At 71.6% G+C, this 221984-nt stretch carries 199 protein-coding genes and 2 pseudogenes; 89 read left to right on the top strand and 112 right to left on the bottom strand.

Going from position 1 to position 221984, the window contains the following annotated elements; all coding sequences use genetic code 11:
• The 16 genes from I8N68_RS14660 to wrbA all read right to left on the bottom strand — a co-directional run.
• Positions 1-668: RNA-guided endonuclease InsQ/TnpB family protein (locus I8N68_RS14660; RefSeq protein ID WP_234039671.1), on the bottom strand; the 668-nt coding region annotated here is incomplete at its 3' end.
• A gap of 104 nt (positions 669-772) precedes the next feature.
• Complete coding sequence (locus I8N68_RS14655) at positions 773-1963, bottom strand: low temperature requirement protein A (protein WP_200210509.1); 1191 nt, start codon at positions 1961-1963, stop codon at positions 773-775.
• A gap of 194 nt (positions 1964-2157) precedes the next feature.
• Positions 2158-3327: an ISAs1 family transposase gene (locus tag I8N68_RS14650; RefSeq protein WP_234039669.1), complete on the bottom strand. Its 1170-nt coding sequence runs from the start codon at positions 3325-3327 to the stop codon at positions 2158-2160.
• A 54-nt stretch (positions 3328-3381) separates the two neighbouring features.
• Positions 3382-3690 (bottom strand): helix-turn-helix domain-containing protein, encoded by a 309-nt coding sequence (locus I8N68_RS33610; protein ID WP_307812830.1) that lies wholly within the window; start codon positions 3688-3690, stop codon positions 3382-3384.
• 231 nt (positions 3691-3921) lie between these two features.
• Positions 3922-4422, bottom strand: coding sequence for a hypothetical protein (locus I8N68_RS14640; protein WP_200210506.1), 501 nt, complete (start codon positions 4420-4422; stop codon positions 3922-3924).
• Positions 4423-4438: 16 nt separating this feature from the next.
• Complete coding sequence (locus tag I8N68_RS14635) at positions 4439-5266, bottom strand: Rv1363c family protein (RefSeq protein WP_200210505.1); 828 nt, start codon at positions 5264-5266, stop codon at positions 4439-4441.
• Positions 5263-6504, bottom strand: a complete 1242-nt coding sequence (locus I8N68_RS14630) for an MCE family protein (RefSeq protein WP_200210504.1) — start codon at positions 6502-6504, stop codon at positions 5263-5265. Before I8N68_RS14630 ends, I8N68_RS14635 begins: the two co-directional genes overlap by 4 nt.
• The gene (locus I8N68_RS14625) at positions 6501-7913 is read right to left on the bottom strand and encodes an MCE family protein (RefSeq protein ID WP_200210503.1); all 1413 of its coding nucleotides are present in this window, start codon (positions 7911-7913) and stop codon (positions 6501-6503) included. The genes I8N68_RS14630 and I8N68_RS14625 overlap by 4 nt, the downstream gene beginning before the upstream one ends.
• Entirely contained in the window at positions 7910-9154 is a 1245-nt protein-coding gene (locus I8N68_RS14620; RefSeq protein ID WP_200210502.1) for an MCE family protein, read from the bottom strand. Before I8N68_RS14620 ends, I8N68_RS14625 begins: the two co-directional genes overlap by 4 nt.
• Positions 9154-10137, bottom strand: coding sequence for an MCE family protein (locus I8N68_RS14615; protein ID WP_200210501.1), 984 nt, complete (start codon positions 10135-10137; stop codon positions 9154-9156). Before I8N68_RS14615 ends, I8N68_RS14620 begins: the two co-directional genes overlap by 1 nt.
• A complete protein-coding gene (locus I8N68_RS14610; protein WP_200210500.1) occupies positions 10134-11168 on the bottom strand; it encodes an MCE family protein in 1035 nt (344 codons plus the stop codon). The genes I8N68_RS14615 and I8N68_RS14610 overlap by 4 nt, the downstream gene beginning before the upstream one ends.
• Complete coding sequence (locus tag I8N68_RS14605) at positions 11165-12457, bottom strand: MCE family protein (protein ID WP_200210499.1); 1293 nt, start codon at positions 12455-12457, stop codon at positions 11165-11167. Before I8N68_RS14605 ends, I8N68_RS14610 begins: the two co-directional genes overlap by 4 nt.
• A gap of 2 nt (positions 12458-12459) precedes the next feature.
• Positions 12460-13263, bottom strand: a complete 804-nt coding sequence (locus I8N68_RS14600) for an MlaE family ABC transporter permease (RefSeq protein WP_200210498.1) — start codon at positions 13261-13263, stop codon at positions 12460-12462.
• A 1-nt stretch (position 13264) separates the two neighbouring features.
• Complete coding sequence (locus tag I8N68_RS14595) at positions 13265-14035, bottom strand: MlaE family ABC transporter permease (RefSeq protein WP_200210497.1); 771 nt, start codon at positions 14033-14035, stop codon at positions 13265-13267.
• A 76-nt stretch (positions 14036-14111) separates the two neighbouring features.
• Positions 14112-15095 (bottom strand): ABC transporter ATP-binding protein, encoded by a 984-nt coding sequence (locus I8N68_RS14590; RefSeq protein WP_200210496.1) that lies wholly within the window; start codon positions 15093-15095, stop codon positions 14112-14114.
• Positions 15096-15303: 208 nt separating this feature from the next.
• A complete protein-coding gene (gene wrbA / locus I8N68_RS14585; protein ID WP_200210495.1) occupies positions 15304-15903 on the bottom strand; it encodes an NAD(P)H:quinone oxidoreductase type IV in 600 nt (199 codons plus the stop codon).
• A gap of 306 nt (positions 15904-16209) precedes the next feature.
• Between wrbA and shbA the strand changes: the two genes are divergently transcribed.
• The 3 genes from shbA (at position 16210) to I8N68_RS14570 (ending at position 19319) form a co-directional block, all read left to right on the top strand.
• Positions 16210-16779: an RNA polymerase sigma factor ShbA gene (gene shbA / locus I8N68_RS14580; RefSeq protein WP_307812829.1), complete on the top strand. Its 570-nt coding sequence runs from the start codon at positions 16210-16212 to the stop codon at positions 16777-16779.
• Positions 16776-17636 (top strand): hypothetical protein, encoded by an 861-nt coding sequence (locus I8N68_RS14575; protein ID WP_200210493.1) that lies wholly within the window; start codon positions 16776-16778, stop codon positions 17634-17636. Before shbA ends, I8N68_RS14575 begins: the two co-directional genes overlap by 4 nt.
• Positions 17637-17714: 78 nt before the next feature.
• Positions 17715-19319, top strand: a complete 1605-nt coding sequence (locus I8N68_RS14570) for a sensor histidine kinase (protein WP_200210492.1) — start codon at positions 17715-17717, stop codon at positions 19317-19319.
• A gap of 23 nt (positions 19320-19342) precedes the next feature.
• On the opposite strand, the gene I8N68_RS14565 is transcribed toward I8N68_RS14570, so the two are convergent.
• The 17 genes and pseudogenes from I8N68_RS14565 to I8N68_RS14485 form a co-directional block, all read right to left on the bottom strand.
• Positions 19343-19681 (bottom strand): hypothetical protein, encoded by a 339-nt coding sequence (locus I8N68_RS14565; protein WP_200210491.1) that lies wholly within the window; start codon positions 19679-19681, stop codon positions 19343-19345.
• A complete protein-coding gene (locus I8N68_RS14560; RefSeq protein WP_200210490.1) occupies positions 19675-20424 on the bottom strand; it encodes a hypothetical protein in 750 nt (249 codons plus the stop codon). Before I8N68_RS14560 ends, I8N68_RS14565 begins: the two co-directional genes overlap by 7 nt.
• Positions 20421-20768, bottom strand: coding sequence for a PadR family transcriptional regulator (locus tag I8N68_RS14555; RefSeq protein ID WP_200210489.1), 348 nt, complete (start codon positions 20766-20768; stop codon positions 20421-20423). The genes I8N68_RS14560 and I8N68_RS14555 overlap by 4 nt, the downstream gene beginning before the upstream one ends.
• 141 nt (positions 20769-20909) lie before the next feature.
• Positions 20910-21749 (bottom strand): annotated as a pseudogene (locus I8N68_RS14550) (SPFH domain-containing protein); the annotation flags it as partial.
• A gap of 118 nt (positions 21750-21867) precedes the next feature.
• Positions 21868-23667 (bottom strand): CehA/McbA family metallohydrolase domain-containing protein, encoded by a 1800-nt coding sequence (locus I8N68_RS14545; RefSeq protein WP_200210487.1) that lies wholly within the window; start codon positions 23665-23667, stop codon positions 21868-21870.
• Positions 23668-23835: 168 nt separating this feature from the next.
• On the bottom strand, positions 23836-24126 hold the full coding sequence (locus tag I8N68_RS14540) for a hypothetical protein (RefSeq protein WP_200210486.1): 291 nt from the start codon (positions 24124-24126) through the stop codon (positions 23836-23838).
• Positions 24127-24175: 49 nt separating this feature from the next.
• Entirely contained in the window at positions 24176-24997 is an 822-nt protein-coding gene (locus I8N68_RS14535) for an HpcH/HpaI aldolase/citrate lyase family protein (RefSeq protein ID WP_200210485.1), read from the bottom strand.
• Positions 24997-26184, bottom strand: coding sequence for a CaiB/BaiF CoA transferase family protein (locus tag I8N68_RS14530; RefSeq protein WP_200210484.1), 1188 nt, complete (start codon positions 26182-26184; stop codon positions 24997-24999). Before I8N68_RS14530 ends, I8N68_RS14535 begins: the two co-directional genes overlap by 1 nt.
• Positions 26181-28127: an SUMF1/EgtB/PvdO family nonheme iron enzyme gene (locus tag I8N68_RS14525; protein WP_200210483.1), complete on the bottom strand. Its 1947-nt coding sequence runs from the start codon at positions 28125-28127 to the stop codon at positions 26181-26183. Before I8N68_RS14525 ends, I8N68_RS14530 begins: the two co-directional genes overlap by 4 nt.
• Positions 28124-29080: a ribokinase gene (locus tag I8N68_RS14520; protein WP_200210482.1), complete on the bottom strand. Its 957-nt coding sequence runs from the start codon at positions 29078-29080 to the stop codon at positions 28124-28126. Before I8N68_RS14520 ends, I8N68_RS14525 begins: the two co-directional genes overlap by 4 nt.
• Positions 29080-30435, bottom strand: coding sequence for an ADP-ribosylglycohydrolase family protein (locus I8N68_RS14515; protein WP_200210481.1), 1356 nt, complete (start codon positions 30433-30435; stop codon positions 29080-29082). The genes I8N68_RS14520 and I8N68_RS14515 overlap by 1 nt, the downstream gene beginning before the upstream one ends.
• Complete coding sequence (locus I8N68_RS14510) at positions 30432-31577, bottom strand: ADP-ribosylglycohydrolase family protein (protein WP_200210480.1); 1146 nt, start codon at positions 31575-31577, stop codon at positions 30432-30434. Before I8N68_RS14510 ends, I8N68_RS14515 begins: the two co-directional genes overlap by 4 nt.
• A gap of 81 nt (positions 31578-31658) precedes the next feature.
• Positions 31659-32936 (bottom strand): ABC transporter substrate-binding protein, encoded by a 1278-nt coding sequence (locus I8N68_RS14505; protein WP_200210479.1) that lies wholly within the window; start codon positions 32934-32936, stop codon positions 31659-31661.
• A gap of 65 nt (positions 32937-33001) precedes the next feature.
• Entirely contained in the window at positions 33002-33841 is an 840-nt protein-coding gene (locus tag I8N68_RS14500) for a carbohydrate ABC transporter permease (protein WP_307812828.1), read from the bottom strand.
• Positions 33838-34773 carry a carbohydrate ABC transporter permease gene (locus I8N68_RS14495; protein WP_234039668.1) on the bottom strand — a complete coding sequence of 312 codons (936 nt, stop codon included), beginning with the start codon at positions 34771-34773 and terminating at the stop codon, positions 33838-33840. The genes I8N68_RS14500 and I8N68_RS14495 overlap by 4 nt, the downstream gene beginning before the upstream one ends.
• Positions 34770-35822: a LacI family DNA-binding transcriptional regulator gene (locus tag I8N68_RS14490; RefSeq protein ID WP_200210477.1), complete on the bottom strand. Its 1053-nt coding sequence runs from the start codon at positions 35820-35822 to the stop codon at positions 34770-34772. Before I8N68_RS14490 ends, I8N68_RS14495 begins: the two co-directional genes overlap by 4 nt.
• A gap of 433 nt (positions 35823-36255) precedes the next feature.
• Positions 36256-36432, bottom strand: a complete 177-nt coding sequence (locus I8N68_RS14485) for a DUF8847 domain-containing protein (RefSeq protein ID WP_200210476.1) — start codon at positions 36430-36432, stop codon at positions 36256-36258.
• 308 nt (positions 36433-36740) lie between these two features.
• On the opposite strand from I8N68_RS14485, the gene I8N68_RS14480 reads away from it, so the two are divergent.
• The 5 genes from I8N68_RS14480 to I8N68_RS14460 all read left to right on the top strand — a co-directional run bounded on the left by I8N68_RS14480 (position 36741) and on the right by I8N68_RS14460 (position 42749).
• Positions 36741-37874 (top strand): peptidoglycan recognition protein family protein, encoded by a 1134-nt coding sequence (locus tag I8N68_RS14480; RefSeq protein ID WP_200210475.1) that lies wholly within the window; start codon positions 36741-36743, stop codon positions 37872-37874.
• Between the two features lie 134 nt (positions 37875-38008).
• The gene (locus I8N68_RS14475) at positions 38009-38422 is read left to right on the top strand and encodes a VOC family protein (protein ID WP_200210474.1); all 414 of its coding nucleotides are present in this window, start codon (positions 38009-38011) and stop codon (positions 38420-38422) included.
• Positions 38423-38533: 111 nt separating this feature from the next.
• A complete protein-coding gene (locus I8N68_RS14470) occupies positions 38534-39619 on the top strand; it encodes an endonuclease/exonuclease/phosphatase family protein (RefSeq protein WP_200210473.1) in 1086 nt (361 codons plus the stop codon).
• A 139-nt stretch (positions 39620-39758) separates the two neighbouring features.
• Positions 39759-40535, top strand: coding sequence for an ABC transporter permease (locus I8N68_RS14465; RefSeq protein WP_234039667.1), 777 nt, complete (start codon positions 39759-39761; stop codon positions 40533-40535).
• A 54-nt stretch (positions 40536-40589) separates the two neighbouring features.
• Complete coding sequence (locus I8N68_RS14460; protein WP_200210472.1) at positions 40590-42749, top strand: amylo-alpha-1,6-glucosidase; 2160 nt, start codon at positions 40590-40592, stop codon at positions 42747-42749.
• A gap of 75 nt (positions 42750-42824) precedes the next feature.
• Here I8N68_RS14460 and I8N68_RS14455 read toward each other — a convergent pair whose 3' ends face one another.
• The 3 genes from I8N68_RS14455 to I8N68_RS14445 all read right to left on the bottom strand — a co-directional run bounded on the left by I8N68_RS14455 (position 42825) and on the right by I8N68_RS14445 (position 46591).
• On the bottom strand, positions 42825-43247 hold the full coding sequence (locus I8N68_RS14455; RefSeq protein WP_200210471.1) for a DUF2267 domain-containing protein: 423 nt from the start codon (positions 43245-43247) through the stop codon (positions 42825-42827).
• Positions 43248-43567: 320 nt separating this feature from the next.
• Positions 43568-45166, bottom strand: coding sequence for an FAD-dependent monooxygenase (locus tag I8N68_RS14450; RefSeq protein WP_200210470.1), 1599 nt, complete (start codon positions 45164-45166; stop codon positions 43568-43570).
• A gap of 84 nt (positions 45167-45250) precedes the next feature.
• On the bottom strand, positions 45251-46591 hold the full coding sequence (locus I8N68_RS14445; protein WP_200210469.1) for a nicotinate phosphoribosyltransferase: 1341 nt from the start codon (positions 46589-46591) through the stop codon (positions 45251-45253).
• Positions 46592-46834: 243 nt separating this feature from the next.
• Here I8N68_RS14445 and dinB point away from each other — a divergent pair, with 243 nt between their 5' ends.
• The 3 genes from dinB to I8N68_RS14430 all read left to right on the top strand — a co-directional run bounded on the left by dinB (position 46835) and on the right by I8N68_RS14430 (position 50093).
• Positions 46835-48022 carry a DNA polymerase IV gene (gene dinB, locus I8N68_RS14440; protein ID WP_200210468.1) on the top strand — a complete coding sequence of 396 codons (1188 nt, stop codon included), beginning with the start codon at positions 46835-46837 and terminating at the stop codon, positions 48020-48022.
• Between the two features lie 38 nt (positions 48023-48060).
• The gene (locus I8N68_RS14435) at positions 48061-48447 is read left to right on the top strand and encodes a VOC family protein (protein WP_234039715.1); all 387 of its coding nucleotides are present in this window, start codon (positions 48061-48063) and stop codon (positions 48445-48447) included.
• A 71-nt stretch (positions 48448-48518) separates the two neighbouring features.
• Complete coding sequence (locus I8N68_RS14430) at positions 48519-50093, top strand: FMN-binding glutamate synthase family protein (protein ID WP_200210466.1); 1575 nt, start codon at positions 48519-48521, stop codon at positions 50091-50093.
• Between the two features lie 4 nt (positions 50094-50097).
• Here the strand turns inward: I8N68_RS14430 and I8N68_RS14425 are convergent, their stop codons facing one another.
• From I8N68_RS14425 to I8N68_RS14415, 3 genes are all read right to left on the bottom strand, one after another.
• Positions 50098-50811, bottom strand: coding sequence for an RraA family protein (locus tag I8N68_RS14425; RefSeq protein ID WP_200210465.1), 714 nt, complete (start codon positions 50809-50811; stop codon positions 50098-50100).
• A gap of 45 nt (positions 50812-50856) precedes the next feature.
• Positions 50857-52161 (bottom strand): FUSC family protein, encoded by a 1305-nt coding sequence (locus I8N68_RS14420; protein ID WP_200210464.1) that lies wholly within the window; start codon positions 52159-52161, stop codon positions 50857-50859.
• A gap of 75 nt (positions 52162-52236) precedes the next feature.
• Positions 52237-52989 (bottom strand): dienelactone hydrolase family protein, encoded by a 753-nt coding sequence (locus I8N68_RS14415; protein WP_200210463.1) that lies wholly within the window; start codon positions 52987-52989, stop codon positions 52237-52239.
• Positions 52990-53093: 104 nt separating this feature from the next.
• Between I8N68_RS14415 and I8N68_RS14410 the strand changes: the two genes are divergently transcribed.
• Together I8N68_RS14410 and I8N68_RS14405 are read left to right on the top strand one after the other, a co-directional pair.
• Positions 53094-53882, top strand: coding sequence for an enoyl-CoA hydratase/isomerase family protein (locus tag I8N68_RS14410; protein ID WP_200210462.1), 789 nt, complete (start codon positions 53094-53096; stop codon positions 53880-53882).
• 147 nt (positions 53883-54029) lie between these two features.
• On the top strand, positions 54030-54299 hold the full coding sequence (locus I8N68_RS14405; protein ID WP_200210461.1) for a hypothetical protein: 270 nt from the start codon (positions 54030-54032) through the stop codon (positions 54297-54299).
• A gap of 15 nt (positions 54300-54314) precedes the next feature.
• Here the strand turns inward: I8N68_RS14405 and I8N68_RS14400 are convergent, their stop codons facing one another.
• Both I8N68_RS14400 and I8N68_RS14395 read right to left on the bottom strand, forming a co-directional pair.
• Complete coding sequence (locus I8N68_RS14400) at positions 54315-55493, bottom strand: CaiB/BaiF CoA transferase family protein (protein ID WP_200210460.1); 1179 nt, start codon at positions 55491-55493, stop codon at positions 54315-54317.
• Positions 55494-55550: 57 nt separating this feature from the next.
• The gene (locus I8N68_RS14395) at positions 55551-56480 is read right to left on the bottom strand and encodes a diacylglycerol/lipid kinase family protein (protein WP_200210459.1); all 930 of its coding nucleotides are present in this window, start codon (positions 56478-56480) and stop codon (positions 55551-55553) included.
• A 130-nt stretch (positions 56481-56610) separates the two neighbouring features.
• Here I8N68_RS14395 and I8N68_RS14390 point away from each other — a divergent pair, with 130 nt between their 5' ends.
• Positions 56611-57363 (top strand): L,D-transpeptidase family protein, encoded by a 753-nt coding sequence (locus I8N68_RS14390; protein ID WP_200210458.1) that lies wholly within the window; start codon positions 56611-56613, stop codon positions 57361-57363.
• Positions 57364-57428: 65 nt separating this feature from the next.
• Here the strand turns inward: I8N68_RS14390 and I8N68_RS14385 are convergent, their stop codons facing one another.
• Positions 57429-58712, bottom strand: a complete 1284-nt coding sequence (locus I8N68_RS14385) for a multidrug effflux MFS transporter (RefSeq protein ID WP_234039665.1) — start codon at positions 58710-58712, stop codon at positions 57429-57431.
• A gap of 175 nt (positions 58713-58887) precedes the next feature.
• Between I8N68_RS14385 and I8N68_RS14380 the strand changes: the two genes are divergently transcribed.
• Positions 58888-59664, top strand: a complete 777-nt coding sequence (locus I8N68_RS14380) for a DUF427 domain-containing protein (RefSeq protein WP_234039664.1) — start codon at positions 58888-58890, stop codon at positions 59662-59664.
• Between the two features lie 167 nt (positions 59665-59831).
• Here I8N68_RS14380 and I8N68_RS14375 read toward each other — a convergent pair.
• A pseudogene (locus I8N68_RS14375) lies at positions 59832-60058 on the bottom strand (AraC family transcriptional regulator); the annotation flags it as partial.
• Between the two features lie 155 nt (positions 60059-60213).
• Complete coding sequence (locus I8N68_RS14370) at positions 60214-60624, bottom strand: VOC family protein (protein WP_200210457.1); 411 nt, start codon at positions 60622-60624, stop codon at positions 60214-60216.
• Positions 60625-60780: 156 nt separating this feature from the next.
• Here I8N68_RS14370 and I8N68_RS14365 point away from each other — a divergent pair, with 156 nt between their 5' ends.
• Positions 60781-61674, top strand: coding sequence for an alpha/beta hydrolase family protein (locus tag I8N68_RS14365; RefSeq protein ID WP_200210456.1), 894 nt, complete (start codon positions 60781-60783; stop codon positions 61672-61674).
• 401 nt (positions 61675-62075) lie between these two features.
• Positions 62076-62300 (top strand): GntR family transcriptional regulator, encoded by a 225-nt coding sequence (locus I8N68_RS14360; protein WP_200210455.1) that lies wholly within the window; start codon positions 62076-62078, stop codon positions 62298-62300.
• A gap of 102 nt (positions 62301-62402) precedes the next feature.
• Here the strand turns inward: I8N68_RS14360 and I8N68_RS14355 are convergent, their stop codons facing one another.
• Positions 62403-63401 (bottom strand): helix-turn-helix transcriptional regulator, encoded by a 999-nt coding sequence (locus tag I8N68_RS14355; RefSeq protein ID WP_200210454.1) that lies wholly within the window; start codon positions 63399-63401, stop codon positions 62403-62405.
• A gap of 62 nt (positions 63402-63463) precedes the next feature.
• Between I8N68_RS14355 and I8N68_RS14350 the strand changes: the two genes are divergently transcribed.
• Both I8N68_RS14350 and I8N68_RS14345 read left to right on the top strand, forming a co-directional pair.
• Positions 63464-64051, top strand: coding sequence for a DinB family protein (locus I8N68_RS14350; RefSeq protein ID WP_200210453.1), 588 nt, complete (start codon positions 63464-63466; stop codon positions 64049-64051).
• On the top strand, positions 64048-64509 hold the full coding sequence (locus I8N68_RS14345; protein WP_200210452.1) for a VOC family protein: 462 nt from the start codon (positions 64048-64050) through the stop codon (positions 64507-64509). Before I8N68_RS14350 ends, I8N68_RS14345 begins: the two co-directional genes overlap by 4 nt.
• 135 nt (positions 64510-64644) lie before the next feature.
• On the opposite strand, the gene I8N68_RS14340 is transcribed toward I8N68_RS14345, so the two are convergent.
• Positions 64645-65628 carry a class I SAM-dependent methyltransferase gene (locus tag I8N68_RS14340; RefSeq protein ID WP_234039663.1) on the bottom strand — a complete coding sequence of 328 codons (984 nt, stop codon included), beginning with the start codon at positions 65626-65628 and terminating at the stop codon, positions 64645-64647.
• On the opposite strand from I8N68_RS14340, the gene I8N68_RS14335 reads away from it, so the two are divergent.
• Positions 65615-66166, top strand: a complete 552-nt coding sequence (locus tag I8N68_RS14335) for a dihydrofolate reductase family protein (protein ID WP_200210451.1) — start codon at positions 65615-65617, stop codon at positions 66164-66166. The two genes, I8N68_RS14340 and I8N68_RS14335, sit on opposite strands and share 14 nt — an antisense overlap.
• Here I8N68_RS14335 and I8N68_RS14330 read toward each other — a convergent pair.
• Entirely contained in the window at positions 66156-69209 is a 3054-nt protein-coding gene (locus I8N68_RS14330) for an AfsR/SARP family transcriptional regulator (protein ID WP_200210450.1), read from the bottom strand. The genes I8N68_RS14335 and I8N68_RS14330 overlap by 11 nt on opposite strands.
• Before the next feature lie 68 nt (positions 69210-69277).
• On the opposite strand from I8N68_RS14330, the gene I8N68_RS14325 reads away from it, so the two are divergent.
• A complete protein-coding gene (locus I8N68_RS14325; protein WP_234039662.1) occupies positions 69278-70168 on the top strand; it encodes an alpha/beta fold hydrolase in 891 nt (296 codons plus the stop codon).
• Here the strand turns inward: I8N68_RS14325 and I8N68_RS14320 are convergent.
• Positions 70144-72570, bottom strand: coding sequence for a M14 family metallopeptidase (locus I8N68_RS14320; RefSeq protein ID WP_200210449.1), 2427 nt, complete (start codon positions 72568-72570; stop codon positions 70144-70146). The two genes, I8N68_RS14325 and I8N68_RS14320, sit on opposite strands and share 25 nt — an antisense overlap.
• Before the next feature lie 366 nt (positions 72571-72936).
• On the opposite strand from I8N68_RS14320, the gene I8N68_RS14315 reads away from it, so the two are divergent.
• Complete coding sequence (locus tag I8N68_RS14315; RefSeq protein WP_200210448.1) at positions 72937-74871, top strand: Na+/H+ antiporter NhaA; 1935 nt, start codon at positions 72937-72939, stop codon at positions 74869-74871.
• 56 nt (positions 74872-74927) lie between these two features.
• Here I8N68_RS14315 and I8N68_RS14310 read toward each other — a convergent pair whose 3' ends face one another.
• Positions 74928-76277 (bottom strand): transaminase, encoded by a 1350-nt coding sequence (locus tag I8N68_RS14310; RefSeq protein ID WP_200210447.1) that lies wholly within the window; start codon positions 76275-76277, stop codon positions 74928-74930.
• Positions 76278-76516: 239 nt separating this feature from the next.
• Between I8N68_RS14310 and I8N68_RS14305 the strand changes: the two genes are divergently transcribed.
• The 4 genes from I8N68_RS14305 to I8N68_RS14290 all read left to right on the top strand — a co-directional run bounded on the left by I8N68_RS14305 (position 76517) and on the right by I8N68_RS14290 (position 80115).
• On the top strand, positions 76517-77257 hold the full coding sequence (locus tag I8N68_RS14305) for a TetR family transcriptional regulator (RefSeq protein ID WP_200210446.1): 741 nt from the start codon (positions 76517-76519) through the stop codon (positions 77255-77257).
• Positions 77258-77578: 321 nt separating this feature from the next.
• Positions 77579-79081, top strand: coding sequence for a vWA domain-containing protein (locus tag I8N68_RS14300; protein ID WP_200210445.1), 1503 nt, complete (start codon positions 77579-77581; stop codon positions 79079-79081).
• Between the two features lie 114 nt (positions 79082-79195).
• Positions 79196-79597 (top strand): DUF2267 domain-containing protein, encoded by a 402-nt coding sequence (locus I8N68_RS14295; RefSeq protein WP_200210444.1) that lies wholly within the window; start codon positions 79196-79198, stop codon positions 79595-79597.
• Positions 79598-79686: 89 nt separating this feature from the next.
• A complete protein-coding gene (locus tag I8N68_RS14290; protein ID WP_200210443.1) occupies positions 79687-80115 on the top strand; it encodes a TIGR03668 family PPOX class F420-dependent oxidoreductase in 429 nt (142 codons plus the stop codon).
• Between the two features lie 17 nt (positions 80116-80132).
• Here I8N68_RS14290 and I8N68_RS14285 read toward each other — a convergent pair whose 3' ends face one another.
• Positions 80133-81044: a TIGR03619 family F420-dependent LLM class oxidoreductase gene (locus I8N68_RS14285; RefSeq protein WP_307812827.1), complete on the bottom strand. Its 912-nt coding sequence runs from the start codon at positions 81042-81044 to the stop codon at positions 80133-80135.
• A gap of 228 nt (positions 81045-81272) precedes the next feature.
• Here I8N68_RS14285 and I8N68_RS14280 point away from each other — a divergent pair, with 228 nt between their 5' ends.
• Entirely contained in the window at positions 81273-82697 is a 1425-nt protein-coding gene (locus tag I8N68_RS14280) for an MFS transporter (protein ID WP_200210442.1), read from the top strand.
• A 108-nt stretch (positions 82698-82805) separates the two neighbouring features.
• Here I8N68_RS14280 and I8N68_RS14275 read toward each other — a convergent pair whose 3' ends face one another.
• Both I8N68_RS14275 and I8N68_RS14270 read right to left on the bottom strand, forming a co-directional pair.
• Positions 82806-83204 (bottom strand): hypothetical protein, encoded by a 399-nt coding sequence (locus I8N68_RS14275; RefSeq protein WP_200210441.1) that lies wholly within the window; start codon positions 83202-83204, stop codon positions 82806-82808.
• Between the two features lie 341 nt (positions 83205-83545).
• Positions 83546-85036 carry a CoA-acylating methylmalonate-semialdehyde dehydrogenase gene (locus tag I8N68_RS14270; RefSeq protein WP_200210440.1) on the bottom strand — a complete coding sequence of 497 codons (1491 nt, stop codon included), beginning with the start codon at positions 85034-85036 and terminating at the stop codon, positions 83546-83548.
• Positions 85037-85135: 99 nt separating this feature from the next.
• Between I8N68_RS14270 and I8N68_RS14265 the strand changes: the two genes are divergently transcribed.
• A complete protein-coding gene (locus tag I8N68_RS14265) occupies positions 85136-86245 on the top strand; it encodes an RNA-guided endonuclease InsQ/TnpB family protein (protein ID WP_200210439.1) in 1110 nt (369 codons plus the stop codon).
• 118 nt (positions 86246-86363) lie between these two features.
• Here the strand turns inward: I8N68_RS14265 and I8N68_RS14260 are convergent, their stop codons facing one another.
• Positions 86364-87668: an aspartate aminotransferase family protein gene (locus tag I8N68_RS14260; protein ID WP_200210438.1), complete on the bottom strand. Its 1305-nt coding sequence runs from the start codon at positions 87666-87668 to the stop codon at positions 86364-86366.
• Positions 87669-87797: 129 nt separating this feature from the next.
• Between I8N68_RS14260 and I8N68_RS14255 the strand changes: the two genes are divergently transcribed.
• The 5 genes from I8N68_RS14255 to I8N68_RS14235 all read left to right on the top strand — a co-directional run bounded on the left by I8N68_RS14255 (position 87798) and on the right by I8N68_RS14235 (position 94448).
• Entirely contained in the window at positions 87798-89402 is a 1605-nt protein-coding gene (locus I8N68_RS14255; protein WP_200210437.1) for a PucR family transcriptional regulator, read from the top strand.
• Between the two features lie 241 nt (positions 89403-89643).
• Entirely contained in the window at positions 89644-91203 is a 1560-nt protein-coding gene (locus tag I8N68_RS14250) for an NCS1 family nucleobase:cation symporter-1 (protein ID WP_200210436.1), read from the top strand.
• On the top strand, positions 91200-92042 hold the full coding sequence (locus tag I8N68_RS14245; protein WP_200210435.1) for a nitrilase-related carbon-nitrogen hydrolase: 843 nt from the start codon (positions 91200-91202) through the stop codon (positions 92040-92042). Before I8N68_RS14250 ends, I8N68_RS14245 begins: the two co-directional genes overlap by 4 nt.
• Positions 92039-93442 (top strand): dihydropyrimidinase, encoded by a 1404-nt coding sequence (gene hydA / locus I8N68_RS14240; RefSeq protein ID WP_200210434.1) that lies wholly within the window; start codon positions 92039-92041, stop codon positions 93440-93442. The genes I8N68_RS14245 and hydA overlap by 4 nt, the downstream gene beginning before the upstream one ends.
• A 13-nt stretch (positions 93443-93455) precedes the next feature.
• A complete protein-coding gene (locus I8N68_RS14235; RefSeq protein ID WP_200210433.1) occupies positions 93456-94448 on the top strand; it encodes a TIGR03842 family LLM class F420-dependent oxidoreductase in 993 nt (330 codons plus the stop codon).
• A 214-nt stretch (positions 94449-94662) separates the two neighbouring features.
• Here the strand turns inward: I8N68_RS14235 and I8N68_RS14230 are convergent, their stop codons facing one another.
• The 12 genes from I8N68_RS14230 to I8N68_RS14175 all read right to left on the bottom strand — a co-directional run bounded on the left by I8N68_RS14230 (position 94663) and on the right by I8N68_RS14175 (position 106359).
• Positions 94663-96156 carry an NAD-dependent succinate-semialdehyde dehydrogenase gene (locus I8N68_RS14230; RefSeq protein ID WP_200210432.1) on the bottom strand — a complete coding sequence of 498 codons (1494 nt, stop codon included), beginning with the start codon at positions 96154-96156 and terminating at the stop codon, positions 94663-94665.
• Entirely contained in the window at positions 96153-96914 is a 762-nt protein-coding gene (locus I8N68_RS14225; RefSeq protein ID WP_200210431.1) for a carboxymuconolactone decarboxylase family protein, read from the bottom strand. Before I8N68_RS14225 ends, I8N68_RS14230 begins: the two co-directional genes overlap by 4 nt.
• 69 nt (positions 96915-96983) lie before the next feature.
• Positions 96984-97664 carry a GntR family transcriptional regulator gene (locus I8N68_RS14220; RefSeq protein ID WP_200210430.1) on the bottom strand — a complete coding sequence of 227 codons (681 nt, stop codon included), beginning with the start codon at positions 97662-97664 and terminating at the stop codon, positions 96984-96986.
• A gap of 40 nt (positions 97665-97704) precedes the next feature.
• Positions 97705-98604, bottom strand: a complete 900-nt coding sequence (locus I8N68_RS14215) for an NAD(P)-dependent oxidoreductase (RefSeq protein WP_200210429.1) — start codon at positions 98602-98604, stop codon at positions 97705-97707.
• Positions 98594-98992 (bottom strand): 4-carboxymuconolactone decarboxylase, encoded by a 399-nt coding sequence (gene pcaC, locus I8N68_RS14210; RefSeq protein ID WP_200210428.1) that lies wholly within the window; start codon positions 98990-98992, stop codon positions 98594-98596. Before pcaC ends, I8N68_RS14215 begins: the two co-directional genes overlap by 11 nt.
• 14 nt (positions 98993-99006) lie before the next feature.
• The gene (locus I8N68_RS14205; RefSeq protein ID WP_200210427.1) at positions 99007-99411 is read right to left on the bottom strand and encodes a cupin domain-containing protein; all 405 of its coding nucleotides are present in this window, start codon (positions 99409-99411) and stop codon (positions 99007-99009) included.
• Complete coding sequence (locus I8N68_RS14200) at positions 99408-100313, bottom strand: NAD(P)-dependent oxidoreductase (protein WP_307812826.1); 906 nt, start codon at positions 100311-100313, stop codon at positions 99408-99410. Before I8N68_RS14200 ends, I8N68_RS14205 begins: the two co-directional genes overlap by 4 nt.
• Positions 100310-101179, bottom strand: a complete 870-nt coding sequence (locus I8N68_RS14195; protein WP_307812825.1) for an SDR family NAD(P)-dependent oxidoreductase — start codon at positions 101177-101179, stop codon at positions 100310-100312. Before I8N68_RS14195 ends, I8N68_RS14200 begins: the two co-directional genes overlap by 4 nt.
• 52 nt (positions 101180-101231) lie before the next feature.
• A complete protein-coding gene (locus I8N68_RS14190) occupies positions 101232-102050 on the bottom strand; it encodes an N-acyl homoserine lactonase family protein (RefSeq protein WP_307812824.1) in 819 nt (272 codons plus the stop codon).
• 7 nt (positions 102051-102057) lie between these two features.
• A complete protein-coding gene (locus I8N68_RS14185) occupies positions 102058-103377 on the bottom strand; it encodes an MFS transporter (protein ID WP_267909581.1) in 1320 nt (439 codons plus the stop codon).
• A 558-nt stretch (positions 103378-103935) separates the two neighbouring features.
• Positions 103936-104691 carry a 2-keto-4-pentenoate hydratase gene (locus tag I8N68_RS14180; protein WP_200210425.1) on the bottom strand — a complete coding sequence of 252 codons (756 nt, stop codon included), beginning with the start codon at positions 104689-104691 and terminating at the stop codon, positions 103936-103938.
• Positions 104692-104835: 144 nt separating this feature from the next.
• Positions 104836-106359: an SLC13 family permease gene (locus I8N68_RS14175; protein ID WP_200210424.1), complete on the bottom strand. Its 1524-nt coding sequence runs from the start codon at positions 106357-106359 to the stop codon at positions 104836-104838.
• A gap of 458 nt (positions 106360-106817) precedes the next feature.
• Here I8N68_RS14175 and I8N68_RS14170 point away from each other — a divergent pair, with 458 nt between their 5' ends.
• The gene (locus I8N68_RS14170; protein WP_200210423.1) at positions 106818-107981 is read left to right on the top strand and encodes a pyridoxal-phosphate-dependent aminotransferase family protein; all 1164 of its coding nucleotides are present in this window, start codon (positions 106818-106820) and stop codon (positions 107979-107981) included.
• 49 nt (positions 107982-108030) lie between these two features.
• A complete protein-coding gene (locus I8N68_RS14165) occupies positions 108031-110961 on the top strand; it encodes an FAD-binding and (Fe-S)-binding domain-containing protein (RefSeq protein ID WP_200210422.1) in 2931 nt (976 codons plus the stop codon).
• 124 nt (positions 110962-111085) lie between these two features.
• Here the strand turns inward: I8N68_RS14165 and aceB are convergent, their stop codons facing one another.
• Entirely contained in the window at positions 111086-112687 is a 1602-nt protein-coding gene (gene aceB, locus I8N68_RS14160) for a malate synthase A (protein WP_200210421.1), read from the bottom strand.
• Positions 112688-112931: 244 nt separating this feature from the next.
• Here aceB and I8N68_RS14155 point away from each other — a divergent pair, with 244 nt between their 5' ends.
• Positions 112932-113759 (top strand): IclR family transcriptional regulator, encoded by an 828-nt coding sequence (locus I8N68_RS14155; RefSeq protein WP_307812823.1) that lies wholly within the window; start codon positions 112932-112934, stop codon positions 113757-113759.
• A gap of 15 nt (positions 113760-113774) precedes the next feature.
• On the opposite strand, the gene I8N68_RS14150 is transcribed toward I8N68_RS14155, so the two are convergent.
• Positions 113775-114308 (bottom strand): gamma carbonic anhydrase family protein, encoded by a 534-nt coding sequence (locus tag I8N68_RS14150; protein WP_200210420.1) that lies wholly within the window; start codon positions 114306-114308, stop codon positions 113775-113777.
• Positions 114305-115093 carry a GntR family transcriptional regulator gene (locus I8N68_RS14145; RefSeq protein WP_200210419.1) on the bottom strand — a complete coding sequence of 263 codons (789 nt, stop codon included), beginning with the start codon at positions 115091-115093 and terminating at the stop codon, positions 114305-114307. Before I8N68_RS14145 ends, I8N68_RS14150 begins: the two co-directional genes overlap by 4 nt.
• A gap of 145 nt (positions 115094-115238) precedes the next feature.
• Between I8N68_RS14145 and I8N68_RS14140 the strand changes: the two genes are divergently transcribed.
• The 3 genes from I8N68_RS14140 to I8N68_RS14130 are packed head-to-tail and all read left to right on the top strand — an operon-like array spanning position 115239 to position 118723.
• Positions 115239-116498 carry a CaiB/BaiF CoA transferase family protein gene (locus I8N68_RS14140; protein WP_200210418.1) on the top strand — a complete coding sequence of 420 codons (1260 nt, stop codon included), beginning with the start codon at positions 115239-115241 and terminating at the stop codon, positions 116496-116498.
• 39 nt (positions 116499-116537) lie between these two features.
• Complete coding sequence (locus I8N68_RS14135; protein ID WP_200210417.1) at positions 116538-117284, top strand: enoyl-CoA hydratase; 747 nt, start codon at positions 116538-116540, stop codon at positions 117282-117284.
• Positions 117269-118723, top strand: a complete 1455-nt coding sequence (locus tag I8N68_RS14130; RefSeq protein ID WP_234039656.1) for an acyl-CoA synthetase — start codon at positions 117269-117271, stop codon at positions 118721-118723. The genes I8N68_RS14135 and I8N68_RS14130 overlap by 16 nt, the downstream gene beginning before the upstream one ends.
• Positions 118724-118779: 56 nt before the next feature.
• Here I8N68_RS14130 and I8N68_RS14125 read toward each other — a convergent pair whose 3' ends face one another.
• A complete protein-coding gene (locus tag I8N68_RS14125) occupies positions 118780-119652 on the bottom strand; it encodes a class I SAM-dependent methyltransferase (protein WP_200210416.1) in 873 nt (290 codons plus the stop codon).
• A gap of 99 nt (positions 119653-119751) precedes the next feature.
• On the opposite strand from I8N68_RS14125, the gene I8N68_RS14120 reads away from it, so the two are divergent.
• On the top strand, positions 119752-120003 hold the full coding sequence (locus I8N68_RS14120) for a hypothetical protein (protein WP_200210415.1): 252 nt from the start codon (positions 119752-119754) through the stop codon (positions 120001-120003).
• Positions 120004-120343: 340 nt separating this feature from the next.
• Here the strand turns inward: I8N68_RS14120 and I8N68_RS14115 are convergent, their stop codons facing one another.
• Together I8N68_RS14115 and I8N68_RS14110 are read right to left on the bottom strand one after the other, a co-directional pair.
• Positions 120344-120652, bottom strand: coding sequence for a MoaD/ThiS family protein (locus I8N68_RS14115; RefSeq protein ID WP_200210414.1), 309 nt, complete (start codon positions 120650-120652; stop codon positions 120344-120346).
• Positions 120649-121764 carry a WD40/YVTN/BNR-like repeat-containing protein gene (locus I8N68_RS14110; protein WP_200210413.1) on the bottom strand — a complete coding sequence of 372 codons (1116 nt, stop codon included), beginning with the start codon at positions 121762-121764 and terminating at the stop codon, positions 120649-120651. Before I8N68_RS14110 ends, I8N68_RS14115 begins: the two co-directional genes overlap by 4 nt.
• A 138-nt stretch (positions 121765-121902) precedes the next feature.
• Between I8N68_RS14110 and I8N68_RS14105 the strand changes: the two genes are divergently transcribed.
• Complete coding sequence (locus I8N68_RS14105; RefSeq protein ID WP_200210412.1) at positions 121903-122322, top strand: MmcQ/YjbR family DNA-binding protein; 420 nt, start codon at positions 121903-121905, stop codon at positions 122320-122322.
• A 108-nt stretch (positions 122323-122430) separates the two neighbouring features.
• Here the strand turns inward: I8N68_RS14105 and I8N68_RS14100 are convergent, their stop codons facing one another.
• From I8N68_RS14100 to I8N68_RS14090, 3 genes are all read right to left on the bottom strand, one after another.
• On the bottom strand, positions 122431-122955 hold the full coding sequence (locus tag I8N68_RS14100; protein WP_200210411.1) for a hypothetical protein: 525 nt from the start codon (positions 122953-122955) through the stop codon (positions 122431-122433).
• 133 nt (positions 122956-123088) lie between these two features.
• Entirely contained in the window at positions 123089-123808 is a 720-nt protein-coding gene (locus I8N68_RS14095) for a hypothetical protein (protein WP_200210410.1), read from the bottom strand.
• Positions 123801-124382 carry an RNA polymerase sigma factor gene (locus I8N68_RS14090; RefSeq protein WP_200210409.1) on the bottom strand — a complete coding sequence of 194 codons (582 nt, stop codon included), beginning with the start codon at positions 124380-124382 and terminating at the stop codon, positions 123801-123803. Before I8N68_RS14090 ends, I8N68_RS14095 begins: the two co-directional genes overlap by 8 nt.
• A 113-nt stretch (positions 124383-124495) precedes the next feature.
• Here I8N68_RS14090 and I8N68_RS14085 point away from each other — a divergent pair, with 113 nt between their 5' ends.
• Complete coding sequence (locus I8N68_RS14085) at positions 124496-125716, top strand: YncE family protein (RefSeq protein ID WP_307812822.1); 1221 nt, start codon at positions 124496-124498, stop codon at positions 125714-125716.
• Between the two features lie 33 nt (positions 125717-125749).
• Here the strand turns inward: I8N68_RS14085 and I8N68_RS14080 are convergent, their stop codons facing one another.
• The 4 genes from I8N68_RS14080 to I8N68_RS14065 all read right to left on the bottom strand — a co-directional run bounded on the left by I8N68_RS14080 (position 125750) and on the right by I8N68_RS14065 (position 129024).
• Positions 125750-126496 (bottom strand): hypothetical protein, encoded by a 747-nt coding sequence (locus I8N68_RS14080; RefSeq protein ID WP_200210407.1) that lies wholly within the window; start codon positions 126494-126496, stop codon positions 125750-125752.
• Between the two features lie 84 nt (positions 126497-126580).
• Positions 126581-126973, bottom strand: a complete 393-nt coding sequence (locus I8N68_RS14075) for a DUF2267 domain-containing protein (protein ID WP_200210406.1) — start codon at positions 126971-126973, stop codon at positions 126581-126583.
• 174 nt (positions 126974-127147) lie between these two features.
• Positions 127148-128359: an MFS transporter gene (locus I8N68_RS14070; protein WP_307812821.1), complete on the bottom strand. Its 1212-nt coding sequence runs from the start codon at positions 128357-128359 to the stop codon at positions 127148-127150.
• A 74-nt stretch (positions 128360-128433) separates the two neighbouring features.
• The gene (locus I8N68_RS14065) at positions 128434-129024 is read right to left on the bottom strand and encodes a nitroreductase family deazaflavin-dependent oxidoreductase (RefSeq protein ID WP_234039654.1); all 591 of its coding nucleotides are present in this window, start codon (positions 129022-129024) and stop codon (positions 128434-128436) included.
• Positions 129025-129041: 17 nt separating this feature from the next.
• Here I8N68_RS14065 and I8N68_RS14060 point away from each other — a divergent pair, with 17 nt between their 5' ends.
• From I8N68_RS14060 to I8N68_RS14045, 4 genes are all read left to right on the top strand, one after another.
• Entirely contained in the window at positions 129042-129986 is a 945-nt protein-coding gene (locus I8N68_RS14060; RefSeq protein WP_200210405.1) for a DUF6454 family protein, read from the top strand.
• Between the two features lie 153 nt (positions 129987-130139).
• The gene (locus I8N68_RS14055; RefSeq protein WP_200210404.1) at positions 130140-130460 is read left to right on the top strand and encodes an ArsR/SmtB family transcription factor; all 321 of its coding nucleotides are present in this window, start codon (positions 130140-130142) and stop codon (positions 130458-130460) included.
• The gene (locus I8N68_RS14050; RefSeq protein ID WP_234039652.1) at positions 130460-131434 is read left to right on the top strand and encodes a TIGR03086 family metal-binding protein; all 975 of its coding nucleotides are present in this window, start codon (positions 130460-130462) and stop codon (positions 131432-131434) included. The genes I8N68_RS14055 and I8N68_RS14050 overlap by 1 nt, the downstream gene beginning before the upstream one ends.
• Before the next feature lie 12 nt (positions 131435-131446).
• Positions 131447-131791, top strand: a complete 345-nt coding sequence (locus I8N68_RS14045; protein ID WP_200210403.1) for a TfoX/Sxy family protein — start codon at positions 131447-131449, stop codon at positions 131789-131791.
• 152 nt (positions 131792-131943) lie between these two features.
• Here I8N68_RS14045 and I8N68_RS14040 read toward each other — a convergent pair whose 3' ends face one another.
• The 3 genes from I8N68_RS14040 to I8N68_RS14030 all read right to left on the bottom strand — a co-directional run bounded on the left by I8N68_RS14040 (position 131944) and on the right by I8N68_RS14030 (position 135358).
• Positions 131944-132984: a L,D-transpeptidase gene (locus I8N68_RS14040; RefSeq protein WP_307812820.1), complete on the bottom strand. Its 1041-nt coding sequence runs from the start codon at positions 132982-132984 to the stop codon at positions 131944-131946.
• 300 nt (positions 132985-133284) lie between these two features.
• Positions 133285-133734, bottom strand: coding sequence for a VOC family protein (locus I8N68_RS14035; protein ID WP_200210401.1), 450 nt, complete (start codon positions 133732-133734; stop codon positions 133285-133287).
• 193 nt (positions 133735-133927) lie between these two features.
• A complete protein-coding gene (locus tag I8N68_RS14030; protein WP_200210400.1) occupies positions 133928-135358 on the bottom strand; it encodes an MFS transporter in 1431 nt (476 codons plus the stop codon).
• 83 nt (positions 135359-135441) lie between these two features.
• On the opposite strand from I8N68_RS14030, the gene I8N68_RS14025 reads away from it, so the two are divergent.
• The gene (locus tag I8N68_RS14025; RefSeq protein WP_200210399.1) at positions 135442-135969 is read left to right on the top strand and encodes a winged helix-turn-helix transcriptional regulator; all 528 of its coding nucleotides are present in this window, start codon (positions 135442-135444) and stop codon (positions 135967-135969) included.
• A gap of 671 nt (positions 135970-136640) precedes the next feature.
• Here I8N68_RS14025 and I8N68_RS14020 read toward each other — a convergent pair.
• The 3 genes from I8N68_RS14020 to I8N68_RS14010 all read right to left on the bottom strand — a co-directional run bounded on the left by I8N68_RS14020 (position 136641) and on the right by I8N68_RS14010 (position 137586).
• The gene (locus I8N68_RS14020) at positions 136641-136940 is read right to left on the bottom strand and encodes a DUF1330 domain-containing protein (protein ID WP_200210398.1); all 300 of its coding nucleotides are present in this window, start codon (positions 136938-136940) and stop codon (positions 136641-136643) included.
• Positions 136941-137038: 98 nt separating this feature from the next.
• Positions 137039-137290 (bottom strand): hypothetical protein, encoded by a 252-nt coding sequence (locus I8N68_RS14015; protein WP_200210397.1) that lies wholly within the window; start codon positions 137288-137290, stop codon positions 137039-137041.
• The gene (locus tag I8N68_RS14010) at positions 137287-137586 is read right to left on the bottom strand and encodes a DivIVA domain-containing protein (RefSeq protein WP_200210396.1); all 300 of its coding nucleotides are present in this window, start codon (positions 137584-137586) and stop codon (positions 137287-137289) included. Before I8N68_RS14010 ends, I8N68_RS14015 begins: the two co-directional genes overlap by 4 nt.
• Before the next feature lie 323 nt (positions 137587-137909).
• On the opposite strand from I8N68_RS14010, the gene I8N68_RS14005 reads away from it, so the two are divergent.
• Both I8N68_RS14005 and I8N68_RS14000 read left to right on the top strand, forming a co-directional pair.
• The gene (locus tag I8N68_RS14005; protein ID WP_200210395.1) at positions 137910-138800 is read left to right on the top strand and encodes a helix-turn-helix domain-containing protein; all 891 of its coding nucleotides are present in this window, start codon (positions 137910-137912) and stop codon (positions 138798-138800) included.
• The gene (locus I8N68_RS14000; protein ID WP_200210394.1) at positions 138793-138996 is read left to right on the top strand and encodes a DUF397 domain-containing protein; all 204 of its coding nucleotides are present in this window, start codon (positions 138793-138795) and stop codon (positions 138994-138996) included. The genes I8N68_RS14005 and I8N68_RS14000 overlap by 8 nt, the downstream gene beginning before the upstream one ends.
• 365 nt (positions 138997-139361) lie before the next feature.
• Here the strand turns inward: I8N68_RS14000 and I8N68_RS13995 are convergent, their stop codons facing one another.
• The 5 genes from I8N68_RS13995 to I8N68_RS13975 form a co-directional block, all read right to left on the bottom strand.
• A complete protein-coding gene (locus I8N68_RS13995; RefSeq protein ID WP_200210393.1) occupies positions 139362-140129 on the bottom strand; it encodes a hypothetical protein in 768 nt (255 codons plus the stop codon).
• A gap of 59 nt (positions 140130-140188) precedes the next feature.
• Entirely contained in the window at positions 140189-142666 is a 2478-nt protein-coding gene (locus I8N68_RS13990; RefSeq protein ID WP_200210392.1) for a phospholipase D-like domain-containing protein, read from the bottom strand.
• Positions 142663-144105, bottom strand: a complete 1443-nt coding sequence (locus I8N68_RS13985; RefSeq protein WP_200210391.1) for a hypothetical protein — start codon at positions 144103-144105, stop codon at positions 142663-142665. Before I8N68_RS13985 ends, I8N68_RS13990 begins: the two co-directional genes overlap by 4 nt.
• Before the next feature lie 193 nt (positions 144106-144298).
• Positions 144299-144550 carry a hypothetical protein gene (locus tag I8N68_RS13980; RefSeq protein WP_200210390.1) on the bottom strand — a complete coding sequence of 84 codons (252 nt, stop codon included), beginning with the start codon at positions 144548-144550 and terminating at the stop codon, positions 144299-144301.
• Complete coding sequence (locus I8N68_RS13975) at positions 144547-144834, bottom strand: DivIVA domain-containing protein (protein ID WP_200210389.1); 288 nt, start codon at positions 144832-144834, stop codon at positions 144547-144549. The genes I8N68_RS13980 and I8N68_RS13975 overlap by 4 nt, the downstream gene beginning before the upstream one ends.
• A gap of 131 nt (positions 144835-144965) precedes the next feature.
• Here I8N68_RS13975 and I8N68_RS13970 point away from each other — a divergent pair, with 131 nt between their 5' ends.
• A complete protein-coding gene (locus I8N68_RS13970) occupies positions 144966-145166 on the top strand; it encodes a helix-turn-helix transcriptional regulator (protein WP_200210388.1) in 201 nt (66 codons plus the stop codon).
• A gap of 173 nt (positions 145167-145339) precedes the next feature.
• Here the strand turns inward: I8N68_RS13970 and I8N68_RS13965 are convergent, their stop codons facing one another.
• The 6 genes from I8N68_RS13965 to I8N68_RS13940 form a co-directional block, all read right to left on the bottom strand.
• Entirely contained in the window at positions 145340-146911 is a 1572-nt protein-coding gene (locus I8N68_RS13965; RefSeq protein WP_200210387.1) for a protein kinase domain-containing protein, read from the bottom strand.
• A gap of 24 nt (positions 146912-146935) precedes the next feature.
• Entirely contained in the window at positions 146936-150049 is a 3114-nt protein-coding gene (locus tag I8N68_RS13960; RefSeq protein ID WP_200210386.1) for a type I restriction endonuclease subunit R, read from the bottom strand.
• Positions 150049-152244, bottom strand: a complete 2196-nt coding sequence (locus tag I8N68_RS13955) for an AIPR family protein (protein ID WP_200210385.1) — start codon at positions 152242-152244, stop codon at positions 150049-150051. The genes I8N68_RS13960 and I8N68_RS13955 overlap by 1 nt, the downstream gene beginning before the upstream one ends.
• Before the next feature lie 65 nt (positions 152245-152309).
• On the bottom strand, positions 152310-153560 hold the full coding sequence (locus I8N68_RS13950; protein ID WP_200210384.1) for a restriction endonuclease subunit S: 1251 nt from the start codon (positions 153558-153560) through the stop codon (positions 152310-152312).
• Positions 153557-155521, bottom strand: a complete 1965-nt coding sequence (locus I8N68_RS13945) for a type I restriction-modification system subunit M (protein ID WP_200210383.1) — start codon at positions 155519-155521, stop codon at positions 153557-153559. Before I8N68_RS13945 ends, I8N68_RS13950 begins: the two co-directional genes overlap by 4 nt.
• Before the next feature lie 118 nt (positions 155522-155639).
• Positions 155640-157328 (bottom strand): HsdM family class I SAM-dependent methyltransferase, encoded by a 1689-nt coding sequence (locus tag I8N68_RS13940; protein ID WP_307812819.1) that lies wholly within the window; start codon positions 157326-157328, stop codon positions 155640-155642.
• 453 nt (positions 157329-157781) lie between these two features.
• Here I8N68_RS13940 and I8N68_RS13935 point away from each other — a divergent pair, with 453 nt between their 5' ends.
• From I8N68_RS13935 to I8N68_RS13895, 9 genes are all read left to right on the top strand, one after another.
• Positions 157782-158312, top strand: coding sequence for a DUF4352 domain-containing protein (locus I8N68_RS13935; protein WP_200210381.1), 531 nt, complete (start codon positions 157782-157784; stop codon positions 158310-158312).
• A gap of 98 nt (positions 158313-158410) precedes the next feature.
• Positions 158411-160162: a DUF6119 family protein gene (locus I8N68_RS13930; protein WP_200210380.1), complete on the top strand. Its 1752-nt coding sequence runs from the start codon at positions 158411-158413 to the stop codon at positions 160160-160162.
• A 109-nt stretch (positions 160163-160271) separates the two neighbouring features.
• Positions 160272-160871: a hypothetical protein gene (locus I8N68_RS13925; protein WP_200210379.1), complete on the top strand. Its 600-nt coding sequence runs from the start codon at positions 160272-160274 to the stop codon at positions 160869-160871.
• Positions 160872-160882: 11 nt separating this feature from the next.
• The gene (locus tag I8N68_RS13920; RefSeq protein WP_200210378.1) at positions 160883-161698 is read left to right on the top strand and encodes a ribonuclease HI; all 816 of its coding nucleotides are present in this window, start codon (positions 160883-160885) and stop codon (positions 161696-161698) included.
• A 166-nt stretch (positions 161699-161864) separates the two neighbouring features.
• On the top strand, positions 161865-162002 hold the full coding sequence (locus I8N68_RS13915; protein WP_200210377.1) for a hypothetical protein: 138 nt from the start codon (positions 161865-161867) through the stop codon (positions 162000-162002).
• A gap of 133 nt (positions 162003-162135) precedes the next feature.
• Positions 162136-164571 carry an AAA family ATPase gene (locus I8N68_RS13910; RefSeq protein ID WP_200210376.1) on the top strand — a complete coding sequence of 812 codons (2436 nt, stop codon included), beginning with the start codon at positions 162136-162138 and terminating at the stop codon, positions 164569-164571.
• On the top strand, positions 164568-164972 hold the full coding sequence (locus I8N68_RS13905) for a hypothetical protein (RefSeq protein ID WP_200210375.1): 405 nt from the start codon (positions 164568-164570) through the stop codon (positions 164970-164972). Before I8N68_RS13910 ends, I8N68_RS13905 begins: the two co-directional genes overlap by 4 nt.
• Entirely contained in the window at positions 164969-165439 is a 471-nt protein-coding gene (locus tag I8N68_RS13900) for a DUF4190 domain-containing protein (protein WP_200210374.1), read from the top strand. Before I8N68_RS13905 ends, I8N68_RS13900 begins: the two co-directional genes overlap by 4 nt.
• Before the next feature lie 83 nt (positions 165440-165522).
• Positions 165523-166035 carry a hypothetical protein gene (locus I8N68_RS13895; RefSeq protein ID WP_200210373.1) on the top strand — a complete coding sequence of 171 codons (513 nt, stop codon included), beginning with the start codon at positions 165523-165525 and terminating at the stop codon, positions 166033-166035.
• Positions 166036-166108: 73 nt separating this feature from the next.
• On the opposite strand, the gene I8N68_RS13890 is transcribed toward I8N68_RS13895, so the two are convergent.
• Entirely contained in the window at positions 166109-166408 is a 300-nt protein-coding gene (locus I8N68_RS13890) for a hypothetical protein (RefSeq protein WP_200210372.1), read from the bottom strand.
• Between the two features lie 259 nt (positions 166409-166667).
• Here I8N68_RS13890 and I8N68_RS13885 point away from each other — a divergent pair, with 259 nt between their 5' ends.
• Positions 166668-168221 carry a GH25 family lysozyme gene (locus I8N68_RS13885; protein ID WP_200210371.1) on the top strand — a complete coding sequence of 518 codons (1554 nt, stop codon included), beginning with the start codon at positions 166668-166670 and terminating at the stop codon, positions 168219-168221.
• Between the two features lie 35 nt (positions 168222-168256).
• Here the strand turns inward: I8N68_RS13885 and I8N68_RS13880 are convergent, their stop codons facing one another.
• The gene (locus I8N68_RS13880; protein ID WP_200210370.1) at positions 168257-168589 is read right to left on the bottom strand and encodes a nuclear transport factor 2 family protein; all 333 of its coding nucleotides are present in this window, start codon (positions 168587-168589) and stop codon (positions 168257-168259) included.
• Positions 168590-168725: 136 nt separating this feature from the next.
• Here I8N68_RS13880 and I8N68_RS13875 point away from each other — a divergent pair, with 136 nt between their 5' ends.
• The 3 genes from I8N68_RS13875 (at position 168726) to I8N68_RS13865 (ending at position 172404) form a co-directional block, all read left to right on the top strand.
• Positions 168726-170012 (top strand): erythromycin esterase family protein, encoded by a 1287-nt coding sequence (locus I8N68_RS13875; RefSeq protein ID WP_200210369.1) that lies wholly within the window; start codon positions 168726-168728, stop codon positions 170010-170012.
• 152 nt (positions 170013-170164) lie between these two features.
• A complete protein-coding gene (locus I8N68_RS13870) occupies positions 170165-170425 on the top strand; it encodes a hypothetical protein (RefSeq protein ID WP_200210368.1) in 261 nt (86 codons plus the stop codon).
• Between the two features lie 143 nt (positions 170426-170568).
• Positions 170569-172404: an AMP-dependent synthetase/ligase gene (locus I8N68_RS13865; protein WP_200210367.1), complete on the top strand. Its 1836-nt coding sequence runs from the start codon at positions 170569-170571 to the stop codon at positions 172402-172404.
• Between the two features lie 83 nt (positions 172405-172487).
• Here I8N68_RS13865 and I8N68_RS13860 read toward each other — a convergent pair whose 3' ends face one another.
• Genes I8N68_RS13860 through I8N68_RS13850 form a run of 3 tightly spaced genes read right to left on the bottom strand, consistent with a single transcriptional unit; the run spans position 172488 to position 175881 of the window.
• Positions 172488-174683, bottom strand: coding sequence for an FtsX-like permease family protein (locus I8N68_RS13860; RefSeq protein ID WP_200210366.1), 2196 nt, complete (start codon positions 174681-174683; stop codon positions 172488-172490).
• The gene (locus I8N68_RS13855; protein ID WP_200210365.1) at positions 174680-175360 is read right to left on the bottom strand and encodes an ABC transporter ATP-binding protein; all 681 of its coding nucleotides are present in this window, start codon (positions 175358-175360) and stop codon (positions 174680-174682) included. Before I8N68_RS13855 ends, I8N68_RS13860 begins: the two co-directional genes overlap by 4 nt.
• Positions 175357-175881, bottom strand: a complete 525-nt coding sequence (locus tag I8N68_RS13850; protein ID WP_200210364.1) for a PadR family transcriptional regulator — start codon at positions 175879-175881, stop codon at positions 175357-175359. Before I8N68_RS13850 ends, I8N68_RS13855 begins: the two co-directional genes overlap by 4 nt.
• A gap of 193 nt (positions 175882-176074) precedes the next feature.
• Here I8N68_RS13850 and I8N68_RS13845 point away from each other — a divergent pair, with 193 nt between their 5' ends.
• The 3 genes from I8N68_RS13845 (at position 176075) to I8N68_RS13835 (ending at position 178426) form a co-directional block, all read left to right on the top strand.
• Positions 176075-176749: a hypothetical protein gene (locus tag I8N68_RS13845; RefSeq protein ID WP_200210363.1), complete on the top strand. Its 675-nt coding sequence runs from the start codon at positions 176075-176077 to the stop codon at positions 176747-176749.
• Positions 176750-176786: 37 nt separating this feature from the next.
• Positions 176787-177989 (top strand): M23 family metallopeptidase, encoded by a 1203-nt coding sequence (locus I8N68_RS13840; RefSeq protein WP_200210362.1) that lies wholly within the window; start codon positions 176787-176789, stop codon positions 177987-177989.
• 104 nt (positions 177990-178093) lie between these two features.
• Positions 178094-178426 (top strand): putative quinol monooxygenase, encoded by a 333-nt coding sequence (locus tag I8N68_RS13835; RefSeq protein ID WP_200210361.1) that lies wholly within the window; start codon positions 178094-178096, stop codon positions 178424-178426.
• Between the two features lie 8 nt (positions 178427-178434).
• Here the strand turns inward: I8N68_RS13835 and I8N68_RS13830 are convergent, their stop codons facing one another.
• A complete protein-coding gene (locus tag I8N68_RS13830) occupies positions 178435-180009 on the bottom strand; it encodes a Na+/H+ antiporter (protein WP_200210360.1) in 1575 nt (524 codons plus the stop codon).
• Positions 180010-180132: 123 nt separating this feature from the next.
• Complete coding sequence (locus I8N68_RS13825) at positions 180133-180753, bottom strand: L-threonylcarbamoyladenylate synthase (RefSeq protein ID WP_200210359.1); 621 nt, start codon at positions 180751-180753, stop codon at positions 180133-180135.
• Between the two features lie 125 nt (positions 180754-180878).
• Here I8N68_RS13825 and I8N68_RS13820 point away from each other — a divergent pair, with 125 nt between their 5' ends.
• Positions 180879-181181, top strand: coding sequence for a hypothetical protein (locus tag I8N68_RS13820; RefSeq protein WP_234039650.1), 303 nt, complete (start codon positions 180879-180881; stop codon positions 181179-181181).
• Positions 181182-181442: 261 nt separating this feature from the next.
• A complete protein-coding gene (locus I8N68_RS13815; protein WP_234039648.1) occupies positions 181443-184937 on the top strand; it encodes a glycosyl hydrolase in 3495 nt (1164 codons plus the stop codon).
• Positions 184938-184967: 30 nt separating this feature from the next.
• Here I8N68_RS13815 and iolD read toward each other — a convergent pair whose 3' ends face one another.
• From iolD to iolC, 4 genes are read right to left on the bottom strand one after another with little or no spacing between them, the layout of a single operon-like run.
• On the bottom strand, positions 184968-186818 hold the full coding sequence (gene iolD / locus I8N68_RS13810) for a 3D-(3,5/4)-trihydroxycyclohexane-1,2-dione acylhydrolase (decyclizing) (protein ID WP_200210358.1): 1851 nt from the start codon (positions 186816-186818) through the stop codon (positions 184968-184970).
• Positions 186818-187717, bottom strand: a complete 900-nt coding sequence (gene iolB, locus I8N68_RS13805) for a 5-deoxy-glucuronate isomerase (RefSeq protein ID WP_200210357.1) — start codon at positions 187715-187717, stop codon at positions 186818-186820. The genes iolD and iolB overlap by 1 nt, the downstream gene beginning before the upstream one ends.
• A complete protein-coding gene (locus I8N68_RS13800; RefSeq protein ID WP_200210356.1) occupies positions 187714-188601 on the bottom strand; it encodes a Cgl0159 family (beta/alpha)8-fold protein in 888 nt (295 codons plus the stop codon). Before I8N68_RS13800 ends, iolB begins: the two co-directional genes overlap by 4 nt.
• Positions 188598-189563 carry a 5-dehydro-2-deoxygluconokinase gene (gene iolC, locus I8N68_RS13795; RefSeq protein ID WP_200210355.1) on the bottom strand — a complete coding sequence of 322 codons (966 nt, stop codon included), beginning with the start codon at positions 189561-189563 and terminating at the stop codon, positions 188598-188600. Before iolC ends, I8N68_RS13800 begins: the two co-directional genes overlap by 4 nt.
• Before the next feature lie 191 nt (positions 189564-189754).
• On the opposite strand from iolC, the gene I8N68_RS13790 reads away from it, so the two are divergent.
• From I8N68_RS13790 to I8N68_RS13710, 17 genes are all read left to right on the top strand, one after another.
• Positions 189755-190492, top strand: a complete 738-nt coding sequence (locus I8N68_RS13790; RefSeq protein ID WP_200210354.1) for a GntR family transcriptional regulator — start codon at positions 189755-189757, stop codon at positions 190490-190492.
• A gap of 152 nt (positions 190493-190644) precedes the next feature.
• Positions 190645-192042 (top strand): extracellular solute-binding protein, encoded by a 1398-nt coding sequence (locus I8N68_RS13785; protein ID WP_200210353.1) that lies wholly within the window; start codon positions 190645-190647, stop codon positions 192040-192042.
• Positions 192043-192067: 25 nt separating this feature from the next.
• Positions 192068-192964, top strand: coding sequence for a carbohydrate ABC transporter permease (locus I8N68_RS13780; RefSeq protein ID WP_200210352.1), 897 nt, complete (start codon positions 192068-192070; stop codon positions 192962-192964).
• A 55-nt stretch (positions 192965-193019) separates the two neighbouring features.
• Positions 193020-193895, top strand: coding sequence for a carbohydrate ABC transporter permease (locus I8N68_RS13775; RefSeq protein ID WP_200210351.1), 876 nt, complete (start codon positions 193020-193022; stop codon positions 193893-193895).
• Positions 193895-195031 (top strand): ABC transporter ATP-binding protein, encoded by a 1137-nt coding sequence (locus tag I8N68_RS13770; RefSeq protein ID WP_200210350.1) that lies wholly within the window; start codon positions 193895-193897, stop codon positions 195029-195031. Before I8N68_RS13775 ends, I8N68_RS13770 begins: the two co-directional genes overlap by 1 nt.
• 2 nt (positions 195032-195033) lie before the next feature.
• Positions 195034-196242, top strand: coding sequence for a CehA/McbA family metallohydrolase (locus tag I8N68_RS13765; RefSeq protein ID WP_200210349.1), 1209 nt, complete (start codon positions 195034-195036; stop codon positions 196240-196242).
• Complete coding sequence (locus I8N68_RS13760) at positions 196233-197144, top strand: sugar phosphate isomerase/epimerase family protein (protein ID WP_200210348.1); 912 nt, start codon at positions 196233-196235, stop codon at positions 197142-197144. Before I8N68_RS13765 ends, I8N68_RS13760 begins: the two co-directional genes overlap by 10 nt.
• On the top strand, positions 197141-198277 hold the full coding sequence (locus I8N68_RS13755; RefSeq protein ID WP_200210347.1) for a Gfo/Idh/MocA family protein: 1137 nt from the start codon (positions 197141-197143) through the stop codon (positions 198275-198277). The genes I8N68_RS13760 and I8N68_RS13755 overlap by 4 nt, the downstream gene beginning before the upstream one ends.
• Positions 198277-201114: a glycoside hydrolase family 38 N-terminal domain-containing protein gene (locus tag I8N68_RS13750; protein WP_200210346.1), complete on the top strand. Its 2838-nt coding sequence runs from the start codon at positions 198277-198279 to the stop codon at positions 201112-201114. The genes I8N68_RS13755 and I8N68_RS13750 overlap by 1 nt, the downstream gene beginning before the upstream one ends.
• A 339-nt stretch (positions 201115-201453) precedes the next feature.
• Complete coding sequence (locus I8N68_RS13745; RefSeq protein WP_200210345.1) at positions 201454-202575, top strand: ATP-binding protein; 1122 nt, start codon at positions 201454-201456, stop codon at positions 202573-202575.
• Positions 202572-203030: a roadblock/LC7 domain-containing protein gene (locus tag I8N68_RS13740; RefSeq protein WP_200210344.1), complete on the top strand. Its 459-nt coding sequence runs from the start codon at positions 202572-202574 to the stop codon at positions 203028-203030. The genes I8N68_RS13745 and I8N68_RS13740 overlap by 4 nt, the downstream gene beginning before the upstream one ends.
• Positions 203031-203050: 20 nt before the next feature.
• The gene (locus I8N68_RS13735; RefSeq protein ID WP_109803010.1) at positions 203051-203392 is read left to right on the top strand and encodes a DUF742 domain-containing protein; all 342 of its coding nucleotides are present in this window, start codon (positions 203051-203053) and stop codon (positions 203390-203392) included.
• Positions 203370-203975: a GTP-binding protein gene (locus tag I8N68_RS13730; RefSeq protein WP_200210343.1), complete on the top strand. Its 606-nt coding sequence runs from the start codon at positions 203370-203372 to the stop codon at positions 203973-203975. The genes I8N68_RS13735 and I8N68_RS13730 overlap by 23 nt, the downstream gene beginning before the upstream one ends.
• Positions 203976-203993: 18 nt before the next feature.
• Positions 203994-205235, top strand: coding sequence for a styrene monooxygenase/indole monooxygenase family protein (locus I8N68_RS13725; protein ID WP_200210342.1), 1242 nt, complete (start codon positions 203994-203996; stop codon positions 205233-205235).
• 167 nt (positions 205236-205402) lie between these two features.
• On the top strand, positions 205403-207406 hold the full coding sequence (locus I8N68_RS13720; RefSeq protein WP_200210341.1) for an N-acetylmuramoyl-L-alanine amidase: 2004 nt from the start codon (positions 205403-205405) through the stop codon (positions 207404-207406).
• A 185-nt stretch (positions 207407-207591) separates the two neighbouring features.
• Positions 207592-207750, top strand: coding sequence for a hypothetical protein (locus I8N68_RS13715; protein ID WP_200210340.1), 159 nt, complete (start codon positions 207592-207594; stop codon positions 207748-207750).
• Between the two features lie 126 nt (positions 207751-207876).
• On the top strand, positions 207877-209070 hold the full coding sequence (locus I8N68_RS13710) for a cyanophycinase (protein ID WP_200210339.1): 1194 nt from the start codon (positions 207877-207879) through the stop codon (positions 209068-209070).
• A 31-nt stretch (positions 209071-209101) separates the two neighbouring features.
• On the opposite strand, the gene I8N68_RS13705 is transcribed toward I8N68_RS13710, so the two are convergent.
• Positions 209102-209980, bottom strand: a complete 879-nt coding sequence (locus I8N68_RS13705) for an SDR family NAD(P)-dependent oxidoreductase (protein ID WP_200210338.1) — start codon at positions 209978-209980, stop codon at positions 209102-209104.
• A gap of 173 nt (positions 209981-210153) precedes the next feature.
• On the opposite strand from I8N68_RS13705, the gene I8N68_RS13700 reads away from it, so the two are divergent.
• Positions 210154-211188, top strand: a complete 1035-nt coding sequence (locus tag I8N68_RS13700; protein ID WP_307812818.1) for a nitronate monooxygenase — start codon at positions 210154-210156, stop codon at positions 211186-211188.
• 21 nt (positions 211189-211209) lie between these two features.
• Here the strand turns inward: I8N68_RS13700 and I8N68_RS13695 are convergent, their stop codons facing one another.
• The gene (locus I8N68_RS13695) at positions 211210-214005 is read right to left on the bottom strand and encodes an FAD-binding and (Fe-S)-binding domain-containing protein (RefSeq protein WP_200210337.1); all 2796 of its coding nucleotides are present in this window, start codon (positions 214003-214005) and stop codon (positions 211210-211212) included.
• A 248-nt stretch (positions 214006-214253) separates the two neighbouring features.
• On the opposite strand from I8N68_RS13695, the gene I8N68_RS13690 reads away from it, so the two are divergent.
• Positions 214254-215114 (top strand): S1 family peptidase, encoded by an 861-nt coding sequence (locus tag I8N68_RS13690; protein ID WP_200210336.1) that lies wholly within the window; start codon positions 214254-214256, stop codon positions 215112-215114.
• A 62-nt stretch (positions 215115-215176) separates the two neighbouring features.
• Here the strand turns inward: I8N68_RS13690 and I8N68_RS13685 are convergent, their stop codons facing one another.
• From I8N68_RS13685 to I8N68_RS13675, 3 genes are all read right to left on the bottom strand, one after another.
• Positions 215177-216280, bottom strand: coding sequence for a glycoside hydrolase family 18 protein (locus I8N68_RS13685; protein ID WP_234039646.1), 1104 nt, complete (start codon positions 216278-216280; stop codon positions 215177-215179).
• A 56-nt stretch (positions 216281-216336) separates the two neighbouring features.
• Positions 216337-217110: a nucleotidyltransferase domain-containing protein gene (locus I8N68_RS13680; protein ID WP_200210335.1), complete on the bottom strand. Its 774-nt coding sequence runs from the start codon at positions 217108-217110 to the stop codon at positions 216337-216339.
• Positions 217111-217174: 64 nt separating this feature from the next.
• Positions 217175-218113: a diacylglycerol/lipid kinase family protein gene (locus I8N68_RS13675; RefSeq protein ID WP_200210334.1), complete on the bottom strand. Its 939-nt coding sequence runs from the start codon at positions 218111-218113 to the stop codon at positions 217175-217177.
• Between the two features lie 152 nt (positions 218114-218265).
• On the opposite strand from I8N68_RS13675, the gene I8N68_RS13670 reads away from it, so the two are divergent.
• Positions 218266-219480, top strand: a complete 1215-nt coding sequence (locus I8N68_RS13670) for a hypothetical protein (RefSeq protein ID WP_200210333.1) — start codon at positions 218266-218268, stop codon at positions 219478-219480.
• A gap of 164 nt (positions 219481-219644) precedes the next feature.
• Positions 219645-220331, top strand: coding sequence for a hypothetical protein (locus I8N68_RS13665; protein WP_200210332.1), 687 nt, complete (start codon positions 219645-219647; stop codon positions 220329-220331).
• A gap of 77 nt (positions 220332-220408) precedes the next feature.
• Here I8N68_RS13665 and I8N68_RS13660 read toward each other — a convergent pair whose 3' ends face one another.
• Positions 220409-221668 carry a glycoside hydrolase family 6 protein gene (locus I8N68_RS13660; RefSeq protein ID WP_307812817.1) on the bottom strand — a complete coding sequence of 420 codons (1260 nt, stop codon included), beginning with the start codon at positions 221666-221668 and terminating at the stop codon, positions 220409-220411.
• Positions 221669-221984 lie beyond the last annotated feature (316 nt).

Here is a 221984-nt window from a genome sequence, read left to right as displayed (position 1 = left end):
TGCGCCCAGCCCGCATCATGCACGGACTTGGCCAGCCGGGTCCGGGCGAGACCGGTCACGCACAGATCTTCCACGTACACCGCTTGGTTGTCGCGGATCAACGTGGTTGACAGTTTGTGCTGCCAGTCTCGCCGAGTGTCGGCCACCTTGGCATGCGCCCTGGCGACCTTGAACACGGCCTTCTTGCGGTTCGCGCTGCCCCGCTGCTTGCGGGACAGGGACTGCTGCAACCGGCGCAGCTTGCGGGAAGCACGGCGCAGAAACTTCGGCGCGGCAATCTTCGTGCCGTTGGACAGGACCGCGAAATGGGTCAGACCCAGGTCGATGCCCGCTTCCGAACCCGTCTCCGGCAGCGGCGCGTCCGTGGTGGTCACAACAAACGACGCGAAGTACCGGCCCGCCGCATCCCGGATGATCGTGACCGAACTGGGCTCGGCCGGCAGCGTCCGCGACCACCGGACCGGCAGTTCGCCGATCTTCGGCAATCTCAGGCGCCCGTTACCCAATATCGCGAACCGGGAGTTCCTGGTGAAGCGAATCGCCTGCCGGTTGTCCTTGCGCGACCGGAACCTCGGCGGGGCGACCTTACGGCCCTTACGCGCGCCGGACAGCGAGGCGAAATAGTTCCGGTACCCGGCGTTCAGATCCGCCAGCGCCTGCTGAAGCATGGCCGCCGACACCTCCAGGGCCCCGGCAAAGTCATGCTGGCGGACAGCCGGCGGCCGGCCGGGATTTTGTGTGGATCGGACCGGGGGTAGCTGCCCGCGACCTGTCACGATGGTGCGCCTGGTGGCGACGGTGGTTCGGCTGGATGTGCTCGAGCGCGAGTGGCGTCGGAGATGGCGACTCCGGCGAGGACTGTGGTGGCGGCGAGGGCGACCAGCAGTGGCGGCAGGAGGAGCATCGCCGGTGTCAGGGCAGCCAGCACGACCAGGCCGATCGGCCGATCCCGGGATACGCGGGCGAAGACCGCGTACTCGAAGCCGGCACGCCCGGCGAGGAAGAGTGCGGGTCCGCCGAGGATGGCGGCGATCCAGGCCGGTTGCGTATGTCCGAACGGGTGGGTGATGACGAGTTCGTCGCCGACGGCGGTGACGACGATGCCGGCGACCATGACCAGGTGGGCGTATGACGTCGATCCGGCAAGGCGGGCCGGGTCGGGGGCCGTTTTGATGGCTGCGGCCGCCAGTTCCCCGGCGCGGTAGATGTAGATCCGCCACAGCAGCACGGTGGTGGCGATCGTCACGAGGAACGCAGCGGTCCGGTCGGGCGTGAAGGCGGTGCCGCGAAGCGCCAGTCCGGTGACCAGGATCAACTCGCCGAGCGCGATGATGTAGAACTGCCGGTAGCGTTCGGACAGGTGTTCGGCCATGGTCGGTAAATCCGACGGGGGCGTGCGGCCGATCCGCGGCGTGGGGTAGTAAAGCGCGTATGCGGCGTAGTCCAGGGCCACCGCGAGTGTCCACAGCGCCACACGCGCCGTCCCATGCGAGAGCGCCCCGGCGATCCACGGCACCGCGGTCACGCCGTACCAGAACAGTATCCGCCCGGAGGTGCGCCGCGGTGCGTGGCCCCGCAGGGCGATCACAAGGAAGATGTTGGTGCCGATGAATAGGGCGACGAATACCCCTGCGAAGACCAGGCCTTGCCTGCCGAACGCGTCGGGCAGCGCGATCGCGATCACCAGGGTGCCCACCAAAGTTGCGATGACCAGCAGCTGTATCGCCAGTTGTTGCGGGTCGAACCTGTCGGTTATCCACGCCGTGTTGAACCAGACCCGCCACAATGTCAGCAGCAGCAACAGCGTCTGGAAGGCGCCGCTCCAGGTGAGATCCTGGATCAGCGCGTGCGAGAGTTGGGTGAGCGCGAAGACAAACGCCAGGTCGTAGAACAGTTCCAGGAACGTTGCCATCTGCGGATCCTCAGGCATGCGCAGCAGCTCGCCCGCCCGGCTCGTCGTCATCGGCTCGCCCGTTCTGTCGGCTTCGTGGCAGCGTTGAAGCAGTCGTACCACGCTGCCGCGCCTCCCGGTGCCGACAAGACGATGCCCAGGGTTCTCGCAACGAGTGACGAGCTGACGCGGCGTGGCGGGTGGGCCAAGCAGTTTGGGTGAGTCTGAATCGAGAGTCATGCCCGCTCAGGGCCCCGGTAAAGTCGTCAGGTGATGCCGAGTAGGGCCAGGGGCCGGGTGCTGTCGCGGGCGTGATGTCGGTTGGCGGCGGCGATGTTGGTGATTCCGGCGGTGCGGAGTGCGCCGATGGCGTCGTTGCGGAGGGCGGCCATGACCTCGGGCCCGGTTCCGGTGCGGATCTGGGATCGGTCTTCGTCGTAGGTGACGTCCCGCACCCAGTGGATCTTGTTTTCGATGGACCAGTGGCCGCGGATCCACGCGGCCAGGTGTGCCGGTTTCGCTTGGTGCACGCGCAGGTCGGTGATGGCGTAGACGGTCTCGGTGGTGAAGCGTTTCGGCTGGTCCAGGCGCCGTCTGCGGCGGCGGATCCGCAGTGCTTGGGCGGCGTGTGGGAAGTCGATGCCGGTGGAGATCGTCAGGGCCTTCAAGGTGCGGATCTCGCGGCGGCCGTGCCCGCGGTCGGTGTCGCGGAAGGCGTCGGGGACGGCGCGCCAGGGCAGACCGGCGAGTTGGGCATGCAAGCTGGGCTGGTTGCCCTTGACGGTCAGGATCCAGTGCGCGCCGCGTTCGGCGAGGTAGTCGACGTGCTCACGCTGGCAGTGCAGCGCGTCGGCGGTGATCACGGTGTCGCGCAGGTCGCCGATCTGGTCGAGCAGCGGTGCGAATCGGGTGATCTCATTGGTCTTGCCGTCGACGTCGGTACTGGCCAGGACCACGCCGGCCGCCTGGTCGCAGGCGGCCATCACATGCCGGGCCGCGTTGCCGGTGGTGCGCGAGCCGCGTAGGGTTTTGCCGTCGACCGCGATCGCTCGCCGGGACGTCGACGTGCCGGCAGCAGCCCTGCCGGTAAGCCAGACGCTGACCGCCGCGGTCAGTAGCTGCGGGTCTATGGCCTGCAACAGCCGGCGAATCATCGCCTCGGACGGGCGCCGATCCGGGGCCATGCCCAGCGCGAGCGCGGTCGCCGCCGGCACGTCGGCGACCCACTCAGCGATCGCGGTGTACGACCGGTCGCCGGCCACCACCGCGCACACCGCAGCGCTCACCACGACCGTCAGCCGGTGCCGGACACCCCCCCGGGCCCGCGGGTCAGGCAGATCGGCCAGCGCAGCGAGCAGTCCACCAGCGGCTTCGGACACGGTCAGAGCCGGTGCACGCGACACCGACGAGATCAGCGATGATGGCAGGGCGGGCATGACTCACTTCGGCGATCAACACGGCGTAGGAACCTTGATGATCTTCCGAACCAGTCATGCCCGTCTTGCCGCCATCAACAACGGCGCTTCTACTCCAGTCCACTCAAGTCGGGCACCGCCACGACTTTGCCGGGGCCCTGCCGACACCTCGGACAGCCACGCCCGCTCCGGGGTAGTCTTCGCCCGGGTGATGACCCGCTTTGACAACTCCCCGTCCGACACATACGGCAACCCCTGCTCACGGGCCTTCTGCCGGGCGCGCAGTCCGTCGTTGAACACCACCCGCGCACACCCAAACGCCCGCGCCAACGCCTCCTGTTGGCCCGGCGTCGGGTACACACGATAGTTGTACCGAAGCTGCACATCGGACACTCTGCCATCGGCCTACGACACAAATGAACGGCGTGCGTACAGGCAGGCCCGCGGTTTCACCTTTCGCACCCATCTGGTCCTCGTCGAGCGTGTCGTCTCGACGGTTGCGTCAGGGGCGGGGGTCGCCGCCGGACGGCGGGCCGGGCCGACCGTGGTCATTACGAATACGCCGCCAGAGGTACCAGGTGCGGGTAAATGGCCGACCGTCCCGCCTGGGCGGCGTCAGATCGCTGTCGCCTTGACGACCTTCCACTCCCCGTCGACCGGAACCATGGTGAGTACGACCCGGTTCTGGTCGACCTTCTCCCCCGCGGTGCTGACGTTGCGCCGGTACTGGTTGAGGTAGACGAGCAGCTCCACCCGGTCGGTGCCGGCGGTGACCACCCCGGTGGCGGAGACCTCGGCCAGCACCACCGCCTGCTGCTTGGTGGCGGTCTGCTTGAGGGTCGAGGTGGTGCTGGTGTACTCGTCGGCGAAGGCCCCGGTGGCGAAGGTGCGTCCGTTGGCGACGCTGTCGTCAAAGGTGCGGTAGTCGTACGAGAAGAGGGCCTTTGCGGCGGCCGGCGCGGTGGCCAGCGCCTGGCGTACGGCGCGGTCGCGCTGGCCGGCGCGGTGGTCGCCGTACCAGCCGGCGGCGGCGACGGCCACCGCGACCACGAGGGCGACGACCAGTGCCGGCAGGGCGGGGATCCGCCGCCGGCGCAGGGCGGTGGGAATGCGCATCGGGTTCCTCCTCCGGTCAGCCGACGAACTGCAGGCGGGACACCAGCCAGTCGCCGGAGTCGCGGTCACGGACCAGGTCCAGCTGGATGCGGTAGTGCGACGCGCGGCCCTCAGGGGCCTTGACGTTGCGGACGGTGGCGTCGACGGCCACCAGCACGACGGCGTGGCGGCGGTCGCCGGAGACCAGCCCGGCACGCAGCACCGACCCCTGCGACTGGACCTTGTTCTCCACCACCGCCGTGCGTACCTGCGCCTGACCACGGGTGAACTCGTCCCGGAAGTCGCCGGTCGCCCCGGCCACGATGCGTTGCAGGTCCCGGTCGACGCTGGCGGCGCTGACCGAGACGAAGTTGACACTGGCCTGCCGGGCGGCCGCCACGGCCTGCCGGTGGGCCTGGTCGGTGGCGCGGTCGACGTACCAACGGTGGCCGTACACCCCGGCTCCGGTCAGGGCCGCGGCGAGCAGGACGACGAGCAGGGCGACCAGCGCGCGGCGGCGGACCGGCGGACCAACGTCGTGCTGGGCGGCGCCGGCGACTGCTGCCGCCGGCGCGTCGTCGGGGTCGGGGTCGGGGTCGGGGTCGGGGTCGGGGTCGGGGTCGGGCAGATCCTCGACCTGGGCCGGGTCGCCGAGCACCGTCAGGTCGCCAGGCTCGGTCGGGTCCTCGACCGGTTCCCGGTCGAGGCGTTCCAGCACCTCGATCGGCTCGGCCGGTCGGGGCACGGGACGGGTGACCAGGCGACGTCGGGTGGGCACCGGCCCCCCGGACTTCGCGCCGTTGATCAGCTTCAGCGTGGTGTTCCTGCGGTTCGACACCGCCACCTCCTCGGGTACGCCGGTCACGGGGTCACCCCGGCGAGCAGCAACTGCTTCCACGACTGGTCACCGGCCGTCCGGTACTGCCCGCCGGTGCCACCGAACTGCAACGGTCGCCCGTCGGGGCCGAGCACCAGGCCGCTCGCCGGGTCGTAGCCCCCCGGGGCGCCCTGGTCGGACGGGACGGGTGCGGGTGTGGGCTCGCGTCCGGACGGCCGCGGCGCGTTCTGCGCCCCGCGTACGCTGGCGCCGGCGGCCCGTTCCTGGCCGCTGCACCGGGTGCCACCACCGCGGTAGACGCAGGACGGCGGGTCGCCCGCGTTGACGACGAGGCCGAGGTGGGCGGTGCCGTCGCCCGGGGTGACGGTGAAGCCGCCGGCCACCGCGACCGGGTAGACCACCAGTAGCTGCTCGATGCCGGGCAGCCGCCGGGCGGCGATCCCGTTGACGGTGATCAGGTTGCCGAGCAGGGTGCCGATGCTCGGGTCCAGTCCGCGCAGCAGCGCCCGCAGCTCGGCGCCGGCCGGCGGCCCGGTGGCGAGCAGCCGCCGCAGGTCCGGGTCGGCGGCGCGGACGGTGGCGGCCAGCTCCGCCAGGCCGGCCGACCAGCGGCGCAGCGCCGCCGTCGACTCCGCCTGGGTGGTGAGCACGGTCCGCCCGTCGCGGATCAGGGTCAGCGTCTCGGGCAGCCGGGCGTCGGCCTCGGTGAGCAGCGCGTCCCCGGCGTCGAGGATCCGCGCGAGGGCCTGCTCGTTGCCCTCGAAGGCGGTGCCCAGCTCGCTGATCAGCACGGTCAGGTCGTCCGGATCGATCGATCGGACCAGGGCGTCGAGGTTGGTCAGCAGCGTCTCCGGGGCGAGCGGGACGCCGGTGCGGTCGACCGGGATGACGGCGCCGTCGGCGAGGAAGGGGCCACCGTCGCGCTCCGGCCGCAGGTCGAGGTACTGCTCGCCGACGGCGGAACGCTGGGTGACCACGGCCCGCAGCGCGTCCGGCACCCGTACGCCCCGGTCGATCCGCAGGTCGGCGCGGACGCCGTCGGCGCGCAAGGCGACCCCGGTGACCCGACCGACGGGGACGCCACGGTAGGTGACCGGGGCGTTGGCGAAGATGCCGCCGGCCCGGGCCAGGTCCACGTGGACGACGTAGCCGCCGCCGAACAGCCGGTCGCCCAGGCCGACGTAGCGGAACCCGACGTAGCCGATGCCGAGCACGCTCACCAGCACGAAGGCGAGGACCTGGAGCTTCGCGGTGCGTCCGATCACGGGATCAGCCCTCCGCCCAGGACCTCCGGCAGGCCGCCGAGCTGGCCGGTGACCGCGCCGGTCACCGGCAGGACGCACTCGGCGGTGAGCACGGTGCCGGCGGGCAGTTCGGTGCCGGCCGGGAAGGCGGTGCCCGGCGGCACGATCCCCTTGGGCAGCAGCAGCCCACCGAGGGGCACCGCCGAGCCGGGTTTGAGCAGAACGCAGCCCTCCGGCAGGCCGCACTCCTTCGGCGGCGTCCACCGGGCCGGGAAGTCCTTCAGGTCGGGCAGGCACTTCAGCAGGGGCAGGTCGGGCAGCCCGATGCCGCCGGGCAGGCCGCCGGGCGAGGGCTTCGCGCCGCCCGCGGCGGGCGGCCGGGGCGCGGCGGGGGCGTTCGGCCGGGCGGCCGACCGGACCGGGGCGGGCGCGGCGGCGACCAGGTTGGCCAGGATGCTGGCGGCGTCGAGGTCGGCGGTGACGGAGAGGTTGACGAAGTCGCCGACGATCGCGCCGGTGACGTTGGGCGGGAACGGGTACGACAGCATGAAGTCCAGCGACTTGGGCAGGTCGTCGCCGGCCCGGGCGAGCTGTTCGAGGATCGGTTGCAGCGCCCGGACGCTGGCCAGGGTGTCGTCGCGGCTGCGGTCGACCACCCGGGTGCCGACCGCGCCGAGTTCACCGAGGGCGGTCAGGGCCGTGGTGAGCTGGGTCCGCTGCTGGGTCAGCACGGTCAGGCCGGGGGCGAGGGAGTCCAGCGCATCGCCGACGACCTGCCGCTGCCGGGCCAGCCGCCCGGTGAGCCGGTCGAGCGCGTCGATGGCGCGGACGATGTCGCTCTTCTGCCGGTCCAGCCCGCCGATGAAGGTGTCGAGCTGCCGCAGGGTGTCCCGGACGTCGGACTCGCGGCCGTCGAGGGCCTTGCCGAGTTCGGCGTTGATGGTCCGCAGCTGGGCCAGGCCGCCGCCGTTGAGCAGCAGCCCGAGGGCGGCGAGCACCTCCTCGACCTCGGCGCCGCGGGTGGTGCGGGACAGCGGGATGAGGTCGCCGTCGCCGAGGCGCCCGCTGGCCGGCCCGGTGGGTGGCGGCGCGACGGCCACGTACTTCTCGCCGAGCAGGCTGCTCTGTCGTACGGCTGCGGTGGCGTTGGCGGGCAGCCGCACCGCGCGGTCGATGCGCAGCCGGACCTGGGCGTGCCAGCCGGACAGGGAGATCTTCTCCACGGTGCCGACGGTCACGTCGTCGACCTTGACGGCGGCCCGGGGTACCAGGTCGAGCACGTCGCTGAACTCCACGGTGACGGTGTAGCCGTCGCCGCTCGGCGCCCCGCCGGGCAGCGGCAGGTCGGCGAGCTCGGGCAGCCCGCAGCCGGCGGGTAGCAGCGCCGCCACGACGGCGGCGGCCAGCGCCCGCAGCGCCCGGGCGGTCATGCCGGCCCCCGCAGGATGCCGCCCAGGGTCGGGTCGCTGGTGCGGGTGGAGCCGCCCGGCGCCTCGTCGGCGGTCGGCGCACCGGGGGAGCTGATGGAGCCCGGTGGGGACCCGCCGGCCGCCGGGGCGCCGGGCGGCAGCTTGAGCAGCTTGCGCAGCTGGTCGGTCAGGGGCAGGCCGCGGGAGCGCAGCGTCTGCGCCAGCGCGGTGCATTTCGCCGGCACCTGGCCGGCGGGAAGCTGGTCCACCATCAGCGAGCAGACGAAGGTGGCCGGGTCGTACGGGCCGAGGGCGTTGTCGCGGGTGTCGAGGGTGCCCGAGCGCGGGTTGTAGGCGAGGCTGAGGTTGTTCACGGCCAGGGGCGCCACGTCGAGGATGTCAATGACCGCCCGCTGCTGGCGCACCAGCACGCCGGTGAGGTCGGTCAGCGCGGCCACGTTGTCGCGCAGCGCCGCCCGGTTCTGTCGGACGAAGGTGGTCACCTCGGCCAGCGCGGCGGCGAGGTTGCGCAGGGCGGCGGCCAGTTCCTCCTTCTCCCCGGCGAGCTGCTCGGCGACGTCGGCGAGCTGCTGGTTGAAGCCGCGTACCTGCTGGTCGCTGCGGGCCAGCGTGGTGGTGAAGCGTTGCAGGTTGGCCACCGAGCCGAACAGGTCCTGCCGGCCGTCGGCGAGGGTGGTCAGCGCGCGGGACAGCCCGTCGAGGGTGTCATGCAGGTTGCCGCCGTTGCCCGCGAGGTTGGCCCGCCCGGTGGCGACCAGGTCGGACAGGGCGCCCTCGCGGTTCGCGCCCTGCGGGCCGAGGGTCCGGTTGAACTCGTCGAGCGCCTGGTAGATGTCGTCGATCTCCATCGGGGCGGCGGTGCGCTCGACCGGGATCTCCGCGCCGTCGGCCAGTGCCGGCCCGCCGGTGAACGCCGGGCTGAGCTGGACGTACCGGTCGCTGACCACGCTGGGCGGGACGATCAGCGCCTGGGCGTCGGCGGGGACGGCCACCTCGGGGTCGTAGCGCAGCTCGACCCGTACGGTCCGGCCCTGCGGGGTGACCGCCTCGACCTCGCCGACCCGGACGCCGAGCACCCGCACGTCGGAGCCCGGGTACACCCCGACCGCCTTGGTGAAGTAGGCGAGCACCCGCCGCTGGGGTGGCTCGTGACGCCACAGCACCACCCCGGCGGCGACGGCGGTCAGCAGCACGGTCGCGGCGGCCAGGGGGCGGCGCCAGCGCTGGATCGGGCCGGGCATCAGCGTCCTCCCGTCGTGGGCAGGTACGGCTGGAGCAGGCCGTCGACGTACGAGTCGAACCAGCGGCCGTTGCCGACCACGTTGGCGAACGCGGTCAGGAACGGTCCCATCCGGCGGATGGTCTGCTCCAGGTCGTCGCGGTTGCGTTGCAGGATGGCCACCACCTCGCGCAGCTTGCGCAGGGCCGGTTCGAGCTGGGCGCGGTTGTCGGCGACCAGTCCGGACAGTTGGACGCTGAGGTCGCTGGTGCCGACGAGCAGCCGGTGGATGGCGTCGCGGCGGCGGCTGACCTCGGCGAGCAGCTGCTCGCCGTCGGCGACGAGCTTGCGGAACTCGGCGTCGCGTTCGGCGAGCACGCCGGTGACGTCCCGGGCCCGGGCGAGCAGCGTCCGCAGCTCGGCGTCGCGGCTGGCGACGGTCCGGGACAGCCGGGACAGCCCGGTCAGCGAGGTGGTGACGCTGGCCGGGGTGTCGGCAAAGGTCTGGGAGAGGGTGTCGAACGCCTGGGCGAGCTGGTCGGTGTCGACCTTGTCGAGGGTGTCGGCGAGGCCGGTGACCGCCTGCACCACGTCGAACGGCGCGGCGGTGCGGGCCAGCGGGATCTGACCGTCCTCGGCCAGCTTCCCCGGTCCGGCCGGCGACAGGGCCAGGTACTTCTGCCCGAGCACGGTCTTGATCCGGATGGTGGCGCCGGTGTCGCGGCCGAGCCGTACCCCGTCGTCGTCGACCCGGAAGCGGACCCGCACGTACGGCTGGGCGCCAGGGGCGAGTTCCACCCCGGTCACCGCGCCGACCCGGACCCCGGCCACCCGTACCTCGTTGCCGGTGGCGAGGCCGCTGGCGTCGTGGAACGCGGCCTGGTACGTGCGGCCGGTGAGGGCGGCCAGCCGGTCGAGCTGGAAGGCGCCGAGCAGCGCGGCGAGGATCAGAGCGAGCCCGAGCGCGCCGACGAGGACCGGATTGCGTTCGCGGAAGGGTGTCACTGGCTGCCTCCGGTGGCGCAGCGGGCGGCGGGGGCGCTGAACGTGGCCGGGTTCAGCGGGGCCCGGCCGGCGACGGCCACCCGGCCGTCGAAGTCGCAGAGGTAGAAGTTGAACCACGAGCCGTAGGAGGCGACCCGGGTCAGCGCCTCGTAGCGCTGCGGCAGCCGGCCCAGGGTGCCGTCGATGACCGCGGAGTTGCGGTTCAGGGTGCCGGCGAGGTCGTCCAGGGCGCGGACGTCGGCGGCCAGCGGCGGCCGCACCTGCTCCAGCAGCGACGCTGTCGTGGTGGTCAGCTCGCCCAGGTTGACCAGCGCCTCGCCGATGGCGGTGCGGTCGGCGGACAGCCCGGAGACGAACTGCTGCAACTGGGCGATGCTCTGGTCCAGCTCGCGGTCCCGGGTGGCCAGGGTCGCCAGGACGCTGTTGAGGTTGGTGACCACCCGGCCGATGACGGCGTCCCGGTCGGCGAGGGTGTTGGTCAGCGAGGCGGTGCGGCGCAGCAGGCTGGCCACGGTGCCGCCCTCGCCCTGCAGGACCTGGATGATCTCGTATGCGAGCTTGTTGACGTCGTCCGGGTCCAGCGCGGTGAACAGCGGCCGGAACCCGTTGAACAGCACGGTCAGGTCCAGCGCGGGCGTGGTCTGGGTGAGCGGGATCAGCCCGTCGGCGCGCAGCGGCCGGCCCTCCCCCGGGCCCTCGCTCAGCGCCACGTACCGCTGGCCGACGAGGTTCCGGTAGCGGATCTTGGCGCGGACGCTGGTGGCCACCGGCACGTCCCGGTCCACGGTGAAGGCCACCTCGGCGACGGTGTCGTCGACCACCGCGATGTCGCTGACCTTGCCCACCCGCACCCCGGCGATCCGCACGTCGTCGCCGGGCAGCAGCCCGGTGACGTCGGTGAACCGGGCCCGGTAGGTGACCCCGTCGGGCGGGAAGGCGCCGAGGGTCTGGGCCAGCAGCGCGGTGGCGAGCAGGGTCACCACGGCGAAGACCACGAGCTTGACCAGCGCACCGGTCGTCCTTCCGGTCATCGGGCGTTCACCACCGCTCCGCGCAGCAGCGGCCCCCAGAGCAGGACCGCGATGTCGGGCACCTCCGCCGGTGGCGTCCCGGTGAGCCCGCCGACGAGGGGTTTGACCAGGGCGCTCTCCTCCCCCGTACCGGCCCGGCCCATCGCCGGGGAGGAGCCTGCGGCCGGGGCCGCGGCGCCGGCCGGCGTGCCGACCGGCAGGGGCGGCCGGGTCCGGGTGCCGCCGTGGTCGTAGCCGTCGGCGACCGGTACCTCGGGCGCGGGCACCCGCGGGTCGGGCAGACCCCGGCAGTCCGGGCCGTCGTGGGCGGCGTAGACCGGCTCGTCGCGGCCCCGCTCGTACGGGCCGCCGTCGCGGGTCACCTCCAGGGTGATGTGCATCCGCCCGCCGGCGAAGACCTGCTCGACCCGGGGTTGCAGGGCGACCAGCCCGTGCACCAGGCACGGGTACTCCGGGGCGTAGGTGGCGAGCAGTTCGAGCACCGGGCGGCTGACGTCGCCGAGCCGGATGAGCTGATCGCCGTGCCGGTCGAAGAAGCCCCGCGCGGTGTCGGCGGTGTCGGTGGTGTCGGCGAGGAACGCGGCGAGCTGGGTGCGCTGATCGGTGACCGTGCCGGCGGTGACGGTGACGTCGCGCAGCAGCGCGAGCAGGTCGGGCAGCGCGGCGTCGTAGCCGTCCAGCACGACGGCGAGCTGGCGGACGTCCTCGGCGATGGTGGGCAGCGCCGGGTTGAGCTGGCGCAGGTACGCGTCGAGCCGGGTCAGGTTCGCCCCGAGCTGGTCGCCGCGCCCCTCCAGCGCGGTGGCGATGGCGCCGAGGGTGGCGGCGAGCTGGTCGGGGTGGATGGACTGGAGCAGCGGGAGCGCCTGGTCGAGGACCCGTTCCAGCTCGACGGCGGTGCGGCTGCGGTCCTGGCTGATGACCGCGCCGTCGCGGAGCGGCCCGGCGGTGCTGGCCGGCGGCGGGACCAGCTCCACGTACCGCTCGCCGAAGAGGGTCTTGGGCAGCAGCCGGGCGCTGACGTCGGCGGGGATCCGGCCGGTGGTGGCCGGATCGAGCGCCAGCCCGATGACCGCCCCGCCGCCCGAGCTGCGGACCGAGCGGACGTCCCCGACCACGACGCCGCGTACCTTGACGTCGGCCCCGGCGAGCAGTTGCAGGCCGGCGCGGTCGGCGTGCAGGGTGACCCGCTCGACCGGGGTGAACGCCTTGCGGTACTGCAGCACGGAGGCGGTCAGCGCCGCGGTCAGCACGGCGACGAAGACGATGCCGAGGATGCGGTGTCTCATGTTCACCCCGCGATCCGGACGGTGGTGGTGGCACCCCAGATGGCCAGGGACAGGAAGAAGTCGACGACGTTGACCGCGACGATGGCCGTGCGGACGGCCCGCCCGACGGCGACGCCGACGGCGGCGGGGCCGCCCTTGGCGGTGTAGCCGTACCAGCAGTGCACCAGCACCACGATCACGCTGAAGACCAGCACCTTGCCGAACGACCAGAGCACGTCCCCGGGCGGCAGGAAGAGGTGGAAGTAGTAGTCGTAGGTGCCGGCCGACTGCCCGAAGTAGAAAACCGCGATGGTGCGGGTGGCGAGGTAGCTGGTGAGCAGGCCCACCACGTACAGCGGGACGACCGCGACGAACCCGGCGATCATCCGAGTGGTGACCAGGAACGGCAGCGACGGCACGCCCATCACCTCCAGCGCGTCGACCTCCTCGGAGATCCGCATCGCGCCGAGCTGGGCGGTGAACCCGCAGCCGACGGTGGCGGACAGCGCCAGCGCCGCCACCAGCGGCGAGATCTCCCGGGTGTTGAAGTACGCCGAGACGAAGCCGGTGAACGCGCTGCTGCCGATCTGGTCGAGCGCCTGGTAGCCCTGCAGGCCGACCTCGGTGCCGGTGAAGAAGGTGAGGAAGCAGATCACGCCGACGGTGCCGCCGAGCACGGCGAGCGCGCCGGAGCCGAAGCTGACCTCGGCCAGCAGCCGGACCACCTCCCGCCGGTAGCGGCGCAGGGTGCGCGGGGTCCAGGCGAAGGCGCGTAGGTAGAAGGCGAGCTGTCCGCCCAGGTCGTCGAGGTAGCGCAGCACTGCCACGTCAGCTTCCCTTCTGCGGTACGACCTGGAAGTACACGGCCGTGACGACGAAGTTCAGCGCGAACAGCAGCATGAAGGTGACGACGACGCTCTGGTTGACCGCGTCGCCGACCCCCTTCGGGCCGCCCTTGGCGTTCATCCCCTGGTAGGAGGCGACGAGCGCGGCGGTGGCGCCGAACAGCGCCGCCTTGATCTCGCCGACCAGCAGGTCGGGTAGCTGCCCCAGGGCCTGGAAGCTGGCCAGGTACGCCCCGGGCGTGCCGCCCTGGAGCACCACGTTGAAGGTGTAGCCGCCGGTCACCCCGACCACGCTGACCAGCCCGTTGAGCAGCACGGCGACCAGGATGGCGGCCAGCACCCGGGGCACCACGAGGCGCTGGATGGGGTCGATGCCGAGGACCTGCATCGCGTCCAGCTCCTCGCGGATCTTGCGGGAGCCGAGGTCGGCGCAGATCGCCGAGCCGCCGGCGCCGGCGATGATCAGCGCGGTGACGATCGGGCCGGCCTCACGGACGACGGCCAGCACCGACGCCGCACCGGTGAACGACTGCGCGCCGAGCTGCCGCACCAGGGAGCCGAGCTGCAGGGCGATCACCGCGCCGAACGGGATCGAGACCAGCGCGGCCGGCAGGATCGACACCGAGCTGACGAACCAGGCCTGCTGGACGAACTCGCGGACCTGCACCGGCCGGCGGCCGAGGCCACGCAGGGTGTCCAGGCAGAACGCGAAGAACTCGCCCGAGCGGCGGAGGGCGGCGACCGGGGCACTCACGCCGCCACCTCGCTCCGCTCGGCGGTGGGGTGAAGCGCCGCACCGCTGAGCCGAACGGCTGGCTCGCTCCGCTCGCTCACCGGATCACCTCCGGCAGCTCGACGGTGGGCCGCTCGGCATCCCACCGGCCCTCGAACGACCCGGGTGGCGGCGTGACGCCGTGCTCGCGGCACCACTGCCCCGGCGGGCGCTCGGCGCGCCGCGGCAGCCCGTTCGAGGACGGCAGCTGCAGCGGGATCGGCGGCAGCGGCGGCAGCTCCACCCCGGCCTGCGCCTCGGCGGCCAGTTCGTCGGCGTCCTTCTCCTCCGCCATGCCGATCGGGCCGATCCGCTGGGCGTTCAGGAACTGCCGGACCACCGGTTCGGTACTGGACAGCAGCATCTCGCGCGGGCCGAACATGGCCAGGTGCCCGTGGTAGATCAGGCCGATGTTGTCCGGCACCGTCCGGGCGGTGTTGATGTCGTGGGTGACGATCAGGAACGTCGCCCCGGTGCGCTGGTTGAGGTCGATGATGAGCTGGTTGAGGTACGCGGTGCGGACCGGGTCCAGCCCGGAGTCCGGCTCGTCGAAGAGGATGATCTGCGGGTCGAGCACCAGCGCCCGGGCCAGGCCGGCCCGCTTGCGCATGCCGCCGGAGATCTCGCCGGGCAGCTTCCGCTCGGCGCCGACCAGGCCCACCATGTCGAGCTTCTCGGTGACCACTGCCCGGATCTGCGACTCGGACTTACGGGTGTGCTCACGCAACGGGAACGCCACGTTGTCGTAGATGGTCATCGAACCGAACAGCGCGCCGTCCTGGAACAGCACGCCGAACAGCTTGCGCACCTCGTACAGCGCCCGCTCGGACAGCCGCGGCAGGTCCCGGCCCTCGATGACGATGGAGCCCCGGTCGGGCCGGAGCAGTCCGACGAGTGTCTTCAGGAACACCGACTTGCCGGTGCCGGACGGTCCGAGCAGGACGGAGATCTCCCCCGCCGGCAGCGTGAGGGAGACGTCCGACCAGACCGGCTGGCCACCGAAGGACTTCGTCAGTCCCCGTACGACCACCTCGACGCCCATCGGCCCTCCCGTCGCCTCTTCTGCCAGAGACATCGCGGCGGTAGGCCCAGACGCAACACATGTGTTTTGGGTTTTTTCGGCGCCGGACCGCGTCGGCTACGACCCAGGGTGCTGCTGCGGCTGGCGGCGGCGCCCGGCAGCAGGGAGAGCACGACCGTGAGGCGGAGCGTTCAGCTCCGCCTCACGAATCGGTCCCGATTTTCAGCTGTCAGCGTTTGCCGGCCTGGCGGACCACCCGCTGCGCCAGATGATCCAGGGCGGCGAACTGCACCTCGGTCAGCGGGTCGGTGTTGTTGCCGCCCGTGCCGTGGGAGACCCCGTACGGGTTTCCGTCGACGAACTTCAACGGGTCGGTGTAACCGGGCGGCACGATGATGCCGCCGAAGTGATAAATGCTGTTGTAGAGAGCCAGCAGCGTCGCCTCCTGGCCGCCGTGGGGCGTCTGCGCGGCAGTGAAGCCCGCGTACACCTTGTCGGCCAGCAGGCCCTGCACCCACTGCGGGCCAAGGGTGTCCAGGAATTGTTTGAGCTGGCTGGAGACATTGCCGTAGCGGACAGGGGTGCCGAACAGCACGGCATCCGCCCAGACGACGTCATCCGCGGTGGCCTTCGGCTCGTCCTTGGTCCGGTCGAAGTGTTGGCTCCACGCCGCGTTGGAGGCGATGGCCTCGGCGGGAGCGAGCTCGGGACACTGCCGAAGGCGGACTTCAGCGCCGGCCTTCTGCCCCGCCTCTGCCAGCCGTTCGGCCATCGCATGGACGGTGCCGGTAGCCGAGTAGTAGATGACGGACAGCTTGACGCTGGTCATGGCAGATTTCTCCTGGTGTGGCTGCCCGCGCGGGGCGGCTGGTTCGATCCTCAGCGAGTCCCCAGCCTATGGGCCTTTCGCGGCGTTTCGCGGCTGTTTCACCGGATCTTCGCTTGATCGAAAATGACGGCGCACGCCCTCGGCCGGATGAACTGTCACGCGGTCACCGGAGTCCGCAGGCAGGCTGCGGCAACTACTCTTCGGCAGGTCAACGCTACGAGCGGCGAGCTATGCAAACTCGGCCAGGCTGGATAGCGTGCTGGCAACCAGCCGGTAACGAGGATGCCTCGCGAACGTATGACCACAGTGATCGAGCCAGAGCTCGTCCGTCGGGCCGCCGCAGGCGACCGGGCGGCGACGTCGGCGCTGCTCGCCGAGGTACGCCCCGGCCTCGTCCGCTACTGCCGGGCCCGCCTGGGCCGCATCGGCGGCGCGTACGCCACCGCCGACGACGTCGCCCAAGAGGTCTGCCTCGCGGTGCTGCGGGCGCTGCCCCGCTACCGCGACCAGGGCTCGCCGTTCGCCGCCTTCGTCTACGGCATCGCCGCGCACAAGGTGGCCGACGCGCAACGCGCGGCTGTCCGCGACTCCGCCGTCACCCCCACCGACGCCCCGCTGGAGCAGCCCGACGCGGCGCCCGGGCCGGAGCAGCAGGCGGTCGCCACCGACCTGGCCCGGCGGCTGTCGGTGCTGCTGAAGCAGCTGCCGGAGACGCAGCGGGAGATCATCCTGCTGCGGGTGGCGGTGGGCCTCACCGCCGACGAGGTGGGGGCGATCGTCGGAATGACGGCGGCCGCGGTGCGGATGGCCCAGTCCCGTGCCCTGGTCCGGCTCCGTACCCTTGCCGGGGACGCACTGGACGAGGTGGCGGCATGAGTGAGCGCACGCCCGGCGGGGAGGAGGCGATGAACCTCGAGGTCATCGCCCGCGACGACCTGCTGCTCGACGCGCTCGGCCGGGGCGAGGAGGCGCCGGCCGACGACGCCGTCGCGGCCATGCTCGCCGCGTGGCACGCCGATGTCGCCGCCGACCTGACCGCGCCGGCCGAGCTGCGGCCGCCCACCCCGACCCGTGACGGCGACGCGCCCGGCCCGGCGGTGCCGCTGCGGTCGGCCCATCCCGTCCGCCGGTCCCGCCGCTGGCCGCTGCGCCTGGCCGCCGCGGTGATCGCGCTGGTGGCCCTGGTGTCGGGGATCGGCATCGGTAGCCGCAACGCCGGGCCGAGCAGCCCGCTGTGGACCCTGACCAAGCTGCTCTACCCGCAGCAGGCCGAGGTACGCGGCGTCGAGGAGACCATCGCGCGGGCCCGCGCGGCACTCACCGCCGGCCGCCTCGACGAGGCGCAGCGGCTGGTCGACCAGGCGCGCCGCGAGCTGGCCGACATCACCGACCCTGCCACGGTGGACCGGCTCCGCGCCCAACTCGACGAGCTGGCCCGCCAGCTCACCGCCGCGCGGACCGACGCCACTCCGCCGGCCGCTCCCCCGGTCCCGCCAGCGCCGTCGGCCCCGCGCCCCGGCCGGAGCGCCGGCGCGACAACCCAGGCCCCCGCGCCGGCGCCGAAGCCGACGAAGCCGGGTGCCGGGTCGACGCCCCACGCCTCGCCGACCGGCGGCGGTGGCGACCCGCTGCTGCCGCTGCCCGAGCTGCCGCTGCCGGCTCCCAGCCCGTCGCTGCTGTCGCCGCTGCCGGACCTGCCTCTGCCGCTGCCCACCGGTGGCCTGCTCGGCTGACCCCGCCCGCCCCACCTCACCGGGACGCCGGGACGCGTCCCCGCGACGACGTACCCGACCTCCGTTAGGGTGCAGCCCGTGAACAGCGCGACAACGCCGGGCGAACCCGTCAGCGGCCGGCGGGCCCGGATGACCACGAGCCGGTGGCTGGGCATCATGATGCTGACGATGACCGTGCTGGTGCTGACCGGCGGCGCGGTCGGCGCGGCGGCGCTGACGCACACCGCCGCGGCGTCCAACCGGCTGGCCGACCGGATCTCCCCCGCCCGCACCGCGGTCGGCCGGCTGGAGAGCGGACTGCTGGAGCAGGTGGCGGCCGTGCGGGGGTACGTCATCACCGGCAACCCGGCGGTGCTGCGCTCGTACGACGACGGGGTGGCGGCCGAACGCGCGACGGCGGACCGGGCCCGCGGCCTGCTCGCCGACGAGCCGGCGGCGCGGCGCGAGCTGGACGCGGCGGTCGCGCTGGCCGACCGGTGGCGGGCGGAGTTCGCCACCCGGCTGATCGCGGCGCGGCGGGCGGGGACCCGGCCGGAGCAGCTCGCCCCGGTGGTGGAGCGCAGCCGGCTCGCCTTCGACGCCGCCCGCGCCGTGCTGACCACCCTGGAGGCGCGGCTGGACCGGGTGCAGGCGACCGGGCGCACGGATCTCGACCGGGCCCGGGCCCTGCGCGACACGCTCTTCGTGGCGATCCTGGCCGCCCTGCTGCTGTCCAGCATCGTCATCTCGGTGCTGGTCCGGACCACGATGCTGCGCCCCCTCGGCCGGCTGAGCGCGTCGGTGCGGCAGGTCGCCAGCGGCGACTTCGACCACCGGCTCCGCCCGGAGGGCCCGGCGGACATCGCCCGGCTCACCACGGACGTGGAGGCGATGCGGCAGCGGGTGGTCGACGCGCTGATGGTCAGCCGGCGGGACCGGGACACGCTGGAGCAGCAGGCCGCCGAGCTGCGCCGCTCGAACGAGGACCTGGAGCAGTTCGCCTACGTCGCCTCGCACGACCTGCAGGAACCACTGCGCAAGGTGGCGTCGTTCTGCCAGATGCTGCAACGCCGGTACGACGACCAGCTCGACGACCGGGGCCGGCAGTACATTGGGTACGCCGTCGACGGGGCCACCCGGATGCAGGACCTGATCAACGACCTGCTGGCGTTCTCCCGGATCGGGCGGGTCTACAGCGACGACCGGGAGGTGGACCTCGCCGAGGTCTTCGCCCAGGCCGAGTCGAACCTGTCCGGGCCGATCGCCGAGGCGGACGCGGAGATCACCGCCGACCCGCTGCCGGTGGTGCACGGCGACCCGACCCTGCTGACCATGCTCTGGCAGAACCTGCTCGGCAACGCGGTGAAGTTCCGCAGTCCCGACCGGGCGCCCCGGATCCGGGTCACCGTGGCCGAGGACGCGGCCGGTTGGTCGTTCGCCGTAGCGGACAACGGCATCGGCATCGACCCTCGGTACGCGGACAAGATCTTCCTGATCTTCCAGCGGCTGCACCCACGCGGCTCCTACCACGGCACCGGCATCGGCCTCGCGATCTGCAAGAAGATCGTCGAGTACCACGGCGGCACGCTGCGGCTGGACGACGGCCACGCCGAAGGCGCCCGGTTCGTCTTCACCCTGCCGCGGCTGGCCTCGGCCGTCGTACCGGAGCAGGCGGGCGCGCGGGCGCCGGTGGTCCCGGCCTGAGCCCGGGACCACCGGCGGCCGGCTCAGGCGACGGGCCGCTCCCGGTCGGCGTCGCGGCCGAGGGCGACCATCCGCAGCGTCTCCTCGCGGCGGCGGACCAGCAGCACGCCGGCGAGGAACGTCACGACCGGCGCCAGCACCAGCATCGCCCACTGCGCCGGTACGAGCGGAATGGCGTGCCCCATCTGCACGATGGAGACCGCCCAGCCGGCCAGCGCGGTGTCGATCACCAGGGCCAGCGCGGCGACCGGCGCGAGCATGACGGCGACCCGCCGCCGAATCTCCGGAGCGAGGCCCGCCAGGCTGACCAGGACCACCAGCGCGGAGACGGCGAGCCCGGCGACATAGAGCCAGATCAGCAACTCGCTGCTGGCCTCCAGGTCGTACAGGACGTAAAAGGTGTAGCTGTCACCGGAGCTGTGTTCCGCGAACGACGGCGCGGCCAGCCGGGCGGTCTCCAGGACCGAGACCACCGCCAGCGCCGCCAGCACGACTGCCACCAGCCGGCGCACCCCCAGCACCGCCATCGCCCGACGCCGCGGCGCCGGAACGGTGAGGGCGGCGGCCGCCACAAGGGCGAGGGCGAACGGGGCAGGGTGTCCACCACGTACCCCGGGTTGGCGGCGGTCTGCGGCCCTACCAGCACCGCCCAGGCGGCGACTGCCGCCCAGGCGAGCCCGGCGGCGGCCCGCCGCAGCCCGACCAGTGCGGCGACGGCGACCCCGGCCCAGCCGGCCACCCGTGCCCAGTCGACCAGGTCGGGTCCGGTCGATCGGAGCGGAGTCGGCAGGGACGGGTCGGGCACCAGCTGGTCGACCAGCGGCTTGGCGGCGAGGGCGAACAGGGCCAGCACCACGAGCAGGCCCGTCACCGCGGCGGCGTCGGCCCAGGCCGGCTCGGTGAACCCCCGTGCGCTCACCCGCAGCCGGGCCCGCAGGCCGGCGCCGATCAGGTTGGCCGTGTCCGCGACCCTCGGCCGGCGCTGCCCGGGCCTGGCGTCGGCGAGGAGGACGGCGAGCATCTCCTCCTCGTACGCCCGGCGGTGTTCCCAGGGGTAGACGGTGAGCAACCGGCGGTAGCGGCGCTCCAGCTCCTCGTCACTCACGCCGCTCCCCCCTCGGGCAGCAGGCCGGCGCGGCGCAGGCGGGCGCCGGCGGCGTCGGCGTTGCGGCGCAGCCGGGCGGCCTCGGCGGCGAGCCGGGTCGCGCCCAGCGCGGTCAGCCGGTAGTAGCGGCGCAGCCGGGACTGCACCACCACCTCCCGCTCGACCTCGATCAGGCCGTCGGCGCGGAGCCGGTCCAGCACGGCGTAGAGGGTGCCGGCGCGCAGCCGGACGCGGCCGTCGGAGATGCGCAGGACGTCCTCGATGACGGCGTACCCGTGCCGGGGTGTCTCGGCCAGCGCGGTGAGGACCAGGAACGTCGGTTCCCGGAGCGGACTGTCTGTCATGCACGGCAGCATATACAGACAGCTGGTATATACGCTGTCCCGTCAACCGGTGGTTGTGCCCCGGCGCCCGTCGCCGTCGGCCGCGGCGGCGGCGACGTTCTCGGTGACCGGGCCGAGCACCGGCCCGGCCGGCGTCGCCTGCTCCGCAGGGTGCTGCCCGCCGGACACCTGCGGTTCCCGGCTCCCGCCGCGGCCGGCGGACGGCGCCGCCTCCCGCGAACCGCGGGCCACCTCGTCGAAGAAGCGCAGCAGCTCGACCGGGAACGGCATGACCAGGGTGCTGTTCTTCTCCGCCGCCACGTCCACCACCGTCTGCAGCAGCCGCAGCTGGTACGCCCCCGGCGTGTCCGCCATCGCCCGGGACGCGTCCGCGAGCCGGCGGGACGCCTGGAACTCACCGTCGGCGGCGATCACCCGCGCGCGCCGTTCCCGCTCCGCCTCGGCCTGCCGGGACATCGACCGCTTCATCCCCTCGGGCAGCGACACGTCCTTGACCTCGACCCGCTCGATGAGCAGCCCCCACGGCTTCTCGGTCGGCGCGTCGATGACCGCCTTCAGCTCGGCATTGATCCGGTCCCGGTCCCGGAGCAGGGTGTCGAGGTCGGCCTTGCCGATCACCGACCGCAGCGCGGTCTGCGCGACCTGGAGCACCGCCGACGGGTAGTCCCGCACGTTGACCAGCACCTTCACCGGGTCGACCACCCGGTAGTAGACGACCGCGTCGACGGTCAGCGTGACGTTGTCCCGGGTGATGACGCCCTGCGCGGGCACGCCGATCACCGTGGTCTGCATGCTGACCCGGACCATCCGGTCGGCCACCGGGATGATCAGATGGAAACCGGGCTGCCGGATGCGCTCGAGCACCCGGCCGAAGCGGAACACGACGCCGCACTGGTACTGCTGCACCAGCCGCACGCTCAGCGACAGCACGAGCACCACGATCGCGACGATGATGACCAGCGCGACGACGGCGGCTCCCATGGTCCCCCTCGATCCCGGAGGCGCCCGCCTCCCGGCGCCGCGCCTACCCGTTCCCCCGCCGCTCACACCTGCTGCGGGCCGGGCGGCGGACGGGCGTCACCCGTCGCCGAGACCCGCGTCAGAACCTACGGGCGGGTGGGACGTCAGGCCGCTGGCTGCCCGGAAGGAACCAGGCCGGGTTGCTCACCCCCAACAGGGTCCCGTCCTTCCCCCTGACCTGGGTGCGGACGTAGGCGCCGACGCCCGGAAAGACGGTCAGGTCGTACCGGTCCTGGCGGAGCTGCCGGGCGGCGATCCGGGTGGTCCGGGTGGCCGGGGTCAGGTCGCCGACGCCGGCCCGGTCCGCCGTCCCGACGACCGCCTCCAGCGTGGCGCCGGCCGGCAGGTCGGTGGCCAGCAGTCGTACCGTGACCTGCGGCGCGTCGGTGACGGCGACCGCGCCCATCGCCCGACGGCCGTCGACCTCGATGTCCAGGGCGCCTCGGTAGCGGGCCAGGTCGGTGAACCAGGCCTGCCCGGCGCGCAGCGCCCGCACCAGCTCGTCCCGGTCGGTGGAGGACGCCCAGACGTAGGTGATGTGCCGTTCGGTCCCGGCGCGCCAGTCGGTGCCGTCGTGGTCGTCGGTGACGCCGACGGCGGTGAAGAAGACGGCGTTGCGGGCGGCCACGTCGAGCGCCCAGAGGTGGTCGTCGAGCGGGGCGCGGCCGATCTCGACCAGGTCGGCGCCGAGGTTGCGCCGTTGCACCATCAGTCGGGCCAGAGACTCGCGTCCCTCCACGTCGAGCGGGTGGTTCCAGCTCACGACGCCGCCGTGGGCGTGCAGAAAGTCGATCATCCGCTCGGTGCGGGCCACGTCGTTGTCCCGGTACGGCGGGGACGGGAAGGCCGGCAGGGTCTGGTCACCGCCGAACCAGTTGAGGTGTCGGACCATCGACACCTCGTACGCCCGGTGGTGGGTGACGCCGGGGAACGCGTCGTCGTAGGCGCGGAGCACCTCCGCGCGGAGGTCCTCGCCGGCCTGGCCGGCGCGGCGGGCCCGGTCGAAGGCCAGCCGGTCGACGACGAAGCTGCCCCGCGCGGAACCGTCCACCCGCACTCCGAGGCGCAGGCCGCGCAGGGAGTTGTCGCCGGCGACCAACTCCGGCCAGAGCCGCCGGACGTCCTCGACCAGCACGAGCGTGTGCCGCCGCCACTGGCCGGGCGGGGCCGGCAGGTCGACGGTGCCGAGCAGGCCGTCGGTCGCGTGGCCGGCGGGCCGGCCGGCGCCGATCCGGTAGCGCAGGACGAGCTGGCCGGCGGGGCGGCCGGCGCCGGCGGGGTGGTGTGACAGGGCGATCTCGACCAGCAGCGCCGCGTCGGGCCCCGCGGTCTCCGGCAGCACGTCGAGGTGCAGAGTCGTGTCGGAGATGTTGCCGGTGTGCGTCCAGTTCCAGGCCTGGCCGGCGTACCAGAGGATGCCGTCGCCGGTGGCGGCCAGCCGCAGCGCCCTGGGTGGGTCGTCGGCGCCGTGCGGGCTGTCGACGAAGTCGGCGCCCGACGCGGTGAGCCGGCCCTCGGTGGACGCCCGCCAGGTCCAGGCGAGCCCGCCCTCCAGTTCCTCCGCGCCGTCGAAGTGCACCACCCGGCGGTGGTCGTGCGCCGCGACCCGGAAGTCGTGGTCGGTCCACCAGATCACGTCGACGTCGTTGCGGCGAGCCTGGTCGAGGTGTGCGGCGTAGCTGGCGATGCCCTCGCTGAACGAGGCGTGGATGTGCATCGCCATGCTGACCGGACGGCGACCGCCGACCGGCGCGGGCGGCGGAGGCGGCGGGTCGGCGGAGGCGGCGAGGGCCACCGGTACGCCGACCCCGGCGACGGCGAGACCGCCGGCGGCGACGAGCAGGCTGCGCCGCTTGACCCGTGGTGCTCCCTCGCCCATCCCACTCCCAGCCGTGCCGTAGGTGGCGTCAGCCTACGTGCCCGTCCGGACCTGACCGGCCGCGTACGCGGGCGCCCTGCCGGCCGGTCACCTGGCCACGTCCGGTCCGACCGGGTGGGCGGGCCGGTACCGGGGGACGTGCCGGCGGGTCGAACGCCCCGCCGTCGGTCACCGGGTGGGCGGCTCCGCGCCGTACACCCGCAGGATGCTGATCCGTACCGCGGCGGCCGCCTCGGCGCTGGACATCCGGCCGGCCGCCACCTCCGCCCAGGCGGAGTGTCCGAGCGCGACGGTAGCGGCGATGAGCCAGCCGGGTGAGGCGTCCTGATCGAACTCGCCGGCCTGCTGGCCACGCCGGATCCACGACGCCCTGGTCCACGGCGACCGGCTGGCCCTCCCGCCCGAGGAGGAGCGGTGACCCGGCCGCTGGGAGAGTCCGGGCCTGGTGGCGGCGAACACCAGGCGCTGCTCCGCCTGGTCGACCTGCTCGCCTTGCGACCGTGCGCCGTCAGGCGGCGTAGCGGGCGGCCAGCTCGACGACGCGGCGGGCCGCGGCCACCATCGCCCGGTCGGCGAACCGGCCGTCGGGCAGTACCACCGTGCCGGAGTCACGGGTCTGCGCCTCGGCGACCGCGTCGAGGAGTTCCCGGGCCTGGGCCACCTCGCGGTCGGCCGGCCGGAACGCCTCGGTGATCACCGGGAGCTGGCGCGGGTGGATGGCCGCCCGGCCGAGGAAGCCGAGCCGTCGGCCGACCGCGCAGGAGGCGGCCAGCCCGTCGAGGTCGGCGACGTGGGCGTACACCGACATCGCCGGTGGCGGCAGGCCGGCCGCGCGGGCCGCGACGACGACCCGGCCGCGCGCCCAGAGCAGGCCGTCGTCGGCGGTGACCCCGAGGTCGGAGCGCAGGTCCGCCTCCCCCAGGCCGAGGGAGGCCACCGCCGGGTGGGCGGCGGCGATGTCGTACGCGGCCTCCAGCCCGACGGCGGACTCGATCAGCGGGTGCAGCGGGGCGCCGGTGCGGGCGGCGAGCGCGACGACGGTCGCCGGGGACTCCACCTTGGGCAGGCGCAGCCCGGCCAGCCCGGGCGCGGCCGACACGGCGGCCAGGTCGTCCTCGACGTCCGGGCCGGTCAGCTCGTTGACCCGGACCTGGACCGGCGCCGGCTGCGGCGCGGCCAGGAATTCGGCGACGGCGGCCCGGGCGTACGCCTTGCGGCCGGCGGCGACGGCGTCCTCAAGGTCGAGGATGACCGCGTCGGCGCCCGAGGCGACCGCCTTGGCGAACCGGTCGGGCCGGTCACCGGGCACGTACAGCCAGGTGAGCAGCATCAGATGACCCCCCGCTCGCGCAGCGCGGTCAGCTCGTCGTCGGTCATGCCGAGCGCCCGGAAGACCTCGTCGGTGTCCTGGCCGTGCCGGCGGCCGGCGTGCCGGATCTCCCCCGGGCTGGCCGACATGCGGAACGGCACGTTCTGCATCCGCACCTCGCCGAGTTCCTCGTCGGGCACGGTGACCACGGTGCCCAGGGCCGCGTACTGCGGGTCGGCGACGATGTCGCGGACGTCGTAGACGGGGGCGACGGCCGCCTGGGCCGCCTCGAACGCGGCCACCACCTCGTCCCGGTCGCGCTGCGCCACCCAGGCGCCGACCGCGGCGTCGAGCTCGTCGGCGTGCGCGGCCCGGCCGCTGCCGGTGGCGAACCACGGCTCGTCGATCAGCTCGGGGCGGCCCACCAGCCGTAGCACCCGTTCGGCGATGCTCTGCGCGCTGGTCGAGACCGCCACCCACCGCCCGTCGGCGCACCGGTAGGTGTTGCGGGGCGCGTTGTTGTTGGATCGGTTGCCCAGCCGGGGCTGGACGTAGCCGAGCTGGTCGTACCAGGTGATCTGCGGGCCGAGCATGGCCATGATGGGCTCGATGATGGCCAGGTCGACGACCTGGCCCTGGCCGGTGAGGTCCCGGCCGCGCAGGGCCAGCATGACCGCGTACGCGGCGGCGAGCGCGGTGACCGAGTCGGCCAGCCCGAACGGGGGCAGGGTGGGCGGCCCGTCCGGTTCGCCGGTGGCGGCGGCGAAGCCGCTCATCGCCTCGGCCAGGGTGCCGAAGCCGGGTCGCGGTGCGTACGGGCCGACCTGGCCGAAGCCGCTGATCCGGGCGATCACCAGACGGGGGTTGACCGCGTGCAGCTCGGCCGGCCCGAGGCCCCAGCGTTCCAGGGTGCCGGGGCGGAAGTTCTCCACCAGCACGTCGGCGTCGGCCAGCAGCCGGCGCAGCAGCTCCGCACCGTCCGGGTCGGAGAGGTTGCAGGTCACGGTCCGCTTGTTGCGGCCGAGCACCTTCCACCACAGGCCGACGCCGTCCTTCGCGGGACCGTGCCCGCGCGATGGGTCGGGCTTGGCCGGGTGCTCGACCTTGATCACGTCGGCGCCGAAGTCGCCGAGGAACGCGGCGGCGAGCGGGCCGGCGAAGAGGGTCGCCAGGTCGACGACCTTGATCCCGTGCAGTGGTGCGGTCACCGGCCCTCCCCCGGCAGGTCCGCCGCACAGCGGAAGCCGATCGAGGCGGAACGGGTCAGCCCGGCGCCGGTCAGCAGCAGCTTCACCGACACCTCGGGCGGCTGTGGGCCGCCGTCGAGGTACCAGTCCGAACCCTCCGCCCGGTACGCGCAGCCACCCTTCAGGATGACGAACCGGGTCCGGCCGTCGGAGTGTTCGCTCTCGGTCAGGTTCCACACCAGGGGATCCCGCCGGGTCAGCAGTCCCGCCTCGGCGGCCACCTGCCACTCGTCCTCGGTGGGCAGCCGCAGCCCGGCCCAGTCGGCGTACGCGCGGGCGTCGGCGAGGTCGACGCCGGTGACCGGGGCGTCCGCGGGCCCCTGGCCGGCGGTGAACCGTTCCGGTCGGACCGGCCGGTAGCCGGTGGCGGCGAGGAACCCGGCGTACTGGCCGTGGGTGACCTCGTGGGTGTCGATGGCGAAGCGGCCCAGCCGGACCGGGCGGCGCAGGGTGCCGGTGTGGTGCAGCCGCGGCGGCAGCGGCTTCCACTCGTCGACGTAGGGCGCCTCGCCGTACAGGCCGGTCTCGCGAACCCGGTGGCGGACGGTCAGCTCGTGCCGGCCGCCGTCCACGACGACCATGCCGTCGGGCAGGGCGGCGAGCGGCGCCCACGGGACCCGGGCACGTACGGCGGCGCGGGCCGGGAAGGACGGGTCACCGACCGGCGGCTCGTGCCGCTCGCCGGGGCCGTCCGTGGCGACCACGGCGGCGATGGCGCCGGCCGGCAGCGGTCCACCGACGGCGACCCGGCCGTCGGCGGTCCCGGTGACGGTCAGCTCGGCGCCGGTGACCAGGTCGACGAAGCGCCCGGGACGGGGATCGGTGAGCAGCCAGGGTCCGTCGTGGTCGTCGCCCCGGTTGACCACCGTCCAGAGTGGCTGGTCATCGTGCGTCCAGCGGGAGGCGTACACCGGGCCGGAGCCGGCATGATCGGCGAGCGGGACCCAGTCCTCGGCCCGCAGCCAGGCGGCGTGGCTGGCCTGCACCCGCCGCATGGCCCGCAGCACCGCCTTGTCCCGGTCGTTCCAGCCGACCCAGACGCCGAAGACGCTCTCCCAGACCAGCACCCCGCAGCCGTTGAGCCAGGCGGAGTGCAGCTCGTCGAGGTGGCTGCGGTGCCAGCGGCGGGTGTGGTGCAGGATGTGCCGCCGCTCGAACCACTTGGCCCGCAGCACGCCGGGCACCTCGGAGTCGGCGAACCACTGCGCCCAGGACATGGCGTGATCCTCGATGCGCGCCAGCGGCACCCGGCTCTCCCCTTCGAGGACGAGGCCGGGGCGGACGGCGTCGAGGGCCTTGCGCAGCTCGCCGGCGCCCTCCTTGAGGGTGTCCAGGAAGACACCGTCGACGCCCAGGGTGGCGGCGAGCGCGCCCACCTCCTCGGCGTCGGCGCCGGGCTCGCGCCTCGTGCCGGTGTCCCAGGGGTTGTAGTCGACGAACACCCGCACCCCGGCGGCCTGGAAGCGGCGCACCACCTCGGGCAGCTCGGGGACGTCCCGGTACCAGTCGAACTGGTTGCGCTCGTCCAGCCCGATCACCGGGTACGCGTGCCAGAGGACGACCCCGTCGAAGCCGCCGAAGTCGCGGCGCGCGGCCTGCAGGAACTCCTCCACCGTGAACACGCCCCGGTCGTGGTCGTAGAGGGTCTCGTCCCACAACCAGGCCAGGCAGACGGTGAAGCAGTCGCCGGTGATCTCGTCGTAGTGGCTGCCGGTGTAGGCGAGGCGGGCGCGGGCGTCGGCCCGCCACCGGGCGAGCTGCTCGCGCCAGGCGGGCCAGTCGGCCGGGTCGTCCGGGGCGGCGAAGATCTTCGCCTCGTCCAGGCTCGTCAGGTCGACGCGCGCGCCGAGCGGCACGTCGGTCGGCCGGTCGATCGGCCGCGGCACGTACGGGTTGAAGCTCATGCCGACATTCCGTAGGTCGTTCTGTACAGGGCGTCGATCTCGGCCCGGTCGGGCAGGGCGGTGGAGGCACCAGGCCGCTGGGCGCAGGCCGCACCGGCGGCACACGCCCAACGCAGCGCCGCGGTCACCTCGTCAGCGGAGTCCGGCTCGCGCCGTTCCGCCCAGGCCACGGCCAGCGCGCCGGTGAACGCGTCCCCGGCCCCGGTGGTGTCCACCGCGTCGATCCGGGGCGCCGGGACCTCCAGCCGCACGCCCTGTCGGTCGGCGTACGCCGCCCCGCGCGCCCCGAGCGTCATTACGACCCGGGGCACCAGGGACAGCAGCGCGTCGAGCAGCGGGGCCGGGTCACCGCCGGGCACGCCGGCAACCACCGCCGCCTCGTGCTCGTTGACCACCAGCACGTCGACCAGGTCGAGCAGCTCCGCGGGAAGCGGGCGGGCGGGCGCGGCGTTCAGCACCACCGTGGTACCGGCCGCCCGGGCCCAGCCCCCCGCGCGGAAGACGGCGGGCAGCGGCACCTCCAGCTGTGCCAGGAGTACGTCCGCCGCGGCGATTGTCCCCTGGTCGGCGTCGTCCAGCTCGGACAGTTCCCCGTTGGCGCCCGGCGCCACCACGATGAAGTTCTCCGCTGTCCCGTCCACCGCGATGAGCGCCACCCCGGACGGGCCCGGCACCTCCCGCAGCCCGCGGACGTCCACCCCGGCGCCGGCGAGCCTGTCCCGCAGCACCCGGCCGAAGTCGTCCTGCCCCACCGCGCCGATGAAGGCACAGGCCGCGCCTGCCCGCGCCGCCGCGACGGCCTGGTTGGCGCCTTTGCCACCGGGCACCGTGGCGAAACCCTCACCGAGCACCGTCTCGCCCGGCCGAGGCAGCTGCGGCGTGGTCACCACGAGGTCGAGGTTGGCGCTGCCCACGACCGCGATCCGGGCGGCGTCACCCGTGGGCCCCGCCATCAGAGCCCGTCCACCAGCGCACCGGTCCGGCGGGCCAGCTCGTCGAATCCGACGCCGTCGAACGACGCGATGCTCGAGGCGAGCCGGTTCTTGAGCGGGGAGATCCACTGCTCGGGTAGCCGGTCGGCCCCGCACAACGCACCAGTGATGGCGCCCACGCTGGCCCCGTCGGAGTCTGTGTCCCAGCCACCGACGACGGCGGCGCAGATCGAGGTGACGAAGTCACCCCGCCCGTAGGCCAGGGCGTACGTCACCAACGCCGCGTTGTTGATCACGTGGACCCAGTGCTGCCCCTCGTGCGTGGCGTGCAGCCGGTCAAGCCCGGCCTCCAGGTCGAGACCGCTGTGCGCCAGTTCCCGGGCCGCGGTGACGGCGGCGGCGAGCCGGCTGCGGGGCGGCACAACCGAAAGGCCTGCGTCGAGCACCTTTTCGACATCGTCGGTGACACATGCAGCCGCAGCCATGGCCGCCACGTACATCGCCCCGTACAGGCCGTTGCGGGTATGGCTGACCCGCGCGTCACGCCACGCCATCTCCGCCGCCGTGGCGACGTCACCCGGGTTCGCCCAGCCGTACAGGTCGGTGCGGATCTGGGCGCCGATCCACTCCCGGAACGGGTTCCCGCGGGTCGCGGTCTCCGGCGGGTCATAGCCGTCCAGCAGGTTCCGATAGGCGACGCGCTCGGCCGTGAAGACCCGTCCCCCCGGCAGCTCGAGCAGCCAGGTCTGCGCCACGTCATCAGTGCTGAAATCCCGCCCGTACGTCTCGAGGATGTGCAGCGCCAACAGGGTGTAGTTCAGGTCATCGTCCTCCGGCATCCCGTCGATGTTCTCCACCAACGAGGTCGGACGGCTGGCCCGGTTCCACGGCCAGGCGGCGTTGACCCTGTCGGACAGGCCGACCGCGGTGAAGTAGTAGTTCAGCGGGTAGCGACCGGTGTCCTCCAGGATGGCGCGGATGCCCTCGCGGGGAATCTTCTCCACCGGCTTGCCAAGCAGACACCCGCTGGCACGGCCGAGCCAACCGCCGTGCAGCCGCTCGAGCAGCGTGTCGCGGTCGGTGGGTTTCGGCAGCACCGGTCCGGTCGGCCAGGTCGCCCGGATGTCCGCGAAATCGTTTGGCTCGTCCGCGCTGCCGACGCCAGCGCACCGGCTCAACTCGTCGAGCAGTTCCCGGGCCAGCGCCCGCATCTCGGGTGTGGCCGGGGGCTGCGAGGCGCCACCGTAGGGAGGCTGCGGCGGCCCGCCAGCAGCCTGCCACCGCGCCGCGATGTCGGTGACGTCGTGCCCCTCGGCGGTGGCTTGCCGCAACTCATGAGGCAGCACGTCCTCGGGTTGAACCCAGGTGACCCTCATGCGCCGACCACCCCGAACTCCGCGAACGCCGCCTCGTACGCCTCGTGCCGCGCGCTGTCCTTGGCCCGGACCTCCGTCGCGATCGCCGCCATGCTCCGGCCGTTCGCTGCCAGGTCGAGCCGGCTGTTCTGCTCGACGGCGTTCCGCCACGCCTCCGGAATCGCCTCGATCCCGTGCAGCGCACCGCAGATGGCCCCGGCCATCGTCGCGATGGAGTCGGAGTCACGGCCGTAGTTCACCGCTCCGAGTACCGCGTCGGTGTAGTTGCCGCGAGCGACGATCACCATGCCGAGCGCGATGGGAAGCTCCTCGATGGCGTGCAGCCGACTCGGGCGGCGCCCACCCAGACCCGGTTCCCGGTAATTGGGCCCGACGGTGTCGAAGGGCACGATGGCCTCCCGCAGCACGCCGATGGCGCTCTGCCAGTCGTCGACCGTGGTCGCCGCCTTGACCACCGCTTCGATGGCGGCCCGGGTACCGTCCCGCGCCACCGACAGCGAGGCCTGGATGACGTCGTCCACGCTGGCCTCGGGCCGCATCGCCTCGGCAACCGCAGCGGCGAAGACTCCGGCAGCTTCCCGGCCGTAGCTGAGCTGGTGCGCACCGGCAATCTCGATCGCCTCGGCGTACGCGCCTCGCGGGTTGGCCGAGTTGGCGATGCCGACCGGGGCCATGTACATCGCCGCACCGCAGTTGACGACGTTGCCGTTACCGGCTTCCCGAGGGTCGACGTGAGCGTAGTGCAGGCGCGTGACCAGCCACTTCTCGGCGAGGAAGATCCGGTTGAGCGCGACGGTCTCCTTCTCCAGCTCCGGGATCCACACCTTCTCGTTCATCAACAGCGGGACCAGCAGGTCAGCCATGTCGTATGCGTCGAGGTGGTCGCGTTTCGCCTCATACACCTTGACGATGGTGTTGGTCATCAACGTGTCGTCGGTGATGTGTCCATCGCCCTTGTGGTACGGCGACATGGGCCGTGCGGTCTGCCAGTCAGGCAGGAATGGTCCGACGATGCCGGTGACGTACCCGCCGTAGCGCTGCTTGATCTGCTCGGGGCTACGCCCCTCGGTGGCACCACCGAGAGCATCACCGACGGCCGCGCCAGCCAGGCATCCGATGGCCCGCTGCTCCAACGTCTTCACTTTCGGTCTTCCTTTCCGGGGCCGCTCGGCAGGCGAGGCGACCCCGATCTCTGCTGATACCTGTCGGGTGGCTGGACCCGCCTAGCGGGTGCTGACCGTCTGCCAACCCGACTTCAGCTGGCTGCCCAGCTCGTCGATGCTGATCTTGTTGGCGAAGAACTGCTGGAACGCCGGAGTGGCGATCTGCGACTTCCACTGCGGGTAGGCTTCCGCCTTCTGGAACGGCGCGACCGCCAGGGACTTGCCGCTGAGGATCATCGTGTCCCAGCCGTTCTCACCCTTGGTCTGCGCCAGCACCGCCTGCGCGGCGTCGTTGGTGGTCGGGATGAGCCGGTCGCCCTGGGCCAGCTTCGCGAGGTTCTCCGCGTTGGCGTAGTACTCGATGAACTGCGCGGCTTCCTTCTGGTGCTTGCTCTGGGACGCCACCGACAGGGTCTGCGGGTTGGCCGCCTGGCTGGTGCTCTGTCCCTTGAGCGGCGGCAGCATCTTCCATGCGAAGCCCTTGGGTGCCTGCTCCATGATCTGCTGCACGTTGTAGTTGCCGGCGATGATCATCGCGTACTTCCCGCCGAAGAATCCCGGCAGGACATCCCCGGTCGCCATGCTCGTGGACGCCGGGGCAAGCGACTTGTCGTCGTAGATCATGGCGTGGGTACGGGCGAGCAGCTGCTTCTCCGCATCGCCGAACTGGAGCTCCGTCTTGTCGCCGTTCGTGGTGAAGAACGAACCGTTGAAGTTCATCGACAGACTCATGATCGCCGACACTGGTGACTTCAGACCCCAGCCGGAACCGAAGGTGGAGCCGGAGGTGGTCTTCTTGGCGGCCGCCTGGAAGTCGTCCCACGTCCACGGCTGGTCCCCGGTTGGCAGGCTGACTCCGGCCTTGGCCAGCAGGTCCGTGTTGACGAAGACGTTGTACGACTGCATCAGCGTCGGCATCCCGTACACCTTGCCGTCGAAGGTGACCGAGTCCCACACGCCCTGGCTCACCTGGCTCTTGGTGTTGGCGGAGAGCAGTGGTGACAGGTCCGCCAGGTACCCCTGCTCCGCGAACCCGCCGATGTCGGCCGACTCGTCGTGGATGATGTCCGGCGCGCCGCCGCCGTTGAACTGGGTGACGAGCTTGTCGTGCACCGAGTCGGCGTCGACCTGAGCCATCTGCACCTGCACGTCCGGGTGGCTGGCGTTCCAGGAGGCGACGATGTCCTTGGTGGCCGCGACGGTGTCCTTCTGCCACGCGTAGGTGGAGAAGGTGAGTTTGACCGGCCCGCCACTCTCGTCCGAGGACGAGGAACAAGCCGTGGCGGGGAGCAGCACCGTCATCGCGATGGCAAGGGCCGCGACTGACTTGAGTCTCACGATGTGTCTCCTTTTCGGGGGTGGTGGTGGGGATGGAAGAGGCTGACCGGGTTGACCGCGCCGGATCAGCCCTTGACTGAGCCGCTCATCAGTCCGGACGTGAGCCGGCGTTGCAGGATGGCGAAGAAGACGAGACCAGGCAGGGTGGCGAGCAGCGACCCCGCGGCGAGCGGCCCGAGTCGGACCGCTCCCTCCGCGCCGATGAACCTGGCCAACGCGAGCGGCAGCGTGTTCAGGTCCGGGTTCTGCAGGAACACCAAGGCGAGGAAGAACTCGTTCCAGCTGATGATGAAGGTGAACATGCTGGTGGCGACCAGTCCCGGAGCGAGCAGCGGCAGCACTACGGACACGAGCGTGCGTACCTTGCCGGCACCGTCGACGGCGGCGGCCTGCTCCAGTTCGGGCGGGATCGCCCGCACGTACCCCTGGAGCATCCACAGGGTGAAGGGCAACGCCCACACCAGGTAGACGAGCACCAGCCCGACAAGGCTGTTGAGCAGCTGGAACTGCTTCATGATCATGAACAGAGGAATGACGATCAAGATCTGCGGGAAGATCTGGCTGACCAGGATCCAGCCCAGACTCACCTTCCGCAGCCAGGTGCGGTACCGGACCAACGCATACGAGGCGGGTAGCGAGACCAGCACGGTCACCAGCGCGGTGGAGATCGCGACGAGCAGGCTGTTCACCCCCGCCCGCACCAGGCTCGACTCCTCAAGCGCCATGGTGAAGTTGGACAGCGTCGGGTGCTTCGGAATCAGGGTCGGGTGCAGCGAGACGATCTCCTGTGGCGTCTTGAAGGCGGTGGAGACCATCCAGACCAACGGGAACGCCAGGAAGACCAGGAAGCCGGTCAGGGCGGCGTACTGGAGCAACCGGATGAACGGACGAGTTCGCGTGTTCACTCCGCCTCCCTCATCCGGGTCCACAGGTAGAAGGCCATCAGCCCGATGATGAGCACGACCATCGCGTTGCCCATCGCGGCGGCGTAACCGAAGTTTCCGTATTCAAAGCCCTCGTTGTATGCGAAGAGCATCGGCAGCATCGTCTTGCCGCCAGGTCCACCTTCGGTGAGGACGTACACCAGGCCGAACGAGTTGAAGTTCCAGACGAAGTCCAGGGACGTGATGGCCACGATCACCGGGCGCAACTGCGGCAACGTGACATGCCAGAAGCGCTGCCAGGCGGTGGCGCCGTCAACCGCTCCCGCTTCGTGCAGCTCGCTCGGGACGCCCTGTAGCCCGGCCAGCAGGGTCACCGTGGTCTGTGGCATGCCGGCCCACACACCGACCACGATTACGGCGGGAAGCGCGAACGAGAAGTCGGCCAGCCAGTTGATGTTCTCGTCGATCAGGTGCATCCGGGTCAGGACGTCGTTGAGCAGTCCGGCGTCCGGGTGGTAGACCAGTCGCCACATGATCGCGACGATCACGCTCGGCATGGCCCAGGGCACCAGCGCCAGGGTCCGGACCAGCCACCGCATCCGCAGGCGCTGGTTGAGCAGCAACGCCAAACCCAGTGCGAGCAGGAACTGAATCGCCGTGACGCCGAAAGCCCAGACAAGTCCGATCTTGAATGATTCCCAGAACATGGAGTTCTGAAGCAGTCGGACGTAGTTCTCGAACCCGGTGAAGTGGGTGGTCCGGTTCAGGCCGGCACGGGAATCGGTGAAGCCGAGGTAGATCCCGTTCAGAAGCGGGTAAACGCTGAAGATCAGCACCGGGATCAGGGCCGGCACGAGCAGCAGGTACGCCTCCCGGCGCTGACGCTGGCGCTGCCTGCTGCCGCGCGACCGCGGTTGTTTCGAGGTATCGGGCCGCTCCGTGGTGCTGGTCAAGCCCATTGCTTCGCCCTCCCATCCGGTGTCGGGGAAGAGTCCCTGACGACAAGGTGCGGCGCGATGGTGATGCGCCGCGGCGGCAGGGACGAGTCGTCGATCCGCTCCAGAAGTAGCTGCGCGGCGATACGGCCGCGCTCCGTCGCATCGAGAGAGACGCTCGACATGCTCGGCAGCACCATGCTGGCCAGTTCGGTGTCGTCCATGCCGACCAGGGCAACGTCGCCGGGCACCCGGTGGCCGGCGACGAGCAGGGCGTGCAGCGCCCCGACCGCGATGAGGTCGTTGGCGCAGACCAGCGCGTCGGGGCGGGCGCGGGCCAGCAGCCGCTTCGTAGCGGCGCGGCCGGCGGCGTACTGGAAGTCGCCGACCTCGAGCAGCCGCTCGTCGAGTTCGATGCCGTGCCGGGCCAGGGCGGCGCGGAAACCGGCGTCGCGGGCGGCGCCGGGAACGGTGTCGAGCGGGCCGTTGACGAAGCCGATGCGACGCCGGCCGGCCGCGACGAGGTGGTCGACGGCGAGAGCGACGCCGGCCTGGGAGTCGGTACGGACGTTGTCCACCGGTGTGTCCGGCGGGAGTTGGCCGATCACGACGACCGGTACCGGGCTGTCGGCCAGCGCGACGAGGTGTTCCTCGGTGATCCGGATCGGCGAGAGGATCAACCCGTCGACGTAGCGGTGCGCGAGGCGCCGCAGCAGTGCGGTTTCGTTGGCGATCTGACCCCCGGTCGCGTGCACCAGCAACTGCCGGCCTGAGGAGGCGACCACCGCCTCGATCGCCCGCATCATCGCCACGTAAACGGGGTTGCCGATGTCCTCGACCGCGAGCGCGATCTGTCCGGTGCGCTGGGACTGCAGGGAGCGGGCAATGGCGTTGGGGACGTACCCCACCTCTGCAGCGGCTGCACGAACCTTGCGGATGGTTTCCGGGCTGCCCCCGACGCCGTTGAGCACCCGGGAGGCGGACGCGATGGAGACACCGGCGCGGGCGGCGACGGTGTGGACGGTGGGTCGGCCGTCGACCGATTCCTGTAAACGTTTACGACCCATGCCCGGCACCTCCGTCCCATTGCTGTAAACGTTTCCGAGAGTTTGCGCCTGGCGCGACGGTCAGGTCAAGGGCTCGTTACGAAAACGTTTCCAAGCCGTCGACCTCGCCCCCCAGCGCTCCGGGTCGGCGGTCACCTCGATCGGATGATGGTGTCGTTGCGGATCATGAAGGTCATGATCCGGACAAGACGTCCACCGGCGTCCACCAGGATCGCCGGGCCGTCGACGAGCCCGGTGCGGAGCGTGCTCGGCTCGGTACGACAACAGCAGCGCCTGCCGGATCGAGAACGGCACCCGGTCCCGAGTGACGTTCACGCTCGACTCCGACGACCGCGGGCTCGACGTGCCGCCGGGCGCCGGCAGGCGCGGCAGGATGTGCCGGCCAGCTACCAGAACCTCAAGAAGCTCCTCGAGAACAGCCGCTAGCCCGCGGTCACCGGGTCGCCGCCTGCCACTGATAGGCCCAAGGCGGCCCGGAGCCCGTGACCTGTGCGCGCACGTACAGGCCGTCGCCCACGGCGTCGATGTCGCCCGGATGCAACTCGGCCGGCGGTTCGTTGTGCTCGTCGAGCTCGACAGTGGCCGTCCGTCCGTCGGCCGGTCCGCCCACGACAGGCACATCAGCTACGTCTCGCATACGTGCAGCATCGCGGTCTGGCACCGGCATGCACCCGGAACAGCGAACTTCGGTCCCTTCGACTCGCCGGCGGTTCCCCGCGACGTCACCCGCCACCGTCCGAGTTGACCACACTGGCCCGTATTCGGCCCTCGGACCTCGGCGGGCGACGGGCGGAGAGGGATTGATTCCTACCACTCACCCCCTAGCGCTTGGCACTTCGTTGGCAATATTCTCCGTCTCACGCGCGGCATCTGGAGTTCCTTTTCATACATCCTCGCCCGGCCGCGAAGGAGACGACAGTGCACTTCAACCATCCCGAACTGGACCGCCGTACGCTGCTGCGGGCCGGACTCGGCGCCGCCGCGGTCGCGGTCGTCGGAAACGAACTCGCCTTCCCGGCCGCGGCACAGGCCGCGCCGGGAGCGGACCTCGACTGGATCATCAGCTGCGACGAGTGGGGCGCCCGCCCCCCGGCGGATCCACTGTCGATCAGCGCGATCGCCACCAACAAGATCATCGTCCACCACATGGCGTTCCCGAACAGCACCGACTACTCCGAGGAGCACGCCAAGCAGCTCGCCCGCGACTGCCAGGACCTGCACCTGGACGTCAACCACTGGTCGGACACCGGACAGCACTTCACCGTCAGCCGCGGCGGCCACGTCCTGGAGGGCCGGCACGGCAGCCTGGAGCGGCTCCAGGCCGGCGACCGGCAGATGATCTCGGCGCACTGCCCCGGCGAGAACGGCCGGGCCATCGGCATCGAGAACGAGGGCACCTACGTCACCGAGACCCCGCCGGAGCAGCTGCTCGACTCGCTGGTCACGCTCTGCACCACCATCTGCGAGCAGTACGGCCTGCACGCCCACGACATCTTCGGCCACTGGGACTTCCGAGCCACCCAGTGCCCGGGCGCGATGTTCTACCGGGAGTTCCCCGCCCTGCGCCGGCGGGTCTTCGCCAAGCTCGGCACCGACCTGGCCGACGTGCCGGCCCGCCGCTGGCCGGACATCTGGCGCTTCGTCGGCGGTCCCGTCGTGCGTGTCGCGCAGTACTTGCTCACCTTCCGCGGCTACACCGTGCCGCTCACCGGTGTCTTCGACGCCGCCACCGTGGCCGCCGTGCAGGACTGGCAGGCCCGCAACGGCATCCCGGTCGACATCGACGCCACGCTCACCGCGCCGACCTGGGAGACCCTCGCCCCCGAGCTGGACAAGGACGCCACCGGCATCCCGGTCAGCGCCGTGCAGTTCATGCTCAACTCCAAGGGCTATGCCGACGTCGCCGTCACCGGCGAGTACGACTACGTGACCAAGAAGGCCGTCAAGGACCTGCAGGAACTGCACGGGCTGGACGAGACGGGCAAGGTCAGCACCACCACCTGGTGTGCCCTGGTGGGCGGTGTGGTGCGTCAGTCGTTCCAGCAGAACTGACGACGCGCCGCGGGGCGGCGGTGGGGGTGGCAACGGCGCCATCCCCACCGCCGCCACCGACTTCTTCCGTCGCGCCTCGTTGCCCACCCGGTCGCGGTCTGCGACGATCCGCAGGTCACGACCGAGGAGGCGACATGAGCTCACGACTGAACCCGTACCTCAGCTTCAGCGACGACGCACGCCAGGCGATGGAGTTCTACCAGCGGGTGTTCGGCGGCACCCTGACGGTGAACACCTTCGGCGAGTTCGGGAACCCGGATCCGGCGCTGGCCGACCGGGTGATGCACGCGCAGCTGGAGACCGATCAGGGCTACACCCTGATGGCCTCCGACACCCCGCCGGAGATGGAGCGCAACGTCGGCAACAACATCACGGTGAGCCTGAGCGGGGACGACGCCGACGATCTGCGGCGCTTCTGGACGCAGCTCTCCGAGGGCGGCGTCGTCACCCTGCCGCTCGAGAAGCAGATGTGGGGCGACGAGTTCGGCATGTGCGTGGACCGGTTCGGCATCGGTTGGATGGTCAACATCAGCCAGCCCGGTTCCTGATCCGCGCCGTCCGAAAGGGATACCGCCCGAACGGCGATACCCGGAGTGGCCGTTCCGGCGCTACCGTACGCACGGTTCCGCCCACGGACGCCGGCCCGAGAGGACAGAGGCATGGACGGCAGAGCGCGATCGCACCGATGGCACCTGACCCGGCTGGCCACCGCCGCCGCCCTCGTGGTGGCGACGCTGGGCCTGGCCGCCCCGCCCGCCCACGCCGAGGCCGGCCCGAAGGTCACCGTGCTGACCCGCAACCTCTTCCTGGGCGGGGACCTCACGCCCTCGATCGGCGCGCCGACCCTGCCGGCGTTCCTGGCCGCGAACGCGGCCCTGCTCGGCCACGTGGACCGGGTCGACTTTCCCGCCCGGGCCGCGCTGATCGCCGACGAGATCCGCGAGCGCAAGCCCGACCTGGTCGGGCTGCAGGAGGTCGCGCTCTGGCGTACCGGGCCGCTCGGCGACCCGGCCTCGGCCACCGAGGTCCGGTACGACTACCTGGCGCTGCTGATGGCCGAGCTGGCCACCTCCGGTCACCCGTACGACGTCGCCGTGGTGCAGGACGAGGCGGATCTGGAGGCCCCGGCCGGGACGCCGTACCAGGTGGACGTCCGGCTCACCATGCGCGACGTCGTGCTGGTGCGGCACGGCGGCCGGGTGCAGGTGACCGACACGTCGTCGGGGAACTTCGTCCAGAACCTGGTGTTCCCGCTCGCCGCCACCGGCGGCACCGCCACGAGCACGCGCGGTTGGACGGCGGTGGACGCGGTCCTGGGCACGCGGGCGTTCCGGTTCGTCAACACCCACCTGGAGGCGTTCCACCCCGGCGTCCGGGCGCTACAGGCCCAGGAGCTGCTGCGCGGTCCGCTGAACGTGGCGGGCCCGGTGATCCTCGTCGGGGACCTCAACAGCGGCCCTGAGCTGCCCGTGCCGAACAACCGGATCGCTTACTTCATCCTGGTGGCCGGCGGGCTGGTCGACACCTGGCCGATCCTGCATCCGGGCGAGCCCGGGTACACCGCGGGGCTGGGCGACGACCTGACCGAGCCGGCCGACGACGTCGAGCACCGGATCGACATGGTCATGTTCCGGGGCGCGGTCGTACCGGTGGCGAGCGAGGTCTTCGGCACGGAGCGGCAGACCGCCGACGGCCGGTGGGCGTCGGACCATCTGGGTCATTCGGCGGTGCTCGCGCTGCCGTAGCGCTGCGGTACGCACCGGGCGCGGCTCCGCGCACCGCCCGATTCCGGGCGGAGGCGGGGCCGCGCGATTACGATCCGCAGGTGACCGGGGCGGAGGACATCGGGGACGACCAGCGGCCGGCCCGGTACGTGGTGGGGCGATGAGCGCCGGCGCGGTACCGATCGGACCGGCGCTGGTCGCCGCCCTGCTCGGGCTCACCCTCGCCGGCGCGGCGGTGCTGCGGCTGAGCGGCCTCGGCCGGGCCCGCGCGATCCTGGGCGCGGCCGCCCGGGCGACCGTTCAGCTCGGCGCCGTCTCGCTGGTCATCGTCGCGGTGCTGCACTCCTGGTGGAGCACGTGCGCCTTCATCCTGCTGATGTACGCCGTCGCCAGCGTCACCGCGGGCCGCCGGATCGGGGCGGGCTGCCCCCGCCGGGTCGCCCCGCTGGCCATCGCGGCCGGGGTGGTGCCGAGCCTCGGCGTACTGCTGGCCAGCCGGGCGCTGCCCGCGACGCCGCTGGTGGTCCTGCCGACGGCGGGCATCCTGATCGGCGGGGCGATGACCGCGACCAGCCTGGCCGGCCGGCAAACCCTCGACGAACTGCGCACCCGGCACGGCGAGTACGAGGCGGGGCTGGCCCTGGGCCTGCTCCCCCGCGACGCCGCGCTGGAGATCTGCCGCCCGGCCGCCGGTCAGGCGCTGATCCCGGCGCTGGACCAGACCCGCACGGTCGGGCTGGTCACCCTGCCGGGGGCCTTCGTCGGAGTGCTGCTCGGCGGGGCGGGGCCGATCCAGGCCGGCGTGACCCAGCTGCTCATCCTGCTGACGCTGCTGGCGGTGGAGGCGGTGGCGATCGCCTTCGCCGTCGAACTGCTCGTCCGGGCGGGCGCGCGCCGCCCGGACGCCCGGCCGACGGCCCGGACGGTGCGGGTGTAGCGGGGGCGCAAAGGGGTACCGGCGCGAGGTGACCGGGGAACGGCCGCACCACCGATGACCAGGGTCCGCAACCTACGGGTCCGGCCCGACCTGCTGTACGTGGCCAGCGGGTGGAGCACGCTGGTCACCGACGTGCGCGGCCGGATCACCGGTACCGACCCGCAGGGCTTCTTCGCCTGGAACACCCGGGTGCTCAGCACCGAGCGGATCACCGTGGACGGGCGCGAGCCGGTGCCGTTCAGCACGGCGAACGTGCAGGGCCACGCCCAGCTGTCGTACGCCGAGCTGGGCGACGGCGAGCAGCTGCCGTCCCGGGCGGCGTACCTGCTGACCGAACGGTTCGTGGGCGCGGGGCTGCGGACCCGGCTCACCGTGGTCAGCTACGCCGCGGAACCGCTGCGGATGGCGGTGGAGATCCGGGTCGGCGCCGACTTCGCGGACACCGGTGAGGCCGAGGCGGGCCACCGGGTGCAGCGCGGCGGCGTGGACGCGAGCTGGGATCCCGCGACCGGGGAGCTGCGCCTGACCTACCTGCGTGCCGGCCTCGATCGCGCGGTGGCGGTCCGGGTCCGGTCCGACGCCCCGGTCCGGTACGCCGACGCCGCGTTCACCGTCGAGGTGACGGTGCCGCCGCGCGGCAGCGTCCGGGCGGACGTGCTCGTGGAGCCGGTCTTCGACGGTGAGCGGCTCGCCGCGCCCCCGGCGACCTTCACCGAACCGGACGATCCCGCGGCCACCGCCCGCGCCCGGCTGACCACCGAGCTGGCCCGGCTGAACAGCAGCAACTTCGACGTCACCGCCGCCTGGCGGTGCGCGGTGGAGGACCTGGCGGTGCTGCCGCTCGGCGAGCCGGCCGGCCCGACCGCGCCGATCGCGGGGCTCCCCATCTACCAGGAGATCTTCGGGCGGGACACGATGACCGCCTCCTGGCAGGCGCTGCTCGCCGGTCCGACCATGCTGGCGGACAGCCTGCGGCTCATCGCCGAGCACGTCGGTCGACGGTGCGACCCGTGGCGCGACGAGGAGCCCGGCAAGCCGCTGCACGAGGCCCGGCGGGGACCGGTCTCGGTGCTGGGGCTGGACCCGTTCACCGGCTACTACGGCGACTGGTCGACCGCGCCGGACTTCCTGGTCTTTCTCGGCCAGTACCTGGCCTGGACCGGTGACCTGGACACGGTGCGGGACCTGCTGCCGACGGCGCGGCGTGCCCTGGGCTGGATCGAGCGGTACGGCGACCTCGACGGGGACGGCTTCCTCGAATACCACCGCCGCTCGCGGGCCGGGCTGAAGAATCAGGGGTGGAAGGACTCGGACACCGCCATCGTCGACGAGCACGGGCAAGTGGTGCCGAACCCGATCGCGACCAGCGAGCTGCAGGCCTACTGGTACGCCGCGCTGCGGCACGCCGCCGTGGTGTTCACCGCGACCGGTCATCCGGCCCGGGGAGCCGCCCTGGTGGCCCGGGCCCACGCGCTGCGCCGCCGCTTCCACCGCGCGTACTGGCTGCCGGAGCGGGGCTGCTACGCGATGGCGCTGGGGCCGGACAAGCGGCCGGTCCGCTCGGTCAACTCCAACGACGGGCACCTGCTCACCACCGGCATCGTCCCGACGCGGGTCGCCCCGATGGTGGCCGCCCGGCTGCTCGAACCGGACATGTTCAGCGGCTGGGGCGTACGGACGTTGTCGGCCGCGCATCCGGCGTACAACCCGTTCAGTTACCACCGCGGCAGCGTCTGGCCGGTGGAGGCGGGCACCATCGGCCTCGGGTTGGCCCGCTACGGCTGCTGGGAGCACCTGCACCGGCTGGCCGAGGGGATGTTCTCCGCCGCGGCGCTGTTCGCGGAGCACCGCCTGCCCGAGGTGCTCAGCGGGCTGCCCCGCGACGCGGCTCACCCGCACCCGGGCGTGTACCCGAACTCCTGTTCCCCGCAGGCCTGGTCGGCCAGCTCGGTCATCGCGCTGGTGCAGGCGTTGCTGGCGCTGCGGCCGGCCGCGCCGCTGCGGACGATCTTCGTGGATCCGCACCTGCCCGAGTGGCTGCCGGACCTCCGGTTGGAGGGCGTACGGGTCGGCGGCGCCACCGTCGACCTGACCGTGCGACGCCGGCGCGGGGGGCGGACGTCGATCAGCGCGCGCGGGGACCGGTTGGCGGTGGTCCGTCGTCCCACGCTGCAGGCGATGTCCACCCGGCGGCGGCGGAATGGACCAGCCTGAGCGCGCGGCCGCCGAGTGGCAGCGGCGTACCCGCGTGCGACGCGGGCACACCTGCTCCTGTCCCAACTGTGCGTGCTACGAGCCGGGGCGCCGCCCGCCACCGGCACCCACCGGTTCGATTACCTGCCAGAACTCCTTCTCGAGCTGGGCCATCGCGTCCTCGAACTCGTCACGGGAAACAGCCTCACGTAGCGTGGTGAGCACCGCGCCCACCCCGGCACCGGCGAGCGCACGGTCGATGGCCGGGCGATCTGCCACCCGCCGCACGAACTCTTCGAGCCCGAACGACTTGGCATGTTCCCCTCTACCTCTGAGCGGTGGCGGCTTGCGCAGGGGATCGTCAAGCCCGTCCGGAAGCTGAATGGCAAGGTCCTCAGCCTTGCCGGCGCTGATCCGATCTGCCAATGTCTCCAACGTCGCGCGGGTGAGTGCCGCCGCCTGATCGGTCGACACCTTTGCCCGCGTGGCCACTGCGTTGATGAAATCCTGGTATTCCACCTGATTCTCCTCTCCGGCCCGATCGCCGTCGAACCGCCAGTTGCGAGCCCTGACCTCCATGCACCGCGGATCGATTCGGTGCACCTTGCCCGTTCGAACTGGCCGACCCTGCGTTCCCTGCGATGGAGGGTCCCCCTGCGTTCCCGCTCCTTGATCTCACCCGTGATCGTCAACTGGTTGTCGCGCAGCGAACTGGTACCGACAGCCTTCCGGGACGGGGGGTGAGCCTGCCTCATCCCGATCGGGCGAATCACGAAGGCGCCCTACGGCGACCTCCTCGCGCCTCCCCCTACCGGAGGCTCAACCCGGGCGTCGGCTGCTCAGGATGGCGGGAGCCACCGGTCGAGGTAGGCGACCAGCGCGGTCCAGCCCTCGGCACCGGACCGGAAGCCGATGTGGCCGTCCGGTCGGACCAGGTACAGCGCGGCGGCGCCGGCACCAACGCCGAGTCTGTGCAGGGCGCGTCCATCCGGGTCGTGCAGGGTGCCGGGCTCGTCGCGGACGCTGAGGCGGTGGACCGTGAGGCCGCGACCGCGGCACACCTGCTCGACCCGTTCGTCGGCCCAGGTCCGACCCGGCCCGCACAGCAGCAGGTGCCAGCCCGGCGCGGCGGTGACCTGGTGCAGTGTCGTGGATCGCTCGTCGCGCCCCACGGGCGCGTCGGGTAGCCGGTCGCCGGCCCTGGGCCCGCGCCGGGGTGGGCGCGGCCCCTCCACGGACAACGGGCTGCGCCGGTACCGGACGTCCAGTTCGGAGACGGTGCGAAACGCGAACGCCCGGCCGGCCCGGGCTCGGGCGGCCAGCGGGATGACGGCGGGGGCGATGCGGGTACGGGCGAAGCGGACCAGCGGATTGGTGGAGGTGGCGATGGTGAAGGCACGGTCGGTGAAGCGGAGCACCATCCGCCCGATCGGGGCACGTTCGGGTTCGTAGGTGTCCAGCAGCCCGGTCCCGCCGCTGCGGAGGGTGTGGACGAGCTTCCAGCCGAGGTTGATCGCGTCCTGGATGCCGGTGTTCATCCCCTGGGCGCCGGCCGGACTGTGGATGTGGGCGGCATCGCCGGCCAGCAGGATCCGCCCGGCCCGGTAGTGCCGGGCGGCGCGGTGGTGCAGCCGGAAGTTGGTCAGCCACACCGGGTCGTGCAGCCGCACGGCCCCGCCGGTGTACCCGTCGGTGAGCGCCTGCACCTCGCCGAGGGTCACCGTGGCCTCCGGCGGGGTCGGGTCGGCCGGCGGTCGCATCACCAGCAGCCGCCAGTTGGCCGGCCGGCCGAGCGGAAAGAAGAACAGCATGCCGGCGTCGGAGAGGAACACGTGCGCCGCCCCGGTGGCGAGCCGGTCGGCCTCGACGTCGGCCAGCACGAACGTCTGCGGGTAGGAACTGCCCTCGAAGGCGATCCCGGCGGCGCGGCGGACGGCGCTGTGCGCGCCGTCGCAGCCGATCACGTACCGGGCTTGGACGGTCTCCTCCCGGCCGTCGCGGTGGCGCAGCCGGCAGGTCACCTGGTCGGGCGAGGTCCGCAGGTCGACCAGCTCCACGCCGCGTTCGACCGTCACCCCGGCGGTCCGCACGTGGTCGCCGAGGATGCGTTCGGTCTCGGCCTGGGACAGGAACAGCAGGTGCGGGTAGGCGGTGTCGTGCAGGCCGAGGTCGAACATCGGCAGGGTCAGCAGCCGGTTCCGCACGTGCAGCTCCAGCCGCACCGCCGGGTTGCCGGCGGCGAGGAGCTGGTCGGTGACGCCGAACCGCGCCAGCACCTCCAGGGTGCGCGGTTGGATCGCCAGGGCCCGCGACTCGTGGACCCGGTCGAGGCTGCGGTCGACCAGGCGGGGCCGGACGCCGTCGGCGGCCAGTTGCGCCGCCAGGGCCAGGCCGGTGGGGCCGGCGCCGACGATCAGCACATCCAGCGTCGCGGTCATGAGGTCAACCTACGGCCTGGCCCGGGATGCCGGGAGCTCGCCACGGTGCGGCTGTGCCGGCGGTGCGGATCGGGCCACGCGTGGTCAGTACGCGCTGCCGCGCCCGATCCGCGCGGTCAACCGGTCACGCAGCTCGGCGAGTCCCGGGCTGACCGTGGCGGTGAGCGGGGTCGGGTCGGCCAGCCGGCGCGCCGCCTCGGGCAGCCAGGCGAGGTCCGCGTCGAACCGGCGACGCGCGGCGCGCACCGCACCGGCCGGGTCGACGGCCTCGAGGAGCCGCCCGCCGCGCATGACCGGCACGAGCAACGGCTCGCGGCCCGCCGGTGCCGGCTCGTCGCGCAGCCCCACCACGTCGCCGCTGGTCCCGGCGGGGTCCCGGAAGACCTGCTTGGGGCCGGGCAGGGTGGCCTTGCCGGGCGACAGCTTGAGCACCGGTCGGTCGCCGAAGGCGACGAGCTTGTACGCGCTGTCGAGGGACGGGGCGTCGAAGGAGACGCCCATCCGGGTACCGACGCCGTAGGCGTTGATCGGTGCGCCCTGCGCGACGAGGGCCGCGATCACGTCCTCGTCGAGGCTGCCGCTGGCCACGATCGTCGCCTGGGTGAGCCCGGCGTCGTCGAGGATCGCGCGGGTCCGCTTCGCCAGCGCGGCGAGATCGCCCGAGTCGAGCCGGACGCCGACCGGCCCGGTCAGCCCCAGCTCGGTGATGACGTCGACGGCGGCCCGCACGCCGGCGGGCGTGTCGTAGGTGTCCACGAGGAACACCGGGTTCGTGGGGAAGTCGGCGGCGAACGCGCGGAACGCGGCCCGCTCGTCGGGGAACGCCTCGACGTACGAGTGGGCCATCGTCCCGGACGGGGTGAGGCCGTAGCGTCGGGCGGCCTCGACGTCGCTGGTGGCGCCGAAGCCGGCGATGGCCGACGCCCGTGCCACCCCCGCCCCGGCCTCGAGCCCGTGCGTCCGGCGGAAGGCGAAGTCGACCAGCTCCGCGTCCCCGGCGGCGAGCCGGCAGCGGGCGGCCTTGCTGGCCACCGTGGTGTGGAAGGTGAGCAGGTTGAGCACGGCTGTCTCCACCAGCTGCGCCTCGGCGATCGGGGCGGTCACCTCGACCAGTGGCTCGTCGGCGAAGACCACGCGGCCCTCCGGCACGGCCCGGACGTCCCCGGTGAACCGCAGCCCGGCGAGCGCCGCCAGGGTCGGCTGGTCGAGCCCGACGACGTCGCGCAGGTAGCCCAGCTCGTCGTCGTCGAACGCGAAGCCTTCCAGGAACGCCAGTGCCTCGGCGAGCCCGGCGGCCACCAGGAAGCCCCGCCGGGGCGGCAGGCGCCGGACGAACAGGCTGAACGTGGCAGGCGCCACCATGTCGCGGCGCAGGTAGCTGGCCGCCATCCGCAGCTCGTACAGGTCGGTACGCAACCCGCTCATGCCACCTCCACCCGTGCCGGACGGCATCCGCTGCCGGACTTGTCCGGTTCACGCTCCCACTGTGGGCGATCCGGTGGCGGCGCGTGCGGGAAATGGACCATCGTCGTCGGGATCGCGGCCGACGCCTGCCCCGGTCCCCGACCCCGGACGGGCCCGCCCGGCCCGCCCGGCCACGCCGGCCCGGTGGTCACTGTTCCGGCAGGTCAGCGACGCACCGCGCGCCCGCCGTGCGAACATGTGTTCGTGTCGAGCGACGCCACCATCCTGCACGCCGACCTGGACGCGTTCTACGCGTCGGTGGAGCAGCGGGACGACCCACGGCTGCGCGGCCGGCCGGTGATCGTCGGCGGTGGTGTGGTGCTGGCGTGCAGCTACGAGGCGAAGGCACGCGGGGTACGCAGCGCGATGGGTGGGCGGCAGGCCCACCGGCTCTGCCCGGATGCGATCGTGGTGCCACCGCGGATGGCCGCGTACACCGCGGCGAGCCGGGCGGTGTTCGAGATCTTCCGGCAGACCACTCCGCTGGTCGAGGGGCTCTCCATCGACGAGGCGTTCCTCGACGTGGGCGGGCTGCGCCGGCTGGCCGGCCCGCCCGCCGACATCGCCGCCCGGCTGCGCCGTGCGGTCCGGGAGCGGGTCGGCCTCCCGATCACCGTGGGGGTGGCCCGGACGAAGTTCCTGGCGAAGGTGGCCAGTGGCGTCGCCAAGCCGGACGGGCTGCTGGTCGTCGCACCGGACCGCGAGCTGGCGTTCCTGCACCCGCTGACGGTGGAGCGGCTGTGGGGCGTCGGGCCGGTGACCGCGGCGAAGCTGCGCGAGCGGCGCATCCTGACCGTCGGGCAGGTCGCCCGGCTGGGCGAGGCGACCCTGGTGTCGCTGCTCGGCGCGGGCGCCGGCCGGCACCTGCACGCCCTGGCGCACAACCGGGACCCCCGACCGGTCCAGGTCGGCCGCCGCCGGTCGTCGATGGGCGCGCAGCACGCGCTGGGCCGGGAACCGCACTCCCCCGATGACCTGGACGCCATCCTGGCCGGGCTGGTCGACCGGGTGACCCGGCGGATGCGGGCCGCCGACCGGACCGGCCGCACGGTGATGCTGCGGCTGCGGTTCGCCGACTACACCCGGGCGACCCGCTCGCACTCCCTGGTCAAACCGACCGCGCAGACCGCACCGCTGCTGGCGGCCGCCCGGGCGCTGCTGCGTACGGCGCTGCCGGAGCTCCAGACGCGGGGCGTCACCCTGATCGGGGTGTCCGTCGGCAACCTCGACGAGGGGCACGAGCAGCCGCCGCTGCCGTTCGCGCGCGACCCGGGGGCCGACCTGGACGCCGCGATGGACGCGGTCCGGGATCGGTTCGGGTCGGCGGCGCTGACCCGGGCGGTGCTGCTCGGCCGGGACCCGGGCCTGGAGATGCCCCGGCTGCCGGACTGACGCACCGCCCGGGGCGGTTGTACGGTGCCCCCGTGTCGATGTTCCGCACCCCCCAGGTCATCCTGTTCAGCGAGGACGTCAGCCGGGCCGCCGCCTTCTACGCGGGCCTCGGCTTCACCGAGACGTTCCGGGTGCCCACCGAGGGCGAGCCGATCCACGTCGACCTCACCCTCGACGGCTACCGGATCGGCATCGCCTCGGTCTCCTCGACCCGGGACGACCACGGCCTCGATCCTGTTCCGTCCGGCCAGCGGGCGGCGGTCGTCCTGTGGACCGACGACACGGCCGCCGCGTACCGGAAGGTCACCGCGGACGGCGCGCCCGCCCTGGCCGACCCGCACACCTGGCTCGGCCGGCTGCTGATCGCCTGGACCGCCGACCCGGACGGCAACCCGATCCAGCTCGTCCAGCACCTGCCGGGCTGAAGACGTACGGCGCGTTCGCGGCCCGCCTCGGCGGAGTTTGACCGGCGACGCCGCCGGGGAGAGAGGCGGGCATGAACTGGGCCCGCCGCGCCGTACCCGTCGTCTCCGCCGCCGTCGCGGCCCTCGCCGCCCGCGACCTGCTGCAGCGCGACCACGCGCTGCGGCGCAACTTCCCGGTCATCGGGCGCGCCCGCTACCTGCTGGAGGCGATCGGGCCGGAGCTGCGGCAGTACATCGTGGCCGGCAACAACGAGGAGCGGCCATTCACCCGCGACCAGCGGCGGTGGATCTACGCCTCGGCGAAGAAGGAGAACAACTACTTCGGCTTCGGCACGGACAACGACATCGAGTACACGCCCGGGTACCCGATCATCAAGCACCGGACCTTCGGCCGGACGGTGCCGCCGTCGTCGCCGACGGCTGGACACGAGGTGGAACTGCCGTGCGCGAAGGTGCTCGGCGGTCCGCGGGGCCGGACGAAGGCGTTCCGGCCGGCCTCGGTGGTCAACATCTCCGGGATGAGCTTCGGCTCGCTCTCCGGCCGGGCGGTGGAGGCGCTGAACCGGGGGGCCGCGCTGGCCGGCTGCCTGCAGAACACCGGTGAGGGCGGGCTGTCGCCGTACCACCGCAACGGGGGCGACCTGGTGTTCCAGCTCGGCACCGCGTACTTCGGCTGCCGGGACGAGCGGGGCCGGTTCAGCCTGGAGCGGCTGAAGGACCTGGTGGCTGGCGCGCCGGTACGGGCGTTGGAGATCAAGCTGAGCCAGGGAGCGAAGCCGAGCCTCGGCGGGCTGCTGCCCGGGGCGAAGGTGTCCGCGGAGATCGCCGCCACCCGGGGCGTCCCGCGGGGTCAGGACTGCGTCAGCCCGTCCCGGCACGCGGAGTTCTCCGACTGCGACAGCCTGCTGGACTGGGTGGAGCTGCTGGCGGCCGAGACCGGGCTGCCCGTCGGCATCAAGTCCGCCGTCGGCGACCTGGGCTTCTGGACCGAGCTGACCACGCTGATGCGGGACACCGGCCGGGGCGTCGACTTCGTGACGATCGACGGCGGCGAGGGCGGTACCGGCGCAGCGCCGCTGATCTTCACCGACTCGGTGTCGCTGCCGTTCCAGCAGGGCTTCGCGCGGGTCTACCGGACCTTCGCCGAGCGGGACCTGCACGAGCGGACGGTCTTCGTCGGCGGCGGCAAGCTGGGCCTGCCGGACAACGCCGTCGTCGCGTTCGCGCTCGGCTGCGACCTGGTCAACGTCGGCCGGGAGGCGATGCTGGCGATCGGCTGCATCCAGGCGCAGAAGTGCCACACCGACACCTGCCCGACCGGGGTCGCCACGCAGAACCCGTGGCTGGCCCGCGGGCTGGACCCGGCCCTGAAGTCCGTCCGAGCGGCCAACTACCTGCGTACGCTGCGGCGGGACCTGGTCAAGGTCGCGGAGGCGTGCGGGGTGGAACACCCCGGCCTGATCGACACCGACGCGGTGGAGATCCTGGACGGCCGGACCGCCTCCACCCCGCTGCGCGAGGTGTACGGGTACCGGCCCGGGTGGGGGCTGCCGTCGGCGGCCGACCGGGCGGAGATCGTCCGGCTGATGACCGTCGAGGCGCCGCGGGGTGGCAGCGCCCCGCCATCGGCCACCGCCGTGCGCTGACCCGTCACTCCTCGATCGCGCCGCCGACCGCGCGCAGGTGCGCGCGGAAGGTCAGCGCCGGATCCTCGGCCCGCCCGGCCAGGTAGGCGGCGAAGCGCACCTGGTCGCGCAGCGGCACGCCTTCCCGGATCCGGTCGGCCTGCCGCCGCTCGGTGTCCCGGATCGTCTCGGCGAGGGCGCACAGGTCGCCGACCCGTTCCGCCGGCAGGAAGAGCATCCCGTCGTCGTCGCCCAGGACGACGTCGTCGGCGCTCACCGTCCACTCGCCCACCCCCGCCGAGGTCAACGCCGCTGGCGGCCGGGCGTCCAGGCGCTGCGGGCCGGTCGGGACCGCACCGAGGCTGAACACCGGCAGCCCGACCGCGCGGATGTCGGCGGTGTCCCGGTGCAGGCCCCAGACCACGACGCCGGCCAGCCCGGCGGCCTGGGCCTCCAGCACCACCAGGTCGCCGACGCAGCTCTCGTCGGTGCGGCCGGCGTTGTCGACGACGAGCACGTCGCCGGGGGCCGCCCGGTCGATCGCCTCCAGGAACACGTCGACGCTGCCGGCGTGCCGGGCGGGCGCGACCCGGCCGGCCAGCCGCCCGCCGGGCAGGACGGGCCGCACGGCGGTGGGCGCGCATCGCACCGGAATGGCCGCCCGCAGGCAGGCGTCCGCCAGGTGGGCGGTGGTCAGGGCGCGGAACCGGTGGCGCAGCTGCGACGGGTCGAGGCTCATGGCCCGACCGTAGCCAGTCCGCCCGGATCCGGGGGCGAGCCAGTTTCACACTCGTGGACTGTGCCGGTCGCTGGCCTGCCGGCGCGACCGTCGACGCCGCCGGGCCCGCGCCGTACCGGTGTGCCGTCCCGCCCGGTGCATGTGGCCATGCGGCGGCGGGCGGACTGCGGCCTGACCCGCACCGGCCGCCCGCCGCACCATCCGGTTCGCGTCGTCCGGGTCACACCCGGTCGCTCGGAGCAGCTCGCTGTCGGCCGTGCGCAGGTCGGTGATCAGCGCGTCCCCGAACGAGCGCACCCCTTCCGCCCAGGCCCGTCCGGCCAGGTCGGCGCTCTCCCGGGTGAGTTGCCGGGTGCGCTCCCAGTCGGCGCCCGTGCGGCAGTCCCGTTGCAGCTGCCGTACCGCCTCGGCGAGCCGGGTGACGGCGGCGGGCAGCGACGGTGGGATCGGCTCGTCGTACTGCAGGGCGGTCGCCGACCCGCGGGCCAGGGCGCGGGCGTACAGGAGCAGTAGTTCGAGGTGAGCCGCGCCGCGGGCGTACCGCCGGTACTGCGCCCGGCGATGCCAGCGCGCCGGTGCCAGGGTGACCACCTCCTCGGCGCCGCTGAGCGCCTCGTTGAGCCGCGTGACGTCGGGGTCCACCCCGCGGAGCTGCTCCAGGGCCCGGATCGCCGCGTCGGCGTCCCGCGCGGTGAGCGCCCGCCCCACCGCGTCCAGTTGCCCGGTGAGGGCGGCGAAGACCGGCGCCGCCGCCCGGTGCAGCACCCGCAACGGATTGATCGGCAGCAGCAGGGTCACCACGAGGATGCCGACCAGGGCGCCGACCAGGGCGTCGAAGATCCGGGGTACCTCCAGCCCGGGCTGGACCGGAGCGAGCGTGGCGATCAGGACGGCGGTACCGCCTGCCTGGCCGACCAGGGCGCCGCCCCGGCCGGCGACCAGCAGCGCGGTCGCGATCGCCAGCGCGACGATCAGGCCGGTCTGCCACGGCCCGGGGCCGAGCAGGAAGCGCAGCACGTCCCCGATCACGATGCCGAGCCCCACCCCGGCGAGCAGCTCGAAGGTCCGGCGGGCCCGCTGCCCGATGGCGGTCGCGATCGTGCCGACCGCGGCGGCCGGGGCGAAGACGTGCGCGCCCGGACCTAGCGTCCTCTGCGCGAGCAGGGCCGCCAGGGCGGCGGCCAGCCCGGACTGCACGGCGATCACCAAGGTGACCTCCAGCTGACGCAACCGGACCCGGCCGGCCTGACCGCTCTCCCGCCGGGCCCGGGCGACCGCCCGGGTGCCCCGCGCGGTGACCGCGTCCAGCGGCGACCGGACGGTGTCGGCGGCGGGGCGATCGTCGGCCATGGCGGCGGTTACCCGACCAGAGGCGGGTGAATCGTCCCCGTTCGGGTCCTCCGCCTGGCGGCCGGACGGAGGCGGTCAGCGGCGGAGCGTGCGGCCGAGCAGGTCGAACAGGGCGCTCCAGTGTCGCTCGGTGGCCCGCTCGTCGTATGTGGCGGTGTCGGACATGGTGAAGCCGTGGTGGGCGCCCGCGTAGAGCTCGGAGCGGTAGGTGACCCCGGCGGCCTCGAGGGCCTTCTCCAGGGTGGCGATCTGCTCGGCGGTCATCGACTGGTCGTTGTCGGCGTGGGCGAAGTAGACCTCCCCGGTGATCGACCCGACGCCCAGGTGCGGGCTGTCCGGGGCGTCGGTGACGACCCGCCCGGCGTGGAAGCTGGCCAGCGCCGCGATCCGGTCCGGGTGGGCTGCCATGGCGCGCAGCGCGTTGGTGCCGCCCATGCAGTACCCGGTGATCGCGACGGGGCCCGGCACGACGTCGTCGCGGGCGGCGAGGAAATCGAGGTACGCCTCGGCGTCCCGGGCGACCACCTCGGGGGTCAGCGCCCCGATCAGCGGCATGAGCTGGCCGAACAGGGCGCCGCGCCGCTCCGGGTCGTCGAGACCGGCGAGGTCGAACAACGGGGCTCTGCCGGCCCGGTGGAACAGGTTGGGCACCAGCACCAGGTAGCCCTCGGCGGCGATCCGCTCGGCCATCTCGGCCAGCCGGGGCCGCAGCCCGAACGCGTCCATGAAGACCAGCACCGCGGGGAACGGCCCGTCCCCGTCGGGCCGGGCGAGACAGGCGTCCGCGACACCGTCGCTGGTCGGCACGTCCACGGTCGTCGTCTCCACCCTGGAACCTCCTTGATCGTCCCGCCGTGCACGCTACCCGCCGCGCCGCCGGTCCGCCCGCAGGGCGGAGGTCCGGCGAAGCCGGCCGCCGTTAGGGTGCAGCGGTGACTGAAGCCGCAGTTCTGACCCGCCTGGACAGCCAGCCCGCCGGGCTGGCTGTGCTGACCGTCGACGCCGGGCCGCTCAATCTGTACACCCTCGACCTGCACGACCAGCTCGACGCGGCGCTGGACCGGTTGCCGGCCGACACCCGGGCCCTGCTGATCCGGTTCGACGGCAGGGTGGTCAGCGCCGGTGTCGACGTCGGCCTGTTCGCCGCGCAGCAGTCACCGGAGGCGGCGAAGTCCCTGTTCGATCGGATGCTCACGCTGCCGGACCGGATCGCGGCGCTGCCATTCCCCACCGTCTTCGCCGCCCACGCGCTCTGCCTGACCTGGGCGTTCGAGGTGGCGGTCGCCTGCGACATCATCCTCGCGGCCGAGCGGGCGAGCTTCGGTCTGGTGGAGAAGGTGGTCGGGTTGACCCCCACCATGGGCGGTACCCAGCGACTCGCCGCCCGGGCCGGGGTCGGTCGGGCGAAGGAGTTCGTGATGACCGGCGAGCGCTATCCCGCCGCCACGCTGGAGCGGTGGAACGTGGTCAACCGGGTCCTGCCGAACGAGGGCTTCGACGAGGCCGCGCGAACGTTCGGGGCGCAGCTCGCCGCCGGCCCGACGCGCGCCCACGCCGCCACGAAGACGGTGCTCGAACACTTCGCCGCGGGTGGCGTGCCCGAGGCGAACCGGCACGTCACCCGGATCGCCGCCGACCTGTACCGGACCGAGGACCTGCGCGCCGCCGTGCGTTCCTTCCTCGACGAGGGCCCGGGCCGGGCGACCTTCACCGGCCGCTGACCGGCCGGGGGGCCGCACACCGGCGTACCCGCCGGTCGGTCCCGCCACGGCCGGCCGCGCCGTCCCCGGTTCGCCGCGTAGCCCGGGCGTCGGTGGGTACGCACGGGGTTCGCCCACGAGACCGAGGAACACCCGCGGGAGGCCGTGATGACCGCCAACTGGGACGAGCAGGCTGATCCGCTCCGCCGACCGCCGGAAGCCGACGCGCTGGAGCAGCAGCAGGACGAGACCGTCGTCGGACCGGCGGACACGGTCTCCGACGCCGTGCCGGAGGCGTCCGAGGCGGACCTGGCGGAGCAGGGCGTCCTGCTGCCGACCGGCGACCCGGCCACCTCGCTGCCCGCCGACGCCGGCCAGGCCGACGCCCTCGAACAGCGCCAGGACATCCCGATCCCCGACGAGGACCGCCGGGACTGAGCGGCCGGGTCCGCCTCAGCCGTCCCGCGCGTCCGGATCGGTCCGCCGGGCGGCGAGCCAGGCGCGCACCTCGGCGGTGTGCGCGCCGAGCCCGGGTGGCGGCCGGTGGTAGTTGGCCGGCGTGACGGAGAGAGTGATGGGATTGGCGACCTGCCGGGCCGGTTGTGCCCGGTCCGGCCCATCGACGTCCACCACCGGGGCCAGCCCCAGCTCGCTGGCGAGGCCGAAGGCGCCGGCGAGATCGTTGACCGGCCCGCACGGCACGCCGACACCACCGAGCGCCGCGGCCAGGTCGTCGGCGGACCGCAGCGCCGTCCGCTCGGACAGCGTGGTGATGAGCGCGTCGCGGTGGCGCACCCGGTCGGCGTTGCCGGCGTAGCGCGGGTCCTCGGCGAGGGCCGGGACGCCGAGCGCGCGGCACAGCGCACGGAACTGCGCATCGGTGCCGACCGCCACCGCGAGCGGCCGGTCCGCGGTGGGCAGCAACTCGTACGGCACGATGCTGGGGTGGGCGTTGCCCAGGATGCCCGGGACCACGCCGGCGGTGACGTACCCGGATGCCTGGTTGACCAGCGCGGACAGCAGGGACGAGAGCAGGTTGACCTCGACGTGCTGACCGGCGCCGGTGGCCTCTCGGTGGCGCAGCGCCGCCAGGATGCCCACCGTGGCGTGCAGCCCGGTGATCACGTCGACCAGGGCCACCCCGACCTTGACCGGCTCGCCCGGGCGGGCCCCGGTGACGCTCATCAGCCCGCCGACGGCCTGGACGAGCAGGTCATAGCCGGGCCGGTCGGCGCCGGCACCGGAACCGAAGCCGCTGATCGAGCAGTAGACGGCGCGCGGGTTGGCGGCGGCGACGTCGGCGTGGCCCAGGCCGTAGCGCTCCATCGTGCCCGGGCGGAAGTTCTGCACGACCACGTCCGCCCGGTACGCCAGTTCGCGCGCGACGCTCAGGTCGCCCGGATCGGTCAGGTCCAGCGCCACCGACCGCTTGTTCCGGTTGACGGACAGGAAGTAGGTGGCGGTGCCGGCATCGTCGTACGGCGGACCCCAGGCCCGGGTGTCGTCACCCGCGCCGGGCCGCTCCACCTTGACCACGTCGGCGCCGAGGTCCGCCAGCAGCATGGTGGCGTACGGCCCGGCGAGCACCCGGCTGAAGTCGGCGACGAGCACCCCGTCCAGCGACCCGGTCATCCGGCCTCCTCCCCGCTTTGGCAAGGGAGATCATCCGCCCGAGCCCGAGCGTGGACACTAGCGGTCCGGGCTGTCCGCGGGCGCCATCACGCGCAGTGCGTTGGGGTCCAGGCCGATCCGGATCGGGGTCTCGCCGTACAGCTCCCCGTCGACCTCGACGCGCGCCGGCGGATCGGTCTCCAGCCACAGCTGCCCGACGGCGAGGAACGGCTCGTCGCGCAGCGTGCGCCGGCGCCCGGTCGCCGCGTGGCGGGCCGTGTCGCGCAGCAACCCGCCGCGCGTCGGGCCGCCCACCGGGTACGCGACCAGCAGCCGGTCGTCGGCGTTCGCGTCGGCGGTGATGGGCCGGCCGGCGTGGAAGCCACCGTTGGCCACGTACAGCTGGTGGGTGACGAACTCGCGCTCCCTCCCCTCGGCCCGCACGGTGGCGCGCAGCGGCCGGTGCCGGGTCAGCAGCGCCAGGGCGGTGGCCGGGTACGCGAGCCGGCCGGCGGCCCGTTTGAGCCGCGGCGGCGCCGTGCGCATGATGTCGGCGGACAGGCCGATGCCGACGTGGTTGGTGAACCGCCGGTTGCCCACCAGCCCGAGGTCGACGTCGATCACCTTGCCGTCGGCCAGAACGGCGATGGCGGCGGCCAGGTCGAGCGGGATGCCCAGCGTCCGGGCGAAGTTGTTGGTGGTGCCCAGCGGCAGCACGCCGAGCGCGATGTCGCGGTGGGCGAGCAGCCGCGCGGCGGTACCGATGGTGCCGTCGCCCCCGCCGGCGACCAGGAGGTCCGGCCCGAGGTCGGCGGCCGCGGCGAGGCGCTGTTCGAGCTCGCCGGGCCGGTCGACCGGGTCCGCGGCGAGCAGCGTGAAGCCGGCCGCGATCAGCCGCGACCGGGCACCCTCGTAGAGCCGGCGGCCCCGGCGGGAGTGGGCGTTGACCACCAGCGCCGCCCGCCGTTCCCGCCGGATGACCGCGCCCAGCTCCGGCTTGCTCCGCATAGCGCCCGACCCTATCGCCGAAAGCCGTACCGCTGACCGAAAGCGACCGCATAGATGGCCGATACGTGGAATGTTGTCCCTTGTCTCGACGGACTACCGTCAAATCCTGGCAGTTCGGAAAGGAGGGACGATGATTTCCTTCATCAGGCGCACCACCCAGCGCCGTCACCGTCGATCACGCACCACGCTCGGGGTGGCCATCCTGGTGGCCACCGGCACTCTGGCCATCCCCGCCGGTTCAGCGTCGGCTGACGTCCGCACCACGGCAGAGCTCAGGACGGCTCCGGCCGCCGTCCGCACCCTCGCCGCGACGACTCGGCCTGTGCTGCGGCAGGGCTCGCGCGGCACGGCGGTGACCACCCTTCAACGCCGGCTCGCCGCGCTGCACTACGACGTGGGCCCCATCGACGGGATCTTCGGGCCGTCGACCTACCACGGAGTCGTCGCCTTCCAGAAGGTGAACAACCTGGTCCGGGACGGGATCGTCGGGCCGATCACCTGGGGCGCCCTCGACCGACCGCTGATTCCGAAGCCGAAGTACTACCACTCGGGCTACTCCGTCGAGACGAATCTGGCGAAGCAGGTGGTGTACCTGGCGCGCGCGGGATCGGTCGTGCGCATCCTGGACGCCTCGAGCGGGAAGGCCAGCACCCCGACGCCCACCGGCAACTTCAAGATCCAGCGCCGCATCGACGGCTGGCGGCAGAGCTCACTCGGCCTGCTCTGGCGGCCGAACTACTTCTACTACGGCTACGCCGTGCACGGCGCCACCTCCGTGCCGACCTACCCGGCCAGCCACGGCTGCGTCCGGGTCACCGTACCGGCCATGAACCGGTTGTGGTCGATCATCGGCATCGGCACTCCGGTGCACATCTACCGCTGACGCCGGCAACGCGGCGGCCCCCGGGTTCACCCCGGGGGCCGCCGTCGGTTCCGCACCGATACCGGTCAGTGCGCGGCCACGGCCACCACGGCCGGCTCGACCTCGGGCAGCCGCGCGGGCCGGACGACCGCGAGCAGGACGGCCATCGCCGCCACCATGCCGCCGGCCACCACCACGGCCATCGCCACGCTGCCGGTGCCGAGCACGCCCACCAGCGGCGCGGCCAGCGCCCCGACCCCGAACTGCACCGCGCCGAGCAGGGCCGCGGCGGTGCCCGCCGCCTCCCCGTGCCGGGACAGCGCCAGGGCGGGCGCGTTCGGCAGGGCCAGCCCGGCCGCCGCGAGCACCACCCACAGCGTCGCCAGGATGCTGGCGAGGCCGCCGACGCCGGTGGTGGCGAAGGCGAGCAGGGCGAGTCCGGCGGCGGTGCCCACGCCCAGCGCGGTGACGAGGATCCGCTGCGGCGAGTACCGGCGCAGCAGCCGCACGTTCAGCTGGGTGGCGGCGATCAGGCCGATCGCGCCCGCGCCGAAGGCCGCCCCGAACTGCTGCTCGTCGAGCCCGTACTGCCCCTGGAAGACGAACGACGACCCGGCGACGTACGCGAAGAGCGCCGCCATGGCCAGCCCGGCGACCAGCACGAGACCGACGAACGTGCGGTCGCGCAGCAGCGACCCGTAGTCCCGGACGGTGGCGGCCACGCCACCGCGCCGCCGCCGCTCGGGTGGCAGGGTCTCGGCGAGCCCGAACGCCGCCACCGTGGCCAGCAGCACGCCGAAGATCGCGAGGGCCACGAACACCCCGCGCCAGTCCGACCAGCGGAGCAGCCCGCTGCCCAGGGTGGGGGCCAGGATCGGCGCCACCCCCATCACCAGCATCAGGCGCGAGAAGAGCTTGGCGAAGGCGGCGCCGCTGAACAGGTCGCGCACGACGGCCACCGCCACCACCGAGGTGGCGGCGGCGCCCAGCCCCTGGAGCACTCGCAGCGCGCCGACCGCCTCGATGCTCGGCGCGATCGCGCAGAGTACCGACGCCAGGATGTGCAACCCGGTGCCGGCGAGCAGCGGTACCCGCCGCCCGACCGCGTCGGACAGCGGGCCGATCAGCAACTGGCCGAGGGCGAGGCCGGCCAGGGTGCCGGTCAGGGTCAGCTGGACGGCCGCCGACGTCGTGTGCAGGTCGGCGGCGATGGACGGGAGCGCGGGCAGGTACATGTCGATGGTCAGCGGCCCGATCGCGATCAGCGAACCGAGCACGAGGACGAGTCGCAGCCGTTGCCGGCGGCTCATCAGGTCACCGGAGAGCGGGGGCAATGTGGGCGTCTCGGTCAGCTCGGCGGCGGCGGTCATGAGGCCTGGTCCGCCCGGACCCGGGCGAAGAAATGTGCAGCGGTCACACCTGGCACCAAATCCCTGGCGGGTGATCGCATTCCGCGGCCCGGTCGAAGGTGCCTCAGCTCACACCGCGGCGAACGCCGGAGCGCCCCGATCGTTAGACCGATGGCCGCCCCCGCCAGATCCCAGCATGGAGGACACGGTGCCGGACTATCCCAAGGCCATCGCCCCGGTGGACCACGTCGAACCGGTGCCCCGCCGGATCCGGGCCTTCCTCGCCGGCGAGCAGGTGCTGGACACCACGCGGGCGCGGTACGTGTGGGAATGGCCGTTCTACCCGCAGTACTACATCCCGATCGCCGACGTGAACCACGACCTCCTGGTCGACGAGCAGCGCTCCGACGAGTCACGGCGGGGCAACGCGCGGATGCACGGGCTGCGGGTGGGCGAGACCTCCCGCGATGGGTGCGCGCGCTGGTACGGAACCGACGCGCTGCCCGGGCTGACGGACACCGTCCGGTTCGAGTGGGCCGCCCTGGACGGCTGGTTCGAGGAGGACCAGGAGATCTTCGTGCACCCCCGCAACCCGTACGCCCGGGTGGACGCGCTGCGGTCCTCCCGCCGGGTCAGGGTGGAACTGGATGGAACGGTGCTGGCCGAATCGACGTCGCCCGTCCTGGTGTTCGAAACCGGTCTGCCGACCCGCTACTACCTCAACCGGACCGACGTGAACTTCCGCCACCTCGTACCGTCGGCGACGGCGACCGCCTGCGCGTACAAGGGCCGGACCAGCGACTACTGGTCGGTCCGCATCGACGGCACGGTCCACCCCGACCTGGCCTGGTCGTACGACTTCCCCACCGCGGCCCTCCTGCCGATCGCCGGCCTGGTCACCTTCTACAACGAGAAGGTCGACCTGATCGTCGACGGGGAGCGACTGAGCCGACCGAAAACGCACTTCTCCTGACTAAGTGACGTCTCGCAACTCGGGGTGGATGCCGTCTTGTCGCTGCCGGTCTCAGCCGGTGAGGGCGATGTTGGGGAGGTGGGCGATGCCGGCGGCGGTGGTTAGGGTGCGGCCGGCGCGGCAGTAGTCGCGCAGGTGTCGTTGCGGTTGCCCGGTTGCGGCTGGCCGCGCTCGATGCGCCGCGTCATCAGGTACGCGTACGGCGACTCGCCGTAGGCCAGCCGGAACTGGCGGCTGAGGTGCCGGCCGACATGTTCACGCCGCGGGCGAGCGCCTCGACGTCCAGCGGCTGCGCGTACTCCCGGTCGATCCGGTCGCGGACGCGGCGCAGCCGCGCAAGGTCGCTCAGGCGCTGCGCCGCGGCGCGTGCGCGCCCCCACGAGGGGTGACACATGAGAGAACTCCTTTCCTCATGTCCGCGAGCACCTGGGTCGCCTGCCGAGGTAGGCGGTGCTCGATGGGCGATGACCGGCTTGCCGGAGCCGACGAGCCGGTCTTCGCAGGTGGTCGCGACGCCGGCCATCATGGCCGAATCGATGACCGGACGGCTCAGCGAAGCTCCTGGATGCGGACCAGGTTGCCCGCGGGATCGCGGAAGGCGCAGTCGCGGATGCCGTACGGCTGTTCGGTCGGCTCCTGGACGACCTCGGCGTCTGCGGCCTGCACCTTCTCGAAAGTGCCGTCGAGGTCCCGGGTGGCCAACAGGATCCAGCCGTAGGTGCCCTTGGCCATCATCTCGGCGATGGTGCGGCGCTCGTCCTCGGTGATCCCAGGGTCGGCGGCTGGGGGCGCCAGGAGGATGGACGTGCCGGGCTGGCCGACGGGGCCGACCGTGATCCAGCGCATCTTGCCCTGTCCGACGTCGCTGCGGACCTCGAAGCCGAGGGTGTCGCGGTAGAAAGCCAGGGACGCGTCCGGGTCGTCATGCGGGAGGGAGCTCGTGTGAATGGTGAGGTCCATGACGATCAGGCTAGGCGCGGCGTCGTCACCCGCGCTTCTCGGTTCCTGACGGATAAGAGAAGTTATGCACCGACGTGAGGCAGCGGCTCTGGGACCGTGTCGGCGCTGCGTGGGAGGGGCGGGCGGGAGCGGCCAGACCGTGGTTGACTGCCCGGCATGGAGCTGGGCGTCGGCGAGCAGCAACTTCCCGCCATCCTGGACCTGCCAGCCGGGTCGGCGCGGGGCGGCCTCGCGGTGCTGCACGGCTCCCATGCCGACACCCGGTCGTACTTCCTCTACGAGCACCTGGCCCGGCTGCTGCCACCGGCTGGCATCGCGGTGCTGCGCTACGACCGACGCCCCCGGGTTGACGCTCGCGACGTGCCGCTGACTGCCCAGGCCAACGACGCGGCGGCGGCCCTCGACGTGCTGCGCCGGCAGGTCGGCGACGTCCCGGTCGGGCTGTGGGGTTTCAGCCAGGGGGCTTGGGCGGCGGCACTGACCGCCAGCCGGCACCGGGTCGACTTCCTCGTGCTCATCGGGTGCAGTGGGGTCAGCCCCGCCCGGCAGATGCGGTACGGCACCGCCGAGCAGCTGCGCCGCCACGGGTACGGCGACGCCGACCTCGCCGAGCTGGACCGGCTGCGTCGGGCCGCCGAGGCGTACCTGCGCGGCGACCTGCCTCGCTCGGTCGCCCAGGCGGAGCTGGACGCGGCCGTCGAGCGGCCCTGGTTCCCGCTGGTGTTCCTGCCGCGCGAGGTGTCCGAGCCGGGTGCCTGGGCCGACATGGACTTCGACCCGGAGCCGGTCTTCGCAGCGCTGTCCTGCCCGGTGCTGCTCTGCTATGGCGAGACCGACGCCTGGACGCCAATCGAGGAGAGCCTGGCGGTGTGGCGCCGGGCCGCCCGCGCCGCGGAGCTGACCGTCGTCCGGCTGACCGGCTGCGACCACGCGCCTACCCTGACCGAGGCCGAGGACCTGGCCGGCGTCAGCCCGCAGTACGAGCAGATCCTGCTCTCCTGGCTGGACGGGCGGCTTCCCGGCCCGAGAGATGACCCCGGACCGCCATGAACGACCCGAGCCGCCGGATGCCGGTGAGGGCATCCCTTACTGCGCTCGACGGAGCCGGTACCGCTCCAACCGGTCGGCACGGTAGCGGTCGAGGGTCAGGGCGGCGCCATCGAGCCGAGGACATCCGGAGTCGGTGCACTTCTCGCACAGGTTCCGCTCGTGGAACTCGATGCAATACGAGGCGAGGACGACGGCAAACGGGACTCGCGTCAGCAACTCCTCCCCCATCACTCGGCCCGACCCCGAGGGCGGTGCTGCTGCCCCAGGGTGAGTAGCCGGGCACGTTGGTACTCCACCGCCGGCTCCATTGCCCAGAAGTGCTGACCGCCGGTGCGGCGGGCCTGGACCTCCGAGGCGGCCTGCGGAGCGAGGGCTCCGGAACGGTTCGGGTAGGTGACGAGATGTCCCCGGTGGCGCTCTACATCCAGCTCGCAGACCTCCTCGCCAAGCAGATCGAGGACGGGAAGCTCAAGCCCCGCCAGCCGGTCCCGAGCGAGACCCATCTACAGCAGGAGTACGGCGTCAGTCGCGGGACGGTCCGGGCGGCTGTCCGCCTGCTTCGGGAGCGCGGCCTGGTCGTGACACTGCCGGCTCGCGGCTCTTACGTCGCCGAGCGGAAGCCGTAAGCCCCACCCATCCCGGACTACCGGCGAGAGCGGGCGATGCCGAAAACGCATGCCTAGCGGGATGAACGGCCGCTCTCAGAGCCTCGCAAGGGTGTGGTCGGCTCATGACTCCTCGGTGTCCGGCACCGGTGAGATCATTGCACCGGCCGACAGCAGTTTCTCCGCCAGCGCGCGACAGCGCCTCCCGAGCTCGGGAGGGTCGAGTACCTCGAAGTCGTGTCCCAGCAGGAGCACGTGCATGAGCACGAAGTCCAGGCTGCCGGCGCCACTGAGCACCTCGCAGCGCTCGCTCCCGCGCGGTCGTACGACGGCCGCCGACGCCGGAATCTGCGCGCGCACCGTGTCGGCCGACGCGTGCACGAGGAAGCGCGCCTGGTGCGGGTAGACCCGACTCGCCACACCCTGCTGCACGTAGGTCGTCGCGTCGGGCGCCGCCCGCGGGCGGAAGCGCCAGGTCCGTGCGGACACATCGGCCATCCGGTCGACGCGGAAGCTGCGCCAGTCGTCGCGATCGAGGTCGTAGGCGAGGAGGTACCAGCGCCGGTCGGAGGCGACCAGGCGGTAGGGCTCGACCCGCCGCCGTCGCACCTCGCTCCCGGACGGGTAGTCGAAGCCGGCCTCGACCTCGTCGCGGCAGGCTCTGGCCAGCGTCATGAGCACCTCGGGGTCGACCGGCGTACGGCCTCCACCGAAGGACTCCACCGAGCCGGCGAGCGCGCGCACCTCGTGCCGCAGCCGGGTGGGCAGCACCCGGTCGAGCTTGGTCAGCGCCCGAAGTGCGGCGTCGCCGGCGCTGGCGACCCCGCCACCCGCGCCGGCCAGCAGCGAGACCGCGGTGGCGATCGCCTCCTCGTCGTCGAGAAGCAGCGGCGGCAGGTTCTGCCCCGGGCCGAGCTGGTAGCCGCCGCCGACACCCTGGCTGGCCTGCACCGGGTAGCCGAGCGTGCGCAGCCGCTCGACATCACGCCGTACCGTGCGCGGCGTGACCCCGAGCCGGTCGGCGAGCTCGGGGCCGGTCCAGACCTGACGCTGCTGCAGCAGCCCGAGCAGGGTGAGCACCCGCTCCGTCGTACCCCGCACGTCACCGCCTGCCCCCTCCATGTCGCCCACCTTGCCAGAAATAGCGGACCGATCCTGTCCGCCAGGGGTGTCAGGCTGGCCCCATGGACGCAGACGAACTCGACTGGAACCGGACGCTGCGCGAGCAGTGGGAGTTCCACTGGAACCATCAGCTCCGAGCCCGGCTCGACGGCCTCACCGACGACGAGTACTTCTGGTCGCCGGTGCCGGACGCCTGGAGCGTCCGGCCGCGCGGCAGCTCGACGGCCCCCGTGCAGGTCGGTGCCGGGGACTTCACGATCGACTACGCCTTCCCCGAGCCGGTCCCCGCGCCCTTCACCACGATCGCCTGGCGACTCGGTCACGTCATCGTCGGCGTGCTCGCCGCGCGCAACGCGGCGCACTTCGGCGCGCCGGCGGCGTCGTACGAGACCTGGGAGTACGCCGGCAGCGCGGCCACCGCGCTTGACCAGCTCGGGGCCCAGCTCGACGTCTGGCTCGCCGGGGTGCGCGGCCTCGGCGAGGCCGGGCTCCGGGTCCCGGTCGGCGCGAAGGAGCCCTACCCCGAGGCGACCATGGCCGATCTGGTGCTACATATCCACCGCGAGCTGATCCACCATCTGTCCGAGGTCTGCCTGCTGCGCGACCTTCATCTGAACACGAGACCCGCTACGAACGGAGCAACCCGATGAGCCGCCACATCCAGGTCACCTTCGACGCCCACGACCCGCGGGCGCTGTCGTCCTTCTGGCGCGACCTACTGGGCTACGTCCACCCCGGCCCGCCCGGAGTCGACCTGCCCGAGGGCGCCGACCCGCTGGCCGCGTGGGACGACTTCCTCGCGCGGGTCGGCGTACCCGAGGAGCAGCGCAACACGAGATCGGCCATCGAGGACCCGGACGGGCACGGCCCACGGCTGTTCTTCCAGCAGGTGCCGGAGGACAAGGTCGCCAAGAACCGCATCCACCTCGACGTCCGTGCGGCTCCCGGACTGCAGGGAGAGGAGCGGATGGCGGCGCTGGAGGCCGAATGCGACCAACTCGTCGCGCGGGGAGCGACGCGGGTACGTCGTTACGAGCCCGCTCCCCCGATGAGCGCCGGCTTCATCGTGATGACCGACCCCGAGGGCAACGAGTTCTGTCTGGACTGACGCAGCCCAGCTGTGGTCGCGGCAGCCGCGGCCGGTCTTGCGGCCGAGGTAGCAAGCGGTGACGAGGTGCGCCAGCAGCGGGGCGGGTACGAAGCCGGCCCCGCGGAACTCCCGCGCCGCGGGCGGGGGTTTGGGTCAGGCGGTTCGGCCGCCGCCGGTGGGGCTAGGTGTCGATGCTCGGACCGTGCGGAGCAGGAAGCCGGGCAGAACGAGCTCCCGGCCGCCGGTCTCCGCGGCCACGTCGATCTCCTCGACCTCCGTGTCGACCCACTCCGGCTCGGCGAAGCCCGCCCGCAGCAAATCCTCGGTCACGCCCCAGCCCTGGCCCTCCTGCAGCGACACCGCCAGTACGAAGACGGTCGCGCCCGGCGCGGCGAGGCCCGGCAGTAGCGCGAGGTATTCGTCCACCTCGCCACCGCCGCGCCGGTGGAGGCTGTGCAGCAGGCCGGAGTCGAACACCGAGTCGAACGGCGCCGACGGCAACGACAGGTCGGTGGCATCCTGGACCTCGAAGTGCACCGTCAGGCCCTCGGCGGCGGCCTTGGCGCGGGCCATGTCGATCGCCACCCGCGAGATGTCGATCGCCGTCACCTCGTAGCCGCGACGGGCGAGGGCAATCGCGAGATCACCTGCTCCGCAGCCGACGTCGAGCACCTTCGGGCCCTTCACCCCGTCGTCGAGCACCTGCGCGAGTGCCGGCTGCGGACCGCCGATGTCCCAGGGCGGCCCGCCCGAGTCGGCAGTGTCGCGGTAGATCTCGTCGTAGTCGAAGTCGTAGTCGTTGTCATCGGGCTCGTCGCTGTCGACCTCGCCGTTGCGTGCGGTCACCGCAAACCCCCTGGACAACTGGCTCGCCGGCATGAGCGCGAACTCGACCACGGTCATACTGTCGGCACAACCTGTGTAGGAGGCGATCCTACGTCGCAGATGGTGAAGCAGCCTGCCGCCGTGGTCGGTCGGCTCGGCGCCTCCATGGCCGGGTGGGGTGTCGGCTTCGCGTCGCCGCCTGAAGGGCGGCAGCAAGCGCACCTGAAGCGAATCGTAAGTGGCCCCTGGCAGTGTTCCGGGTGTCACTGAGACGGACACGGAAACCCCGGAGGACACCATGCGCAGGATCATCAACTCGACCTACATCACCCTCGACGGCGTCATCGAGAACCCGGCGTGGACCAGCCCGTACTTCGACGAGGAGGCCATGGCCTTCGCCGGCGAGCAGACGGATGGGGCCGACGCGCTGCTGATGGGTCGCCGCACGTACGACGGCTTCGCCGCCGCCTGGCCGAAGATGGACGAGAGCGACCCGACCACCGGCGCGGCCTACTTCAACAACGTCAAGAAGTACGTCGCCTCGACCACTCTGAAGGACCCGGAGTGGAAGAACACCGAGGTGCTGCAGGGCGACCTGATCGAGGAGGTCACCAAGCTGAAGGCCCAGGACGGCAAGGACATCCTGATGTACGGCTACGGCGTGGTCACCCACGCCCTGGTCAAGGCGGGGCTGGTGGACGAGGTCCGGTTCTGGATCCACCCGGTGCTCCAGGGCGGCCCCTCGGTCAGCTCGCCGCTGAGCGACGCGCAGGCGACGCTCGCCCTGGCCGACACCAGGGTCATGAAGAGCGGCGTGATCATCGCCTCCTACCGGCCGGTCAACCGGTAGCGACGAACGACTGGACCAGGGCCCGGGCCTCGCCCGGGCCCAGGTCGTGCCCGGCCCGGTACGCGGTCGCGTACCCGTCCGCGCCGAGCGCCGCACCGAGCCGCGCGGTGACCCGGTCGACCTCGTCCCGCTCCGCTGGCGCGGCCGGCACCCCCGACTGGGCCCGCGCGGCCGCCGCGGCCCCGAGGATCCGCGCCGCCACCTCCGGCTCCGGCACCGCGGAGGCCAGCCCTTCCAGCGCGCCGGCCGCGTCGCGCGGGGCGCCGATCGCGACGGCGACGTCGAACGCGCGGGCGTGCAGCGCGAGCGCCCGCGCCGGGTCGGGGTCCGCGACGGCGTACCCCAGCTCGGTGAGGACCATCGGCAGGAACAGGGCGTCGTCGCCGCCCGCCTCGACCAGGTGCTCCAGATGGGTGACGGCGACGTCCAGCTTGCCGTCGCGGCGCGCCGCGATGCCGAGGCTCAGCTGGGCGAAGACCTCGGCGCCGGGCGAGTCCTGCTCGACGGCCAGCCGATGGGCGCGTTCGGCCAGCTCCCACGCCTCCTGGTAGTCGCGGGTCTGCACCGCGATCCAGGCCAGCCAGGACAGTTTGCTTCCGACCTCCGGCCACAGCGCCAGCTCCTCGGCCCACCGCAGGCCCTCCCGGTGCATCGCGGCGGCCCGCTCGTACTCGCCGGTCAGCTCCGCCAGGCCGCCCACCCAGTCGGTGGCCTGCAACCGGCCCCACGCGTCGCCCAGCTCGGCGAAGATCGCCGCGGCGCGCTCGCCCTCGCGTTCCAGCGCGGCGAGGTCGCTCGCGGCGTGGGCGAGCTTGGCGGCCGTCACGCACCCGGCCGCCTCGACCCACGGGTCGTGGCCGGCGCTGCGCGCCCGGCCGAGCAGCTCGGATGCCGCGGACAGCTCGCTGCGTTCGACGAGGGCGGCCGCCACGAACCAGGTGGCCCGGCCGTCGGCGTACCCCGCCAGGGCCGCCTCGATCTCGGCGGGTGGGACGGCGTCGCCCTGGAGCAGCGCGAAGCCGACCCGCCACACCGCGGCGGCGGCCCGCGCGGCAGCGTCGCCGTCGAGCGTCAGCGCGCGGCGCGCCTCGGTGAGGCGGCCGCGCAGGAACCAGTACCAGGTCAGGGCGGTGGCGAGCCGCAGCCCGCCGCCGTGCGCGAGCGCGGCCCGCAGGTTGGCGGCCTCGGCGTCGAGCCGGGCCAGCCACTCCCGCTGGCCGGGGCCGCGCAGCAACGGGTCGGCCCGCTCGGCCAGCCGGGTGTAGTACGCCGCGTGTCGGGCCCGGACCGCGTCGGCGTCGGCGAGCCGTTCCAGGCAGAACGCCGCGACCGACTCCAGCAGCCGGTAGCGCGGCGCGGCGCCGGACTCGTCCAATACGACGAGCGACCGGTCGATCAGCCGGGCCAGCACGTCGACGTCGGCGCCGCAGACCGCCTCGGCCGCCTCCAGCGTGCAGCCGTCGCTGTGTACGGCGAGCCGCGCGAGCACCGCTCGCTCCTCGTCGGCGAGCAGGTCCCAGCTCCAGCCGATCACCGCGGTGAGCGTGCGCTGCCGGGCCGGCATGTCCCGCTGCGTGGTGCTGAGCAGCCTGAACCGGTCGTCCAGCCGCTCCACCACGCCCTCGACCCCGAGCGCGCGCACCCGCGTCGCGGCCAGCTCCAACGCCAGCGGCAGCCCGTCGAGGCGGCGGCACAGCTGCGCGACCGCAGGGCCGGTCCGCTCGTCGAGCCGGAAGCCGCGCTGCTGCGCGGCGGCCCGGGCCGCGAAGAGCCGGGCGGCGGCCGACCGCCGGACCGCGTCGAGGTCCCGCCCGTCGGCGGGTACGGGCAGCGGCGGCACCTCCCACAGCAGCTCGCCGGCGAGCCCGAGCGGTTCCCGGCTGGTCGCCAGCACGGTGACGCCGGCGGCCTCGCGCAGCAGGCGGGCAACCAGCGCGGCGGCCGGCTCGATCACGTGCTCGCAGTTGTCGAGGACGAGCAGCGCCCGCCGGTGCCGCAGGGTGGCGACGAGCCGGTGGTCGGGGGTGGCCCCGGAGCCGGCCGTCTCCCGCGCGTCGAGGGCGGCCAGGACCAGCTCGGCGACGGCGGTATCGCCGGGCCGTAGCGCGGTCAGCTCGACGAGGTGCACGCCGTCCGGGAACGATTGCTCGCGGGCGGCCTCGGTGGCGAGCCGGGTCTTGCCGACGCCACCCGGGCCGATCAGCGTGACGAGCCGCCGCTGGGGCACCATCGCGCGCAGCTCGGTGAGGGCCTCGGCCCGGCCGACCAGCTCGTCGAGCCGGGCCGGCAGGCTGTTGCGGATCAGCGCGGCCTTGGGCGGGACGCGGAGCCCGGTGTCCTGCTCGAGGATCTGCCGGTGCAGGGCGACCAGCTCCGGTCCGGGGTCGAGGCCCAGCTCGTCGGCGAGGCGCTGCCGCAGGTCGGTGTAGCTGTCCAGGGCCTCGGACTGGCGGCCGGCCCCGTACAGGGCACGCATGTGCAGTACGCGCAGGCCCTCTCGCAGTGGCTGCTTCGCCACCAGTTCGGCCAGGTCGGCGGCGACGAGCGCGTGCTCGCCCCGGGCGAGCCGGGCATCGGCCAGCTTCTCCAGCACGACCAGCCGAGCTTCGGCGAGGCGGGCGGCTTCGGCGCGGACCCACTCCTCGTCGGCGACGTCCGCGTACGGCTCGCCACGCCACAGCCGCAGCGCCTCGGCCAGGCTGGCCGCGTCGTCCGTGGCGGCGAGTGCGGTGAACCGGTCCGCGTCGACGGCGTCCGTGCGCAGTACGTACCCGGGCGGCCGCGACTCGACGAGGTCCCGCGCCCCCGGCTCGGCGTCGTTGAGCGCCTTGCGCAGCTGCGAGACGCGCACCTGGAGCGCACCGGCCGCGTTGCCGGGCCGGTCGTCGCCCCACAGGTCGTCGATCAGCCGGTCCGCGGAGACGACGTGGTTGCGGTGGGCGACCAGGTCGGCGAGGAGCGCGCGGACCTTGGCGCCCGGGATGGTGACGGGCTCGCCGGTGTCGGTGGTGACGGCGAGCGGCCCGAGGACGCCGAAACGCATGCGGGTCACCCTACAAGCGGTAAGCGCATCGGAAGGGGACCGTAAGAGCCGCCGCGCATGGTGACCGCATGACTTACGCACCCGTCAACGGACTGTCCCTGTACTACGAGTCGCACGGCCCCGGCGTCGGCCGCCCGGTCGTGCTGATCCACGGCGCCCTCTCCGGCATCGGCACGTCGTTCGGCACGATCCTGCCGCTGCTGGCGAAGACCCGCCGCGTCATCGCGGTCGAACTGCAGGCCCACGGCCACACCCCGGACGTGGACCGGCCGCTCACGGTGGAGAATTTCGCCGCGGACGTCGTCGCCCTGCTGGACCACCTGGGCATCGAGACCGCGGACGTGTTGGGCTGGAGCATGGGCGCCATGGTGGCGCTGCGTCTCGGCACCGACCACGCGCCGCGGGTCGGCCGGCTCGTGCTGGCGTCGGTGAGCTTCCACCACGGGGGCGTGTACCCGGGGCTGCTCGACGGCATCCAGGATCTGCAGCCCGAGCACCTGCACGGCTCCGAGTTCCACGAGGAGTACCTGCGCACCGCGCCGGACCCGGCCGGCTGGCCCAACCTGGTCACCAAGGTGAAGCGCCTGGATGGCGACCTGCCGCAGTGGCCGGCGTCGGCGATCCGGGACCTCGCATCCCCAGCCATGATCGTGCTGGCCGACTCCGACCTGATCCGGCCGGAGCACGCGGTGGAGATGTTCCGGCTGCTCGGCGGTGGGGTGGCCGGCGATCTGACCGGGCTGCCGCGGTGCCAGCTGGCGATCCTGCCCGGCACGACCCACACGACGATCCCGCAGCGGGCGGAGTGGCTGGTCCCGATGGTCGATGAGTTCCTCGACGCTGACGGTCCCGGTCCGGCCCCTTCGCCGGCCGCTGCGCAGGCGGCGGCCGCGGCGCCGGAAAGCGCCGCGGCCGTCGACCGTACCGTCGCTGATCAGCCCGTCGGTAGGACGGCCTGACCCTTGCGGTAGTTCCTGCTGCCGCCGTCGGCGGTGTAGTTGTTCTCGACGTTGCCCGCCGAGTCCACCGAGAACCAGTGGATCTCCGTGCCCACCGGGAGGGTCAGCGTCTCCCCGCCCTCACGGATGCCCGCCGAGCCGTAGAGCATCGACGAGTACGTGGGTGCGCTGCCGTCGACGGTGTAGAAGACCGCCGCCGGCTCGGTGACGCCGAAGGTCACGTTCACCATCCCCGGCGTCGAGCTCGGGGTGACCGAGAGGGTGCTCTCCGGCCGGGTGTGGTCCTGGTCGAAGTCCCGCGCCACCCGCATGAGCTCCACCAGGCCGTTGGCGAACTCCATCGTCTCGGCGTGCGCCTCGTCCCACTCCGGCTGGAACTCGGTACCGACCTCGAAGTTCCAGGCGTAGATGCCGTACTTGTACCAGAGCATGTCGCCGGAGTTGCCCGCCGCCGAGTAGAGCACGTCGGAGATCGGGCCCGTCCGCGCCGGGGTGACTGCCATGTTCCGGTGTCGCTTGATCGCGGTCAGGATCCGCGACGAGGCGCCCCAGAACGCCGACTCCTGGGCGAGTGTCGGGCGCGGCGCCGAGATCCGGTCGGGCAGGGCGTACGCGCCGGGTGACCACATGAAGTAGTTGCCCGACGAGTGCAGGTTCATGGAGAACGCGATGTTCGGCCGGGCAGCCAGCCAGTCGAGGTTCCGGTTCTCCGGTTCGGACAGTTCGCTCGGCCCGGCGTACGTGCCGCTGGTGCAGCTCGCGGACGCGCCGGAGTAGCCGTCGAAGAGGCTGTACTCGGTGTAGTTGCGGTTGTTGTCCACGCCCCACGAGTTGCGGCCGAGGTAGTCGGCGGCTCCGGTGAGCGGGCAGTGGTTGGTCATGTTCTTGCGCTGGGAGTTGAAGTCGTAGAAGGAGTAGTGGCCACCGTCGGGGTTGACCGACGGCGCGATCCAGATGTCGAGGTTGTTCAGCAGCTGCTTGGTCTGCCCGTCGTGCGCGTAGTTGCGCAGCAGCCGCTCGGCGGTCTCGACGGCGACCAGCGGCGGCACCCATTCCCGGGCGTGTTCCTGCGCGTAGGCGAGCACGCCCGGCTTCGACCCGTCGCGCTGCTTGCCGATTCGGATGGCGTACACCGGCTGCGGATCACGGGAGACGCTGGCCGGCGCGCTGAGCCCGTCGCTGAGTGACGTCCGCGGTGCCGGCGCGACCACGCCGGTGCCCGCGCTGCCCCGATAGGTGTACGCCCGGACCAGCGACCCGGCGGTGGCGTTGAGGGCCGCGACGACCTGGGCTGCCGTGCTGGTCACCGCGCCGGCGGCGTCGGTGGCCAGGTTCACCCGGATGGCCTTGCCGGCCACGGTCACCGACAACGCGGCGTTGGCGGCGCCGGGGTTGGCCAGCTCGACCGAGATGTCGTTGCCGCCCTGGTGCCCCCACGCCAGGGAGTCGACCGCGACGCGGCTGGCGTTGGCGGTGCCGAACACCGCCTGCGCGTGGCGCCGGTAGCCGTTGGTCCGGTACGGCAGTTCCACGATCTCGGCCAGGTCCGGGAACGCGGCGGCGAGCTGATGGATCCGCCCGTACAGCTCGGTGGGCGTCAGGTAGCTGGTCACGAAGTCCTTCTGGTACCCCGGGCCCTCCGGGTTGGTGTCCGGAATGGGCAGCCACTCCTGCACCTTGGCCACGGCGACGTCGCCGGTGGGGCTGGTGATCCGGACGTAGTCGGGGCGGCTGGTCACCAGCGAGGCGCCGCGGTGGTAGAGGTAGACGCCGGCGTCGACGAAGCGGGAGATGGCCTGCGTCCCGCCGGAGCCGATCTCGGTGCCCGGGCCGCTGTCTCGCTCGACGACGAGGGTGTTGGTGGCCGTCTGGCCCTGCGCCCACTTCGCCTCCACGGACAGGACCTGGCTGGTCCCCGAGGTGTAGTAGTCGGCGCGGATGATCTTGATGTCGGAGACGTCCGCGGCCGTTGCCGCCGTGGAGAACGCCCGGTTCTCCGCGATGTGCTCCGCGATGGTCGCCTCCCGTTCGGCGACGCGGGCCCGCGCGTCGCCGGGGCGGTGCACGACCTTGCCGAGGGTGAACCCGGCGGCGATCAGTGCCGCGGCCTCGTTGGGTGTGATCACGGCGTGCGCCACCACGCCGTTCTCCGTCCGTGCGACGTCGTGGTCGAGGTCGACGCCGGTGGCGACGAGTGCGTCGAGCTGGGCGGTGTCGGCGAGCAGCACCTCGACGACGCTTGCCTCCTCGTCGGCGACCCGGCCGAGGTCGGCAGCGGGTGGGGCCGCCTGCGGCACGATCGCCGCGGCCGGGCTGACCAGCAGCACGACGGCCGCGGCGGCGGCCAGCGCGGCCGGGACGGGAAGGCGGCGTCGCCACCGTGGACCTAGGGGATCATGCATTGTCATGTCCGCCCTTCTCGGTTTGCTCGGCATGGATGGCCGGTTGACGTGCCGAGGGTCCCGCCCGGGGTGCGCGGTTCCGCTCTGGTTGGTCGCGCGTGGTCGCTGCGGGGTCGGCAGCGCCCACGACACGGGGAGGGGGAAGGTGGTGGTGTCCGGCTGCGGCGGACCGAGGCTGCCCGCATCGCCGACCTGCGGACAGCGGGTGCCGATCTGGTGAGCGAGAGGCTGTTCCGGTGACGGTCAGTGGACTGACCCAATCCTCAGCGTGCCGAAAGTGATCTGTCAATCCCCTTGGTGGGCCAGCCGGTTACCGTGTTCGGGAATCCGAACCAGGTGGCGAGCACGTCGAGGAGGATCGTCCACGTGACGAGTCACAACCCTCACCGGGGATGGTCCGGCCGGACCGCCTGGGTCGGCCGGTTCAACACCCCGCTGCGCTCGTTCCTGCACACCGAGACCGGCAGCGCACGGGTGGTGCTGGTCGCCGCGGTGGTCGCGCTCGTCTGGGCCAACCTCCACCTGAGGTCGTACGAGTCGCTCTGGAGCACCTCCTTCTCCGTCCAGCTCGGCGGCTGGCGCGTGGCACACGACCTGCGTACCTGGGTCAACAGCGGCCTCATGACGTTCTTCTTCCTGGTCGCCGGGCTGGAGCTGCGCCGCGACTTCGACATCGGGGAGCTGCGGGAGCGGCGTCGGCTGACGTTGCCGATGCTGGCCGGACTCGGCGGCGTACTCCTGCCGATCGCGATCTACCTCGCGTTCAACGCCGGGCGCACCACCGCCGCGGGCTGGGGCGCGGTGATGGCCACGGACACCGCGCTCGCGCTCGGCGCACTGGCCGTCTTCGGGCCGCGCTTCTCGGATCGGTTGCGGGGTTTCCTGCTGACGGTCTCCGTCATCGACGACGTGGTCGCGATCGCGGTGCTGGCGATCGCCTACCCGGAACATCCGTCGCCGACGGCGCTGCTTGCCGCGGCTGGAATCTTCGGCGTCGTCCTGCTCATCCGGGCGTGGGGCGTGCGGTACGGGCCGGTCTACGCGCTGTTGGGGTTGGCGGCCTGGCTCGCGGTCTCGGAGTCCGGTGTCGACCCGGTCGCGGTGGGCCTGGTGATGGGTCTGCTCACCTACGCCTATGCCCCCGGCCGCACCGAACTGCAGCGGGCGAGCGACCTTTTCCGCCTCTTCCGGGAACAGCCCACCCCGCAGCTGGCCCGTTCGGCCCGGGCCGGGCTCGCCTCGGCGCTGTCACCGAACGAGCGGTTGCAGCTCCTCTACCACCCGTGGGCCAGCTACGTGATCGTGCCGCTCTTCGCGCTGGCGAACGTCGGGATCGTGATCGACGGCGAGCTCCTGGCCAGGGCCGTCACCTCCCCGGTCACGCTTGGCATCGTGGTGGGGTACGTGGTCGGCAAGCCGGCCGGGATCGTGGCCACCTCGTGGCTGGTAACCCGGCTCAGCCGCAACCGGTTCCGGCCGCCGGTCGGTTGGGTCGCCGTCGCCGGGGTGGGCACGATCTCCGGCATCGGGTTCACCGTCGCCCTCCTGATCGCCACCCACGCGCTGAGCGGCCCGACCCTGGAGGAGGCGAAGCTCGGCATCCTCGTCGCGACGGTTGGTTCGTCCGTCGTCACCTGGCTGGTGTTCCGCTCCGCCGCCCGGCTCCCATCGGCGCGGCGGGCCCGCGCGATGCTGGGCGCCGCCGAGGGGATCGTCGACCTGATGGTTCCGGTCGATCCGGAGCGCGACCACGTGCGCGGACCGCGCGAAGCGCCGGTGACGGTCGTGGAGTACGGCGACTTCGAATGCCCCTACTGCGGGCAGGCCGAGCCGGTGGTCCGGGAACTGCTGACCGACTTCGCGAACATCCGGTACGTCTGGCGGCACCTGCCGCTCACCGACGTCCACCCGCATGCCCAACTCGCCGCCGAGGCCGCCGAGGCGGCGGGCGAGCAGAACGCGTTCTGGGAGATGCACGACCTGCTTCTCGCGCACCAGGACGCCCTCAAGCCCACCGATGTGCTCGGCTACGCCGAACAGCTCGGTCTGGACCTCGACCGGTTCCGGGAGCACCTCGCCCAGCTCAAGGGCGCCGACCGGATCGCCGAGGACATCGACTCCGCCGACCTCAGCGGCGTCACCGGAACCCCGACCTTCTTCATCAACGGCCGGCGCCACCACGGCGCGTACGACATCGCCGCGCTCTCGGCCGCGGTGAAGGCGGCGTTCGCCAGCGCGAAGCTGCGCCCCGCATACCGTCGGGATCCCGGGCGCCGCCGCGAGGGCGGACCGGAGAGCTGAACGCCGAGCAGCCGGCCCCTACCGTGCGGCAGGTGCTTGGCTCACCGCTCACCGGTTCAGGCCAGCAGCTCGGCGACGGCCGCCGCGAACACCTCGGAGTGACGGTCGACGTCCGCGGCAGTCGTCGCGGGCGACATCAGCGCCATGTTGTGGAACGGAGTGAGCAGCACGCCGCGGTTGGCGAGGTACAGGTGCAGGTAGTCCTCCAGCTCGGCGTCGGCTGCTCGGGCCGAGGAGGTCCCGTCGCGGGGGGCCGGGCGCACGAACCGGTACTCCGCCCGCGCGCCGAGCTGGCTGATCGACCACGGCAGGTCATGGGCCTCGATGACCTTGGTGACCGCGTCGGTGAACCGGGTCGCGAGCGCCGTCATCTGCGCGAACGCGGAGTCGGTGAGCACGTGCTCCAGCGTGGCTCGCGCGGCGGCGACCGACAGCGCGTTCCCCGCGAGCGTCCCACCCACCCCACCCATGTCGACCAGGTCCAGGTCATCGCGGTCGAGGATCGCGGCGGCCAACTCGGCGGACAGGCCGTACGCCCCGACGGGCACGCCTCCGCCGATGGCCTTGCCGATGGTGACGACGTCCGGCGCCAGGCCCCACGCGCCGGTGCAGCCGCCGGGGCCGGCCGATAGCGTGTGCGTCTCGTCGTTGATCAGGAGTGTCCCGTGCCGGCGGGTCAACCTGCGCACGGCATCGAGGTAGCCCGGCTCGGGCAGCACGATGCCGACGTTGGTCAGCGCGGGCTCCATGAGCACGGCGGCGACATCGCCGTGGGCGAGTTGCCGCTCGAGGCCGTCGACATCGTTGAACTCCGCCACCCGACTGGTCAGCGTCACCTCGCACGGGGCGCCGACGTTGCCCGGGCGGCTGACCCCCTCGCCGTCGTCGCCCACCACGATGAGCGACTCGTCGACGCTGCCGTGGTAGCAGTAGCTGTTGACCAGGATCTTCGGCCGGCCGGTGACCGCCCGCGCCAGCCGGATGGCCCACCGGTTGGCGTCCGTCGCGGTCAGCGAGAAGCTCCACCTCGGCAGACCGAACCGTCGGGTCAGCTCGGCGCCCACCCACTCGGCGTCCTCGGTGGGCATCATGGCGGTCGCTCCACCGAGCGTGGCCAGCCGCCGCATGACCGCTTCCGTCACCGGGGCCGGGCTGTGTCCCGCCATGGCCCCGGTGTCGCCCAGACACAGGTCGACGTAGTCGTGGCCGTCGAGGTCCACCACGTGACTGCCGCGCGCGGACTGCAGGTACAGCGGGAAGCCGGCGGCCTGCTTGTTCATCCAGGTCATCGGCACCCGACCGAACAGGTGGTCGGCCTGCGCGTACGCCGCAGCCGACCGCGGATTCCGTCGCACCTGGCTGTCGCGCTCGCGCGCCAGCAGGGAGGTGAGCCTGCCGCGGTCCATGGGTCCTCCTGTGCGTCCCGGCGGTGGCCGGGGGGCCGAGCATGTCGACGATGGAGCCGGAATCTACTCCGCGGAAAATCGCGCTGTCAACGGCGCTGACAGCGCTACTGACAGGGCTCTCGCTGGCGGCGCTTCGCACCATCGAGCGAGACGAGCCGTCTCCTGACCCGGCGGGGGTCCTGGTCACGACGGTGTGATCTGCTGGCACCAGCACGACCACGACGAGGGGACAGACTCCGATGGCGAAGCAACCCGATGCCGGAACCGGGGCCGCCCCGGATCCGACGTCAGGGCCCGCTCGCTCGTCAGCGGCGCGGAAGCGGGTGAGCCTCTCGCGGGAGGTCATCCTGCAGACGGCCATGCGACTGGCCGACAGCGAGGGGACGACGTTCCTGACGCTCACCCGCCTCGGACGTGCGCTCGGGGCCGATCCCACCGCGCTCTACCGGCATTTCCGCAACAAGGACGAACTCCTGCTCGCCATGGGCGACCAGCTCATGGCCGAAGCCATCGCCGGGATCGAGCCGGGCAGGAGCTGGCAGGACACGCTGCGCAGCGCCGCCTGGTCCATGCGGCGGGCCTACCTCGCACGTCCTGCGCTCGGGGCCCAGTCGGCCGCACGCTTCACCGGAGGCCACGCCGAGACGTCCCTCGTCGAGACGATCACCGCCGAATTGACGAAGGCGGGGCTCGAGCCCGACGTGGCCGCCCGGCACTGCCGGGCCTTCGCCGAGGTCGTCCTCGGGCACATCGGCATCACCGCGACCCTGCTCAGCCTCTCCGCCGAGCAACAGGAACTGGACGTCGCGATCGGCCTGCGTGTCTACGCCACCCCCGCAGCGGGCTCCGCGAGGCAGTCGACGGCCCGCACCCACGCCGCCACCGCCCTCGAGGACGAGAACGAGGTGTTCCACACGGTCCTGGAGACCTACCTGGAAGGACTCCGTGCCACCGTTGCGGCAGCACCGCACGGCCGGTGAGCTCACCCGTTCGACTGTTGCATGATCCAGATGGTCACGGCTCGGCGGTCACGGCGTGGCCCCGGCGGCGACCGGTGTGGTCCGGGTGGGAGCCTCCCACATCGCGACCGACGCGCCGCGCCCGACCGTCGACCGCCGGGTGAGGTCTCTTCGGCAACCAACCAGCGGTCACGGGTTGCCCACGTCCCGGTCACGACGTTCACGTTTGCGTATCGGCTCGGCCACGGAAGGATCCGTTCGGCTCGTCGGCCTGTCCCAATGGCAATCGGACGGCAACGGCACCATCGGCCGTTCTCCGACTCCATCATGGGGAGGTAAGTGATGGTCACTGGTCGAGGCTTGTCGTGGTCCGCGCTGGCTGCCGGACTCGTTCTCGCCGCCACCCTCGGCACCGCAGGCTGTAGCGCTGACTCCCGGAGCGCAGGGGCCGGCCACGGTCCGCCCGCGGCACCCCGGCATCCCGGCACCCCGGAACAGCGACCCGGGACGGACGTCGCGGCCGAGGACGATCCACAATCGACCTTCGCCCTCGACGTCGACACCGCGTCGTACGGCCACGCACGCCGCCTCATCACCGACGGCCGGTTGCCCGATCGGGCGACGGTCCGCCCCGAGGAGTTCGTGAACTCGTTCGCGCAGGACTACCCCGAGCCGGAAGGTGACGGGTTCGCGGTCCACGTCGACGGCGCCCAGTTGCCCGACGCGCACGAGCCGCAGCCGCCCGGCGACGTGCGCCTGATGCGGGTCGGCCTGCAGACCCGGCCGGAAGACTCGGAAACCCGGCCCGACGCCGCGCTCACCTTCGTGGTGGACGTCTCGGGCTCGATGGGCGAGCCCGGTCGGCTGGACCTGGTGCAGGACGCCCTGCACACGCTGGTCGACCAACTCCGCCGGACGGACTCGGTGGCTCTCGTCGCGTTCAGCGGAGAGGCGCGCGTCGTACGGGAGATGACCCGACTGTCCGACGCCGACGAGTTGCACGAGGCGATCGACTCGCTCCGGACCGAGAGCAGCACCAATCTCGAAGCCGGCCTGGTGCTCGGCTACCGGGCCGCCCGCGACGGCTTCCGGTCCGGCGCCACCAATCGGGTGGTCATTCTGTCCGACGGCTTGGCGAACGTCGGCAACACGGAGGCCGATCCGATCCTGCGCCGGGTGCGGGAGGAGGCCGACAAGCGGATCGCCCTGCTCGGGGTCGGCGTGGGCAGCGAGTACGGAGACGAGTTGATGGAACGGCTCGCCGACCGGGGCGACGGGTTCGCCGTGTACGTCAGCGAGCGCGCGCACGCCCGGGAGGTGTTCGTACGGCAACTGCCGGCCACGTTGAGCGTGCGCGCCCTGGACGCCAAGGTGCAGGTGACCTTCGACCCGGCGGTCGTGCGGTCCTACCGCCTGATCGGCTACGACAACCGCGCGGTCGCCGACGAGGACTTCCGCGACGACCGGGTCGACGGCGGCGAGGTGGGCCCGGGGCACAGCGTGACCGCGCTGTACGCCGTGCGCCTCACCGACGACGCCGCCCGAACCGCGCAGGTGGCCCGCGTACAGGTGCGGTGGCTCGATCCGAAGACCCGCGAGGCGGACGAGACCTCCGGGTCGGTGACCGTGGGCGACCTGGGCGGACGGTTCGACGCGGCCTCACCCCGGTTGCGCACGTGCTACGCGGCCGCCTACTTCGCCGAGGCGTTGCGCGGCGACGGCCGGCACCGGGAGGTACGGCTGCCCGAGCTGGCGACCATCGCCCGCCGGGCCGCGACGGACACCGGCGACCGCGAGGTGGACGACCTCGCCGACCTCATCGACCGCGCCCGCGATCTCGACTGACGCCGTTTGCACCCCGGTTGCGCTGTTTGCGCCTCCTGCCGGCTCCTGCCTCCGCTGTTTGAGGTGACGGTCCGGGGGAAGACGCCGCTATCCGTCCGAGAGAAAGGCCCGAAGATGGACGACAACGAGTTCATCGGCTTGGTGGCGAAGCGCTCAGGAACGTCATCGGAGCAGGCGACCGCCCTCACCCGGGCCACGCTGACGACCCTGGCGGAACGGATCGACGGCGGCGAGGCGCGTGATCTCGCCGGCCAGCTACCCGAGGGGCTGCAGGCGTACGCGTTCGCCCCCAGCGAGACCGGCGAGCGGTTCGGATGCGACGTGTTCGTGCAACGGGTCAGCGGACGCGCCGACGTGGCGGTGACCCAGGCGAAGGACGGAGTGACCGCGGTGTTCGACGTCCTCCGAGAGGCCCTCACACCCGACGGGTACGACGACGTCGTGTCCCAGCTCCCGGCGGAGTTCGGGGAGGTCGCCGACCTGACCGCGCCCTTCGTGCAGCGCACCCGCGGCTAGCGGCTCGGGGTCCAGAGCCATTCCACGGTGGGCCGGGGGCGAGCCGAGGGGCACGCCCGCCGGCTACGGACAGTCCGGAGGAGGCCGCCGTGGCCGCCGATGAACTCCGGCGTCGGGTCGGGTCGGCCCGGGTGGCCCGGCTGGCCACCGTCGGGGACGACGGCACTCCGCACCTGGTGCCGGTGTGCTTCGCCCTGCTCGGCGACGTCGTCTACCACGCGGTCGACGAGAAGCCCAAGCGTCACCGGCGGCTACGCCGGCTGGAGAACATCCAGGCGACGGGGAACGTCTGCCTGCTGATCGACGAGTACGACGAAGACTGGTCGCGGCTGTGGTGGGTTCGGCTGGACGGGCACGGCTGGCTGGTGGCGGACCCCGCCGAGGAGGCCGCGGCCCGCGCGGCGCTGGCCGACAAATATCCCCAGTACGTCCAGCGCCCACCAGCCGGGCCGGTGGTCGCGATGCGGGTGACCCACTGGTCGGCGTGGTCAGCGGCGGAAGCGGACCCGACCAGGTGAGACCCCGCCGGGGTGTCTCAGCGGGTCGGGGCGAGGGCGTCGAGCACCTCGTCGGCCCGCCGCAACGAGGCCTGCGCGTCGGCGCGGGGTGAGCCGATCTCCGGGTCGAAGTTGAGGTCGACGAACAGTTCGGTGATGCCGGCTTCGGCGAGCCTGCCGAGATCCGACCGGATCTGCCCGAGGGTGCCGGTGAGCGGCTCGCGCTCGGCCGGGCCCGTCCGGCGTACCCGGACCGCGCCGCGGCAGACGAATCGCAACGAGCGGGGATCGCGCCCGGCGTCCGCCGCGGCGGCCTTGACCGTCCCGACCGCCTCGCCGATGCCGGTCAGGTCCGCCTGGCTGCCGCTGACCCAGCCGTCGGCGAGCCGGCCGGCCCGGCGCAGCGCCGCGGGCGCGTGGCCGCCGAGCAGAATCGGCGGGTGTGGCCGCTGCACCGGCTTCGGCTCCAGACGCGCCGGCGGGACCTGGTAGAACTCACCGCGATGCGCGACGACGTCGTCCTGCCAGAGGGTCCGAAGCACGGCGAGGAACTCCTCGGCCCGATGCCCCCGCCGATGCTTGCTCACCCCCGTCGCCTGATACTCCTCGTCCGCCCAACCGAGGCCGAGTCCGACGTCCAGCCGCCCGCCGGCGAGGATGTCGAGGGTCGCGGTCTGCTTGGCCAGCACCACCGGCGAGATGAACGGCATGTCGAGCACCGCGACGCCGAGCCGGATCCGCGTGGTGTGGGCGGCCAGGAACGCCAGCGTGGTCAGCGGGTCCTGGACGCTGTGGTACGTCTCGCTCCAGCCGAGGTCGGCGGGAACCAGCAGGCGCTGGAACGTCCACAACGAGTGGTAGCCGAGCAGTTCCGCGCGGCGGGCGACGTGGACCATGTTCTCCGGGGTGGCCCACGAACCGGAGACGGGCGGGGCGAATCCAACCTCCACCCCGGCACGGTACCCAACGCTGTCCCCGCCGGGCGCGGGAACGGCCAGCACGGTGGGCGCGGTGCCGCACCGGCCACCCCGCGTACAGCCGTACCGCGACGCCGCGGCGTGCTGCTGGGCTAACCTCTGACCGGGGGCCACCCCCTCCCGAAAACCCGATCTCCCTTCGCACCTCGCCCTGTCACGGGCGCGACATCCGGTATGGCAACGGCATGTGCGGGGGCGCAGATGACAGCTCGACCTCAAGGTGCGCCGTGGCGGTCCGCGGACTTCCGGCTCGTGGTCGCCGGTCAGACCGTCACCCAACTCGGTACCGACGTCACCACGATCGCCTTCCCACTGATCGCCGTGCTGCTCCTGGACGCCACCCCGTGGCAGCTGGGCGTTCTGGTGGCCGTGCAGAACGGCGCGTTCCTCCTGCTCGGCGTGCCCGCCGGCGTCTGGCTGGACCGGCGCCGGCTACGACCGGTGCTGATCGCCAGCGACCTCGTCCGGTGCGCCGCGCTGGTCACGGTGACCGTGGCGGCCGCGCTGTCGCGGCTGACCCTGCCGCTGCTCCTGACGATGGCTGCGGTGATGGGCGTGATGCGGGTCGTCTTCGACATCGGTCATCAATCCTACCTGCCGAGATTGCTGGACCGGAAGGATCTGCTCCGGGGCAACTGCACCGTGGAGGTCGTCCGGTCCTCCGGGCAGGTCGCCGGTCCCAGCCTCGGCGGCTGGCTCACCCAACTGGTGGGCGCCACGAACACGCTGCTGGTCGACGCGGTGAGCTTCCTGGTCAGCGCGGCCTGCCTGGCCCGGATCAGGGCGCGCGAGCCCACGCCCGCACCGACCGGGCGAGCCGACACGGTGCACCAGGCTCGGGAGGGGTTGACCTTCGTCCTGGCGAATCCGGTCCTGCGCGCGATCGCCGCCACCGGTGCCCTGTCCAACCTGCTGTTCACCGCCGCCACCGCGCTGATCATCCTGTTCCTGGTCGACACCGTGGGGTTCGCTCCCGGTACGGCCGGCATGCTGATTTCCGCCGCCCCGGCCGCGGCCCTCCTCGGCGCCGCCACGGCCGCCCGGCTCGCCCGCCGCGTCGGCTCCGCCCGCATCATCTGGCTGTCCCTCGCGGTGAGCAGCCCGTTCAACCTGCTGGTCCCACTGACCGGCCGGGGCTGGGGTGCCACCCTCTTCGTCGCGGGTCTCCTCGGCAGCGGGATCGGCCAGGTCATCTACGGCATCGCACAGATCACCTACCGGCAGTCCACCGTTCCCGCCCGGCTCCAGTGCCGAGTCAACGCCAGCATGCGGTTCCTGGTCATGGGTACGCTCCCGCTCGGCGGGCTGCTCGGCGGCGCCCTCGGGGGACTGCTCGGCGTCCGCCCCACCCTGTTCCTCATCGGGGTCGGGCTCACGCTGGCGCCCGTCCCGCTGCTGCTGTCCCCGCTGCGCCACGCCCGAGACGTGGACGACCTGACCCCGCAGCCGGAGGCTTTCCCGGCACCACCCTCGACGAGCCGCCCGGCGGCAACCGCAGCTCCGGCGCGTCGCCGGGCCGGTGCGGCTGGTCGTGGCAGCGGCACCACCTGTCGTCCGCGCTACCCGGCTCGGGTCGGTCCGCGGAGAGCAGGTCGGTGGCGGCCTCCGCGACGACGCCGGCCATGACATCGCCGGGTCGACGTCGGGAGGGCGGGTCGGCGGCCGCAGGGCCGGTCGGCGCGCCCGTGCTCCGGCAAGCCGCCGGCGACGGCGCGGCGGTGACCCCGCGGGTCGTCAGCCGGCGCGGTTCAACGCCCGCCTGTTGTTGCGCCCGCTCCCGTACTCGGGGACGCGGTAACCGGCGTCGCCGAGCATCCGGCGCGCGGCGTCGAGTCCGGTCAGCGCCGCCCCGTAGGCGGTCACCTCCCGCTGGAAGTGCTCGACCTTGGCGTACCAGAACTTCAGCTCCGGGTTCATCCCCTTCGCGTTGATGTAGTTGACGATGTCGGCCTCGGGGGTGATGCCGTGGCGGGCGTAGCAGCGATCGAAGCGGGCCTTCGTCCGCTCGTACTTCTCGGTCATCGCGGTCAGGCTGGCTTCGGCCTCCAGCAGCCTGGCCTGCAGGTACTCCACGTAACCGCGAGGTACCGACGGGGCGGTGGGCGCCGACCGGGGCGCCGACACAGCGACCATGGCGATCACCCGACCCGGCGGACGAGGCGTCCGTGCCAGGTGCGGGAACCGGCCGACGCGAACGCCCGCCAGCTCCGGGCCGGCGCCCGCCATCGACGAACGGATCCACTCTGGAACAGCATCATTGGCCGCCCTCCTTCCCACGCGGTGATGGGGTCACCTCGCGCCCTTGGCGGGTCAGCCGGCACCTCAGCGGCACCCACCGATGACCTGGATACCAGCCGACGCGGATCGACGCGGGAAGCCGCTCGGGGCAGCACCGCCCCTGCACCCGCCGCAACGCAGTGACGTCCTTCTACCCCCGCCGACGGCTGACTATGCATGCCTGTCGGGTCCGGTGCTCAGCTGTTCTGTGGGAAGCCGAGGTTCACCCCACCGTGGGACGGGTCGAGCCACCGGCTGGTGACCACCTTGGACCTGACGAAGAAGTTCACCCCTTCCGGCCCGTACGCGTGCGCGTCACCGAACAGTGAGTCCTTCCAGCCACCGAAGGAGTAGTACGACACCGGAACCGGGATGGGGACGTTCACCCCGACCATGCCTACTTCAACCTGGTTCTGATAGCGGCGCGCCGCGCCGCCGTCGTTGGTGAAGATTGCCGTGCCGTTGCCGTACGGGTTGGCGTTGACCAGCTCGACGGCGGCGTCGTAGCTGGGCACCCGTACCACCGAGAGCACCGGTCCGAAGATCTCGTCGGTGTAGATGGACATGTCGGTGTCGACGTGGTCGAAGAGGGTCGGCCCCAGCCAGAATCCGGCTTGCTCACCGTCGATCGGGTGGCCCCGCCCGTCGACCACCAGCTGCGCCCCCGCCAAGCGGCCGGCGTCCAGGTAGGACAGCACCCGGTCGCGGTGGGCGCCGGTGACCAGCGGTCCCATCTCGCAGCCCGGGCGACGGCCGTCGCCGACACGCAGCGCGGCCATCCGCTCGCTGATCTTGGCGACCAGCTCGTCACCGACGGGGTCAACGGCCACGACGGCGGAGATGGCCATGCACCGTTCACCGGCCGAGCCGAAGCCGGCCGAGACGGCGGCGTCCGCGGCGAGGTCGAGGTCGGCGTCGGGCAGTACGACCATGTGGTTCTTCGCCCCACCGAGCGCCTGCACCCGCTTCCCGTGGTGGGTGCCCGTCCGGTAGACGTGGCGGGCGATCGGGGTGGAGCCGACGAACGAGATGGCCTTCACGCTGGGATGCTCGAGAATCCGATCGACCGCTTCCTTGTCGCCGTGCACGACATTGAGGACACCGTCCGGTAGCCCGGCCTCCGCGAAGAGCTCCGCCAGGAAGTTCGCCGACGACGGGTCCTTCTCGCTCGGCTTGAGCACCACCGTGTTGCCGCACGCGATCGCGTTCGGCACGAACCAGAGCGGCACCATCGCCGGGAAGTTGAACGGGGTGATCACGCCGACCACGCCGAGCGGCTGGCGGATGGAGTACACGTCCACCTGGGTCGAGGCGTTCTCGCTGAACCCGCCCTTCAGCATCTGCGGGATCCCGCAGGCGAACTCGACGTTCTCCAGCCCGCGTTGGATCTCCCCCGCCGCGTCGGACAGCACCTTGCCGTGCTCGGCGGTGATGATTTGCGCGAGGTCGGACCGGCGGGCATGGAGGCGTTCCCGGAAGGAGAACATCACGTTCGTCCGCTGGGCGAGGGACACGGTACGCCATCGGGAGAACGCCTCGCCGGCGGCGGCGACCGCTTCGTCGACGACCTCGGCGGTCGCGAAGTCGACCTGTCCGGCCACCTGGCCGGTGGCGGGGTCGTAGATGTCTCCGGTGCGTTCGGCGACACCGTTCCACGGCTTGCCGCCGATCCAGTGCGTGGTCCTCATCCGAGTTGCGGCGTGGAACCCGGCCGTTCAGCGCCGGGGGCAACGCCGCTCCCCCCTCTCAATGCTCGGCTTACACAATGGACTGGCATGATGTGAGATATGGGTGAGGTGGTGAAGCGGGCGTACAAGTACCGCTTCTACCCAACCCCCGAGCAGGCCGACGTGCTCAACCGCACCTTCGGCTGCGTGCGCCTGGTCTATAACCGCGCCCTCGTCGAACGCACCCGCGTGTACGCCAACGAGCGCCGGTCGATGACCTACGTCCAGTCGTCGGCGGCGCTCACCGAATGGAAGAAGTCCGAGGAGCTGGCGTTCCTCAACGAGGTGTCCAGCGTCCCGTTGCAGCAGGCGCTGCGGCATCTGCAAGCCGCGTTCGGGGCGTTTTTCGCCAAACGCGCCCGCTACCCCCGGTTCAAGTCGAAACGTAAGTCTCGGCCGTCGGCGGAGTACACCCGCTCGGCGTTTAGGTGGCGTGACGGGCGGCTCACCCTGGCGAAGATGACCCAACCGTTGAACATCGTGTGGTCCCGGCCCCTGCCCGACGGTGCGCAGCCGTCCACCGTCACAGTGTCCCGCGATGGGGTTGGGCGTTGGTTCATCTCCCTCCTGGTCGAGGACCCCACCGTCCAGTCTCTGCCGCCATCGGATCAGGCGGTCGGGATCGACGCCGGGATCACGTCGCTGGTGACGCTCTCCACCGGAAAAAAGATCACCAACCCACGCCATGAACGCGCCGACCGGCGCAGGCTTGCTAAGGCGCAGCGGGACCTCTGCCGCAAGGAGAAGGGCTCCAACAACCGGGCCAAGGCCCGGCTGAGGGTCGCTCGTGTCCACGCCCGCATCGCCGACCGCCGCCGCGACCACCTGCACAAGCTGACCACTCGACTCGTCCGCAAAAACCAAACGGTCGTGATCGAAGACCTCAACGTGCGCACCATGCTTCAAAACCACTCGCTGGCCCGCGCCATCTCCGACGCTGCATGGTCTGAGCTGCGGGGCATGCTGGAGTACAAGGCGCAGTGGTACGGCCGAACGGTGATCACCGTGGACCGCTGGTTTCCGTCGTCCAAGCTGTGCTCCGCGTGCGGGGCGCTGCAGCAATCGCTGCCGCTGTCCGTCCGGCAGTGGACCTGCCCCTGCGGCGCAGTCCACGACCGGGACATCAACGCGGCCCGCAACATCCTCGCCGCCGGGCTGGCGGAGAGGTAAAACGCCTGTGGAGCTGGTGTAAGACCTCAACGGAGACCTCCGGGCAGGCAATCGGCAGCGAAGCAGGAAACCACGCGGGCGACCGTGGGAATCCCCTCCCCTAAGGGAGGGGAGGAAGTCAACGCTGCTGCACCTCCTTGGCCACGGCCTCGATCGACTGGGTGAGGATCTCGAGTGCCTCTTCCGCCTCGGCCTGGGTCAGCGTCATCGGCGGCGCCAGGCGGATGACGTTGCCGTACAGGCCACCCTTGCCGACGAGCAATCCCCGGTCCCGGGTTTCCTCCAGCAGCGCCACGGCAGCCGCCGGGTTGGGCTCGCCGTCGGGTCCGACGAGCTCCAGCGCGATCATCAGGCCCTTGCCGCGGACGTCACCGACCACGGGTTGCGCCGCGGCGACCGCGCGCAGGCCGTCGAGCAGACGGCTGCCCAGCCTTCCGGCGTTGGCCTGGAGGTCGTGCTCCAGCAGGTAGTTCAGCGAGGCCAGAGCGCCGGTGGTGGCGAGCGGGTTGCCACCGAAGGTGGAGATGGAGTTGGCCCGCAGGCAGTCCGTGAGGTTGGCACGGGCGACGACGCCCCCGATGGCGAGACCGTTGCCCAGGCCCTTGGCGAAGGTGATCGCGTCGGGCACGACGTCGTGCGCCTGGATGCCCCAGAAGTGCTCGCCGGTGCGGCCCCAGCCGGTCTGCACCTCGTCGGAGACGAGGAGGATGCCGTACTCGTCGAGCACCTTCTTGAACTCGCCGAACAACCCGTCGGGCGGGGTGGTGAAGCCACCGACCCCTTGGATCGGCTCGACGATCATGCAGGCGACGTCTCCCGCCGTGGTCGTTTCGATGACCTCGCGCAGGTCCGCCACACAGGCCTTGATGTAGTCCGCGTCGGACAGTTCGCGGAAGGGGCTCCGGTAGCGGTAGCCGCCGTGCACCCAGCTCACCTTGATCGGGCTGAGGGCGCTGGCCGACCAGCCGCGGATGCCGGTGATCGCGACGGTGGCGAATGCGCGGCCGTGGTAGGAGTTGCGCAGGGCGAGCACCTGCTCGCTGCGGCGGTACTGGGTGGCGAGCATCAGCGCGGTCTCGTTCGCCTCGGTGCCCGAGTTGGTGAAGAACACCTTGGCGTCCGGGATGCCGGACAGCTGTGCGATCTTCTCCGCGAGTTCGACCTGCGACTTGATCAGGTAGAGCGTGGACGAGTGCAGCACGCCGGTGTCGAGCTGCGAGCGAATCGCGTCGCTGATCTCGGCCACGTCGTAGCCGATGGCGTTGGTGAGAATGCCGGCGAAGAAGTCGAGGTAGGTTCGTCCCTCGCGATCGGTCACCCGGCGACCGTGCGCGCTGGCGATCTCGATCGGCTGCTCGTAGTACAGCGCCAGCCAGTTCGGCATCACGGACCGGTGTCTTGCCAGCAGCTCGCGGTGCGCCATCGCGTCCTCCCGTATCTCGCCCGTACGGCGAGTGTGGCGGCAATCGTTGTCCAACCGCTACGCACAACCTGTGCCGCTTCGGGGGCAACGGCATTACGTTCTGTGCAGTCCCTCCCACAGGAAGCCGCGATGTATCCCTCCGTCGCAGAAGCCATCGCGCTGCCGGTGATCCGGCGCGCGAAGCCGCACGTGGTGGCCGGGTCGGCCGGCATGCAGGGCCGGGTCCGCTGGGTCCACGTGGCGGAGGTCGCCGACATCGCGCACCTGCTGCGCGGCGGAGAACTGGTGCTGACCACCGGAATCGCGCTGCCGGACGAGGCGGCGGCGCTGACGAGGTACGTGGCCGACCTGGCCGCGGTCCGCGCGGCGGGACTGGTGATCGAGTTGGTCCGGCGGTGGAGTGACGGGATACCGGAGGCGCTCGTGGCAGCGGCCGACCGGTACCGACTCCCCCTGATCACGCTCGCCGAGGAGACGAGGTTCGTGTCCGTCACCGAGGCGGTGGTGGCGCTGATCGTCGACGCGCAGCTCGCCGAGCTGCGGGCTGCCGAGCAGGTGCACGAGACGTTCACGTCGCTCACCGTGGCCGGGGCGGAGCCGGCCGAGGTGCTGCGCGAGGTGGCCAGGATCTCCGGGCTGCCGGTGGTGCTGGAGACGCTGGGGCACGAGGTGCTCGCGTACGACGCGGCCGGGCAGAATCCCACCGAGCTGCTGGCCGACTGGGGTCAGCGGTCCCGGTCGATGGCCGCGCCGGAGCGGACCGCGTACGACGAGGAGTCCGGCTGGTTGGTCACGATGGTCGGCGCGCAGGGCGCGGACTGGGGGCGCCTGGTCCTGCTCTCGCCGGCTCCTCCGCCGCACCGGCACGTGGTGGTCGCCGAGCGGGCCGCGTCGGCGCTGGCGGTGCATCGGCTGGTGGCACGCGATCGGGAGAGTCTGGAGCGGCAGACGCACCGGATGTTGCTCGCGCAACTGGTCGGTCAGGCGGTACCGCCCCCGGATCTGGCCGCCCGGGCGGCCGCGCTGGGCGTTGGCCTCGAGCGACGGCAGCTGGTCGGGGTGGCGATCCGGCCCGCGACCGGGACGCCGCGCGCCCCTGCGCTGGCCTGGCAGGAGGTGTTGCGCGACCTGGCGGAGGCGACCGCGTTGGCCGCGCGGCGGGTGGCCGTGCCCGCCCTGGTGGGGGTCGTGGACGACACGAGCGTTCGGGCGTTGTTGTCGCTGCCCGCGCAGGCCGGGGTCGACGCGGTACTGCGCCGGTTGGCCAGAGAGGTGCATCGTTCCGCGGCCGCTCCGGTGCTGGTGGCGGTCGGCACCACGGTGTCCCACGTCGCCGAGGTGCGCCGCAGCCTGGGCGAGGCCGCGCATGTGGCGGGGGCGGCCCTACGCTCCCCCGGCACGCAGCTCTACCACAAGCTGGACAATGTGCGCCTGCGCGGCCTGCTGCATCTGTTGCGGGAGGACGAGCGGGTCCGGGCATTCGCGGACCGCGAGTTGGGTCCGCTGTTGGCGCGGGACGCCAACCAGCGCACCCGGCTCGTGGAGCTGTTGCGCTGCTTCTGCGAGCAGGGCGGGAACAAGTCGGCGGCGGCCGCCGCCGCGCACCTGTCCCGCACGGCCTACTACCAGCAGCTGTCGCGGATCGCGCAGGTGCTCGGGGTGTCGCTGGAGGACCCGGAGTCGATGCTGTCGCTGTACGTCGCGCTTCTGGTGCACGAACTCGACGAGGCGTGACGGGTCAAGGGTCCAGCAGGAGTTGCGAATCGAGCCACCGCGCCGATTGACAGCTCGGTGCGGCCGTGCGGGTGGACACAGTGTGCCCTGATCACGGCAAGCGTGGACACTTTGCCGCTGCCCGTGGCGGGCCCGGGACACCCACCATTCCGAGATAAAGATCGAGCTGATCCGCCCCCACCCGCAGCACCCGCGCCGCTTGGCCGGCCACTGTTGCGGCAGCGCAACAGCGAGGTGAGCGATGGCCGTTGAACCCCTGCCCCCCGCCGAAACCACCGCGGTCGAGCCGGGCACCCAGATCACCCATCCCGATGGCCGAGTCGAGCTGCGTGACTTCTCCACGATCGCCGACAGCCCGTACTTCAACGAAGAGCTCGCCCCGGTACCCATCGAGAAGCGCACCTGGACCACGTACAACTTCGCGGCGCTGTGGATCGGCATGGCGCACAACATTCCCACCTACCTGCTCGCCGCCGGGCTCATCCAGCTCGGCATGAACTGGGTGCAGGCGTTCCTCACGATCACGCTGGGCAATCTGCTCGTCCTGATCCCGATGCTGTTGAACAGCCACGCGGGCACGAAGTACGGCATCCCGTTCCCGGTCTTCGCCCGCGCGTTCTACGGCGTCCGCGGCGCGAACTTCCCGGCCCTGCTCCGCGCCTTCATCGCGTGCGGCTGGTTCGGCATCCAGACCTGGATCGGCGGCGAGGCGATCTACGCCATCGCCGGCAAGCTGCTGGGCTCCTGGTGGGTCGACGCGGCGACGGTGATGGACCACCCGTGGACGCTGTGGGCCTCGTTCTTCCTGTTCTGGGCGATCGAGATGGCGATCATCTGGCGGGGCATGGACACCCTGCGGCGCTTCGAGAACTGGGCCGCACCGTTCGTCATCGTGGTCGCCGTCGCCCTGCTGATCTGGGTGCTGGTCAAGGCGGGCGGGCTCGGCCCGATCCTGTCCCAGCCGTCGAAGCTGGGCTGGGGCGCCGACTTCTGGAAGCTGTTCGCGCCGGCGCTGATGGGGATGATCGCCTTCTGGGCGACGCTCTCGCTGAACATCCCCGACTTCACCCGGTTCGGCGGCAGCCAGCGGCAACAGGCGTACGGCCAGATCCTCGGGCTGCCGACCACGATGTCGTTCTTCGCCCTCCTGTCGATCATGATCACCTCGGGCACGGCCGTCATCTACGGTGAGGCGATCTGGGACCCGATCCAGCTCGCGGCCAAGTTCGAGAACCCGCTGGTCGTCGCGCTCGGCCTGTTCACGGTCGTGGTCGCCACGCTGTCGGTGAACGTCGCGGCGAACACGGTCAGCCCGGCGTACGACTTCTCCAACGCCCTGCCCCGACTGATCAACTTCCGGACCGGCGGCCTGATCACCGGCGTGCTCGGCATCCTGATCCAGCCGTGGCGCCTGGTGCAGGACCCCAACATCTACATCTTCGTCTGGCTCGGGTTCTACGGCGGCCTGCTCGGCGCGGTCGCCGGCGTACTCATCGCCGGGTACTGGGTCCGCTACCGCACCAGCCTCCAACTGCCGGCCCTCTATCGCCCCGAGGGCAGGTACTGGTTCTCCGGCGGGTGGAACTGGGCCGCCATCGTCGCCACCATCGTCGGCGCGGTCCTCGCGGTGGGTGGCGCCTACTCCGCGCCCGGTAAGGGGCCGTTCCCGGAGGACGGGCTCATCCCGTTCCTCAAGCCGCTCTACGACTACAGCTGGGTGGTCGGGCTGATCGCCGGGTTCCTCGTCTACCTGGCGCTGTCGATGCCACGCACCGCGCACGCGAAGGGGGAGAACGTATGAGCAACATCGTCCGAGCCGGGCTGGTGCAGCAGAAGTGGACCGGCGACAAGGAGTCGATGATCGCAGGAGCGGTCGAGGCCATCCGCAGCGCCGCCTCGCAGGGCGCACAGGTGGTCTGCCTGCAGGAGCTGTTCTACGGCCCGTACTTCTGCCAGATCCAGGACGCGGACTACTACTCCTACACCGAGGCGATCCCGGACGGGCCGACCACCGCCCTGATGCGCGAGGTCGCCGAGCAGCACGGCGTGGTGCTGATCGTGCCGATGTACGAGCAGGAGCAGCCCGGTGTCTACTACAACACCGCCGCGGTGATCGATGCCGACGGCACCTACCTCGGCAAGCACCGGAAGAACCACATTCCGCAGGTGAAGGGGTTCTGGGAGAAGTTCTACTTCCGGCCGGGAAACCTCGGCTATCCGGTGTTCGACACCGCCGTGGGGCGGATCGGCGTCTACATCTGCTACGAGCGGCACTTCCCGGAGGGCTGGCGGGCACTGGGCCTGGCCGGCGCGAAGATCGTCTTCAACCCCTCCGCCACGAGTCGCGGCCTCTCGGAGTATCTGTGGCGGCTGGAGCAGCCGGCGGCGGCGGTGGCCAACGAGTACTACGTCGGCGCCATCAACCGGGTCGGTGTGGAGCCGTTGGGCGACAACGACTTCTACGGCCAGTCCTACTTCGTCGACCCGCGCGGGCAACTGGTCGGCGACGCGGCGTCGGACACCGAGGACGAGGTCGTCGTCCGCGACCTGGACATGGACAAGCTGGCCGAGGTCCGTGACCTGTGGGCGTTCTACCGCGACCGCCGGCCCGACACGTACGAACCGCTGGTGACGCCATGAGCATCGTCATCCGGAACGGAACAGTGGTCAACGCCACCGGGGCATACCCGGCGGACGTGCTGGTGGAGGGCGAGCGGATTGCGGCGCTCGCCGCGCCCGACTCGGGTCTGGCCGAGCAGTGGGCGGCCGGTGCCGAGCGGGTGATCGACGCCGCCGGGAAGTACGTGGTGCCGGGCGGCATCGACGGCCACACGCACATGGAGATGCCGTTCGGCGGCACCTTCTCGGCGGACAATTTCGAGACCGGAACGATCGCGGCAGCCTGGGGCGGCACGACGACCATCGTCGACTTCGCCGTACAGGGCAAGGGCACGTCCGTGCTGTCCGCGCTGGACAAGTGGCACAGCAAGGCCGACGGCAACTGCGCGATCGACTACGGGTTCCACATGATTGTGTCGGACGTCAACGACACGTCGCTGAAGGAGATGGAGGCCTGCATCGACGCGGGCGTCAACACGTTCAAGATGTTCATGGCCTATCCGGGGGTCTTCTACGCCACTGACGGGGAGATCCTGCGGGCGATGCAGAAGGCCCGGGACACCGGGTCGATGATCATGATGCACGCGGAGAACGGCATCGCCATCGACCAGCTCGTCCTCCAGGCGCTGGCCAACGGTCAGACGGAGCCGGTGCAGCACGGCCTGACCCGGCCGCCCGAGCTGGAGGGCGAGGCCACCTCGCGGGCGATCGCGCTGGCCAAGGTCACCGGCGCGCCGCTGTACATCGTGCACCTGTCCGCCGCGCACGCCCTGGACGCGGTCACCCAGGCCCGCGACACCGGGCAGAACGTGTTCGCGGAAACCTGCCCGCAGTACCTGTTCCTGTCGTTGGAGGATCTGGCCAAGCCCGACTTCGAGGGCGCGAAGTACGTCGCCTCACCCCCGCTACGCTCGAAGGAGCACCAGGCGGAACTGTGGCGGGGCCTGCGCACCAACGACCTGTCGCTGGTGTCGACCGATCACTGCCCCTTCTGCTTCAAGGATCAGAAGGAGCTGGGCCGGGGCGACTTCTCCAAGATCCCGAACGGGATGCCCGGCGTCGAGCACCGGATGGACCTGCTCTATCAGGGCGTCGTGAAAGGCGAGATCACCCTGCCGCGCTGGGTGGAGATCAGCTCCACCACGCCCGCCAGGATGTTCGGCCTTTATCCCCACAAGGGCGTCATCGCGCCCGGCGCGGACGCGGACATCACGGTGTACGACCCGACGGCCAGGCAGACCATCTCGGCCAGCACCCACCACATGAACGTGGACTACTCCGCGTACGAGGGCATGGAGCTGACCGGGAAGGTCTCCACCGTGCTGTCCCGTGGTCGGATCGTCGTCGACGACGACGCCTTCCACGGCGCGGCCGGGCACGGCAAATTCCTCAAGCGCGATCTCAGTCAATACCTGGTCTGACCAAGGAGGAGCCGTGGACTTCGGTGTCGTACTCCAGACCGACCCGCCCGCTCGCGACGTCGTGGCGGGCCTCACCGCCGCCGAGGACAACGGGTTCCGCTACGGATGGACGTTCGACTCCTGCGTGTTGTGGCAGGAGCCGTTCGTCATCTACTCGCAGGTGCTCGCCGCGACCAAGCACCTGATCGTCGGGCCGATGGTGACCAACCCGAGCACCCGGGACTGGTCGGTCACCGCGTCGCTCTTCGCCACCCTCAACGACATGTTCGGCAACCGCACGGTGTGCGGGATCGGCCGCGGCGACTCGGCCCGACGGGTCATCGGCCAGCCGCCGGCGAGCCTGGCCACGCTGAGAGAGGCCATGCATGTGATCAAGGAGCTGGCCGAGGGCAACGAGGTCGAGCATCACGGCACACCGGTGCGCATTCCATGGGTGCGGGACGGCAAGCTGGAGATCTGGATGGCCGCCTACGGCCCGAAAGCGTTGCGGCTGGTCGGCGAGCAGGCCGACGGCTTCATCCTGCAGACGGCCGACCCGGACATCGCCCGCTGGACGATCGGCTCGGTACGCGACGCGGCCATCGCCGCGGGCCGAGACCCCGACTCGATCACCATGTGTGTGGCTGCACCTGCCTACGTGGGCACGAATCTTGCGCACCAACGGGATCAGCTGCGCTGGTTCGGCGGCATGGTCGGCAACCACGTGGCCGACCTGGTCGCCCGCTACGGCGACTCCGGAGTCGTGCCGAAGGCGCTGACCGACTACATCAAGGGCCGCGAGGGTTACGACTATTCACACCACGGTCGCGCCGGCAATCCGTCCACCGACTTCGTACCCGACGAGATCGTCGACCGGTTCTGTCTGGTCGGACCCGAGTCGGCGCATGTCGACCGACTGCAGGAGCTCAAGGAGATCGGGGTTCACAACTTCGCCCTCTACCTCATGCACGACGACAAGGAGAAGACCCTCACCGCGTACGGCAAGGACGTGATTACGCAGGTCTGACGCGCCGGCTGCGCCGCTGCACGGGTCAGCGGCGCAGCCGGCGGAGCCACTCGCAGTCGTGGCCGACGCGGCGGTGGTGGTCTGGCCTACCGGCAGGGTGGCCGGGGGCGTGGATCAGCCGAGCGACCGCCACTGGTTCGCCTCGCCCGGCGGCCGAGGTGGATCTGGAGCGCAGCGGGGTTCACGGAGCTGGCCGCAGCCGCCGAAGACCGGATCAGCTGACGTTGACCGAAACGTACTTCGTGTCGAGGTACTCCTCGATGCCTTCCCGGCCGCCCTCGCGACCGAACCCGCTGGCCTTCACGCCGCCGAAGGGCGCGGCGGCGTTCGACAGGACGCCCCGGTTGAGGCCGACCATGCCCACGTCCAGCCGCTCGCAGACCCGCAGTGCGCGGTCGAGGCTGCGGGTGAAGACGTACGAGGCGAGGCCGTACTCCGACGAGTTGACCTCGGCGAGCACGTCCTCCTCGGTGGCGAACGTGGCGATGGGCGCGACCGGGCCGAAGATCTCCTCCCGCAGGATGATGCTGTGGGACGGCACGTCGGCGAGCACCGTCGGCGGGTAGAAGTAGCCCACCCCGTCGTCGCGGGTGCCACCGGTCACCACGCTGGCGCCATCCTGGATGGCCCGGTCCACCAGGCCGGCGACCTTGCTGACGGCGGCCCGGTCGATGAGCGGGCCGAGCATGACGGACTCGTCCACGCCACGGCCGACGACCAGAGCGCGGAAGCGCTCCGCGAGCCGGTCCGCGAAGGGCCGCGCCACGGCTTCGTGGACGTAGAACCGGTTGGCGGCCGTGCACGCCTCACCGTTGTTGCGCAGCTTGGCCTTCATCGCCTCGTCGACCGCGTGGTCGAGGTCCGCGTCGTCGAAGACGATGAACGGTGCGTTTCCGCCGAGTTCGACCGATACCCGCAGCAACTGGTGTGCCGACTGCTCCACGAGCTTCTTGCCGACGGCCGTGGATCCGGTGAAGGAGAGCTTGCGCAGCCGCGGGTCCGCGATCAGGGGCGCGGTGAGTTGCTGCGGCGAAGAGGTCGGCAGCACCGACAGCACGCCCTCGGGCAGACCTGCGTCCGCCAGGATCTGGGCGAGCGCGAGCATGCTGAGCGGGGTCTGGGCGGCCGGTTTGACGATCATCGTGCACCCGGCGGCCACCGCCGGGCCGATCTTCCGGGTGCCCATCGCGAGCGGAAAGTTCCAGGGCGTGATGAACAGGCACGGTCCGACCGGCTGTTTCATCGTCCACAAGCGAGTCTGCCCATCGGGGGCCGTGGCCCAGGTGCCCGCGATGCGGACGGCTTCCTCGGAGAACCAGCGGAAGAACTCGGCGGCGTAGAGCGCCTCGGACCGGGACTCGCTGAGCGGCTTTCCCATCTCCAGGGTCATGAGCAGGGCCAACTGGTCGGCCTTGTCGACCATCACCTCGTACGCCCGGCGCAGAATCTCCCCGCGCTCGCGTGGCGGGGTCCGCGCCCAGTCGACCTGGGCGGCGACGGCCGCGTCCAGGGCCCGCGTGCCGTCGGCCGCCGTGGCGTCGGCCACCTCGGCGATCACGACCCCAATCGCCGGGTCCTCCACGGACAGGGTGGCGCCGTTCGACGCCTTCGTCCAGCGGCCGCCAAGGAAGAGGTCCTTGTGGACATCGCCGAGCACCGCCAGCTCGGCCGGGGTGAGCTGCGGGCCGTCCGGCCTCGCCTGACTCATTCCGCTCCCTTCGCGGCCAGTTCCTCCGAGAGGATCGGCACGGCCGTCGTCGCGGCATGGATGCCGAGGACGCTGGCGATCTCCATGACCTCGAGGATCTCGCCGGCCGTGGCGCCGTAGCCGACCGCGTTCTTCATGTGCAGCTTGAGGCCGGGCACGTACAGGTGCGTCGCGGCGGCGTCGAAGGCGATGTAGACGAACTCCTTGACCTTGGGCTCCAGGACGCCCTTCCGCCACGGCACGGAGGAGAATTCGGTGTACGCCTCGAACAGCTCGGGGTCGAGCTCGAGCATCTCGTTCCAGAACTCGTGCCAGTACCCGCGGTTGGCCGTGAACTCGGCCTTGAGCCGTTCCTGGTGTTCGGTGAGCTCGGCGGGCCCGGTGCGCAGGCCGGCCTCTTCGAGGACCTCAACCAGCAGCGGCACACCGATGTTCATGGCGTGGATCCCGAGCGTGCTCGTCAGCTCGATGACCTCCATGATCTCCTGCGCCGTCGCGCCGTGGGAGAGGGCGGCCCGAATGTGCTGGCGGATGCCGGGCTCGTACAGATGGGTCGCCGCCGCGTCGACGGCGATGTAGATGAGTTCCTTGGTCTTGGCGTCGAGATGGTTCTTGCGCCACGGGACGGCGGAGAACTTCAGGTAGGCGGCGAGGAAGTCGGGGTCGAGCTTGAGGATGCTCTCCCAGATCGGCCCCCAGGTGCCTCGAACGTCGACGAACGCGGCCTTGAGCTGTTCCTGTTCAGCAGTGAGCGACACGATGATCAATTCCTCTGCCCGCGCTGTCGCGCGAGTGGACAGGCCGCCCGCCGGGCGGGACGGCACAGCTTATTCGAAAGACGCAAATATGGTCTGAGCTGCGGATCGAACGTGGTCGGCGCAGAGCGCGGAGGCACGCTCCGCATCCTTCGCCTCGATCGCCTCCACCACCGCCCGCAGCTCCGATACGGCCCCGGCTCGGCGCCCTGGCCGCGACAGCGACCGCGCCCGCAGCACCTGGACCTGGCCTTGAATACCTTCCAGCAGTTGCTTCAGCACGTCGCTGCGAGCACCGGCGATGAGGACGCAGTAGAACCTGTCCTTCGCGGCGAGGACCTCGCCAACCGGGGCCGCACTGGCGGAGACCTCGGCGAAGACGTCGAACGCCGCGCGCAGCCGCCGGACGTCGTCCTCGCAGGCGCGATGGGTGAACCGGTTGACGATCAGCGACTCGAGACCCGCTCGGACGTCGTAGAGGTCCTCCGCCTCAGATCGCGACAGGGTCCTGACCACCGCCCCCTTCTGCGGGATGGTGATGATCAGTCCCTCCGCCTCGAGTTCCCGCAACGCTTCCCGGACGGTGGTCCGGGAAACGCCGAGGCCCTCCACCAGTTCGCGTTCCACCAGGCGCTGCCCCGGCTGTAGGCGGGCGTCGAGGATGGCCTGCCGCACCGCGTTCGTCACCTGCGCCCGCAAGGGGGCGGCGGTGCGCTGCACGCCCGCCGATGTCCACGACTGAGCCAGGCTCATGAGATCCTCTTCAACTGCCGAAGGATTGTCTGACAATATTCTAGTCAGACTGATCCGGCTGCTCGGGGCTGCTGCGGTCAGCGACACAGCGGGCGACCTCGGTGTGGTCGGCGCCCGGGCCCAGCCGTTGGTCGGCACGGGCCCACTGCTCGATCGCCGCCTCGCCGAGCGCGCTGGGCAAGCCGACCTGACGAGCGAGATCGGCGGCGATCCGCATGTCCTTGAGCATCAGGCGGAGCGCGAAACCGGAGTCGAAGGTGCCCGGCAGGATGAAGTTGGGCCACTTGTTCTCGGTCGAACCACTGCGCCCGCTGGAGCCGTTGAAGATCTCCAGCATCACGCTCGGATCGAGACCGAACCTCTCGCCGGCGAGCATCGCCTCGCTGGTCACCCAGAGGTGGGTGGCCGAGAGCAGGTTGTTCAGGGCCTTGACGGCGTGGCCCGCGCCCACCGGGCCGGCGTGCTTGACCACGCCCAGGTGCTCCAGGAGACCGCGCGCCCGGTCGACCTGGCCCGGCTGGCCGCCCACCATGATGGTGAGCGTGCCCGAGCGAGCGCCCTTGACCCCGCCGGAGACCGGGGCGTCGACGAGGTCGACGCCCTCGCGCGTGCGGAGGTCGTCGGCCAGTTGCCGGGTGCGCAGCGGCTCCGAGGAACTCATGTCGATCACCAGGGTGGCCGGCTTGAGGCTGCCGCGGATCTGCGCCATGACGGCTTCGACGACGGTGGAGTCGGGAAGCATGAGGACCACGACGTCGCTGCCGACGACCGCCTCAGCCGGGGACGGGAACGCCTGCCCGCCGGCGGCGGTGAGGTCGGCCCGAGCGGTCTCGGAGAGGTCGAAGCCCCGGACCGCCACCCCGGTCGCCACCAACCGCGCCGCCATCGGCAGGCCCATTGCACCGAGGCCGATGAAGGCCACCGAGTTGTCACTCGTCATCGCGCAGCTCCTTCAGGACCCGTTCCGCCACCCGGAAGGACTCCAACGCGGCGGGCACCCCCACGTAGATCGCGGTCTGCATGAGGGTCTCCTGGATCTCCTTCTCGGTCGCCCCGTTGTTGACCGCTCCCCGGACGTGGACGCCCAGCTCGTGTGAGCGGTTGAGCGCGGTCAGCATCGCCAGGTTGAGCAGGCTGCGGGTCTTGCGTTCCAGGCCGTCGCTGGACCACACCACGCCCCAGCAGTACTCGGTGACGAGCTCCTGGATCGGCCGCGAGAACTCGCTGACGCTGCCGAGGGACCGGTCGACGTGTTCCGCCCCGAGGACCTCCCGTCGCACCTTGAGCCCCTGCTCGTACGACTCCTCGTGAGTGCCCTGCGCCGTCATCTTGTCTGCTCCCTTCACTGTCGGGCCGAGGTGGTTCCGGCGGCGGGGTACTCGCCGTCGGCCACCGCTTCGGCCCACTCGGTCTTGCCGAGCGAGATCGCGGTATGGGTCATGACGGCGTCCGGAGCGGCGCCGTGCCAGTGGCGTTCCCCGGCGGGGACCCAGACGGTGTCCCCCGCCCGGAGCACCTCGGGCTGCTCGCCGGCGGTGCAGATCAGGCCGCGGCCGGCGACGACCTGCAGGATCTGCCCGTGCTCATGGCTGTGCCAGTAGGTGCGCGCGCACGGCGAGAAGGTCACGGTGTTGATGGTCACGCCGTCCGTCGCCGGCATGGTCAGGTAATTCCACACGTCGCCGGTGAACTGCGAGCCGGGCTTGCCGGCGGTGCCGGCCTGCTCCGCGGCGCGGGTGATCTTCATGCTGACTCCTTCGGGTCGTGCAGGCGGATCCCGCCGGAGACGTCGCCGATCGCGTCCACGACGGTGTTGCTGATCTCCTCGGCGTACCCCAGGGCCTTGGCCAGACCGAACGCCGCCATGGGCCCGGACGAGTGCAGGCTCGCCACCCCGAGTCCCGCGACGAGGTCGGTGTAGGCCATGACGTCCTTGAGCATCAGGGTGTTCGTCAGGCCGCCCTTGAGGTAGTCGCCGTGAATGATCTTCGGAAAGCGGTTGAGGGTGGCGAAGTTGACGCCGGAGCTGGAGTTGAGCACGTCCAGGAGGACCTGCAGGTCCAGGCCGGCCTTCTTGCCTGCGATCATGACCTCGGCGGTGGCCGACAGCGCGATCGCGTTGAGGAAGTTGTTCAGCAGCTTCGCCGCGTGCCCGGCGCCCGAGCCACCCAGATAGAAGATCTTCGCCGCGAAGTGGTCGAGCACGGGCCGGATCTCGTCCAGTGCCTCCTGCTCACCGCCCACCATGAGGGTGAGTTCGCCCTTCTCCGCCGCGGCGGCACCGCCGGAGATGCCGGCATCCACGTAGGGCACCGCCCGCTCGGCGAGGAGGCCGTGGATGCGGCGGGTGGACGCGGGATCGGAGGTGCTCAGATCGACGATGATCTGACCTTCGCGTGCCGCACGCAGCACCCCTTCATCGCCCAGCACGACCGCTTCGACCACCCGGCTGCTGGGCAGCGACAGCAGGACGATGTCGGCGTCGCGGACGACGTCGGCGGCGGACTCGGCGAGCTTCGCCCCAGCCCCCGTGACGTTCTCCGTCCGGGTGTCGAACCCGAGCACCTCCACGCCGTCACGGACGAGGCAGCCTGTCATGCGCCCACCCATGTTGCCCAGGCCGATGAAGCCCACTCGTTGTCCGGTCACTGTTGTCCCCCTTGCGCGAAGTTGTTGCCGTACAGCGCCCGGTCCACCACGCCGGTGTCCCAGGCGCCCGCACCGCCGGACGGCCGGACCGTGTTCAGCCAGGACGCCCCACCGTCGGCCGAGACGACCTGACCGGTCAGGTAGGAGGCGTCGTCGCTGAGGAGGAAGGCCACGACCGAGGCGATCTCCTCCGGCCGGCCAGCGCGCCGCAGCGGTGTCGTCGACGCCCGGCGTTCCATGTCGCTCTTGCCGCCCACCGTCGACCCACCCGCCGCGAAGAGCTCGGTCGGCACAATTCCCGGCGCTACCGCGTTGACCCGGACGCCGAGGGGACCGCCGTAGACGGCCGCGCCGCGCACCAGACCGACGACGGCGTGCTTGGAGGTCTGGTACGCCAACAGATCGGCGCTGCCACCCAGGCTCGCGATCGACGCGGTGACCACGATGTGTCCGACGGTGCGCCGCTGCTGGAACTGCCGGAACGCCGCCCGGACACCGAGGAACTGTCCGCGGACGTTCACCGCGTACACCCGGTCGAAGTCCTCCACGGTGACGTCGGGCAGGGTGGCGAAACGGCCGAAGATGCCAGCGTTGAGGTGGAACAGGTCCACCTGGCCGAAGGCCGCCACTGCCTCGCTCATGTAGCGGTCGACATCAGCCTCGCTGGAGACGTCGGCGGCGACCGCCACGGCTTCGGTCGGCAGCGACTCGGCCACCGTCCTGGCCGACTCGCCGTCGATGTCGACCACGACCACCTTGGCGCCCTCGGCCGCCAGGCGCTCCGCCGAAGCCCGGCCCAGGCCGCCGCCGGCGCCGGTCACCAGCGCCACCTTTCCACCGAAGCGGGACGACGTCCCCACGCTCACCTCTCCTGCCCGTCTTGACGAACCATGACCGGGTTTCACCTGGCAGCCCACCTCATCCGATCGTTCCGACCAGTCCCGCCAGCGGGCCCTCACCGGTGACTGTCAGGCGCTCCAGGGTGCTCGGGTCGTGCCCGGGGATGAGGATGACCTTCTCCTCGGCCACCATCTCCTTGATCCGGTCGAACCCCGCGTACATCGCCGGCAGGTCACTGACGAAGGCGAAGGGCAGGTCCCGCTCGAGCTCCTCGAAGTAGTGCACCGCGTCCGAGGCGAGCAGCACCGTGCCCTCCGTGGTGTTGACCCGCAGCACGCACTGGCCGGGGGTGTGTCCACCCACCTCCAGCAGTTCGATTCCGGGGGCGAGTTCCAGACGACCGCTGAAGGTGCGCGTACGCCCCTCGTCGCGGGCCTTGGCCAGTTCGTCGAGCTCGTTGAACTCCACCGAGTGGGCGAACTGCCGACGGAACCGCATGTCACCAGTCCAGAAGCGGAGTTCCGCCTCCGTCAGGACGACCTCGGATTCCGGGAAGTAGTCCAAGTTGCCGATGTGGTCGTAATGGGCGTGGGTTACTACGACCGGCGGCCGCGATTCGCCGCGAATGCCGAGCGCTTCGAACGCTCGCCATGGATCGACGAGGAATGTCCTGCTCCGCTTCTCGCCACCGTTGCGGGAGAAGCCGGTGTCGATGACGACCGTACGATGCTCGTTGCGGACCACCCAGAAGAAGTAGTCCATGTCCACGGCTTCGTCAGGGCACCCGTAGATCGGGTGGTTGAGGTACACCTCGCTCTTGCGCGTTGATCGGGTGCCGAACTTGACGACGAGCACCTGGTACGTGTCCGACTCCATCACCTTCCCCTGTCTGCTCACTCCGCGCTCAGTTCGCGAGAACCGGCTCGGCTCCCGAAGCAGCGTTGCTCCGATCCCAGTTCACGACCTCGGCGGACAGGTCGTTGTTCGAGCTCTCCGGGAGCCACTTGACCACGGCGACCAAGGCGATGAGAGCAACCGCCACCTGGTAGAACGCGGGAGCCACGCTCGAGGAGAGCGAGCTGGCGAGCCACGCACCGATGTACGGACCCGGTCCGGCGATGAAGGCGAGCGCGATGTTGAAGCCGATCGCACTGCTGGAAGACCGGGTGGACGCGGGGAACAGCTCGACGAGCATCACGACCGTGGTCACCGACACCAGGCACTGCGCCGCACCGAGCAGGAACAGGCCGAAGATGGTCAGCGCCGGGTTGCCGAGCCCGATCATGGCGAAGACCGGCACCGGCAGCAGGACGTAGCCGACTGTGCCGATGATGTTGAGCCGACGCCGTCCCATCCGGTCGGAGAGCCAGCCCGCCAGCGGGCACATGCACATGTACATCAGCAGGCCCGCGCCCGCCAGGTACAGCGCCTCGGAGCGGGGCAACTTCAGGGATACCTGGAGGTGGTTGACCACGTAGGTGGCCAGGTAGTAGTAGCCGAGACCCTGCACGGCGGCAAAGGCGATCGTCAGCAGGATGGCCTTGAGGTTGCGCTTCGCGCCCTTGCTGAGCGGGGACTTCGCCACCTTCGCCTGCGCCTGCAGCTCGGTGAACACCGGTGTCTCGTCGAGTCGGAGCCGGATGAGCAGGCCCACCAGGGCCAACGGCGCGGCGAGCCAGAACGGAATGCGCCAGCCGAACGACTCCACCTGCGCGTCGGTCAGGACGCTGTTGAGCAGGAGGGCGAGCATGCTGCCGACGAGGGTGGCCAGCGCGGCGGTCGCCGAGATGAGGCTGCCGTACCGCGCCCGCTTGTTCTTGGGTGCCCCTTCGATGAGATAGGCGGCCGAGCCGGTCCATTCACCGCCGGCGGACAGACCCTGGACACAGCGCATCAGAACGAGGAGCACCGGGGCCCAGATCCCGATCGACGAGTACGTCGGCAGGAATCCGATGACGAGCGTGGCGGCGCCCATCGCCAGGACCGAGATCGCGAGCGCGACTCGCCGTCCGTACCGGTCACCGATCGGTCCCAGGATCAGGCCCCCGAGTGGCCGGAAGAAGAACCCGACGGCGAACACCCCGAGAGAGGCGAGGAGCGCGACAACCGGATCGTCTCCGACGAAGAACAACTGACCGATGACGACCGCGAAGAAGCCGTAGACCGCGAAGTCGTACCACTCCATGAAATTTCCGATGCCGACAGCAAGGGCTACTTGTCCCATTCGTCGTGGCTTGCCCTGCTCCACCGCCGCCACCATGGCCGCCTCCTTCTAGTCGTCCATCACAACACCGTGTTACGCCCTCATGTCAGAGATGCACCTCACAGGCGCTTGTCGGACTGTATGACAATCCTACGGACGGGGCAATACCTGGGACTCCTTCTCTGCACCTGTTGTTCGGGTGGCACCTCACGCCCGTGACGAGTCCCTGCGGCAGGTGACTATCCGTGACCTCCGGGCAACCAACCCAGCCCGGTGGCCCGGGCCAGGAGGGCCGCGTACGGCACCGGCGATCGGCTCGCCGCCAGGCCGTCTCGTCGATGAGTGCAGGCTCGCCTCGAAGGAGGAATGCTGCGGTATCGCGCACTCGCCGTCGACCCCGAGGCCGTCGCCTGCGTGTCGGCTCGCGTCGGGTCGCTGCGGAAATGCCGGAGGCCCTGGCCGTCGTGGTCGCCGCGGAGCAGGCAGCGCCGGCCGCCGGGCATCAGCAGGTCGCAGAAGACCCGATGGCGTGGCCGGACGTGGATCAGAGCGATGGTTGAGCACCGCACGATCGACGGGTCAGGCGAACCGCACTGTCACGTCTCCGATGCCCGAAAAGACGGCACGCCAGGTGCCCGGACCATGCGCGCTCTGGTTGCAGAACGATCCCGTGATCACCCGTTGGCCGGCTTCGAGCCCGCGGCCGTAGCGGTGCAGCAGCGCGCAGAGGCGCGACAGCGACAGGAACGGGTCGTCCATGGCATCACCGGGGGTCCGGGTGGCGACCAGGGCGTCGTCGCGCCACAGTCCGACCGTGGTCGCGGTGAGGGCGGACCGCACGGGCGCCTCCGGGCCGACCACGATGCCCCAGTTGCCCAGGCCGTCGGCAATGGTTGTCGGGTCGTCCGCCTGCGCACTCAGCCGGCGTTCGTTCAGTTCGAACGCCGGCGCGACCGCCCGCACGGCGGACCTCGCGGCCGCCGAATCGATGTGGTCGCCGCGCAACGGCGCGCCGAGCACGAGGCACAGCTCCGGCTCCAGGTAGCACGACCTGATCCGGTCATGCCCGAGCACGTCCCCGGAGGAGAGCGTACGGCTCTGCAGGAGATAACCGAACGGCCGGAAGCCCTTCCCCATCACATCTCGACGTGGGCCGGAGGTGAGTCCCACCTTCCAGCCGGCCAGTCGCTCGCCTGCGGCCACCAGCCGGTCGAGCACGGCCAGCTGCAGGCCCAGTGCCTCGTAGACGTCCTGAGTGGCGGCGGTCGCGCCGGGGCCGGCACCGCCGTTCAGTCTCGCCTCGGCAAAGGCCCTCACCAGTTGCTCGTCGTACACGTCGAGTCCTTCGTCGGGTCTGCGGCGACCGGCTTTCACCGCCCTCGGCCGGCATCGGGAGCGGGGAGGGACGGACCGCCCGTCCCTCCCCGCTGCCCCGTCAGGCCGGCCGTCGGCAGATCGCCGAGTTGCGCCGGGTGCGGATCAAAGCCAGCCGGGCACGACGAAGATGAGCCACGTGACGATGGGGATGACCACCACCATGCTGAAGCCCCAGCGCATGAGGCCCTTGTAGACGTACTCCCGCTGTTCGTCGGTCGCGTTGGCGACGGTGAGCGCACCGCTCGTCGAGTACGGGCTCGAGTCGACGATGGACGACGAAAGCGCCAGAGCGGTGATCAGTCCGACCGCCCCGACGGCGTTGCTGCCGGTCAGGAACGGTACGGCGAGCGGAATCAGGGCGCCGAGGATGCCGGTCGTCGAGGCGAACGCGGACACGGCACCGCCGATGAAGCAGATGACGAGTGCGGCCATCAACGGGGCACCGATGGTGGCGACCTCCTGACCGAGCCAGTCGATCGTGCCGATGCTCTGCATGACGCCGACGTACATGACGATGCCGCAGACGAGCAGCACGGTGGGCCAGGCGACGTGGTTGACGGCGTTCTTGGCCGACTCCGGTGAGAGCAGGGTGAGGATCGCGGCCACGGTGACGGCGACCATGCCGACGTTGAGGTCGAAGAAGAGCGCGGCGACGGCGAGGCCCAGCAGCCCGATCACCGTCATGATCCGGTCCCGGTCCAGCCTGAGCGGCGCCTCCGCCTCGGCCGGCACGGTCGTGGTGGTGGTGGCGGCTCCACCCGACGACCTGGTCGCCTGGGCGGGCACGGGCGAAGGGGCCGACCCCGCGGCGACCGCGACGGCGCCGCCGGCCGGACGGGCGCCGGCAGCGTCTTCGTCGGCGAGGCTGACGCCGGAGTCCGAGGCTCCCTCCGTGGCGGGGTCGGAGGCCGGCTCCGCGCGCCGGTCCCTCGTCGTACCGGTGCGGGTGGCGCTGACCAGGTCCGCTTCGTCGATGGTGCCGGTGCCGGTGTCGAGGGCCCGGCGGGTGAGCAGTTCGCGGCCGCCCCACATGAAGTACGCGACCAGGCTGATGGCGAGGTTGACGAGGAACGAGGCCAGGAAGAGCAGGGTCGGGTTGCCCGGCAGCCCCGCCTTCTCGACCACACCGTTGGTGATGCTGCCGAAGATGCTGATCGGCGAGAAGCCGCCGGCACTGGCCCCGTTGATGATCAGCAGGCCCATCATGAGCGGGTTGATCTTGTACCGCCTCGCGAAGCCCAAGCCGATCGGGGCGATGATCGCCACCGCCGCCGGGACCACGGCCCCGATCGCGGTGAGGCAGGCGGTCACCAGGAACATGATCCACGGGATCAGGCCGACCCGGCCGCCGACCAGTCGGACCGCGGTCTGGATGAGCCAGTCGACCGTGCCGTTGGCCTTCGCGATGGCGAACAGGTACGTGACGCCGACGAGGATGACGAACAGATCACCAGGGAAACCGGCGAAGACGGCATCGGTCTTCTCGCCGAGGTCCTCTCCGTCGAGGACAGAGATGCCGACGATGAAGGCGGCGACGATCGCGAGCGCGCCGAGGTTCACCGGTCGGATCGTGGCTATCACGAAGATGAGGGCTAGGACGAGGATCGAGACGAGCTCTACCGACATGGGAGCCTCCCGGGTGAGGGGTCGGAGGTCAGCGGGATGGTGGGGCAGGAGCCGTGCCAGCCGGCAACTCGGTCTTCTTCCGGCGGTGTGCCGTCTGCCTCCCTCGGAATCGAGCTGGCAGATGTCCGTCCCGCTTGGACGGGCGGAGACGACATCTGGACGGACGCGTACCAGTGGCGGGAACCGGGGGCTGCACCCGCCGCGGCACGGACCGCATAACACGGACCTGTTTCCGCAATGCGAAAATCAAATTTCGTTCTCGGGAGTATGTGCTATGTCACATCGACCGTCAAGACCACCGACCGGTCGGCCCGTGAACCGTCCAGCCGGGACAGACCGCGGCGGTCCGCCGGACGGTCGGATGCTTGCGCTCTCCCGGCCGTTCGTTGATACGGTCTCCGTTATGCGGTAGACAACTTCCGCATGGCGGACTTTGTTACCTGAGAGGCAGCCTCGGTATGACCCCCACCGGCCGTCACTTCCTCCAGATCCCGGGCCCCACCAACACGCCGGACCGGGTGCTACGCGCCATGGCCGCGCCCACCATCGACCACCGCGGCCCCCAGTTCGCCGAGCTCGCACTGGAGGTGCTCGAGGCCGTCAAGCCGGTCTTCGGCACCACGCAGCCCGTCGTCATCTATCCGGCGTCGGGCACCGGCGCCTGGGAGGCTGCCCTGGTCAACACCCTCAGCCCCGGGGACCGCGTGGTGTGCTTCGAGACGGGCCACTTCGCGACGTTGTGGCAGGAGATGGCGCGCAGACTCGACCTCGAGGTCGACCTCGTGCCCGGCGACTGGCGGCACGGCGTCGACCCGCAGACGGTCGCCGACAAGCTGCGCGACGACACCGGCCACCGCATCAAGGCCGTCCTGGTCGTACACAACGAGACCTCGACCGGCGTGACGAGCCGGGTCGCCGAGGTGCGGAAGGCGATCGACTCGACCGGCCACCCGGCACTGCTGCTCGTCGACACCATCTCGTCGCTGGGATCCATCGAGTACCAGCACGACGCGTGGGGCGTCGACGTCACGGTGGCCGGCTCCCAGAAGGGGCTGATGCTGCCGCCCGGGCTCAGCTTCAACGCGGTCAGCCAGAAGGCACTGGACGCGTCGAAGAGCGGGCGGCTGCACCGGTCGTTCTGGGACTGGCAGCCGATCATCGAGGCCAACAAGCGCGGCTTCTTCCCCTACACGCCGGCCACCAACCTGCTCTACGGGCTGCGGGAGGCGCTGCGCATGCTCGACGAGGAAGGCCTGGCCAACGTGTACGCCCGCCACCAGCGGCACGCCGAGGCGACCCGACTGGCGGTCCGCGGCTGGGGCCTCGAGGTGCTCTGCGCGGACGAGCGCGAGCATTCGGGATCGCTGACCGGCGTCGTCGTCCCCGACGGGTACGACGCCGACAAGATCCGTGCCGTCATCCTGGACCGGTACAACATGTCGCTGGGCGCCGGTCTCGGCAAGCTCGCCGGACGGATCTTCCGGATCGGCCATCTGGGTGACTTCAACGACCTGATGCTCGCGGGCACCCTCGCCGGTGTCCAGCTGGGCCTCGTCGCCGCCGGGGTTCCGATCGACACCACCGGGATCAACGCGGCCCTCGACCGCCTGCAACGCCCCTGAGCCGCCCCGGATCTCGCCCTCGTCCGGTCCACAGAGGAGGCCAGTAAGCATGACCATCAGTGACGATCGCGTCGACCGGGACGTCGAGGAGCCCGGCCGGGACCTTGCCCGGGACCTCGAGCGCGCCCTCGACGGCGAGACCGGCTTCGACGCGTACACCCGCCACCTGTTCTCCCGGGACGCGAGCATGTACGCGATCCAACCGATCGGCGTGGTATTCCCGCGGCACGCGGACGACGTCGCGGCCGCCGTCTCACTGGCCGGGAGGTACGGCGTACCGGTGGTCCCGCGCGGCGGTGGCACGAGCCTCGCCGGGCAGACGATCGGCCCCGGCCTGGTGCTCGACCTGTCCCGGCACATGCACCGCATCCTGGACATCGACGCGGACGCCCGGCTGGCCCGGGTGCAACCCGGAGTCGTGCAGGACCAGCTCAACCGTGCGGCCGCCGCGCACGACCTGACGTTCGGCCCGGACACGTCCACCAGCAACCGCGCGACCATCGGTGGGATGCTCGGCAACAACTCCGCCGGCAGCGGGTCCGTCCGCTACGGGATGACGATCGATCACATCCGCGAACTCGACGTCGTGCTCGCCGACGCCTCCCGGGCCCGCTTCGCCCCGCTGGATCCGGCGGAGCGGACCCGTCGCGCCGCCCTGCGGACGCTGGAGGGGAGCCTCTACCGGCAGTTGCCGCACCTGCTGGAGACGTATGCGGGCGCCATCTCGAAGGACTTCCCGGCGTACTGGCGACGGGCCTGCGGCTACCGCCTGGACCGGCTCGCCGGCGACCCGTCGTTCAACCTCGCCCCGTTCGTCGTCGGGTCGGAGGGAACCCTCGTGATCGCGACCGAGGCCCTCGTGGACCTCGTGCCCAAGCCACGCCGGACGGTGATCGCGGTCGGCCACTTCACGTCGGTCCTCGGCGCCATCGAGGCGACCGAGGACGCCCTGGCCTGCGACCCGGCGGCGGTCGAGATGATGGACCGCACCATCCTCGACCTGTCCCGACAGAAGATCGAGTACGCCGACCTCGGGCGGACCCTCGAAGGCGACCCCGAGGCGCTGCTCTTCGTCTCCTTCAGCGGGGACGACGAGCGCCAACTCGTCGGTCAGCTCGATCGCCTGGCCGCGCTGTGGAGCAGGCATGGCCACGGGTATCACACGCTGCGCGCCGAGACGGCCCAGCAGCAGGCCCCGTTGCTCAAGGTGCGCAAGTCCAGCCTCGGCCTGCTGATGGCCGCCGGCAGCGGGACCCGACGTCCGCTCGCGTTCGTCGAGGACACCGCGGTCGACCCAAAGCACCTCGCCGACTACACCAGACGCTTCCGCGAGGTACTCGACCGACACGGCCTCCAAGCCGGCTTCTACGGGCACTGCTCGGTCGGTTGCCTGCACATCCGGCCGTTCGTGGACGTCAGCAGACCCGAGCAGGTCCGTGCGATGCGCGCGGTCGCGGAGGAGATCAAGGATCTTGTCCGGGAGTACGGCGGGGTCAACTCCAGCGAGCACGGCGACGGCCTGGTTCGCAGCGAGTTCAACCGGGAGATCTTCGGCGAAGAGCTGTACGAGGCGATGCAAACCGTCAAGGGCATCTTCGACCCGGAGAATCTCATGAACCCGGGCAAGATCGTCGACGCCCCGTCGATGACCGAGAACCTGCGTGACGCCGCGCTCCCCGCGGCGCCGCCGATCAGGACGCGGTTGACCTTCGACGTTGTCGGGGGCATGCGGGGGGCCGCGGACCGGTGCATGAACATCGGGCTGTGCCGCAAGAGCGAGACCGGTGCCATGTGTCCGTCGTACATGGCGACGCGGCAGGAGGAGCACGCCACCCGGGGACGGGCGAACGCACTGGTCAAGGCGCTCTCCGAGCCGGACCCCGCGGCGGCGCTCGGTGACGAGCGGCTGCACGAGATCCTCGACCTGTGCCTGATGTGCAAGGCGTGCAAGAGCGAGTGTCCGCTCGGGGTGGACATGGCGTCGCTCAAGGCCGAGGCCCTCGCACATCACCACGACGTCCACGGCGTACCGCTGCGCTCGCGGCTCTTCGGCGCCATCCGGCTGCTCAACCGCCTTGGCTCGGCCGTGGCGCCGCTGTCCAACCTGCCCGGCCGTGTCCGGCCGCTGCGCGGGCTGATGGACCGAGCCGCCGGCATCACGCCGAACCGTCCGCTGCCCGCCTTCCAACGGCGCAACCTCGTCCGCTGGTTCCGCCGCCACGCCCGCTCGGTGGACGGGACGGCACTGCTGGGCGAGGTGACCCTGCTCGCCGACTCCTTCACCACCTTCACGGAGCCGGGAATCGGTCGGGCAGCGGTGGAGCTGCTGGAAGCCGCCGGCTGGACGGTCCGGCTGGAGAGCGGGGGATGTTGCGGTCGCGCCAGCTTCTCCAAGGGCCTGCTCGACGACGCCAGAAGGAAGGCAGGGTCGCTGGCCAGAAGGTTGGTCCGCTCGTCGACGCCCGGATCTCCGATCGTCGGGTGCGAGCCCTCGTGCATCCTGACCCTGCGCGACGAACACCGGCAACTGCTTCCCGACGACCCTGACGTGCGGGATGTCTCCGGCCGGGTGCGTCAGGTCGAGGAACTGCTGGTCGAGGCCATCGACTCCGGCCGGCTGCGGCTCGCCGAGTCGGAGCTGTCCGGCCGACGCATCCTCTACCACGGGCACTGCCATCAGAAGGCCGAGGTCGGTACGGCCGCCACCGTGGCGTTGCTGCGCCGCATTCCCGGCGTCGAGGTGGTCGAGCTGGACGCCGGATGCTGCGGGATGGCGGGTTCGTTCGGGTTCGAGTCCGAGCACTACGAGCTGTCGATGGCGGTGGGCAACGACCGGCTCTTTCCGGCCGTCCGGGCGGAGCCGGCCGACACCGTGGTGGCTGCCACCGGCGTGTCCTGCCGTCAGCAGATCCGGCACGGCACGCAGCGGGTCGCCCGGCATCCACTCGAGCTGGTCCGCCAGTCGTTGGCCGCGAGCTGACCATCGGCAGCCGCTGACCCAGGTGCCGGCCGATGACCGGAGGATGGGCGCAATGGCGCGTTCCCGGTGCGGCCCCGGCGGCGCTGCTGTCGCAGCCCCGCCGGGGTTCAGCTGCTGCTCATGCTTACTTCTCGGAGGAAACCTGATACGCGGGAAGGGTGAGGAAGTCGGCGTAGTCGTCGGCCAGAGCGACCTCGAGGACCAGCTTCCGGGCCTGGGCGAACCGCTCCTCGTCGAACTGCTCCTTCCCCAGGGCGTCGCAGATCTTGGCCAGCTCCTCGTCGAGGATGCGCTCGACGAGCTCGCCCGTGACGGTCGTACCGGTGTCGAGCTCGACGTCGTTGTGCACCCACTGCCAGATCTGCGACCGGGCGATCTCGGCGGTCGCCGCGTCCTCCATCAAATTGTTGATGGCCACCGCACCGTTGCCGGCCAACCACGAGGCGAGGTACTGCACCGCGACGCTGATGTTGTTGCGCAGCCCGGCCTCGGTGACGGCGCCGGGGGTGCTTCGCACGTCGAGCAACTGGTCCGCGGTGACCGAGACCTCCTCGCGCAGCCGGTCGAGCTGGTTCTGCCGGCCACCGAGCACCCGGTCGAAGACCTCCTGGCAGATGGGCACCAGGTCGGGGTGCGCGACCCACGAACCGTCGAAGCCGTCCCCGGCCTCCCGCTCCTTGTCCTCGCGGACTTTCGCCAGCGCCAGCTGGTTGACCTGCGGATCACGTCGGCTGGGGATGAAGGCCGCCATCCCGCCGATCGCGAACGCCCCGCGCTTGTGGCAGGTGCGCACCAGCAGCTCGGTGTAGGCGCGCATGAAGGGGGCCGTCATCGTCACCGAGTTCCGGTCCGGCAGCACGAAGTCGGCGCCGGAGTCGCGGAAGTACTTGATGATGCTGAACAGGTAGTCCCACCGGCCGGCGTTGAGGCCCGACGCGTGCTCCCGCAGCTCGTAGAGGATCTCCTCCATCTCGAACGCCGCCGGCATCGTCTCGATCAGCACGGTCGCCCGGATCGTGCCGTGGGCGAGGCCGAGCCGCTGCTGCGCGAAGGTGAACACCTCGTTCCACAGCCGCGCCTCGAGGTGGCTCTCCATCTTCGGCAGGTAGAAGTACGGGCCACTGCCCCGGCGCAGGAGTTCCTCGGCGTTGTGGAAGAAGTACAGGCCGAAGTCGACCAGGGCGCCCACGACCGGCCTGCCGTCGACGAGCAGATGGCTCTCGTCGAAGTGCCAGCCGCGCGGTCGCACCACGATCGTCGCGAGTCGCTCGTCCTCGCGCAGCGCGTACTCCCGGCCGTCCGGGGAGGCGAAGGAGATCGTCCGGCGCACCGCGTCGTACAGGTTGATCTGCCCGCCCACGACGTTGCCCCAGTGGGGCGTGTTCGCATCCTCGAGATCGGCGAGCCAGACCCGGGCGCCGGAGTTGAGGGCGTTGATCGTCATCTTGCGCTCGGTCGGTCCGGTGATCTCCACCCGCCGGTCCCGCAGGTCGTCAGGGGCTGGAGCGACGGTCCACGCGGTCTCCCGCACCTCCCGCGTCTCGGGCAGGAAGTCGAACCGGTGGCTGCGGGCGACGGCGTCCCGGCGCTGGCGGCGCAGGTCGAGCAACTCGTCGCGGGGGGCGCCGAACAGCTCCTGCAGCTCTGCGACGAAGGCCAGTGCCTCGGGGGTGAGAATCTCGTCGCCGCGCGCAATCGGGCCGCCGGTCACGTCGATCTCGGGCATCCGGATCACCTTCTCCTGTCTCCCGCGGCCGATCTGGCCGAAGTCTTCGGCGCGGCACGAGCCGACCCCGCCGGGCGCCGATCCGCGCCCTTCATCATTGTGGATAATAATTTCCGCTTTACGGAAGTCAAGGGGAGGGTCGCGCGGAGGAGCCCCGGTCACGCCGGATAGACTTCTGCGATGCGGAAATAGCGCCGCGTGGCCGGTGACCCTCCCAGGCGCATCCGGGCGAAGGAGGATCTGAGTGACCGAGTCGAACCTGGACCTGGCTGGCGACGGCCCGCAGCCGAAAGGTCGGGTGCCCGGTGGCGTCCAGTCGCTGGAAAGAGCCTTCGAGCTGCTCGAAATCATGGCGGACGCCGGAGGCGTGATCGGACTGTCCCGGCTCGCCCAGGAGTCCGGGCTCGCGCTGCCCACCATCCACCGGCTGATCCGTACCCTGGTCGACCTCGGCTACGTCCGGCAGGAGCCGTCCCGGCAGTACTCCCTGGGCCCCCGCCTGATCCGGCTCGGCGACAGCGCGAGCCACCTGCTGGGCACCTGGTCCCGGCCGTACCTGTCCCGACTCGTCGACGCCCTCGGCGAGAGCGCGAACCTCGCGATGCTGGACGGTGACCGCGTCGTGTACGTGGCGCAGGTCCAGTCCAGGCAGTCGATGCGGATGTTCACCGAGGTCGGACGGCGCGTCTACCCGCATTGCACAGCCGTGGGCAAGGCCCTGCTCGCCCACTTGCCGCCGAGCGACGTGCATACGCTCCTCGAGCGCACCGGCATGCCGGCCCAGACCGAGCACACCATCACCGAACCACGCCGGTTCGCCGAGGAGATCGACCGGGTACGGGCCCAGGGCTACGCCATGGACGACGGCGAGCAGGAGATCGGCGTGCGCTGTGTCGCCGTACCGGTGCTCGGCATCGCGAACCGGCTGGCCGTCTCGGTCTCCGGGCCGGCGCCACGCATGACGCCCGACGTGGTCGAGCGGGCCGTACCGCTGCTGCGTCAGGCCGCCGAGGACCTGGCCGACGAACTCAGCGTTCCCCGTTCCGCGGGACCGGATCGCATCGCCGGCTGACGCCCGGCCCGGTCGTCAGAGCAGGGCTGTCGCCGCGGCGTGCGCACGGGCCCGCTCGACGTACCCCGCGGCGTCGCGCACGATGCCCACGCGTTCCGCCTCGGAAAGGTGACGCCGCACCCGCGCGGGCAGACCCGCGACCAGCGAGCCGGGCGGGACCACCGCACCCTCCAGCACCACCGCACCTGCGGCGACCAGCGAGCCGGAGCCTATCCGGGCGCCGTTGAGGACGACGGCTCCCATGCCGATCAGGACGTCGTCCTCGATGGTGCAGCCGTGCAGCACGGCGCGGTGTCCGACAGAGACCCCCGAACCCACGACTGTCGGAAAGTCCGGGTCGGCGTGCACGACGCAACCGTCCTGGATGTTGCTGCCGGCGCCGATGCTGATGTCCTCGGTGTCGGCGCGCAGCACGCAGCCGTACCAGACGCTGGCACCGGCCGCCAGCCGGACGGAGCCGACGATGGTGCAGCCCGGCGCCGCCCAGGCCTCGGGATGGATGTTCGGCGTGCGGTCACCGAAGTGGACGACCAGCGCTTGAGTGCTCACGATCGGGGCGCCTCCAGTCCAAGGGCAGTGTCGGAGCGGGACCGGCCGAGCCGTTCCAGCCAGGCCTCCGCCTCGGCCGAGCGGCCGCCGAGCGAGTGGCCGAGTTCGAGGACGAAGGTGTGCTGACCATGGTCGGTGAGCATCTCGAGGACCTCCTGCGGGTCCCCGCGCTCCAGGGTCGCCAGGATCGCGCGGTGCCGTTCGACGATTCCCCACAGTCCCTCGCCGGCCACCCTGGCCCGCTGGTTCATGCCCATGCAGAGCCGCATCTGCAGAGACAGGGAGCGGTAGGACTCCACGAGCCGGCGGTGGCCGGCCAACCCCACCACGGCCAGATGGAAGTCGAACGCGCGATCCGTGACCGTCGCGGCGTCGCCGGCCCGGGCGGCGTCCTCCAGGTCACGTAGCGCCGCCCGGCAGCGCTCGAGACGATCCGGCGATCGCACGGGTACGCCGAACTCGACCGCCATCCGTTCGAGCTGATCGCGGAGCGTGAAGATCTCGTACACGTCGTGCAGGGTGATCGGGACGACGATCACCCCGCGCCGGGGCTGCTGGACGAGCAGGCCCTCCTGCTCCAGCACGCGCAACGCCTCGCGCAACGGTGGCCGGGACACACCGAGCTGGTGGGTGAGCTGGTTCTCCACCACGCGGTCACCCGGCTGCAACTCGCCCGTGAGGATCATCTTCCGCACGGCGTCCGCGGCGAGCCGCGCCATGCTCGGCGGAGGCGCGATCCGGCGGGCCATCTCGTCCGGCCTCGTCACCGTCGTCCTCTCCGCCATCGGAACTCCTCGCCACGGGCCTTGTCTTCTGTAGACAACGGTGGACTCTACCGGTAGCTTTCCCATCCGAACACCCTGTGCTCTCCCGTGCGGCACGGGTTGTCCCGCGATCACGTACCGGCGCCGATCACCCGGAGGCAGGTCGATGGCCAACGAACGCACGCCGCCCCTGACCGGAGTGACCGTGTTGGAGATCGGGGCGTTCATGGCGGCGCCGTTCGCCGCCCTGCAACTCGCCGACCTCGGTGCGGAGGTCATCAAGGTCGAGCACTCGACCGGCGGTGACCCGGTACGCCAGACCGGTCCGTTCCTCGGGACGGAGAGCTCGCCGTTCGTGCGCATCAACCGCAACAAGCGCTCGGTCGCCCTGGACCTCAAGTCGCCGGACGCGCGGTCGGCGTTCCTCCGACTGGTCGAGCGGGCCGACGTCCTCGTCGAGAATCTCCGTCCCGGCGCCATGCGCCGTCTCGGTCTCGGTTACCAGGACCTGCGGGAGATCAACCCCCGCCTGGTGTATGCCTCCGCCTCCGGCTGGGGGCAGGACGGGCCGCTCGCGGATCTGCCGGGGTTGGACATCATGGCGCAGGCGCGTAGCGGGCTGATGAGCATCACCGGCCACCCCGGCGGTCCACCGGCGAAGGTGGGCGTGCCGATCTGCGACCTGGTCTGCGGCCTCTACCTGGCGCTAGCGGTCACCGCCGCACTCCGGGAACGGGACCGCTCCGGTACGGGGCAGTACATCGACGTTTCGCTGTTCGAGGCGGGAGTGTCCTTCGCCGTGTGGGAGGCGGGAAAGTACTTCGCGACCGGCGAGGTGGGTGGCCCGATGGGCTCGGCGCACCAGAGCAACGCTCCGTACCAGGCGGTGCACAGCAGTGACGGCTACGTGACGATCGGCGCCACCACTCCGCGCAACTGGCAGGCGTTCTGTGACGCCCTCGGGCTGACCCGGCTGCTCGCGGACCCGCGCTACGCGGACGCGTTCTCCCGCCTGGAGAACCGCGCGGAGCTCATCGAGAGCATCGAGACCGTGACGAGCACGTTGAGTACGGCGGAGATCATCGAGCGGCTCAACAAGGCCGGCGTGCCGTGCGCCCCGATCGCCGACTACGGCGAGGTCTTCACCGACGAGCACCTCGCGGCCCGCGGCTTCTTCTGGGACGCCCCGCACCCGACCCTGGGGTCGGTGCGCCAACTCGGCTCGCCGATGCGTATGTCCGAGACCCCGGTTCAGCGCGCAGACGCGGGACCCGTCCTTGGCGCCGACACCCGGGAGGTGCTGCTCGCCGCCGGTTGCGGCGCGGCGGAGATCGATCACCTCGTCGCCTCCGGTGCCGCCCTGGCCGCCGACGTCGGCGGCGCCACGACCACGAGCTCCGCCGCGACAACGACGACCAGGAGGTAGGCCATGTCCTCGTCGCCCGATTCCCGCTCAGAGGTCCTGGTGGAAAAGCAGGGCCCGGCCCTCGCCGTGACCTTCAACCGACCCAGGCAGCGCAACGCGATGACGTGGGCGATGTACGACGGCCTGTACCAGGCGTGTGAACGGGCCGACGCGGACGACGACGTGCGGGTGCTCGTGCTGCGCGGGGCGGGCGGGGGCGCCTTCGTCGCCGGCACCGACATCAGACAGTTCGCGGAGTTCACCGGCGGCGCCGATGGGGTCGAATACGAGCGGAAGATCACGCGGGTGCTGGACCGGCTCGAGGACGTCAACGTGCCGACGGTCGCGGCCATCCGTGGCTACTGCGTCGGCGCGGGCCTGGCGATCGCCGCCGTGTGCGACCTACGACTTGCCACCCCCGACGCTCGGTTCGGGATCCCCATCGCCAGGACCTTGGGAAACTGCCTGTCGATGCCGACCTATGCGCTGCTGCTGCACCACCTCGGACCGGCTCGTACCCTGGATCTGTTGCTCAACGCGAAGTTCTACTCCGGTCGGGAGGCGCACGCGGCAGGGTTCGTGGCCGAGTCCACGGAGGATCTCGACGCGGCCGTCCAGCAGACCGTCGACCGCCTGGCCGGGCATGCCCCGCTGACCATGTGGGCGACGAAGGAGGCGATCCGACGGCTACGCCGGGGCCGCGCCGACGGCGACGACATCGTCTCCCGGGTCTACGGCAGCGACGACTTCGGAGCCGCCGTCACGGCCTTCACCGCGAAGCAGCCGACGACATGGACCGGACGGTGACCACGATGCGACGAGGGAGCGGAGAAGTGCTGCTGCCGGCCTTGTCCGGGGCGTTCGGTGACGACGCGGACGCGATCCGGATCGGGGACCAGCGGGCGTCCCGGGAAGCGGTGTTGTCCGCCGCCACCGCCCTCGCCGACCGCATCGCCGGCAGCGACGCGGTGGCGATCTGGGCGACCGCCAGCATGGAGACCGTCGTGGCGGTCGTGGCCGGCCTGCTCGCCGGGGTGCCCGTCGTGCCGGTGCCACCGGACTCCGGTCCCACCGAACGGGACTACGTGCTGCGCGACTCGGCCGCCTCGCTGCTGCTCGTTCCCCCGGCGAGCTACGGCACCGCGCCGCTGGCAGGTACGCGAGTCCCCGTCGCCGCTGTCGACCTGAATGCACGCTCGGCCACCAGCTATCCCGAACCCGCGCCGGAGCGCACCGCCCTGATCCTCTACACCTCCGGCACCACGGGAGCGCCGAAGGGAGCCCTCATCCCGCGGCAGGCGATCGCCGCCGACCTGGACGCGCTCGCGGACGCATGGTCGTGGACCCCCGCCGATCTGTTGGTGCACGGTCTCCCCCTGTTCCACGTGCACGGCCTCGTGCTCGGTGTACTGGGAGCACTCCGGGTCGGGTCCCGGCTGGCCCACACCGGCCGACCCAGGCCGGACGCCTATGCCGCCGCCGCCGGAACGCTGTACTTCGGCGTGCCGACCGTGTGGTCAAGGGTCTGCGCCGTTCCGTCCGCCGCCCGAGCCCTGTCGTCGGCGCGGCTGCTGGTCTCCGGCAGCGCACCGCTGCCCCTGCCCGTCTTCGAGCAGCTCGCCGAGCTCACCGGGCAACCGCCCGTCGAGCGCTACGGGATGACCGAAACGCTGATCACCGTCAGCAGTCGCGCGGACGGAGAGCGCCGGCCCGGGTTCGTCGGCACGCGACTCGCCGGGGTGGAGACCAGGCTGGTGGGCGAGGACGGCACCCCGGTGACGCCCGACGGTGAGTCCCCGGGCGAACTCCACATACGTGGGCCGATGATGTTCAGCGGGTACCTCAACCGGCCGGAGGCCAACCGGGAGTCGTTCACTTCCGACGGCTGGTTCCGTACCGGGGACATCGCCACCATCGACCCCGACGGGTGGCACCGGATCATCGGCCGCGCCTCCATCGACATGATCAAGAGTGGCGGGTACCGGATCGGCGCCGGCGAGGTGGAGAATGCGCTGCTCGCCCACCCCGCGGTCCGGGAGGCCGCGGTGATCGGCGCGCCCCACCCCGACCTCGGGCAACAGGTGGTCGCCTACGTGGTCGCCGACGCGGTGACCGAGGCGCAGCTCATCGAGTTCGTGGCCGGTCGGATCTCCGCGCACAAGCGCCCGCGGCAGGTCCATCTGGTCGAGCAACTACCTCGCAACGCGATGGGCAAGGTGCAGAAGAAGCTGCTCGCCGGCGGGTAAAAGCTCGTAGGCGACGTCCCGGTTCGGGCCGCACTTCACACCCGTCGCGCGGCCGGTCATGACGGCACGGTCACGGAGATGTGTGCCCACGTCTGGGTGAACCAGAGCTCGTCGTCCACGGTCAGCGGGCGCAGGCCGGTCGGAGCGCGGCCGGAGAGCTCTTCGGACAGCTCCTGCTCGATCTGACGAGCGACGTCGCCAGCTGTACCCGCCTGCTCGAGCCAGGGACGAAGCGGACGCTCGACGTCGAAGACGTCGGACGTCTCGACCGCCGCCCCGGCCGACGTGAGCAGCCGGACGATGGCGTCGGCACCGAGCATCGCTCCGTGGGACGGGTCGCGCAGCCGCTCCACCCGGTCGGGGTCGCCAGGCAGCTCCGGCTTGATCACCATGTCGGCAACCACCACCCGCCCGCCGGCGCGGCACACCCGTACCATCTCGGCCGCGACCTTGTCCGGCTCGGCCACGTGGTGCAGGGAGAACCTGGAGATCACCAGCGAGAACGAACCGTCGAGGAAGGGCAGTCGCGCCGCGTCGCCCCGTTGGAACACCACGTTGGACACGCCTTCGGCGTCGGCCCGCGCCTTGCCCGTCTCCAGCATTTCGGGAGTGGCGTCAAGCGCGGTCACGTGCCGGGCACGCACGGCGAGCGCGCGCGCGACCAGTCCGGTGCCGCAGGCGACGTCCAGGCAGACGTCCTCTGGGTCCGGCCTCGCGAAGTCGACGAGACGCTGGAGATGCCGGGTGAAGGCGCCGTTGAGGCGTGCGTCCTCGAAGCTGCCAGCCTGCCGGGCGAACTCCCGCCGGATCAGGTCATGGCGTACCACGTCGTTGTCCCTTGACCGCATCGCAGGCGCTTCCTTACCAGCCGGAACGAGACCCAAGACGTCAACGGTACCGGGGTTCACCAGTTCCAGGCCCGGCGCCACGGCGTCGACGCGATGGGGCGCCGGGTCTGCAATCAGGACAGCCGTTTCGAGAAGGGAACCGGCGCTCGCCCCGGTGCCGCCACCGACTTGGTACGACAGTTGGGCGCTGCCGAGGCTGTGGACTACACCGACTACACCGGTGACCTCAGCGGCCAGGTCCGGGCGGTCGCGCCGGACGGCGTACCCGCGGTGGTGCACCTGGCCGGCGACGGCGCGCAGCTGGCCGGGCTGCTCACCGCCGACGGGCGCCTCGCCTCCACCATCGGCTTCGGCCCGGACCAGCATCCGGCAGCCACATCGATCATGGCCAGCCCCAAGCAGGGAACCCTCGACCGGCTCACAACTGGCTGATCAGCCCGGGCCGCTCCAAGTCCTCACCGCCACGTCAACGTCGGTTCCGCGAGCGGCGGCCGTAGGTTCTCTCAGTGGCCAGTTGGCGGGATCGCGGAAGGTTTGTCCGCCTGCTTGGCCTTCTTTGCCGCCCGCTTTCATGGACAAAAGGCGATGCCCGCCGGTTGGCCACCCTGAGTCAAGAAACATGGTCAGACGACCACGTCCCTAGCCTGGTCCTCCAACAGCACGTTGTGACCGTGGTCCGAGCGCCAGCCGACCGCCGCCGGGCCAGGGAACGGCTCGGATCACGCCCTACTCTGCGGCCAAGCCCCTCGAACGCCAATCGCCGACTGCCTGCCTACCCCCCGGCCATCGCTCCGAGGATGATGAACGGTTCCTCGCCGGCGACGACCCGCTCGGGCAGTGGCGCGTCGGGCGACTCGTTGGACAGGTCCTCCTCGCATGCATAGAAGCGGACGAACGCGCGACGCTTGCCGCTGTGGCGGTCGCGGATCGTGCCGAGCAGCATCGGATATCGCGCCTCGAGGGTGTCCAACACCAGGCGCTGGGTGACCGGCCCGGCATGCGAACCGGTCACCTCGAGCGTTACCTGGCCGGTGACGTGAGCCAGGTTCTTCAGGTGGGCCGGGAGGACGACCCGGATCACGGCAGCACCTGGGCTTCCACGGACAGCACGGCCGGCAGGTCCCGGACGATCGGCGCCCAGCTGTCGCCTCCGTCGGCCGAGTGGTAGACCTGGCCACCGGTGGTGCCGAAGTAGATCCCGCACGGGTCGAGCGTGTCGACCGCCATCGCGTCCCGGTACACGTTGACATAGCAGTCGGACTGCGGCAGGCCCTTGGTCAACGGCTCCCAGTCGTCGCCACCGGTGCGGCTGCGGTAGACGCGCAGCTTGCCCTCGGGCGGGAAGTGCTCGGAGTCGCTCTTGATCGGCACGACGTAGACGGTCTCCGGCTCGTGCGCATGCACAGCGATCGGGAACCCGAAGTCCGACGGCAGGTTGCCGCTGACCTCACGCCAGTTCGCACCGGCGTCGTCGCTGCGCATGACGTCCCAGTGCTTCTGCATGAACAGCGTGTCCGGCCGGGCCGGGTGCTGGGTGATGTGGTGCACGCAGTGGCCGACCTCGGAGTCCTGGTCGGGGATCTCCCCGGAGCGCAGACCCTTGTTGATCGGCAGCCAGCTGGCGCCGGCGTCGTCGCTACGGAACGCGCCCGCCGCCGAGATGGCGACGTAGATCCGGTCCTTGTTCACCGGGTCCAGGATGATCGTGTGCAGGCACATGCCGCCGGCGCCGGGCTGCCACGACGGCCCGGTCGGGTGGGTACGAAGGGCGGTGAGCTCCGTCCACTTCTGACCGCCGTCGGTGGTGACGTAGAGGGCGGCGTCCTCCGCACCCGCGTACACCGTGTCGGGGTCGTCGCGGGACGGCTCGAGGTGCCAGACGCGCTTGAACTCCCACGGGCGTGGGGTGCCGTCGTACCACAGGTGCTCGCCGACCTCGCCCGAGTAGGCGAAGTCATTGCCGACGGTGGTCCAGTTTTTGCCGCCATCGTCCGAGCGCTGGATCAACTGCCCGAACCAGCCGCCGGACTGGGACGCGTAGAGCCGGTTCGGGTCGGCCGGCGACCCGGTCAGGTGGTAGATCTCCCAGCCGCCGAAATGAGGCCCGTCGACCGTCCAGTCGCCGCGCCTGCCGTCCGACGTCAACGTGAACGCGCCCTTGCGCGTGCCTACCAGCACCCGTACGCCGCTCATGCCCTCATCCTCTCCACTCGTTTCCCTTGGGTAGACCGTCCACCGCGCCGATACTCATCGGTCTCCGCCAGTCGTACTCCCCCGGTACGACGAATCGACGTCGCCGCCCTGTCCGAGGGGCCGGATAGCGTCCCGCACATGACTGGCCCTGGGGACGTCCCACCCGAGATCCTTCACCGGCTCCGGCCCGTCTGCCTCGGGCTGCCGGAGACCTACGAGGAGCCGGCGTGGGTGGGCACGCGCTGGCGGATCCGCAAACGCACGTTCGCCCACGTGCTCACGGTCGACCCCGACCATCAGGCGGCCTACGCCCGAGCTGCCACGACCGACCAGCCGATCTGCGTGCTGACGTTCCGGTCGCCCGGCGACGAGATCGCCGGGCTGATCGCCAGCGGCCACCCGTTCTTCAAGCCGGACTGGGGCGCCGACGTCGTTGGCATGGTGCTCGACGACGGGGTCGACTGGGACGAGGTCGCCGAACTGCTCACGGAGAGCTACTGCGTCCTGGCGCCGAAGCGGCTGGCCGCCCTGGTCGACCGGCCGATCGATCTCGAGTAGCCGAACTCCGGGCGTCCGACGCCCACGGGTCGCCAGCATCATCGGTTACCGCCGTAGGCTCTCCACGTCTCACGTCGCCACGCCGTCAAAACGGTGCTGGGCGTTACGCTAGCCCTCGGCGTAGACGAGGTCCATGGTGTCGGTGTGCCCCGACCAGTGGAGTTCGAGGTGCCAGCACCCGGCCCGCGGCATGTCGATGATCGACGGGCCGGGGCCGCCGGGAACCTCCCGGGTCACCCGCGTGTCGGTCCCCTGCAGCGTCGCGGTGATCGCCAGGGTGGCGGGCGACGCCGTCTCGGACGACGTCACCGCAGGCTTCGCGACCCAGAGGATCTTGTTGGCGGGCCCCTCGTCCCGGCCCAGCGCCAGCGGGTGACCGAACAGCACCGCGACGATGTCCCCCTCCGCGCCGAAGACGTGCGGGATCCGGGCCTCCCGGCTGAACCCGGCGTCCGCCCAGTCAGGCAGGACACCCGTCTCGACCCGTGAGCCGCAGCCCGACGCGGCGCTCGCCGGCGGGCTCGCCGGGGCCGTGGTGCCCGCAGCGCCGGCCGGCGTGGCTGACCGCCCCGTGGTCGTGCACCCGGCCAGCAGGACCGCCGACCCCAGCAACACCCTGCCCCATGAACCCATCTCGCGCCCTCCGGACAAACGCCGCGCCCGCCGATGACTCGTGCCTCGCACCATCAGGACACCGGTCGGGCCCTCCGGGTTCCCCGGACCTGCCGGCTCGACTGTCACCCCGAGAGCACTCACCGTCCCTCCCTCAACTCAGCGAGTTCGCGATCTCGATCGCCTCGCCCTTGGTGAGGTCGCCTTCCAGCCGGTAGCTCACGCCCGCCTCCTCCCAGATCAGGGTCGAGGCGGCGAGCCGCGCGGTCTCCACGTGGACCGTGCCCGCCCGATCCACGTAGGCCAGCGCGTGCGGGCCGCCGATCCAGACCGCGAAGCCACCGTCGACCTGGACCCACTCCACGCCCGGCCCGGCGGCCTGCTTCTGGAAGACCGGATCGAGGCGACCGTCGAAGGCATCGAGGCGCAGCGCACCCCCGCGGTAGAGCAGGGTGACCACCCGGTAGGCGCCCGTGCCATCGACGTCGGCGACCAGCACCTGCTCGGGCGGGCCCAGCTTCGCCGGGAGGCGGATCGGGAAGCGGAGCATCCCCTGCGCCTCGTGGAGGGAGGCGGGCCGCTGCGACGGCAGCGGCGACGGACTGCCGGTGGGCGGGACCGGCGCCGACGACGTGTCGATGATGATTCCGGAGAAGCGCAGCAGCCCCGCCACGGCGTCGGCGAGGGCGGCCCGCCCCGGCGGCAGCACCGCGACGAGCACGGCGACGAGTGCCACGGCGAGGTAGTAGCGCCACCGGCGTCGCCACCGCGCGGGCGCGGCCAGTCGGGCGCGTACGTCGTCGGTCACGTCGGGCGCGTCGGGTGTCTCGAGCCACTCGGCGAGGTCACGCAACTCCCGTTCGAGGTCATCCACGGCACACCCCCTCGCGGTCGAGCAGGCCGCGGAGCTTCACCAGCGCTCGGGACGTCCGCGACTTCACCGTGCCTCGGGGCCAGCCCAGCATCGTCACGGTCTCCTCCTCGCTGAGATCAAGGAGGAACCGGCACACGATCACCTCACGGTCCTTCACCGGCAGCGACCGCAGGGCCCGCACCAGCGTGGCCCGGCGCTCGGCGGCGAGCACGCCGCCCACCGCACCGTCCTCGGTCATCTCCGACTCCGGGTTCGCCGCCGCGGCCCGCAGGACGAGTCCGTCCCGTCGGCTGCGTGAGCGGTGCAGGTTGCGGGTCTCGTTGGCGACGATCGCGAGGAGCCACGAGCGGAAGGACGACTCTGCCCGATAGCGGGACAGCTTGCGGTATCCCTTCACGAACGCCTCCTGGATGACGTCCTCCGCATCCGAACCCGCGCCGAGCAGCACCGCGGTCCGGTAGGCGGACGCGGTGTGCCGGGCGACCAGGAGGTCGTACGCCCCCAGGTCACCGGCCCGCGCGCGGGTGACGAGCTCTTCGTCGTCCAGTGGAACCTCCGGTGGGATCACCCTCATGACACCGCCCGCCCGGTGTGGGTTCCAGGCGCCGCGTGGAACCTCGGCGGGTGTGGCGGTGTCACCGGGGCATGATGGCAACCACAAGGATCTCGCGTCGCACGGTTCTGACCGTGCTCGCCGGTGCGGGCACCGCAGCGTTGGTCGGCTGCGATCCAGTTCGGCGCCCGAACCAGGCCCGTGCCGTCACGATCCCCGACGCACTGCTCGTCGAGGTCGACGACGGGCTCGGCGTACTGCGCGGTGCGGACCGGCAGACCATCCCGCGTTCGCTCGCCACCGCCGACGGGCGGGCGATCTACGCGACCGCGCCCGAGGGCGCCGACACCGCCTTCTGGCGGATCGACACCGCCACGGGCGGCACCTCCACTCGGATCAAGCTGCCCGGACACTGGGTGCCGCAGGCCGTCTCGGTCAGCGGTACGACGGTGGCCTTTACGGCGAACGAGGTGAATGCCACCAAGGGGCGCCCGGAGGGGCGGGACGTGACCCCCGTGCTGATCGCCGACGTCACCGGCGTCCAGCACCGGCTGGAGTTGCGGGGCAACTTCGTGCCGGAGACGTTCACCGGAGATCTCACCGGGCTCTTCGTCCTCGAGTGGCTCCCGGCGACGGCACCGGACCGCTACCGGGTCCGCGTCGTCGATCTCGCCACCAGGACGCCGGGCCCGCTCTACACCCGCACCAAGACGCCGGTGCCGCCCGGCGCCGAGGAGGAGATGCGCGGCGACGGACGCCAGGCCGTGCTCGCGCCGGATTTCACCACCCTCTACACGCTCTACACCCACCAGCCGGACCACCAGCACACCCGTAACCTGGTCAGCGGGCGGCCGGGCAACGTGCACGCGTTCGTCCACACGCTGAGCGTCAACGAGCGATGGGCGTACTGCATCGACCTGCCGCACCCGTTCGGTCAGGCTGCCGCGAACGGCCACGCCATGACGATCAGCCCCGACGGAGGTCGGCTCTTCGTCGCCGACGTCACGTCGGGCACCGTCGCCGAGATCGACACTGAGGAGCTGACCGTACGTCGGACAGCCCCGCAGTCCAGGGGCGCCGGCACCGCACACGCCGCCGCCGACACCGACCGCCTCTTCATCGGCGCCGCCACGGTGGTACGGGCGATGGACCTCACGCGCCTCGGCCGCACGGCTGACTGGCGGGTCCGGGAACCCGTGTCCGGCCTGGTGCTGAGCCGCGACGGCAGACGCCTCTACGTGGGTCAGAACGATGGCGTGAGCTGGCACGATCCCGGCACCGGCGCCGAGCTGGGCCGCGTCGCTGTCCCCGGTCTCGTCGGCGTGCACGGCCTGGCCGGCAACGCCGGACAGTGAGGATGCGGGTCTAGCCCGTCACACCTGCACGGGTCAGGCCCATTCGCCCTCGAAGAGCGGAGCGATCGGGCGCTCCCGACGCCCGATCCGCAGATCCCCGAAGATGGTGCTCCGGTCCGCTCGCTCAACCTCCGCGTCCAGGTCGATGCACAACTCCTCGGAGGCGTCGTGGGCCGCGCCGATCAGCAGGATCTCGGTCCCGGGGTGGTCGAGGAAGCCGGGCGGGTCGAGCGGGGCGAAGCGTCGACCGTGGAAGGTTTTCTGCAGTGGAGCGGGCAGCTTGACCTTTTGGGAACCACGCAGACCGACGCCCGGTGGGGAGGGCGCCTGCGGGTTCTTCACCGTGACGATGTAACTCGCCTCCGACTCGATGCCGAGGTCGTGCTGCGCCTCGCCGGGCCGGGTCGGGAGTTCGAGTTCGTACGCGAGATGGGTGTGGTCGTCATGTCGCGCGATCACGTAAGCGCCCTCCGCCGCGGGCCGGGCCGGGGGCTGCTCCCGTTCGGCGCGGGTCTTCGTGGCGTACCTGCGTGCCTGCAGTGCCTCGTGCAACTGCTCGGGCCGGTCCACCACCTCGTCGACGAACGCCCAGAACCGGTTGTGCTCGTCGATGTCGGGCAGCCGTTTGCGCCCGACCACGAGCATCCGCAGGTGCCGCCCCTGCCACGGGTGCATCACCACCAACAGCCGCTGCACCTCGTCCAGGGAGTCGACGTGCTCCTCCTCGACGCGGGGCCGGTAGAGGAAGTAGATGTCCCCGTCCTCAAGCAGCTCAGCCATTTACTCCGCGTACCCGAAACGACCGGCGACCAACGCCTGCCCCGACCAGCACCGCCCGGGGCCAACGCGTCGGACCTGGCCGGATCATGCCCCGACTCCGCGGCCAACCGGGTAAAGGAGCTGCCGGATGTCCTTCGGCAGCTCGGCTTCCAGGTTCTCGAGTTCATCGGCACTCACCGCCTCGCGCAGGGTGATCAGTACCGCGCGGGCGCCCTCAGCGGTCCGCTGGTCATCCACTCCCGCGTGCGCCCGTACCTCATTGAGGAACTCCACGAGGTCGAGCTGTTCGGCGAAGTCCACTTCCTTGTGCAGGTACCCCCGGAACTCCTCGGGGAGCTGCGTGGCCAGGTCGCGGGCCTCGCCGCCACTGATCCGTTCCGTCAGCGTCGTGAGCGTGGCTCGGATGACGTTCGCCGCCTCCGTCACCGGCATTCCCGCCCGCTTCCCCACCGCTTCGAGAAACTCGGCGTAGTTCACGGGTTCTCCCTCCCGGACCCTGCGTCGCGTCTCCACTCCTGAGCCGACGAGCGCCGCTTACCCGAGCGCTGTCTGGCAAAACGGCGCCTGTGGGAGGCCGTGCGACGTGGCCGTGACTGCCTGAGGCCGACGGCGGGCCGGAACTCCTCGGCCGCTCACAGACGATCCGGCAGATTACCGGCGAAGAACTCGGGCCTGCGTGGCCGGTCGAACCGTGGTGAGGAACATGGCCAGCGCGATGGCCTGGATCCCGGCCACGGTGACGATCACGGCGGTGAGCGAGTAGTCGTAGAGGGCTCCGGTGAGCAGCCCGCCGACCAGGGTCGCCGCGCCCAACCCGGCGGCGAAGATGCCGTACGCGGTGCCCCGCCGCGCGGCGGGGACGATGTCGGCGATGGTCGCACGCATGGTGGATTCCTGGATGCCGAGCACCGCGCCCCAGGCCAGGACCCCGGCGACCGCGATCAGCGGGGTGGTGGTGAAGGCAGCCAGCGGGATCAGGGCGGTCAGCACGGGTACGGCGGCCAGCACCCGGACGCCGACCCGGTCGTACAGCCACCCGGAGGCCAGCGCGGCGAGCGCGTCGACCCCCATCGCGCCGGCATACACGACGGGGACCACCGCCACCGGTACGACGTCGCGGGTGGCGAGGTGGAAGCTGAGCACTCCGAAGGTGGCGTAGCCGGCCGTGGTCAGCACCGTGAACGCCAGATAGATCCAGAACTCGCGGGGCAGCCGACCGCTCGGCGGGGCGGGCGCCGCGCCGGGTCGAGGGCCCGGTTCGAAGCGACCCGGATCCGGCACGCCGGCGCGTAGCCACAGCAGCACGAGCATCCCGGCCACCGCGGGTACGGCCAGGGCGAGGAACGCGGGCCGGTAGTTGTGGGCGGTGGCGGCCAGTACGGCGGCGACCAGCAACGGCCCGGCGACGCCGCCGGCCTGGTCGAGCGCCTCATGGACGGCGAAGCCCTTGCCGCGGCCGACTGCCGCAGCGGCGTGAGAGATCATGACATCCCTGGCCGGGCCGCGGATCGCCTTGCCGGCACGCTCCGCGATGAACAGCGCCGCAGCCAGCCACAGCGCGGTGGTCAGCCCGAGGGCGGGCACGGCGACCATGGTCACGGCGTAGCCGACCAGGACGAGCGGCCAGTAGGCCCGGGTACGGTCGGCGAGGGGTCCGGTGCCCAGCCGCCCGGCCAGGGCGAACGCCTCCCCTACGCCGGTGACCAGCCCGACGAGGGTCGCGGACGCGCCGAAGGTGGCCAGGTAGGGGCCGATGACCGAGCGGGCGCCCTCGTACACCACGTCCGACAGCAGGCTGACCACACCGAACGCGGTCACGAAGCGCCACGGCGTCCACCTGACGGTGAGCGTGGTGCTTTTCACCCATGCAGTTTGGCCTAACGGCAAGCTGGCCGGGCGTGGATCAGCGCGGCGCCCCGGTGAACCGCCGGGGCGGGTTATGCATCGCGACGGGTGGCGTCGCCGTGGTCTGCATCGGGCGCGGTGCGGAGATAGATGAAGTCCGTCACGCCGATCGTCCCGACGAGCTGGCGGACGACCGGCGGCATGTCGCGGCGGGTGGGGTCGTGCACGAGGCGGGGACTCGTGAGGGACGCTCGCCGGCCCCGGATCTCCAGCTCACAGCCGCCGGCCGCCAGCACGTTTCTCGCCCAGTCGGTGACCCCGTAGGTCAGGGCGGCGACGTAACCGTCGGACGTCCGGAAGATGTTGATCGGCGTCCGGTACTCGCGACCGGAGCGGCGGCCCCGATGGATGATGACGCCGAAGCCGGGCAGCCACCCGGCCAGCGGACCGGTCACGCGGTTGGTGACGACCCGATTGAACCGCGCCAACCGCTTGGGTAACACCATGGCCACCATCCTCTCCCAAACAGCGATGGAAGCGTCAGCCGACACGTCGATCGGCCTCGCCCCGGGCACCGTCGCTTCTGCCGTCCTGACCCGTGTCTTGGGCTTCGCGGACACCAGATCGCCGCCGCTGCGCCACTGCCCGGTCATCTCGGTCGTGCACGCTTCGCGGCGGTTCATCTACTGAGGGGAAACCGATGCGACGCGCTCATATCGCCGTCCTTGCCGGGTCCGTCGTTGCGGCGGTCGCCATGGTCGCCACGTCTGCCCAGGCAACGGAGCAGCACCGAGACGACGCGGTCACGGTCGCCTTCGCGAAGACCACGCGTTCGACCGCATGGCAGCAGGTGCAGAAGATCCCGCTGCGCTTTCCGACGTACCACCCGCAGGGCTTCGCGCTCGTCGGCGACAAGATCTTCATGTCGACGGTCGAGATCATCGAGCGGCCGGTGCCCTATCCGCAGCCCGTCGATGGATATGACCGCACGCCGGGCAAGGGTGTCGGGCACGTGCTCGTCCTGGACCGACAGGGCAACCTGCTCAAGGACGTGCAGCTCGGCCAGGGCACGGTGTACCACCCGGGCGGCATCGACTTCGACGGCGAGTCCGTGTGGGTACCGGTTGCGGAGTATCGGCCGAACAGCCAGGCGATCGTCTACCGGCTCGACCCGCAGACCTACCAGGTCACCGAGGCTTTCCGAGTCGCCGATCACATCGGCGGCGTGGTCCGGGACCGGGTGAGCGGCGAGATGCATGGCGTCAGCTGGGGCTCGCGCACCGAGTACTCCTGGACGCCGAACGGCCACCAACTGAGCAAGCAGGCCAACCCGGACCACCTCGTCGACTACCAGGACTGTGACTACAGCGGCTGGGGTAAGCAGATCTGCTCCGGCGTCACCGGGCTGCCGCGTTCGGATGGCGGAAGCTACGAGCTGGGCGGACTGGCACTGCTGGACCTGCGGGACAACCGGATCCTGCACGAGATCCCGTTTCCGAAGTTCTCCACGGCCGGGCACGTCGTGACGCGCAACCCGGTCGCGCTCGAGGTGGCGGGCGACAAGCTTCGGCTGTTCGCCGCGCCCGACGACGGCGAGGAAGTCGCCGGCACTGAGCTGCTGGTGTACGAAGCCCCTCTCGGCTGACCCGGTTCACGGGCGCCAGCGGCGCCGCACACATGAGGGCTCTTTCCCGCGATCCAGCGGGGAAGAGCCCTCTGCCCGCGCCGGGTGGCGGCTGACGCGGCGGCCCGGCGGAGCATTTTGACAAACGCGTTAGCCATCGCTAACGTGTTTCTGGTGATCGACGCGTTGTCTGCCGCTGCTGAGCCCACCCGGCGACGGATCTTGCAGCTGCTCGCGTCGCGACCCCGCACGGTGAGCAGCATCGCGGCGGAGTTCACGGTCACCCGGTCGGCGATCTCCCAGCACCTGTTGTTGCTGGCGGAAGTTGGCCTGGTGGAGGCCGAAAAAGTCGGCCGGGAGCGCATCTATCGGGTCGTTCCCGACGGACTCCGGCAGCTGCAGGCCGAGATCGACCGGTTCTGGACGGCCGAACTCGACCTGTTGGTCGCCGACGCACACGCCCTGAAGTCTCAACGCATTGAGAGAGACCGCTGATGTTCACCAAGACCGTCGTTCTTCCCGTCGACATCGACGAGGCATTCGCTCTCATCACCGAGCCGGAGCGGCTGCGGCGCTGGCAGACCGTGTCGGCCCGCGTCGACCTCCGGGTGGGCGGTGACTACCGCTGGACCATCACCCCCGGCCATGTGGCGGCCGGCACGTTCCGGGAGATCGAGCCCGGCAAGCATGTCGTGTTCGGCTGGGGTTGGGAAGGCCACCCGGACCTCACCCCCGACGCCTCGACCGTCTCGATCACGGTCGAGCCGGTCGCCGACGGCACCCGGGTCACCCTCACCCACGAGGGGCTGACCGACGAGCAGGCGGCGATGCACGCCGAGGGCTGGAACCACTACCTCGGCCGTCTCGAGAAGGCCGCCGTCGCCGGGGACGCCGGCCCCGACGAGTGGTCCGCCGCTCCCGAGCGCCTCGACGAGCTGTCCGCCGCCGACGCCACGCTGGCCGCACTCCAGACGGTCCTGCGCCAGCTGACCTCCGAGGACCGCGCCAAGCAGACCCCCTGCGCGGACTTCACCTGCCACGACCTCGCCGAGCACCTGTTCGGCTCCATGATCGCCTTCGGCTCGATGGCCGGCGTGAAGGTCGTGAACCCCGAGACGGGTTCGCTGGAGAACCGGGTGGCCACCATGGCGGCGCAGGTCATCGAGGGATGGCGCGCCCGCGGCCTCGACGGCACCGTCCCCGCCCCCGGCGGCGGCGAGATGCCGGCCAGTTTCGCGGCGGGCATCATGCCGGTGGAATTCCTGTTGCACGCCTGGGACATGGCCCAGGGCAGCGGCACGCCCCTGGTCGTCAGTGACGAGGTCGTGGCCTACGTCCACAAGCTCGCCGAGCAGCTCGTCCCCGGTGCCCGCGGTTCCTCGTTCAGCGACGAGGTCACCCCGGCCGCGGGTGCCGACCCGATGGAGCGGCTGGCCGCTTTCACGGGCCGTCGGCCCGTGGCCGGATGACAGGATCCGACGATGCAGATGCCCAAGCCCACCGACGCTGACAAGCAGTTCTTCCGGTCCGTCGTATCCGACGCCCCAGGGGTCGAGGTCAAGCCGATGTTCGGCAACCTGGGCGCGTTTGTGAACGGCAACATGTTCGCCGGGCTGTTCGGCTCGTCGGTCGGCGTGAAGCTCGCCGCCGACGATCTGGCCGAGCTGGCGACGATCGAGGGGGCGGGACCCTTCGGCCCGGCCGAGCGACCGATGGGTGGATACCTGTCGCTGCCCCCGTCGTTCACCACCGAGCAGGCGGCCGGGTGGGTCAACAAGGCTCAGGCGTACGTCGCCACGCTGCCTCCCAAACACAAGAAGAAGTAGTAACGGCCGGCAGGGGCCGTCGTGGTGGGCGCGGAGCAGGCGCCGGCCACGAGGCATCAGCAGGTCGCAGCGCCGGGCCTACCGACAGCCAAGTCCTCGCCCGCCTGAGGCCGCGGGTCGTCAGCTCACTGGCCGCAGCGTGGTGCCAGTGCTCACCACTTGTCCCACGGTACGGTCCAGTCGCCCACCCCGTCGGTGAGCGCCATCCGTCGCGGAGTGTTGCGCACATCGACCACGTCACCGAGTCGGAACGTCTCGTACAACCATCGGGCATGGTCCGGTCCGACGTTGATGCAGCCGTGCGAGGTGTTCTCCCTGCCGTGCGCGCCGATGTTCCAGTCAGCCAGGTGCACGAACTCGCCGGTGTACGAGATCCGCAGACAGAGCTTGATGACCTCGTCGTAGTAGTTGGGGTCCTTGGGGTCGGTGACCCCATAGCTGGAGGAGGTCATCCGGTGCGAGGGCTCCCGGGTCATCACCACGTGCGGGCCGGAGGCCGTCCAGTAGCTGACGACCTCCCCGTTCGCGCCTACGACGGTGCCGCCCTTGCCCATGCTGACCGGGATGTCCCGCACCATCCTGCCGTCGATGTAGACCTTCATCCGGTGGGTGCTGGCGTCGGCGATGGCGATGCGGGACGGGCCGATGGTGAAGTTCGTGCTGGCGTTGGCGCCACCGTAGACGCCCTTGCCGAGGTTCTGGCCGAAGAGGTTGACCTTCACCGAGATCTTCGTGCCCGGAGTCCAGTACTTCGCCGGCCGCCAGTGCGCGTTCCGGCTGTCGATCCAGCGCCACCGTCCCTCGACGGCCGGCGTGGTCTCCACCAGCATCGTCTTCTCGGCCTCGGCCCGGTTCTTGACCGGCTTGCTGAAGTTCACCATGACCGGCAGGCCGACCCCGTACGTGCCACCGTCACGGAGCGCGGTCAGCGCGTTGGCCTGGAACGTGACGGTAGCGACCCCGGACGGCTCAATGGTGCTGAAGCTGCTCGTGTGCTGGCTCAGCGCGCCGGCGGAGTCGGCCGCCGACACCGTGACGGTGTAGGACTTGCCGTAGGCCAGCTTGCCGGTCGAGCGCCACGTCAGGCCGTCGCCGTCCAGCTCGCCGGCGACGGTCTTGCTGCCTGCGGCCACCGAAACGTCCTTGAGCGCGCCGCCCTCGACCGCCACGACGACCTGCTCGAGCGGCGACACTTTCTTGGCGTGGGCAGCCGGTGTGACGGTAACCCGCACCTCAGCCGGGGGCGCGCTTGCCGCAGCCAGACCAGGCTGCGACCACGCGGCCTGGGACGAAGGCCCCTGGCTGCAACCTGCGGTCACCACACCGGCCGTGACGCCCAGACCGGTGGCGATCAACTTTCGACGACTGATCATCGCGTTCCTCTCCGCCCGGAGAGTACTTGCCGACGGCGGGCCGCGGGTGCCCGGTGCCTGGGGAACGGTCACCATTCTGCAGCCAAGAAGAATGCCACCTGACCAACTGACTGGTCAGGCTCAGGCGGAGGCGGCCCGACCCATCTCGGCGAGGATCCCGGTGGCCTGACCGAGCTCGATCAGGTAGCCGTCCGGGTCCCGCAGGTAGCACCGGATCTCGACGCCGTGATCCTTCGGCTCGGTCAGGAACTCCCCACCCCGGGACCGCCACTGCTCATAGACCGCCCGGACGTCGGTGACCCGGATGTTCATCGCGCTGCTGAGCGTGCTCGAATCCGGTGGCGCCTGTGCTCGCACGTCCGGCTTGTCGTCGGTCGGACCGCCTTCGTTGTTGATCACGAGGTAGCTGTTGTGGAACCGCAGGATCGCGGGCTGGCGTTCCCGCACCACCGTCGCTCCCAGCACCCGTCGGTAGAACTCCCGTGAACGGTCCACGTCCCGCACGATCAGCAGGTGCGTGAGCACCAGCCCGCTTTCGGGCTGGAAATAGTCGGGCGCCTCGGTCGCCATCACGCCTCCCCGGGTCCAATCGGCAGCGCGTACCCGCTTGCGGGGCCAGCACACCTGCCGTCGGGCCGTCTGGGAGCGTGGTGGAGAAGCGTGGGTGGGATGCTGCCGAGTCAGGACCTGACCAGGACGACAGGATCCTGCCCTCGCCCGTACGGCCGCGGACCGATGCCTCGGCCCGCGGCCGGTCCTCGGATCAGCCCGCGGCCGGGGCCGGTGCGGTGGCCCGGCGGCGGATCAGGGCCGCCGCGCCGCCGAGCACGGCCGCGCCGGCGCCGAGCAGCAGGACCAGGTCGGCGCCGTGGGCCGAGAAGCCGCCGGTCTGGCCGGCCGGCAGCAGGCTGGAGGCCACGGTGATGCTGGCGGCGACGCCGAGGGCGGAACCGACGTAGCGGGCGGTGTTGTTGGCGCCGGACCCCATCGCGACCCGGTCTGAAGGGACGCTGGCGATGGCGAGCCGGGCGAGTGCCGCGTTGAGCAGGCCGCTGCCCGCACCGGAGATGAGCAGGCCGGGGATGGTGCGGACCCAGGAGTGCGCATCGGCGTAGCCGAGCATGGCCAGGTAGCCGGCGGCGGTCAGGGCGAATCCGAGGCCGAGTTGCCGGGTGGGCGCGAAGCGCGTGCCGTGGTGGCGCAGCTGGTTGCTGACCACGAACGAGGCCCCCGCCCAGAGGAAGGCCAGCCCGGCGACGCCCAGCGCGCTGACGCCGACCAACCGCTGCACCAGGGTGGGCAGGACCGTGCTCGGGCCGAGCGCGGCGAGCCCGGTGAAGAACGCGCCGATGGTGGCGACCCGGAAGTCCGGCCGGCGGAACAGGGCGAGGTCGAGCATCGGCGCCCGGCCGCGGGCCTCGATCGCCACGAAGGCGGCGAGCAGCAGCCCCGCGAGCGCCAGGGGGATCAGCACCGCGGGCCGCAGCCAGCCGGTGCGTCCGGCGGTGACGGCGAAGAGCAGCAGCGACAGGCCCGCGCCGAGGGTCAGTACCCCGGAAACGTCGATGCGGGCCGTCCGGTCGGCGCGGGACTCGGCGAGCAGCCGGCCGGCGAGCGCCGCCAGCACCGCGGCCACCGCCGCGAGCATCAGGTGGGACCAGCGCCAACTGCCGAGGGCGGTCAGGGCGGCCGAGGTCACCGGTCCGAGGGCGATGCCGGCGCCGAGCATCGACGCCCAGCGGGCCGTGGCGTGGGAGCGTCCATGGTTGGTGCGGAAGGCGTGCCCGAGCAGGCCGAGCCCGGCGGCGAGGATCCCGGCGCTGGCCACCCCCTGCAGCACCCGGGCGGCGACGAAGGTGCCGGCGTTGGGGGCGACTGCGGCACCGAGGGTACTGGCGGCGAGCAGCACGAGCCCTGCCCGGAATACCCGCCGACGTCCGAAATCGTCGCCGAGGCTGCCCGCCACCAGCAGGGTGGCCGCGAGCCCGAGGGTGATCGCGTTAATCAGCCAGGTCTGGGTGGTGAGGCCGGCCCCGAGGCTCCGCGCGGTCTGCGGCAGTACCGGTAGCGGTGCGGTGTAGTTCATGAGGACGAGCAGGGTCGCGGCACAGACCGCGAACAGGGCCCGGGAGCCGGAGCGGGTGGCGTCCGGGACCGGGGCGGGCGGTGCGGTGACGCCGGCGGGTGTCGACATGCGGAGGCCTCTCAGTTCGGTGAACGAACCGAGGCTAGCAGAGATGGTTCGTTGAATGAACTGACCGGGTGTAGGATCACTGCATGGCGCTGGGGAAGAACTACGAGGGGCAGAACTGCTCCCTGGCCAGGGCGCTGGAACTGGTCGGCGAGCGGTGGACGCTGCTCGTCGTCCGCGACGCCTTCTACGGCGTACGCCGCTACGGCGACTTCCTCGCCCACCTGGACATCCCCCGGGCCGTGCTCGCCGACCGGCTCGCCACCCTCGTCGAGGCGGGCATCCTGCAGCGCCACCGCTATCAGAACTCCCCACCCCGGGACGAATACCTGCTCACCGACCGGGGCATCGAACTCTGGTCCGTGATCTACCCGCTGATGCGCTGGGGCGAGCGGCATTTCGCCACCGGTGAGCCGCTGCGGACCTTCCGGCACGCCGCGTGCGGCACCGAAATCGACCCGGCCAGCCGCTGCCCCGCCTGCGGCCACGTTGACGTGCCACCCGGCGACGTCGAGTCCCACACCGGGCCGGGCATCCCGGCCCAGCCGCGCCAGGACCCGGTCAGCGTCGCGCTGCGCCAGCACCCGCACCGGCTCCTCCAACCGCTGTTCTGAGCCGGCCCGGCCGCCGGCGGCCGAGACGCGGTCGCCGGGGGCGCGATCGGTCGATGCTGGTGCCGTAGGTGCGGCGACCCGCTCGCTACCTCGGCCGCCGTCGGCCAGTCGAACCGCTCACGGTCATCGGCTGTCAGTGAGGTGAAACGTCAACCGAGCGAAAGGCCGCCGCCCGCGCCACGTCAAAGTCAGTTCGCGCGAGCGGCGGCCGTATCGTTCTGTCAGTGGCCAGTTGGCGGGATCGCCGAAGGTTTGTCCGCATGCTTGGCCTTCTTAGCCGCCCGCTTTTCCTTCAAAGTCATGGCTGGCTTCTTCAAATTGCTCTTCTGGGGAGATTTGTCGGACATGTCGACCCTTCCCGAACAACGTCAGGATGGCGGTCCGCGGCGGCGACTTCGGTGCTCTGCCAACCACGAGCCGCCGGACGAACCATGGACAACAGGCGATGCCGCCGGTTGGCCACCCTGAGTCAAGAAACATGGTCAGACGACCACGTCCCCCTAGTCTAGTACTCCAGCAGCACGTCGTGACCGTGGTCCGTATTGGGCTGGGGGTTGTCCAGGGGCTTTCCACTGACAGCGCTGAGGATCTGGAGAGCGGCGCCTCGTCCGCGACCTTCGACCAGCCGAGGGCTACCGGTCCCACGGGTAAGGGCTGCGCCCCGTCACCTTTCAGCGACGGCCCTGGACGCCGTCGGCCACTACGACGACCCCGTCTGTCGCGGCCACCCGGTCGCGGGATATCTCCTGGTATTCCGGGGAGTTGGCCCACCGGTCGAAGCTCTCGCGGCTGTCGAAGGCCATCAGAATGACCTTGTCGTAGGGCCACGTGCCCTCGACAACGTGCGGGGCCTCGTCTGCGGCAAGGAGACGTCCCTGGTACTTGAGGAGGACCGGCATGAAGGCGGCGACGTACCGGTCGTAACGCGTCCGGTCGTGAATGGAGATCTGCGCAAGCGCGTACACGGTCACCCGCTCATGTTACTCAACGGTAGCCTCGCCGGTTGTCCCTACGAGCGGGAGGATCCCGACGGCAGGTGACGCGGCACCTGGCACCGTCCTTATCCAGCTCACCGGCGTAGGCGGCGGGAGCAGGGGCCGTCGTGGTCTGCGCGGAGCAGGCAGCGCCGGCCGCCGGGCAGCAGCAGGTTGCAGAAGACCCGATGGCGTACGTTCTGGTCGTCCTCGGCGGAGACGGTGGTCTCGCCTGGGTCGGTCTGTGGCAGGACGAGCAGCCAGCGGCCAACCACCCGGGCCAGGCGCTGCGCGGCGGGCAGATCGGTCGCGACGACCGGCAGGTGGATGACGTACCGCCGGGTCACCGCTCGTTTCCCCGGGCGTCGCCGGCGCGGGCCTGGTCGGACTGCCAGCGGCGCAGCGCGTCCTTGATGACGGCGGTCTCCCGGCGGCTCGCGGCCAGGGCCGCGTAGACCGCGGCCATGTCGCCGGCGACCCGGTCGAGGAAGGCGTAGACGTCGTCGGGCGCCAAGCCGCGGCGCCCGAGCCCGGCCAGCTTGAAGCGGCGCTCGCGCACCTGCCACGGCAGCAGACTGGTGTACGCGCCGGAGCGGTAGGTCGCCGCGCTCCCCCACGTCGGTCGCTGGTTGCGGACGCTCATTCGCCGGCCTGCCTCTCGTCGTGATTGGAAGGGGTGGGCCACCCGCCCTCCCCGCACGGGCGGACCCACCCCGCCCTGCCACCGCAGCTTCGATCAGCGGTACGGCACCAGGGCTGCTCATGGATCGTTCTGTCGGTCCTGGTAGCTACCGTCGGCGCCGCACCGAGCCGCGTCCTTGTAGTCAGCATGTGACAGTGCGAAGTGGAAGAGCAACGTTCCACGGCAGAATTCTTGCCAGAGGCATTGACTTCTTTTACTGAAACCTGTACGAGTTACTGAGCGGCGTCACGCAGTGTTGCAGGACGGAATCAGGGAGTGCTCGGATGGCAGAGGACATCGGATCGACCGTGCCGCGGCGGCAGCTCGGCCGGCTGCTGCGCCAGTTCCGCACCGAGGCCGGCGTGACGCTCGACGCCGCCGCCGAGGCGCTCGAATACAGCCGGCAGAAGATCTGGCGCATCGAGTGCGGCCTGGGCGCGGTCCGGGTGCTCGACGTCAAGGCGATGTGCGAGCTGTACAACGTGTCGGCCGAGATGACCGAGGCGATGCGCGGGCTGGCCGCGGAGACGAAGTCGAAGGGCTGGTGGCACGCGTACGGGGACGCGGTGCCGAACTGGTTCGAGCTGTACGTCGGCCTGGAATCCGCCGCCGCCCATCTCCGCCAGTACGAGGAGACCTTGATCCCCGGCCTGCTCCAAACCCGCGAGTACGCCCTCGGGCTCGCTCGGCTCGACCGGCCATCCGCAAGCGAGGAGGAGCGGGAACGGGCGGTTGAGGTGCGGTTGCAGAGGCAGAGCCTGCTCAGTCGACGCCTACCGAAACCACCCCGGCTGGACGCGGTGCTGTCGGAGGCGGTGATCCGTCGCACGGTTGGCAACCGTGGGGTCATGGTCGGTCAGCTCAGCCGCCTGATCGAAGCCGCCGAACTGCCGAATGTGTCGGTGCGCGTGCTGCCCTTTGCCGCAGGTCCTCACTCGGGCGCAGTCGCCGGGTCCTTTGTGATCCTGGACTTTCCTGTCACGAAGGGTGGGCGAGCCGAGCCGGAGCCGTCCGTCGCCTACAGCGAGTCCCTCACCGGCGCGCTGTACCTCGACAAGCCGGACGAGCTGGCGGCCTACCGGTCGGCTTGGAAGAGCCTGGAGACGCTAGCCCTCGATGAGGGACAATCGACGGACATGATCAAGAGGATCATCGGGGAGATGCGGCATGACTGACCTGGCGGGCGCCGTCTGGCGCAAGAGCACCCGCAGCGGCGGTAACGGCGGCAACTGCGTCGAGGTCGCCACCAACCTCCCCGGCATCGTCGCCGTACGCGACTCCAAGGACTCGTCCGGACCAGCGCTGATCTTCACACCGAGGAGCTGGGATGACTTCGTGATTGCGGTCGAGACCCGGATGTTCCGCCACTAACTCCGAGCGCGAGCGCGGAGCGGGGCGGCGGCACCTCGGTATGTCGGTGCTGCGAGCAACGCGACGGCGAGCTGGTCGTCGTCGGCGGTGAACTCCGCGAAGACGCTGTCGGACATGGGCGTTACTCCAGGTGGCGAGGCCAGGAAGGGCCAGCTTGTGCGGTCACCCGACCGGTGGATCCTCCCCCGGCCGAATGCCGAGCTTGCAAGTCGTACCCCTCGGCCGCCGAATCCGACCCGGCCCCGACTGCCACGGTCCGGAGGACGGTATGCCGACGACAAGCCCTTCGACATCACCAAGGTGGGTGCGGTCGAGAGCGGGAGTTGGCCGCGGATGGTCACCACCCTGGCGTTCGACCGGCCCATTCAACCTACTTGCCAGCTGACGTGGCCGGCACCGCTCCCGCTGTTTTGGTGTCGGAAGCGGGATCCAAAGGTGCAGCTGGCCGCATAGCGGTACTGGCGCTCCTGAGCGACGCGGATCTCTCCTCTCACGTCCGACGAAGGCTCAACGATTTCGACGTCGATCTGAAAGGTCCGAAGTGCGGCGGCTGCCCACGAGCGGGCGGTTGTGAAGTGTCGCGCAGCCTCCTCGTCGGAGAGGCAGAGCACCAGACGTGGTGTAGTCGTCAAGGTCGAGGCGACAAAGAGCAGCCGCATGGCATCAGCCAGGACCTTGTGCTTCTGAGCGGGTTTCGGCGGTCCCTGGTGGGCCCAGGCCTCAACGAGCACCGTCAGATCCTCGTCAACACCGTCGACCTCCACTCGGGCGCCGTTCGCCAACGCGAATCTGCTCGGCTTCAACTGACAACCTAGCCGTTCGCTGAGCAGCCCGAGCATGACTCCTTCGGCGCGCCGCTGTGCCGCGCTATCACCCGCCGCCGGCTCTGGCAGAGCCTCCTGCTGTATGACCAAGGTGGCTGGACGAGTGCCGTCCAGATGCTCGTTGACGATCTTCCCGCTAGGACCGATGTAGCGGCGGATCCGTCCACCCTCTTCAAGCCTGCGGCAGACCTGGTTGATCGTCTGCCGGGGCTGCACCTCGAGCCGCCGCGCGAGCTCATCGTCATCGAGCGGGAGCCGCGTCCGCAGCAACTCCTGCATGACCCGCACCGCAATGGTGAGGTTTACCATCTCGATTGCTCCTCTGCGCGCTGTTGCCGCGGCGGCGACGCACCTGCTGACCGCGTCCCTCACTGTGTAAAGGCTTCTTCGGGCGTGGCCACCGTCCATCTCTGGTCGGCAGGACGCAGAGAGGTCCCACGTGAGAACACGGCGATTCCAGTCAGCAGACCCTTCCACAACTCCGCTCGCCATGCCGCGCCCGATCGGGTCACCAACAGCAGTCGCCGGCCGTTCCACCAGCCGTGGGTTTCCGGCCCGCCCTTCGTCATGACGTGGACGTCCGGAAAGTCACGGAGCGCATCCAGCGCCGCGATGAGCGATTGGCGTGCACTCCGACCGGCCTCGACGTGTACGACGCCGTTCCCGTCCACCTGAGCACCGACGAATCTGTCAACCGCGTCGTGTAGTGCGGTGCGACCGAGTATCCACCGCAGCTCGGCTCGGAAGTCGGTCTGTTCGAACAGCAGCCCGAGGGAGTGCCCGCCGAGCCCGTCGCGATACCGCTGGATGATCTCCGGCGGTGCCGTCGCGAGCCAGTCGGTCCATTCCTGGTACGCGACCCGCAGCTCGTCGAACTGTGTGGCCTGCCGGCTGTCCGGCTCGTCCTGCAGGTCGATGCCACGGCGTAGCGCCACGAGACCGATTGTGGCCAACGCCGCGTGCTCTCCGTCGAGGCTCTCCTCCTGCTCGATGTCCCACAGCTGCACCAAGACCCCGTGGAGGAGGTCTGCCCAGTCCCGCGCGTTCGGCCACAGTCCACCAGCGACGAGGAGGAGCACCAGCCGGGTGACCGCAAGTTTCGCTGGCAGCGGCCACACCTGGGACGTGTCGATCAGCGCCGTGACGTCGCGCCGGAGTCGGGCACGTTGCCCGGGGATGAGTGTGTCCAGCACGCTGGCGAGGGTCTCGGGCCGGGCCGCAGTTGTGCTCGCCGGTCGCGCGCGCTGGGCCGGGGACTGCCCGGAGGATCCCCGGCCAACCTCCTCAAAGATGTCGTCATCGTCCGCCGACGTAGGTATGCGGCCGTCGTTCAGACCGAGGACGAAACGAAGCAGTGCCGGGCCGACGGCAGACTTGACCCGGTTCTCCACCTGACGTCGCCGACCCACCGATGTTTGCGGAATCCGGTCGGGGCGCACCGAGGCCAGGTGGCGCAGCGCCTCGAACAGCGCTGCCGTGTGCGCGGTATCCGCCAGGACCTGCGGCAGGGACGTGTGTTCAAGGGGTGACGGCCGGTCGATGCGCGACAGCGCGGCAACCACGTCAGTGACGAGTACGTCGCGGAGTTCCACGCCGACATCGGTGAGGACGCGGGTGAGCGCCTGCCCATCGGGAATCGCCGTCCAGTCGGAGTCCGGTACGGCCGCATACACATGGAGCTTGCCCGTTGCACGCTCCTGGTGGAGGCGGAGGCCGTTGACGAGCAGCCAGTTCGGCGGCGTGCCGGCAGAGGCGGCAAGCACCGTGGCCTCCACCCGGTCGGCAGCGATCCGGACGCCTAGCACCCGCAGGTTGTCCGTGGCGGCGGCCGGCGGTGAGGGTTCCCGAATCTGCAGCCGCGCCAACTCAGACACGGCGACCGGTTCAGCGGCTACCGCCGTCACCAGAGGAGCGGTGAGGGGCGAGACGACGCCCAGCTCGCAGTTACCGCCCGCCGTCATAGTCTTGGTGAGGGCTGCGTGACTGCAGTTGGCGCTGCCCGTCAGCGCCCACCCCTGGTCGGACGACCACCACTCGACGACCTTGCCGTGGTGGTAACGAGAGCTCTCCGGGGTGCTCACGGTGGCGTCGGGTGCGCGTTTGACCACACGGGCAAGACTGTTCGGGTCGCACTGTACGTCCCGCGTGAGCAACAGGCGCGCCTGTTGGGGTTGAAAGCGATCGACGAGACGTTGCAGCGCCCCAGCATCGGGATCGAAGAACGGCGCGGCCACAGCCAGCTGTGTCACGGGTCCGACCGGACGGGGTAGCTGCTCGATGATCGGGCGAAGCGCCGTCGTCACCATCTTTGGCTGGTCCACAACGGGATCGGGTGGACGTGTGATGAGTAGCTCGGCAACCCGCTCGAGGCGGTCGCGGCCGAGGTCCTCCATCCACACGTTGTCGGGCAGCCGCCGAAGCCAGTCCGCCAATTGATGAAAGAGCGCGGGGACGCTGGACCCGTCACCGCGCATCGCGGCCCAGACCTCGGCGTTGTGGTGCCAACCTGAGGCCGTCGCATTCCCGGAACCGATGGCCACCACGGTGTCCGTCTCCGAAGCGATCACCACCAACTTCGGGTGGAACGCTCCCCCGCCCTTGCAGACGACCGGCAGGGCAAGGTAATCGGCGGGTCCGGCGCAATGTGGGCCTTCGGTGAGGTTGTCGGCGTCAAACAGCACCGTCGTGCGGGCCCCCGCGGCCTGCGCCTCGCGTAGGCAGACGTCCTCGAAGAAGGACAGGTCGCAGGTGTAGGTCAGGATCAGGACTTCCTCGGCGTCGGGGATCAGCCGAGCATGGAGCAGTGCCGGCGGGGCAGCGCCGAGGAGGTCTTTCCAGTCCGTCACCGGATCACCTCCACGTGGCGACCGGCCGTCCACGTGTCGCCAGCGACGGCGAGGACGCCCAGTTGGTGCATGACGCTGGTGAAGGTAGGCAACCGTAGGGACACAGAGCCGCTCCCCTCCTCCCCTTCCAGCCGCCACCGGTCCCCGATCCGACGGAGACGGGTAGGCAGGCGGAGCCCGTGACGGGTCCACTGCAGCTTCTGACGGCTCACCGACTCGGCGCGCTGAAACAGGTGGGCAGCCAGGTCGGCGGCCGCGTCGGCCAGCGGACGATCGTTGTTCCGGTCCAACCACCTCGCCATGTATTCGGGGCCCAGGTCGTCCGGTAGCGTGCCAATGAAAGCCTCCCGACTCACCGGATCGAGGTGCGCGAGCCGCCCGGCGCCGACGGCGAGCAGGCGCAGCAGGTCGACCAAAGTCCAACCATTGGCATTGCGCGGATGGTGATAGAGATCGTGCTCAGCCGGCAGCGGTCTGCCGTTGCCTGCATCGACCAGCGGGGGAAGATCGCCGACAAGGGACTGCCGGACGGTGGCATCGGGTAGCTGGGCGACGAACTGTTCGATCGCCTCCTCTCGCGTACCAGGCCGCCACGCGAAGGGCGATACAAGTTCCGCCCAGATCAGCCGCCACGCCCACACCGACCAGTTGCGTAGCAGGGCGCCCCGCCAGGTGAGGGCGTGGTGCTGCAGCTCATCACTGCCGAGCAGGTCAGGTAGGCCGGGTGTGAAGCAGCACCAGCGGTCCATCGCCATGTCGAGGGACCCGCTCACCTCGCCGCCGTCCAGCGCACCTACAAGCAGCGAGGCGCTGTGGCGATGTATCCTCGCGCTCCCCTGGTCGCCATCGCGGTCGACGAAATACGCCCGCCGCACGCACTCACCGTCGGGCGCGTCATCGATGCCGCAGAGGCACAGATGGCGCAGCTGGTTCAGGTCCCGCCGGGACAGCGGCTGCTCGCGCCCGGCAAGGCCCACCACCTCGTCCAAGGCCGACAGCAGGAGGTCATCCGCTGCCGGGCCTGGTGTTGGAACCCTGCCACCGTCGGTGAGCCCGACCAGCCACTCGATTCCCGCGTACGTCTGCAGATAGCCACCCGGTACCTGGCTGTAGGCGTCGGCCAGGCGGCCGACGTCGGCAGCGTTCGTCTCGCGTACCTCCCTACCGATCGTGTTGACTCCGTGCGCCCCGAAGTCACCGGACCTTGCCCGGTGCTCGCCGGGCTGATCCGCACTATGGGCGACGGATACAGCGCCGAGCACCACCTCGGCGCGGCGTACGAGATCACGGAAGCGGTCCAGGTCGTGCTTCTCGGTCCAGCCTCGCTTCCGCGCCTCGATCGCGAGTCGGGCGTGCAGCGCCAGGTAGCGTGCGTGCGGTGTGGTGGTGATGACGCCGGGCACCAGCGCGGCGGCGTGGGAGCCGATCACCGCTTCCACGGCGAGAGGCTGACGGCCCGTGTCCTCCGGGGTGTCCGGCTTAGCCGTCCAGGCCGGGCCAAGAACACCGGTCATTCGCCCTCACCCACGTCCAGCCAATCCATTCCCCCCGAGCAGCCCACCGCGCCACAGAAGCAGACGTTGCCCGCCTTGCCCGCGGAATGACGGAAAACCGACAGTCAGCCAGCGGCAGTCAACGGCGGAGGCGACGGGAGCACTCGCCGTCGTGGCCGTCACGGAGCGCGCAGCGCCGGCCACCGGGCAGCCGCACGTCGCAGAAGACGCGGTGCCGGAGGAACTGGCTGTCCTCCTCGGAGACGGTCATCTCCCCCGGATCCGACATCGGCAGCACGGAGATCCAGCGGCCGACGACCCGGGCCAGGCGCTGCGCGGCCGGCAGATCGGCGGCGACCACCGGCAGGTGGATCACGTACCGTGCGCTCACCGGCGGCCACCCTCGGCCTGCTCGGACTGCCACCGGCGCAACGCGACCTTGATCCGCAGGGTCTCCTGGCGCTGCTTCGTGATCTCGGCGTAGAGCGCCATCATGTCGGCAGCCACCCGGTCGAGGAAGGCGTACACCTCGTCGGGGTTGAGGCCGCGGCGTCCGAGCCGGGCGGGCGGGAAGCGGCGCTCGCGCACCTGCCACGGCAGCAGACTGGCGTACGCGTGGGAGCGGTAGGTCGCACCACCGCTCGGCGGGAATGGCCTCTGGTTGCGGACGCTCATCTCTACCTGCCTTCCTCGCTGCGGAGTTTGAGGATGGGAACAGGTGCACAGCCTACACGACCAGGAAGCACGTGAAGAGAGCATCCGCGCAGTGAGCAGATGTTCAGTTCGCGTGCTCTTAGCGTGGTGGCGTGGGAGAGCTTCGGCTGGTGGCAAGCCAGGAGATTCAGGAGATGCTGGGCGTCTCACGAACACGCGCCTACCAGATCACCAACTCGAAGTCCTTCCCGGATCCGGTAGCCGTGTTGTCCGTGGGGCGGATCTGGCGAGCGGACGATGTGGAAAGGTGGATCAAGGCTCATCGGCGCGATCTCCAGGACACGGAAGAGTAGCTGGCGGCGTCTTCGAAAGCGTCGATCCGGGCCACGGTGACGTGAGTTCGCCCTAGCTCGACAGCCTCTCCGCAGTTGACGCAGGCGCGCTCCGTCTTGCCGCGCGGCACGACGGTGCGTCAGCGGAGCGCGCCGGCCTGTGTCGGAATCCCCTTGCGTACGGACGCAGTCTGTTATCGATCCGTAAGCGGCAGGAGCCCGCGCCTGATCTGAGCTATCCGCCGGTCCAGAGTGCCGACGTGCACGGAGTCCGGCCCGTACTCGGCAAGGAGGCTGGGACGGAGGGACTCGAGATGCTGAAGCCCGTCGTCCGTCCGGCCGACCGCCGGCAGCATCATGCCAAGGCGGTAGGTCGCATCCCGGTGCAGGGGGTCGTACGGTTCCGTGCGGGCGAGGAACTCGGTGAGCTGCACGATAGCCTCTTCGATGTCGCCGATCTCGGCATGACTCACACCGCCGTAGTAGTAGAGCACGGCGATATCGTCGCCGTCGTCGAGCTGCGGGAGGATCTCGTCGAGAACGGCCGCTACCCGGCTGAATTCGTCGGCGAACCACAGCGTCGATGCCAGCACCACCTGCATCTCCAGCTTCAACGCCGGTTCAGCGCTGGACCGTGCGACCGCTTCGTCCAGCAGGTCGATTGCCTGTTGGAACTGCGACTCCTGGACGAGCTCGCCGACCCGATGCTGGATCTCGATCGCCTCGTCGACGCTCAGCGGCGGGAATGTGGCCCGGGTCGGCTTGGCGGCGAGGGCTGCGCCGCGTTGCCGCGGCGCGGGGGCGAGCGGGCGGAGGAACGGCCGGCGAGGGTCGCGGTCGCCGCCAGCTCCAGCCGATCCTGGCCGGGCGGCGAGCGGGAGCAGCTTCTCGTAGACGGCCTCCGCCGTGGGGCGGTCGGCGGGCCGCTTCGCCAGCATTCCGGCGATGAGTTCGTCGAGTTCGGCGGGCACGTCGGGGCGTAGCACGTGCGCGGACGGTGCCGCGGTGTTGATGTGGTGATCCTGGTAGGAGCGAGTGTTCGTCTCGACGAACGGGACCCGCCCGGTCAGCGTCTCGTAAAGCACGCAACCCAACGCGTACACGTCACTGGCCGGCCCGACCGGGTTGCCGAGGACCTGTTCGGGCGGCATGTACGGCGGGCTGCCAACGGTCATGCCGACCTGGGTGAGCTTGGGCAGGGCGCTGGCGCCGCGCAGGATGGCCACGCCGAAGTCGAGGACCTTCACCAGTCCCCCGTCGCTGACCATCAGGTTCGAGGGCTTGATGTCGCGGTGAACGACATCGACCCGGTGGACGTCGACGAGGGTGGCGGCCACCTGGGCCGTGATGGCTGCCGCCCAGGTGACCGGCCAGGGGTCGGCGGGATAGCTCCGTGCGGCGATGAGGTCCGCGAGGGTCTGCCCGTACACGAGCTGCATGACCAGATAGATCCGCCCGGTGGACTCCTCGACGCCGAAGTCGTACACGGCGGGGATGCCCGGCAGTTCCAGCCGGGCGGTCGTGCGGATCTCCCGCAGGAACCGCTCCCGGTCGGCGAACGCCGCCTCAGCGAGGGCGGCGCTCTCCGCACTGCCGAACCCCGCCGAGCCTCCGGAGGTGTTCCGCATGAGCTTGATCGCGACCCGGCGGTCCAGGTGCCGGTCGTAACCGCTCCAGACGGCGCCCATGCCGCCGCTGCCGATCGGCGCGTCCACGCGGTACCGGTCCGCGAAGACCCACTCCTCAGCCGGTACCGCCTCGCTCACCGTCGCCTCTTCCTGCCCCGATGATCAGTCGCCGGCAGTAACTGTCTCATGATTCTGGGCTGCGCCGGAGACCTGGTTGCGCAGCTTGCGCAGCGCCTCGGCCCGCGACGGGCTCAGAATCAGGCTGTACGCCCGGCGCCGCGCCTCCTGCTTGACGGCGGCCTGGAACTCGGGGTTGTCGAAGTACCGGCCGACGAACGCGGTGTTGCGGTCGTGGTTGCGGGCGACGATGTTGTCGAGTTCCGGGTCGGCGACCTGACCGAAGCGTTCGATGTCGTTGTTCAGCGCGACCTGCTGCATCTTCTCGTCCTCGGCCAGCGAGATGATCTGCTGCGCGAGCAGGATCTGATCGGACGAGCTGAGGTCGTAGCCGAAGCGCTCGTTGAGCTCCTCGATCACCTCGCTGAGCGGCTTCTCCTCCACCTGGCGGGCGGCACCGCCGTCGGGCGAAAAGCCGGGGATGAGGTGCGCCCCGGACGGCTGCAGCGACAGGTTCTCCTCGCCGAGCTTGCCGATGCGCAGGTGGCTGAGCGTGGTCTCGCCGATGTCCACGCCCGCGCCAGGAGGCCGAGGCAGCCGCCGCAGCAGGAACCGGCTGTAGAGGTAGAGGCGCTCCAGGTCGGGGTCGGCGTACCCGACGACCTGGGCCAGGAAGCCGTAGGCCCGGACGTAGTCGCTCACCGACGAGCGGAACTCCTCGGCGTGGTCCCGGTCGTGGTCGGCCAGGTCGGTGAACCGGTCGACCGCCGGCTGCAGGAACCGGTAGAGCTGGGCGTGTGCCTTGTCGACCTGCCCGGCCGTTGTGGCGGTTTGCTCGGCGGCCAGCAGCGCCTCGGCGAAGGCGTCCATCTCGGATTCGACCAGCAGCTGGTGGTCCATCACCTCGCGCTGCTTGTCGTAGAGCAGGTTCGGGTCGGTCGGCTCGGTGATGGTGGTTTCGAAGTACGGCTTGAACGCCTTCTGAATGTCCTCGGCCTTGTTGGCGAAGTCGAGGACGAAGACGTCGTCCTGGGTCTTGGCGGGGTGGATGCGGTTGAGCCGGGACAGGGTCTGCACGGCCGCCACGCCGGCGAGCGGCTTGTCGACGTACATCGCGGAGAGCAGCGGCTGGTCAAAGCCGGTCTGGTACTTCTCGGCGACGACCAGGATGCGATATTCGGTCTGGTTGCGGGCCGCGGCCTGCGGATCGTCGACCTTCGTGTACGCGAACGCCGTCGGCAACGCCGCCTCGGAGAAGCCGTTGAGCTTCGGCTCGGTGTAGTCGATGTCGTCGAGGGTGAGGGTGCCGGAGAACGCCACGAGCGGCGCGCAGTCGGTGATGCCGCGCTTGTCGAGGTACTTGCGCATCGCCTGGTAGAGCCGCAGCGCGTGCTCCCGGGAGCGGGTCACCACCATCGCCTTGGCCCGCCCGCCGATGCGGTCGCTCACCTCGGTGCGGAAATGCTCGATGATGATCTGCGCCCGCTGGTCCTGCGACTCGGGATGCAGCTCGGCCGCGCGTACCAGCTTGGCTTTGGCCTTCTTGGGGTCGACCTCGGGGTCGGCGGACTCGGCGGCCTCGACCGCCGCTGTGGCCAGCCGCCAGCGGGCCTCGTAGGTGATGTAGTTGCGCAGCACGTCGAGGATGAAGCCCTCATCGACGGCCTGGCGCATCGAGTAGACGTGGAACGGCTCCATCCGGCCGGTCTCCGGGTTGCGGGTGCCGAACAGTTCCAGCGTCCGCTGCTTCGGGGTGGCGGTGAAGGCGAAGTAGGACAGGTTGCCGTGCCGGCCCCGCGCCAGGGCGGAGGCGGTCAGCAGGTCGCCGTCTGCGTCGATGTCGTCGGAGCCGAGCCGGCCGAGCGCCTTCTTCAGCGCGTTCGCCGACTCCCCCGACTGCGACGAGTGCGCCTCGTCGATGATCACCGCGTACCGCCGCTCGCCCAGCTTGGCGACCTTGTCGAGCACGAAGGGAAACTTCTGCAGCGTCGTGATGATCACCCGGGCGGTCGAGCCGCTGAGCGCGTCGGCGAGCTGCTGGGAGTCCTCGTCGATCTTCTTGACCACGCCGGCCACGTGGTCGAACTGGTAGATCGTGTCCTGCAACTGCCGGTCCAGCACCACCCGGTCGGTGATGACGATGGCCTTCTCGAAGACCGGCTGGTTGTTCGCGTCGTGCAGGTTGGACAGCCGGTGCGCCAGCCAGGCGATGGTGTTCGACTTGCCGGAGCCGGCCGAGTGCTCGATCAGGTAGTTGTGGCCGGCGCCGTGCTGGGTGGCGTGGTCGACCATCCGCCGCACCGCGTGCCACTGGTGGTAGCGCGGGAAGATCAACAGGCTGGCGTGCGGGTCGGGCTTGCCCTTCTTCGGCACCTCGACGTGCGCGAACCGTTGCAGCAGTTCAAGGAAGTTGTCCCGCTGCCACACCTGCCGCCAGAGGTACGAGGTCTGGTAGCCGTCCGCCGGCGCGGGCGGGTTGCCTGCGCCGCCGGACACGCCAGGCCCGTTCGAGCCCACGTTGAACGGCAGGAACCGGGTCTTCTCGCCGGCCAGCCGGGTGGTCAGGAACACCAGGTGCGGGTCGACCGCGAAGTGCACGAGGGTACGCCGAGCGAAGATCAGCTCCTTGGGGTCGCGGCTCTTGCGGTACTGGCGCTTCGCGTCCTCCACGTCCTGCCCGGTCAGCGGGTTCTTCAGCTCCGCCGTGGCGATCGGGATGCCGTTGACGAACAGGCCCAGGTCCAGCTCGTCGGCCGTCCTCGCCGAGTACCGCAGCTGCCGGACCACCGTGAGCCGGTTGCCGTGGTACTCGTCCAGCGCGCCAACCGCCAGTGTGTGACCGGGCCGGAAGTAGCAGAGCTCGATGGCGACGCCCCGGTCCTTCACGCCGTTTCGGAGCACGTCCAACGCACCCCGCTTGTCGATCTCGGCGGCGACCCGCTTCGCGAACTCCCGCTGGGCGGTGGTCAGGTCGCCGTACGCGGTGATCAGCCTGTCGAACTCCTTCTTCTGAGTCGCCCCGATGAAGGTGTCCAGCTCGCCGGTGTCGAGACCGAGGTCGGGGCGGTAGCCGTTGGACAGCCCCCGGTGCCAGCCGCCCGCGAGGAGCTCAGCTTCGATCGTCTCCTCGAACGCCCGCTCCTTGTAAACGTTGGCCATCACGGCTGCCCCCCATTCTCCAGCGCATCGTCGACGGCATCCAGCAGCGCGTCGACATCTATGTCGACAGCGGGGTCCTCGTCGTCCTCAGTCGACGACTCGGCGCTCACCTCACGGGCCAACCACAACAGACTGCCTTCCTCACCGAGGTGCCAACGGCTAGGGCCTTGAACCGCTACCGGCGCACCGTCCCATTCGGCCAACGCGTACATCTTCATCACCAGACCGGACGGTGAGTACCCCTTGCCGTCGACCGACCACACAAGCGGCTTCATTCTGTTGTTGACCCATGTCGCCACGCCACGCAGCGAGTCCTCGGCCAGCCAGGGTGCTAACGCCGCTCGTTCCGGCCTGGTCCGCGGACGGAAGGTGAGCCGCGAACCATCCTTGATCCGGCCGGCGTCCACGAGCAGTGCCACCGTATTACGGCGGCGCGGACGCCGCTGCCGGGGAATGGGTTGATACTCCGGCGCCAGTCCAGGGGCGTCTTGGCCCGCGTCAATCGCAACGCGTACACCAGCGACGAGCGACCTCACCCGATCAACGGAGGCAAAGGTCCCGGTGATGAACGAACTCTTCCCGTACCGCTGGTCGACCTCGGAGATCAGCCATTGGACGATCCGGAACGTCAGACCATGGACTTCACGCAACACGGCGTCCCAGTCCACGTCGGAATCATCGACGCCGTCTCGCCCGAGCTGCGTGAACGCTATGTGAGCGACGACGAGCATCGACTGGGTCGCGATGGCTTCTGCCCGGCCCTCCAGTTCGCCAGAGATCTTGTGGAGTGAGTCGCGGACCTCTCGAACGAAGAGCACCGAGCGCCAGATCTGCAGAGCCGAGGGCTGTCCCTTGAATAGCCTTCGGTAGGCACCGGATGGGCCGTCCTCCCACAGCAGGTCCTCGTTCTGGCGCACTCGGGCAACCAGATCCGGCGTGGTGAGCGTGCAGGCGAGCGCGATAGCGGCCTCACGCACGGTGCATCCGCTTTCAGGCGACGGTTCCAATTCACTGCGCCGAATCGCGTAGGTCAGTCCCAACGTCAGGCGGAAGTCCTCGCGGATCGCGACCTGTTCAGGCTTCAGCGCGACGAAGTCGCGCAGTTCAACACGGTTCTGGGTGTTGGTGGCTCTTGTGATCTCGTCGCTTACCTCTGGCTGGTCGCTCTCAATGATCCGGATGCCCACTGCCGCTCGGCCTGCCGCCGCGCTGTCCGCGCGCATGGCCGAGGCGATCGCCGCGACCGTCTGGGCACCGTTGATGATGCTCGCGCCACGGACATCCACAGTGGCAGGCCCATACGGCTCGATACGGCTGAGCGGCGTGACCTTGATAGTGTCGCACAGCATGGTGAGGCCGTTGTTGCGGTACCAGAAGGTGTGGGGCTCCTCGACGAGGGTCCGTTGGATCTCGGCGTTCACCTGCGTGACCCCGAGGGACTCCCGGATGTTCCGCTGGAAGAGACGATCACCGTGCTGGGCATACCATTCCGCGACCTGGGCGGCGTCAACAATCCCGTTGGCGGCGCGCATCGGCGTGCTGATGTCGAACCAGCGGTCCAACCTGATCGAGATGCCGATGGGTTCGGGCTCCCCGCCACGCCTGATCATCTCCCAGATCTCCGGCACGTAGAGCACCTCGTAATCGAGGTAATCACCTAGGGCATTGAACTTGTGCCGCACCTCGTCCAGCCGGGTGATGACGTTGTCATGCAACGGATCACGCCGCATCAGGGCGAGAACAAGGGTCACCCGAAGTTGCTTGTCCTGCCAGATCGCCTCCAACTGCCCCCGATGGGTCAGCAGTTTGGCGTTGAAGCGGTCGAAGTTCCGTTGGTCGATCCGATGCAGGCCGTCCGCCATCGTCATGACGTCGACCTCACCGAAGCGAGCCGCTCCCTTGCTGCTCCACTTGGACTGGATCAGCCAAACGCGAGGTGAACCATCGCTGATCGCCAACGCGTCAATGCCGAAGTCCTGACCACCGTCGGTGACCATGGCGGCGGCACGCTCCGTGTCACAGCCCAGCCTGTCTCGCACGACCGCGCCAGCGAGCGCGCGCGAGGCCAGGTTGGGGACTCGTTGGGCGGGATCGGGGTGGGTGAACGAAGTTGTGTCCAGGAATGGCTCGAAGTCGCGAAGCAGGGACGCTTGGATGATGTCGAGCTGTCGGTTTTCCTGAAGAGGTGCTGACATAGAAATCCTCCGAAATATGTCTACCGCCTACCAACCAAGTGCCCCGTCTGCGACTCCTCAAGTTTTCATTCCGCACCCACGCAGCCCGCTGTCGTGACGTCGAATTGCCCGGTCACGGCCGCAGTGATTAGCGCCTGGCGCCGCTCCGCCAACAGCTTGCGTTGACAGCGCACCGCCGAAGCGATTGCTTCGATGGCCGCGAGAGCCGCCTTGACTTCCGCAACAACCGCTCGCTGCCGACTGATCGGCGGAAGTGGCACCCGCAGTTCACGAATCTTGCTACTGCTGGTCGACGCTAGATTAGTCGTCTTGTTGCCCGTGCTCTCAAAATGAATTCGCGCGGGTGTGGCCCGCGTCAACATTGCCAGGTAGTCCGCGTCAAGCGCACCCCTGTTCACTCGCACGGCGAAAACATGGTTCTGGTGCAGGCACCCTTCAATCTGACCCTCCCACACGGTTCCGCGTCCCAACTTGTCAAGATCCCCCCCTTCTGTCATCAGGACGTCACCCGCCTGCAGGGTGGAAGCGGCGGCTAGGCGCCGCGGCACGGTGATCTCTGTTATCTGATTCAGGTCGAGATAGCCAGCCTGAACATTGGCGACGCGCAGGTACGGTCGGGTGACGGCGTCACTACCGGCCGAGCGGGAGGCATCCACGGTGACGCCCGTCTGGATGGTGGCTAGATAGCCGAGCCTAACTTTGGGGACTGTTGCCTCAAGCTCAAAGGCGGATGCCACGTGCGCCGCCGATAGCTCCTGCAAAAGCTCCAAATGTCGGGAACGCGCGGCATCGAGTTCGTCGATGTGGGCGGTTTCGACGTCGAGGAAGTCGGCGATCCGCCGCTGATCGGACAGCGGCGGACACGGCACCGCCGCCTCGCCAAGAACGCCGCCAGTAAGGTTCTGCAGACCGGTCGTCGTCGAGCTTATTTCTCGGATTTGGGACTTCATGTCTTGGCTATTCAGGAAATACCAAACGAACCGGGGCTCCACCTGAGCCACGACGCGCAGCCGTTGCAGGAAGTTCGAGAAGTACACCGGCGTGTCGGACGACTCCACATAGCCGGACTTCCCAAGATGCGCGTCGCTGCCACTCGACTTAACTACCAATATATCCTCGCGCTCCAAGCGAGTCGCGAATTTCTCTCGGCCCGACAGGCGCCGAATCGCGGCATTCGATCCGTCGATGCGACCAAGCAAGTCAATGTCGGTCGAGCGTAGAACCGGCACGCCGTCATCATCGGGCGCATCGTCTCCCCATGCTCCGGCGTCACTTCGCGACAGCAGGAACTTGAGGCGAGTACGAGGGAACGTCAAGACGTCACCTCGGTCAGCAGCGCCTGGATCTGGGCTTCGAGCTCGCGTAGCTCCGCGTCGATTTCGGCTAGCGGACGTGGCGGCTTGTAGATGTAGAAGTGACGGGTGAAGGGGATTTCGTACCCGATCTTGGTCTTGCTCTCGTCGATCCAGGCGTCGGGGACGTGCGGCCGCACCTCGCGGTCGAAGTACTCGTGGATGTCCTCGGCAAGCGGCACGTTCTCGTAGTCGCGTAGGTCCGGGGCGGGGACGACCTCGCCCTTGACCGTCTGCACCTCGCCGTCCGGGTCGCCGACTGAGACGCTGTCCATGATGGCCTTCCCGGGGGCGCCGGTCGGCCACAGCGCGCCACCGGCGACCGCCGCCGTGTGCAGCGCGTCCTTGACCTCGGCCTTTGTGCGCCATACCGTGCCGAGCAGCGGCTTAAACGCGCCGATCAGCGCGTCGCGGTACGCGTACCGGGAAAGGGGTTTGCTCTCCGCGAGCGCGGCGAGCGTCTCCTCGGTGACCTCGAAGCGGAGCTTGAGCGGCCGTTCCACCGTGATGCGCTGGTAGCCGAAGTCGGTGGTCTGGAAGACCTTGACCTTAGCGTGATCGGGGTGCGACTCGTCCGTCGCGATGGCCAGCGCCTGGCCGTAGAGCCGGGTGACGTACGCGATCTGCTCCTCGGAGATCATCTTGCGCTTGTCGCCGAGGCTTTTGCGCATCTTGACCCATTGGTCGCGGGCGTCCAGCAGGATCACCTTGCGCTTGAGGCGCTCGGCCTTCCGATTGGACAGGATCCAGAAGTACGTGGAGATGCCGGTGTTGTAGAAGAGTTGGTCCGGCAGGCCGACGATGCCTTCGAGCAGGTCGTTCTCGAGGATCCAGCGGCGGATGTTCGACTCGCCGGACTCCGCAGCGCCGGTGAACAGCGGCGAGCCGTTGAAGACGATGGCGATGCGGGAGCCGCCCTTCTCCGGCGGTTCCATCTTGGAGATCATGTGCTGGAGGAAGAGGAACGAGCCGTCGTTGATGCGCGGCAGGCCGGCGCCGAAGCGGCCCGCGTGCCCGAGCTTGGCCTCTTCCTTGACCTCGGGCTCCACCTTCTTCCACTCCACGCCGAAGGGCGGGTTGGCCAGCAGGTAGTCGAAGCGCCGGCCCTCGTGGCCGTCGTCGCTGAACGAGTTGCCCAGGTGGATATTCGACGGGTCCTGGCCCTTGAGCATCATGTCCGAGCGGCAGATGGCGTACGACTCGGGGTTGAGCTCCTGACCGAAGAGCTTCACGCTCGCGTGCGGGTTGAGGGAGGTGATGGTGTCCTCGGCCGCCGACAGCATGCCGCCGGTGCCGCACGCGGGGTCGAGCACGTTGATGACCTTGCCGGGCTCGTTGAGGTGCTCAGTGTCCGGGCCGATGAGCAGGTTCACCATCAACTTGATGACCTCGCGCGGGGTGAAGTGCTCACCGGCCGTCTCGTTCGAGATTTCGGAGAAGCGCCGGATCAGCTCCTCGAAGACATAGCCCATCTGGTGGTTGTCGACCCGCTCCGGGCTGAGGTCGATGTCGCGGAACTTCTGCACCACCGTGTAGAGCAGCTTGGCCGACTGCAGCCGCGCGATCTGGGTGTGGAAGTCGTACTTGTCGATGATCTCGCCGGCGTTCGGGGAGAAGCCGTTGATGTAGTCGGTGAGGTTCTTCGCCACGTCGGGCGCGGACCCGCCGATGGTCTCGAAGCTCTGCTTTGAGGTGTTGTAGAACGGCAGGCCGGCCGCGATCCGCAGCAACTGATCCTTGTTGGTGAGCTTCAGCGAGGCGTCGCGATCCCACACCGCCTTGCGGGTCGGCGCCATGACGCAGTCCAGGCGGCGCAGCACGGTTAGCGGCAGGATCACCTTGCCGTACTCCGACTGCTTGTAGTCGCCGCGCAGCAGGTCGGCAACCGACCAGATGAAACTGGCCAGGCTCTGGTGGGTGCTCACGTGAACAGCTCGCTTTCACTACTCGTCCGGTGATGGAGTGCCATTTGTCCTACAAGTTCCGGCATGGAGCGGGTCTTACCGTAGCGGGAGCGCCGCGATCGGTGGCAGCGCACATCGGTTACGCCTGGCCATCGTCCGGCGGAAGCAGCACTCCGCCGGTCAGGCCGATGCCAAGGGCGGCGGCGGTCTCCTCAACGAGCTGGCCAACTGCGTCGGCCGCCGCCCGAAGCTCCTGCACCTGCCGGAAGCCGCGCCCATACCGCTGCTGCTCCAGCAGCGCCATGACGGGCACCCGCAGCCGGCGGACATCAACCCGCACGATCGTGCTGCCGGTGGCGGCCGCGTTGACGTTCTCCTCCGCGCTGAGGAAGCCGGCCAGGAACCACGGGTCGAGGCGCTGCGGGTCGGGCCGCAGCAGGAGATGCTGTCGGCGCAGCGTTCGGCCGTCGTCGGAGGCGTCGGCGACCCGCGCGCGGTACGGGCGGGTGAACAACTCCGGCAGGATGACGTCCCCCGCCCAGATTTCGATGTCGGAGTCGCCGGTGGTGGCGCGACCAGCGGGAACAGCGCGCAGCAACGTCAACGCCCCGCCGCGGAGCAGGTCCGCGACAGCGGTGGTACGCCAGCTCCGCGGCTGTTCGCCGGCCGTCGCCCATCGTTCACCCCGGTCGGTCACGCCGATCAGCGCATCCGCCGCGCGCCGCAGCTCGGCGCGCATTCGGCGTACCTCCTGCAGGTGGTCGGCGGGCCGGAGCGCGGTCGTCACCGACTGGACGTGCCGGGCCGGGGCCAGGTCGGTCGCTCCGGCGAGCAGGTCGACGACCGGCACCGCGCGCGCCACGGACGGCACAGCTTCAAAGACCCCTTCCGTGTACGCCGACCAGGCGCCGAGCACCGCCTTGCGAACCGACTCCCAGCTCTGCCGGCCCGGACCGGCGGCGTCGACGAACAACACGCTCTCCGGCGCCGGAGACGGGTCGGCGGGTCGTGTCAGGACCCACACGTTCAACCCGATGTGCGGGGGCGGTGCGGCACCGGCCGGCAGCGCGATCACCGCCCGGAGTGCGCCGCTGTGCACGAGTTCCGCCCTGATCCGCCGACCGGAGGTGCGTTCGGCGGTGGCGGGGGGCATCAGCAGGACCGCGCGCCCGCCGGGTGCGAGGTGGGCGAGGCAGTGCTGGACCCAGGCCAGCTCTGGCTCACCCTTCGGGGGCAGGCCGTAGACCCAGCGCGGGTCGTACGCCAGGACGTCCTGGCCCCAGTCGCGGTTGCCGTACGGCGGATTGCACAGCACCGCGTCGGCCGCCAGCGCGGGGAATGCGTTGTCCCGCAGGCTGTCGCCGCTGCGGATGTCGGTCAGCACGTCGCCGTCCTGCAGGCCGAGCCGCGTCGCGGCCTGCGCCGCCTGGGTGGGGAGCAGATCCTGCCCATACAGCCGGCGGGCACCGTGCCGGGCTGCTGCGGTGAGCAGCCCGCCGAATCCGCAGGCCGGGTCGTACACGTCGGATGGGAAGCGCCCGTCGGGACCGGGCAGGAGATCGGCCATGAGGTCCGCCACCTCTGCCGGCGTTCGGTATGTGCCCGTCGTGGCCGGCTCGTCCGTGCCGCGTTCGGCGAGAATGTCGGCGGCGGCCAGCGCGCCCTCGCCTCGCACGCAGCGCAGCAGCGCCCGCAGCACCGCAACGTCATCGTCGCCGTATGTCTCGGCATCGGCCACGAGGTCGGTGGCACGGCGGGGTAGGCCTTCGTCGGGCAGGTCGAGTACCTGGTCGAGGTCGGCGCGGTCCAGCCGGTGAGCGGCGATCACCAACGGCAACAGCCGTGTCGGGTCTGCCGTCTGCGGGTGGTCACGTAAGGCCGCTCGCAGCTCCTCCGCCGGGGTTTCCGCTGGTAGCTGACCTCGCGAGCTGAGCCAGGACCGCACGGCGTCCAGGTCGTACGCCGGGCTCGTCTCCGTCCCGCCTGAAGGTGATGGGAATTCAGGGTGGCGGCGGCGCCAGTTGCTGACGGTCGCCCGACTGACGCCGACCATGCGGGAGATCTCCGCGGCGGTGACCTGTGGCATCTGTTCGGCTCCTCCTCGGCGGCGGCGTGGCCAGACCGACTTTAGTGCTGCGCGTGGCGGTTGGCAATATCGTGGTTGACAGTGTTTTCACGCAGTGCTGTACTGGCGGAGCTTTCCCGCTACACGGCGAGGGCATTCAGGACTACACCCCCGCGGCGCGTTGGCGCGCGCCCACCTCTTCAGCAGGAGAAAACGATGCGCAAGACCACCACGTTCGCCCTGTTCGCCACCGCCCTCGTCGCGCTGGGCTGCGGCGCCGGGACCACCGACGACGCCACCAGCAGCAAGGCCGACGCCGGCGGCGCCAAGGGCGACGACAAGCCGAAGGTCGCGAAGATCGGCCAGCCGGCCCGGGACGGCAAGTTCGAGTTCACGGTGAAGTCGGCCAAGTGCGGCGTCGCCAAGCTCGGCAGCAGCCTGGTCGGCGCCAAGGCGCAGGGCCAGTTCTGCCTGGTCACCATCAACGTCAAGAACATCGGCAAGGAGTCGCAGATGTTCGACGGCAGCAGCCAGAAGGCGTACGCCGCCAACGGCACGGAGTACTCCTCGGACAACGGCGCCGCGATCTACGCCAACCAGAACGCGGAGACGTTCCTCAACGAGATCAACCCCGGCAACCAGGTCACCGGCGTGGTCGTCTTCGACATCCCGAAGAATGTCAATCTCGCCAAGCTCGAGCTGCACGATTCGCCGTTCTCCGGCGGCGTCACCGTCGCCCTGAGCTGACCTCGTCCGCGCCCGGGGGGCGGGACCCGCGAAGCCCTCCCCCGGCGCAATCTGCACCGCACCTCCGCCATCACGAATCTCTATGCGAGGAGATCGACATGCGTAGTGCGACGAACCGTGCCAGCACCACCGGCAGCATCGTCCGCAAGGACCGCCGGCGCCGCTCCCCCAACCAGCCTGCCCTGTTCGAGTGCCCACTGCCGCCGGCCCCTCCGGGCACCTACCCGACCACCATCTACCGGCTCACCGTTCCGCCCACTGCCGACGGGCTCGTGGCCGCGCTGAACGGGGACTACCTGCGGGAGAACGGCTTCGAGCCGACGCCTCGCCGGGTCGCCGACGCGCCGGCGCTCCTGGTGCACGGCACCGTGCCGCGCGCCCGGGCCGAGTGGTGCGACGTACTGGCCGGGCTCATCGGCGAGGACGTGGACCTGGGCTACAGCAGCGGCGGCGGCGCGCTGCTCCTGGCCGTCGACGATCGGACGTACGCCCTGGCCTACGGCACCCTGGGCCGGTTCATGGTCGAGCAGGAGAAGGTTGACGCCACCTTCGGCGTGTCCTTCGCGGTCCGGGCCCTGCTGCCGAGCGAGATCCGCCAGGTCCGCCGCCGGGTCGTCGGAGCCAGCGGACGGGTGGACCGCAGTCTGGTGCCCGGCGGTCAGCCCATCTGGAAGTACGGCATCGACAAGTGGGGCGAGATAGTCGGCCAGGTCTGCGGACGCACGGACAACCCGAACCTGACGGCGTGCCGCCGTACCGGCAGGCCGGTCAAGGTCGAGGGCGGTGAAGCACTGCGCATCCCCCTCTGCGTCGAGCCTGAGGGACTCCTCGCAGACCTGCGCGAGATCGACCGGGTGTGCCGGCAGGAGTCTCCGCTGGCCGACCTGGAGTTCATCACGCAGATCCGCCCAGTGCCGGCGTCCGACCCCCGGATGCCGGAGCTCGTCGACACCATGGATCAGCGGCTGGCGCTGGCCGAACCGCCCGAGCTCGGCGTGGCCGTGCCGGGCGACCTCATCGCCGACATCGAGCATGTCGGGTCGTACCGGATCCAGGTGCCGAAGTCGGTACGGCGCGCCAGCCTGACCACGGAGCTGGACCTCGCCACGATCCTCGCCCACACCAATGAGGCACTGAACGGTGACCGGTGGACCGGCCTGCGCAACGGAAAGATCACGCTCTACGGCGACGCGGGCGGGACCGACGAGATGCTGTCGACCCCGGTGTCCCGCTGGATCACCGCGGAGGTGGCCGTCGGCACCAGTCACCTGCTGCTGCACGAGGGCAAGTGGTACGAGATCGGCGACCGGCACCGCGAGTTCCTGCGCCAGGAGATCGCTCAGATCCTGGACCGGCCGTCCGAGATCGTCCTGCCGCCGTGGACCAGCGACCTTCCCGACGAGGACGCCTACAACCGGACGGCCGCCAAGCGCGACCAGCAGCTAGTCCTGCTGGACAAGAAGCTTCTCCGCACGGCACAGCACCCGCGGGGGATCGAGGCGTGTGACCTGCTGGGTCCCGACGGCGAGCTGATCCACGTCAAGCGGGCCTCGAGCAGCTCCCCGCTGAGCCACCTATTCGCCCAGGGAATCACCTCAGCTGAGGCTTTGCGCTACGACGAGGAGGCGCGCGCCAGGTTCCTCGAACTGGTCTGTCGGCAGCCCAACGCGCCGGACCTCGCTGGGGATTTCCGGCCGCGCAAGGTCGTCTACGCCATCGCCCTCAAGTCGGGCCGGACCGTCACCGTGGACTCGCTCTTCACCTTCGCCCAGGTCGCGCTCTACCAGGCGATGAAGACGCTGCGCACCGAGGGCGTCGAGGTCGAGGTCATCGGCATCCCGTCCACCTGATCCAGCACGACGTCTGCTCCCAACCCCGATCGAACTCCCGAAGCCAACCCGCCCGGCTGGACCAAGCCGGGCCGATCACCCCTGCCCACTCACCTCTGAGGAGAGAGTAGTGACCCAGCCCGAGTTCCAGCCGCCGTCCGATGCTCAGTCCGGCACCCCCGAGACCGAGAACCCGCAGCCCGTCGCCCGTCGCAAGAAGCCGCCGCTCATCGGATGGATCGTCGGCGGGGTGGTCCTGGTGCTGCTGCTCTGCTTCGGCGGCTGCGGCGCGCTGCTGGCCACGGCCAACAGCGGCGACAAGCCCGGTCAGGATGTGGCCGCCACCTCGACTGCTCCGACCCCGCCGGCCACGACCTCGGCCCCGACCACGGCCGCTGCGGCGCCGGCGACCACCGAACCGCCGCTCCCCACCTACGAGACTCCGACCAAGGACGACTTCAAGCTCAAGGTCAAGGTCCTGAGCAAGCAGTGCTTCGGCAGTGCCGGCTGCAACATCACCTACCGGATCAACGTCACCTACACCGGCACCGGTCTCGACCCGTCCAAGACGTACGAGGTGACCTACCAGGTCAAGGGCGCCGAGGACCCGATCATCAACACCTTCGAGGTGACCGGTGACTCCGCCTCCGTGCAGGAGGAGGAGATGGCGAGCACCAAGCGCTCCGGCGACAAGCTGACCGCTGCCGTCACCGACGTTTCCGAGTTCTGAGGGGAGGCGTCGTGCGTCCCGATGAGTTCCTCCGCGCCCTGCACCTGCTCCCCACTCCCCTGCACGACCGCGCCGTCGCCCTGCGCGCCTACGTCCGCCCCACCTGGTGCGACGACTGCCAGCAGATCGGCGACGCCCTGAACCTCGCCCTCACCGCCTACTACGACGAGTTGGGCTCGACGCGGCAGCTGCTGGACACCGCCGACCGGCTGGCCGCGCGGCACGGCGCGGCCTGCCGGCCGCAGCCGAACCAGCAGCGCGGTCGCGGGCGGATCGGCCGCTGGGCGGGGCGGTCCGCGCCGCTCGTCGCCGCGACCGACGCCAGCTGGAAGGGCCGCGCCGGCGGCATCGGGTACGTCGTCAGCGACGGCCACTACGGCCTGCGCAGCCGGGGCACCGGCCGACTCGACCCGACCGGCGTCGCCCGGGTGCTGATCAACGAGCTGCGGGCGGTGGACTTCCTGCTGTCGGCGTACGACGAGGTGCCGGCGGGGATGACGGTGCTGCTGGACAGCCTCGTCGCCCTGCGGTACCTGCACCGCTGGCAGGCCCGCGACACCGGGGCAATGCCGGCCGGGTACAGCCTGCGTGCGCGTCGGTGGGCCGCCCAGCCCACTCTGGTCCGGCTCGCCGAGGCGGTGGGCCAGCGACCGGACCTGTGCTTCCAGCACGTCAAGGGGCACGTCGGCCACGCCCTCAACGAGGCCGCCGATGGCCTGTGCCACATGGCTCGCCGCCGGCTCGACGAAACGTTCGACGTACGCCCGCGGGCGCACGCCCTGGTCGACGCGTTCCTCAGCGACTGGCACGCCAGCCTCGCTCGCTGATCTCCCGCCCGGCCCCGCGACCGGCCGGTCGCCTGCTCACCGCTGATCCATCCACGACATCAGCTCCACAGCGTCCTTGCGGCTACCCGCCCGCTCCCCATCCACCGCTCACCCGTGCGGGTCGACGACGAGCCGACCTGCGGACACCACACGCCTGGAGGCGACCATGACCATCTCCCGCCACGATCCGGTCCTCCTCAACCGCACGCGACGCACGCCCTGGGCAGGGCCTGGTCTACGCCCCCGCGGGCACGACCTGGTCGAGGCGTTCCGGCGCGAGTGGCATGTTGCGCTGCCGGTCTGACCGCCGATCGATTAACGACAGAACTTCACAGCGTCGCCGCACCACCACCGCCGGCGAACCCGGCCCCAAGCCGGAACCGTCGGCCCCGCACGCCCTCCCCAATCCCGCATCAGCAGCCGTCGGAGGTCGCCTGATGAACCGCACCGAACCGCTGGTCGAGCTGATCTTCGACCGGCTCGCCACCGACCACGTACCCGACGAGACGGCCGACTTGGTCCTCGCCGCGCACAGCAGCGAGGACGATCTGGCGGCGGCACTGTCCGGTCGTCCCACCAGCCTGGACCCGCGCCCCGCCGGCGTTGACGAGCCACGGGAGGGCATCTGGCTCTCCTCGGTCACCGTCGCCGGATTCCGGGGCGTCGGCCCCGAGCGCACCCTCACCATCGAGCCCGGTCCCGGGCTGACCGTGGTGGTCGGCCGCAACGGCTCCGGCAAGTCGAGCTTCGCCGAGGCGGTGGAGCTGGCCCTGACCGGCGACAGCGCCCGCTGGGCCGACCGCAACAGCGTCTGGCGTACCGGGTGGCGCAACCTGCACCACCCGGAGGTGTGCCGGATCGGCGTCGAGCTGCGCGTCGACGGCACCGCCACGCCGACCCAGGTGGTGCGGTCCTGGCCGGCCGACGGCGAGCTGGGCGACGCGATGACCACCGTGACCAGCGCGCAGGGCCGCCACGCGGACCTCGACGAGCTGGGTCTGGCCCGGCCGCTGGGGCTCTACCGGCCGTTCCTCACCGCCGCCGAGCTGGGCCGCCTCGCCGCCGGCACGCAGAGCCAGCTCTTCGACGCGCTCTTCGCGATCCTCGGCCTGGAGGCGATCACCGACGCCGACCGGCGGCTGATGGCCGCCGCGCGGCCCGTCGACGCGGCCATCAAGGAGGTACGCGCCCAGCGCGCCGCCCTCGCCGGGCTGCTCGGGCCGGTGGACGACGACCGCGCCCGCCGGGCGGCCGGACTGCTCGCCGCCAACCGGCCGGACCTGGCCGCGCTGGCCGCGATCCTCGACGAGCCGGACGACCCGACCGCCGACGCGACCGTGCTGCTGTGCCGGCGGCTGGCCGTCCTGTCGCTGCCCGACGTCGACCAGGTGGCCGGACTCGCCGGGCAGCTGCGGGACGCCGCCGCGAACGCCCGCCGGCACGACGGGGGACGCTCGCGGGCGTCGCTGCGCAGCGCGGAGCTGCTGCGGCTGGCCATCGAGCACCACGACGACCGGGGCGACGGCGCCTGCCCGGTCTGCGCCACCGGCCGTCTCGACGGGGACTGGCGGACGCGGGCCGCCGCGGCGCTGGACGAGCTGCGCGACCGGACCCTGGCCGCGCAGGCCACCGCCGCCCGGCTCAACACGCTCGTGCAGCGGGCCCACCACCTCATCGACGACCTGGACGTGCCCGAGGCGGACGCGCCGGACGTACCGCTGGCCAAGCTGCGCGACGCCGTGGCGGCGCTGCGCCTGGCACCCGGCGGACCGGAGGAACTCGCCGAGCACCTGAGCGCCCGGTACCCGGCGGTCGTCGCGGCGGCGGAGGACCTCCGCTCGTACGCGAAGGGTCTGCTGCGCCAGCGCGACACCGGCTGGCAGGCCGCGGCGGCCGACCTGCGAGGGTGGCTGGTCGCCGCCGGGCGGCTGCCGGAGCGGGAGCGGACCCTCGCCCGGTTGAAGGCCGCCCGGGACTGGTTGAAGGCCACGGCGACGGAGCTGCGCAACCAGCGGGTGGCGCCGTTCGCCGCGCAGTCGCAGCGGATCTGGGCGCAGCTGCGCCAGGAGAGCAACGTCGAGCTCGGGGCGATGACCCTGGAGGGGGCGAACACCCGGCGGCGGGTGGTCTTCCCGGTCAGCGTGGACGGCACCGACAACGGCACCGCGCTGGGCGTGATGAGCCAGGGTGAGATGCAGGCGCTCGGGCTGGCGACGTTCCTGCCGCGCGGCTGCGCGCCGGAGAGCCCGTTCCGGTTCATCGTGGTCGACGACCCGGTGCAGAGCATGGACCCGTCGAAGGTCGACGGGCTGGCGCGGGTCTTCGCCGAGCTGGCCGAGCAGCGGCAGGTGGTCGTCTTCACCCACGACACCCGGCTACCGGAGGCGGTGGAGCGGCTGAACCTGGGCCGGGCCCGGATCGTCGAGGTGACCCGCGCCGAACGGTCGGTGGTGACACTGCGGCCGGGCTCCGACCCGGTGACCCGCTACCTGGACGACGCGTACGCGCTGTCGCGCAACGAGGAGATCGCCGCCGAGGTGCGCGGTCCGGTGGTGGCGGAGCTTTGCCGCTCGGCGATCGAGGCGGCCTGCCACCGGATCGTCTGGCGGCAGCGGGTGGCCCGCGGGGTGCCGCACGACCAGATCGAGGCGGCAATCGTGGACGCGTCCCGGCGGCTGACCACCACCGTCGCGCTGGCGGTCTTCGACGACGCCGACCGGGGCGGTGACGTGCTCGGGTATCTGAGTCGCCGGTACGGGTCGCGGGCCGTGGGCGCGTACAAGGCGTGCAAGGAGGGCGTGCACGGGGCGTACCTGGCGGACTTGCCCGACCTGGTCGCGGACGCCCGCCACCTCGCGGCGGCCCTGTCGTGACCGCGCCGACGCCCCAGCGCTGCCTGGCGGCGGCCGACCAGTTGCTGCGCGGCGCCGGCGCCCTCGGCACGGCGGCGGTGACCGCCGGCTGGTGGCCCCGGGCGTGCGCCTGTCTGATCCGGCTGGCTCTCGAGGGCGGGATCGACGCCTACTGGCGGCGGGTCAAGCCGACGGTTGCCTCGTGCCGGCAGGGCCGGGCGAAGCAGTTGATGCTGCGCGGCCGGCTCGGGCCCGGCGTCGGCGTCGCCCGCCGCGTCGCGTTCACCTGGGCGACCCTGTCGACCGCGGCCCACCACCACTGCTACGAGCTGGCGCCGACGGCCGCCGAGCTGCGTCGCTTGCACACCGAGGTGAGTGTCCTGCTCACCCAACTCAATGGAAGATCGGAACCCGAACGATGACGTACCCGCAGCCCGGCCCCGACCCCACCCGCCCGCAGCCACCGGTCTCCGCGGTCCCGAGGCTGTACCCGCCGGTGTCCGCCGTTCCCGGGCCGTACCCGCCGGCGTCCGGCCTGCCCGGCCCGTACCCGCCGGTCTCGGCCGTGCCCTACCAGGCCGGCGGTTACCCGCCGGCGGTGCAGCGGATCGCGGTGCAGGCGCCGCCGACGTCGGGCATAGCGACGGCGTCGCTGGTGCTCGGGATTCTCGGCGTGCTCGGCGGCTGGTGCCTGTTCGGGCTGCCCTGCATCCTGGCCGTCATCCTCGGCCACATCGGCCTGCGGGAAACCCGGGACGGCACGAGGTCGGGGCACGGCATGGCGGTCGCCGGTCTCGTCCTGGGCTACGTCTTCGTCGGCCCGATGGTCGCGTTCACGGTGCTGATGTTCTTCGGCAGCGTCATGGGCGCGGCCACTCCGACGCCCTGAGCCGGGCGTCGCTACGGACAACACCGGCCTCCACCGTGGCCGGGCAGGAGGCGCCCACAAGGCGCCGGAACGAGACGTGTGGGATGTCCCAGGAAAATCACGGTCGCGCAGTACGGTCGGTTGAGCTGTCCCGCGAGGACAACGGCTGCTACGTCAGGGCACGATGGCACACCGACACCGGATCGACCGAGATCACCGGCCCGGACGAGGTCGTCATCCGGATCGCCGGGGACGCGGCGCCCGACGGTCAGGGGCGTGGTGTCACATCGGCGGTCCTGCACCGGATCGCGCGGCAGGTCGACGACATGGTGGCCGAATTCCACGAGCTGCCGAGCGTCGGGGGGTACCAGGTGATGGTGCGGCGCTACATCGAGGGTCGGCTCGCCGAGCTCGCCCAGGCCCGCGGTGCGACAGCCGACGGCTTCGAGGCCGACCTGCTCGCCGTCTTCGTCGACCTGGCCGGTCGCGGGCACGCCGACCCGCTGGGGTCGCTCGCCACGGCGACGGGCAGGTCGCGGGAGGACCTCGACCGCCTGCTGGACGCGGCGCGGAAGGGTCAGGACGCGGCCTCCACTGCCACCGGCGGGTCCGAATGACCTTGTCGAAGCCGGGCGTCCGGTCTGGTGGTGGCCACGTCAACGAATCCGCCCGTTGACGCGGCCTGCGCCGCTACGACACAACGTCGCTCAGAAAGACTCGGTCGAACTCCGCTTCCGTGTAGAGGGCCACGGAGCGCATCGTCAGGGGCTCCCCCACCGACTCGAAGGCCCGCAGCGCCGACTCCACACCGGACCGCAACACGTCTCCGACGTCGTCACCCTCGACGTACAGGGTCACACTCACCTGCGGACCCTGCTGAAAGAAGCTCGGGCCCAGCGGGGCCAGCCGCCCGCCGGCTTCGTCCGCCCGATAGATGTCCACCGGCTCACCGCTGACGGTGTCCGTCTCGATCACCACGTGGTAGCCCACTGGCAGCCTCCTCACGAGCCGTGTAAACGGCGTTGGTCCCCGGAAACGACGAAAGGCCCCGTAGGGGCCTCTCACACGGAAGATCATAACTTGGCGTCCCGCCGGGAGCGCACCAGCGGCTCCTTGAGAGCGACGCCGCACGGCAATCGATGCGACCTGTCCGGAGACTCAACTATGGACCGGCGGCCGATCCGCCCGCGCCGCGCCCACCGTTACGCTCCGTACGGGCGCGTAGCGCCCCTGGTGGCGGAGGCGAGCCATGGTACGCAGAGGTCTGGCGGTTCTGCTGGGTGCGGCGTTGGGGCTGGGGGCACTGGTCGGGGTCGCCGCGCCGGCACGGGCACTGCCCACGCCCCCCGGATACCCGATCAGGGGCGTCGACGTGTCCTACTTCCAGGGGCCCTCCCTCGACTGGGCCGCGATGGCAGCGGGCGGCGCGACGTTCGCCTACATCCGGGCCAGCGAGCAGGACGGCCAGCCGGTGTCGCACAACAATCCTGATCCGTACTACGCCACCAACTACGCCGGCGCCCGAGCCAACGGCCTCTACGCCGGGGCGTACCACCGGGCCCGGCCGGATCTCAGCAGCGGCAAGCAGCAGGCCGGCATCCTGCTCGACTTCGCCCCGTACGTCGCCGATGGACGGACGCTGCCGCCGATGTTGGACCTCGAGTGGCCTCGGACCGATTGGGGCCTGAACGACTGCTACAACATGACGCCCGCCCAGTTGGTGGCGTGGGTCCGGGACTTCGTCACCGAGATCGCCGCCCGCACCGGCCGGCAGGCCATGATCTACACCAACACGAACTGGTGGAACCCCTGCACGGCCAGCAACACGACCTTCGCGGCGAACCCGCTGTTCATCGCCAACTACTCGCAGAATCCGCCACCGCTGCCGGCCGGGTGGTCGTCCTTCGCCATCTGGCAGCACGCCGCGGGCACGTTGATCCCCACCTCAGGTTTCTCCACGCCCGATCTGGACGTCTTCAACGGTGACCACGCGGCGCTGGCTCGCCTGCTCGGCGGTCCGGCGACCAGCCTCCTGGCGACGATCAACAACCGGTACGTGACCGCGGCGGACGCCGGCACCTCCCCGCTGATCGCCAGCCGGACCGCCATCGGTCCATGGGAGCAGTTCGACCAGGTCGACGTCGGCGGCGGGTTCGTGGCATACCGGTCCCGCGAGAACGGCCGATACGTCACGGCGGAGAATGCCGGTGCCTCCCCGCTCATCGCCAGCCGGGCGAAGGTGGGCCCCTGGGAGAAGTTCCGGATCATCACCAACGCCGACGGCACGGCCAGCCTGCTGGCCAACGCGAACAACCGCTACGTGACTGCGGAGAAGGCCGGCACCCTGCCGCTCATCGCCAACCGGGCGGCCATCGGCTCCTGGGAGAAATTCCGGTTCGTCGCGCCGCCGGCCCTGGTGCACCTGCTCGCCAACGTGAACCTCCGGTACGTCACGGCCCCGAACGCCGGCAGCTCGCCGCTGATCGCCAACCGGACCGCGGCCGGCAGCTGGGAGCAGTTCGACCAGGTCGACGCCGGCGGCGGGTTCGTGGCCTTCCGGGCGCGCGTCAACGGGAGGTACGTCACCGCGGAGAGCGCCGGTGCGTCCGCGTTGATCGCCAACCGGACCGCGATCGGCGCCTGGGAGAAGTTCCGGATCATCACGAACGCCGACGGCACGGTCAGCCTGCTGGCCAACGCGAACAGCCGCTACGTGAGCGCGGAGAACGCCGGCGCCTCCCCACTGATCGCCAGCCGGACGGTCGTCGGGTCGTGGGAGAAGTTCCTCCGGCTGACCCGTTGACCTGAAGACCGGGCGTACCGGCGGTTCGACGGGTGCTACGGCCGGATGTCGAGGGCGCCGATCAGGCCGTCACGCATCGTGAACCGGTGGCGCAGCCGTACCGGACTGCCCGGAAACGTGCCCGAGACCAGGGCGGTCACCACGATGTTGCCCCCGGCCTCCTCCTGCACCGACTCCGGTACGGCCGTGTAGTGGAACTCGGCCGCGGTTCGCTCACGCCAGGCCCGGATCGCCGCCGGGCCTTCGTAGGTCCGGTCCTCGTCGGCGACGATCGCGTCGTCGGTGAAGCAGGAGACGAAGCCGTCGATGTCGTCTTCGCCGATCAGCCGGTAGTAGCGGTCGATCACGGCGGGAACGGTGCTGGTCATGTGCCTCTCCTCGGGTCCGGCAGCCGGCGTACCCGACCGGACACCGGTCATTCGTCCGGCCGCCGGCCCCCGCCCGCGCGATGGCGGGCCCCGCTCGGCTCGCATGACCTGCGGCGAAGCGGGTAGGCCGCAGATGATGGGACGCTATGACGACGAGGTGGCCGGGCTCGCCGCAACGCTGGACGACCCGGGAGACCTGGACGTGCTGCTGGACCGGGTCGGTGACGCCCGGGTGGTGATGCTCGGCGAGGCCAGCCACGGCACGCATGAGTTCTACACCTGGCGGGCGACGATCAGCCGACGGTTGATCGAGGAGAAGGGCTTCTCGTTCGTCGCCGTCGAGGGCGACTGGCCCGACTGCGACCGGGTGGACCGCAGCGTGCGCTGCCTGCCCGACGCGCCCACCGACCCGCGGGACGCGCTCGCCACCTTCGAGCGCTGGCCGACGTGGATGTGGGCCAACGAGGAGATCATCGACTTCACTCGCTGGCTGCGCACCCGCAACGCCGGGGTGGACGAGGACACCCGGGCCGGTTTCCACGGTCTGGACGTGTACTCGCTGTGGGAGTCGCTGCGCGAGATCCTCACCTGGCTGCGGGAGCACGATCCGGAGCAGGTGCCGGTGGCGCTGGCCGCCTTCCGCTGCTTCCAGCCCTATGAAGAGGACCCGCAGCAGTACGCGCTGGCGACCCGGATCGTGCCGACGAACTGCGAGAACGAGGTGGTGGACCTGCTCGTCCGGCTGCGCGAGCGGGCCGTGGCCGACGGCGCGGACCGCTTCGGCGCCTGGCAGAACGCCGAGATCGTGGCCGGGGCCGAGCGCTACTACCGGACGATGGCCCGCGGTGGCCGCGAGTCGTGGAACGTCCGCGATCGGCACATGGACCACAGCCTCGACCGGCTCCTGCACCACTACGGGCCGGAGGCGAAGGCAATCGTCTGGGCGCACAACACCCATGTCGGTGACGCCCGCGCCACGGACATGGCCGAGGCCGGCGAGGTCAACATCGGCCAGCTCGCCCGGGAACGGTACGGCCCGGACCAGGTGGTGCTGGTCGGCTTCGGCACCCACCACGGCACGGTCGTCGCCGGCGACGCCTGGGGCGCGCCGATGGAGGTGATGCCGGTGCCGCCCGGACGCCGGCATTCACTGGAGGAGGCCCTGCACGGCGCCGCGCCGCCGCAGGCCCTGTTCGTCTTCCCCCGCGACAGCCGCCCCGACCTGCTCACCGACGAGCTCGACCATCGGGCGATCGGCGTCGTCTACCACCCGGAACGGGAGAGCTGGGGCAACTACGTCCCCACCGTGCTCGGCGACCGCTACGACGCCTTCTGCTGGATCGACGAGTCGCAAGCCGTCCGCCCGCTGCGCGTCCGGCCCACCAGCCTGGCCGAGCCCGAAAGCTACCCCTCCGGGGTCTGACGAGCGCGGTCCGCGATCGTGTCGGGCCGACGGGGCAGGAACCCGGGTTGGCACCAGCGCTCGCCGGCAGACGCCTGAGACCCCGGCCGTTTGTCCGCGTACGCCACGGGCAATCGCGCGGCGAAGCACCGTCCCAACGGGAGGAGCAGGTGATGAAGATCCACGACCCGTCCAGCCAGGCCATGCAGAAGGACTACGACGTCACGGACATCGAGCGCCTGATGGGCAAGCGGGACTGGAAGGGCTACGACGAAGTGATCAAGTGGCTGAAGAAGGAGGGTGACGAGGACCGACGGTTCACCCCGGGCGAGGTGCAGCACATGATCGATGACTTCTCCCGGGCGCGCGACCAGGGGATCGACTTCGCACGTGATCCCGAGCAGCTCCACAAGAAGCTCAAGAGCAGCCGCTAGGGCGTCGGCAGCGAGTGTCGGGGCCTCGGCCCGCCGTCGACCGCGGCGCGGGTCGCGCTGGAGGGCAGCTTCCCGCGCGGCCCGCCGCGCGGTCGGCACGACCAGGAACATCGCATCGGTGGAGAGCCAAGGGGCGTACGGGCATGCGGGGAGTCGTCAGGGTGGCGCCGGAGATGACCGGCGGCGAGTCGGTGGGGCTGGCCGATGTGGTGTGGCACAACGCGCAGCGGAACCCGGACATGGTCCAGTTTCTGCGCCCGGACCCGGACGCCCGGTCGTGGCCGGTGCACCGGTCCGAGACCGCTGACACCGCGACGGTGACCTGCCGGCAGTTCCGCGACGACGTGCTGGCGTTGGCCCGAGGTCTCGTCGCGGCTGGCGTGGAGCCGGGGGCCCGGGTGGCCCTGATGAGCCGGACCCGGTACGAGTGGACGCTCGTCGACTACGCGGTGTGGGCGATCGGGGCGGTGACGGTTCCGGTCTACGAGACCTCGAGTGCCGACCAGCTGGCCTGGGTCCTCGCCGACTCCGGCGCGGTGGCGTGCGTGCTGGAGACGGCCGAGCACGCGGCGCTGCTGACCGGCGTGCGCGACGGGCTGCCGGAGCTGCGTCAGGTCTGGCAGATCGAATCCGGTGACCTGATCCAGATGGCTGAGCAGGGTCGGACGGTCGACGTCCAGCGGGTCGAGGACAGACGTGGCGCGGTGTCGGGCGGGGACACCGCGACGATCGTCTACACCAGCGGGACGACGGGCCGGCCGAAAGGCTGCGTGCTGTCGCACCGGAACATCCACCTCGACGTCGGCAACGCGGTCAGGGTGCTGCCGGAGTTGTTCAACCAGGGGGCCTCGACGGTGCTCTTCCTACCGTTGGCGCACGTCTTCGCCCGGATGATCCAGGTGGGGATCGTGCAGACCCGGGCGACGATGGTGCACAGCGCCAGCATGGGCGGCACGCTGGAGCGGCTACATCGGTACCGGCCGACGTTCATCCTCGCGGTGCCCCGGGTGTTCGAGAAGGTGTACAACCGGGCCCGGCAGAAGGCCGTCGACGAGCGCAAGGGTTGGCTCTTCGGCGTCGCGGAACGGGTGGCGGTGCGGTACAGCCGGGCGCTCGACACCCCGTCCGGCCCGGGTGTGGGCCTGCGGCTGATCCGGCGTGTCCTCGACCCGCTGGTCTACCGGAAGCTGCGGGCGGCGTTCGGGGGCCGGTGTCGCATCGCGATCGTCGGCGGCGCCCCCCTCGGTGAGCGGCTCGGGCACTTTCTGCGCGGGGCCGGCCTGACGGTGTTGGAGGGGTACGGCTTGACCGAAACCTCCGCGGGGCTGACGTCGAACCGGCCCTCCGCGATGCGGATCGGGACCGTCGGCCGACCGCTACCGGGCGTGGAGTTGGCTGTCGCCGACGACGGGGAGATCCTTGTTCGCGGCGATGTGGTGTTCCAGGGCTACTGGAACAACCCGGCCGCAACCCAGGAGACGTTCACCGCCGACGGCTGGTTTCGCACGGGCGACCTCGGCAACCTCGACGACGACGGTTACCTGAGCATCACCGGACGCACGAAGGAGATCATGGTGACCGCGGCGGGAAAGAACGTCGCTCCCGCACCCATCGAGGATCAGGTCCGTGCCCATCCCCTGGTCAGCCAGTGCATGCTCGTCGGTGACGCCAAGCCGTACATCGCCGCTCTGGTCACCATCGATCCGCAGGCGTGGTCCCGGTGGCGCGGCGCGCACGGTCGTCCGGACGCCGCGGTGGGCGAGATGCGGGACGACCCCGCCCTGCGCGGCGACATCCAGGCCGCGATCGACGAAGCCAACAGGTCGGTCTCCAAGGCGGAGGCGATCAAGACCTTCCGCATCTTGCCGGATGATTTCACCGAGTCCACCGGTGAACTCACTCCGACCTTGAAGATCAGACGCGAGGCGGTGCAGCGGCGCCGCGCCGCCGAGATCGACGCCCTCTACCGCGGCCACTGAACGCGGCATGGCCCCGGGGGGATGGCGGGCGCCGGTGACCCGGCGCCCGCCCTGGTGCTCGCGCGATAATGCGTAGAGGGAAACTATTCGCTGCGGGCGGTCTCCGGTCCCGTGATCCGTTCCAGCAGCGGCAGGGTGGCGGCGATGATGCCGAGGCAGGCTGCCAACCCGACGACGACGATCATGTAGAAACTCAGGCTCGGCGCGGTGAGCGTGTAGTCCATCTGCGCCTTGAGGAACAGTTGTGCGGCGAGGAAGCCCATCCCGACCGCGACCGCCGCGACGGCGAGCATCGGTACGGCGCTCTCGAGCGCGACCACGCGTCGGAGGACCCCCACCGGCGCACCGCTGAGTCGCAACAGACTGAACGGGCGCTTACGCTCCGTGAGACCGCCGACCACGCTGACCGCGAGACTGCAGCCGGCGAGTGCGAGGCTGGCGACGATGATGACGTTCGCCAGTTGTTGCCAGCCGCGCAGGGTGTCGGCGAAGTCCGACTCGAAGTCGCCGGGAACGTTCGGGCCGACCCAGAAGGCCGGGTAGGCCAACTCGAGGACCGTGCGCGAGCGTTCCACCGCGGCGGCCGAGCCATCCGTGCCGACGACGATCGACGTCACCGGCAACCGCTGGAGGTCGCCGAGTGGGACCGATGCGGCGGGCCAGACCCTCGTGGACGACGCCGATCCCCGGAAGGGAACGAGTTCCATCGGCACCTCGGCCACGGAGGCGCCGTCCGCGCACCGTCCGTACGCCTTCGGGAGGTCGGTGCACGCGATCACCCCGGGTTCGGCCGGGAGTGCCGTCGTCGCCCACGACCGGTCGCGCCGGGCCTTGGTGATGATCGGGTTTTCGCGAACGACGGTCGCGGTCCGCACGCCGGGGATCGCGCGGAGGTCGGCCAGCACCGGGTCGGTTCCCGACGGCGGGTTCTCGACGAAGACGGTGGACAGGGTGCCCGCGTCGGTGGAGCCGATCTGCGCCGGGCCGCGGTTGGCGACGATCGTGGTGATCACGCCGACGGCCACGCTCGTGACGAAGAGCGCGAGCATGATGCCGCTGATCGCGCGGAAGCCGGCCTTCGGGTTGTCGGCGAGGCGTCGCGCGGCGATGAGCGAAGCTGGCCGGCTGGCGTACCGGGCCATGACCCGGGCGCCGACCATCGTCAGCCACGGTCCCGCCAGGACCAGGCCGGTCATGATGAGCAGCAGGCCGGGCAGGAACACTGCGGTCTGGCCGTCGGAGGTCTCCGGCCGGTGGCCGAGGGCGAAGGCCAGCACACCGACCCCGAGCACGAGCGGAATCAGCCGGTACGCGCGCGGGGCGCGGGGGGTCACCCGCCGGGTGACGCCCAGCGGCGAGATCCGCACGCGGCGCAGCGAGACCTGCGCCGCCACCGCCGCACCGGCCGGGACGCCGAGCGCGACGAGCAGGATGTCCAGCATGCCCAGCGACATGTCGCCGGGGAAGAACGGCATGCCGGTGAACGGGATGTTCGCGAGCGAGCCGCGGAACGCGTAGAACAGCAGGAAACCGAGGGCGGTACCGGCGACGGCGGCGGCGGTCGCCTCGACCGCGGCGACCATCGAGATCTGCTTCGGCGTCGCGCCGACCAGGCGCATCGCGGCGAAGCGTTGCTCGCGGCGGGCGGCGCTGAGCCGGGTCGCCGTGCCGATGAAGATCAGCACCGGGAACAGCAGGCCGCCGGCGATCACGCCCAGGATGAGGTCCACGGTGGTCTCGGGGAGCGCGGGAGTCTTGTCGCCGACGCTGGTGAGCTGCCGGGCGTGGGGCAGCTCGGCGACCTCGTCGGGGGTGCCGCCGACGATGACGACCAGGGCGTCCGGCGAGGCCAGTGCCGCCGGGCCGATCGTGCCGAGGTCACGTCCCGGGTAGCGGTCGCCCAGCTCGCCGGCCGGGTGGGCGGCCAGCAGCTTCTGTAACGAGGGCGAGGCGTAGTACTCCCCCGGCCCCGGCGCCGTCGGGATGCCGATGGGGGTGGGCGTGCTCGCTCCGGTCGCGGCGACGTCGATCCGGATGATCTGCTCGCCGTGGAAGTAGTCCTCCCGCGTCGACCACCACAGCGGATCGGCGTCGCCGCCCGTCGAGGCGCTGGGGAACGTCGCCGCGTACCGGGTGAGCTGCGCGTTGACGGCGTTGATCCCGGCGAGGGTGGCCAGCAGCAGCCCGGCGCCCACCGCGACGGCGGCGGCGATGATGGCGAGGCGGGTGAGCGCCTCCCGGCCGCCGGCCACGGCGAGGCGGAGCCCGAAGCCGATCACGAGGCGATCCCGGCCGGCGCGTTCACGCGTCCGTCGCGGACGATGACCTCGCGGTCGGCGTACGCGGCGACCCGTGGCTCGTGGGTGACCAGGATGACCGTGGTGCCCTGCTCGCGGGCCGCGGCGACCAGCAGGTCCATGACCTGTTCGCCGGTGAGCGAGTCGAGCGCGCCGGTCGGCTCGTCGGCGAAGAGCACCTCCGGCTCGGCGACCAGGCCGCGGGCGAGGGCGACGCGTTGCGCCTGTCCCCCGGACAGCTCTCCCGACCGGCGCTGCTCCATGCCCTCCAGGCCGAGGCGCTCGAACCAGCCGTACGCCTTGCGCAGCGCCGCCGTCCGGCGAACCCCGCTGAGCAGCAGCGGCAGGGCGACGTTCTCCACCGCGGTGAGCTCGGGGACGAGCTGGCCGAACTGGAACACGAACCCGAACCGGTCCCGGCGCAGGCTGCTGCGCTGGGTCTCGGCCATGGAGTCGACCCGGGCCCCGTCGAAGAGGACCTCGCCGGAGTCGGGCACGAGGATGCCGGCCAGGCAGTGCAGCAGGGTGGACTTGCCGGAGCCGCTGGGGCCCATGATGGCGAGGATCTCGCCCGATTCCACGGCGATGGTCGCGCCGCGCAGCGCGGGGGTCTGGCCGAACGAGAACTCCACGTTGCGTGCTTCGATCACGACGGTCATGGCCGCACCGTTCTCTTCAGGGCGTCCAGCCGGGCGCCGGTCATCTCGATCCACCGGAGGTCCGCCTCCAGGTGGTACAGGCCGTGGTCGGCGAGCAGCGCGTCGACGAGGTTGCCGGTGCGCTTGATCTCGGTGAGCTCACGCATCCGCTGCAGGTGCGCGCTGCGCTGGGTGTCGAGGTACTCGCCGGCGGGGCGGTCCAGCATCAGCGCGAGCACGACCTTGGCGAAGAGCACCGTCTGCAGGTGCGGCTCCGGCTCGACCGGCTGGGTGAGCCACTGCTCGACCTCGGTCGCGCCCAGGTCCGTGATGATGTAGCGCTTCCGGTCGGGTCCGGCGCCGGGGCCGACCTCGCTGATCACCACCTTGCCGTCGCGGGCCAGGCGGCTGAGGGTGGAGTAGACCTGACCGAACGGCAGCGGCTTGCCACGGCCGAAGTAGGCGTCGTAGTCGCGCTTCAGGTCGTACCCGTGGCTGGGCTCCCGTTCGAGGAGGCCGAGAAGGGTTAGCGGAACGCTCATGCCGGCAGACTACCCTGAGGGTATACCCCGCGTATATACCCTCAGGATGTTCGTCGACTTTCGACCGTCCGGCCCGCGCCCGCCTTCTAGCGGGACCGCACGGGCGCCGATGACGGTCGTCCGCGCCGCCGGACCGGTAAACCGGTTTGCGGGAGGGCCGGCGGACACCCCCGGGCGGGCCTACAGTGTGAGCGTGTGGGAGTCGGTTGCCGCCCCGATGGTGGCCATGACCGCCGCCCTGGCGGGAGTTTCCGTGACGCCGACGCCGGCGGCTCCAGTGGACGCCGCCCCCGTGCTGACCTCGACGCCGTTCGGCGCGCTGCCCGGGCAGCGGGTCACCCACACGGTCACGATCTCCGGCGCGGCCACCCTGACCGGCGCGCGCATCACGTTCACCACCACGGCTGATCTGGACGGCGTCACCGCTCGGGCGGAGCCGGGCTGGTGCGACGTGGACGTCCGTACCGTGGTCTGCGACCTCGGGGACGTGCGGCTGGCCGCCGCTCCGACACCGCCGCGGGTCACCATCACCGGGCGGGTCCGGCCGGGCGCGGCGCCCGGCACGCTGGTCCGCAACCTGGTCAGTCTCACCGCCGCGCAGCTCCCGGCGGCCGATCCGCTGCTCGCCAGCAACGCCTACCTGCTCCCGGGATCGACGACGCCGGCCACCGACCCGCCGCACGAGGCGGCGGCGGCCACGACCGATCCCGCGCCCGGCCGGTCGGCACGGACGCCGATCGCGCTGGCGGTGCTGGTCGGCGCGCTCGCGGCGGGTGCGGTGCTGACCCGTCGGCGACTGCGGCAGCGGCGCGCCCTGCCGCCGCACGACGACCCGGCTGTTACGACCCGGCGTCCGGACCCGATGTAGCAGCGGGGTCTCGGATACGACGGCAGGGGCGTGCGGCATGGACCGACGACGGTGGCGGCAGACGACGCTGGTGACGGTCGCCGGGGCGGCGACGCTCATGATGGCCTCCGTCTGCCTGGACGCCGGGGCGGCGCAGGTGCCGGCGCAGAGGCCACTTCCCCTGCCGACCCTGCCCGGCCCGTCACTGTCGGTGTCGCTGCCGCCGGTGAAGCCGCCGTCGATCCCGCTGTCCCCCCTGACGCTGCCACCGCTCGCGCCGTCGACCGGGCAGCCGTCGGTCTCCGCACCGGTCCCCTCGACCCGACCGGCCGCACCGGCTCCGGCCTCCCCGCCGGCCGCCGGCGGTACGCCCCGGACCCGCGGGCCGGTCTCCGCCGGCTCCGGCGCCCCGCCGGTGAACCCCGGCGCCGCCGCGGCCCTCATCGCCGCCGACCCGGGCGCCGACCTGTATCCCCAACCTCCGGTGGATGCCGCCGACACGCCCCAGGCACGTCGGGTCGCCGCGCTCACCGACGTCCAGCACCGGATCCAGTACCTGCACAACGTCCTCGCGCGCACTCGCGACGACCTCACCAGGGTGCGGCGTGAAGCTGATCCGGTGCTGCAACTGCTGACCGCTCTGACCGCGGGCGGGGATCCGGACGTGGCGCCACGGTTCGCCGTGGCGGACACCGCGGACGTGGTCGACACCCCCGCCGGCCGCGCCGTCGCCCTGTCCGGCGCGATCACCTCCGGTCAGGCCGAACTCATTCGCCGCGAGCGGGAGGAGGCGGCCCTGCGGCAGGAGATCGACCGCCGGTTACGCGCCGTGGCAGCGCCGGCCGAGCGACCGGTGGGCGCTGGCGGGAGCCGGCTGAGCACTCCGCTGCGCGGCCGCCTCACCAGCAGGTTCGGCACCCGGTTCGACCCGTACTTCCACGTGTGGCAGCAGCATCCCGGCGTGGACCTCGCCGCCCCCGTCGGTACCCCGATCGTCGCAGCGGCAGGCGGCCGGGTCGCCCGGGCCGGCTGGTTCGGCGGCTACGGCTACTACACCTGCCTCGACCACGGCCGAGTGGACGGGCAGCGACTGTCCACCTGCTACGGCCACCAGTCCCGGCTGCTGGTCTCCCCCGGCCAGCGGGTCCGCGCCGGCCAGGTGATCGGACTGGTCGGGTCGACCGGCGCCTCCACCGGCCCGCACCTGCACTTCGAGGTACGTCTCGGCGGCCGGGCCGTGGACCCGCTGCCCTGGCTCTGAGCGGCACCGGCGCCCGGGCGGCCAAAGAGGGCGTGCCGACGTCCCGTCGCCGACGTCGGGCGCGGCCGGCTGTCGACCGCGGGCCAGCTCGGTAGCCTCTACCCATGATCTTCATTACCGCCAAGTTCCGGGTGTTGCCCGAGCACGCCGACCGGTGGCCGCAGATCGCCGGGGAGTTCACCGCGGCCACTCGCGCCGAGCCCGGCTGCCTGTGGTTCGACTGGTCCCGCAGTGTCGACGACCCCACGGAGTACGTGCTGGTGGAGGCGTTCCGGGACGAGCAGGCCGGCGCGGCGCACGTGCGATCCGACCACTTTCGCGCGGCGCAGCGGACCCTGCCGCCGCACCTCGCCCGGACACCCCGGATCGTCAACGTGACCGTCCCGCAGGACGACTGGTCCCTGCTCGGCGAGATGGCCGTCCCCGGCGGCGAGTAGCCGGCGGGTCAGTCCTCGACGGCCGGGCCGAGCAGCCGGATCTCCTCGATGTCGATCGCGGCCTGCACCTCCCGCTGCACCGCGTCGTCGATCTCGTTGCTGTCCCGCAGCCGGGTGACCTCGTTGCGCTTGTGGTGGAGCACCTCAATCCGCAGTCGCCGGGCGATCTCACGCTCCTCCGCCGTGCCCTTGTCCTCCGGCGAGCGGATGTCGTTGAGGAACTCCTGGTAGTCGGTGCGGAGCCCCTCGACCGTGTCCCGGGAGGCACCGAGGTCCGCGGCGATCTGCGGCAGGGCGGCCAGTCCGGCCTCGGTGGCCCGGATCCGGGCGCGTCGCACCTCGTGCTCCCGTTCCGGATCGGCCCTGAGGCGGGCCCAGCTGACCACGCTCGGCAGCGTGGTGCCCTGGATCAGCATGGTCAGCACGATGACCGTCACGGTGACGAAGACGATCAGGTCGCGCTCACGGACGGGCGTGCCGGCGGTGGTCATGACCGGGACGGCGAGGGCGGCGGCGAGGGAGACCGCGCCGCGGAAGCCGGCCCAGCCGGCGGCGGTGCGTACCCGCCAGTCGAACTGGCGGCCGCGCCGGGACTCGCGCCGGTCGAGGGCCTGGAGGCCGGAGATGGCCAGGTGCAGCCACCCCATCCGAGTCGCCACGACCACCAGGGTGACCACCGCCGCGATGCCGAGCGACTGGAGCGGCGAGTGGCTGGTGATGCTGCGCAGCGCGCGCGGGACCTGCATGCCGACCAGCACGAAGAGGCTGCCGTTGATCAGGAAGGTGGACAGGTCCCAGAACGCGTAGGCGGTGACCCGGGAACGGGCCCGAATGACCCGGGGCCCGGCGTAGGAGAGCAGCAGGCCGGCGACCACCACGGCCAGGACGCCGCTGGCGTGCACGCGCTCGGCGAGCAGGAACGCGACGAACGGGGTGAGGAAGCTGAGGCCGCCCTCGCGCAGCGGGTCGTCGATGTGCTTGCGGATCAGGATGACCGCCCCGCCGACGAGCAGGCCTGCGGCCAGCCCGCCGGCGGCGGAGCCGACGAACCGGCCGACCAGGGCGAACGCGTTGGGTGCCGTGCCACCGGCGATCACGCCGACGGTGACGGCGAAGAGCACCAGGGCCGTACCGTCGTTGATCAGGCTCTCCGCGCGCAGCGTGGTGAGGATGCCGCGCGGCATCCGCTTGGCCAGGCCGGCGACCGCGGCGGCGTCGGTGGGCGCGAGCACCGCGCCGAGCACCCAGGCCGCCTCCCGGTCGACGCCGAGGGCCTGCGCGGCGTACGCCACGGCGGCGGCGGTGAGCACCACCAGGGCCACCGCCAGCAGGGCGATGACCGCGACGTTGGCCCGGATCTCGCGGAGGCTGATGACCAGGCTCTCCCGGTAGAGGATCGCGGGCAGGAAGAGCAGCAGCACCACCTCCGGTTCGAGGACGACGTGCTGCAGGGGCGGCAGGAGCCCGAGCAGGGCACCCATGGAGATGAGCAGGACCGGCGGCGCGACGCTGTACCGGCCGCCGAGCGTGGTGCCGAGCACCACCGTCGCGACGAGCACCGCGACCAGCTCGAGCCCGCCCACGTCGCACTCCCGTCACCCGATCGCCGCCGCCGCGGCGACGGGACGACAGGTGCATGCCGCCGCCCCAACATGGTGGTACGGCCGGAGTCGGCCGCGCGGTCGAACGGGGTAATTGCCGCGCGGCTACTCGAAGCGGGACGGGTCGCCGGCGCCGACCCGGAGGATCTCCGGTTCGGGTCCGGACAGGTCGACCACCGTGGTCGGCTCCAGACCGCAGTCGCCGGCGTCGACCACCGCGTCGAGCTGGTGGTCCAGGCGTTCCTTGATCTCCCAGCCCTGGGCCATCGGCTCGTCCTCGCCGGGCAGCAGCAGGGTGCTCGACAGCAGCGGCTCGCCCAGCTCGGCCAGCAGCGCCTGGGTGACGGTGTGTTTCGGCACCCGGACGCCGACGGTGCGCTTGCGGGGATCCTGGAGCCGGCGGGGCACCTCGGCGGTGGCCGGCAGGATGAACGTGTAGCTGCCGGGAATGCAGGCCTTCACCAGCCGGAAGATCGAGTTGCTGACCTTGACGAACTGGCCGAGCTGGGCGAAGTCGCGGCAGACCAGGGTGAACTGGTGCCGGTCGTCGAGCCGGCGGATCTCCCGGATCCGGTCCAGCCCGCTGCGGTTGCCGAGCTGGCAGCCGAAGGCGTAGCAGGAGTCGGTCGGGTAGGCGATCAGGCCGTCGTCGCGGAGCAGGTCGACGACCTGCCGGAGGACCCGGGGTTGGGGGTTGTCCGGATGCAGGTCGTAGTACCTCGCCACACCGGTAAGCCTATGCCGCCCGCCGGCCGTCGCCACAGGCGCGGGTGCCGAAAAGATCTCGGTTGGAGGTTTGATCCACAGCGGCGCGGGAAATGGTGGGGGCCGCTCGAGGAGGGGGACCAGTCATGTCCGATGCCAGCACCGACCGCGCCGACCGCCCGGCCGAGGTTACCGACCCGCTGCTGTGGGGTCTCGCCACCGCGGTGGCCGACGCCCACCAAGCCGACGGGGAGGGCGTGTGCGTCAGCCCGAGCTGCGTCGGCGCGGCGTGGCCCTGCGCCGCGTGGGACAGCGCGCAGGAGGGGATGCGCGCGGCTCGGACGGCCACCGGCGACGCTCCGTCTGGACGGCCGGGTGGCCTGGGCACGGACACGTCCACGGGTACGGTGCCCGCCCAGCGGGATCAGGCGGTGGCATCGGCCGCCTGATGCGGCCCGGATGAATTTCCGGCCCCGTCTCGTGGTGCGGAGGGCCGGCCGGTGGCGCGCACGATCGACCATCTTCGCTGTTGCCGGATCGCCGGGGAAGCCAGACACGGTCAGCACGCCTAGGAGAGCGCTCTCTTTTGTAATGAGCCATTGACGGCGACGTAACCGAAACCTAACGTCGCTCCTCAAGAGAGCGCTCTCTCAGCTTGTTGCCACACTCAACCCCCTGCCCCCGCTTCCTGATTGCGAAGGGGAACCCCCATGCCACTCCCCCTCCGGGACATCTCCCCGGGAGACCGTCCCGCACCGCCGGCCGTCCCGCCCGGCCGGCGTCCCGGCGGCGTCCGCGCGCTGGCCCTCGCCACCGCCGCGTTCCTCGCCGCCGGCGTCCTCGGCGTCGTCGTGATCGGCGGTGGCGCCGCCGAGGCCGGCACCGTCGGCACCGGCAGCTACACCGAGACCCGTCCGCCCGGCACCGCGCTGCCCAAGGGCTGCGGCGACATCAGCACCAACCCCCGGCTCTTCGTCACCGCCGACGCCCCCCAGGGCGCGATCCCCACCAACGACTGGTGGTCCTCGCTGCTGTGGAAGCGCAACAACTGCGCCACCAGCGAGAACCTGCACGCCCACCCGCTGGCGTACCACGCCGAGAACAACGGGCTCGGCCTGTCGTACACCACCACCCCGGCGATCAGCGGGACCGCCACCGGCGTCGGCGAGTACCACTTCCCGTACACCGAGGACATCCGGGTCGGGGTGGCCGGGCTCGGCGCGCCGGTGGTCAAGGCCGCCGACTGGACCGACTGGACGGTCACCGCGGACTGGAACGACGGCGCGCGCACCATGCGGGCCACCATCGGCCACGGGCTGCCGTTCAGCTACTACCGGATCACGGGCGGCAACGCGCAGATCACCGCCGCCGCCGCGCCCACCGTCTGGGCCAACTCCGGCGCGATGATCGGCTTCACGGTCAGCGGCCACGACTACGTCGCGTACGCCCCGACCGGCGCGAGCTGGACCGTGGCCGGGGCGGGCATCAGCTCGACGCTGAACGGCAAGGGCTACTTCTCCGTCGCGGTGCTGCCCGGCGGGGCCGACAAGGCCGCCCTCGCCGCCGAGTACGGCAGGTACGCCCACGCGCACGTCACCGGCACGAAGATGACCTACTCGTACGACCCGGCGTCGAGCACGGTGCGTACGACGTACGCGTTCACCACCACGCCGCGCGAGGGCACCGAGACGAAGACCGTCGTGTCGCTCTACCCGCACCAGTGGCGCAGCCTCGCCGGCGGTACCCCGATCACCCCGACGTACGTCTCGCCGCGCGGGGCGATGCGCACCCTCACCGGCGTCTCGTCCTTCACCACCAGCATGACGTACACCGGCGTGCTGCCGGAGGTGCCGGCCGTCGGCGACTCCACCGGCGCCGACCTCAGCACCGTCACCAACTACCTGAACGCCGAGCTGGCCAACCCGGAGGGGCTCAGCGGCCAGGACACCTACTGGGCGGGCAAGGGCCTGGGGCGGGCGGCCCGGGTCGCCGAGATCGCCGACCAGCTCGGCCTCACCCCCGTGCGCACCGCGGCGGTGAACGCCATGAAGACCCGGCTCACGAGCTGGCTGACCGCCGGCTCCGGGGAGACCGGCCAGCTGTTCTACTACGACAGGAACTGGGGCACGCTGATCGGCTACCCCGCCTCGTACCTCTCCGACGAGGACCTCAACGACCACCACTTCCACTACGGCTACTTCGTCGCCGCCGCCGCGACCGTCGCCAAGTTCGACCCGACCTGGGCCGCCACCACCCAGTACGGCGGCATGGTGGACCTGCTGATCCGCGACGCCAACAACTACGACCGGGCCGACGCCCGCTTCCCCTACCTGCGGGACTTCGACATCTACGCCGGCCACGACTGGGCCTCCGGCCACGCCGGCTTCTTCGCCGGCAACAACCAGGAGTCCTCGTCGGAGGGGATGAACTTCGCCAACGCCCTGATCCAGTGGGGGCAGGCGACCGGCAACACCGCCGTGCGGGACGCCGGCATCTACATCTGGACCACCCAGTCCGCGACGATCTCCGAGTACTGGTTCGACGCGCACGACGCGAACTTCCCGGCCGCCTTCGCCCACAAGACGGTCGGCATGGTCTGGGGCGACGGCGCCTCCTACTCCACCTGGTTCTCCGCCGAGCCGGAGATGATCCAGGGCATCAACATGCTGCCGATCACCGGGGGCCACTTCTACCTGGGCAACGACCCGGCCTACGTGGTGGCCAACTACAACGAACTGGTCACCAACAACGGCGGGCCGCCGAGCGTGTGGCAGGACGTCATCTGGGAGTTCCTGGCCCTCGGCGACGGCGACAGGGCGCTGGCGAACTTCCGGGCGAACAGCACCTTCACCAGCGAGGAGGGCGAGAGCAAGGCACACACCTTTCACTGGATCCGCAACCTCGCCGCACTGGGCACGGTGGACACCACCGTCACCGCGAACCATCCCCTCGCGAAGGTCTTCCGCAAGGGCACCGCCCGCACCTACGTGGCGTCCAACATCACCGCGCAGCCGCTGACGGTGACCTTCTCCGACGGTACGAAGCTCACCGTCGCGGCCGGCAGGACCGCCACCGCCGGGGCGCTGACCTGGAGCGGCGGTAGCGCCACCGGTGGCGTGGTCGTCCCGACCACCCCGCCGACCACCCCCACCGACCCGCCGTCGCCCACCCCGACGAGCCCCACTCCGACCCCGACCCCGACCACGCCGCCGGGGCAGCCGCTCAGCCCGACGCAGTACCTGCTCGCCGGCGGGACGCTGGGTGGCACGGCCGGCGCGGCCGGCACGGTGTCGGTGGCCGCGGCCAACGGCAACCACGACGGCACGCCGACCAGCCCGCAGGTGTTCACCGCCAGCGGGCTGACCGGCAGCTACACCGGGGGAACCACCGGGTTCGACCTGGCCGTCGACGCCGGCACGGCGGTGGGCAACGGCGTGCAGGCCCGGGTGTCGTACGACCTGACCGGCGACGGCAGCTTCGACCGGGTGGAGACATACAACTACTACGCCACCGACCCGGTCACCGGGGTCGAGCACTACCGGCAGACCCAGGGGCTGAAGTCGGCCACCGGCACGCTCGGCAACCTGGCCGGCGGCACGGTGCGGGTGGAGGTCTGGAACGCCATCGGCAGCGCGGCGACGAACCTGGGCGTCGGCGACGCCTCCCAGCTCGTCCTGCCGTACACCGGGACCGCCCCGACCACCGCCCCGCCGCCCACCGGAGATCCGACCGCCTTCGCCGCGGACCGGTACCTGACGGGCGCCGGCCAGCTGTCCGGCGTGGCCGGCACCGCCGGCACGGCGACCGTCGCGGCGGCCAACGGAAACCGGGTCGGTACGCCGCACAACCCGCTGGTCTACACCGCCACCGGGGTCACCGCGACCTACACCGGCGGGCAGACCCGGTTCGACCTGTTCCTCGACGCCGGCACCGGCGTCGGCGACGGCACCCAGGCGCGCGTCTCCTACGACCTGACCGGCGACGGCAGCTTCGACCGGGTGGAGACCTACCACTACTACGCCACCGACCCGGTCACCGGGTGGGAGCACTACACCGAGACCAGGGGCCTCTACTCGGGCGTGGGCACGCTCGGGAACCTGGCCGGCGGCACGGTGAAGGTGGAGGTCTGGAACGCCATCGGCACCACGCCGACCAGCCTCGGCACCGGCAACCGGTCGAAGGTCACCCTGCCGTACACCGGGTGACCTGACCCGTGGACGCCCCGGCCGCCTCGGTCAGGACGGGTGCAGGTGCGCGCGACGCGCCTTGCGCCCCGTCTCGTACGCGGCCCGGGCCGTCTGCGCCGCCGCGGTGGCCGACACCTCGGCGACCGGCACGTCCCACCACGCGCCGCCGTCCGGCCCGCTCTCCATCGGGTCCGTGGACACGTGCACGACGGTCGTGCGATGCGCCGCCTTCGCCGCGTCCAGCCCGGCCCGCAGCTGCGCCGTCGTGGTCACCCGGATCACCTCCGCACCCAGGCTCGCCGCGTTCGCCGCGAGGTCGACTGGGAGCGGCTCCCCGGCACGGTCGCGGTAGGCGGTGCCGAGCCGCTGCGCGCCGACGCTCTCGGACAGCCGGCCGATCGAGGCGAAACCCTGGTTGTCGACCAGCACGACGACCAGTTTGACGCCCTCGGCCACCGCGGTGACCAGTTCGCTCGGCAGCATCAGGTAGGAACCGTCGCCGACCAGCACGAAGACCTCCCGGTCCGGGGCGGCCAGCTTGACCCCGATCCCGCCGGCGATCTCGTAGCCCATGCAGGAGTAGCCGTACTCGACGTGGTAGCCCTTGGGGTCGGTGCTGCGCCACAGCTTGTGCAGGTCGCCGGGCATCGACCCGGCCGCGCAGACCACGACGTCCCGGGGGCCGGCGGCGTCGTTGACCGCGCCGATGACCGCGGCCTGCGTCGGCGGCGCCTGCGGGTCGGCGTGCCGGGCGCGGTCCACCACCGCCGCCCACCGGGCGCCCAGGTCCGTGACCGTCGACCGGTACGCGGGCAGGGTGGCCCAGTCGGCGCATGCCGCACCCAGCGCGGCCAGACTCTCCCGGGCGTCGCCGACGACCTGCACGCCGGACAGCTTGGCGGCATCGAAACCCGTGATGTTGAGGTTGACGAACCGGGCGTCGCCGAAGAGGGTGCCGGAGGCGGTGGTGAAGTCGCTGTACCGGGTGCCGACGCCGATCACCACGTCGGCGTTCGCGGCGAGCTCGTTGGCCGCGGCGGTGCCGGTGACCCCGACCGCGCCCGCCGCCAGGGGATGGCCGTGGGGCAGGGCCCCCTTGCCCGCCTGGGTCTCCACCACCGGCACGCCGTGCCGCTCGGCGAAGCCGCGCAGCGCGGCGGTCGCGTCGCTGTAGATGACGCCGCCGCCGGCCACCAGCACCGGCCGGTGGGCCGCGGTGACGATCCGGGCAGCCCGCCGGACGGCCGCCTCGTCCGGGCGGGGGCGGGCCACGTGCCAGGTACGCTCGGCGAACAGCTCCTCCGGCCAGTCGTACGCCTCGACCTGCACGTCCTGCGGCAGGGCGAGGGTGACCGCGCCGGTCTCCGCCGGGTCGGTGAGCACGCGCATCGCGGCCAGCAGCGCCGCCGGTAGCTGCTCGGGCCGGTTGATCCGGTCCCAGTACCGGGAGACGGGGCGCAGCGCGTCGGTGACGCTGACGTCGTAGGAGCGGACATCCTCCAGCTCCTGCAGCACCGGGCTGGCCGCGCGGGTGGCGAAGATGTCGCCGGGCAGCAGCAGCACCGGCAGCCGGTTGATGGTCGCGCCGGCGGCGCCGGTGACCAGATTGGTCGCACCCGGGCCGATGGAGGTGGTGCAGGCCAGGGTGCTGAGCCGGTCGGTCATCCGGGCGTACGCGGCGGCCGTGTGCACCATGCCCTGCTCGTTGCGGCACAACCGGTACGGCAGGTCGACGCCCGCGGAGGCGGCGCCGGCCAGCGCCTCGCCGAGACCGGCGACGTTGCCGTGGCCGAAGATGCCGAAGCAGGCGGGAATCAGCCGATGGCGTTGACCGTCGCGTTCGGACCATTGCCGGGCGAGGAAGGCCACCAGGGCCTGCGCCACCGTGAGCCGGCGCATCAGCGGCCTCCCGCCGGCAGACCGGTCAGCGGCAGGCGCGGGTCGACCTCCTGGTCGGCCCAGCTTCCCCGGATCCAGCCGTGCCGCGGATCGTCGACACAGGCCATGGTGCGGTCCGCACCAGGCCCGGCCAGCACGTTGAGGTAGTAGAGGGGGTAACCGGGCGCGGCCATCGACGGGCCGTGGTAGCCGTACGGGACGAGCACGACGTCGCCCGTGCGGACCTCGGCGAGCACGTCGATCGGCCGCCGATCCGTGCCGTACACCCGCTGGTAGCCGACCGGTCCGCCGCCGTCGCCCGGCGCCGCCCCGGACACCTCGAAGTAGTAGATCTCCTCCAGCGCCGCCTCGACCCGACCGTCGTCGTGGACCCGGTCGTCCTCGTGCTTGTGCGGCGGGTAGGACGACCAGTTGCCGCCGGGGGTGAGCACCTCCACTGCGACAAGCCGGTCGCAGTCGAAGGCCTCCGGGGCGCAGAAGTTGTTGACCTGCCTGCTGGCCGGCCCGGCGCCGCGCAGCTCCACCGGCACGTCCCGGGCCGCGCCGTAGCGCGGCGACAACCGGCGGGTGGCCCGGGCCGACGGCAGCGCGAACCGCCCCTCGCCGCGGACCGTCACCGTCGCGTCGCGCGGAAGGTAGGCGAAATCGGTGACCGCGGTGAAGACCGAGGCGCGGCCGGTCAGCTCCAGGCGCAGCCCGTCGCAGCGGACGGTGGCAGCCCCGGCCAGCGGCAGGACCAGCATCTCCTCGTCGCCGGTGGCGAAGGTGACCACGCCGCCGGCGGGGAGGACGAGCACCCGCAGCCCCGCGTACGTCCAGCCGGCCCGTTCGGGGGTGAGCTCCAGCGCCCAGGGCGGTCGGGTCGTCGTGCCCCAGGGCAGGTGCAGCTCCCCGGTCATGCCTGCTGCCGGGCGGGCAGGAGCGAGTGGGCCAGGTCGACCGCGGCGGCGACGTCGTCGTCCGGCGGGTAGAGCAGCGCCCGGCCGACGACCAGCCCGCGGACGCCGGGCTGCCGCAACGCCCGCTGCCAGCGGGCATACACCACGTCGGGGGTCTCCGTCGGGTCGCCGCCGAGGAGCAGGACGGGCAGGGTGGTCGCGGCCACCACCCGGTCCATCTCGTCGATCGCCGGCAGCTTCAACCAGGTGTACGCCGAGGTCGTGCCGAGCGCCTGCCCGATGCTCACGCTCTTGATCACCGCCTCGGGGGTCAGGTCGACGTGGACCCGCCCGTCGGTCCGCCCCACCCACATCGGCTCCACCAATGCAACTGTGCGGTGCGCGGCGAGGGCGCTGACCGCCTGGGCGCAGGCCTGCAGCGTGGAGGCCGTGCCGTGGTCGTCCGGGTCGATCCGGCACAGCATCTTGCCCCCGTCGTAGCCCATCGCGGCGATGCTGTCGGCGTCGTACGCGGTGAACCGGTCGTCCAGCTCGAACGCGGCGCCGAACAGGCCACCACGGTTCATCGAGCCGATCGCCAGCCGGTCCTCCAGCGCGCCGAGCAGCAGCAAATCCTCCAGGATGTCCGGGGTGCCGAGCACCCCGTCGACCCCGGGCCGGGACAGCGCGAGTCGTAGCCGGTCGAGCAGGTCGGTACGCCCGGCCATGGCCATCGGCCGGTCCCGGACACCGAGGGCGCCCCGGGCCGGGTGGTCGGCGGCGATCAGGAAGAGCGGCCGACCGTGGTCCGGCCAGGGTCGGCGGGTCCGCCGGGAGGCGGCCTCGGCGATCGCCTGCGGCCGGTGCGCGCGGGTGAGGGTCAACGCCTCGTACTCGGTGCTCACCGGTTTCCTTCCGTCGCGGGGGCCGGCTCCGCCCGGGCTGCGAGCGCCTCGGTCTCGGCCTGGTCGGGCATGGCGGACGAGCAGGCCAGCCGCGACGCGACGATCGCACCCGCGGCGTTGGCGAAGTGCAGCGTCCGCTCCAGCGGCCAGTCCCGCAGCAGGCCCAGGCAAAGGGCGCCGCCGAAGGCGTCCCCGGCGCCCAGCCCGTTGACCACCTCCACCGGCACCGGCGGTACCCGGACCGTCCGCTCGGCGGTGCTGGCCAGCACCCCGTCCGGGCCGAGCTTGACCACGGCCAGCCGCGGCCCACGGTCGAGCAGCAACCGGGCGGCCCGCTCGGGGTCCCGGGTGCCGACGGCCACCTCGGCCTCGTCGAGGTTGCCCACCGCGACGGTGACCCGGGGCAGCGCCGCGGCGTAGGCGGCCGTGGCGGCGGCCGGGTCGGGCCAGAACATCGGCCGGTAGTCGAGGTCCAGGACGGTGTGCGCTCGACCGGCGCGGGCGGCCAGCGCGGTCAGGTGCGCATCCCGGCTGGGTTGCTGGCAGAGCCCGGTGCCGGTGACCCAGAAGACGCGGGCGTCCACGATGGCGCCGAGGTCCAGCTCGTCGGGGTGGATCTGCAGATCCGGGGCGGTGGGGGTGCGGTAGAACCAGATCGGGAAGTGGTCGGGCGGGAAGATCTCGCAGAAGGTCACCGGGGTGGGCAGCCCGTCGACCGGGCGCACCTGGCTGTCGTCGACGCCGAAATCCCGCAACGCCCGGTGCACGTAGTCGGCGAAGGCGTCGGCGCCGGTGCGGGTGATGACGCCGGCTCGCAGCCCGTACCGGGCGGCGGCGACCGCGACGTTGGTGGCACTGCCGCCGAGGAATTTCCCGAAGGTCTCGACCTCGGCCAGCGGCGTGGCGATCTGCAGCGGATAGATGTCCACTCCGACCCGGCCGATGGTGAGCACGTCGAGCATGCGGCGTCCTTTGTCCGGGCCGGCGACGGCGTGACCGCCAGCTCGATCCTGGTCCCTGATTGGTAACAGTGGCCGGGAGTTGTGTCAATGTGTTGTCCTGACATCTGGCAGGTTCGCTCAGTCACCGCTTCGGTACAGTGGCGCCCATCGCGCCCCCGACCCCCTGGGCAACCGTGACGAGGAGGTCCGCCGTGACCGGCCCCGAGATCGTGGTCGACCGGAGCAGCCCGGTCCCGCTCTACTTCCAGGTCGCCGAGCAGTTCAGCGCCGCGATCCAGCGCGGCGAGCTGGCGCCCGGCGACCGGCTGGACAGCGAGCTGCAGCTCGCCGACCGGCTAGGACTGTCCCGGCCCACCGTCCGGCAGGCCATCCAGCATCTGGTGGACAAGGGACTGATCGTCCGTCGCCGCGGCGTGGGCACCCAGGTCGTCCGGGGCGAGGTGCGCCGCTCGGTCGAGCTGACCAGCCTGCACGACGACCTCGCGCGGACCGGGCGGCAGCCGTCCACCTCGGTGCTCGAACTGGCCACTGTGGCCTGTCCGGCGCAGGTGGCGGCCGCGCTCGGGGTCACCGCCGGCAGCGCGGTGCAGCATCTGCGCCGGCTGCGGTTCGCCGACGGGGAGCCCCTCGCGGTGATGGAGAACTGGCTCCCCCCGGATCTCGTCCGGCTCACCCTCGACGGCCTGCAGAGCCGGGGCCTGTACGCGATCCTGCGCGCGGCCGGCCTGCGGGTGCGCGGCGCCCAGCAGCGGATCGGCGCCCGGGCGGCGACCGCGGCGGAGGCGCAGATGCTTGGCGAGCGGCGCGGCGCCCCGCTGCTGACCATGACCCGGACGGCGTACGACGACCAGGGCCGCTACGTCGAGCACGGCGTGCACATCTACCGGGCTTCCCGGTACGCGCTGGAGGTGACCGTCGCCGAGCGGTGACGCGCCTGATTCCGGCTCATTTCAGTGACAGGTATTTACGTCGTCAGGCTGTCATGACATTGTGGCCGACAAGCACCGCCGGCATGGACCTGCGGCCGGCGGGCGACCCGCGAGTCTCTTCGAAGTCAACTCCTTGCGAAGGGAACAACCCCATGTCAGTCACACCAAGACGCGTCACGGGTGTGCTCGCCGCGCTCACCGCCGTCACCCTCGCCGCCACGGCCTGCGGTGGCGACGCGGAGCCCGCCGGCAAGGACGCCAAGAACATCACCCTCACCATCGCCACCAACGCCATCGCCGGTGGCAAGAACTCCGCCGGTGCCGAGTGGATCGAGAAGTGGGTCATCCCCCGGTTCGTCGAGGCCCAGAAGGCCAAGGGCGTCACCGCCAAGGTGTCGTTCGTGCCGAGCGGCGTCGACGACGAGCCGTACAAGACGAAGCTCGCGCTGGACCTGCGGTCCAAGGGCGGCGCCGACGTGATATCGGTCGACGGCATCTGGGTCGGCGAGTTCGCCCAGGCCGGCTACCTCAAGCCACTGTCCGAGGTGGCCGGCGACCAGGTCGACAGCTGGGACGGCTGGTCGCAGATCCCGGAGAGCGTGCAGGGCCTGGGCACGTTCGAGGACAAGAAGTACGGCATCCCGCAGGGCACCGACGGCCGGGTCCTGTACTTCAACAAGAAGCTCTTCGCCAAGGCCGGCCTGCCCGCCGACTGGCAGCCGAAGAGCTGGCAGGAGATCCTCGACGCCGGCGCCAAGCTGAAGGCGCTGCCCGGCGTGACGCCGATCCAGATCAACGCCGGCACGGCGATGGGTGAGGCGACCACCATGCAGGGTGCCCTGCCGCTGCTGGTCGGCGCCGGCGGCGAGATCTACAAGGACAACAAGTGGGCCGGCGCCAACCAGCCGGTCAAGGACATGCTCGACTTCTACACCAAGGTCTACGGTGGCGGGCTGGGCGATCCGAAGCTCCAGCAGGAGGCCAAGGGGCGCGACAAGTCCTTCGCCGAGTTCGCCGCGGGCAAGATCGGCATCCTCGCCGAGGGCGACTACTTCTGGCGCGGCGTCGTCAACCCGAAGGACGGCGTCGCCAAGATGCCCGACCGGGACACCACCGTCGGGTGGGCGATGATTCCGGCCAAGCAGCCCGGCGCCGGCATCCGGGGGCAGGACTTCGTCAGCATGTCCGGCGGCGGCGTCGACGTGCTGAACCCGAACTCGAAGTACCCGGCACAGGCGTTCGAGCTGCTGGCGTTCATGCACTCGGCGGAGGCCACCAAGGAGCAGCTCGCCGGCGCGGCGCGGATCACCGCCCGGATGGACGTCAACAAGGAGGTGCTGGCCGGCGACCCCCTGCTCAGCTTCGTCGCGGAGAAGGTGCTGCCGCTGACCGCGTACCGGCCGCCGCTGGCGGTCTACCCGCAGGTGTCGGTGGCGCTGCAGGAGGCGACCGCCGCCGCGGCGTCGGGCAAGAGCGCCGACGAGGCGGCTGCGGCGTACCAGAAGAAGGTCGAAGGGATCGTCGGTGGTCCAGGTAACGTCTCGTCCTGACGAGACGGTCGGGGGAGCGCGCCCGGTGACGGGCGCCTCCCCCGCCCCCGACGCCGCCGGGCTGGGCCGGGCCCGCGCCGCCGGGTTCCTCGTCCCGAGCATGGTGCTGATCCTGCTCTTCCTCGTGGTGCCGGCCGCCTGGACGATCTACCTGGGCGTCACCAACTACCGGCTCACCGGCCTGGCCGCGGCCAACCCGGAGATCGTCGGCCTGGACAACTACACCCGGGCGCTGACCGACGAACGCTTCCGCACGTCGCTGCTGCTGACCCTGCAGTTCGTGCTCGGCTCGGCGGTGATCGGCCAGGCCGGCCTCGGCTTCGCCATCGCCTTCGCGCTGCGCGACCGGCGGGGTCCGCTGCGCCGGGTGGTCGAGGCGTTCATCCTGCTGTCCTGGATCCTGCCCAGCTCGGTCGTCGCCTTCCTCTGGATCGCCCTGCTCGACCGGGACGCCGGCACGCTCAACGGCCTGCTCGGCACGCCCGGCATGGCCTGGCTGCTCGACCATCCGATGCTGTCGATCATCATCTTCAACACCTGGCGGGGTACCGCGTTCTCGATGATGCTCTACGCCGCCGCGCTGGAGAACGTACCCCGGTCGCACCTGGAGACCGCCCGGCTGGCCGGCGCGTCCACCTGGCAGCAGCTGCGCGACGTGGTGTTCCCCCGCATCCGCGGCCACGTGCTGACGAACCTGCTGCTGATCAGCCTCTGGACGTTCAACGACTTCACCCCGTTCCTGATCACCGCGGGCGGCCCCGAGCAGCGCTCCGAGGTGCTGGCGGTCTACGTCTACAAGGTGGCACTCTCCGGCGGCGAGCTGGGCTTCGGCGCGGCCATCTCGTTCATCATGCTGCTGATCAACCTGGTCATCGCGCTGATCTACCTGCGCATGCTCGGCCGGCGGAAGGAGCGGGCGTGAGCGCGAGGAGTGAGCCGGTCCTGCGAGCCCCGCAGTCGCGAACTCAGGAGGCGCCGTGAGTACCGTGACGACGACGGCGGACGGCACCGGAACCGCCGACCGGTCGAGGGCCGCCGTGCGGCACCTGCTGGCCCGGGTGGGGCGCTACGTCTTCCTCTGCCTGGTGCTCGCCTTCTTCGCCCTGCCGCTGCTCTGGCTGGCCACCGCGCCGTTCGACGACACCCCGACGATCGGCACCTCGCTGCCGGACTTCACCCTCGACAACTTCCGGACCCTGCTGGACAACCCGTACGCGATGACCTCGCTGGTCAACTCGGTCTGGCTGGCCGGCGGCACCGCCGTGCTGGTGGTGACGTTCGCCGCCCTGGCCGCGTACGCGCTGAGCCGGGTCCGGGTGCCGGGGCGGGACGCGCTGCTCTACGGACTGCTGCTGCTCTCGTCGATCGTCACCGGCACGGCGACCATGGTGCCGCTGTTCGAGCTGGCGTTCCGGCTCCACCTGATCGACTCCCGGCTCGGGGTCATCCTGATCCTCACCGGCGGCCTGCTGCCGGCGGCGATCTTCATCCTCAAGGACTTCATGGACGCCACGCCCACCTCGTACGAGGAGTCCGCGCGAGTGTTCGGCGCCAGCCCGCTGCAGATCATGCGGCACATCGTGGTGCCGGTCGTCCGACCCGGGCTGGCCACCGTCGGGGTGTGGGCGGTGGCGAACGTGTGGGGCAACTTCCTGGTGCCGTTCCTGCTGCTGCGCGGCCCGGACAAGGCGCCGGCCGCGGTGATCATGTACACGCTCTACACCGAGGGCGGCCAGGCCGACCTGCGGCTGCTCTCCACCTTCTCACTGCTCTACTCGCTGCCGGTGGCGTTGATGTTCGTCTTCGTCAGCAGCAGGTACGGATTCCGCTTCCACGGAGGGATCAAGCGCTGATGTCCGCCATCACCCTGCGCGAGCTGACCAAGGTCTACCCCAACGGGGTACGCGCCCTGGACGCCCTCGACCTGGAGATCGCCGACGGCGAGTTCTTCGCCCTGCTCGGCCCCTCCGGCTGCGGCAAGACCACCCTGCTGCGCACCATCGCCGGGCTGGAACTCGCCTCCGGCGGTACCGTGCGCATCGGCGAGCGCGCCGTGACGAACCTGCCGCCCGGCCAGCGGGACGTGGCGATGGTCTTCCAGGACTACGCGCTCTTCCCGCACATGACCGTGCGGGACAACATCGCGTACCCGCTGCGGATCAAGAAGGTGGGCAAGGCCGCCCGGCAGGACAAGGCCGCGGCCACCGCCGACGAGCTGGGCCTGTCGACGCTGCTGGACCGGCGGCCCGGGCAGCTCTCCGGCGGCCAGCAACAGCGGGTCGCCCTCGCCCGGGCGATGGCCTGCCACCCGAAGGTGTTCCTGCTCGACGAACCGCTGTCCAACCTGGACGCCCGGCTGCGGCTGGAGGCGCGGACCTTCCTCAAGCGGCTGCAACGCGAGCTGGGCGTCACGACCGTCTTCGTCACCCACGACCAGGCCGAGGCGCTGGCCCTGGCCGACCGGATCGCCGTGATGGAGGGCGGCCGGATCCGGCAGGTCGGCACCCCCACCGAGGTGTTCCGCCGGCCGGCCAACACCTTCGTCGCCGGGTTCATCGGCTCGACCCCGATGAACCTGGTCCCGGCCCGGGTCGACGGCGACGCACTGGCCCTCGCCGGCGTACGGTTGCCGGTGCCCGAGGACGCCCGCGGCCAGCTCGCCGACGGGGAGACCGTGGTCTACGGGGTCCGGCCCGAATACCTCGACTATTCCCCCGAGCCGGTCCCCGAGGCGCTGACCGGCCAGGTCGCCGTGGTGGAGAACCTCGGCAGCTTCTCGCTGGTGTCGCTGGACGTGCCCGCCGAGGACGACACCGCGACCAGCGTGCAGGTCGTGGTGCCCGAGGGACGGGAACCGGATCCCGGCGACACCGGCTGGGTGGTGCCACGGCCCGGCCGCTCACTGGTCTACCGCGACGGCGAGCTGGTCGGCGGCGCGACGGCGCCACCGGTGCCGGCGCCGCGTACCGGGGTCGGGGCGGAAGCCTGACCATGGTCAGCCACCGGGGCAGGTGGACGCTGCGGGACCGCGCGGAGGACGTGCTGCGGGCCCTGCCGGTCACCGTCGCGCCGGGCACCGCCGCGCTCACCGTACGGCTGGACTACCCGCGCGCGGCGGGCGTGCTGGACCTCGGGTGCGTCGGGCCGGCCGGCTTCCGGGGCTGGTCCGGCGGTGCCCGGGACGGTTACACGATCACCCCGGACTGGGCCACCCCCGGCTACCTGCCCGGCGAGCTGGAGCCCGGCGAGTGGCAGGTGCTGCTCCGGCTGCACCGCGTCCCGCCCGAGGGCCTTGACTTCGAGATCACCGCCACCACCAGCAGCGCCGCACCGGCGCCGCCGCCCGCACCCGTCGCGCCGCCCCGACCCGAACGTCCGCCCCGACCGGCGGTGCCGGACGTGGACGGGCGGCGCTGGCTGGCCGGGGACCTGCACGCCCACACCGTGCACAGCGACGGCGCGCAGACCATCGACGAGCTGGCCGCCCTCGCCGTCTCCCGGGGCCTGGACTTCCTCGCCGTCACCGATCACAACACGGTCAGCCACCACCCCTGGCTGCCCGGCTCGGCCCGCCGGTACGGGATCACCCTGCTGCCCGGTCAGGAGGTGACCACCGACCGGGGGCACGCCAACGCGTTCGGCCCCGTGGGCTGGATCGACTTCCGGCGACCGGCGGACGAGTGGCTCGCCGCCGTCGAGCGCGCGGGAGGGCTGCTGTCGATCAACCACCCGCTCGGCGGGGACTGCGCCTGGCGGCAGCCGGTGACCAGCCGCACCCGACTGGTGGAGGTGTGGCACTCCGGCTGGTGGGACCGCACCTGGGGGGCTCCGCTGGCCTGGGCTCAGGCGTGGCGGCCGGACGTCGTACCGGTCGGGGGCAGCGACTTCCACCGACCCGGCGCGGACGCGCTGCCGGGAGCCCCGACCACCTGGGTGCTCGTCGATGGCGACCCGGCCGACGAGGCGGCAGTCCGCGACGCGCTGGCCGCCGGCCGTACCGCGGTCTCCGCCGGCCCGGACGCTCCCCTGCTGCTGCGGCTCGGCGACGAACTGCTCGCCCTCGGCGCGGACGGCGCGCTGCTCGGCTACCCGGACGGCCGTCATCGGGTGGTCCGCGGCGACCGGTGCCTGCTGCCCGCCGCCGACGGGCTGCACGTCCTGGAGTCCCACCGCATGGAGGTGATCGCACTGTGCCGCTGACCGCACGGACCAGGGTGGCCGGAGCCCCCTGCAACTACGGCATCTACCAGGCGGACGACCCGTTCGTCGGCCCGGACGAGCTGCTCGCGTCGCTGGCGACGGACGGTTACACCGGAGTGGACTCCGGGCCGATCGGCTACCTGGGGACCGGGGAGGTGCTGGCCGGGCGGCTGGCCGCCAGCGGCATCGGGCTCGCCGGCGGCTGGGTCGACCTGCGCTTCGCCGACCGCGACGGGTTCGCCGAGGATCTCGTCCAGCTCGACGCGGCACTGGACGTGTTCGCCGCCGCGCCCGTCGATGATCCCCGGTTCGCGCCCCGGCCCACCCTCGCCTGCCCCGGCAACCCGGCCCGGATGGCCCGCCCGGGCACCCCGCCGGACCTGGCCGCCGCCCTGCCGGCCGCCGCCTGGCCGGGCTTCGCCGCCCGGGTGCAGCAGGCCGTCGACCGGTGCCGGGGCCGGGGCCTCGAACCGGTGTTCCACTACCACCTGGGCACCGACGTGGAGACCGAGGCGGAGGCCGACCGGCTGCTGGAACTCACCGACGTGGCGGTCTGCCTGGACACCGGGCACCTGATGCTGGCCGGCGGGGACCCGGCCACCGCGCTGCGCAAGTGGGCCGGCCGGATCGGTCAGGTCCACCTCAAGGACGCCGACCTGGCCGCGCACCACCGGGTCCGCGAGGCCGGCGGCGGGCTGGCCGAGGTGGTCGCGGCCGGTGGCTTCTGCGCCCTGGGCGCCGGCGACGTCGACTTCGCCGGCGTGCTGCGCGGCCTCGACGAGATCGGCTACACCGGCTGGCTGGTGATCGAACAGGACGCGCCCGCGCAGGGCCGGGACCTGGAACGGATCCGCGCCGACCAGCACGGCAACCGGCGGTGGCTGGCGGAGGCGCTGCGATGACCGAGGGGGGCAAGCGGATCAGGATCGCGGTGGCCGGGCTCGGCGTCATCGCCCGTACGGTGCACCTGCCGCTGCTGCGCCGCCGGGCCGACCTGTTCGACGTCGTCGCGCTCAGCGACCTGTCCCCGTCGCGGCTGGCGGAACTCGGCGACCGGTACGGCGTCGATCCGGCCCGGCGGTACGCGGACGCGGCGACCCTGCTGGCCGGCGGCGGCTACGACGCGGTGCTGCTGGCGACCTCCGGCTCGCACGGGGAACTCGCCGCCGCGGCGCTGGGCCGAGGGCTGCCGGTGCTCTGCGAGAAGCCGCTCGCCTACACCGTCGCCGAGACCGACCGGCTGACCGGCTCCGGCGCGGCGCTGATGGTCGGCTACATGAAGCAGTACGACCCGGCGGTGGCCGAGGCCGCCCGGCTGCTCGACGAGATCGGCGGCCCGGCGGCGGTGCACGCGGTCGAGGTGACCGTCCTGCACGCCGCCGGGGACCAGCAGCTGGCGTTCGCCAACCTGCCGCCCGCGCCGCGGGACGTGCCGCCCGCGGAGCTGGCCCGGCTGCGGGAGGCCGACGACGGGCTGCTCGACGCGGCGGTGGGCGGGGACCGGGGCGCCCGCACCCTCTACCAGATTCTGATCAACAGCGTCTCGCACGACCTGTCGCTGCTGCGGCTGTTCACCGGCGCGCCGGCCACGGTCGACCACGTCGCGACCTGGCCGCTGGCACCCGACGGGCCGGCCGAGCCGTCGGTGGAGATCTCCGGCCGGCTGCCCGACGGCGGCCGGTACGGCATCCGCTGGCTCAACCTGCCGGACTGCCCGGCCTACCGGGAAACGGTGACGCTGCACCACGCCCGGGGGGCGCTGGAGCTGGTCTTCCCGTCGCCGTACCTGCTCAACGCGCCGACCACCCTGACCGCGGTGGACCGGCGCGGCGACGGCGAGCGGCGGACGGCGTTCCGGTCGGTGACCGAGGCGTTCGAGCAGGAGCTGGTCGCCTTCCACGCGATGGTGACCGAAGGCACGCGCCCGCTGAGCGGCATCGCCGAGGGCGCGGCCGACGTACGGACCAGCCAACAGGTGGTACGCCGCTACGGGGAGTTGACCGGGGCGGCGATCGGCGGAGAGGCGGCGAGCTGATGGACCGACCGACCGAGATCATCGTGGTGCCGCACACCCACTGGGACCGCGAGTGGTACGAGCCGTTCCAGCGGTTCCGGCTGCGGCTGGTGGCCCTGCTCGACGAGGTCTTCGACCGAATGGCGCACGACGAGCGCCAGCGGTTCACCCTGGACGGGCAGCTCGCCGCGGTCGACGACTACCTGGAGGTCCGGCCCGAGCGCCGGGAGCAGGTGGTCGCGCTGGTGCGGGCCGGGCGGCTGTCCGTCGGGCCGTGGCAGATCCTGCTCGACGAGTTCCTCTGCTCCGGGGAAAACATCGTCCGCAACCTGGAGCGCGGGCTGGCCCGCAGCGCGGGCCTGGGCGGGGCGATGCCGGTCGGCTACCTGCCCGACATGTTCGGGCACGTCGCGCAGATGCCGCAGCTCCTGGCCGGGGCGGGACTGGCCCACGCCTGCGTGTTCCGGGGCGTGCCGGAGCGGGTCCGGTCGCACGCGTTCGCCTGGCAGGCGCCGGACGGCACCACGATCCGCACCGAGTACCTGCCCGGCGGCTACGGCAACGCGGCCGGACTGATGGACAACCCGCGCCTGGTCACGCGCCGGGCGGTCGACCTGGCCGAACGGTTGCGCGGCTGGCGGCCCGACGGCGACGACACCCCGATCCTGGCGATGTACGGCACCGACCACGCCGCGCCCGCGCCGGACGCCCCGGACCGGCTGGCCGCCGCCGACGTCGACGGGGTACGCCTGCGGCTCGGCACCCTCGCGGAGTACTTCGCCACCCAACCGACCACGGTGGACGGCCTGCCCGTCGTGGCGGGCGAACTGCGCTCGCACGCCCGGGCCAACATCCTTCCCGGCGTGATCTCCGTACGCGCCCACCTCAAGCAGGCGATGGGCCGCGCCGAGCGGCGGGTCGAGCGGTACGCCGAACCGCTGGCCGCGCTCTTCCACGACCCGTCCGTGCAACGGTTCCTCGACATGGCCTGGACCCGGCTGATCGACGCGAGCTGCCACGACTCGGTGACCGGATGCGGCTGCGACGAGACCGCCGAGCAGGTGGCCGCCCGGCTGGCCGAGGCGGACCAGCTCGGCCGGGCCGTCTGCGACCTGGTGGGGGCGCGGCTGGCCGGCGGTGTGCCGCGCGACGGGTACCTGCTGTTCAACCCGACCCCGGCGGCTCGGACCGCCCTGGTCCGCCTCGACGTCGAGGGGCCCGGGGACGGAGCGGTCGGCCTGGTCGGCGCCGACGGCACGGTCGCGCCCGCCCAGGTCCTCGACCGGGCCCGGACGCTGCTCGCCGACGACCTGGTGCCGACGGCCGACCTGCCGGCGGTGCTCACCCGGGTGCACGGGCGCGAGCTGTACGGGCAGGAGATCACCGCCTGGTCGGTGTCGCCGGACGACGCCACCCTCACCTTCCGGGTGGCCCGGCACGGCGACCCGGCCTTCGACGTCGAGGACGTCCGGCTGGCGCTCGCCGCCGCGGTCGGCCCGGACCGGTGGCGGGTGCGGATCGTCGCCGCCCCACGGCTGACCGTCGCCGCGCTGGTCGAGGTGCCGGCGCTCGGTCTCGCCGCGGTGCGCCCGGTGGCCCTGCCCCCGGACGACCCGGCCACGCGGGCGGACAACCCGGCGCCGGTACCGGAGGCGGCCCGGGCGCGGGCGAACGGCGCCGCGCTGGGGCCGGAGGCGGCCGGCGCGGCGGGCCCGGCGCCCGTGACGGTCGTCGGTCGGGCCGTCGACAACGGCCTGCTCCGCGTCGAGGTGGCCGAGGACGGCACGCTGCGGCTGTCCGCACCGGACGGCCTGAGCGTGGACGGCGTGGCGCGGATCGTCGACGGCGGCGACGTGGGCGACAGCTACAACTACGCGCCGCCGGCCGCGGACGAGCTGGTCGACAAGCCGCGCGCGGTGCGGACCGTCGTGGTGCACGAAGGCCCGGTGGTCGCCGTCCTCGACGTGGTCCGCGAGTACCGCTGGCCGGTCGGCGCCGACGTGGACGCGGGTTCGCGCCGCGTGGACCGGGAGACCGCCACCGTGACCACCCGGGTGGAGCTACGGGCCGGTGAGGCCTTCGCCCGGCTGCGGCTGAGCTTCGACAACCGCTGCGACGACCACCGGGTCCGCCTGCACCTGCCGCTACCCGCAGCGGCCCGTTCGTCCTACGCGGAGGGTCAGTTCGCGGTGGTCGAGCGCGGGTTGACCGCCGAGGGTGGCGGCGGTGAGGTGCCCCTGCCGACGTTCCCCGCCTCCGGGTTCGTCGCCGCCGGGGGCGCCGAGGGGTCGCTCGCCGTGCTGCTGACCCAGCCGACCGAGTACGAGGTGACCGACTCCGGCCGGGAACTGGCCGTCACCGTACTGCGCGCGATCGGAATGCTGTCCCGTAACCGGCACGCCCTGCGGGACGAACCCGCCGGCCCGCAGCTGCCCACGCCGCTGGCCCAGTGCCGGGGCGAGCGCAGCGTCGAGCTGGCGGTGCTGCCGTTCCGGGGCGACTGGGACTCCGCCGGGGTCCTGGCGGCGGCCGAGGCGTACCGGCACGAGCTGCTGGACTTCCCGGGCAGCGGCGAACCCTCCGCCGGGCTGCCGGCGCCGGTCACCGGAGTGACCGTCGACGGGGACGGCGTCGCGCTGACCAGCCTCCGGGACCGGGACGGCCGGATCGAGCTGCGGGTGGTCGCCGCCCGGGACACCAACGCCGTCATCGGGGCCGGCCGCGGCTTACGCGGGGCGTGGCGGGCCGACCTGATCGGCCGAGCGGGCGAGCCGCTGCCGGTCGACGGCGACGGGCGGGTCCGGCTGCCGGTGCGGGCGTGGGAGATAGCGACGATCCAGCTCGACCTGGCCGGCTGAGGCTTCTCCTGGTCGGGCGGTCACGGCGACCGCCCGACCCTCAGGTCGCCGGGGTCACGGCTCCCACCCGCGAGGATCAGAAGATTTCTCCGTCCGGCTGTTGCGTTTCGCCGAGCCAACCCGATGAAGCTTTCGTGGCAGCACGGCGAGACGGGTGTGAAAACCCCCCTAAGTTGACCTTGCCCGTTGCTATCGGCACACAACGGTGGTTGACTGCTGCACCATGCCAGAGCCGATGATCACGGACAGGCCGGTAATTTCGTGAGACGCACCGATATCACCCCAGTTTCGTCGGCGGGTCGACGCAGGGCGACGTGGCGGCAGCGGGCGGCGCGCTGGTTGGATCCGACCGTCGCCCAGTGGGACGTCGCACCACAGGAGACACCCCCGCCACCGCCGCCACCCGCCGAGGAACCCCCGAATCCCTGGCCGGCGATCTGCGAGCAGTTCGCGATGCGGATCATGGCCTCCGCGTACCAGATGGGTTCCCACCTGGAAGCCGTGGAGGCCGACGAGCAGAACCCGGACCGGCTGGAGCGGCTCTACCGCATCGACCACGCGAACACCCGGATCCGGCGGCACGCGGAGAACCTGCAGGTGCTGCTGGGCCGTCGGGTCGAGGACGCCAACCCGCAGACAGTCACCCTGGTCGACGTCGTCCGGGCGGCCAGCTCCGCTGTCGAGCACTACGCCCGCATCCGGGTGGGTCACGTGGTGGACCTGGCCGTGGTCGAGTTCGCCGCCGACGACGTGATCCGGGTGCTCACCGAGCTGCTGGACAACGCCACCCGGTTCTCGCCGCCCACCGCGCCGGTGATCGTGTCGGCGTTCATCACCGAGGACGGCAGCGTCCTGCTGCGGATCGAGGACGCCGGCGTGGGCCTCCAGCCCGACCATCTGTCCCAGCTCAACGCCCTGCTCAACGGCCGGCTGGTCACCCCGGCCACGCTCGACCCCGCCGCTCACCTCGGGCTCGCCGTCGTGGCCCACCTGGCCGTCGCCCGCCAGCTGCGGGTCGCCCTCACCAACCGCCCCTCCGGCGGCGCCACGGCCACGGTGCTCGTCCCCGGCGCGCTGCTCTGCGAGATTCCCACCGCGGCGGCGCCGGCCGGCGCGCCCGTCCCGCCGGCCTGGCCGTCCCCGTCCGCCGGGATCCCGTCCCCGTCCCCGGGGGGCGGGGCCCACCCCTGGAGTACGCCGATGGCCGCGCCCCATGACAGCACCAACTCGCCCACCGTGCCGTTGAGCACGCTCCCCGGGCCGGCCACCGCGCAGCAGCCGGCCGGCAGCCTGCCCCAGCGGGTGCCGACGAGTGTCCGTGACCAGTCCGCGGCGACCACCCGACCCCCGGCCGACCCCGGCGCCGGATCCCCACCCGAGGCGTGGCCGGACGAGACGGCGGCCTTCGCCGCCGGCGTCAGCGACGCCCGGACCACCAGCGACGAAGGACAGCAGCGATGACCCACGCATACTCCGGCAACGGTACGGCGACCACCGGCCAGGGACTGCCGGACTGCGCCTGGCTGATCCGTCAGTTCGCCGAGGACGTACCCGGGGTCACCCACGCGATGCTGGTGTCGTTGGACGGCCTCCAGCTCGCCGCCTCCCGCGGCGTGCACCGCGACCTCGGCGACCAGCTCTCCGCGCTGACCGCCGGCCTGCTCAGCATGGCCGACCGCAGCGCGGCCCTGCTGGACCTCGGCTCGTCCGAGTACCTCACCGTACGGCTGCCGCGGGGGCACCTGCTGTTCATGCGGGTCGGCGAGTCGGCGGGCCTGGCGGTAGCCGCGGCCCCCGGCTGCGACCTGCGGGTCGTCTCCTACCGGATGACCCAGTTCGTCGGCGCGGTGTGGCACGCCCTCACCCCGCAGGTCCGCCACGAGCTGCACCGGATGACCGCCAGTCAGCCCCGCTGACGGGCCGAAGGAGCCAGATCATGCCGATGACGTACTGGAAGGTGCGGCCGTACGTGCTGACCGCCGGACGCACCCGCACCCGGCGGCCACTGCTCGTCCACACCCTGGTGTCGGTGCCGTACTACGACGCCGTCTTCGCCTCGGGTCTGCTGCCCGAGACCCGCACGCTGTACGAGCAGGCCCGCGGGTCGGCGCGCTCGGTGGCCGAACTCTCCGCGGTCTGCGGGATGTCGCTGGGTGTCACTCGGGTGGTCGTCGACGACCTGGCCGCCACCGACCGGCTGCTGATCCACACCGACCACGACAATGTCGACTTCCGCCTCCTGGAGAGACTGCGCGATGGCCTCCGCAAGCTTGCCTGACACGCCGCCAGTGACCTCGGCGAAGATCGTCATCGCGGGCGGCTTCGGCGTCGGCAAGACCACCTGCGTCGGGTCCATTTCAGAGATCCCGCCGATCAACACCGAGGCGTGGATGACCGCGGCCAGCGAAACCGTCGACCGGATGGACCCGGGGATCGACAAGAAGACCACGACCGTGGCGATGGACTTCGGCCGGCTGACCATCGGCCCCGACCTCGTGCTGTACCTGTTCGGCACGCCGGGCCAACCCCGGTTCTGGCCGATGTGGGACGACCTGTGCCGGGGCGCGGTCGGTGCACTGGTGCTCGCCGACACGCGGAACCTGGCCGCCTCGTTCCCGGCGATCAACTACTTCGAGCAGGACAGCGACCTGCCGTTCGTGGTCTGCGTGAACCTGTTCGACGGGGTGCTGCACCACCCGCTCGAGGAGGTTCGCGAAGCGCTCTCGGTCCCCGCCAGCGTGCCCCTGATCGCCTGCGACGCCCGCGACCCGTCGTCGGTGGCGCGGGCGCTGCTGGTGGTCGTGGAACACACCATGTCCCGCACCGCCCGGCCCACCGCGGGCGCGCTCGCGGCACGGTAGCTCAACCTGGAGGAAACAATGCGCAAGATCCTTGTCGTCGGGGCCGGACAGTCCGGGCTCCAGCTCGCCCTGAGCCTGCTCGCCGAGGGCTACGACGTGACCGTCATGTCCGCCCGTACGCCGGACGAGATCCGCCGCGGCTGGGTGATGAGCACCCAGGCGATGTTCGGCAACGCGCTGGGAACCGAACGCCGGTACGGGCTGGACCTGTGGCAGGACCGGGCACCCCAGATCGAGGGGCTGCACGTCTCGCTGTCCGCTCCGCCCGGCGAGCGGGCCCTGCGGATCCCGTGCCCGCTGGACGAGCCGGCGCAGAGCGTCGACCAGCGGGTGAAGATGGCGGCCTGGCTGGAACTGTTCGAGCAGCGCGGCGGGACCGTGCTCTACCAGACGGTGACCACCGCCGACCTGGACGGGCTCACCCGGCTCGGCCGGTACGACCTGACCGTCGTCGCCGCCGGCAAGGGCGACCTCGTGGGCGTCTTCGACCGGGACCCGCAGCGGTCGGTGTACGACGCGCCACAGCGGGGGCTGGCCGTGGCGTACGTGCAGGGCATGGCCCCGGATCCGCTGTGGCCGGTGCCCCACGTGAGCTTCAACGCCGTGCCGGGGCTGGGTGAGTTGTTCGTCATCCCGGGGCTGATCCACTCCGGCCCCTGCGAGATCCTGTTCTGGGAGGCGGTGCCCGGCGGGCCGCTGGACCTGTGGGCCGAGCGGCGCGACCCGGCCGAGCACCTCAAGCTGACCCTCGACCTGGCCCGCCGGTACACCCCGTGGATCTACGAGCGGTGCGCCGACGTGGAGTTGACCGACGGCCGGGCCACCCTCTCGGGCCGGTACACGCCGACGGTGCGCCGCCCGGTGGCCGAACTGCCCTCGGGTGGGGTCGTGCTGGGCATGGCCGACGTGGTGGTGGCCAACGACCCGATCACCGGTCAGGGCAGCAACACCGCCGCCAAGTGCGCCCACTCCTACCTGGGGTCCATCCTGGAGCGCGGTGATCGGCCGTTCGACCGGGAGTGGATGGGGCAGACCTTCGAGCGGTTCTGGTCCGGCGCCGGCCAGGCGGTCACCGGCTGGACCAACGCGATGTTGCAGCCGCTGCCGCCGCACGTGCAGCAGCTCCTAGGGGCCGCCGCGGGGAACCCGACGGTCGCCCGGCGCTTCGCCAACGGCTTCAGCGACCCGAACGACTTCGCGGACTGGTTCCTGACGCCGGAGGCCGCCGACCGCTACCTGGCCACGGTCGCTGCCGGCTGAGGTCCGCGCAGCCGGGCCTCGGTGGCCGCCATCTGGTCAGCGAGCTGGCCGGGTGGCGGCCCCGCCTGAAGGTTTCTTGCGCCGTGATGCGGCAGGTCGGAATCTATTGACATGATGGCCCGCCGGGGCGAGGGTGACCACTGAGTCATCCCCCGAACGGAGGTTCCATGCCCCGATCCCGAGCCCCGATGGGCAGGCGCATCCTGCTCAGCACCGCGCTGGTCGGCGCCGTGACGCTCGTGCCGGCCGGCCCCGCTCCCGCGGCGAACCCGACGCCCGACACACGACAGCAGCAGTACGCCGCAGCCGCCGCCGAGTACGGGGTCCCCGAGTCCGTCCTGCTCGCGGTCTCGTACCTGGAATCCCGCTGGGACACCAACGCCGGCACCCCCAGCACCAGCGCGGGGTACGGCCCGATGCACCTCACCGACGCGACGTACGTCAACAGCCTGGGCGAGCCCAGCCACGTCGGCCCCGAGGAGGACCCGCGCGGCGACGACTCCCGAACCCGGATCCAGGCCGCGGAACCCGCGCCCAACCCGCCGGCCGAGGCGGCGCTGCAGACCCTGGATGCCGCCGCGACGGTCACCGGCAGCGGGGAGGACGCGCTCAGGTCCGACCCGGCGGCCAACATCCGCGGCGGCGCCGCACTGCTGGCGTCGTACCAGAAGGAGATCGGCGCCCCGGTCGGCGCCGGCACCGACCCCGCCGCCTGGTACGGCGCGGTGGCCCGGTATTCCGGCTCCGACAGCACCGACTCCGCAGCGACCTTCGCCGACGAGGCATATGCGACGATCCGGACCGGCGCGGCCCGGACCACCGATGACGGGCAGCGCGTCACCCTCGCCGCCCGGAAGGTGACGCCGCAGAAGTCCTGGCTCGACAAGTTGGGCCTACGCACCGTGGCCCGGGCCGACGGCGTGGAATGCCCGGCGGAGCTGGCCTGCGAGTGGATCCCGGCGCCGTACCAACTGCTCGGCGACGGGACGGACCCGGAGTACTACGGCAACCACGACCTGTCCGACCGGCCGGCCCGGCAGAAGATCGAGTACATCGTCATCCACGACACCGAGGAGACCTACTTCCGGACGCTGGAACTGGTGCAGGATCCGGCGTACGTGAGCTGGCACTACACCATGCGCTCGAGCGACGGCCACACCGCGCAGCACGTCAAGACCAAGGACGTCGCCTGGCAGGCCGGCAACTGGTACGTCAACAGCAAGTCCATTGGCATCGAGCACGAGGGCTTCGCGCGCAAGGGCACCTGGTACACGGAGACGATGTACCGCACGTCGGCGAAGCTCGTGGGCCACCTCGCGAAGAAGTTCGACATTCCGCTGGACCGGCAGCACATCATCGGCCACGACAACGTGCCCGGCACCATCCCGTCGACCGTCCGGGGCATGCACTGGGATCCGGGCCCGTACTGGGACTGGTCGCACTACTTCGACCTGCTGGGGGCGCCGATCCGCAGCACCGGCACGCCGGCCACCGGCCTGGTCACCATGGACCCGGAGTTCGCCAGCAACCGCCCGGCATTCTGGGGCTGCCAGCTGGACGAGAACGACATGCCGACCAGCGAGCCCTGCCCGCTGCGCGGCTCGTCATCGGTGATCCTGCACAGCGCGCCCAGCCAGGACGCGCCGCTGGTCAAGGACGCCGGCCTGCACGAGGACGGTGCACCGTCCACGATGGAGGTCTCGGATCACGGCGCTCGGGCGTCCGCAGGCCAGAGTTATGCCGTCGCTGACCGGCAGGGTGACTGGACGGCCATCTGGTACCTCGGCCAGAAGGCGTGGTTCTACAACCCGACCTCCGCGCCGGTGGCGAAGTGGGCGACCGGCTTCGTGGTGACGCCCAAGCCGGGCAGGGCCACGATCCCGGTGTACGGGCGGGCCTATCCGGAGGAGGCGGCCTACCCGGCCGGCGTGCCGTACCAGACCCTCCGGCCGCTGCAGTACACGCTGTCCGCCGGGGAGCGGTACGCGGTCGGCCTGGTCGCGCCCAGCGAGTTCTACAAGGCCTACACCTTCGCCGGCACCTTCCCAGGTGACTGGACAGTGATCCGCGGCAAGATGCGGTACGTGCAGATTCAGTTCGGCCACCGGATCATGTTCGTCAACAAGGACGACGTGGACATCCTGCCCTCGGCCGTGGGCGCGCCCAGCTGACCCCTCCTACGCAGGCGGTGGGCCTCCTCCCAGTGAGAGGGGGCCCACCTGCCGGCTCCGTCCAGGCCGGCTGAGCCCGCCCGGGCCGCATTCGACTTGCCGGCCACCGCCTGGCCGCGCGACGTTGGTCCGGCGCTGTCGCGGGTAAGCGCAGGGCTCGGATCGAGTACGACGGAGGTGGCCAAATGAGTGGTCGGGAGCAACTTCACGATCTGCGTCAGCAGGCCCACAAAGCGGGCATCGAGGGCAACTCCAAGATGACCGAGAGGGACCTGCGCAAGGCGCTCAACAAGGTCGACAAGGGGATGTCGCCGCAGCAAGCCAAGCAGCAGGTGAAACGGTGACGCAGCAGTAGTGACGCCGAGGCGGGCAGAAATGTCCGCCTCGGCCCGCGTCCTCCGCCCGCCGGATCACATCGGCGCATTTACCTTCCTTGACGCCCGTTCGCCCGACTGTCTAGCGTCGGCGCCATGGGCCGTCCGAGGAAGTTCCTGTCGCTGCTCACCGCGCTGGTCGTCGCCGTCACCGCGGCGACCGTGCCCTCCTCCCCCGCCACGGCGGGGGCCGTGGCGCACACCACGGGTCCGGGGGCGGTGCTGCTGATCGGCGGCGCGCTCGCCGACGACAACAGCGCCGTCTACGGCGAGTTCGTCCGCCGGGCCGGTGGCGCGGGGGCGCGCATCGGGGTGCTCAGCGCGTCCTCGGCGGTGCCGCACTCGAGCGCCAACGCGGTGGTCAAGGTCCTGGAGCGGTACGGCGCCGACGACGCCACCTGGATCCCGGTGACCACGAAGAAGGACGGCAGCGGCGACGACCCGTCGTACGCCGCCCTGGCGGCCTCCATGACCGGGTTCTTCTTCACCGGCGGCGACCAGTTCCGCTACGTGCAGTCGATGATCCACTCCGACGGCTCGGACGGCGCCGTGCTGCACGCGATCCGCGAGCGTTTCCTCGCCGGCGCCCCGGTCGCCGGCACCAGCGCGGGCATGCAGATCCTCGCGGGCACCGACATGATCACGGGCGGGTTGAGCTACTACGGCGTCCGCGACGGCTCCCGAGCGGGCTACTACGACGACGACCAGATCCTCGGTTACTGGCCGGCCGGCGGCTTCGGCCTCGTCGGTTCCGGCCTGGTCGACACCCACTTCGACGCCCGTGGCCGGACCGGCCGGTCGATCCGGCTGGCCGCCGACACCGGCCACGACCGGGTGTACGGGGTCGGTGAGGACACCGCCCTGATCGTCACCGGGGCCGGCACCGCCGACGAGTCCGCCCGGATCGTCGGCACCAACGGGGTGTCGATCCTCGACCTGCGCGCGGCTCAGGTCGGGCAGACCGGCGGGTACTGGTCGATCAGCCGCGTGCGCTGGAGTTACCTCACCGACGGCGACACCTACGACCCCGGCCGCTGGCAGGTCGGCAAGAGCGCCGCCAGCACACCGGTGGTTCCGGCCGCCCGCACCGCGGCGGCACCGACCGCCGACGTCTTCGGCTCGTACGCGCTGCGCGACGCGGCGCTCGACCTGGCCGGTGCCAGCCTGTCCACCTCGACGACGGGCACCACCGCGCAGACCGCCCCGCGCTTCGTGGTGGGCCTGACCAAGGACGCCGCCTTCACCGCGTACGGGTGGCCGGTGCGGATGCCACGTCCTTCACCGACCTGACCCTGTCCATCCAGGCGGGTTGAGCCGGGGGTCAGGCCGTGACGTGGGCGCTGTCGCCACCGGTCGCGGCGAACGACGTGCCGCTGACCATGCGCGCCTGCTCGGAGGCGAGGAACACCACCAGCGGCGCCACGTCCGACGGCTGGACCCACGGCACGCCCAGCGGCGTCTTCGCGACGAGCAGCTCCATCGCGGTCCGCTCGTCCTCGCCGACGTCACCGGACGGCGTCCGCCCGCCCTCGGTGATCGCCTGGGCGTAGCGGTCCTCGTGCCGGGTCAGGACGGTGTCGACGAGGCCCGGGATCACCGCGTTCACCGTGATCCCGTGCTCGCCGAGCTCCAGGGCGGCGGACTTCATCAGCCCGATGATCCCCCACTTCGACGCCGAGTACGCCGCGCCGAACTTCGTGCCGTGCTGCCCCTGGGTGGACGAGGTGACGATGATCCGGCCGCCCCCGCGCCGGACCAGCAGCGGGGCGAACGCGCGCAGCACGTTCGCCGTGCCGGTCAGGTTGACGTCGAGCTGGTCGTGCCAGTCGGCGTCGGCCATCTCGAGCAGCGGCCGGAACGCCTGGATGCCCGCGTTGGCGAAGACGATGTCCACGCCGCCCCAGGACCGCTCCACGGCGGCCGCCGCCGCCCGGACGGCGCCGATGTCGCGCTGGTCGACCACGTGTTCCCGCCACCGGGTGCCGGCACCGGTGATCAGCCGGCCGGTCGCGGCGAGATCCTCCGGGGTGGCGGGTGGGAAGTCGAGGACGGCGCTGACCGGTCCGGCGATGTCCAGTCCGGCGACGTCCGCGCCGGCCTCGGCCAGGGCCACCGCGGCGGCTCGTCCGATGCCCCGCGCCGCACCCGTCACCACCGCGACCCGCCCGGCCAGCGGTCGCACCTGCGTAGCTGCGGACATCCGCCCCTCACCTCCGCGTCGTGGCCGGCGGTGCTCTGGCCGGGCCGCCCCTCGGCCGCCACCCGTGGGCCGGCGTCTCCTGCAACATAGACCGGCGGCCCCGTCGGCGCCGGAGATCCGCCGTCCGGAGGCACCGGCACCCGGACCGCGCCCGGCCTTGGCAGACTGGGTCGGTGGACACTGATCGGAGAGCACTTCTCGGCGTGGATCTGCCGGTGGTCGCCGCGCCGATGGCGGGCGGACCCACCACCACCCGACTGGTGGCGGCGGTGGGATCCGCGGGCGGGTTCGCCTTCCTGGCGGCCGGCTACCAGCCGCCGGAGGCGGTGGCGGCGGAGATCGCCACGGCCCGGGCCACCGGACTCCCGTTCGGCGTCAACGTGTTCGTACCGACCCCGGTGCCCGTCGACGACGCCGCGTTCCGCCGCTACGCCGCCCGCATCGCCGACGAGGGCCGACCGTACGGGCTCGACCTGACGGCGGCCCCGCGGACCGAGGACGACGACCACTGGGCGGAGAAGATCGCGCTGCTGGTCCGCGATCCGGTGCCGGTGGTCAGCTTCACCTTCGGGCTGCCGCCCGCGACGGTGCTCCGGGACCTGCGGCGCGCCGGGAGCCGGGTGCTGGTGACGGTGACCGATCCGGCGGAGGCCGCCGCGGCGGCGGAACTCGGCGCGGACGGGCTCGTCGCCCAGAGCGGACACGCCGGGGGCCACTACGGCACCTTCACCCCGGGCTCCCCCACACCCGTCCGGCCCCTCGCCGAGCTGGTCGGCCCGGTCGTCGCCCGTACCGGCCTGCCCGTGCTCGCCGCCGGCGGCGTGGCCGGGGCGGCGGACGTCCGGGCGGCGCTGGCCGCCGGGGCCATCGGCGTCCTGGTCGGCACGCTCCTGCTCCGGGCCGACGAGAGCAGCACGAGCCCTACCCACCGGGCGGCGCTGACCGACCCGCGCCGGGACCGGACCGTGGTCACCCGGGCGTTCACCGGACGGCCGGCGCGCGGGCTGCGCAACGACTTCATCGACCGGTACGAGGCGGACGCGCCGCTGGGCTACCCGGCGCTGCACCACCTGACCCGGCCGCTGCGGCGCGCCGCCGCCCAAGCCGGTGACGCCGATCGGGTGCACCTGTGGGCCGGCACCGGTTGGCGGGCCGCGCGCGCCGCCCCGGCGGCCGAGATCCTCGCGGAGCTGACCCGGCCGCTCTGAGCCGCCGGGGGGCGGCGCCCGTCAGCGGGTCGCCTCCTCGAGCAGTTCGAGCAGGTGACGGTACGGCTGGCCGGTGGCCCGGGCCATGCCGATCTCGCAGGTCCGGTTGACCGAGGCGTACCCGTCGAAGGCCCGCTCCGACACCGCGCGGGCCTCCGCGCGGGTGGCGGCGGCGGTCAGTTCGGGGTGCAGCAGGCCTCGGTCGCCGGCGAAGCCGCAGCACTGCCAGCCGTCGGGGACCACCACCTCGTCGGCGACGGCCCGGGCCACGGTGAGCAGCGCCGCGTCGAGCCCCAGTCGGGTCGACGAGCAGGTGGGGTGCAGGGCGAGGGAGCCGAGCCGGCGCCGGACGGTCAGCCGGGGCAGCAGCTCGGTGGCCGCGTACGCGACGGCGTCGACGACGCCGACGGCGTCACCGCCGTCGGCGACCAGCTTCGCGAAGCCCTCGGTGCAGGACGCGGCGTCGCTGACCACGGGCAGCGTCCCACCCCGGCTGGCCTCGTACAGCGCGGGCGGCACCCGGTCACGGACGGCCTGGTAGCCGGCGGTGAGGCCCTTGGAGGACCAGGGGGTGCCGCAGCAGACGCCGGCGATCCCGTCGGGGACGAGCAGGCGCACCCCGGCGCGCTCGGCCAGGGTCAGCAGCGCGGCGGCCACCCCCGGGCCACCCTCGGCCGGGGCGAACAGGGTGCCCAGGCAGGACGGCACGAACACCGCGTCCGGGTCGCCGACCGGGTGGGGACGGCGGACCTCGCCGCCACGGGGCAGATCGCGCCGCCACTGCGGGACCCGCTCGGCGCCGAGCACAGCGCGGGCGGCCCGGGTGGCCGTCTCGGGCAGCGCGGGCGGCAGGGTACCGGCCAGGTCCAGGCCACGGGCCATGCCCCGGGTGGTGGCGTCCCAGCGGGCGGCGGCGCCGCGCCAGCCGGCCTGGGCGAGGCCGCCGTTCCGGTCGGCGCGCAGGCGTTTCACCAGGTCACCGGTATTGATCAGGACCGGGCAGGCGGTCGCGCACATGCCGTCCACCGCGCAGGTGTCCACCGCGTCGTAGGCATAGTCGTCCGCCAGCTCGCGGGCCAGCCCCTCGTCACCGGCGGCGCGGGCTGCGGCGATCTCCCGGCGCAGCACGATCCGCTGCCGAGGGGTGGTGGTCAGGTCCCGGCTGGGGCAGACCGGCTCGCAGTAGCCACACTCGACGCAGCGGTCGACCTCCGGCTCGACCGTCGGCACGGTCTTCAGGTGGCGCAGGTGGATGTCGGGGTCGTCGCTGAGCAGCACGCCGGGGTTGAGCACGCCGTCGGGGTCGCAGAGCGTCTTCAGCTCGCGCATCACCTCGTAGAGCTCGTCGCCGAACTGCCGGCGGACGTACGGCGCCATCACCCGGCCGGTGCCGTGCTCGGCCTTCAGGGTGCCGCCGCGGGCGAGGACGGCGTCGACCATCTCGTCGGTGAAATCGGCGTAGCGGCGCGGCGGCTCACCCCCGGAGAACCGCTCGTTGAGCATGAAGTGCAGGTTGCCGTCCTTGGCGTGGCCGAAGATGACGCTCTCCTCGTACCCGTGCCGGGCGAAGAGGTCGGCGAGTTCGGCGCAGGTGTCGGCGAGGGCGTCCACCGGCACCGCGATGTCCTCCAGCAGCGCGGTGGTGCCGGAGGGCCGAGCGCCGGCGACCGCGGCGTACAGGCCCTTGCGGATGTGCCAGAGGGCGGCCCGGGCCGCCGCCTCGCCGCTGAGCCGGACCGGGGCGGCCAGCGGCAGCCCGGCGAGCACCGGCCGGGCGGCGGCCACCCGTTCGGCGAGCGCGTCGGGGTCGGCCTCCTGCCACTCCACCAGCAGCGCCGCGTGCTCCCGGACCGCCAGGCCGCGCAGCGCGGTGTCGGCCTGCGGGTCGAGCTGGGCGACCCGCAGCGCGGCGGCGTCGAGCAGCTCGACCGCCGCCGGGCCGGCGGCGACCAGCGCCGGCATCGCGGCCATCGCGGCCCCGAGGGTGTCGAAGACCAGCAGGCCGGTCGCGGCGTGTCGGTGCACCGGTACGGTGCGGAAGGTCGCCGCCGCGACGAAGGCTAGGGTGCCCTCGCTGCCGACGACGAGCCGGGTCAGCAGCTCGCTGGGCGAGTCGTGGTCGAGGAAGGTGTTCACGCCGTACCCCATGGTGTTCTTCATGGCGGACTGGGCGCGGACGCGGCGCACCGAGTCGGGATTGCCGCGCACCCGGTCGCGCAGCCGCAGCAGGCCGGCGTGCAGCTCCGGCTCGGTGGCGCGCAGCCGCTCGTCGGCGTCCGGGGCGCCGGTGTCCACGATGGTCCCGGTGGGCAGCACCAGCAGCAGCGACTCCAGCGTCCGGTAGGTGTTGAACTCGGTGCCGCAGGTCATCCCGCTGGAGTTGTTGGCGACGACGCCACCGATGGTGCAGGCGGACTCGCTGGCCGGGTCGGGGCCGAGCTTGCGGCCGTACGGGGCGAGCCGGTTGTTCACCTGACGCAGCACCACCCCGGGCTGCACCCGGACCCGCCGGCCGTCGTCGAGGACCGCCAACTCGCGGAAGTGCCGGCGGGTGTCGACCAGCAACTGGTCGGTGACCGCCTGCCCGCTGAGGCTGGTGCCGCCGGAGCGGAAGGTCAGCGGCGTGCCGGTCCGGCGGCTGTGCCGCAGCAGGACGGCGACCTGCTCGGCGTCGCCCGGCGTGACCACCGCGCGGGGATGCAGCAGGTAGTGCGAGGCGTCGTGGGCCAGTCGGAGCCGGTCCGCCGCCCGGGTCGCCACCGCGCCGGGCAGCGCCGCGTCGAGCGCGGCGAGGTCGGGCTCGACGGTCCGGCTCACCGTGGGTGTCCGGCGGTGGCGCGGCCGGGCCGGCCCGCGACGCCGGTGATCTGCATCCTCATGGCGTACCTCCCCGGTTGACACCCTAGCGGCGCGGCCCGGGCCGGCGAACCCCTTGCAGTGGCATCGACCCTGGTAGATACTCGCCGCTATCACGTTCGTCGCGGTCGACACCCCGAGCCGGACCACGGCGACACCTCAGGGCCCCCGCCCGCACCGGTCGCCCGCCGTCCTCCAAGGAGGAGACCGTGAGATTCCGACCCACTTCCGGCCGGCTCACCTCGTTGCTCGCCGCCACCGTCGGCCTGGTCGCCGTCGGGGCCTTCACCGTGCCGGGCGCCGCCTCGGCCGCCCCGCCCAACTTCAGCGCCAGCCAGCTCGCCCAGGTCGACCGCGCCGTCGCCGCGTCCGGCGTCAGCGGGATCGCCTGGCGGGTGCAGGCCGGCCGGGTGGTGGTGACCGCCGACGACAGCGTCTCCGCCGCCGAGCTGGCGACGATCCGGAAGAGCGCCGGCAGCAACTCCGGCGCGATTCGGATCGACCGGGCGCGTGGAACCTTCCGCCCGCTGCTCTCCGCCGGCAACGCCATCTACGGCGGCGGCTACCGCTGCTCACTGGGCTTCAACGTGGTCAAGTCCGGCGTCTACTACTTCCTGACCGCCGGCCACTGCGGCGACGTGGCCAACACCTGGTACACCGACTCCGGGCTCAAGACGCTGATCGGGCCGACCATCGGCTCCAGCTTCCCCGGCAACGACTACGCCCTCGTCCGGTACGACAACACCGCGCTGAGCCACCCCGGCGGCTACACCGCCGCGAACGCGTTCGTCGGCGAGGCGGTGAAGCGCACCGGGTCGACCACCGGGACCCACAGCGGCACGGTGACCGCCCTCAACGTCACGGTCCGCTACGTCGGTAGCGGCACCGTCAAGGGCATGATCCAGACCACCGTCTGCGCCGAGCCCGGCGACTCCGGCGGCCCGCTCTACGACGGCACCAAGGCGCTCGGCATCACCTCCGGCGGCAGCGGTGACTGCCGCTCCGGTGGCACCACCTTCTACCAGCCCGTCACCGAGGCCGCCAGCGCGTACGGCGTGACCGTCTACTGATCGACCGAACGACCGGCCGCCCCGACCCGTGGTCGGGGCGGCCGGTTCGTCGGGCGGTGCGGTCAGCTCTGCCGCAGGGCGGGCATCGGCACCGGGACGGACAGCGCGGTCGCCCCGGCGCCGGCACCGCCTTCACAGGTGTTCGGCGGCACGGTGCCGATGCCCCGGGTCGACGGGCGTTCGGCCGCCCAGAACATGAACCCGAGCATGCCGGGTGTGGCGCCGGCGCCGTGCGGGGCGACCGTCTGCACGTACGGCGCGGCGGCGCGCTGCACCGAGGTGGCGTAGTCGACGCACTCCGGCAGCGGCCGGCCGCCGTAGGCGATGTAGACGCCGCCGGTGAACTTCGCCGGGGCCAGCGGCGGCACCGGTGGGCTGTACTGCGGCTTGCCGTCCACATGTTCCTGCCAGCTCGCCTGCGAGGTGCTGGCCGAGGCGGGCCGCGCCGACACCATGGCGTTGGCGTAGTCGAGGACCGGGGCGTCGGTGCGCAGCCAGTCGCCGGTGGCCTTGCGGTTGAGGTCGATCAGCCACCGGTCGCCGGCGGCCACGTCGATGGTCAGCCGAGACTGGGGCCGGGCGCCGGTGGCGTCGTACGGGTGGACGGCCCGGTAGGCGTCGATGAAGGCCTGGAGACCGGTGAGGTTCGGATCGGTGTTCTGCTCGTAGTCGATCTCGATGCCGACGCCGAGCCGGGTGGCGACGGCCGCGGCCCGCTGGCCGAGCAGGGTGGCGTTCTCGGCGAGCGCGGCCTCCCAGTCGTCGGTGTAGGTAATGCCGCCGATGGAGAGCATCACCCGTACCCCACGGGCGGTGAAGTAGTTGACGACCTCGGAGGTCATGCCCGTTGGCACGCCGTCGAGCGTGGTCGCGTCGGTAGTCTGGTGCAGCAGCGCGAGCGGGTTGACGAAGCTGAGGACCACCAGGTTGACCGACGGACGGCCGTCGCCGCGGTCGATCAGCCAGTGGTTCTGGCTGTCGAACTCGGCGATGGTGCGGACCGTTCCCCAGGTGCAGAAGTCGTTGCCGCAGTGCCAGGCGCCGTAGACCTGGACCGGGGTCGCGGCGAGGGTCACCGGGGCCGGCGCCGGCGGCGGCGCGGCGGCGGCCGGAGTCCCGGTGGCGAGGATGAGCAGGAGCGTCGAGAGCAGTACCGGACGTCGCATGGGGGCCTCCCCGGATCGATCAGTACGCCTTGTTTACAGTGCGACGCTCATCCAGGTCAATGGATGGCAGCGACCTCGGCCAGCACCTGCCGCTGGAAGTCGCGCGCCTCCGGGCCGGACGGTGGCGGTCCACCGTGGCGGGCCGCGATCGACCGCCCGATCAGGTCCGCGTGCTCCCCCCGCTCGCGCAGCCGGCGTCCGGCGTCCACCTTGGACAGCCAGCGACCGTCGCGGACCTTGACCAGCGACCGGCAGGCGCCCAGCACCGCGTCCTCCGCGCCGGGCGCCGGACCGTCGCCGGGTGGGGTGGGCAGCGCCAGCCACCAGGCAAGCGCCTCGGCCAGCAGCCGCCGCAGGTCGCCCGGGGCCAGGTCGGCGAAGACCTCGGCGGCGGGCGGGCCGACCAGGGCCCGGCCGGACTGGTGCAGGATGCTCCGGTCGAGGGCGTACCAGAAGTGCCCGTCGGCGACCGGACGGTCGGCCGGCGCGTACGTGACGCGGAACGGCATGGTCGCGCCGGTGTTCAGCTCCACCTCGAAGCCCGGGGTGGCGGTGCCGGCCGCGGCCACGTCCCGCCGGTAGACGACCAGCTCCAGGCCGCGCGCCGGGCACGGCAGCGCCTCGTGCCGCAGCCGGTCCACCAGCGCCCGCTTCACCGGCCCGGTCAGCGCCCGCGCGACCACCAGCGCCACGTCCACGTCGCTGCGCCCCGGCTGGTACGCGTCCAGGCCCACCGAGCCGGCCGCGTACGCGCCGACCAGATCGTCGCCGAGGACGCCCCGCGCCCGGTCGACCAACTCGGCCAGGTAGCCGCGTACCTCGTCGTCCATGCCGGCCATCCTGCCCGGCCACCCGCGCCGCACGCGGCCGGGGCCCCGGCCGGTGACGCGCGGCTCAGGCCGGGCGGTGCGGGCAGCAGACGGTCAGGGCGTCCGGCACGACCTTCACCTTCAGCCGCTTCGCCGTCGTCCGGGCCCCGCCGTCGAGCTCGTACGTCTTCGGGGCGGCGAAGCGGACGGTCACCTTGCGGCCGCGGGTGATCTGCACGAACGGCGAGTCCTCGGACCGCCCGGCCGCCATCCGGCCCAGCGTGCGGGCCCAGTCGACGGCGCCGCTGGCGGTGGAGACGCCGATCTCCAGCGCGCCGTCGTCCGGGCGGGCATCGTCGAAGGCCGGGATGCCGCCGGTGATCGTGCCGACGTTGCCGAAGAGCACGCAGCTCGCCTCGCCGTCGAACCAGTCGGCGCCGTCGACCCGGATGCGGGTGCGCACCAGCTCGCCGCGGACGTGCCGCAGTCCGGTCCAGACGTACGCCACCCGGCCCAGCCGGCCCTTGAGCTTCCGATCGGCCTCCCGGATCAGGTCACCGTCGAAGCCGGCGCCCGCCATCACCGCGAAGTGCTCGCCGTTGAGCCGGCCGAGATCGAGCGTGCGGCGTCGGCCGTGCAGCGCGATCCGGACGGCCTCGGTCAGGTCGGCGGGGATGCCGAGGTTGGTGGCGAAGAGGTTCGCCGTGCCGGCGGGCAGAATGCCCATCGGCACGCCCGTGCCGGCCAGGGTGTCCGCGCAGCGCTGCACCATGCCGTCCCCGCCCCAGACCAGCAGCAGGTCGGCGCCCTTCTTCAGCGCCTTGCGCACCCGCTTCGGCGCCTTGCGGCTCTTCGGCACCTCGTACCAGAGGAGCCGCCCGACGCCGGCCGCGACCAGGCTGGCGCGCAGCTCGTCGAGGCCGCCGCCGAGAGTCTTCTTCCGGTGCGCGACGACCGCGACGGTGCCCACCGACCGGGGGGTGGCCGGGTCGGCGGCGCGGCTGTCGACCGTGCTCGTACTCATGGCCGCCGGGGTACCCACCTGGCCGGAATTCCACTCCCGCCCCGCCGCGACGCGTCCGATTCCGACCAGCCGCAGTCTGTGATCGGACGAACGCTTTCGGTAGAGTACGGGCGATGTCCCGCCGTTGGTCGGGGCTCGGGAAGGTGCCGGTGATGACGCGACACGGCGGGCGGCTGACACGCCTCGCGCTGCGTCTGGGGCTCCTGCTGGCCGGGGTGTCCGGCGCCTGGATCGCGTACGACGCGGTCACCGGCGACGCCGCGTACGCCGCCGACCCTGCGCCCGCCGGCACGGTCACCCGCACCGTTGACCTCCTCCGCGCCGTGCCGTCCCCCGTCCTGCGGACGACGCCGACGGACCGCTCGGACCGTTCCGCCGTCGCCGTGCCGCCGACCAGGACCGACGGGCCGACCCCGGACCCGCCGCCACCCGCCGCCTCGACCCGGCCCGCCCCGGCGCCCTTGACCCGTCCCGACCACGCGGCACGGGGCACGTCGCCGCAGCGCCGGCCGGGCGCCGCGCCGACCCGCCCGGCGCCACGATCCGGCCGGGCGACGACCTCGCCGTCCCCGACCGGCGAGCCGATCCGGGTCAGGCCGGCCGAGCCGGCGAGCGCCCGGCTCCACGCGGTCTCCGGGCAGGTGGTGAAGCAGGTGGCCACCGGGCTCCGTCCGGTCACCCGGCCGGTGTCGTCGGGCCCGCTGCGTCCGGTGGCCGCCGGCCTCCGACCGGTCACCACGCCGGTCGTCGACGGGCTCGGTCCGGTCCTCAACCCGGTGTGGCGCGGCCTCGGGCCGGTGTGGCGCGGCCTCGGGCCGGTGTGGCGCGGCCTCGGGCCGGTGTGGCGCGGCCTCGGGCCGGTGCTCCGGCCGCTGGACCCGGTGCTGGAGCCCCTCGACCCGGTGCGGGAAATCCTGCAGCCGTCGACCGGTGCACCGGCCCCGCCGCCGATCCCGGGCCCCGGGCTGCTACCGACCGAGGTTGGCACACCGCCGGACAGCCCGAGAGGTACACCGCCGGGCCACGCCACAGCGGCCGCGCCGCCGCTGGAAGTAGCCGGCCGCACCCCGAGCACCGCCGCCGCCACGCCGCAGCCGGCCGCCACGGTGCGCCACTGGTCACCACACGCGGGAGGCGGCGGGCACCGCCATCCGGGGAACCCGCTCCGGTCGAACGCCGGCCACCTGCCGCTGGCGCTCGTTTCCGCTTGGAGCAGCGCCGGATCCCCCGGCGCCTCGCACAGCGTGGCCGCCAACGCGTCGGCAGGGGGCTGGACGCCCCGCGTCGTCATGGGGCGGCCCTGCCGTTCGGCCCGCCCGGACGGACTCTCCTCCCGATCGCCCCGGCCGGGGACCAGGCCCGCCTGAGCACCGACCGCCGGAGTGGGCCCGCGGCCGCTCCGGCGCAGTGGTGCGGATCAATGCGTCCCGATGGGCCCAGCGGCCCCGTGGCCGACTTCTTGACCGCCGCGCCTGGTGCCCGGCGCCGGGTCGGCGACATCTCCGATCGTGATCGTGACCAGGAGCTTTCCATGACCGTACGAACATCCGTCGTGCGTGCCCGGTGGCGTGACGTGGAGCGGATCGTCGATCTCGTCACCGACACCCTCTCCCCCACCCCCCTCGGCGCCTGGCTCGTCCCGGACGAACGGTGCCGACCGGAGGTGCTGGCCGCCGTCGCCCGCATCTGGACCGAGCACGCGCTGCTCTTCGGCGACGCCTTCCTGCTCTCCGACGGCACCGCGGCCACCGTCTGGTTCCACCGCTACCGGCCCATCCCGCTCCCGGTGCGGTACGCCGAACGGCTGGACGCGGCGTGCGGCGCGGACCGCGACCGCTTCCGACGGCTCGAACGGGACCTCGCCGCGCGGCGGCCGGTCGAGGCCCACAATCACCTGGCGTTCCTGGCGGCACCCGGAGCGGGCCGGACGGGCCGGGCCGCCGCCGTGCTCGCCGGCAGCCAACGGTGGATGGACACGCTGAGCCTGCCGACGTACGCGGAGGCGTTCACGGCGGCCGACCGGGACCTTCACCTGCGGCACGGGTACACCGGTCGGGACGCCTTCCCGCTGCCGGATGGGGGAACGGCCCATCCGATGTGGCGGGTGTCCCCGTACTGGGCGGGCCGGCTGGGCGGCAACACGGTCGCGCGGTGGCCCACCCGGCGCTCGCCGACCAGCGTGCGCAACGACCGCGTGAGCGGGTACGCCCACCCGTGACGGATACGCGCCAGCGGGGCTGATCGGCGCCGCGTCAGGTGACCGGGGCGGTCCTGCACCGCCCCGGTCACCCCCGTTCAGCCCAGCGGCGGGTTCGCGTACGTGACCAGCTCCAGGGCCTGCTCGGCGAACCAGGCCCCGGCGGCCGGGTCGGCGATACCGCCGCGCGCCGGGTCGTGCCCGGTGCCGGTGCCGCGGTCGCACTGACCGTCGGACTGGCCGGGCGTCTTGACCCAGAGGAACGCGTCGGCGAGCGGATCGCCCGTCGCGGTGGTCGGGCGCAGCCCCAGGCCCCGGTCCGGCGGGTTGCACCAGGTCTGCGGGTCGGGCCAGCTCACCCCGGCCGGCGGCGTCCACGGGCCCTGCCCGTTGCGGCTGGTGTCCACCACGAAGTGGGGCAGGCGGTCGGTCGGGACGGCGCCGACGTTGCTGTCGTACCAGGCGTCGGTCCGGCCCCAGGTGCTGAAGTCCGCCGGGTCGGCCGGGTAGTACTGGCTGGCGCACCAGTCGAAGTGGCCGCGCGCGTACTCCGGCCCCTCGGTGCCGTAGTAGATGCACCTGGCGATCCAGTTGCCGTACTTGAGCTGCCGCTCGGTCGTCTCGTAGTTGGAGACGTTGAGGAAGAAGCCGTCGGCCCTGCCGACGCCCGCCTTGACCAGCCGGTCGGCGATGTCACCGGCGCCCAACCAGGCGCTGTGCGTGCCGTCGAGGTAGACGCTGGTGCGCGGCAGCGCCGCGAGCCGGTCCACCGCGTGGTTCAACATGGCGAAGCGGTCGGCGGCGGCGGTCGCCGGGTCGGCCTCGGCGGGCCGGCACCACTCCTGGCTGCCGTTGATGGTGGTGTACCACGGAATGATGCCGAGACCATCCGGCTCCAGCAGCACGGCCACCTCGTGGTCGCCGATGCCGCTGGCGAACGCGTCGATCCACGCCTCGTACCCGGCGACCGAGGTGGCGCCGCCGGCCGAGTACTGCGCGCAGTCCCGGAACGGGATGTTGTACGCCACCAGCACGGGCACCGTCTTCTTGCCGGCAGCCCGCTGCACCTCGGCCTTGACCGACTGGGTCAGCGCCTGTCCGGAGCCGCCGGTCACCCAGACGGCCTGTGGCGTACGGGTCATCGTGCGCAGCTGCGCCGCCGGCTGGTACTGCCCGGCGGCGGTCAGCTCGGCGATCTGCGCCAGCGCGCCGTGGTCGGGACGCGGTGTGTAGAAGGTGGCGGTGTCGGGGATGTCCGCAGCCGCCGGTGCGGCCGGGAAGGGAACGGCCGCGGCGAGCGTCGCGGCGACGGCGGCGAGGCCGGTGGCGGCTCGTCGCCGCAGCGGTGTCAGGGCCACGTCATTGCTCCTGATCAGACATGGGAACGACTTATGGGAGCGTTCCCGCAGCTCGTCCGAGCGTGCCCCGACCGACGCCGGCTGTCAATGTCTCGGCCGCGTTGCGGCTGGGCGCGCTTGCCGCCGACGAACGCCTGACCGGGGGACCGCCGCGGCGGTCCCCCGGTCAGGCACCGGCCATGCGAGTGCCGAGCCGGGCGGCTAGTGCTCTGACCACAAACGTTGGCCGGGTTGGCCGGTGGTTGGGGAATTGTCGTAGGGCTGGTGTTGGCTTCGGTTCGTGCCTCGCCGTCGGGATCCCGCCTTGCCGCGGGTC

The sequence above is a fragment of the Micromonospora coerulea genome (assembly GCF_016598485.1).
Lineage (GTDB): Bacteria > Actinomycetota > Actinomycetes > Mycobacteriales > Micromonosporaceae > Micromonospora > Micromonospora coerulea.
This window is presented reverse-complemented; position numbering and strand designations above follow the sequence as displayed.

Excerpts from the sequence above, each read along its gene's own strand:
- I8N68_RS14165 (WP_200210422.1), top strand. The coding sequence starts at position 108,031 with ATGACCATCAGTGACGATCGCGTCGACCGGGACGTCGAGGAGCCCGGC.
- I8N68_RS14555 (WP_200210489.1), bottom strand. The coding sequence starts at position 20,768 with ATGACAGACAGTCCGCTCCGGGAACCGACGTTCCTGGTCCTCACCGCG.
- I8N68_RS13885 (WP_200210371.1), top strand. The coding sequence starts at position 166,668 with ATGGTACGCAGAGGTCTGGCGGTTCTGCTGGGTGCGGCGTTGGGGCTG.
- I8N68_RS13975 (WP_200210389.1), bottom strand. The coding sequence starts at position 144,834 with ATGAGCGTCCGCAACCAGAGGCCATTCCCGCCGAGCGGTGGTGCGACC.
- I8N68_RS13750 (WP_200210346.1), top strand. The coding sequence starts at position 198,277 with ATGGACCGACCGACCGAGATCATCGTGGTGCCGCACACCCACTGGGAC.
- I8N68_RS13895 (WP_200210373.1), top strand. The coding sequence starts at position 165,523 with ATGTCCCAGGAAAATCACGGTCGCGCAGTACGGTCGGTTGAGCTGTCC.
- I8N68_RS14655 (WP_200210509.1), bottom strand. The coding sequence starts at position 1,963 with ATGACGACGAGCCGGGCGGGCGAGCTGCTGCGCATGCCTGAGGATCCG.
- I8N68_RS14255 (WP_200210437.1), top strand. The coding sequence starts at position 87,798 with ATGTATCCCTCCGTCGCAGAAGCCATCGCGCTGCCGGTGATCCGGCGC.
- hydA (WP_200210434.1), top strand. The coding sequence starts at position 92,039 with ATGAGCATCGTCATCCGGAACGGAACAGTGGTCAACGCCACCGGGGCA.
- I8N68_RS14265 (WP_200210439.1), top strand. The coding sequence starts at position 85,136 with ATGGGTGAGGTGGTGAAGCGGGCGTACAAGTACCGCTTCTACCCAACC.
- I8N68_RS14295 (WP_200210444.1), top strand. The coding sequence starts at position 79,196 with ATGGACGACAACGAGTTCATCGGCTTGGTGGCGAAGCGCTCAGGAACG.
- I8N68_RS14310 (WP_200210447.1), bottom strand. The coding sequence starts at position 76,277 with ATGGACCGCGGCAGGCTCACCTCCCTGCTGGCGCGCGAGCGCGACAGC.
- I8N68_RS14545 (WP_200210487.1), bottom strand. The coding sequence starts at position 23,667 with ATGGGCGAGGGAGCACCACGGGTCAAGCGGCGCAGCCTGCTCGTCGCC.
- I8N68_RS14230 (WP_200210432.1), bottom strand. The coding sequence starts at position 96,156 with ATGAGTCAGGCGAGGCCGGACGGCCCGCAGCTCACCCCGGCCGAGCTG.
- I8N68_RS14325 (WP_234039662.1), top strand. The coding sequence starts at position 69,278 with ATGACTTACGCACCCGTCAACGGACTGTCCCTGTACTACGAGTCGCAC.
- I8N68_RS14170 (WP_200210423.1), top strand. The coding sequence starts at position 106,818 with ATGACCCCCACCGGCCGTCACTTCCTCCAGATCCCGGGCCCCACCAAC.
- I8N68_RS13835 (WP_200210361.1), top strand. The coding sequence starts at position 178,094 with ATGATCTTCATTACCGCCAAGTTCCGGGTGTTGCCCGAGCACGCCGAC.
- I8N68_RS13880 (WP_200210370.1), bottom strand. The coding sequence starts at position 168,589 with ATGACCAGCACCGTTCCCGCCGTGATCGACCGCTACTACCGGCTGATC.
- wrbA (WP_200210495.1), bottom strand. The coding sequence starts at position 15,903 with ATGACCAGCGTCAAGCTGTCCGTCATCTACTACTCGGCTACCGGCACC.
- I8N68_RS14080 (WP_200210407.1), bottom strand. The coding sequence starts at position 126,496 with ATGGCTGAGCTGCTTGAGGACGGGGACATCTACTTCCTCTACCGGCCC.
- I8N68_RS13955 (WP_200210385.1), bottom strand. The coding sequence starts at position 152,244 with ATGTCAGCACCTCTTCAGGAAAACCGACAGCTCGACATCATCCAAGCG.
- I8N68_RS14245 (WP_200210435.1), top strand. The coding sequence starts at position 91,200 with ATGAGCAACATCGTCCGAGCCGGGCTGGTGCAGCAGAAGTGGACCGGC.
- I8N68_RS13930 (WP_200210380.1), top strand. The coding sequence starts at position 158,411 with ATGCGTAGTGCGACGAACCGTGCCAGCACCACCGGCAGCATCGTCCGC.
- I8N68_RS14395 (WP_200210459.1), bottom strand. The coding sequence starts at position 56,480 with ATGCGGAGCAAGCCGGAGCTGGGCGCGGTCATCCGGCGGGAACGGCGG.
- I8N68_RS14650 (WP_234039669.1), bottom strand. The coding sequence starts at position 3,327 with ATGCCCGCCCTGCCATCATCGCTGATCTCGTCGGTGTCGCGTGCACCG.
- I8N68_RS14640 (WP_200210506.1), bottom strand. The coding sequence starts at position 4,422 with ATGCGCATTCCCACCGCCCTGCGCCGGCGGCGGATCCCCGCCCTGCCG.
- I8N68_RS14620 (WP_200210502.1), bottom strand. The coding sequence starts at position 9,154 with ATGCCCGGCCCGATCCAGCGCTGGCGCCGCCCCCTGGCCGCCGCGACC.
- I8N68_RS14515 (WP_200210481.1), bottom strand. The coding sequence starts at position 30,435 with ATGAGGGTCACCTGGGTTCAACCCGAGGACGTGCTGCCTCATGAGTTG.
- I8N68_RS14490 (WP_200210477.1), bottom strand. The coding sequence starts at position 35,822 with ATGGGTCGTAAACGTTTACAGGAATCGGTCGACGGCCGACCCACCGTC.
- I8N68_RS14030 (WP_200210400.1), bottom strand. The coding sequence starts at position 135,358 with ATGTCGACACCCGCCGGCGTCACCGCACCGCCCGCCCCGGTCCCGGAC.
- I8N68_RS14385 (WP_234039665.1), bottom strand. The coding sequence starts at position 58,712 with ATGACCGCCGCCGCCGAGCTGACCGAGACGCCCACATTGCCCCCGCTC.
- I8N68_RS14215 (WP_200210429.1), bottom strand. The coding sequence starts at position 98,604 with ATGACGAGTGACAACTCGGTGGCCTTCATCGGCCTCGGTGCAATGGGC.
- I8N68_RS14425 (WP_200210465.1), bottom strand. The coding sequence starts at position 50,811 with ATGAGCCTCGACCCGTCGCAGCTGCGCCACCGGTTCCGCGCCCTGACC.
- I8N68_RS13995 (WP_200210393.1), bottom strand. The coding sequence starts at position 140,129 with ATGGTAAACCTCACCATTGCGGTGCGGGTCATGCAGGAGTTGCTGCGG.
- I8N68_RS13740 (WP_200210344.1), top strand. The coding sequence starts at position 202,572 with ATGACCCACGCATACTCCGGCAACGGTACGGCGACCACCGGCCAGGGA.
- I8N68_RS14305 (WP_200210446.1), top strand. The coding sequence starts at position 76,517 with ATGGCGAAGCAACCCGATGCCGGAACCGGGGCCGCCCCGGATCCGACG.
- I8N68_RS13815 (WP_234039648.1), top strand. The coding sequence starts at position 181,443 with ATGCCACTCCCCCTCCGGGACATCTCCCCGGGAGACCGTCCCGCACCG.
- I8N68_RS14625 (WP_200210503.1), bottom strand. The coding sequence starts at position 7,913 with ATGACCGCCCGGGCGCTGCGGGCGCTGGCCGCCGCCGTCGTGGCGGCG.
- I8N68_RS14185 (WP_267909581.1), bottom strand. The coding sequence starts at position 103,377 with ATGGGACAAGTAGCCCTTGCTGTCGGCATCGGAAATTTCATGGAGTGG.
- I8N68_RS13710 (WP_200210339.1), top strand. The coding sequence starts at position 207,877 with ATGGGCCGTCCGAGGAAGTTCCTGTCGCTGCTCACCGCGCTGGTCGTC.
- I8N68_RS13850 (WP_200210364.1), bottom strand. The coding sequence starts at position 175,881 with ATGAGCGTTCCGCTAACCCTTCTCGGCCTCCTCGAACGGGAGCCCAGC.
- I8N68_RS14400 (WP_200210460.1), bottom strand. The coding sequence starts at position 55,493 with ATGACCGGGTCGCTGGACGGGGTGCTCGTCGCCGACTTCAGCCGGGTG.
- I8N68_RS14110 (WP_200210413.1), bottom strand. The coding sequence starts at position 121,764 with ATGAGCGGCGTACGGGTGCTGGTAGGCACGCGCAAGGGCGCGTTCACG.
- I8N68_RS13820 (WP_234039650.1), top strand. The coding sequence starts at position 180,879 with ATGTCCGATGCCAGCACCGACCGCGCCGACCGCCCGGCCGAGGTTACC.
- I8N68_RS13675 (WP_200210334.1), bottom strand. The coding sequence starts at position 218,113 with ATGAGTACGAGCACGGTCGACAGCCGCGCCGCCGACCCGGCCACCCCC.
- I8N68_RS14340 (WP_234039663.1), bottom strand. The coding sequence starts at position 65,628 with ATGATCCTGCGCATGGTGTCCTCCGGGGTTTCCGTGTCCGTCTCAGTG.
- I8N68_RS13665 (WP_200210332.1), top strand. The coding sequence starts at position 219,645 with ATGACCGTACGAACATCCGTCGTGCGTGCCCGGTGGCGTGACGTGGAG.
- I8N68_RS14350 (WP_200210453.1), top strand. The coding sequence starts at position 63,464 with ATGGACGCAGACGAACTCGACTGGAACCGGACGCTGCGCGAGCAGTGG.
- pcaC (WP_200210428.1), bottom strand. The coding sequence starts at position 98,992 with ATGACGGCGCAGGGCACTCACGAGGAGTCGTACGAGCAGGGGCTCAAG.
- I8N68_RS13875 (WP_200210369.1), top strand. The coding sequence starts at position 168,726 with ATGGGACGCTATGACGACGAGGTGGCCGGGCTCGCCGCAACGCTGGAC.
- I8N68_RS14260 (WP_200210438.1), bottom strand. The coding sequence starts at position 87,668 with ATGGCGCACCGCGAGCTGCTGGCAAGACACCGGTCCGTGATGCCGAAC.
- I8N68_RS13870 (WP_200210368.1), top strand. The coding sequence starts at position 170,165 with ATGAAGATCCACGACCCGTCCAGCCAGGCCATGCAGAAGGACTACGAC.
- I8N68_RS14270 (WP_200210440.1), bottom strand. The coding sequence starts at position 85,036 with ATGAGGACCACGCACTGGATCGGCGGCAAGCCGTGGAACGGTGTCGCC.
- I8N68_RS14330 (WP_200210450.1), bottom strand. The coding sequence starts at position 69,209 with ATGCGTTTCGGCGTCCTCGGGCCGCTCGCCGTCACCACCGACACCGGC.
- I8N68_RS13685 (WP_234039646.1), bottom strand. The coding sequence starts at position 216,280 with ATGCGACGTCCGGTACTGCTCTCGACGCTCCTGCTCATCCTCGCCACC.
- I8N68_RS14360 (WP_200210455.1), top strand. The coding sequence starts at position 62,076 with ATGTCCCCGGTGGCGCTCTACATCCAGCTCGCAGACCTCCTCGCCAAG.
- I8N68_RS14355 (WP_200210454.1), bottom strand. The coding sequence starts at position 63,401 with ATGGAGGGGGCAGGCGGTGACGTGCGGGGTACGACGGAGCGGGTGCTC.
- I8N68_RS14405 (WP_200210461.1), top strand. The coding sequence starts at position 54,030 with ATGACCGCCAACTGGGACGAGCAGGCTGATCCGCTCCGCCGACCGCCG.
- aceB (WP_200210421.1), bottom strand. The coding sequence starts at position 112,687 with ATGCCCGAGATCGACGTGACCGGCGGCCCGATTGCGCGCGGCGACGAG.
- I8N68_RS14100 (WP_200210411.1), bottom strand. The coding sequence starts at position 122,955 with ATGGGTTCATGGGGCAGGGTGTTGCTGGGGTCGGCGGTCCTGCTGGCC.
- I8N68_RS13915 (WP_200210377.1), top strand. The coding sequence starts at position 161,865 with ATGACCATCTCCCGCCACGATCCGGTCCTCCTCAACCGCACGCGACGC.
- I8N68_RS14345 (WP_200210452.1), top strand. The coding sequence starts at position 64,048 with ATGAGCCGCCACATCCAGGTCACCTTCGACGCCCACGACCCGCGGGCG.
- I8N68_RS14390 (WP_200210458.1), top strand. The coding sequence starts at position 56,611 with ATGATTTCCTTCATCAGGCGCACCACCCAGCGCCGTCACCGTCGATCA.
- I8N68_RS14420 (WP_200210464.1), bottom strand. The coding sequence starts at position 52,161 with ATGGCCGACGATCGCCCCGCCGCCGACACCGTCCGGTCGCCGCTGGAC.
- I8N68_RS14105 (WP_200210412.1), top strand. The coding sequence starts at position 121,903 with ATGACTGGCCCTGGGGACGTCCCACCCGAGATCCTTCACCGGCTCCGG.
- I8N68_RS14535 (WP_200210485.1), bottom strand. The coding sequence starts at position 24,997 with ATGCTGCTCACCTGGCTGTACGTGCCCGGTGACCGGCCCGACCGGTTC.
- I8N68_RS14000 (WP_200210394.1), top strand. The coding sequence starts at position 138,793 with ATGACTGACCTGGCGGGCGCCGTCTGGCGCAAGAGCACCCGCAGCGGC.
- I8N68_RS14335 (WP_200210451.1), top strand. The coding sequence starts at position 65,615 with ATGCGCAGGATCATCAACTCGACCTACATCACCCTCGACGGCGTCATC.
- iolD (WP_200210358.1), bottom strand. The coding sequence starts at position 186,818 with ATGCGCCGGCTCACGGTGGCGCAGGCCCTGGTGGCCTTCCTCGCCCGG.
- I8N68_RS13705 (WP_200210338.1), bottom strand. The coding sequence starts at position 209,980 with ATGTCCGCAGCTACGCAGGTGCGACCGCTGGCCGGGCGGGTCGCGGTG.
- I8N68_RS14090 (WP_200210409.1), bottom strand. The coding sequence starts at position 124,382 with ATGAGGGTGATCCCACCGGAGGTTCCACTGGACGACGAAGAGCTCGTC.
- I8N68_RS13670 (WP_200210333.1), top strand. The coding sequence starts at position 218,266 with ATGACGCGACACGGCGGGCGGCTGACACGCCTCGCGCTGCGTCTGGGG.
- I8N68_RS14430 (WP_200210466.1), top strand. The coding sequence starts at position 48,519 with ATGAACTGGGCCCGCCGCGCCGTACCCGTCGTCTCCGCCGCCGTCGCG.
- I8N68_RS14280 (WP_200210442.1), top strand. The coding sequence starts at position 81,273 with ATGACAGCTCGACCTCAAGGTGCGCCGTGGCGGTCCGCGGACTTCCGG.
- I8N68_RS13910 (WP_200210376.1), top strand. The coding sequence starts at position 162,136 with ATGAACCGCACCGAACCGCTGGTCGAGCTGATCTTCGACCGGCTCGCC.
- I8N68_RS13900 (WP_200210374.1), top strand. The coding sequence starts at position 164,969 with ATGACGTACCCGCAGCCCGGCCCCGACCCCACCCGCCCGCAGCCACCG.
- I8N68_RS14435 (WP_234039715.1), top strand. The coding sequence starts at position 48,061 with ATGTTCCGCACCCCCCAGGTCATCCTGTTCAGCGAGGACGTCAGCCGG.
- I8N68_RS14575 (WP_200210493.1), top strand. The coding sequence starts at position 16,776 with ATGAGTGAGCGCACGCCCGGCGGGGAGGAGGCGATGAACCTCGAGGTC.
- I8N68_RS14275 (WP_200210441.1), bottom strand. The coding sequence starts at position 83,204 with ATGGTCGCTGTGTCGGCGCCCCGGTCGGCGCCCACCGCCCCGTCGGTA.
- I8N68_RS13960 (WP_200210386.1), bottom strand. The coding sequence starts at position 150,049 with ATGGCCAACGTTTACAAGGAGCGGGCGTTCGAGGAGACGATCGAAGCT.
- I8N68_RS13715 (WP_200210340.1), top strand. The coding sequence starts at position 207,592 with ATGAGTGGTCGGGAGCAACTTCACGATCTGCGTCAGCAGGCCCACAAA.
- I8N68_RS14525 (WP_200210483.1), bottom strand. The coding sequence starts at position 28,127 with ATGAGCTTCAACCCGTACGTGCCGCGGCCGATCGACCGGCCGACCGAC.
- I8N68_RS14365 (WP_200210456.1), top strand. The coding sequence starts at position 60,781 with ATGGAGCTGGGCGTCGGCGAGCAGCAACTTCCCGCCATCCTGGACCTG.
- I8N68_RS14610 (WP_200210500.1), bottom strand. The coding sequence starts at position 11,168 with ATGACCGGAAGGACGACCGGTGCGCTGGTCAAGCTCGTGGTCTTCGCC.
- I8N68_RS14605 (WP_200210499.1), bottom strand. The coding sequence starts at position 12,457 with ATGAGACACCGCATCCTCGGCATCGTCTTCGTCGCCGTGCTGACCGCG.
- I8N68_RS14060 (WP_200210405.1), top strand. The coding sequence starts at position 129,042 with ATGCGACGCGCTCATATCGCCGTCCTTGCCGGGTCCGTCGTTGCGGCG.
- I8N68_RS14175 (WP_200210424.1), bottom strand. The coding sequence starts at position 106,359 with ATGTCGGTAGAGCTCGTCTCGATCCTCGTCCTAGCCCTCATCTTCGTG.
- I8N68_RS13680 (WP_200210335.1), bottom strand. The coding sequence starts at position 217,110 with ATGGACGACGAGGTACGCGGCTACCTGGCCGAGTTGGTCGACCGGGCG.
- I8N68_RS14460 (WP_200210472.1), top strand. The coding sequence starts at position 40,590 with ATGACCAGGGTCCGCAACCTACGGGTCCGGCCCGACCTGCTGTACGTG.
- I8N68_RS13840 (WP_200210362.1), top strand. The coding sequence starts at position 176,787 with ATGGACCGACGACGGTGGCGGCAGACGACGCTGGTGACGGTCGCCGGG.
- I8N68_RS14140 (WP_200210418.1), top strand. The coding sequence starts at position 115,239 with ATGGCCAACGAACGCACGCCGCCCCTGACCGGAGTGACCGTGTTGGAG.
- I8N68_RS14370 (WP_200210457.1), bottom strand. The coding sequence starts at position 60,624 with ATGGACCTCACCATTCACACGAGCTCCCTCCCGCATGACGACCCGGAC.
- I8N68_RS14475 (WP_200210474.1), top strand. The coding sequence starts at position 38,009 with ATGAGCTCACGACTGAACCCGTACCTCAGCTTCAGCGACGACGCACGC.
- I8N68_RS13765 (WP_200210349.1), top strand. The coding sequence starts at position 195,034 with ATGGTCAGCCACCGGGGCAGGTGGACGCTGCGGGACCGCGCGGAGGAC.
- I8N68_RS13720 (WP_200210341.1), top strand. The coding sequence starts at position 205,403 with ATGCCCCGATCCCGAGCCCCGATGGGCAGGCGCATCCTGCTCAGCACC.
- I8N68_RS13730 (WP_200210343.1), top strand. The coding sequence starts at position 203,370 with ATGGCCTCCGCAAGCTTGCCTGACACGCCGCCAGTGACCTCGGCGAAG.
- I8N68_RS14145 (WP_200210419.1), bottom strand. The coding sequence starts at position 115,093 with ATGGCGGAGAGGACGACGGTGACGAGGCCGGACGAGATGGCCCGCCGG.
- I8N68_RS14010 (WP_200210396.1), bottom strand. The coding sequence starts at position 137,586 with ATGAGCGTCCGCAACCAGCGACCGACGTGGGGGAGCGCGGCGACCTAC.
- I8N68_RS14590 (WP_200210496.1), bottom strand. The coding sequence starts at position 15,095 with ATGGGCGTCGAGGTGGTCGTACGGGGACTGACGAAGTCCTTCGGTGGC.
- I8N68_RS14045 (WP_200210403.1), top strand. The coding sequence starts at position 131,447 with ATGCAGATGCCCAAGCCCACCGACGCTGACAAGCAGTTCTTCCGGTCC.
- I8N68_RS14005 (WP_200210395.1), top strand. The coding sequence starts at position 137,910 with ATGGCAGAGGACATCGGATCGACCGTGCCGCGGCGGCAGCTCGGCCGG.
- I8N68_RS13935 (WP_200210381.1), top strand. The coding sequence starts at position 157,782 with ATGCGCAAGACCACCACGTTCGCCCTGTTCGCCACCGCCCTCGTCGCG.
- I8N68_RS14470 (WP_200210473.1), top strand. The coding sequence starts at position 38,534 with ATGGACGGCAGAGCGCGATCGCACCGATGGCACCTGACCCGGCTGGCC.
- I8N68_RS14025 (WP_200210399.1), top strand. The coding sequence starts at position 135,442 with ATGGCGCTGGGGAAGAACTACGAGGGGCAGAACTGCTCCCTGGCCAGG.
- I8N68_RS14380 (WP_234039664.1), top strand. The coding sequence starts at position 58,888 with ATGGAGGACACGGTGCCGGACTATCCCAAGGCCATCGCCCCGGTGGAC.
- I8N68_RS14035 (WP_200210401.1), bottom strand. The coding sequence starts at position 133,734 with ATGGCGACCGAGGCGCCCGACTATTTCCAGCCCGAAAGCGGGCTGGTG.
- I8N68_RS14520 (WP_200210482.1), bottom strand. The coding sequence starts at position 29,080 with ATGGCGGGGCCCACGGGTGACGCCGCCCGGATCGCGGTCGTGGGCAGC.
- I8N68_RS14450 (WP_200210470.1), bottom strand. The coding sequence starts at position 45,166 with ATGACCGCGACGCTGGATGTGCTGATCGTCGGCGCCGGCCCCACCGGC.
- I8N68_RS14320 (WP_200210449.1), bottom strand. The coding sequence starts at position 72,570 with ATGCATGATCCCCTAGGTCCACGGTGGCGACGCCGCCTTCCCGTCCCG.
- I8N68_RS14065 (WP_234039654.1), bottom strand. The coding sequence starts at position 129,024 with ATGAACCGCCGCGAAGCGTGCACGACCGAGATGACCGGGCAGTGGCGC.
- I8N68_RS14300 (WP_200210445.1), top strand. The coding sequence starts at position 77,579 with ATGGTCACTGGTCGAGGCTTGTCGTGGTCCGCGCTGGCTGCCGGACTC.
- I8N68_RS13735 (WP_109803010.1), top strand. The coding sequence starts at position 203,051 with ATGCCGATGACGTACTGGAAGGTGCGGCCGTACGTGCTGACCGCCGGA.
- I8N68_RS13725 (WP_200210342.1), top strand. The coding sequence starts at position 203,994 with ATGCGCAAGATCCTTGTCGTCGGGGCCGGACAGTCCGGGCTCCAGCTC.
- I8N68_RS14445 (WP_200210469.1), bottom strand. The coding sequence starts at position 46,591 with ATGAGCGGGTTGCGTACCGACCTGTACGAGCTGCGGATGGCGGCCAGC.
- I8N68_RS14250 (WP_200210436.1), top strand. The coding sequence starts at position 89,644 with ATGGCCGTTGAACCCCTGCCCCCCGCCGAAACCACCGCGGTCGAGCCG.
- I8N68_RS14130 (WP_234039656.1), top strand. The coding sequence starts at position 117,269 with ATGGACCGGACGGTGACCACGATGCGACGAGGGAGCGGAGAAGTGCTG.
- I8N68_RS13865 (WP_200210367.1), top strand. The coding sequence starts at position 170,569 with ATGCGGGGAGTCGTCAGGGTGGCGCCGGAGATGACCGGCGGCGAGTCG.
- I8N68_RS13770 (WP_200210350.1), top strand. The coding sequence starts at position 193,895 with ATGTCCGCCATCACCCTGCGCGAGCTGACCAAGGTCTACCCCAACGGG.
- iolC (WP_200210355.1), bottom strand. The coding sequence starts at position 189,563 with ATGCTCGACGTGCTCACCATCGGCCGGGTCGGAGTGGACATCTATCCG.
- I8N68_RS13855 (WP_200210365.1), bottom strand. The coding sequence starts at position 175,360 with ATGACCGTCGTGATCGAAGCACGCAACGTGGAGTTCTCGTTCGGCCAG.
- I8N68_RS13755 (WP_200210347.1), top strand. The coding sequence starts at position 197,141 with ATGACCGAGGGGGGCAAGCGGATCAGGATCGCGGTGGCCGGGCTCGGC.
- I8N68_RS13785 (WP_200210353.1), top strand. The coding sequence starts at position 190,645 with ATGTCAGTCACACCAAGACGCGTCACGGGTGTGCTCGCCGCGCTCACC.
- I8N68_RS14220 (WP_200210430.1), bottom strand. The coding sequence starts at position 97,664 with ATGAGCCTGGCTCAGTCGTGGACATCGGCGGGCGTGCAGCGCACCGCC.
- I8N68_RS14465 (WP_234039667.1), top strand. The coding sequence starts at position 39,759 with ATGAGCGCCGGCGCGGTACCGATCGGACCGGCGCTGGTCGCCGCCCTG.
- I8N68_RS14205 (WP_200210427.1), bottom strand. The coding sequence starts at position 99,411 with ATGAAGATCACCCGCGCCGCGGAGCAGGCCGGCACCGCCGGCAAGCCC.
- I8N68_RS14050 (WP_234039652.1), top strand. The coding sequence starts at position 130,460 with ATGTTCACCAAGACCGTCGTTCTTCCCGTCGACATCGACGAGGCATTC.
- iolB (WP_200210357.1), bottom strand. The coding sequence starts at position 187,717 with ATGACCGGGGAGCTGCACCTGCCCTGGGGCACGACGACCCGACCGCCC.